Source organism: Xylanibacter rodentium (genome assembly GCF_013166575.1).
Classification (GTDB): domain Bacteria; phylum Bacteroidota; class Bacteroidia; order Bacteroidales; family Bacteroidaceae; genus Prevotella; species Prevotella rodentium.
Genome location: NZ_JABKKE010000001.1, coordinates 1 through 230,686 on the forward strand (window position 1 = coordinate 1; position 230,686 = coordinate 230,686).

Sequence of the window (230,686 nt, forward strand, 5' to 3'; positions counted from 1 at the left end):
GTACGCCTGCAGGGGCTCGAACCCTGGACACCCTGATTAAGAGTCAGGTGCTCTACCAACTGAGCTACAAGCGCATCGCGTTGTCTTTTCGTTTTTGCGGGTGCAAAGGTAGGAATTATTTTTTATTCGGCCAAATGTTTTGCAGACTTTTTTAGATACATCATAACATTTGAGTGTATTGTTTATTTTTGACAACTTTGCTTGGATGTGGATTCATTCTTGATGGTCTGTGTCGGCAGAGAGACGGATTTTCAGATAGAAGTCGCACAGCATGCTGTTGTATCCGTCACTTCCTATGACGAGTTCTGATGTCTCGGTTGTTCCATCCTGATGTCTTCCAAATGCCATCAGCACGCGCTTTGGTGGTTTGCAGGCCGTTGTTTTCACAGTACAGATACGTTTTGTGTGAAGTCCTGCTATTGCTGCGGCGGAGTTCATCTTGTACATATTGTCGAAAGGTACAATTACCGACAGCTCTCCGGCTGGGTCGAGCAGTCCGGACGAGTGGTGCATCAGTTCGTCATACGACAGCGACGAAGCATGCCTTGCCATGGACCGTTGTTTGTCGGGGCATTCCAGCGAATCCGTGAAATACGGGGGATTGCATACAATGGCACTGAACATTTTGCGAATGTGGGCACTTTCTTCCAATGTGCCGGCAGGGCATGCGTGGTCATACAAACACTGCAATGACCGATGCTCTATGTTTATGCGCGTGGCGAAAGGCGACGCCAAGACATTCTCCTCCGCCTGGGTTGCTGCATCATTGTCGATGTCGATGCCGGTTACTGTGGCATGGGGGAACCTTTGGGCCATCATCAGTGCTATCAGGCCGGTGCCGGTGCCTACATCAAGGATGTGCTGCCCGGTGCCGGCGTGTGGAGATGCCGGCACCGGCATGCGTGCCCACGCGCCGAGCAGGGTGCCGTCGGTGCCTACTTTCATGGCACAACGGTTTTGCCGCACGGTGAACTGCTTGAAGCGGAAATAGTCGTTCGACATATTAGAACTCTGCAAGAGACTTCTCTGCGCGTGCAAGATCCTCCGGTGTGTCTATACCTATGGTCTCCACATCTGTCAGTCCCACCTTTATGCGGTATCCGTTTTGCAGCCAGCGCAATTGCTCGAGACTTTCCGCTATTTCAAGCGTGCTTTGCGGGAGTCCGGTAATCTCGGCGAGTGTCTCCCGGCGGTAGGCATACATTCCGATATGTTTAAGAAAAGGGTAGGCCGCCGGCCATCTGCCTGGCTCGCAGCCCCGCACGAAAGGAACTATGCTGCGGCTGAAATACATGGCATAGCCGTGGTTGTCGACTATGATTTTCGGCGAGTTGGGATTCGCAATGGCATCATAGCTTGTGCTGTCGCAGCCAAATGGTTTTCCAAGTGTTGCAATCTGTGTGCGACTGTCGTCAAAACAGCGGCATATCGTTTCTATCTGCGAACGGTGGATGAACGGCTCGTCACCCTGTATGTTTATTATCACATCATGGTCTGTGCCGAGTTTTGCCACGGCCTCCTCTATGCGATCTGTGCCGCTTTTGTGGTGAGGCGAGGTCATAATGACATTGCCGCCAAACTCTTTGACAGCATTGGCTATACGCTCGTCGTCCGTGGCTACACATACGTCAGCCAGCACGCGGGCCACCTGTTCGTAAACTCTTCTTATTACATATTTTCCGCCGAGCATAGCCAGCGGTTTGCCGGGAAAGCGGGTGGAGGCATATCGGGCGGGAATTATTCCGATAAATTTCATGTGATGCTGATTTTTAGGACATGTTTCATCAAGTTTCCGAGTGTGTTCATGACAGAGCATGAAAAACTCTGCAAAGTTATAAATTATGCAGGTATATTCAGTTAAAAAATCTAATCTTTTTTGCCATATTGACTTTTTTTTGTAATTTTGGCATTGCAACGTATTAATTTTATGCATAAGAAGTTTAAATATCAATTCATATCCATACTGCTGGTCATGGCCTGTCCGACGGCAGCCGCCCAAAAGATAACGTTAGGGACATGTACGACAAAAGACGGAGCCGAATACAAGGGCGAGATGTCCGGAGGCAAACCTCAAGGCAAGGGGAAGGCTGTTTATAAAAGCGGAAACTGGTACGAGGGGAACTTTGTCAAGGGAAAGCGCCAGGGCTTCGGTGTATACACGTTTGCCGACGGCGAAAAATACGAAGGGCAATGGTTTCAGGATCAGCAACACGGTCAGGGGACTTATTACTTTGCCAACAACAACAAATATGTAGGCTTGTGGTTTCGTGATTATCAGCAAGGACACGGTGTGATGTACTATTACAACGGTGACCGCTATGACGGTGAATGGAAACAGGACCACCGCAACGGAAAGGGCACCTATACCTTTGCCGGAGGCGCATACTACAAAGGTGATTGGGTCAATGACAAGAAGAGCGGCCGGGGGGTGTTCGATTGGGGCGACGGCTCAAAATATGACGGCCAATGGCTGGATAACCGCCGTTCCGGACAGGGCACTTTCCATTATGCCGACGGAGATGTATATACCGGCCAATGGAAAGATGACATACAGAACGGCATGGGAATATACAAGTTTAAAAACGGTGACGTGTATGAAGGGGCCTATGTCCAGGGGGAACGCACCGGCACGGGGGTGTGCCGCTATGCCAACGGAGACAAATACACCGGACAGTTTTTTGAAGGCGACAAGCAAGGCGAGGGCACACTGGTATGGAAAAACGGCAATACGTATTCCGGCACATGGAAAGCCGACAAGCCTAACGGCAAGGGGAAACTCACGATGAAGAACGGGGACGTGTTTGAAGGACAGTTCAAGGCCGGCAAGATAGACGGTCCGGGAGTAGCCAGGTATGCGGACGGCTCAAAGTTTAAAGGCACATTCAAGAACGGCAAGCGCAACGGGGCGGCCATAGAGGAAGACAAGGACGGAAACCGTTTTGAAGGTACGTATGTGGACGATCTGAAGGACGGACGCTTTGTAGAGAAGGACCGCAACGGCAATATTACGGCCCGGGGTACATATTTTCGCGGGAAGAGGCAATTGGACAAATAGAGTAAAGAAATACAAATCATGTCTTATCGCATGTGTATGCGATATAGAAACGGATTTTCACATAAAAGAAATATAAAAACAAACATAAGTTAAAAATAAATCATTCATGCTATTATGGTAATCGACACACTTGACAATTTCAGCAAATACGAGTCCTTGAACCCGCTGTTCAAGGATGTGGCAGAGTTTCTCGCAGCGAACAGTCTCAATGAACTTGAGGAAGGCAAGCTTCAGATAAAGGGCGGTGACCTATTTGTAAACATAACCACGGCAAAAGGAAAGACACCGGAAGAGGCGGTGATGGAGACTCACAAGAAGATGATCGACATACAGATACCATTGTCGGTGCCCGAGACATACGGATATACTCCGCTGTGCGCACTGCCTGATGCGGAATATAACGAGGACAAGGATATCACCAAGATGCCCGGTGTGATTGCCGACAACTATGTGACATGCCGTCCGGGCATGTTCGCAATCTTCTTTCCACAGGACGGACACGCCCCGTGCATATCGCCGGAGCCGGAAATCAAAAAGGCTATATTCAAGGTTTTAGCATAGTACGACATCATGGCAGAAGTAAAAAAAGATACCACGAAGAAGACGGTGTCAAAAGTTGCGCGCAAGACAAAGACGGCGGATGCGACAAAGACACAACATATAGGCCTGGTGAAAAACGACTCATGGCTCGAACCGTTTGAGGACGCCATACGCGGACGTCATGAAAATGCGGTGAACAGGATAAGCCGGCTGACGGGAAAAGGCAGGAAGACACTGTCTGACTTTGCCGGCGGACATCTGTATTTCGGACTGCACAAGACAGCAAGAGGATGGGTGTTTCGCGAGTGGGCGCCTAATGCCACTGAGATATATCTGATAGGCGATTTCAACGGATGGCAGGAGAACCCGAAATACAAGATGAAACGTATTGAGGGTACTGGCAACTGGGAGCTGAAACTCGGCGCCAAGGCACTCAAGCATGGTGACTTGTACAAGATGAAGGTCAGATGGAATGGCGGTGAGGGCGAAAGGATTCCTGCATGGTGCCGCCGCGTGGTGCAGGACGAGAGTACCAAAATATTCTCGGCACAGGTATGGAACCCGGAGAAGCCGTATGTGTTCAAGAAGAAAAACTTCAGGCCCAGCAAGTCGCCACTGCTCATATACGAATGTCATGTGGGAATGTCACAGGACGCAGAGAAGGTGGGCACATATAAGGAGTTTACCGAGAATGTGCTGCCACGGGTGATAAAGGACGGATACAATTGCATACAGGTAATGGCCATACAGGAGCATCCGTATTATGGTTCGTTCGGATATCATGTAAGTTCGTTTTTCGCTCCGTCGAGCCGTTTCGGCACACCCGAGGATCTGAAAGAGATGATTGATACGGCCCACCGGAACGGTATAGCTGTGATAATGGATATCGTGCACTCGCATGCCGTGAAGAACGAGGTGGAGGGGCTTGGCAATCTGGCAGGCGACCCGTGCCAGTTCTTCTATCCCGGAGAGCGGCGTGAACATCCGGCATGGGACAGCCTGTGCTTCGATTACGGCAAGGATGAAGTGCTGCATTTCCTGTTGTCCAACTGCAAGTATTGGCTTGAGGAGTATCATTTTGACGGTTTCCGTTTTGACGGTGTGACATCGATGCTATACTACAGTCACGGACTGGGTGAAGCCTTTGGCGGATATGCCGACTATTTCAACGGACATGAGGACGACAATGCCATCTGCTATCTCACACTTGCCAACAAGCTGATACATGACGTGAATCCCTATGCCATCACGATAGCCGAGGAAGTAAGCGGTATGCCGGGACTGGCGGCAAAGTTTGAAGACGGCGGATACGGTTTTGACTACCGTATGGCAATGAACATTCCGGATTACTGGATAAAGACAATAAAGGAACTCAGGGATGAGGACTGGAAGCCGAGTTCCATATTCTGGGAGGTGAAGAACCGGCGTCCGGACGAAAAGACTATAAGCTATTGCGAGAGCCATGACCAAGCTCTTGTAGGCGACAAAACGATAATATTCCGGCTGATAGATGCCGATATGTATTGGCATTTCAAGAAAGGCGACGAAAACGATGTGGCCCACCGCGGCATCGCCTTGCACAAGATGATACGACTTGTGACCGCGGCATCCATCAACGGCGGGTATCTCAACTTCATGGGCAACGAGTTCGGCCATCCGGAGTGGATTGATTTCCCGCGCGAAGGCAACGGATGGAGCTACAAATATGCACGGCGTCAGTGGAATCTTGTCGACAACATGGAACTTGACTATCACTATCTTGGCGATTTTGACCGTGAGATGTTGAAAGTAATCACGAGTATAAGGAACTTCCAGAACAAACCGGTGCAGGAGATATGGCATAATGACGGAGACCAGATATTGGCTTTCAGCAGGGGTGAACTGATATTTGTATTCAATTTCAATCCCACAAGGTCATTTACCGACTACGGTTTTCTTGTGCCTACAGGTTCGTATGAGGTGGTGCTGAATACGGATGCCAAAGAGTTTGGCGGGAATGGTCTTGCCGACGATACGGTGATGCACATGACAGTGTTCGATCCGATGTATGTAAGCGACCGTAAGGAGTGGCTTAAACTTTATGTCCCGGCCCGTTCGGCAGTAGTACTGAGACGTAACTGATATATAATTATGTTGATTCTGGATGTATTGCAAAGGCATTCTTTATTATGAACTATAACACCCCGAATACCAAGAATAGCACGGTCGTCGTGAAGGCGGCATGTGCTATTGTTTTTTGTTTGTTTTCATTTGTCTACCTGTATTTCTATCAGGTTGACATGCTTTCCGTCGCCCAGCATATCCTTAGTGGCGGAGTCACACGCTATGACAGGTTGATAGGGGCTTTGGTGATAACGCTGTCATTGTTTCTGTTGCAGCTCGGCATTTCTGTTTTCTGCAGATTCAATGGCAAATACCATGCGTTGACATATTTTCCGTCTCTCCTTATCTTGGCGATAATAACGGATATCGGGCCGGAGATAGTATGCGGTTTGGGTAGTAACCATTGGTTGTGGTTCGGACCGTTGGCCTTGTTGTTGTGGTTTGGCGTGGCCGGGATATTGAAGAAGTATCGGTTTTATGAGGCACCTGCTTCGGCTGTAGGTATTTTTTCACGTACGATGTGGATCAATATAATGATTATGACGGTGATGCTTCTTTTTGTCGGAATAGCGAGCGACAGCTATTCGGTATTTCATTATCGCATGCATGTGGAGAGGTGCCTGATGGAACGCGATATAGACAAAGCACTCGAAACGGGCAAAAAATCGCTCGAGACAGATTCCGATCTGACCATGTTGCGTATTTATGCATTGGCACGGTCAGGAAGGCTTGGGGACGAACTGTTCACATATCCTGTGGCAGGGACCAGCGATGATATCATACCGTCTGAAGATGGTGCACATTGTATAATATATCCCAATGACAGTATCTATAAGTTTCTTGGGGCCAAACCGTCCCGTCCCGTTAAGGCATTGACGTTTCTGAAAGGACTGATAAAGCATAATCTGGCTACGGATGCCGTTCGTGACTATATACTGTGCGGATACCTGATAGACCGCAATCTTGATTCTTTCATATATCATCTGCCGAAGTTTTATGAAATAGATGACAGTCTGCCAAGACATTACCGTGAGGCACTGATATTGTATACTCACCAGCGTTCCAATCCGGCTTTGGTATATCATAATGTAGTAATGGACACTGACTTTAATGATATGCAGGCTTTGGAGCGCCAATATAAAACGGAGGCAGCCCGCAAGAGAAAGGTTTTCGGGCAGTATGCAGGTACCTATTGGTGGTATTACAAATACATGAAATGATAATCGCACAGTATGGGAATGTCAATATCCGTGCTGACGACCTGGAGGATTTGCGGATTACAAATCCTCTTTATTCATCATCATGGCCACGGCTGCTGACGCGCGTCGCCAGTCGGTGTCAAGAGAAAAGCGTGTGATACAGTCTCCACTGGCATAGTAGCAAAGTGTTATTTCGGTATCGGTATCGTTGAATAGAGGGTTGGAGAACGAAGCATCCATGAACAGTTGCATAATCTTCTCCTGTACATTCTGTGGCTTGTCTCTGTATTCCAATATCTTCTGTATATAGACATTTACAAAATTGTTCATGGCAAAGGCCTGTTTGTCGAGAAACAAGGCTGTTGAGTCGGGCATCTGCTCACGCATTTTTATCAGCATATAGTCGAGAGCATCTACCTTAAATTGATTTATATGTTTTATCATCCCGTCTGTGAGCGGATTCTCTATGGCTGCATTGGATTTGTTTCTTATCTCGTTGTAAATGTCCTGAGCCACAGTCTTTGCAGTTGCAAGAAAGCAGAGGATGGCTGCAAAAAAAATCTTTTTCATATATTCCGTGTTTTATATGTTTTTTATGTTAATGTCTCATAGAAGTAACTGCCGGAGAGTAAGGTATTGCCATATATTCATATATGCCGTGTGAGGGACAGTCTGTGACTGATGCATTCGGGCAGCTCTTCGTCATAATGTGTCACCATAATCATGGTTTTGTTCCTGCGCTGACAAAACAAATTGATGATGTCCTTCACCATACAGCGGTTCGTGTCGTCAAGTCCATGGAGCGGTTCGTCGAGTATAAGGAGCTCGGGGTCTTTTACAAAAGCACGTGCAAGCAGTACGAGGCGTTGCTCGCCACTCGACATTTTAAGAAATGAGGTGCTCTCCATGCCTTCAAGCCCGAAGATGTTCATCCACAATCGGCATATTGAATATTCCGATTGGGCGGGCTTGACATACAGACCGACAGAGTCTTTCAGGCCACTTGCAACAATGTGTATGGCGGGAAGGTCGCGCAAGTATGCACGGTGCATTTCCGGGGACACGTAGCCTATGTGTTTCTTTATATCCCAAATGCTCTCTCCTGAGCCTCTTGGATGGCCGAACAATTCGATATCACAGGCGTAGCTCTGCGGATTGTCTGCGCAGATCAGTGAAAGCAGTGTACTCTTTCCTGAGCCGTTTTTGCCATTCAAAGCCCATCGCTCTCCGTTTTTCACCGTCCAGTTGAGTTTGTTCAATATGATGCGGTTGCCATAACTGATGGTTACGTCATTCATTTGTACCACACGGTCTGTACGGTATTTGCAGTCTTTGTATGGCAGTTCGGCAATGGCAGCTGCTTTAATGCTGTCCAAGACATGTTTTGCGTGTGGATTGCTGTGAATAGAGAGATATTCATCTTTGGGCACTTTCGGATGGACATGCATTTTGCTGACCTCTATGACATGCGTTATGAAAGTCGGGATGTCATCTGTTTTAGATAATACCAAAACGATTTGCAAAGCATGTTCTTTTGAAAGTGAATCAAGCAAATCTTTCAATTGGTCACGCGTTTCCGAATCCAGTCCGATAAAAGGATTGTCCATTATCATCACTCTCGGATTTGAAAGTAGTGCCTTGGTTATCTGGAATTTGCGCATTTCTCCGCTCGAAAGCATCACCACATTCTTGTCCGAAAGATGGCTTATGGAGAAAAGGTCGTAGAGATGCTTTTGAAGTTGCCGCCGTTCGGTACTATCCGTATCTGCCAGCATGTAGGCTTCTTCAAGCAATTTGCTGACGGGGGGCATGCTTTCGTCTATCTCTTGCTGATTCCATCGTTTCTGCATAAAATACGTGCTGTTGCCATCACCGTACGTATCTCTGAAAGTGATATACTTTATATTGTCTGAAACAAGACTTTTCTTGCTTGGGCGGAAGTCGTATATAGGTCCGTTACCGATAAGCGGATGTTTTCCGGTGAGGATATCCACCAACATGGATTTCCCTCCTCCATTCGGCCCGACTATCGCGATATGTTCACCGTCAGACAATGCAAAATCTACCGGCTCGTTCATCCGCCATTCCGGCATACGGGGTATCCCTTGTCTTATATCTATTATTGTCTGTTGCATACCCTGTTACGGTTTTTGTTTACGAAGTCTTTCCATCCATTGTAATTGGCTTGTGACTCGGGACGGCCCATTTGCAAATAGTGGCAGTAGGCAGCGGCAAGTGCATCCGTTGCATCCATAAAATCGCACATCTCATTGTCGGGTATATGCAACATCCGCTGCAACATTCCCGCGACCTGTTCTTTTGATGCCAAGCCCTGCCCGGTGATGGCCACTTTGATTTTCATAGGAGCATACTCGTGTATAGGCACACTGTGGCATATGGCAGCGGCAATGGCCGTGCCCTGTGCTCTGCCGAGTTTCAGCATCGACTGTATGTTTTTGCCGAAAAATGGCGCTTCGATGGCCATTTCATCGGGGAGATATGCTTCTATTATGCCCGTTACGCGAGAATATATGTGACCGAGTTTCATGTACTGGTCGCTGAACTTGCGCAAGTCTATGACTCCCATAGTTATCAGTCGGGCCTTGTTGTCCACAACTTTCAACAGTCCATAGCCCATTATGTTTGTTCCGGGGTCTATACCGAGTATTATTTTTTCCATAATCATCGCAAAAGTACAATAAAATAAGCATTTAATCGCAGATATTTATCTTTATTTATATAAAAACTTTTCGGCTCATGTGCCTGGCTTGAATAATTGGATATTTATGTCGAAATTGTTTCTCTTTTATTTTGAATTTAGTCTATTTTTTGTTAACTTTGCGTCTTCAAAGCAATAGCACGTAGATGAAACATATAAGAAATTTCTGTATAATAGCCCATATTGATCATGGCAAGTCTACACTTGCCGACCGTATGCTTGAATTTACAAAGACCATACAGGTTACCGGAGGTCAGATGCTTGATGATATGGATCTTGAGCGTGAGCGTGGAATAACAATAAAGAGCCATGCTATTCAGATGGAATATGTATTCAAGGGGGAGAAATATATACTCAATCTCATTGATACTCCGGGGCATGTCGATTTTTCATATGAAGTGTCACGCAGTATTGCTGCCTGCGAAGGGGCGCTATTGGTTGTGGATGCCACTCAGGGGGTACAGGCGCAAACAATATCCAACCTGTATATGGCGATAGACAACAATCTGGAGATAATTCCCGTAATCAATAAGATTGATATGCCGAGCGCAATGCCGGATGAAGTGGAAGACGAGATTGTTGACTTGATAGGATGTGAACGTTCGGATATCATAAGAGCCAGCGGCAAGACCGGTGAAGGTATAGAGCAGGTGCTCAATTCGGTAGTCGAACGTATTCCCCATCCGGAAGGCAATGTCGACGCTCCTCTTCAAGCGCTTATATTTGACTCTGTGTTCAACTCGTTCCGTGGAATCATTGCCTATTTCAAGATTGAGAATGGTGTGATAAGGCAGGGGGACAAAGTGAAATTCTTTAATACGGGAATGGAATATACCGCAGATGAAGTGGGAGTTCTGAAGATGGAGATGATACCTCGCAAGGAACTGTCAACCGGAGATGTGGGATATATAATAAGTGGAATAAAGGACAGCAAGGAAGTGAAAGTCGGTGATACAATAACGCATATTGTCCGACCTTGCGACAAGGGTATAGAGGGTTTTCAGGAAGTAAAGCCTATGGTATTTGCAGGAGTATACCCGATTGATCCGTCTGATTATGAGAACTTGCGCGCATCTCTTGAAAAGTTGCGTCTTAATGACGCTTCACTGACTTTCATGCCTGAGTCTTCAATCGCATTGGGATTCGGATTCCGTTGTGGTTTTCTCGGATTGCTCCATATGGAGATTATCCAGGAACGTCTCGATCGTGAATTCAATATGGATGTCATCACTACAGTGCCCAATGTCTCATATATGTGTTATGACAAGCAGGGTGGTGTGAAAGAGGTGCACAATCCATCGGGATTGCCCGACCAAACGCTGATTGACCATATAGAAGAACCGTATATCAAGGCTTCAATAATTACTTCGGCCGACTATATCGGTCCTATTATGACCCTTTGTCTTGACAAGCGCGGAGAGCTAATGGACCAGCAGTATGTGAGTGGCAACAGAGTAGAACTGCATTTTATGCTACCTCTTGGTGAGATTGTAATAGACTTTTATGATAAGCTAAAGAGCATATCCAAGGGATATGCCTCGTTTGATTACCATATAGACTGTTTTCGGCCTTCCAAGCTGGCCAAGTTGGACATATTGCTCAACGGTGAGCCTGTTGACGCTTTGTCTACCCTTACACATCAGGATAATGCTGTAACATTCGGGCGCCGTATGTGCGAGAAATTGAAAGAACTCATACCAAGACAACAGTTTGATATAGCAATCCAAGCTGCCATAGGTGCAAAGATTGTTGCACGCGAAACGATAAAATGCGTGCGGAAGGATGTGACGGCAAAGTGTTATGGAGGTGATGTCAGTCGTAAACGAAAGTTGCTTGAGAAACAGAAGAAAGGAAAAAAGCGCATGAAACAGATAGGCAATGTAGAAGTTCCGCAGAAAGCATTCCTTGCTGTATTGAAATTAGAATAACAAACTGCAATAAACTAAAGGAGGAAATAAAATGCATAATATCGGATTGACAAAACGTGACGTAGCTCGCGAACTTGCCCGACGCTACAGTACGATGACACACGATGAACTTGATGTTCTCGAGAATATTCTTGTCCCTATGAAGTTTGCAAAGGGTGAGAAAGTACTCTGCGAGAAAGAAACATGTAGGCATATCTATTGGATAGTCAAAGGGCTGGTAAGGCAGTTCTATCATAAAAACGGTCAGGAACTTACAGAGTATATGGCTGTGGAAAACTATATAGTAATGTCTATTGAAAGTCTGTTCAAGGAAGAGCCGACACGAATGCAAATAGTAGCTCTTGAACCAACTGTTATATATGCCTTACCCAAACTTCAGCTTGAGCAGGTGGCCATGAGGAGTGTGAATATTCAGATATTGTATCGTAAAATACTGGAAGAATCGCTCATACAAAGCCAGTTGCATGCAGATATGTTGCGTTTTGAAACTGCCCGTGACAGATATATTAAATTTGCCAAGCATCATCCGCAACTTGTATTGAGAGCTCCTTTGGTTCATATAGCGAGCTATCTTCAGATGACTCCCGAAACACTTAGCCGTATAAGAAAAGCGCTTCTTATGGAAGAAAGGTAGATTCTTATCGGGAATAGTCAGATTTATGGTATGCAAGTATAAAATCAAGAATCAACGTGTATTATTGTTATTCTTGATTGTCTATTTCATATTTGCATATCATAAAATCAATGCCGGCACAATACAACTTTTCGGAAATGGAGAGCGAATGATTACAATCTGATTGCATGGATTTTATTTATAAAGAAATCTCTTTATACTCTTCTTCGGCGTTTTTTCAAACTCTTTGTCGCATAATTCAATTTCAGTCAGTTTTGAATATGACGGAAGAACATTGTTGATGTCTTTTCTATTCTGTTCCATGATGCTTTTCAGTTCAGGGATTCCCATACCCATATTGCCAGCCTCTTCAAAGTCAGGATATACTAGACCAACAAGTTTTTCACCACGTTGAACGACGATACTCTCTGTTACCATTGGCATGGAATTCAGCTTGTCTTCAATCTCTTCCGGATAAATATTCTGTCCGTTTGAACCGAGAAGCAGATTCTTTGAACGGCCTTTGATGAATACATTTCCGGCCGCATCCATTGTACCCAAATCTCCTGTATGGTACCATCCGTCCTTGTCAAGAACCTCAGCCGTAGCTTCGGGATTTTTGAAATAACCAAGCATAACATTCAACCCTCTTGTCAAAATTTCACCAGGTGTATTCTCAGGATCACAACTGTCTATCTTTACTTCCATGTGCACCACAGGACGTCCGCAACTGCCTTGCACAAAGGTATGATAGTCCGAATAACAGATGATTGGAGCGCATTCTGTCGTTCCATAGCCAACGGTATAAGGGAATCCTATCTGCTTGAGGAAAACTTCTATTTCCTGGCTGAATGCAGCTCCGCCTACGATTATTTCATAGAAATTTCCTCCAAATGCCGCTACGACTTGTTCGCATATTTTTTGTTCCACTTTCTTGCTGATAACAGGCATATTGAGCAGCAACTTCATGCGGTGGTTCTGTATTTTAGGGAAAACTTTCTTTCGTATAATTTTCTCTATTACAAGTGGTACTGCAATGATAACGGTTGGCTTTATTTCAGTAAAGGCCGCCGCAATGACAGCGGGGCTAGGTATGCGTGTAAGGTAATATACATGGCAACCATATAAAAACTCGAATATAAACTCAAAGGCCATTCCGTACATATGGGCCATAGGCAATATACTTATGACATTATCACCGCGTTTTATCTTTTTCCCTAATACGCCAACGGCAAAATCATAATTGCTCCACAATGCCCGGTAGGGTATCATCACACCCTTTGAAAATCCTGTTGTACCACTGGTATAGTTTATCATTGCCAGCTCTTCTCCGCTACACTCCTTGTAGTAATGCACATGTTCTTTTCTGAAATACTTCGGATACTTCTTTCCGAATATCTCATTTAGATGTTCACGTGCGTATGTCAGCTTTTCTGTTCTTGATACAGCCAGTGAGTAGTCGGGGATATTGATTATTCCTTCCAATGCCGGCATCTTCACAGGATCAATGACTGTTGCCACCACATCCCCTACAAACAGTAACTTTGCCTCGCTATGGTTTACTATATTGTGAATTTGGTCTGCCGTAAATTCATGCAGTATAGGAACAGCCACTGCACCGTATGTCAGTGTGGCTAAAAATGCTACAGCCCAATTGCTGCTATTGCGACCGCACAATGCAATCTTATCTCCGCGCTTTACCCCACTGTTCTCGAACATGATATGCAGCTTTTCTATCTTTCGTGCCACATCATGATATTGAAGGGTAGGACCCTTATAATCTGTCAGTGCATCGAACATCCAATTCTCAGTGATGCTCTTTTCTATTATAGCGTTGAAGCTAGATATTTGTTCCATAATAATAGACAATATTTACTGTTGTGCAATATTCAATAGACAGAAGACTTCTATGGAATGTCCTTGTATAAATATCTTTTTATACTTTTCTTGGGAGTTTTCTCAAATTCGCTTTCGTGTATGCGTATGGCGGACAGCTTGCTGTATGCAGGCAGTGTAGAGTTGATGTCCTGTCTGTTCTGTTCCATAATACTTTCCAAATCTTCATTGGTGAATCCCATATTATGTGCTTCGTCATAATCGGGATGTACCAAAGCTATGAACTTGTTTTCTTTTTGTACAATGATACTTTCATTGATCATTGGCATAGAGTTCAATTTATCTTCTATTTCCTCTGGATAGATATTTTGACCGTTAGCGCCAAGTAACATATTTTTTATACGTCCACGTATAAATACATGACCGTCACGGCTCATTGTACCCAAATCGCCAGTATGGAACCATCCGTCGCTGTCAAGAACTTCGGCAGTGGCTTCAGGATTTTTATAGTAACCTAACATGACATTCATGCCCCTTGTGACTATTTCGCCTGGTATGTTTTCCGAATCACTGCTGTCTATCCTGACTTCCATGTTTGATACGGGTGTACCACAACTACCTGATACAAAATCATTTTTATCACTGAATGTTATCAGGGGTGCGCATTCTGTCGAGCCATATCCTACAGTGATAGGGAAGTCTATGCTTTTCAGGAAAGATTCTATCTCTTGGTTGAGTGGAGCTCCTCCTACCACAACCTCATATGCATTACCTCCAAATGCGTTGTAGACATGTTCGCATATCTTCTGTTTCACCTTTTTATTAATGACCGGCATGTTCAATAGCAATTTCATGCGGTTGTTCTGTATCAGTGGAAAGACCTTTTTGCGTATAATTTTTTCAACTATAAGTGGCACTGATATGACAATTGCCGGATGTACATCAGAAAATGCCTGTGCTATTATTGCAGGTGAAGGCAAACGGGTGAGGAAATAAAGGTGGCATCCATGACAGAACGGGAAAAAGAATTCTATTGCCATTCCATACATGTGAGCCATAGGAAGTATGCTGAGTGTATTGCTGCCTTGGGCAACATGCGTGCCTATCGCACTCATGCAGAAATCCAAATTACTCCACAATGACCTGTAAGGCAACATTACACCCTTTGAAAATCCTGTAGTACCACTGGTGTAGTTTATCAAAGCCAGCTCTTCTGCGCTATCTTTGTGATAGTTCACATGCTCCTTTCGGAAAGCCTTGGGATATTTCTTTCCGAAAAGTTCGTTGAGATGTTCACGGGCAAAGCTGAGTCGTTCAGAACGGGATGTCATTAAGGAATAGTCAGGTATATAAACGATTCCTTCAAGTTCTGGCATCACATCCGACTCTATAATCTTGGCTACCACATCACCTACAAAAAGCATTTTGGCTTCACTATGGTTTACAATATTGTGAATCTGCTCTGCATTAAACTCATGTTGTATAGGTACCGATACCGCTCCATATGTCAGTGTGGCAAGGAAAGCTACAGCCCAATGTGCGCTGTTTCTTCCACAGATGGCAATTTTGTCACCTGCTACTACACCACTATTTTCAAACAGTATATGCAACTTCTCTATTTTTCTTGCTACATCATGATATTGTAGTGTTATACCCTGATAATCTGTCAGTGCGTCACGATGCCAATTGAGAACAATGCTTTTTTCTATATATGAATTAAAACTATCATTCAGTGTCATTGCACAATATTCGTTTTTGTGTGCAAAGATAAACTATTTCTTGCACAATTCCAAATAAAATGTGCAATATTTACTCATATCTCATAGATTTGGCAGGATGAATATGAGATATAAGATAACTGGGACCTATCAGTACGGTAATACTGATTAATAATGTTGCAGTATTAATTAATAGTATCAAAGGAATATTTATTTCCATTGGGGCCGTGTTTACATAATAAGTAGCAGGATCAAGGCTTATCAATCCTGTCTGTATTTGCAATACAACTAATCCAATACCAATGATGTTGCCCCATAGAAGCCCTTGTCCTATGATAAACACAGCAAACCACAAAAATGTGTGACGCACAGTGCTGTCAGCTGCTCCAAGGGCTTTCATGACACCTATCATCTGGGTGCGTTCGAGTATTATAATCAGGAGTCCGGATATCATGGTAAATCCGGCAACACATGTCATTAAAGCTAATATTATCCATACATTGATGTCAAGCAGTTCTAACCAAGAGAATATTTGCGGATATGCTTCGTAGACAGTTTGCGATGTGAGTGTTTCACCATATCTGTCAACAGTCCTGTTTACCACGTTTTCTACGCATTGAGCCGTCTTCTCCAACTGTTCAAAGTTCGTTACTTGCAACTCAGCTCCACTGCACATATCAGTCTGCCACTTGTTTAATCGTATAGTGGTGTAAATATCGGTAAGGCACAGTGAATTGTCAAACTGTGTCATTCCTGTGTCGTATATGCCTGTTATTGTAAATTTGCGGACTCTTATATCGTTATCCGATATGAAATAAGCAAAGACTTTGCTACCAACATTAAGCCTGAGTTTGTCAGCAGTGATGCGTGATATGAGCAGACTACCACTGTTCTTGTTATCACTGAAAGTTGGTATTTTGCCATCAACAAGACTATTGTGTAAAAATGTAGTGTCGTATTCTTGCCCTACACCCTTGAATGATATGCCAAGAAAGTCGTTTTCCGTTTTCAATATTCCTTGTGTAATGGCATAACGTTCCACTCTGGCTACACCGTCAATTTCTGTCAATACTTTCATCATGCTGTCATCAATACATACTGGGTGGCTGTCTGTATTCTGTATGTTGAGAAAGTTTTCGATTTTGATATGGCTGCCAAATCCCACAACCTTGTCACGGATGGTATGTTTGAATCCTATAACTACAGAAACGGTGATTATCATCACAGCAAGACCTATTGCCACCCCTGCCGTTGCTATGCGTATTGCCGGTCGGCTGACTTTGGTACCGGTGTCATTACTGCTATATATTTTTTTAGCTATGAATAAAGGAAGATTCACTTTTCTATCTATTCTCTTTTATACTTTATCTTCATCCTTACGTCGGCCTGGATAGGCTTCAAGAGCTTTTCGAAGTACTTTCAGTGCACGATTCAGGTCTTCCTTGTTGAGTACATATGCTATACGTACCTGATCTATGCCTGCACCAGGTGTCGTATAGAAGCCTGCTGCAGGAGCCATCATTATTGTCTCTCCTTCATAACTGAAATCTGAAAGACACCAGCGGCAAAATTCTTCAGCATCATCCACTGGAAGTTTGGCAACGGTATAAAATGCTCCCATTGGAATAGGTGAGTAAACTCCCGGTATCCTGTTTAGCCCGTCAATAAGACACTTGCGCCGTTCCACATACTCATCATAGACATCACGATAATAATTTTCAGGAGCATCGAGCGATGCTTCAGCTACAATTTGTCCTATAAGCGGTGGGGATAGGCGCGCCTGACAGAATTTCATAACGGCTCCCCGTACCTCTTCGTTTTTAGTTATGAGCGCGCCAATGCGTATTCCGCATTCTGAATATCGTTTGGAAACAGAGTCTATCAGTATGACGTTTTGTTCGATACCATCCAAATGGCAGGCACTGATATATGGTGATCCCGTATAGATATACTCACGGTATACTTCATCGGAGAACAAATAAAGGTCATATTTTTTCACCAAATCCCGTATTTGGTTCATTTCGCGCCGGGTGTACAAATATCCTGTGGGATTGTTAGGATTGCATATCATGATTGCGCGTGTGCGCTCATTGATGAGTTCTTCAAACTTTTCCACTTTCGGCAGTGAGAAACCTTCATCTATTGTTGTCGCTATGGTACGTATTCTTGCACCTGCAGATATAGCAAAAGCCATGTAATTGGCATAAGCCGGCTCCGGCACAATAATTTCGTCTCCAGGATTGAGACATGACATGAAAGCGAACAGCACGGCTTCGCTTCCGCCTGCTGTGATTATAATATCATCGGCAGTTACGTTGATATTAAACTTCTTGTAGTAATCGACTAATTTTTCACGATAACTCAAATACCCTTGTGAAGGTGAATACTCAAGTATGTCACGATCGATATGTTTCAATGCATCTAAACCTACCTGCGGTGTTGGCAGATCGGGCTGACCGATATTAAGATGGTAAACTTTTATTCCACATTGCTTTGCTGCAGCTGCCAATGGGGCTAGTTTCCTTATCGGTGACTCTGGCATTTCATGTCCGCGAATCGATATTTCCGGCATTGTTGTCTGAATTGTTGTTTTGAACTGCAAACTTACGCAAAAATATCCATATACGTATGTTTTTCTAAAGAAATTTTAGGTTGCTCCAAACCAAAATATAAAAAATAAAGTAAAACTAAGATATGTATGGAAGCAATATTATTTCCCGTAATATACTTTGGTTGATATCATAATCATATTGCAAAGGTACATAAAAAGCATGAGTTTTTACACCGGCATAATAAAGAAATTATTTTTTCTTTAGAGGAAATATAAAGAATCTGCTCTTAACAATTTTTTTAAATATAGATTCTCCTTTTACAATTAAATAAACTACTTTTGTGTCCCAAAACAAATCCATGTATTATGAATTACGGAGAACTTGTATACTCCGGCGACATGGCTGTCGCAAAGACAATAAAAACACCTATTGGTGTGCTTTATAGGAAGCATTCTGATGGGAGAGGTTCAAATTTGGTTGACTTGAATGAATGCATTACGGGTTGCACGACAATGCTTGATTGTTTGCGATACGAATGCAGGGTTAATAGAAATTTGACAGATAAGCATCAGATACATTTTATATTGGACGAAACAGGCGAGAATGCCATTCGGCTTTGTGTAGAACAAGGCAGTTTCATATCTGTTGCCAAGTTGCTTCGCGACACTCCTTCAATAGTTGCACATTCAGGATTTATAAAAACCTTAGTGGATGATTTGCTTGCCTTTACAGCCTATCTGCATTCACATCAGATTTATCATCTTTGCTTTTCTCCTGATAATGTGTTTGTGCGCAAAGGAGACAATAATGTGATGTTGCTATCACATGGTTCATTCTATATCAATGCAATATCTCCGAAAGTATTTTATGAAGGCTATGAAGAATATATTGCTCCTGAAGTTATGAATGGGGAAGCAGCGGATGCCAGAAGTGATGTATATTCGTTAGGCAAATTCTTCTCTTATTTATTTGCAGTGGCAGAAAATCCGTATACATATAATAAGGTAATTCGGAAAGCCATTCACAATATACCAGAAGACCGGTATAACAGTGTAGAAGATATGGTAGAAGATATTAAGAAAGCCGGCATGCGTAAAAGTATTTTTATAAATTCTGCCATTGCTGCGGGCATAGCGTTGTTTATTGTCGGACTTTATTTTCTACTAATGCCGTCATCGGATAGCACTGTCGGATTTGAGTCAATATCGCAAACAACCCCCGAAACCATATACAATCCGGTGTCTGATTCAATGGAAACAGATACGACCGAAGAACCGGATACGGGTTCTTTCATGTCGGTTGAAAGGCAACAGAAAATGAAAGAATATGAAGAGAAAAGCGAACAGATATTTCGCAAGAGATATTCCCGTGAGGCAGAACGTATCCTGTCGAAGATATACAACAAAGACTATATGGGCAGTAATGAAAAGAAATTCATGGCCGCAAGCCAGCCCACTATAGATGAATTGGTTGCCGCTCAGGAAGAGCTTGCGTCGCAATCGCATATAAGTAAGATTAGAAGTCAGCGTATCGCGACAGAGATAATTGAAGAAATAACCGAACGGAAGAAGAAAGAACTGCCCGTTTACGGTATTCAAAAATAGCAGACAACAATTAATTATTAATAGCAAATGAGAAGTAGAACAGCAGAATGGTTTGAATGCAAAATCCGTTATGAGAAAACAATGGAAGACGGAATGCAAAAGAAAGTGACAGAGGCATATACAGTAGATGCACTCAGCTTCACCGAGGCCGAGCAGCGTATAATGGAGGAAATGTCATCGTATATAAGTGGAGAGTTCGAAGTGGCAGACATTAAAAAAGCTGTTTATAAAGAAATTTTCTTCAGTGACGAGGATATGGCAGACCGTTGGTATAAGGCAAAGCTGCAGTTTATTACAATAGACGAGAAGTCCAGCAAAGAAAAACGTTCGACAGTAAACTATCTCGTCAATGCCGGGACACTTAATGGAGCGGTCAACAATATCGGATCGGTCATGAACGGTACCATGATAGATTATGTTATAGCATCGGTGGCTGAGACCCAGCTTATGGATGTGTTTGAGTATAAAAAGAAAGACGCGGAAGACAAACCTGAGTACGAACAATAACCCAATGAACTTTTCTATGGAATACGATATACGACGGAACATCCATGACGTGTCGGATTCTCTGCGTCCAGGTGTCGAGTTGGTTGCCGTAAGCAAATATCATCCCGATGAACATATCAAGGCTGCATATATGGAAGGACAACGAGTGTTCGGAGAAAGTCACGAACGCGAGTTGACAGAAAAGTACAGGACGTTGCCAAAAGATATACGATGGCACTTCATCGGACACTTGCAGACCAACAAGGTTAAATATATCGTTCCGTATATCTCAATGATAGACTCCGTAGATTCCTTTAAACTTCTTAAGGAAATCGACAGGCAGGCAGCGAAATATGAACGTATTATCGATGTGTTGCTTGAGATTCGCGTAGCTCAGGAAGAAACAAAATACGGCTTCCTTCCTGACGAATGCCGACGGATGCTGGATGCCGGACAGTGGCGTGAGCTTGACCATGTACGGATTTGCGGGCTGATGACGATGGCCTCCAATGTAGATGATGAGAATCAGATACGTTCAGAATTTGAACAGGCGGCAGCGTTGTTCGATGAAATCAAGCAGCAATACTTTGCAGACAATGAGGCTTTCCGTGAACGTTCATGGGGTATGAGCGACGACTATCATATAGCCATGGACTGCCGTAGCACCATGGTGCGTGTGGGTTCCAAAATATTTGGTCCGCGTATTTAGAGTTTTGATATTCGATGAGTGATATTCCATTGAAGTGTTTTATCATCTGTAAAAGCGGATATTCTAATTTTGAGGAAGCATAAGGTTTTCATGACATCCGATGCAGACATCGGCCGTTTCATCATAATAGAATATCCGTTTTTATATCCATACGTCACTACTTCACCGTCACCCAATCTCAGCAACAGCCCATTCCATTCAATCAGACCGGCAGATACAGAGTAATAGTAAAATTTATTAAAACAGATAGAATAAGGCAAAATAGTTGCACAAAAATTATATTTTGCGCAATATTTTATCTAATTTTGCAAAATATTTCCATAGGTACATTAATAATAAGTAATATATAGTATTTAGATTATGGATTGGTTTATTAATCTATTTACAGCGTCCGACTCTGTCGCACACATTGCATTGTTGTATGCGATGGTTATAGCTGTAGGCGTGCTTCTTGGAAAAGTGAAGTTTGGAGGCATAGCCCTTGGAGTTACGTTTGTTTTGTTTGCCGGCATTGTGGCCGGTCATTTGGGGCTGACAGCACCTGCCAACATTCTTACTTTCATTCAGGACTTCGGACTCATCCTCTTCGTTTTCATGATCGGACTACAAGTGGGACCAGGTTTCTTCGAAAGTTTCCGAAAGGGGGGAGTCACGCTTAATATGCTTTCATTGGCAATGGTGTTGCTCAATGTCTGCATTATGTTTGCATGTTACTATATATTCTTCGACACAGAGAATGTGAACAATCTGCCGATGATGGTCGGTACACTCTACGGAGCCGTGACAAATACACCGGGACTTGGAGCTGCCAACGAAGCTCTTGGCAGCGTGTTTACAAACGATGTGCCGCAGATTGCATCCGGATACGCTTGTGCTTATCCACTTGGTGTACTTGGAATAATCGGAGCTACCATAGCTATACGATATATATGCAAAGTGAAACTGGACAAGGAAGAGCACCGTTTGAAGAGTGAAGCTCAGGAGAATGCCAGTGTCAAGCCACATATGATGCACTTGAAAGTAACAAACACATATTTGGCAGGACGCACTCTGAAACAGATCCATGATTTTCTGAACCGTGATTTTGTGTGCTCGCGCATATTGCATGACGGTCATGTGAGCATACCCAATCGCGATACTGTGTTTGAACTCAACGACTTTGTGTTCATCGTATGCGCCGAGGCCGATGCCGAACCGATAAAGGCTTTTATCGGTCCGGAAACAGAAGTGGCATGGGAAAAGCAGGATCAGCCACTTGTTTCAAAGCGGATACTTGTCACACAGCCATCAATCAACGGCAAAACTCTCGGTCAGATGCACTTCTCCTCTATACACGGAGTCAACGTTACACGTGTCACCCGTCAGGGAATGGATCTTTTTGCAAGTCTCGATTTGTCACTGCAAGTAGGTGACCGTGTGATGGTTGTAGGTCCGGAAGACGCCGTAGACCATGTCTCGCATGTGTTGGGCAATTCCATCAAGCGCCTTGAAGCTCCCAACATTGCCACGATATTCCTTGGTATAATAATGGGAATCATCTTCGGGAGTCTGCCCATTGCCATCCCCGGCATGCCAGTCCCTCTGAAACTCGGTATTGCTGGAGGTCCGCTTATAATAGCTATTCTCATCGGCCGTTACGGATATAAAATACATTTGGTTACATATACAACCACAAGTGCAAATATGATGCTTCGTGAAATAGGCCTGGTGCTTTTCCTTGCGAGTGTGGGAATAAAGGCCGGTGCCGGCTTTTGGGACACTGTGGTGCAGGGAGACGGTTTGAAATATGTATATACAGGATTCCTGATAACTGTGATACCGATTCTTATCGTCGGCACGATAGCCAGACTGAAGTATCGGTTCAACTACTTCACTATTATGGGAATGATAGCCGGTACCTATACGGATCCGCCGGCATTGGCTTATGCCAATCAGCTATGTTCCAAGGAAGCTCCGGCAATAGGTTACTCTACGGTATATCCGCTGAGCATGTTTTTGAGGATTCTTACAGCGCAACTCATCATCCTATTCTTCTGTGGAGGATAATAGGATAGGGGTTGCGCCCTGTTTTTTACCATAAACAAATTATATATAACAATAATAGACTACACCAAATGAAGAAATTCGGATTACTGTTGGGCACATTGTTGTTGACAGGTTCGTCGGCGATGTTCGGTCAGATGGAGAAAAGCATCAGATTGAACGAAGTGATGACCGACAACACAGCCAACTTGCAGGACGAATACGGAAAGTGTGAGGCTTGGGTCGAGATAGCCAATGTATCGTATACTACGTACAATATCCGTGGCATGTATCTTACCACCGACCGTTCCGTACTCGACAAGAAGATTAGTGTTCCTGAGCGTGTGAAGCGTATGAGCATCATTCCTAACGGAGAACCACGTACAAATCTTGGCGCACGCCAGCATTTGCTACTGTTTTGCAACGGCACTCCTGCTCAGGGTGCCCTGCATCTTGATGTGAAAATAGACCCTGGGAAGCCTACATGGATAGGACTGTTCAGTGGCAATGCCACAGACCTTGTTGACTCAGTCACCGTGCCGCCACTTGGAGCAAACCAGTCATATGCCCGTGTTAAGGACGGAGCCCGACTGTGGCAGATAAAGCCCGTAGATGCAGTTACACCGGGCATATCAAACTTTATTCAGGCGAGCGAGACGAAAGTTGCAAAGTTGAAGCGTGACGATCCTTACGGATTCGGTATATCGGTGCTTGCAATGAGTATAGTATTTGCATGTCTGGCCATGCTGTTTTTGTTCTTTACATTTTTCGGATGGCTTATGCATCACCGTTCTACGGCAAAGAAAGTAGCGGGTGTACAGCCGCTTAAAGCCGGTGTGAAGACAGTTGAAAAGGCAATGGAAATCGGAAACAAGACCAGCATCATACTCCAGGACGGTTTGAAGTCAAAAGGTATTGACAAGGAAATCTATATTGCCGTCATCGCCATGGCCATCAAACAATATCAGAACAATGTGCACGATATGGAAAGCGGTGTGATAACAATAAAGCCGAAGCATACCGACTGGAACGTTGAGTATATCCAGATGACACAGTTTCATGAGTAGAAGACATTTCAGTGAATAGTATTTATTCCCAATAAAACAATAAAAAATAAAGAATATGAATCAGAATAAATTTCAGTATAAGGTACAAGGCATAGATTATGATGTCGAAATAGAAGAGATGGAAGGCAATCTTGCAAAGGTTAATGTAAATGGCATTTCATTTGAAGTGGAACTGAAGCAGCCCATCAATCCTTCGCATATCATTACACGCACCAAAGTTGAAGCCCCCAGACCATCGTCAAGCAACATGTCTAAAACCACTACGACACATTCTGTCACGGAACAGCCCAAGACTGCAACGCCGGAAGCCGGCGGCACCGCTGTCAAGGCTCCGTTGCCCGGAACAATCACATCAATAAACGTGAAGGTGGGCGACAAGGTGAACGTGGGCGACTGCGTAGTGGTGCTCGAAGCCATGAAGATGCAGAACAACATCGAGACCGATACGGCAGGTACAGTAACCTCAATATCTGTCAATCAGGGTGATTCGGTAATGGAAGGTGCAACATTGCTCACTATAGCTTGATATCATTATGGGATTTACAAATTTCTTGGTTGAGAACTTCAACGAGTTTCTTACCTATACTGGCTTTGCCAACGCCACTGCAGGCAATATAGCCATGATTGTTGTCGGAGCAGTCCTCATATATCTGGCGATAAAGAAAGATTTCGAACCATTGTTGCTTATCCCCATCGGACTCGGTATCATTCTCGGAAACATCCCGTTCCGCACGGATGCCGGTCTGGAAATAGGTCTTTATGAGGACAATTCCGTACTGAACATATTCTATCAGGGTGTGCGCATGGGATGGTATCCGCCGTTGGTATTCCTTGGAATCGGAGCCATGACCGACTTCTCCGCACTGATAGCCAACCCCAAACTCGTGCTAATCGGAGCCGCAGCCCAGTTTGGCATATTCGGAGCATACATGGTGGCTTTGGCCCTCGGATTCGAGCCGAATCAGGCTGCCGGTATCGCCATCATCGGCGGAGCCGACGGTCCCACCGCCATCTTCCTTTCGTCAAAACTTTGTCCCAATCTAATGGGAGCCATAGCCGTGTGTGCCTATTCGTACATGGCACTGGTTCCGCTGATACAGCCACCGTTGATGCGTCTGCTTACAACGAAGAAAGAGCGCGTAATCCGAATGAAACCTGCACGCCAGGTGAGCCAGACAGAGCGCATACTCTTTCCTATAATAGGATTGCTGCTTACGACATTCCTTGTGCCTTCCGGCCTTCCTCTTTTGGGTATGCTGTTTTTCGGTAATTTGCTGAAAGAGTCCGGCAAGACCACCCGTCTGGCCAAGACTGCCGGCTCTGCACTCAATGATGTCATTGTGATGTTGCTCGGACTGACCGTAGGTTGCTCTACACAGGCCAGCGAATTCCTGACCATCAACACTTTGTTCATCTTCGCCGTCGGTGCTTGTGCCTTTGCTGTTGCTACGGCAAGCGGTGTGCTGTTTGTGAAACTGATGAACTTGTTCCTGCCTGAAGGCAAGAAACTGAATCCTCTCATAGGAAATGCCGGCGTTTCGGCCGTTCCCATGAGTGCCCGTATCAGCAACAACCTCGGACTGGAGTACGACCGTCACAACTTCCTGTTGATGCATGCCATGGGTCCTAACGTTGCAGGAGTCATCGGTTCTGCCGTTGCAGCCGGAACACTCCTCGGATTCCTTTCATGAGTTTGTTATGAGGCAATATCAGCCTAAAATAGCTATAATCGACCCTAATACTCTCGCAGTATTAGGGTTGAAAGCTATTTTACAGGATATAATGCCGATAATGTCGGTTGACGGTTTCGGGTCGTTTGCCGAGCTTGAAGCAAACAGTCCCGATTCTTATTACCACTATTTTGTTTCGATGGACATTCTCTTGAAGTACCGTTCGTTTTTTGATGAGCGCCGCAACAAGACCATCGTTCTCAGTCCGTCGCTCGATTCTTCACGCCTTTTCCAGTTTCATTGTCTTTGCATCAATGTTCCCGAGCGCAATCTTGTCAAGTCATTGCTTGCCCTTGAACAGAGTGCCCACGCACACGGACGCAACCTGCCGCCGGCATCCGGACCGTCCGGGGCGGGCATATTGTCAGACCGCGAAGTGGAAGTGATGACATACATCGTACGTGGATATATCAACAAAGAGATAGCCGAGAAGCTCAACATCGGATTGGCCACAGTGGTCACACATCGCAAAAATATCATGGAAAAGCTGAATATAAAGAGTGTGTCCGCCCTTACCGTGTATGCTGTGATGCACGGATATGTAGACATAAACAATATTTAATGTTTATCTTCACGTACTTGGAACTTTCTTTACTTTAACGTATGTTAAGCGCTGTCGCGGACGCCATTTCCATACAAGGTTCTGAAAACGGCCCGTTTTGGTGAAAATAGAACGTATTGACTGTCAGTGCTTTATGATTTTAAGGCCTTTAAAGAAAGCAGAGAGGGCCGTTTCGTCGTGCAATATAGGCCATATTGCATTTCAATATGGCCTATATTGCACGACGAAACGGCCCGAATGGGAATGCCAAAAGGCTGGTTTTGTAGTGTTATGAGGTCAAAAACGTGCAGAAATAAGACAGGAATGTCCTTGTTTATTTTCTATTTTGATAAAAATGAAATCCGTTTTTTTCAGAATAATCCCTACATGACAACACTTTTTAAGATATAAGGTCGCATGGGCTTGCTTTTATGGCCATGTGTAATATGGATCGTAATCATATCAATATGCCGGCCCGAACAACATGCCGGCATATGTAGGGAGAAGTACGTCCGCATAGCTGCATAAACATCATTGAACGATTTTCAAACTTACGTTAAAACGCCTGTTTGTTGTCACAGATTGCCTGTCAGGCATATTTTTTGCTTGATACAAATAAATTTCAAATAACAACTGATATGGCATTTATAGACTATTATAAGATTCTTGGAGTGGATAAGGACATCCCTCAGAAAGATGTGAAGCGCGCTTATCTGAAACGTGCAAAACAGTTTCATCCCGATCTGCACCCTGACGACCCTAAGGCAAAAGCGAAGTTTCAAGCGCTTACCGAAGCATATGATGTTATAGGCGATCCAGACAAGCGAAGCAAGTACGACAGATATGGCGAGCAGTGGCGCAATGCAGATGCTTTCGGAGGTGCAGGCAACGGTGCTTACGGATATTCGGGAGGAGGTTCTCCGTTCGAGGGTTTCGATTTTTCCGGTTTCGGAAGTTCCGGTGGCGGGTTCAGTTCGTTTTTCGAACAACTCTTCGGCGGGTCAGGCCGCGGACGTACACGTGGCGGCGACAGGACAGGTTTCGGCGGTTCGCGTAGAGATACCGGCGACATGAATGCCACCGTAAGCATCGATATATATACGGCGTTGCTCGGAGGTGAAATAATGATTCAGCCCAGCAACGGGGCCAGAATAAGGCTTAAAGTGAAGCCGGAAACGCAAAACGGCACTAAAGTTCGTGTGAGAGGCAAGGGGTATGACAGAGGAGACGGCACCTATGGCGACCTTATCATAACCTATAATGTCAAGCTCCCGACGGGGCTGAGCGAGCGTCAGAAAGGACTGTTGAGAGAGATGCAGCAAGGATAAGCTATTAAAAATAGTCAATTTATTATGTTGGCTTAAAAAAAATAATTACCTTTGCGCACTATATAATAAGGAATAATAATCAAGAACAAATAATATGGCTGAGAAGTTTGCCGAGCATAATGGTTTGAATTTGACTCAAGTTAACAAGGAGATACTTGAGAAGTGGACCGAAAATGACGTGTTCCACAAGTCTGTTGATGATAGAGAGGGATGTCCCCAGTTCGTTTTCTTCGAGGGACCTCCTTCTGCCAATGGTCATCCGGGAATCCACCATGTGCTTGCACGCTCCATAAAAGACACTTTCAACCGTTACAAGACGATGAAAGGATATCAAGTACACCGAAAGGCAGGTTGGGACACTCACGGGCTTCCGGTGGAACTTGGCGTTGAGAAAGAACTTGGAATAACAAAGGCAGATATAGACAATCACGATTCCGATAAATATATATCGGTTGAAGACTACAACCGCAAGTGTCGCGAAAACGTGATGAAGTTTACGGCAGAGTGGCGCGCACTGACCGAGCAGATGGGCTATTTCGTAGATCTCGACCACCCCTATATCACTTACGACAACAAGTATATTGAGACACTGTGGTGGCTGTTGAAGCAGTTGTATGGCAAAGGCTTGCTTTACAAGGGATATACCATCCAGCCTTATTCGCCCGCAGCCGGAACCGGACTAAGCTCGCACGAGCTGAACCAACCGGGATGCTACCGCGACGTGAAAGATACCACGGTGACGGCATTGTTCAAGATTGCCGACCCAAAAGCTGAGTGGACGGAATGGGGCACACCGTATTTTGCGGCGTGGACAACGACACCATGGACGTTGCCATCGAATACAGCCCTGTGTGTTGGTCCTCGTTTCACGTATGTGGCTGTGCAGACGTACAATCCGTATACCGACGAACCGATAACCGTGATAATGGCCGAGGACTGTCTGGAAAGTTATCTTAAGCCCGAAGGAAAAGAACTTGCCATGAGTGCATACAAGCACGGCGAGAAGACTGTACCGTATCGCGTTGTTGGCAGATATACCGGTTCCGAACTCGTCGGGATGGCATATTCGCAACTGATGCCATGGGTGGCTCCATGCCAGAAGCTGGATGACAATGCGGCGCCATATGTCCGTGAATACGCAGAGACACATCCGGAGAAAGTCTTCTGTTGCGAGAATGGGAAGGACCGTTTCGTGGAACTCGGCGAACTTGCATTCCGTGTAATCCCCGGTGACTACGTCACTACCGAGGACGGAACAGGAATCGTCCATATAGCACCTACATTCGGAGCCGATGACGCCAAGGTTGCCAATGCCGCACATATCCCGCCATTGTACCTTGTCAACAAGAAGGGCGAAACACGCCCGATGGTCGATCTGGAGGGAAAATACTACGAGATGGATGAACTTGACGGTGAGTTCGTCAAGCGGTGTGTCGACAAATCATACGGTACTCATGCGGGAGATTTCGTGAAAAACGCATATAAACCGGAGTTTACCGTCAACGGAAAATATGACGAGAATGCTGCCAACAAGGCTGAAGACCTGAACATCATAATCTGCATGGAGATGAAACAGGCCGGCACGGCTCTGCGCATAGAGAAACACGTGCACAACTATCCGCACTGCTGGCGTACGGACAAGCCTGTGCTCTACTATCCGCTTGACAGCTGGTTCATACGTTCCACAGCTAAAAAGGAGCGCATGGTGGAACTTAACAAGACTATCAATTGGCAGCCGGAATCTACCGGCAGCGGACGTTTCGGCAACTGGCTGGAGAATCTGAACGACTGGAACCTGTCGCGTTCGCGCTTTTGGGGAACACCGCTGCCGATATGGCGTAATGAAGATGGTGACGAAATCTGCATTGGCAGCATGCAGGAACTTTATGACGAAATAGACAAATCGGTGGCAGCCGGAGTAATGGACAGCAATCCGCTCAAGGACAACGGATTCGTTCCCGGTGACTATTCGGAAGATAATTACAGCCGCATAGACCTGCACCGCCCGTATGTCGACAACATAATACTTGTCAGCGACAGTGGTAAACCAATGAAGCGTGAGAGCGATCTCATCGACGTATGGTTTGATTCCGGTTCGATGCCATATGCACAGATACATTATCCGTTTGAGAACAAAGAGATGATTGACGGGCGAAAGGCGTTCCCCGCCGACTTTATCAACGAAGGTGTTGACCAGACGAGGGGATGGTTCTTCACGCTCCATGCCATCGCAACTATGGTTTTCGACAGCGTGGCATTCAAGAATGTGATATCCACAGGACTTGTTCTCGACGCCAAAGGCAACAAGATGAGCAAGCATGTGGGCAACGTCACCGACCCGTTTGAAATGATGGACAAGTATGGTGCAGACCCCGTGCGCTTCTACATGATGACCAACTCAGAACCTTGGGACAATCTGAAGTTCGACCCGGAAGGTGTGGATGAAGTGCGCCGCAAGTTCTTCGGCACGCTGTATAATACATATTCGTTCTTCAGTCTGTATGCCAATGTTGACGGATTCAACTATACAGAGGCCGAAGTTCCGCTGGACGAACGTCCGGAAATAGACAGGTGGATTCTTTCGGTATTGCACTCGCTCGTCAAGGGTGTCGACAAGGAATTTCACGGTTATGATCCGACACGTGCCGGACGTCTCATCGAGACTTTCGTAAATGACGATTTGTCAAACTGGTATGTGCGTCTTAACCGTAAGCGCTTCTGGGGCAAGGAAATGAGTAAGGACAAGTTGTCGGCATATCAGACGCTCTACACCTGCCTTGAGACAGTGGCAAAACTGTTGGCTCCCATGGCTCCGTTCTATTCAGACCGTTTGTATATGGACCTTGTCGGTGCAACTGGACGCGACAACGTATGTTCGGTACATCTGGCCAGATTCCCTGAAGCAGACGAGAACTTTATAGACAAGGACCTTGAGGCACGCATGAATATGGCGCAGAAGATTACATCTATGGTCTTGGCCCTGCGCCGTAAGGTGAATATAAAAGTGCGCCAACCGCTTCAGAAAATAATGGTTCCTGCAACTGATGATGAGCAGAAACGACATATAGAGGCCGTCAAGGAACTTATTATAAACGAGGTCAATGTCAAGGAACTTGATTTCGTGGAAGGTTCGAATATACTTGTGAAAAAAGTAAAGTGCAATTTCAGAACCATGGGTAAGAAATTCGGAAAGATGATGAAAGGCGTAGCTTCCGTAATGGATGCTCTCAGCCAGGAAGAGATTGCCGGACTTGAGAATAATGGAAGCATTGCCATAAATGTGGACGGTGAAGAGGTTGTGGTCGACGCAACTGATGTGGACATTATCAGTGAGGATATTCCGGGATGGCTTGTCAGCAACGAAGGAAATCTTACAGTGGCTCTTGAGGTTGAACTCACTGATGAGTTGAAGAATGAAGGAATGGCCCGTGAACTGATAAACCGTATACAGAATCTGCGTAAGGATGCAGGATTGGAAATCACAGACCGTATCGATGTGTCTATATCGGTTGACGAGCGTATAAAGAGGGCTGTAGACTCTTTTGACGAATATATCAAGACACAGGTTTTGGCCGATTCTATCTCATTGACAGATAATGATGGAGCAGAGACCGAGTTTGACGGGCTGAAAGTCAATATAAAGGTTGAGAAGAAATAACTAATATTAATAATTTAATAATCAAGCTGTTATGATAGAAAAAGTGCGTTATAGTGATGATGAGCTGGAGGAATTCAGAGAGATCATCAATGGAAAGCTGGTTTTGGCACGACGTGACTACGATCAGATGATGAGAGTGCTGATGAATCAGGATGGCAATGATGTTGACGACACATCACCAACATATAAGATATTGGAGGAAGGCAGTGCAACTCAGAGCAAGGAAGAGCTGATACAGTTGGCAAGCAGGCAACAGAAATTCATCAAGGGTCTTGAAGCTGCTTTGATACGCATAGAGAACAAGACCTATGGTGTAGACCGTATCACAGGAAAGCTGATACCCAAAGAGCGTTTGCGTGCCGTACCTCATGCCACGCTCAGTGTCGAGTCGAAACAGAATAGAAAGAAATGACAGAGAGCAAGAATGTGTTTACTAAAGGAAGAATGGCTATATTCATAATTATAGCCATTCTTTTGATAGACCAAATAATAAAGATTTGGGTCAAGACCAACATGACTCTCCATGAAAGCATATATATAACGGATTGGTTTCGTATATGCTTTATCGAGAATAACGGCATGGCCTATGGAATGGAGATAGGCAGTAAGGCAGTCCTTTCCATATTCCGTATAATACTGATAGGTGCTATCGGTTATTATATGTATCTTCAGATAAAGAAGAAAGCCCGTTTCGGTTATATAGTCTGTTTGGCAATGGTGATAGCCGGAGCATTAGGCAACATATTTGACTGCATGTTCTATGGTCTTATATTCAATGCATCGTCTGATTTTTACACATCTTATTTTGTTCCTTTCGGTACCGGTTACGCTCCTTTCCTAATGGGAAAGGTGGTGGATATGTTTTATTTCCCGCTAATCGTGACCACATGGCCACAGTGGATACCCTTTGTCGGAGGGGAAGAATTTATATTTTTCAGCCCGATATTCAATTTTGCCGATGCAAGTATAAGTGTCGGATTTGTACTTCTCATGCTGTTTTATCGTACTGAGTTGAGTCACATCACATTCAAGAACCAACCGGCAGAAATTGTCGACAACAAAGATGACAAAGAAACAGAACATGAAGAATAGATTCCCTTTGGGGCGTCTCGTTTATGTCATCGGTTGGGTCTGCATGTTGTCTGTGATAATGTCATGCAAGCCGACAGTGCCGTCAGATTATATACAGCCGGATACAATGGAGGACATACTATATGATTATCATATATCCCAAGCCATGGGATTCAGAAATGTATCTGCTGAAAGGTCTAATATATACAACCGGAATTTGTATTATCACGCAGTGTTGAGAAAGTATGATGTCACAGAAGCCGAGTTTGACTCGTCACTGGTTTACTATTACAGCCATGCAGACAGGCTGCGTGACATATACAAAAGAGTGTCGGAACGGATGGAGAAAAGTGCCATAAATCTTGGAGCTTCAGAAGGGGATATAGCAAAATACTCTCAATTTAATGCCGATGGTGATACTGCCAATATATGGCGTGGGGCACAAGCAACGGTATTGAGGCCGACTCCTCCATACAACAGGATGGACTTTACGATAGAGGCCGATTCTACATTCAGACGAGGCGATTCGTTCATGTTCAATTTCATGACAGAGTTTGTCTATCAGGCAGGAGCAAAGGACGCTGTCATATGTATCAATATCCGATATGACAACGACAGTGTGTCAAGTCATTACAACCACGTATCTGTATCAGGTTTCTCGCAACTCATGGTGCCTGGATGTATGAAAAATGATATTAAGTCAATCAATGGGTTTGTCTATCTGAACAACGGTAATGAGCGTTCATACACACAGAAGCTAATGTTCATAGACAGAATACAGATGATACGTTTTCACAAGAAAGTGGTTGAAGAGCCTAAAGATACAGTGCATGCACGTGTAGATGCAATGTCGGAACAGCCGATACACAGTAGTGTCGACGCCCCTAAAACCGATAAAGTGGTGATGAAAAGAAAAGATTCACCGTTACCGATACATAATGACCCCAAAAAGGATAAGGCGAATAGCAGTAAATGAGATAATAGTCCGGGAAGATATAATGCCTCAAAGCATTATTGAGATTGCTGGTGGTATTGTCAAAAGTTATTATCCGTTTACAGATGAACAGCCGTGCACAGAGTGGATTGGCGGTACTGTAGAAATAAAAACAGATGAACATGGATATCTGAGAGTTTATAAGAATGAAAATTTAATAGAATAATTATGAATCTTAAAGTACGTTTGGCACTGATGAACTTCATGGAGTTCGCAGTATGGGGAGCATACCTTACATGCATCGGACTATATCTGAGTCGAATAGGAATGGCATCGGAGATTGGTTACTTCTTTGCTGTTCAGGGCATCGTTTCTATATTCATGCCTGCCGTAATGGGAATAATAGCGGACAAATGGATTCCTGCCCAGCGATTGTTGGGCATGTGCCATCTTGTGGCAGGTGCATTTATGATTGCTGCCGGATGGTATGGCTATACAGCCGGCAACAGTTCTGAATTTTCGGTGCTGTTCTCCTTATACACTATCAGTGTCGCATTCTATATGCCGACATTGGCCTTGTCCAATTCAGTTTCATATAATGCGCTGACCAAAGCCGGTTTGGACACAGTAAAGGCATTTCCTCCAATCCGTGTTTTTGGTACCGTAGGATTCATTTGCTCAATGTGGTTTGTCGATTTGACCGGTTTCAAATCCACTCAGAACATTCTTGTTACTTCCGGCGTATTAAGCCTGATTCTCTTTTGCTATACATTTACATTGCCATCATGTCCTGTAGAAAATAGTAGCGACAGAAATGACAATAAAGACCCGTTCGGCCTGAAGGCGTTTACTCTGTTTCGTCAAAAAGAGATGGCAATATTCTTTATTTTCTCCGCATTGCTTGGTGCTTGCCTACAGATAACAAACGGCTTTGCGACACCGTTTCTTGAAAGTTTCAGCAGTATAGCCGAATATGCAGATACATTCGGAGTTCAGCATTCCAACATTCTTTATTCAATATCCCAGATGAGCGAGGTGTTCTGCATCCTCCTTATAACTTTCTTCATGAAACATTTCGGAATAAAGAATGTTATGCTTATAGCAATGTTTGCATGGGTATTGAGGTTCGGATTGCTGGGAGCCGGCAATCCCGGTCCCGGAGTGTGGATGTTCATTCTGTCAATGATAATCTATGGAGTTGCTTTTGATTTCTTCAATATATCCGGTTCGTTATACGTCGATATGACAACAGATACCTCAATGCGTTCAAGTGCACAAGGACTGTTCATGGTTATGACAAACGGCATAGGAGCAACTGTCGGTTCACTTGCTGCACAATATTACGTTACGGCACATACAGATACAAACGGAATGGTTGAGTGGCCGACATGTTGGTATGCATTTGCGGCATATGCTCTCATAATTGGAGTTGTATTTGCGCTGATTTTCCATCCGAAGAAAAAAGCAGAAGCATAGATGAAGAGCATACAACTTATATTTGACGGTATATCAGAGGTTGCCGGATGCAACGGCCTGGTCGTTCTCAGACTCACAGATACGGAGAAAAAACGTTGTTTGGGCATCATTTGTGATGAAATGATGAAAACTCAGATTGGTATCAGAAATGTACCAATTGATGTAAGAAACAAGTTTCTTCCGGAAGTGATGATGCAAATGATGGCAGAAATGAATGATAAGATATCGTACAGAATAGACATTACCGGCATTGCAAACGGAGAGTACAAGACCATGATTACCAATATGCATACGTTCAGCCAGTATTGTATCAGGCTTAGCGACGCGATTCTTTTTTCCATTATAAGCGGCACTCTTATCTTCATAGACGAGCAACTGATGCTGAAACAAAGTTCTCCATATTCGGAAAATCAGATGCAAATGCCAATACCTATAAATTCTCTTGATACAAAAAAGTTGCAAGAAGAATTGGACAAGGCCATAAACTCTGAAAACTATAGACTGGCGTCACATCTGAAGGAAGAGTTGGACAAGAGAAAGAACAGCTGACAATAGCATGGCGCTTTTGTAAAAAACATTGTTATTTGATATGAAAGAGGTAAGATACTTTTATGTTCCAAATGCTGATTCAATAACGGAACTTCCGGACGACGAGGCCCTGCACGCACTTCGTGTGCTTAGGCTGAAAGAAGGTGACAAGATGATGTTGATGGATGGGGTAGGGAACTTCTATTGTGCTGAAGTGACGCTCGCAGCCCATCGCAAATGTATGTATAAGATAACCGACACGATTCCTCAGAAGCCGCAATGGGCAGGAAAACTTGGTATAGCCATAGCGCCGACTAAAATGATGGAGCGGATGGAATGGATGGTGGAGAAAGCTACGGAGATAGGAATAGATGAAATATCGTTTCTTGATTGTCAGTTTTCAGAGCGTAAGGTCATAAAGACAGACAGACTTGAGAAGATTGTCGTTTCGGCCGTAAAGCAAAGTAGGAAGGCATGGAAACCCCAACTGAATCACATTGAGGCATTCAAGGAATTTGTCAACTGTCCGCGTCAAGGCAAGAAGTTTATAGCCCACTGCTACAACGAGATTCCGCGGAAGTTTCTTTTTGACGAATTAAGCAATGTCGATCCTGCCGACGAAGTGACCGTGCTTATAGGTCCGGAAGGCGATTTCTCAATCGACGAGGTAAAGACGGCCATTGATTGCGGATATACTTCCATCCATTTAGGACAAAGCCGGTATCGAACTGAAACCGCAGCCTTATGCGCATTGATGATGATGCAATTATCAAAATAATAAAAATATGAAGAAAATCTTTTTGGCAATAATATTGTTTGTCACAAATGGCAATCTTTATGCTCAAGGTGTAAAGATGCGTGATGTGTTCAGTCAGATGCCGGATACACTGTTGCCATATCTTTCTCAAAACAACAAACTGGATATGATGGATTTTATGGAATCAGGGATGACAGCAGATATTGTTAACGGGTTTGATGAACATACATGTATGACAACTCTTACAGATGACTATATAAGAATATCGCTTAGCCCGGCTTCATCCATAGAGATGAAATTGTTGAGTACGGATAAAATGCTGCCGGATTCTGCGGATTGCATATTATGTATGGTCCGTACTGTGGGAACGGTCCAAAAATCAAGTACAGTCAGATTCTATACATCAAAATGGACTGAGATAAAAACAATACCAGATCCGATGGCAGGTCATGCAGAGAGCACCATTGTCCATCCTGATACGATGGACATTGATGAGTTTGAAAAGTTAAAGTTATCGTTATTGTCTCCGAGAGTCGTGTATGCCAGCCTGTCTGAAAGTGAAAATACTCTGACGATTGGAATATCTCCGTCGGTACTTTCCATAGAGGATAAAACACGAATAAAACCTCTTTTAAATCAAACAACACTTAAATGGAACGGCTCAATCTTTAAAGAAGGTTAATACGGAGTAAAATATTAGCAATAACTATTGCATATAACAAATAAAGTTGTAACTTTGCAACGTGTTTTTCATGGTATTAGATTATTAAGGTTAATAAAAAGGTTGGTTGTCGTGAGACAACCAATTTTTCTTTTTTATATACCCTAATGCCGGTTGAGATACGGATTCCATTGTTTTTCTTTTTCCATTGTTGTTTGGGCACCATGGCCAGGCAATATTGTTGTTTCGTCAGGAAGCTGTTCCTGTATACGCCTGAGACTATTCATGATATCGTTATAGCTGCCTGATTCCAAGTCCGTACGGCCTATACTCATATTGAAAAGCGTATCGCCGGAGAACGCAACATTTTCCTCTTCACAATAATAAAACACGGACCCCGGAGTATGTCCCGGGGTGGACAATACTCTAAAGAGATGTGTGCCGAACTTTATATCATTGTTTTCCATCAATAACTTTCCGACAGGCGGCATGTCGTAACCAATGCTTATGTTGGCAAAAGCAACGGCCTGTTGCTTCAGTGTCTCTTGCAAATACGCATCTTTCATATGCAGTTCAGGCTTCAATCCGAATTCATTGGATATCGTATCGTTGCCAAAGTTATGGTCAATATGGGCATGTGTTTCAAGCAGATGACAAGGCTTTAGCATGTTGTTGACGATATAATCGACAACAGCACATCGTTCTTCTTCATAAAAAGCGCCGCAGTCTATGATGACGGCTTCGCGCGTTTCATCACTCACTACATAGCAATTCTCTTGAAACGGATTGCATACAAAGCGTTTAATCTGTAACATTTTCTGTTTCGTTATGCAGGTAAATATATGATATGTTTTTCTTTAAACCATGGTTCTTTAAACCAGTTGGTTATTTCTGTCACTTCGACAATATGCCTGTATTGCCTGATTTCTTCCTGAACATCACCGCCTTTCAGACATATAATACCATTGGGCACTGAATTTTTATGCTGTCTGGATATATTCTTGCCTACAATTTTCATGAGATCGGGTAATTGCATCACGGCACGACTCACTACAAAGTCGAATTTCCCTTTTTCCTCTTCACCACGCAATTGGACAGGAGTGCAGTTCTTCAATCCTATCGCTGTGGCAATCTCTTCTGCCACACGTATCTTTTTGCCGGTGCCGTCGATAAGTTTGAAACTGCATTCCGGAAACATTATGGCCAGTGGTATACCGGGAAAACCTCCCCCTGTCCCGAAATCCAGAATGTTTGTTCCCTTGCGGAAATTTACCATCTTGGCTATTGCCAATGAATGCAAGACATGATGCTCGTATAAGTTGTCGATGTCTTTACGTGATATTACATTGATTTTTGAATTCCAATCACGATATAGACTGTCGAGATTTTCAAATTGCTTTTTTTGTTGTTCAGTAATGTTGGGGAAATACTTCAAAATTTGCTGCATATACATTAAATGGTTTATTTGTTATATCTTTAGAAAGAAACTATATTGTTTATATTATCTTTACACAAAATGCAAATATATGATAAATAGGTCTAAATACAAAATAAAACTTGATTATTCTGATTAATTTTATTAATTTTGCGCACTCAAATAAAAGTGAATACAGAATGAAAAAGTTTAAAGCAGCCTTATTTGATTTGGACGGTGTCGTATTTGATACCGAACCGCAATACACTGAGTTTTGGGGCAGTCAATGTCTTGAATTCCATCCTGACAAACCAAATCTGGCAAAAGATATTAAAGGACAGACACTGACACAAATTTACGACAAATATTTTAGTGGAGAATTGCAAGACAAGCAGGAACTTATAACGGAACGGCTGAACGATTTTGAGAGACAAATGCAATTCGAATACATCCGTGGATTTGAAAAATTCATTTCCGACTTACGCTATAATGGTGTGAAAACGGCTGTAGTGACCAGCTCTAATATTCCGAAAATGAATAGTGTCTACGCTATCCATCAAGAGTTTGAATCTTTGTTTGATACAATACTTACGGCAGAGGATTTTGCAGAAAGCAAGCCATCTCCCGATTGTTATCTGAAAGCAGCTGCGAGACTTGGCGTACGGACAGAAGAGTGCATTGTGTTTGAAGACAGTTTTAACGGTCTGAAATCAGGACAGGCTGCCGGCATGACGATTGTAGGGCTGTCCACAACAAATGCTGCCGCTGCTATCCGCCCGTATTCGGACATTGTAATAAGTGATTATACAGACATCTCTTTCAGCAAATGCAATGAAATGATAGAGTCAAAAGGATAATAAATAAAAGAATAATTATGAATGGTTATTTGATTAGTGACACACGCAAAGTCACGACACATCGTCTCATTGAGATGAAACGTAAAGGAGAGAAAATATCAATGCTCACTTCATACGATTTCACGACGGCAGGTATAGTTGACAAGGCAGGAATGGATGTCATTCTCGTTGGAGATTCTGCATCTAACGTAATGGCCGGCAATACAACTACGCTTCCCATGACTGTAGATCAGATGATTTACCATGCCCGTTCGGTCGTACGTGGTGTAAACCGTGCACTTGTCGTCTGTGATATGCCCTTTGGAAGCTACCAGACAGGCGATACCGATGGTGTAAAGAATGCAATACGCATAATGAAAGAGAGTGGATGCGATGCATTGAAATTAGAAGGCGGAGTAGAAATACTGGACACTGTGCGCCGTATCCTGGATGCAGGTATACCCGTTATGGCTCATTTGGGACTCACCCCGCAGAGTATCAATAAATTTGGCACTTATGCCGTACGGGCCAAGGACGAGGCAGAGGCTGAGAAACTGATAAGCGACGCCAAAGCTCTTGACGAGGCCGGATGTTTCGGACTTGTATTGGAGAAAGTGCCGGCAATATTGGCAACAAAGGTCACAAAGGAAATCTCCATACCGACTATAGGTATCGGTGCCGGTAACGGTACGGACGGACAGGTTCTTGTTGTAGCTGACATGTTAGGTATGACCCAGGGCTTCAGCCCGCGCTTTCTCCGTCGGTATGCAAACCTGAACTCGATAATGACAGAAGCCATTGGGCATTATATTGAAGATGTCAAGAACGGTGATTTCCCTAACGAAAAAGAATCGTACTGACTTTGACAGAAGCAATGAATATTTCATTTTTTTCTTGCGACATTCGCTTTTGATGACGTTTGTCGGCTTTGTAATAATGGCACTTTCGCATTCCCAAAGTGCCACTTTTGCATCCTCAAAGTGCCGCTTTCGCATTCCTTAAGTGGCACTTTGGGAATATGAAAGCGGCACTTTGACTTTAATTGATTTGAATTGTTGCAGAGCAATTAGATGTTTGTCACAGGACTCAATGTCACCATTTTCGGAACAGCTCAAAGGTAAACTTGCATCCGAACTCTTTGGGTTTACCTTCAAGAAAACTGCCAAAAGCTCCAATTGACAGATAGCGGGTGGTAAATCCGTATCCTATTTCAAAATAAGGTTTCGTGTATTCTATCTGCAATACGCTTACATATATACGTTCTGTTTCTATGTATCTGCCAACAACAGGCATCCATGTAAGTAATAGAAGAGGTGATTCATAGGAAAAATTGGTCCGGATATAATATTTTGATGCATTATACCATTGACTGTTCAGCAACTGGAAATTCCCACTCCAATCATCGTCCCATCCTCCCGGAATGTAGTTCTCACGAAAATTTGAGAAGTCTACAAAATAATCGGTAGACTTGTTTGTATAAAAACCACCGCCAACTCTAAAGCTATATTTACTCAATAGGTTCAACTTTTTCTTGAATGACAAATCGAACTCCCATTTTTCATATTTAGTATCTGAACCTAAAACATTTGGAATGCTGCGTTCATAGTTGGCTGTGAATATAGGTCCTGACTTGTATGGCACGAAGCCAAGCGTGACCTGAGGTGCAAAACTTTTGTATACGGATGGCTTACCTATCAGTTCAAGAATTTTTTTGTTCACGGCGTTGCGCTGGTGATATACACACCCCACTGATACATTAAAGTGCTTGAAAAGTGATATGTTACTTTTGAGTTGCAACATATGATCATCGAAATAGTCAAGATCAAGTGATGAAAAATCAATTGTGTCACGTGTTTCATTCTTCAGAATATCAAGAACACTGGAGTTTGTTATTCTATTGCCGGTCTTCCATGTAAGCTCTGTCCATGCATCATGTTTCTTATTGTAAGTATATCGCATTGGTATATTAAAATACCATTGTTTTATTTTAAAATTATAGCCCATATGTGGTGAAAGGGTAATGTTGCTGTTTGCAGAGAAATTGTAGCGTGCACCCATATTTATTTTATATGACAAACCGCGACTGCCACTGTAACTCATGTATAAAGGATTTACGAGTGGTGAAAATTTAATGTATACACGCTCGTTTTCTGCTTTTATACTGTTGAGCATATGGTCACCGATAATATCCCAGGCTATTTTCCTCAGTTTTGTTTTTCGCCTGAAAGATTTACTGTTCAATGTATCTCGGGGTGTTTTCTCTTCGATGTATATCCTATAGGCTTCTTTTTCGTTATCTGCCAACGGAATGGGTCTGATGCTGTCCATGAGTTTAATGTCAGACGTATTGGTGGAGTCGGGTAATGAGGTCTTATTGTCAAGTACAAGCAAAAAATGTGCATCGATATCATTTCCCAAAAACCTGAATCCAGCCTCAGTCTGGCACAGTGTGGGTAAAAGAGGATTACCGTATGAATCGTTTCCCATATCAGCGCTGACATTGAAATGTATCATGTCGTAATTACCTTTCAGTGTAACACGTAATATGCGTCCTGTAAGTCTGTCAACTTCCGCGCTTCCGTTCACAAGCTGGGTGTTTGTAATACGTGGCTTGAATGATACTATGGCATTATTGCCATCCGTGTCTGAGATATTATAGCGATAATATTTCGAGTTCTTGCTATAAAATGGCGATAATATATGGTCATTAAACAATGATATATTGTATAAATCGGGAATGATATAGTCAAGCATCACAGGCATTGTCTTGCGATAGCTTGATATGCTTCCTGTTGTCACTTGACGCTTTATATCATAATCATTTATGTTTTTGAATTTTATTTTACCGTATGTCTCACCGATATTGTGTCTGCTGCCTCTCGCTATGGTATACATGGATGGCACAAAAAATAGGGTAGGGTTACGCCTTTTTGTGTGAAAACTGTATTTAAGATATATGTTGTCAGTCGTGTCCGGTATGCTCTCTATAAAATTATTACGGTAGGAGAATATACGGTTCATGAGCAAAGTGTCACGCTTTATTTCTGACAAAACAAAACTGGGCATGAATAAAAACATGCCCAGCAGTATTCTAAATGTAATGAACCATCTGCATTTCATGGCTCAAAAATACTAATAATATTCTAAGTTTCAAAAAATATTATGATATTTTAGCCTAAATATTTCATAAGAATCTTTGCGTTGCCACTGTCACGCAATTTGGCAATACTCTTTTCGCGGATTTGACGTACACGTTCTCTTGTAAGCCCCAATTGGTCGCCTATCTCCTCGAGGCCTTTCTCATGACAGCCTATGCCAAAGCATTCACGTATAATGGTTATCTCACGTTCCTTGAGGACCTTGTTGAGCACAGTGTTTAGTTCCTGTGCCATAGACTCATGGTCTACATGACGGTCTGTACGACTGTCGTCGCCACTGGCCATAACATCAAGCATACAATTATCCTCACCGTCCTGAAATGGAGCATCTATTGAAACATGATGCCCGTCGGCCATAAGGCTCTGACCAATCTTGTCTTCGTCAAGATTGGTTGCGTCGCTAAGCTCTGACACGGAGGGATGGCGTTGGTTTTCCTGCTCAAATTTGTTTATTTCATGATTGATTTTATTGAGTGAACCAACCTGATTGAGAGGCAGTCGCACAATACGGCTCTGTTCGGCAATAGCCTGAAGAATACTTTGGCGAATCCACCATACTGCGTATGATATGAATTTGAATCCTCGTGTCTCGTCAAATTTCTGTGCAGCCTTTATCAATCCGATATTACCTTCGTCTATCAAATCAGTGAGCGTAAGACCCTGATGCTGATATTGTTTGGCCACAGAAACAACAAACCTCAAATTTGCCGTAACGAGTTTGTCCTTGGCGCGCTCGCCTTCCGGACCACCTTTACGTATTTTCTGTGCCAATTCAATTTCTTCATCAATTGAGATTAGTGGAGCACGTCCTATTTCTACAAGATACTTATCAAGTGCCTCGCTCGAACGGTTCGTAATACTCTTTTGGATCTTTAATTGTCTCATTCTCTTCTTTGCTTTTGTTTTAACTCCTTGATTATCAATCTTATATCGCTAATACAGCTGAAAAACGCTGCAAAATTACAAAAAAAAGCGATAAGTTGTATGTCAATACAAGTGTATTTTTGCTTAAAAAAACATAAAAAACAGGTTTTTCCAAACAAAACAAGTATTCATATTATGTATGTTTGTACCGAGTCGAGTTTCAAAAGAAGATTATACATACAAATCCCATAAAAGCGATATTCTGATTATGCAATACGTCATTGTTTCGGATATAAAATGCTTTAATAAAGTACTTATCTATAGAAAAAGAAAACGTAAATCGTTTTTTTTTTGTATATTTGCCGAGCCATTTGGATTTGCTTAGATGGCATTCTAAATTAAAACAAATTATGAAAAAACTAATATTATTAGTATTGGCAGGCATTTTGATTGTTACAGTCTCAGCACAGGAGAAAGCTGTAACAACCAAAATTACAACAGTTTATGATGAGTTTAAGCCCGCTGTAATTACTTTGAAGAACGGTAGCGTAATAAGACATAAGCAAGCTAATGTATTTATGAAAAATGGCTCCTTATTATACAAACACGGTAAAACAAACATGCAAGCCAACATGAATCAGATAAAAACAGTGGATTTTGGCGACCGTCATTATTGCTGTATAGATACTTTGTTGGCATATGTTGTAGATTCTGTGGCCGGAAACAAATTGCTTTGTGCAACACTGATAGATATGGAATCATATATGGCACAATTGTTGAACAACAGACAGATAACCAATCTTGAGATAAAGTCACAGATCAATGTCACTTCATTGGATATGTCGGACGATGAAGAACAGCAATATCCTCTTGTGAATTATTTTTTCTATGAGTTAGATGGAAAAATAATAAAGGTTCACGAACGAATTATAAACAATATAATATCAAAGGAAAAACGTCGCAAATTCAAGACTGTGATTATGATGCCGGAATTCAGTTGGAATGATAAAGAATGTCTTATTGAATTGCTGAAGGCCATATAATGACATAAAATACATAATGGGCATTATGATAAATAGAAATTATCAGGTAATTAAATATCTTTCTCTTTCCGCCCGATTCAATCAAATAAAATAAGGACTAATTTATAAAACGATGAAAAAAACTGTATTATCTATTTTGCTTGCAGCCGGTATGCCTGTAATTACCGGCGCACAATCATTTGATTTTGACATGACAAAGCCGCAGCCTGTGTATTCCGACTCTATCGGATACGGATATGACATACTGCCGGTGCCGACAGCCAAAGGAAAATCTCCATTCTATTTTTCAGTCAAGGTTCCAGATGGAAACTATAAGGTGAAAGTGATACTTGGCTCTCAAAAGAAAGCAGCCAATACTACGGTCAGAGCCGAAGGTAGGCGTCTGATGGCAGAAAATGTCAATACCACCAAAGGAAAGACTGCAACATTCGAATTTGTCGTGAATAAACGTTCACCACAGATTAATGGAAAAGAACGAGTCAGGATAAAAGAACGAGAGAAAGAATATTTAAGCTGGGACGACCGTTTGACACTTGAATTCAATGGCGATGCCCCTGCTGTGAAAAGTATTCGTATAGAGCGTGATGACGCTTGTCCCACCATATATTTGTGTGGAAATTCCACTGTTGTAGACCAAAACAACGAGCCTTGGGCCAGTTGGGGACAAATGATTACAAGATGGTTTGACAGTGGTGTGGCTGTATCAAACCATGCAGAGAGCGGTCTCACTGCAGGATCTTTCCTTGCACAGAACAGGCTTGCCAAAATTATGTCAACCTTGAAAAATGAGGATTATGTAATATGTGAGTTTGGACATAACGACGAGAAAGAGAAAGGCCCAGGTACGGGAGCATGGTATCATTATACACGCAATCTCAAGATATTTATCGACAATGTACGTTCTAAAGGTGCCACGATTATCTTTTGCACTCCCACACAGCGCCGTCAGTTTGCAGACGACAAGAAGACTATAAAGGAAACTCATGGAGATTTCCCCGCAGCCATGCTTGCTGTAGCAGAGCGAGAGAATGTGCCGGTAATAGACCTGCACGAAATGACGCGTGAGTTTTTCCAGACCCTGGGGTATGAAGACAGTAAACGTGCTTTGGTACATTATCCTGCCAATACATTTCCAGGTCAGAAAAAAGAACTTGCAGACAACACCCATTTTAATCCCTATGGAGCATACGAGGTTGCAAAAATGGTCATAATGGGTATGAAGAAACACAATCTTACCGTATTGAAGAATCTGAGAGCAGACTTCAAAGACTTTGCTCCAAATATGCCTGATGATTGGAATACATTCAAATGGGCACCGGCTAAAAATGCCGAGATGACAAAACCGGATGGGAATTAATCTATAAAAACAGTTGGAATAAAATCCATTACCTCCTATAGGAATTGAACTATTAAAATTATGATAAACAGACTATTTACAATTGCGGCAATGTCAATTATTGCCGGAGGGACGTTTGCTCAGTCGTGGCCGACAGCCTCTTTGGAAGCCAAACCTGGCACACGATGGTGGTGGTTGGGCTCGGCAGTCAACGAAAGCGATTTGCAATGGAATATGCAGGAATATTCCAAGGCCGGACTCGGTGCCTTGGAAATAACACCATTATATGGTGTGCAGGGAAACGAGAAAAATGAGCTCAGTTTCCTTTCCACACCATGGATGAACGCTCTGAAATTCGTTCAGACTGAGGGTGTAAAAGACAGTCTGCTGATAGACATGAACTGCGGCACAGGATGGCCGTTCGGCGGTCCAGAGGTACCTATAAGCGAAGCTGCTGCCAAACTAGCATATACGGACACCGTCATTACTGGTGCAGAACTGCGCAAAGGTATCGACATAAGCATAAAAGACAAGAAAGAGAAACCTTTCTGCACATTAAGCAAAGTCATGGCCTATAGCGATGACGGTGTTAAGGATCTTACATCTATGACCGACACTTCCGGCATGTTGGTTTGGAAAAAATCTGTCAAAAAACACAGTTATCGCATCATCGCCATATATTGTTCACGTACACGTCAAAAGGTAAAGCGAGCCGCTCCCGGAGGAGAAGGCTATGTGATGGACCACTTCGACAAGAGCGCTGTAGCACATTACCTTGAACGCTTTGAGAAAGCATTTGCCGAAAGCAACACCCCCTACCCTCATTCATTCTTTAATGATTCATATGAGGTATACAAGGCAAACTGGACCCCGAAAATGTTTGAAGAGTTTGAGAAACGTCGTGGATACAAATTGGAAGAACATTTGCCAGAACTGCTTGGTGATGTTGACGACAAAGATAATAAGGTATTGAGCGATTATCGTGAAACACTGAGCGACCTGTTGCTTGAGAACTTCACCGAACAGTGGACGGCATGGGCACATCAGCATGGAGTGAAGACGCGTAATCAGGCACATGGTTCACCAGCCAACCTTATTGATGTATATTCAGCTGTAGATATTCCGGAAATAGAAGGATTCGGACTGTCAGAATTCGGCATCAAAGGACTCCGCAAGGACACAGGATATACACGAAAGAATGACAGTGACGTATCGATGTTGAAGTATGCATCATCGGCAGCCCACATCAATGGCAAGACCCTTGTAAGCAGTGAGACATTGACGTGGCTCACAGAGCATTTCCGTACTTCGTTGTCACAATGCAAACCTGATATCGATCTGATGTTCACATGCGGGGTAAACAACATGTACTTCCACGGTACATGTTACTCTCCGAAAAACGATCCGTGGCCGGGATGGCGTTTCTATGCATCCATAGATATGAGTCCCAACAACAGCATATGGCGTGATGCACCATATCTGATGAAGTATATCGAAAGATGCCAGAGTTTCCTGCAAATGGGACGTCCGGACAACGATTTCCTTGTATATCTGCCGATACGTGACATGTGGGCGGAACGCAAGGGCAAAGGTGCCGGTTCATTACTGATGCAGTTTGATATACACTCCATGGCCAGAAAAGCTCCTGATTTCATAAAAAGTATTCTGGATATCGACAAGGCCGGATACGATTGTGACTATATCAGCGAGAAGTATCTGCTTACTACTTCATATAAGAACGGTATGCTCGAAACTGCAGCCGGTACACGCTACCATGCACTTATAATACCGGGTAGTGGTCGCATGCCTGAAAATGTAAAAGCCCACGTTGATGTCCTGAAATCACAGGGAGCCAATATTATATACGGAACAGCAAAGGCTGAAATGGAGAAGGCTGCAAAGGCAGAGCCGATGAGACACAAACATGGGCTACGCGCCATTCGCAGAAAGAACGATACCGGATATCATTATTTCATTGCCAATTTGTCTCCTGATGATATTGATGCACGCATACCGCTGTGCGTCAATGCACGTGATGCCAGATGGTTTAACCCACTCAACGGAGATATTTATAAGGCCGATATGACTTCTGATGGTGTTCGTATGAATCTGAGAAGTGGTGAGTCAATGATTTTGCAGACATACAACAGTCCACAGAACGACGGTAGGAAAGAAAGGAGTCTTGCGCAGACATACGCCACAAAGATTCTTGATGGCAAATGGTCACTCTCCTTCCTCAGCAGTGCACCGGAAGTGAAAAAGACCTTCGACATGGATACACTGCGTACATGGGAAGAGCTTGACGACGATTCCATTAAAGTTACTATGGGTACAGGTGTGTATACCACAACAGTAAAGATGACAAAGGACGAAGCGGCTTCAGACTGGACAATTGATCTTGGCGACGTAAGAGAGAGCGCACGCGTATATATCAATGATACGTTTGTCGGATGTGCATGGTCGGTGCCGTTCACCCTCGAATGCAGGAAAGCCTTCAAGGCCGGAGTGAACACCGTACGCATAGAGGTTACCAATCTGCCGGCTAACAGAATATCCCACCTTGATCGACAAGGCGTGAAGTGGCGTAAATTCAACGAAATCAACGTTGTATCCATTAATTACAAAAAGACCGGATATGAAAATTGGGAACCTATGAAGAGCGGTCTTAACTCGGTTATAAAGCTCTATAAAATAGAGCAATAAGCTGTAAACATCCCCATTTGCTTTAGCAACAATCAATGGGATATAAGAAATCGGGGCACTAGGAAGTGATATCCTATGCCCCGATTATTCTTTTTTAATGTACCATTTATATTGACACGGTTGTCATACTAATGAAGATTCCCACTATGGTACGTGGACGCGTGTGTCCAAGGCTCCTTTCCTGTTGGGAAGCCCGGGTGGACTCTATTTAGTAACGCGAATCCAATCTATATCCATAAACCCTGTAACACCTTTTCCTGCAGGTTCTTCAGCCACGAAACCGAACTTGGCACCAATCCATTTGCCCTCACGCATCTGAAACTCGTCGCCTACAGCTGTGAATTTCTTTCCATCTTTACTGTATGAAAATTTAAGTTTGGCACCTTCCTTCACCGCAAGACGCAGATAAATATCCTGATATATGGCAGGATCGTAATTTATTTTGTCCTTAGCCGTAGGGTTAAGTTCTGCCAATACCTTAACATTTTCAGCTTTGTTCCCGTCAGCCTTGTGGCATGTTATTTGTTGCAACTGAAATTTGTCCCCCACCCGCCTTACCACGAGTGCGCTGTAGTCACGTCCCATCATTATTATTCCACCATACTGGTTGTCTTTCTTTGCTGCAAACTTTATCTTTGCCGTAGCGGTGAAAGCATCGGCCGGAGTCTTTTGCAGAAGCAGGTTGGGCGCTTCCCATAGGTTTACGAATTTCTCACTCAACTTGTGAGTGTACATGCGGAAAAATCCGTAAGGAGTTGGCTGGCCATAAGACTGGTCATAATTGGAATGCCACTGCCATTGCTTACCAAGCTCAACAGTATTGAATTCATCACTTTCCACCGGATTCAGTATCGGATAAGTCGTGCCCACATTCGGTTTCTTATATCTCGTCACAGGGTCACCGCATAGGTCACCATCCTTGTCCACTCCCATTACAGGCCATCCGTTTACCCATTTTACAGGTTGCAGATGTACCACACGTCCGTAGGCACCTTTATCCTGAAAATGCATAAACCAATCCTCTCCTTGTGCCGTGCGTACCCATCCGCCCTGATGTGGGCCGTTGATGTCCGACTTGCCTTGAGCCATTACAGTCTTGTGCTCATACGGTCCGTAAGGGCTTTTCGAACGCATGGCCAATTGCCATCCGGTGGCTACGCCTCCTGCCGGGCACATTATCCAATACCACCCGTCATGTTTGTAGAACTTAGGACCTTCAGCTGTGTGGTGCTCGTTGTTTCCGTCAAACACTATCACCGGATCGCTAATGGCCCGTGTTCCGTCAGCCGAAAGCTCTCTTACAGACAGCACACTCTTGAATCCGGCACGACTGCCTGCCCATCCGTTCACGAGATAGCATCGGCCGTCGTCATCCCACAACGGTGTGGTGTCAATCATACCCTTACCTGGAATAACAAGCACCGGATCGTCCCATCGTCCGGCTGGATCCTTTGTCTTGACCATATACACGCCATAGTCCGGATCTCCCCAATATATATAATACTCGCCGTTGTGATATCTTATGCTTGGAGCCCATACACCCATACCGTGAGCCGTTTTGTCAAACACCTCCTTTGGAGTGAGTTCACGCAAAGCATGCCCAACAATCTCCCAGTTCACAAGGTCTTTGGAATGTAATATAGGCAGTCCCGGTATGCAGTTGAACGAGCTTGCCGTCATGTAAAAGTCTGTTCCTGATGCTCCCACGCACACATCGGGGTCACTATAGTCAGCATTGATGACAGGATTCTTGTAGGTTCCGTCACCATTGTCCGGACACCATACTTCCGAACGGTACTGTGCCTGCGATGGCAGAGCCATTGCCGCAAAGATTAGTAATAAAGGTAGTTTCTTCATAAAGATTTTATTTTTAATTGATAGTTGTTGTTGTTCACGATTTCCATCGACCTGACAATCTCGTCATCCTCAGGATCCACGGCCAATGCCACGTGTCCCATTGTCCGCCTTAGGTTTATTTCCACGCAAGGATGTAACAGATATCCCCTTCCGTCACTTTGGGGCACAATCATCATGTCAATACCCAGCGGCCCCGCATATTTGTTGTTGTACACGTCACCGAGATATGTGCATATACGTTCTTTTACATTCAATATATACTCGTCCGGAATATATTTTCCTATTATATCCAGCTTATATGTTTCCGTAGCTATTACGTTCCCTGTATATGCTCCGTTTTTCGTGTTGAACAGTGACATCCCGACATAGTCCACTTTCCCATGTCCGTCACTGTAAAACTCCATTCCGAAATCCATTATCTTTCTATAATACGGTTCTACCATTACGCCTCCCTGGATTTTTAACATGTTTTTTATCCAGCCTGCAAGATGGTTTCCTATACATTTTTCGGCAAATCTTATTCCCCTGCCGCTACAGCTCCAAGGGGCCTTGATTACTATCCGGCCATATCGGTAAAGCAGTTCGGCCACCATATCCACATTGCCACAAAAGAAAGATTCACCGACAAAAATGTCTCCAGCAAATTTTTTCAATAAGCCTGTGGCCGTTTGTCTGTGTGATAGTTTGCGTATCATCTCCAAATGTCCCATATCCGGCAGTGTATCACATATTATACCGTTTTGTAATATACTGTTGACTATGGCAGAGTCCCATCCCCACACATCAATCTTTTCCACTTTCATGCCGGCAATTTCCCCCGGCATTACAAATTCTACATTTCCTCCTGCTTTACATCCGGAAGCTGCAAGCCTAGCACGAATCTTCTTCAATGTGGCATATGCACGTTTGGCATCTTCCACCATTACCATGTCATCGTCACCGGCCCAGAGAGCCGGCAGAAATCCCATGTCTGTACGAAATGCCCTGACAGAATGTGAAGCTGTGAAGTTCTTCAAATTGGCGGCCATAGCCAAATCATGCTCAGGATTAAATATGTGTAATGTCATTTGTCATTGATACGTTTTATGTCTTTGGGCTACAAAATTAGCTTATTTTTTTCACATTTTGTAATATTGACTTTGCAAATTGCGAAGAAAGTATTATCTTTGCAAATAATTTAGAAGATTAAAAGAATGGAAGTTTTTTTCAGAACTCATACCAATCTTGTAGAGCATACAAATGCGCCGGTCCGTCGCACCCTTATGGATGAGATTGATTGGAACGACCGTATGATCGGAATTAAGGGTACAAGAGGCGTTGGAAAAACGACTTTCCTTCTTCAATATGCAAAAGAGAAATTCGATATACAGGACAAGCGCTGCCTCTATGTCAACATGAACAATTTCTATTTCCAAGGGCGTGGCATCGCAGACTTTGCGGGAGAATTCTATAAGCATGGCGGACAGGTGCTCCTTATAGACCAGGTGTTCAAACAGCCGGACTGGAGCAGTGAGCTGCGCAAATGCTATGACGAATACCTTGGACTGAAGATTGTCTTCACCGGTTCAAGCGTCATGCGACTGAAAGAAGAGAATCCCGAGCTCAACGGTATTGTCAAAAGTTACAATCTGCGTGGATTCTCGTTCCGTGAATTTCTCAATCTACAGACGGGAAACAACTTTGCGCCATACACGCTTGACGAAATATTGAACGACCACGAGCATATCATTAAACGCATACTTCCTAAAGTATCTCCCGGCAAGTATTTCCTTGACTACATCCATCACGGCTTCTATCCATTCTACCAGGAACACCGCAACTATTCGGAAAATCTTCAGAAGACCATGAATATGATGACCGAGGTAGATATTCTCATGATAAAACAGATTGAACTTAAATATCTTACGAAGATAAAAAAACTTTTCTACATGCTCGCTGTAGACGGTCCCAAGGCTCCGAATATCAGCCAGCTGGCCAACGACATAGAGACAAGCCGTGCCACGGTCATGAACTATATAAAATACTTGGCCGATGCCCGTCTGATAAACATAATCTATCCCGTGGGACAAGACTTTCCAAAGAAGCCTTCAAAAGTGATGATGCACAATTCGAACCTTATGTTTGCCATCTATCCCATTAAGATTGACAAGCAGGATGCCATGGAAACATTCTTCGTCAACTCACTGTGGAAAGACCACAAGGTCAATCAAGGCAATCACGACATGTATTACACGGTTGACGGTTCGATGAAGTTCAAGATATGCGATGCGACGACGCTAAGCAAGAACAAGATTTCCTCTGATACTATATATGCACGGTATAACACGGAAGTGGGCAAAGGCAATCAGATTCCGCTATGGCTTTTGGGCTTCCTTTATTGAGACATCAACAATATGAAGATAAAGCAAATTCATTGGGACATTAAAAACAACTATACAATAATTTATTCATTTAAATATTTTATCTATTAAAATGGCAAAAGAAAAGAAATTTATCACTTGTGATGGCAACCAAGCAGCAGCACATATCTCGTATATGTTCTCTGAGGTGGCAGCCATCTACCCCATCACTCCGTCATCGACGATGGCAGAGTATGTGGACGAATGGGCAGCTCAAGGCCGTAAGAATATCTTCGGCGAGACTGTTCTCGTACAGGAAATGCAGTCGGAAGGCGGTGCTGCCGGAGCCGTTCACGGTTCGTTGCAGGCCGGCGCCCTGACTTCAACCTATACAGCATCACAGGGTCTGCTGCTGATGATTCCCAACATGTACAAAATTGCCGGTGAGTTCCTACCCTGCGTGTTCCACGTATCGGCCCGTACATTGGCTTCACACTCTCTGTGCATCTTCGGTGACCATCAGGACGTTATGTCAACCCGCCAGACCGGCTTCGCCATGTTGGCCGAAGGTTCGGTACAGGAGGTTATGGACTTGGCCGGTGTAGCACATCTCGCTACCATCAAGAGTCGTGTTCCGTTTGTCAATTTCTTCGATGGTTTCCGCACATCCCATGAGATTCAGAAGATCGAGATGCTTGAGAACGACGATCTCGCTCCGCTGGTAGATCAGCAGGCACTGGCCGAATTCCGCAGTCGTGCCCTCACTCCCGAACATCCTGTTGCACGCGGTATGGCTGAGAACCCTGATACTTTCTTCACACACCGCGAATCATGCAACTCTTACTACGATGCCGTTCCCGCCATCGTAGAGGAATACATGGAGAAGATTTCGGAGATAACCGGTCGCAAGTACGGTCTGTTCAATTACTATGGAGCCGAGGATGCCGATCGCGTTATCATCTTGATGGGTTCTGCCAGCGAGGCAGCACGCGAGGCCATCGACTATCTGACGGTTCAGGGTGAGAAGGTTGGTCTGGTGTCTGTTCACCTCTACCGTCCGTTCTCAGTCAAGCACCTGCTCGCAGCAGTGCCTAAGACAACCAAGCGTATCGCTGTTCTCGACCGTACCAAGGAGCCGGGAGCCAACGGCGAGCCTCTGTATCTCGATGTCAAGGAAGCTTTCTATGGTGTGGAGAATGCTCCTGTCATTGTCGGCGGACGCTACGGTCTGGGGTCTAATGATACCACACCCGCACAGATTCTCTCCGTATACGAGAACCTTGCATTGGCCGAGCCGAAGAACCACTTCACACTCGGTATTGTCGATGACGTTACATTCACATCACTGCCACAGAAGGAAGAGATTGCTCTCGGAGGCGAGGGTATGTTCGAGGCCAAGTTCTACGGACTCGGTGCCGACGGTACTGTAGGAGCCAACAAGAACTCTGTAAAGATTATTGGTGACAATACCGACAAGCATTGTCAGGCATACTTCTCTTACGATTCCAAGAAATCGGGAGGTTTCACTTGCTCTCACCTACGTTTCGGTGATACACCAATCCGTTCCACATATCTTGTCAACACACCTAACTTCGTCGCTTGCCACGTTCAGGCTTATCTCAACATGTATGATGTGACACGCGGTCTGCGCAAGAACGGAACATTCCTTCTCAACACTATTTGGGAGGATGACACACTCGTTGCCAATCTGCCCAACAAGATCAAGAAGTACTTCGCCGACAACAACATCAAGGTATATTACATCAACGCTACCAAGATAGCACAGGAAATCGGTTTGGGCAACCGCACCAACACCATCTTGCAGAGCGCTTTCTTCCGCATCACTGGTGTTATCCCCGTAGACCTCGCCGTAGAGCAGATGAAGAAGTTCATCGTCAAGTCTTACGGAAAGAAGGGACAGGACGTTGTAGACAAGAACTACGCTGCTGTAGACCGTGGCGGTGAGTACAAGGAACTGGCCGTAGATCCCGCATGGAGCAATCTGCCCGCTGATGCAGCCAAGGAGAATAACGATCCTGCATTCATCAACGAAGTGGTTCGTCCTATAAACGCACAGAATGGTGACTTACTCCCCGTATCAGCCTTCAAGGGCATCGAAGACGGTACATGGCCTCAGGGCACAGCCGCATACGAGAAGCGTGGTGTGGCAGCTTTCGTCCCTACATGGATGTCCGAGAACTGTATCCAGTGCAACAAGTGTGCATACGTTTGTCCTCACGCCTGCATCCGTCCGTTCGTAATGGACGAAGCAGAGGCATCAGGTCTGAATGCCGTATCACTCGACATCAAGGCTCCCGCAGCGCTCAAGGGCATGAAGTTCCGTATGCAGGTAGGTGTTATGGACTGTTTGGGTTGCGGAAACTGTGTCGATGTATGTCCGGGCAATCCAAAGGCCGGCGGCAAGGCCCTCAAGATGGTTCCGCTGGAAGGTGAGCTCGACGAGGCTGCCAACTGGGAATACTGTGTCAATAACGTCAAGAGCAAACAGGATTTGGTTGACATCAAGCAGAGTCCGAAGAACTCGCAGTTTGCCACTCCGCTCTTCGAGTTCTCAGGTGCATGCTCCGGCTGCGGTGAGACTCCTTATGTGAAACTGATTTCACAGCTCTTCGGCGACCGCGAGATTGTAGCCAACGCTACAGGATGCTCTTCAATCTATTCAGGTTCTATCCCCTCTACCCCATATACAACCAACGAGAAGGGGCAGGGTCCGGCATGGGCCAACTCACTGTTCGAGGACTTCTGCGAGTTCGGCCTCGGTATGACATTGGCCAACAAGAAGATGCGTGCCCGCATTGCAGAGTTGCTTACAGCAGCAGTTTCCGACGAGCATGTACCTGCCGAATTCAAGGCTGCCGCTCAGGAGTGGCTTGACGGTAAGGACAATGCTGATGCTTCGAAAGCTGCCGCCGCCAAGCTCAACCCGATGATAGAGGATGGTGCCGCCAATGGTTGCGAGACATGCAAGAAGCTCAAGGAGCTGTCACACTATCTTGTTAAGCGCTCACAGTGGATTATCGGTGGAGACGGTGCCTCTTACGATATCGGTTACGGAGGTCTCGACCACGTCATCGCTTCTGGTGAAGATGTCAACATCCTCGTACTCGATACAGAGGTTTATTCCAATACCGGCGGTCAGTCATCAAAGGCCACACCGCTCGGTGCCATCGCCAAGTTTGCCGCTTCAGGCAAGCGCGTGCGCAAGAAAGACCTCGGTATGATTGCCACTACCTACGGCTACGTATACGTTGCCCAAATTGCTATGGGTGCCGATCAGGCCCAGTGCCTCAAAGCTATCCGCGAGGCCGAGGCTTATCCCGGACCGTCTATCATCATCGCCTACGCTCCGTGTATCAACCACGGCTTGAAGAAAGGCATGGGCAAGGCACAGGCCGAGGAAGCCGCTGCTGTGGCATGCGGTTACTGGCACTTATGGCGCTTCAATCCCGCACTCGAGGAAGAAGGCAAGAATCCGTTCACGCTCGACTCCAAGGAGCCGGCATGGGAGAACTTCCAGGATTATCTGAAAGGCGAGGTTCGTTTCCTCTCTGTTATGAAGCAGTTCCCCAACGAGGCTGCCGACCTGTTCAAGGCTTGTGAGGATATGGCAAAGAAGCGTTATCAGAGCTATGTCCGCATGACCAAGATGGACTGGAGCGAGTAAGTTTTTCTTTCCAAATGTCAGCCGGCCTCGATAACAAGGCTAAATTACAGGGCCGGCTGATTTTTAAACAAGTATGAAGGATGAGATGCATAAATGTTTCTCATCCTTCTTTTTATGTGTAGAGTCAAAGTCATTTAACGGGCCAAAGATAAAATGCATTTAACATTGCCATTACGGCTTTACTAGTTATAACGGAGCCACCACAGGAAAGTGATGTAAATGAATTCAAATTTTATATTATTAACTTTACTGCCTAATGTTAATAATATTACTCATTAAAATTAATGACTTTACTTAGTAATATTATTAACATTAGTGCAACCGTATGCACGGACTATGTGCTGAAGACACTGAGTGAACCTCTGCATTTCCGATTTAACACACCCATCAAACCATAAACGCAGGAACAAACCATAAACGCAGGAATATACCTTTTAGCACGTAACAGATATAAATGATTAATTATTAATCAAAAAATACAATACATACAAAAGGAATGTCCCTGCATTTATGTGGTGATTATAAACATATAATTGTGAGTTTTGCAACACCTTATGGTATAGCGTACCGTAAGCATGTCGACCATATTATTCCTTCAGCGGGCAGGCGAACTTGTCGCCCGTCTGTCGTATCAGTTCGCGGGCATAGTTCTCTGGATATCCGGGACGCTTCACTCTTTCGCCGAGTCCCTCCTTGTTGCGTAACAGATTGCCTTTGGAGTCCTCCGGCTTGATAATCATGTCGTTGTACTTCACAATCAGATGGAAAGCCAACTGCTTCCAGCGTGTAAGCATCTGCATGGCTTTTTCACCGGTGTAGGCAGTAAGATAGGCACGGGCCTCGATCGGATTCTGCTTGTACAGTTCGGCTGCGCGAGCCTCTACCTTAGGCTGGGCTGCAAAGTAAGAAGCATCAAGCGAGTCTCGCACTTCACGGAGCGACGGAAACATGAGGCTGTAACGCGGATAGACCATATTGCTCACCCAGTTACACACCCAATAGGCATTGTCCATACTGAATGTCAACGCATCGGCTCCAGGTGTAGCGTAACATTCAGGAACCTTGTCCGTTGCACAATAGACTGGTGTGAAAGCAACCATATTGCCATCGTCATTTCCCCACCATAGCACACCACCTATCTCACGAGGCAACCACGAGCGCATTTGGCTGACATAAACAAAGCCTGGCTGTTGCGTGCTTACAGGACGCTCATTGAAGTATTCACGGCCGTCTACGGTAAACGTGAGTGGCGTGGGACGGTAAGGCATCTGCCATATACCACCGCCAATGTCGCTGTCAAGCGCAAAGGGCGTACCCTCGTAATGGTCGCGCATAGCCTCTTCCACATCGTGTACGCTGAGTTTGCGTGACGGAACTATCCACAGCGGCATAGGCTCGGTATCCTTCACTTTGCCCTCGGCATAAGGAACATAACGTGCCATGCCGCTGCTGAAACGGTTAAAGAATGTCCACACCCGAGCCTCGCAAAATCGTCGGCCGCCAAAATCAGGTGCGGCATACGTTTCACAAAAGCTAAAATCAGCATCCTTGCCATTGAACCATCCCATCTTGCGGGCATACTTGATTACATTCTTCGAACAAATCACATTCTCCTTGTCCTTAGGATTGAACGTGCGTATACGGCTTTGATTGGCATGAGCACAGATTGCATTATCAGGCACACGCAATGCGACCCACACCACACTCTTACTACCCGGGCCACAGCCCATCATCTCCATAATCCAAGCCTCATTGGGATCACATATTGTAAAAGTTTCCCCCTCGCTGTTATAACCATATGTCTCTGTCAATGTTGTCATAACAGAGATAGCTTCACGTGCCGTTCGCGAGCGCTGAAGTGCAATATATATGAGCGAACCATAATCAAGAATACCAGTAGAGTCGACCATCTCCTCACGGCCTCCGAATGTGGTCTCGCCTATAGTCACCTGATATTCGTTGATGTTTCCTATCACGTTGTACGTCTCTTCAGCTTCTGGAATCTCGCCATGATACACGTTGGTATCCCAATCGTAAATCTTTCGCATCTCGCCCTTGGCATGACGGCCGGCCGGATAGTGGCACAGACTTTGGAACATACCGTAGTCGTCGGCACTGTACGAGCATATCACCGACCCGTCGATGCTGGCTTTCTTGCCCACAATGAAATTGGTACATGCAGCAGCATAGCCCGAAGTTACGAGCAATGCCGCAATCAATGCTTGTTTTCTCATCTTATTGTATTTAATGCTCAGCAAGCCTTGAAACTCATATCGAGACCTTTGACTGAATGTGTAAGCGCACCCACAGAGATAAAATCGACACCACACTCGGCATAGTCGCGTATGGTATCGAATGTGATACCGCCACTTGACTCTGTCTCATAGCGTCCGGCAATCATCTCTACGGCCTTACGTGTATCAGCCACCGAGAAGTTGTCGAGCATGATACGGTCGATGCCGCCGCAATCCATGGCTTGCTGAAGCTCGTCGAAGTTTCGCACCTCAATCTCGATTTTCAGGTCGAGACCTTTCTCTTTAAGATACTCGTGACAGCGGTTGATGGCATTGGCTATGCCTCCGGAGAAGTCAACATGGTTGTCCTTGAGCAGAATCATGTCGAACAGTCCTATCCGGTGATTGCATCCTCCGCCTATTTTCACAGCCTGCTTCTCAAGCATACGCATGCCGGGAGTGGTCTTGCGAGTATCGAGTACACGTGTTTTAGTGCCAGCCAGCCGCTCCACATAGCGTCCTGTCATGGTGGCTATGCCGCTCATGCGCTGCATGATATTCAACATGAGGCGCTCCGTCTGGAGCAACGAGCGCACACGTCCGGTGACAATCATTGCTATATCGCCATTCTTCACCTTAGAACCATCGCCCATAATTACTTCAACCTGCATTTCTGGGTCGAAGCGGCGGAACACCTCGCGGGCCACTTCCACTCCGGCCAATATACCTTCTTCCTTGATAAGAAGGTGCGACTTGCCCATTGCATCCTCGGGGATGCAACACAACGTGGTATGGTCACCATCACCAATATCCTCTGCAAACGAGAGATCGATAAGTCTGTCATTCAATTCGTCTACGCTTAACATTATATCTTGATATTTTAAACTTGATTTTTGTTTTTATATTTATGTCTCGTCAGTATGTTTTCCTATCTTGTCAAACAAATATTCCTACCTTTACAATAATCAATTAAAGGTATACCCCAAAACCTAAACGGAAGCCCACAGAACTGTAATCGCTGTGACTCTTAAACGAGTGGTTGTAGTAAATCTCAGGTTCTATTGTCACCGTATGGCTGATAAAGAAAGCATATCCAATCTGAACGCTCGGCATGAAATCGTCATAGTCACTTCCACGATGAACATAATCGGCCGATGCTCCAAGGAACAAACCGTTCTGCACAATATAATAACGGGCACCGACACCCAAAGAGAGTTCTGCCGATACATCTTTCTTTTTGTCATATGCCATCTGAGCTGTCACCATCCAATCATCCATAAAAAGATATCCGCCCTTTGCCTGTAATCCAAAATGACTCTTTTCCGAACCGTTATAACTCATATTCAAACCCGATATGGACGAGCCGATATACTTCTTTCCATTTTCAAACTGAGCGTTAGCCGAAACGGTCATTACAAGACCGAGAAGCATCAATGTTAGTTTTCTCTTCATAATTTCTATGATTTTAAAGTTGATTCTTTATAATAACGTCTTCGCCATATCATAAACCAGAAAATTGCGGCAAGCAATGTCATACCGCCAAATGTATAGGCTAACGGCTCAGGCAAATTAAAAGCCTGACGTGATACGAACAAATACGTACTGCATATTGTTGTCATGAATAAAGCCGGAACGAGTGTTACAATATATGGCTTACCTTCTTGCACGAGATAAACAGTCAATGTCCAGAAAGTGAAAACGGACAGTGTCTGATTGGCCCATCCGAAATACTGCCATATAATATTGAAACCATCAGGATTCTCTATCTGCCAGAAAAGCATGGCAATCGACAATACAAAAAGCGGTATACAGATATAAAGACGCTTGCGTACAGGGCGCTGGTTCATGCCGATGGCTTCGGCTATTATCAGACGGGCTGAACGAAAAGCCGTGTCACCACTGGTAATCGGAGCCGCCACCACTCCGAACAAGGCCAGGATTCCTCCTACGACCCCAAGCCAGTCGTTACATATTATATTGACCACAGCTGGTGCCGATGTGTGAAAACCGGACTCACGTGCCGCTTCTATAATCTGATATCCCGGAGAAGGCGAGCCATAAAAGAAATACGACGATACCGTTGCCCATATCAGTGCCACAATACCCTCGGTAATCATGGCACCATAAAAAATCGGACGCCCCATCTTCTCGCTCTTCACACAACGTGCCATCAGCGGACTCTGTGTTGCATGGAAACCACTTACAGCCCCGCAGGCAATTGTGATAAACAAGCATGGGAATATCCGGTCCGTCCACGAAGAATCGGCATTCATCCCCATATTGCCAAGTCCATCCCATAATTCCGGAACATCCGGCATCTTTACAAAAAGAACAATCATAAGGGCAAAAGCCATGAAGAGCAAAGACAATGCAAACAGCGGGTAAATCTTTCCGATAATCTTATCTATAGGAAGCATCGTCGCTACAATATAATATACAAAGATAATGATAATCCACATGGCCGAAGTACCGCCTATGGAATGTAGTATTTCTGCAGGACTATAAACAAAAACGGTACCTACCATTATAAGAAGCAAGACTGTAAAAACAAGCATTACCCTCTTTGTTGTCATTCCGAGATACTTGCCGATGAGTTGGGGAAGGCTTGCACCGCCATTACGCATGGAAAGCATTCCACTGAGATAGTCGTGAGTCGCTCCCGCAAATATACATCCCAACACTATCCACAAGTAAGCCGAAGGACCGAATTTGGCTCCCATAATAGCACCGAATATAGGTCCCGTACCGGCTATGTTCAGAAACTGTATCATGAATACTTTCCAATTCGGAAGCGCAATATAATCCACTCCGTCGGATTTGGATATGGCAGGAGTAACACGATTGTCAGGCGAGAAAACTCGTTCTATAAACCGTCCGTACAGAAAATAACCTGCAATCAAAGCCAAAAGGCTAAGAACAAAAGATACCATCGTTCTATTCTTTTATTTTAAAAATCCTTAGTGCAAAAGTAACTATTTAATTTGAGATATGAAAAAATAATCATAACTTTGCGCCCAAATATTTAAAATATGAAATCCTTTTATACAATCAAACGATATATAACAGTTTTTATAATCATTCTTTTCGGAATAAATCCGGACATATATGCACAGTTCCACATAAGAAAGCATGAAGTGAGAGCCGTATGGCTCACAACCATCGGCGGACTTGACTGGCCTCATTCATATGCCCGTTCCGAACGCTCCATAGCAAGTCAGAAGCAAGAGTTATGCAACATACTTGACAGACTGAAAGCAGCAAACATAAATACAGTGCTCCTTCAAACCCGCATACGCGGTACAGTGATATACCCTTCGTCGTATGAACCTTGGGACGGATGTTTGTCAGGCATACCCGGTATATCTCCCGGATACGACGCATTGGAGTTCGCTACGGAAGAATGTCACAAACGTGGCATGGAGTTGCATGCGTGGGTTGTCACTATACCTGTAGGAAAATGGAATAAGGAAGGATGCAAAAAGTTGCGTGCTAAGTATCCATCAATGATAAAAAGGATTGGAGACGAGGGATATATGAATCCTGAACGTAAGGAAACTGGTGAATATCTTGCAAAGATATGCCGTGAAATCACGGAAAACTATGATATTGACGGAATACATCTCGACTACATACGCTATCCGGAGACGTGGCAAGGTCCTATAGATAGAGTTCATGGACGTGACAATATCACACGGATTGTAAGACAAATCAGCAATACGGTCAAGACTGTCAAACCATGGGTGAAGATGAGTTGTTCGCCGATAGGCAAATATGACGACCTCACGAGATACCGCAGTTATGGATGGAATGCCCGGACAAAAGTCTGTCAGGATGCACAAGCATGGTTGCGCGACGGGCTGATGGACGAGCTATTCCCTATGATGTATTTTAGAGGAGATCAGTTCTATCCTTTTGCACTCGATTGGAAAGAAAATGACTACGGACGCATAATATCCATCGGATTAGGCATTTACTTCATGTCTCCTAAAGAGAAAGACTGGGATTTGGATGTAATAACCAGACAGATGAACGTGCTGAGAAGCCAAGGCATGGGGCACGCCTATTTCCGTTCCAAGTTCTTCACGGACAATCTGAAAGGTATATATGACATTGCCAAAACCGACATAGACAACTATCCGGCACTCATTCCTGCAATGACATGGCAGTCATCCGTAAAACCAATGCCACCGATGCAATTGACTGTCACCGTAACCGACGAAGGTGATCTGTTGGCATGGAGCGGAGCACAAGACATGTCCGACGGTCCATATCTGATGTACAACATATATTCTTCTACCGAATATCCGGTCAATACAGAAGATGCACGCAACATCATTGCAGCACGATACAGGAACGAGTCCGCCATTATCCCACGAAAGAAACATTCCGCCCCACTCTACTATGCCGTGACTGCCACAGACAGATACGGCAATGAGAGCAATCCGGCAACAATTCCCTCAAACGAAGAAACTGACTTAAAATCATGCCTGCCACTGCTTGAAAACAACGGCATTACATTGCAGGCTCCCGACAAAGGCAAAGTACTCGATGCCGACTATCTTATGATAGAGACCCTGCAGGGCAACATCATAGCCACACGTCCATATTGCGAAACCGGTATAGACATATCGGAAATACCTGAAGGCATGTATGTTCTGAAATCACTCGGACGCAAAGGCATCGGCCACCGCATGGGACATTTCACAATTAAACGGCCGCATAATAGACAATACTGAACAAAGACTTCTTTTCTCTTTGGAAGCATTTCCATCGGAAATACAAGACATCAGACTGCCATATAATACATTTGAAATACATCCAAAACAAACAATAACAAACAAAACCATAAATGAAATGAAAAGAATAGCATACGCCATCATCACCGCTCTGGCATTGACAGCATGTCAGGAGTCACTCGAAGAAAGATGTGCCAGAGAGGCAGAAGAGTATACAAAAAAGAAATGTCCGGCAAGGATAGACCAAAACACCGTCATCGACAGTCTGGTATTCGAGCGTGCCACCCACACGATGCACTATTACTACACACTGACCGGAACAGCCGACGACCCGAAGACATTCACGATGTTCAATGCCGAAAACGTGCTGCTTACACAGCTTAAGAACTCAACGATGATAAAAACATATAAAGACGCCGGCTACAGTTTCGCATATACCTATCATTCTAAAAAGGAAAAGGGCCGCATATTGTTTGAAAAGACATTTACCAAGGAAGACTACAAATAAGCATAAAATTATCAGGAACAGCCAATACTCCAATTGGAGTATGAAAGGCTTACAAATCAAATACGGTGTGTCGGATATGTCCGGCACACCGTATTTGATTTGTAAGCCACAAAACGCAACAGACAATTATTCGTCAGCAGGTTTCATATTTGTATATACCGTCTGTACATCGTCAAAGTCCTCGAGCTTCTCTACCATCTTCTCTATCGTCTCACGTTCCTCTGCCGTAACTTCCTTCTGGTCGTTGGGAATACGTGTAAACTCGGCTCCGGTCACCTCAAATCCCTCGCCCTCCAAGTGCTTCTGAATCTCGCCGAAGCTTTTAGGGTCGCCATAGATTGTGATTTCACCGGTCTCCTCATCCTCGTCAAACTCGTCTTCCACACCATAGTCGATAAGGTCGAGAATCATTTCGTCCATATCCAGACCGTCCTTCTTCTTGAAAGTGAACACGCTCTTGTGGTCAAAAAGGAATGAAAGACTGCCCTGAGTGCCAAGGTTGCCGTTGAACTTGTTGAACACCGAGCGCACATCACCAACCGTACGTGTGGTGTTGTCGGTCAGAGTCTCCACAAACACAGCCACACCGTGAGGTCCGTATCCCTCATAAGTCACTTCCTTGTAGTCACTCTGATCCTTGCCCATAGCGTTCTTTATGGCACGCTCGACATTATCTTTCGGCATGTTCTCACGCTTGGCATTGGCTATTATGGCACGCAACGTAGGATTGTTCTCCGGTTCCGGTCCTCCGGCTTTCACCGCGATGGCTATCTGCTTACCAATCTTTGTGAATGTACGGGCCATGTGTCCCCATCTCTTCAGCTTTGCAGCTTTACGATATTCAAATGCTCTTCCCATTGGAATAAATGTTTTTTTAGCGGAGCTCCGCTCCAAGTTTATTCTTTAAATTTGTTATCAGCTTGTTCATTATGGCATCTATCTGCTTGTCGTTAAGCGTTTTTGTCTCATCCTGCAGAATGAAATTGACAGCATAGCTCTTCTTTCCTTCCGGCAGATTCTTGCCTTCATATACATCAAACAGTTCTACTTTCTTCAGCAGCTTCTTCTCCGTCTGGCGTGCAATATCCTCTATCGCGGCAAACTCGACACTATTGTCAAGCAGCAATGCCAAATCGCGGCTCACGGCCGGATACTTGCTTATCTCGTTATAAAGCACCTTGTTCTTGCGTATCACTTTCATAAGTGCCGTCCAGCTCAGTTCGGCATAATAAACGGGAGCATCTATATCTGCTGTTTTCAGAATCTTCTTGCCAAGCACACCCATTTCCACGAGTTTCTTTCCCCCGCGGTTTTCAATCACAATGCCGGACGAGAATATATCGTTGTCGCTCTTCTTGCGCACTGTCATTCCCGGCTGCACGCCTATACGACGCATGATGTTCTCCACATACGCCTCCAGTTCGTAGAATGTGCTGTCCTCGTCGGGATGGGCCCAGCTGCCTTCCACACGCTTGCCGGTGATCCAGAGCGCCAGATGATTGTCTTCACTGTATGCGGCCATGGGGTTGTCATCGTTCTTTCGTTCGGGGCTGAAATGATAAACATTGCCGAATTCAAAGAAACGAAGATTTCCGTTCTTCCGCTTGGCGTTGTGCTCGATGCTCTCCAGTCCGCCGAACAGCAAGGTCTGACGCATCACGTTAAGGTCGGTGCTGAGCGGATTCATAATCCTAACACAATTCTCCGTCTTGAATATATTGCGCTCATCATAGTATGCCCCTTTCGTCAGCGAGTTGTTCAATATCTCATTGAATCCGCAACCTACAAGCTGCTCACTCACTGTATCGGCCAGACGATGCTTCATATCCTCATCACCCTTGACCACAAGACAGCTCTTCAACTGGGTGGGAATCTCGACATTATTATATCCGTAGATACGCAGGATGTCCTCGACCACGTCACACGGACGTTGCACGTCAACCCTGTAGGCGGGTATTTCTATCTCCAGTCCGTATGCATCTTCGCCGAGTATTTTCATTTCGAGGCTCTCACAGATATCCTTAATGGTCGTTTCCGGTATCTCCTTGCCTATCAGACTGTTTACATAATCATATTTAAGTGACACTTTGGCGGGGGATATCGGCATGGGATACTCATCGCGTATCTCCATCGACACCTTGCCGCCAGCCAGTTCCTTACACATTATAGCAGCCTGCTTGAGTGCGTAAATCACACCGTCGGGATCTATGCCACGCTCGAAACGGAACGAAGCGTCAGTGCTAAGTCCGTGACGGCGTGCACTCTTACGTATCCACGTCGGATGGAAATAGGCACTCTCCAGCACAACATTGGTAGTGGTGTCATATGTGCCGCTACCTTTTCCACCGAAGATTCCGGCTATGCACATCGGTTCCTCGGCATTGCTTATGCTGAGGTCGTGTGCGCCCAAAGAATGCTCCACACCATCGAGTGTGACAAACTTTGTCCCCTCGGGCTGTGTGCGTACCACAATCTTATGGCCGGCAACCATGTCGGCATCGAAACAATGAAGAGGCTGACCGTATGCCATCATTATATAATTGGTGATGTCCACGATGTTGTTGATAGGGCGCAGACCAATCACTTTCAGCTTGTTCTGCAACCACTCCGGGCTTTCTTTCACCTCACATCCGGTGATGCTGAGGCAGGCGTAGCGACGACATGCCTCGGTGTTCTCTATCTCTACATCTATCGGAAGGTCTGTATTGTCCACGACAAAACTGCTGCAATCGGGGCGATGCAGGCTAGTCTTATATCCGTTCTGCCTCAGCCAGGCATAAAGATCGCGGGCCACTCCCCAATGCGACAAGGCGTCGGCGCGGTTGGCCGTTATGTCCACTTCTATCAGCCAGTCACTTTCCAGATTGTAATATTCGGCCGCAGGCTGTCCCACCGGAGCGTCTTCCGGCAAAACGATGATGCCGTCGTGGCTTGTCCCCACTCCGATTTCGTCCTCGGCACAGATCATTCCGCAACTTTCCACACCGCGAAGTTTTGACTTCTTTATCACAAACTCCTTGTCACCGTCGTAGAGTACACACCCCAAATCCGCCACAATGACCTTCTGTCCGGCTGCAACATTGGGCGCACCGCAGACAATCTGCGACGGAGTTTCGCGTCCCAGGTCCACTGTCGTTACGTGAAGATGGTCTGAATTAGGGTGTATGTCACATGTCAACACCTTACCGACATACAGACCTTTCAGTCCTCCCCTTATACTCTGCACCTCCTCGAGAGCATCCACTTCAAGTCCTGTCGACGTAAGCGCATCGCACACTTCCTGAGGCGTAAGCTCGAAGTCGACATATTCCTTTAACCACTTATAGGAAATATTCATTATAATGATTCTTTAGTATATACATGAAAAATATCGCGCAAAATTACAAAATTTCCCTCATCCGTGCAAACTTTCTTTAAGCGGATTAAAATATATCGCAAAAAATTATCCTGCGCTGCTTAGCCGCATTTCATCCCAACCGTAGTTTTTCTACAGCTCCGGCATGAACGTAATATACATTTTCGTAACGTGACAGCAAATCTGAAGAGAACAGGAAGTATACGCCTGCCGTTACGCTCATTATGACAGGACGATGCCGTACCGTCTGTCCGAACTTTCTTTACTTTAACGTATGTTAAACAACATCCATAATACAAATTTCAGCCTACGGTCCGAAAACGGCTCTTTTTTCATCAAAAGAAAAGCTCTGACTGTCAGCATATTGTGAAAATATGACTTTGTAATGATTGCAGAGAGGCCGTTATTGCATTGCAATATGGCCTATATTGGAACGCAATAATGGCCATATTGCAGCGCGAAACGGCACAAACAGGAATGAAAAAAGGCACATTTTGCACTCCAAACCATGCAAAAACGTGCCCTAAGAGTATTGTTCCGACCTTTCTTTCGTTCTATTTCGAGAAAAAAGGAATTCGTTTTTTTTCAGAAAAAGGAAGACAATGTCAGCACATGCCATCCATATATCCGGCACACATCTCGGCACACCGCTCACCGTCGACACCGGCCGACACGATACCACCGGCATACCCCGCACCCTCACCGCAGGGGAACAATCCGCTCAGACGTATGTGCATCAGAGTTTCGGGAGAGCGCAACAGGCGCACAGGAGCCGATGTACGGGTTTCCAATGCTATCATGACAGCCTCGTTTGTAAGAAAGCCATGGCTCATCTTTCCGAACTGCCTGAAACCTTGCTGCAAACGTGACGAGACCTCACGCGGCATCCAGAAATGCAACGGAGAGGAAATAAGCCCCGGCGCGTATGAGCTTTTCGGCAAGTCGTAGCTGAGGCGGCTGTTGACGAAATCGGCCATGCGCTGTGCCGGCGCCGTCTGCTTCATGTTGCCTTGCTGCCAGCAGTCGCGTTCCATACGCTCCTGCCACTCCATCATGCGCAACGGACTTTCGCCTTCAATGTCTTCGGGCCGCGTCTCTACTACCATGCCGCTGTTAGACCAACGCCCCCCACGCGAGCTCGGACTCATGCCGTTGACCACAATCTGCTGCCTGCCGGTTGCAGCCGGGATGACAAAACCACCGGGACACATGCAGAACGAATAAACCCCGCGACCGTCGACCTGAGTCACAAACGAATATTCGGCGGCAGGAAGATATTGCCCGCGTCCCTGCCTGTTATGATACTGTATGCGGTCTATCATCTCCGACGGATGCTCAAGCCTTACGCCCACGGCAATGCCCTTGGCCTCCATTTCTACTTTCGCTTCATCCAGATATCTGTAGACATCACGTGCCGAATGACCTGTGGCCAGTATCACCGGACCGCGGAAAGTGAGCTCCATGCCCGTCCTGAGGTCTACAGCCTCGATGCCTTTGACCTCGTCGCCTGCTACTACAAGCCTTGTCATCTTGGTCTCGTGATGCACTTCGCCGCCCGATTTCAATATCGTGTTCCTCATGTTTTCTATCACCCTCGGCAGTCTGTCGGTACCGATGTGAGGATGGGCATCGGCCAATATGGCCGTCGAAGCACCGTGCTGGCAGAACACATTGAGAATCTTCTCCGTATTTCCGCGTTTCTTGCTGCGGGTATACAGCTTGCCGTCGGAATAGGCTCCCGCCCCGCCCTCGCCGAAACAGTAGTTGCTCTCGGTGTCAACCTGCTGCGTCTTGGTGATTCGCGACAGGTCTTTTTTCCGCTCATGTACATCTTTGCCCCGCTCGACAACCACCGGACACAAGCCCAGTTCTATCAGCCGAAGGGCTGCGAAAAGTCCGCCCGGCCCCTCGCCCACAACGACTACACGCCTTGCACCCGACACATCACCGTATTCTGTACGGACGAACATATCGTCGTGAGGCTGCTCGTTGATGTATACTCTCACTTTCAGATTGACATATACCGTGCGTTGCCTGGCATCGATGCTTCTCTTCAGCACCCGTATGCCGGTCACCGTACGTGCATCGAAACCGTACTCCCGGGCCACATACTGTCTTATGCTCTCTTCGCCGGCAGCCACCTGCGGCACCACTCTTATCTGATATTCGTTGACCATAGCTTTATTTTAACGTGCGCAAAGGTACATCAAATATACGGAATAAAAGAATATTATTTACCGTTCATCGCTCATTCTTCATTTTTTCCTTTCCTTTTTCCGCTGATTTTTAGTAATTTTGCAACGTTTTTATGCAGGATTCAAACAAATAAAACAAAACAATATGGAATTAGCAAGCAAGTACGACCCACAAGCCGTGGAGTCGAAATGGTATCAGTATTGGCTTGACAACAAGCTGTTCAGCAGCAAGCCCGACAGCCGTGAGCCCTACACTATCGTCATTCCGCCGCCAAATGTGACAGGTGTGCTACACATGGGACACATGCTGAACAACACCATTCAGGATATCCTTGTGCGCCGTGCACGAATGGAAGGCAAGAACGCATGTTGGGTTCCGGGCACCGACCACGCTTCGATAGCCACAGAGGCAAAGGTGGTAAACAAGCTGGCGCAGCAAGGAATAAAGAAAACCGACCTTACACGCGACGAATTTCTCAGACACGCATGGGACTGGACCAACGAGCACGGTGGCATAATCCTGAAACAGCTGCGCCGTCTGGGGGCCAGCTGCGACTGGGACCGTACGGCATTCACCATGGACGACAAGCGCTCGGAAGGTGTCATCAAAGTGTTCTGTGACCTTTATGACAAGGGACTCATCTATCGCGGAGCACGCATGGTCAACTGGGATCCGCAGGCACAGACGGCTCTTTCGGACGAAGAGGTGATATACAAGGAGGAGCACTCCAAACTTTACTATCTGCGCTATATGGTGGCCGGAGAGCCCGGCAAGTATGCCATCGTGGCAACAACCCGACCGGAGACCATCATGGGCGATACGGCCATGTGCATCAATCCGGCCGACCCCAAGAACCAGTGGCTGCGCGGCAAGCGTGTCATAGTGCCGCTGGTGGGCCGCGAGATTCCGGTTATCGAAGACGACTACGTTGACATCGAATTCGGTACGGGCTGTCTTAAGGTAACTCCCGCACACGACATCAACGACCATGCTCTCGGTCTGAAACACAATCTCGAGACAATAGACATATTCAACGACAACGGAACCATCAGCGAGGCTGCCGGAATGTATGTCGGAATGGACCGCATGGACGTGCGCCGACAGATAGAACAGGATCTCAATGATGCCGGACTGATGGAGAAAGTGGAGGACTACAACAACAAGGTGGGATATTCGGAACGTACCAACGTGCCAATCGAGCCAAAACTCTCCACGCAATGGTTCCTCTCGATGAAGCACTTTGCCGACATTTCGCTCGACCCGGTGATGACGGACGAAGTACAATTCTATCCTGCAAAGTACAAAAACACATACCGCCACTGGCTGGAGAACATCAAGGACTGGTGCATCAGCCGCCAGCTATGGTGGGGACACCGTATTCCGGCATACTACTTCACGACGGCTGAAGGCAAGCGCGATTTTGTCGTAGCCCGATCGGCAGAAGAGGCTTTGGCCGAGGCACAAAAGAAAAACGCCGCACTGACGGCCGCCGGGCTTGAACAGGACGAGGACTGTCTGGACACATGGTTCTCATCGTGGCTGTGGCCTATATCCGTATTCGATGGTGTGAACAACCCTGACAACGAGGAAGTGAAGTACTACTACCCCACGAGCGACCTCGTGACCGGACCGGACATAATATTCTTCTGGGTGGCCAGAATGATTATGGCAGGCTACGAATACCGCGGAACTTTCCCCTTCAAACATGTTTATTTCACAGGTATAGTTCGGGACAAACTGGGACGCAAGATGTCGAAAAGTCTCGGAAACTCGCCCGACCCGCTGATGCTTATCGACAAATATGGCGCTGATGGCGTGAGAATGGGTATGATGCTATCTGCACCGGCCGGCAACGACATACTGTTTGATGAGGGCCTTTGCGAACAGGGACGCAACTTCAACAACAAGATATGGAATGCTTTCCGACTGGTAAAAGGATGGCAGGTGGCCGAGTGCGGGCAGCCCGCAGCCAACGCTACAGCCACACAGTGGTTTGAGGCGAAGCTGAAACAGACCAACGCCGAAGTGGACGATCTGTTCAGAAAATACCGCATTTCGGAGGCACTGATGGCAGTATACCGTCTGTTCTGGGATGAGTTCTCGAGCTGGTATCTTGAGATGATAAAGCCTGCATACGGCCAGCCTATCGACAAGAAGACATACGATGCGACCATACAGTTCTTCGAAACTCTTCTCAAGATGTTGCATCCGTTCATGCCTTTCATCACCGAAGAGTTGTGGCAACACATCTGCGACCGCAAGGATGGAGAGTCTATCATGCGCGACAAACTGGAAATGGCGGCCATGACTGCCGACGAGGAAAGACTGGCAGCAGACATAGAATGTGTGAAACAGATTGTAAGCGGTGTGCGTACGGTGCGCAACCAGAAAAACATTGCACCAAAAGAGGCACTCACCCTACAGGCTGTAGGGACAAACAAGTATGAGGCTTACGGCTGTGTGATACGCAAAATGGCAAATCTCGCAACCATCGATACTGTCACGGACAAAGACGCCGCAGCCGCAGCCTTTATGGTAGGCACTGATGAATTTGCTGTTCCGCTGGGCGATATGATAGATATTGAGGCGGAAACAGCCAAGCTCGAAGCACAGCTGAAGCATCTCGAAGGTTTTCTTGCCGGCATACGCAAGAAGCTGTCCAACGAGAAGTTCGTGGCCAATGCCCCCGAAGCCGTAGTGGCAATGGAGCGCAAGAAGCAGAGTGACAGCGAGGAAAAGATAGCTGCTATCAAGGAATCTCTTGCGGCTCTGAAAAAGAACTGATACATGGCTTGAAGTAAATGGGTGTATCAGGATGCAAATATTGCATCCTGATACACCTGTTTGTTTATTTCACTTGTACCTCAGACCGACAAACAAAGACTATCTGTTTTTCCCGATAAGTCCGCGAACTGTGAAATATATCCATTCCTGGGCACGGAACAGTAGCCACGACGGCATAGGACGATAACCGAACTTGGAGGCTGTACGGCTGTCAAGCATGCTGCGGTTTATGGACTTCCATGCTCTCTTTATCTCTTCAAGCCCATACTTTCGGTCTGCTGCCGGCAGCTCTCTGCCATGGCAATGATAGAACATATATACATCTACAAGATTGAGCCAACGATGATTCTCATATCGGGATATCTGTTGCGGGGTGGCTCCGGCCTCTTTCATCTGGCCAAGCATACTTTCATTGGCCCGAAGATAATCGAAACGACGCACTGTCACGACATGGGTGGCAGAAGTCGGATGCTGACGGTAAAAGTATAATCCGGTGCAACGGCGTACTGTCCTTGACCGCAAATAATGTATTCGCGTGGTGTTGTCGTCGCTGTAAAGACGACAGGTTGTATCATAGGGATAGCATTTGTGCAAGGAGGTACGTATCATATACAATCCGTGTATGCGCCATGTCAGGCTCGCCTCGAACGCCTCGTTGCCGCCAAGACACTCAAAAGGCGGCATTTCATAGCCATACGGAGCCTTGCCGGATTCCACCATCTGAACCTCAAAAAGCACGCTGTCTGTCTCCGGATGACACTCAAACACCGCTACAGCCTTTTCCAATGCATCATCGGAAAACCAGTCGTCGGCATCAAGCATGCAAGTATACAACCCTCTGGCTATCTTTAATCCTTCATTGCGGGCAAATGCCTGGCCACGGTTATCGGGCAATGTAATAACATCAATCCTGGAATCCAAAGCGGCATAATGTCTCAACAGAGACGGTGAACGGTCATCGGAGCAGTCGTCTATACATATTACCTGTATGTCACGCAGTGTCTGACTCAACAGCGAATCAAGACACTGACACAGATACTTCTCTGCATTGTATACAGCGACAAGTACGGAAACTTTAGTCATGACGGTGCAATATTTTTCGCATCAAGGCATCCCACAAGGAAGTCTTCTTGCGCAGAATATGAACAGAAACCGCCATACTGGCTGTACAAACGCACATACCTGCAAGCCAATAGACGGCAGAAGAACCTGCAAATGTCACCCAATAAGCCACTCCTCCAAGGAACAACTGGATTCCGGCATACAGCAACACCGATGACGAAACAATGTAACGGTAACGTATACGGGCGTACACATATACGAGAATCAAATCAACCAGATAGGATAATGACAAGGCAAGACCAGTGCCGAAAAGGCCCCAACAATCGTAAAAGAGAATTATAAGAGCTACAAGAAGCATATCATAAATAATCTCAAGTATAAGATATGACAACGAATCGCCCTTGGCCAATGTCACATAAGATATAGGAAGCGACATGGCTTTGAGATACATTGAGAACACGGCCACCTGGGCCATAGGCACTATCGGCGCAAAGTCGCTGCGGAAAAGCAACGGCATCAGTAACGGTAATGCCAACATCAGTATGGAAAGCATTGGCGAAAGCAGCAATACCGATATCTCTATCTGACGGTTTATGGTTATGTTGACAGCGGCCGTATCATGATTCACGGCAGACAAACGCGGGAAATAGTCTGTCTCCATAGACGAAAATACCATGCCGGCGTATGTCACGGTGAGCATGAAACCGGCATTGTACAATCCGACAACTTCAAGTCCTCCGGAAACATTCAGATAAGAACGTATCACCATCTCGGCACCACTGCCGAGTATTCCGGCAAAAACAAATGCAACACCAAGCCGAACCATCTCCATTCCCTCTCCAAGTACACCACCCAAACCACCAAGTCGAAACGGGTAAATACGCCAAGAATACGATATCGTGATTATCATACTGGAAAGAGCTACAAGCACTATTACCGGCACTATACCTGATTCTCCGAAAAAATAATATATAGGAATGGATATCAGCAATGCCACAAACACCATATATATCTGTATAGACGCAAGGACACGCAATCTGCGCAGTGCCTTCAATATGGCCGTCTCGCCACCTGTAACCGCAAGCATGGCAACAGCCGGAGCCAGCAAGACAAAATGAAGAGTATGGTCGCCCCAGGAAAAAGTATAGTCGCTGAGCAACGGACCTACGGCCATACACACAAGCATACCAAATAAAGCTGTAATGGCGCTCCAGGCACGTATTACCTTAACAAAATGTCTGATGCGCACCTCATCTCCACTGTCTACAATCTCAGACAAATGCTTTACAGCACTGAAAGAAATTCCGAAATTAGTAGCTTGGGATATAAAATTGATTGCTGTATTGAACAATGAAGCCAGTCCCATTCCGGCAGGACCGAGAAGCAGAGCTATCAGCTTGTTGCGAACAAGCCCTATGATGATATTCAGTCCCTGGACACCACCAAATATACCTGCATACTTCAATACGTGAGTATAACTGTCTTTCTTTTCCGTTTCGTTCATTAAAATAATAAACGAATGTTTGATGCTTTTATTACATCAGCCAGCTAATAAAATCAGTTTAATCCAAAAGATTATAAAAATTAGCGTCAAGTGTCCACTTAATTCAAAATTAAGTTTGTACCTTTGCATATAAGCAGATATATGCCGTATGGCAATATGTGCAACATATCAGCAAAACATTCCCAATGAACAGCCTACTGACTATAATCATACCCGTATACCGCGTCAGCAATACGATGGACAGATGTATAGAAAGTATTGTCAGCCAAAAGTATGACAATATGAGAATCATACTTGTAGACGACGGTTCACCCGATGACTGTCCGGAGAAATGCGATAGATGGGCCGCAAAAGACAACAAGATAACTGTCATACACAAACTAAACGGCGGCCTTAGTGATGCACGCAATGCGGGACTCGATATTGCAGGAGGAGACTATATCACATTTGTCGACTCCGACGACTATATACATCCGGACACCTATTATGATGTAATGCACTTAATATCACAACATCCGGAATATGACATATTGGAGTTTCCGGTATACAAATTCTTCGGAACGTCCGGACAACAATTACTCACATTCTCCAACAAGGAATATCATGATATTGCCGACTATTGGATGACAGGACAAGCCTACGACCATGCTTATGCGTGGAACAAGATATACCGCCGCCGGTTGTTCGACAAGGTTCGATTTCCTGTAGGCCGCGTTTTCGAGGATGTATACACGTTGCCACAGCTGTTGGAACATTCCAAGATTGTAGCAACAACTGACAAGGGTTTGTATTACTATTGCCAAAACGACAATGGTATCACCGCATGCGCACAGGGAAACGAATTGCGTATGTTACTCGAATCACATATCAAAGTGATAAACAAATATAGGAAACATCCCTTGTTTCACCATTATTATATGCATGTTGTCAATATACAGATATGCGAATATGAAAAAAACGGTGACAAACCACTGCTCAGACAAGAAAGAATCAAGAGGCTTGACGGTCTCAACATGAAATCTAAATTGAAAGCCATAACAATCAACTCATTAGGAATAAAAAGATTATGTATACTGATAAGATTTATAAACAATATAATAAAACTCCATTAGTGACTTTCATTGTCACTTGCTATAATCTACCGATATGGATGATTAAAGAATGTCTGGAAAGCATTCTCGCACTTTCCCTGCGCCCTTTTGAAAGAGAGATAATCTTAGTGGATGACGGTTCGGAAACAAGTCCTGTCAATGAACTTAGCGGCCATCTGGACGACATAATCTATGTAAGACAGAAAAACGGTGGCTTGAGCGAGGCACGCAATGCAGGTATAAGAATGGCAACCGGACTGTATCTGCAGTTTGTCGACGGGGATGACAAACTGATTCAAGCAGGTTACGAACACTGTCTTGACATAGTCAGATACCACGACATGCCTGATATGGTGCTTTTTGACTTATCAAGTAAAATGACAAACCAAATGACATTCACCGAGGTTAAACCTGTCTGCGGAACTGAATATATGCAACACAACAATATTCATCCGTCATCATGCGGATATATCGTGAAACGTACAACGTTGGGAGAACTGCGATTCACACCGGGTATATACCACGAGGATGAAGAGTTTACACCACAACTGTTGTTAAGAGCAGAAATCATATATCCCACCCTCGCTACAGCATATTTTTACAGAAGACGTACGGGCTCTATCATTTCTGACCAAAACAAACGAAGCATACTGAAACGGCTTAACGACAAAAAACAGGTGATAATACGACTTAACGATATGTCTGACCGTTTGCCTCATAACGATCGTACCGCAATCAACAGACGCGTGGCACAACTTACTATGGACTATATCTATAACATTATTATACAGATACACAGCCGTAAATATCTTGACAAGCAACTTGCCGAACTACACTCCAAAGGTCTGTTTCCACTGCCGGACAAGGAATATACCACAAAATACAAATGGTTTCGACGTATGACAAACAGCAATATGGGACTCACGGTCTTAATGCGCACTCTGCCATTTCTAAAGAAAGAAAGATGAAAATACTGCTTTTAGGAGAATATAGTAACGTACATGCGACACTGGCCGAAGGTCTCAGAATGTTGGGACACGATGTCACCGTAGCGTCCAATGGAGATTTCTGGAAAAACTATCCACGCGACATTTCACTTGTACGCCGTCCCGGACGACTCGGAGGAATAATGTTAATGGCCAAACTGTATGCCATACTGCCACGTCTTAAAGGTTACGATGTTGTACAGTTGATCAACCCGATGTTTATAGAACTGAAAGCTGGTAGACTTTTCCGTATATACAAATATCTGCGCAGACACAATAAAAAAGTCTTTTTAGGCGGATTCGGCATGGATTGGTACTGGGTTAATACATGTGTCAACAATATGCCTTTGAGATATAGTGACTTCAATATCGGCAAAACACTACGCACAAACAAAGACGCCATCAAGGAGCGCCACGACTGGATCGGGACAGACAAGGAACGACTGAACAAGTATATAGCTGACAATTGTAACGGCATAATAACAGGGTTATACGAATATTGGATATGCTATCATCCGGCATTTCCCGAAAAAACCACCTATATACCATTTCCTATACATATTCCGAAAACGGTACCTGAACCTGTATTCAACGGTCCTTTAAAAATCTTTATCGGAATAAACAAAACAAGAAACGAATACAAAGGGACCGACATAATGTTGCATGCAGCAACCGACATAGCACATAAATATCCACAAAAAGTGGAACTGAGAATTGCCGAATCCGTACCTTTTGACGAGTATGAAAAGATGATGAACGGCAGTGATATCATTCTTGATCAGCTATACAGTTATACTCCGTCGATGAACCCGTTGCTCGCTATGTCAAAGGGAATAATATGCGTGGGCGGTGGAGAGGAAGAGAACTATGATTTAATAAACGAACACGAACTTCGTCCAATAATCAATGTCCAACCATGCTATGATAGTGTATACCGGGAGCTGGAACAATTGATAGCCCATCCTGAACGTATCATCACACTAAAAAAGCAAAGCATTCAATATGTGAGAAAGCACCACGAATATATAAAAATAGCTCGCAAATACGAAAGTTTTTATAAAGGGGAACAAGATATCTTATAAATAAAGTGGCCGAAATCAACATTCCGGCCACTTTATTTTGCAGTAAATCATGAGATTATGCCTCTGCAGAAGCCTCCTCCTCTGCAGCGGGGGCTTCTGCCTGAGCTGCAGCCTCAGCCTGTGCGGCTTTCTTCTCAGCTACCTTCTTTGCTATAGCTTCGTTGATTTTCTTCTCAGCCTCCAACTCCTTGGCGTAAGCGGCTTTCTTTGCTTGTTCGTCTTTCTCACGAACAGCGTCAGCACCCTTAACCTTGGCTGATTTCCAAGCGTCGAACTTCTGCTGTGCAGCAGCCTCATCAAAAGCACCTTTCTTAACGCCACCACGGAGATGCTTCATAAGATAAACGCCCTCACGGCTCAGGATGTTACGTACAGTGTCTGTTGGCTGTGCACCAACCTCTACCCAATAAAGGGCGCGGTCAAAATTCAAATCTACTGTGGCTGGATTGGTATTGGGGTTATAAGTTCCAATCTTCTCAGTAAATTTACCATCACGTGGTGCTCTTGAGTCAGCGATTACGATGCTGTAAAAGGCGTAGCTTTTACGACCGCCACGCTGCAATCTGATTTTTGTTGCCATTGTTTTATTTGTTAATTAGGTTTGAATTTATGCTGCCAACTCGTGACAGCGGATGCAAAATTAGTGCTTTTTTACAAAAAAGCATTTACACCAACTTTATTATTATTATTTTTTAACAAGAGTAAGCCCGGCTTTCATTCCTTTCACACTTCCCATAAGAGAAGTGACCGTCTTTATACTTGAATTTGTTGACCTGCTTCCCAAAGTCTTGAACATGTTGAGCAACTGGCTGGTATCAGTCACAATCATTAGTGTCTTTCCTTCAACTTGAGTCGTTATTGAAACAGGCTTTATCGTTCCATAGGTGAGAATCAGCTTTGAATCCTCTAATTCCCATTTGCCTTTAACATTTTTGTTCTTCAATACCTCTGTGAATGTGCCGTCTTCGTTGAATGTTATACTGACAGCTCCTGGCACCATGCCAAACCTTGTCAAGTGCTCTTGTATCTTGTTCTCAATCTTCTTTGCAGCCAGGCTCGCCCCCGCCTTGGCTAAAAAATTATCCGATTCAAAAACAATGGCCGGCTCCGTATACTCCCATGTACCAACAATTTGATTTTTTGTAGCCTGCTTATTGCTTGAGAAGATAGATGTAAGATTGGAAATCAAGTCATTTCCTGACGAGCCTGAAGATTTATTTCCTGTTACAGCGCCCAATATATCTCCCAAGTTAACCTGAGCCATTACACCAACATTCCCCTCCATGGACAAAAAGCCCAACAATGCAAATTTCAAAATAGACTTCTTCATAATAATTATATTCCTAAAATTCATTGGCAAAAGTAATATTTTAATTGAATATGTCCAAATAAAATTAACAAAACTTCTTTATATGAGTTTTTTTGTTTATTTTTGTACTGATTTCATCTATTTCTGACAAACTGAAACGTGAGCAACAAAGAAAAATACCAACTATCAATACTGATACCTGTATACAACCATGTATGCAAAGGTCTGGTGGAGAATCTCCATCTACAGGCTGAAACAGAAGGATTGTTATACGAGATTATTGTAGCAGATGACGGCTCTACAGACATTGCTGTAAAAGAGAAAAACAGCCGCATCAGTACTATCAAGAATTGCAGATATATATCAAGAGACGTGAATGTCGGCCGGGCTGCCATCAGAAATTTTCTTGCAGAACAAAGCCGGTTCAAGAATCTGCTGTTTTTGGACTGTGACATTGAGTTGCCGGACAGCCATTTTCTGAAACGATATATAGATGCTGACATTAAAGCAGTTCTTTATGGAGGAGTATGTACAGAAGGAACCCATTCACTGGGCAAGCACAATATAAGATATATATATGAGCACTCCTCCGAACCTCATCACACTGCGCTGGAAAGAAGTAAACAACCATACAAAAGTTTTCGGACTACTAATTTTATTATATCCCGAAATATAATGCTTGCCCACCCTTTTGACGAGCGATTCAAACATTATGGCTACGAAGATGTATTTTTCGGCAAAGAACTCAAGCACAACAACATCACAATAATGCATATCGATAATCCTGTGTCTATAAGGGATTTCGAGCCCAATGATGTTTTCATATCAAAAACCGAAGAAGCATTGCGCACGTTGTATTGTTTCCGCAATGAACTTGCAGACTATTCCAAAATGTTGGAAAGTATCAGACGTATGGAAAAGTTCATACCAATGGAATTTTTCAGAATGTGGCACAGAGTATTCGGAAAGTTGGAATTGAAAAACCTGAAAGGAAACAGCCCAAGACTTACTATATTCAATATGTACAGACTTGGTTACTACCTGTCGCTGAAAGACGTCAAATGAATCAACTGAATTTCTTTCCAAAATCATTATCAAGGTCACATCGGTTCAAACAGCAGTAAATACAGTAAAAGGATTTTAATAAAGAAATATATAAACAATAACTTCAAAAAACTAAAACAATGAGAAGATTTGCATTTAAAATGATTCTGAAAAAAGGATGTGAGGCTGAATATGCCAAGCGTCATGCAGCAATCTGGCCCGAACTGAAACAGATGATAAAGGACCAGGGGGTAAGTGATTACAGCATATTCTGGGACAAGGAGACAAACCTACTCTTCGCCGTACAGAAATGTGACAAAGAGACCAATAGTCAAGACACGACAAATGTGGATCCAATTACACAAAAATGGTGGAACATGATGGCTGACATCATGGAAGTAAACCCGGACAATTCTCCTATTTCAATACCATTGGAAGAACTTTTCCATATGGACTAATGCTTAAAATATCTGTCCGCCAACCGTACATATTCAAGCCATACTACAATAGCCATCAACCTCGTGTGTAGAAAGGTTGCCCGGAACATTCTTTATTTGGCATATATTAAAGCGAAATCAAAAGCACCGTTTTGGGGCTGCAGCCCCAAAACGGTGCTTTTGATATTTCAGATAGTAGCATTTGATATAAAATCAGACTTATCAAGTCTATGAGTTGGTACTATCTTATTTTCAATCTGTCACCAACTTTTATCTGATAATAAGGCGACAGACGATTCATCTTATACAAACTTCTCAAGCGTATACCATAAAGTTGTGATATAGTGTACATGGACTCCCCGGCACGTACATAGTGCATACGCCCTTTGTAAGCTTTTGGTGCCTTAGTCTTCTTTTTCTTCAAATATACGATATCGCCCTCGTCAAGCACATCCCTGCGGTCACGCTCGTTGTATCGAGCCAATGCACGGTACGAAATACCGACTTCTTTGGATATAGATTTGAATGTGTCACCAGCACGGGCTTTAAGATAATAATTCTTGTTGAATTCGTATATGGGATGGAGATCCTGTCTGCCCACAGAGATATCCCTACTATGCCTGACCATAAACCTATTGTATCCCTTTGACCTATCATATTCATACAATCTGTAAAGCTGTATTATCTCAATCAAGCGGTCTGCATATTTTGGATTAGTGGCATATCCGGCTGCTTTCAGACCACGTGCCCATCCCTTATAATCCGTGATACCAAGACGAAACAGATTTCTATAACGGTTGCCATTCACAAGAAATCGTGAATGATCCTCATAGCTGTCACGTACATTCCGGTAAGCTCTGAAACACTCGTCGGGCGCATCATCAGTATGATAAGTCTTTGCTCCGGTCCAGCCATGACACTTTATTCCGAAATGATTGTTTCCGCGCTTTGCAAGTGCACTAAGCCCTGCCCCCGACTCGAAAAGTCCCTGAGCAAGTGTTATACTGGCCGGTATGCTATACTTGTGCATCTGTTCTATGGCCAAATCCTTATATTGGTTTATGTATTGCTGATATGCCTGATTCCATCTCATTTGGGCATTGATTCCCAACGAAAAGGGAATAATAAGCAATGTCAGTAACAATCGTATCATAAAGAACAAATTACATTTTTATATTGCAAAAATAGCGAAAACAATCCATTTATCACAGATTAATTACTAAATTTGCAATAAAATTGGATTTATTTATGAAAAAAAGAGTGATTGAATCTGTTATTGGCATCTGCCATATGGAAGAACTTGACAACACGGAAATCCGTTTGGTAAAAAAAGCCATTGAGGCTACAGAACGCTCCTATGCGCGCTACTCCAACTTTAAAGTAGGTGCGGCATTGCTTTTGGAAGACGGAACTGAAGTTATCGGATGTAATCAGGAGAACGCAGCCTATCCTGTTACAATATGTGCCGAGCGCTCAGCACTCTTTTCCGCTGGTGCACAATATCCCGAACTTGCCGTGACAACAATAGCCATAGCGGCACGAAACGAAAATGGCGAATTGCTTGCCGAACCAATCACACCATGTGGAAGTTGCCGGCAAGCGCTGATTGAAACAGAAACAAGATACGGACGCCCCATAAAGATTCTTTTATACGGAACATGCCATATATACGTTATCGAAGGAATCAGAAATCTCATGCCACTTTCATTCTCGGACAAGCAGATGTAGATTCAAGCCCGAACAGATGTTGGCATATCTGATATGCACTATCTGTACTGGTAACAGCCAAGATCCGGTCTTTCGCCACGTTCCACACCGTCACGGTCGGTGGGATATGCCGTTATGACTTTTCCTTTCCCGATAGCAGTAGACAGAGAATCGAGATGAAAATCGTAATAAAGATTCTCCTCATCGACAATCACGAAATGCGATTTCCCCTGTATTTCGTCATCCGGAGTTTCAAATACAACATTCACATATTGCTCCGATTCCTTTATTTCTTCAGTCTCGGGGGTACGCATAATCATATTTTCAAAATAATAGACAAATGGCACATCCGAGTCCTTGTCCCTTGTCTCACCCTTTATTTCATCTTCGGAATACCCCGTGATTATTGAATTATAACATTCCAGCATATATAACGGATAGTCCTTATCATCAACAAAATTTGTAAAACGAAGAGCAAAGCCACGGTCACCGCTGAACGGATAGAACTGGGCAAGAGTGCAATATATAAGTTGTGCACTGCCTCCATAAACGGCCAGGCAGTCGCCGAGGGTATTGCTGATACGACAATTTGCCAAAGAAATGTTAGAGTTGTAGCTTATCACCCCCGGCCCCTTACAATTATGTATGGTGACATTTTCAAGTGCAAGACGCTGATTCTGTCCATCGTATTCGGCCGAATCGCAAATGATTCCGTACTCAGAACTATGAATATCAGCATTACACAGGCGATTGGATATAGAAGACGAATGGATGTTTATACCCCTCCACTGTCCGCTCACACGGTCATAGGGAAGATATTCGAACATGCGGTCCAACCGATCACCACGAAATATAACATCACCTTTATGAGAATCTGATTCCGGATTGACAAGTATGCGCCCATACACGTCTATTCCTGCTCCACTGTGAAAATACATCACAGTAGGAGAATTGATAGTGAGTGTAGCCCCCTCTTCCACCTTTATTCCTTTTCTTATCAATATCGGCTTGGATTCGGATATTACTGTATCACGGTCAACAATAATACTATCGTGCATTATAGCATCCCATGAGTAAGCACGCAGATTGACACACTGCTCCACCCCACTCTCCAAAACAAATGCAAGTTCATCGGTCACAAGTTCCGGTTTGTCAGAACCGGTGGCAGACGACGTCAATTCAACAAATACCCGTATGCTGTCACCCTTACGTATTTCAAGATCACGAACTACACTTCCTAACGTATTGTCAAGATATGTCCCATCTACATTAATACGAAAACCGCTCTGATTTCCATGCCTCAGACGTACATGCCGCAACCTCAGTCCATCCTCATTTTTATTGTATACCCAAAAAGTCTGCGTAGAAGTAGGTACGGTGCTGAACACTGTATCAAGACTGACTGTGTCACGTGAAAAAGAAAGAACGGCAGAACGACTCGTCGTGAAAGAGTCATCGTCACTACATGACATCAATGCAGTGGCTATTGCCATGATATAAAAGAATAGTCGTTTCATCTTAATGATAAAACGACTATTCACTTGTTTTATTGTATAATTTACTTGTTATCGCCAAAATAACGTTTGTAGAGACCCATGAATCCTGCACAGTGGCGTGCTTCGTCCTTAGCCATCTCATGCACAGTGTCGTGTGTAGCATCCATTCCTGCAGCCTTGGCGTTCTTTGCTATACGGAACTTATCTTCGCAAGCGCCCTTTTCTGCTGCTATACGCGCCTCAAGATTAGCCTTTGTGCTGCCCAACACATCACCGAGGAGCTCGGCAAACTTTGAAGCGTGTTCTGCCTCCTCAAAAGCATAACGCTTGTATGCCTCCGCTATTTCCGGGTATCCTTCACGATCAGCCTGACGACTCATTGCAAGATACATACCCACCTCACAGCACTCACCGTTGAAATGTGCATTGAGATCCTTTATCATCTCCTCGTTTGCCCCCTCGTTCTTTGCTGCGCCAAGAACATGTACTGTGGCAAAATCAGCCTCGCCGTCCACTGTCATTTCCGAGAATTTTGAAGCCGGAGCCTTACAAAGCGGACATTTCTCAGGTGCTGTCTCACCCTCATATATATATCCGCATACCGAGCAAATAAACTTTTTCTTCATATCCGTATTCGTTTAATTTGATTAATACTAAATCAAGGTGCAAAGATAAATATTCTCTTTCAGATAAACAAACATTTCGTCGGAAATATTATATTTCTTACTTCTTCCATTTAGCTCCTTCGCGCAAAACAAATTTTATCTTCTTTCCCTTTGAAACCGTCGGTCTGTCCCACTCGCCGGCAAACAGCTGAATTGTTGTTTTCTTGCCGTCGACCGCATTGTCCACAGCTTCCTGCACGGTGAAGAAATCACCGATACCATTTGAAGCGACGGACATATCCCGATGCACCAAATGCTTCTTAAGCGCAGGTATCTCTTCCGATACGGCATCGGCAAGCAACCCCGCCACCACGTGGGCACCGTATATGTTATAATGTGTGTTGTCCTGACGGCCTTTAGGTATCGAAGGCTCCTCGCCTGGCATAAACCACATATGCAGTTTTCTCGAAGCCTCACGTCCCATTCCCTGCTCGAGTTCGTGAGTTATCTTATTGGCATCCACAAACACCACCCCAAGTTCTTTTGCCACATTGCGCGGAGCTACAATATAGTCGCCATGCGTATCAACCAGGCTGTCACCCTCTTCATTGCTCTTAACCGTCGTCGGACCGGTGGTTTTTCTTAAGGCCTCGTCATCATCGTTTTTCGGAGCCACCTTCATGAAATTGCGACGTACCACGCTGTTGAACAATACCGGTATACCGCCCTTATCACGTGTCTCACGAACAAACTTACTCAAGTTGGCATCGAATGTCGTTCCTGGGTCTGTATGCCTGTCAGCTTTGGGCTTCTCGTCATTATGCCCGAACTGTATGAACACATAGTCACCGGGACGTATCTTGTCCACCACTACCTGCCAACGCCCTTCGTCTATGAAACTTTTAGAAGATCGCCCGTTGACGGCATGATTGTCTATTCGTATGCCGTCGTCAAAATAACACTGCAAGGCCATACCCCAGCCACGCTCCTTGTTACCATTCTTTATGCTCTTGTTGGCCATTGTAGAGTCACCAATCATAAATATAGTGACCACCTTGTCCTGCTTGAATGCAGACAATACCATCAATACCACGGCCATGTAGCCTAATACTTTAATTCGTTTCATTTGTTTTAGTCGTTTCAGTTTTTACATATTATTTCTTGTTCTCCTGTCTTTCCAATTTCTTGCAGAGTCCGTTGTCCCCTCCGTTTCCTTTATCAAAAGGATATCATTCTCAAGTGCCGGCAACGTCTTTCATACAGTCATCCCGTCTGTATCAGTCTGTCTGCAATCACATTGCCGGCACCGGAATCAGCTATCCAACAATGTCGATAAGTTCGTCAGACGTAACCATAGTCTGTTCCCCTGTCGTCATGTTCTTCAGCATCACCTTGCCTTCCTTTATCTCATTCTCTCCTGCTATAGCCACAAAAGGTATTGCCTTGATATTGGCATACGCCATCTGCTTTTTCATTTTGGCTGCATCAGGATATATTTCTGTCTTTATGCCGGCATTACGGGCATTACGGGCCATCGACATGCAATATGCGGCTTCTTTCTCTCCGAAATTTATGAAAAGCAACCGTGTTCCAGTAACAGCTTCCTTTGGGAAAAGCTCAAGCGTATTCAATACATCGTATATACGGTCTGCACCAAACGATATACCCACTCCACTTAATCCCGGCATACCGAATATACCCGTAAGATTGTCATATCGTCCGCCACCGGTGATGCTTCCCATTGGCGTATCAAGTGCCTTGACCTCAAAGATGGCACCGGTATAATAGTTCAGTCCGCGTGCGAGTGTCAGGTCAAGCTGTATCTCGTTGTTCAGTCCTGCCGTTTTCAGTGTATCGAGGATAAAACGAGTCTCTTCCACTCCCTTCAGTCCCACTTCACTGTCTTTCAACACATCACTGATTGTCTGCAACTTCTCATCGTTCGTGCCGCTGAGAGAGATGATCGGCTGCAACTTCCCAATGGCATCGTCACTGAGGCCTTTATCCCTCAATTCAGCGTTTACGCCATCCGGCCCTATCTTGTCGAGCTTGTCTATTGCTACGGTTATCACAGTTATCTTGTCAGCCTCGCCTATCACCTCGGCAATACCGGTTAGAATCTTCCTGTTGTTTATCTTTATCTGTACCCGGATGCCCAAACGGCTGAAAACCGTGTCGACAATCTGCATCAGCTCTACCTCGTTAAGCAACGAGTCGCTGCCCACAACGTCGGCATCACACTGATAGAACTCGCGGTAGCGTCCTTTCTGCGGACGGTCGGCACGCCATACCGGCTGAATCTGGTAACGCTTGAAAGGCAACTGCAACTCTTCACGGTGCATCACTACATAGCGCGCAAACGGCACTGTCAGATCATAACGTAGCCCCTTCTCGCTGATACGAGATGCCAAATGCAAGGAATCGCGCCTGGCAAGTTCTTCATCAGTCACTTTATTAAGATAATCGCCACTGTTAAGCACCTTAAAGAGCAATTTGTCTCCCTCTTCGCCATATTTCCCCAACAGTGTCTGCAATGTCTCTATCGCAGGCGTCTCTATCTGTTGATAACCGTAGAGTGCATATACCGAACGTATCGTGTCAAAAAGGTAATTGCGCTTTGCCATTTCTACGGTAGAAAAGTCGCGGGTACCTTTTGGTATACTTGGCTTGTTCATTGTTTTCTATATTATTTATATTTAAACATTAAACCTTATGATTATGCGGTATAAGGCATATCATAAAGTTTAATGTATGAAGTTCAAATATCAAATGTCCAATTATTTCAGTCTCTCACTATGGTCTGCTCTCTGTCCGGTCCGATGGAAATAATCTTGATGGGTGTCTCCAGTTCTGCCTCAAGGAACTTGACATAGGCATTGAATTCCTCGGGAAATTCGGCCTCGCTTACCATTTGGGTCATATCCGTCTTCCATCCGGGCAGTTCCTTGTATACAGGCTCTATGCCGTCCTCTATATTATACGGGAAATAGTCAATCTCCGCACCATTCTGCTTATATGCCACACAAGCCTTGATTGTGTCGAAACCGTCAAGGACATCGCTCTTCATCATGATCAGCTTGGTTACACCGTTGATCATTATAGCATACTTCAATGCCACAAGGTCTATCCATCCGCAGCGGCGTTCGCGGCCCGTTACGGCTCCGTACTCGTGACCGAGGTCGCGAATTCTGACTCCTGTCTCGTCAAACAATTCCGTAGGGAACGGTCCCGCACCGACACGCGTGCAATATGCTTTCATGATGCCATACACATCACCAATCTTGTTAGGTCCGATGCCAAGTCCGGTACATGCTCCGGCACAGATGGTGTTTGAAGACGTAACAAATGGATAAGAGCCGAAGTCTACATCGAGCATGGTGCCTTGGGCTCCCTCACAAAGTATGCTCTTACCCTGCCGGAGCAGTCCGTTTATTTCGTGCTCGGAATCAACGATGTGGAAACCGCGCAGATACTCCACACCCTCCAGCCATTTCTTCTCAACATCTGCAATGTCGTATTCCGTATATCCCATCGACTTCAGAATGCTCTCGTGCCGTGCCTTGTGCTCCTTGTATTTCTGCTCGAAGTTATCGAATATATCTCCCACACGCAATCCGTTGCGCGATATCTTGTCGGTATATGTCGGACCGATACCCTTTCCTGTCGTACCTACCTTGCTTTTGCCTTTGGCTGCCTCATAGGCTGCATCGAGCACACGATGGGTCGGCATAATAAGATGAGCCTTCTTCGATATGTGCAGACGGCTCTTCAGTTCATGCCCGCTTGCTTCCAGCGCCTTGGCCTCGTCCATGAACAAATCGGGTGCGAGTACCACTCCATTGCCGATGATATTCACTTTGCCTCCCTGAAAAATTCCGGACGGTATGCTGCGCAGCACGTACTTCTGTCCTTCGAATTCCAATGTATGGCCGGCATTTGGTCCGCCCTGGAAACGGGCCACTACATCGTATTCAGGAGTAAGCACGTCTACCACCTTGCCTTTTCCTTCGTCACCCCACTGGAGTCCCAGCAGAACGTCAATCTTACCTTCATTCATTGCATTTATCTTTTTGTGATTTCTGTTTCGCCCTATTGGTTTTCTGTTTGGTTATCTGGGCCTGACAGGTACTGCATATACCATATACATAAAGCGAAAAGCCATCCTTGCGGAATCTCTTCAAATGCATTGCAGATATGGCAGCATCTATTTCAGAAGACTTAAACTCCGTCACCTTGCCACAAACCGTACATATCTGGTGGCAGTGACTGTTATCGTCGTAACAGGCCTCATATTTTGTGCTGCCCTGAAAACGGTGGCGTATTACGAGCCTGAGCTCCATAAACAACTTTAATGTATTGTACAGTGTGGCACGACTTACGGGAAAGTGGAAACCCTCACTGAGTCTGTCCCCGAGTTGCTCAAGAGTGAAATGCCCGTCCATACTATATACGGCATCAAGTATGGCATAACGCTCCGGAGTTTTACGATGATTGTTCAGTTCCAGATAACCGGTCAGTATCTGCCTCACAGAAGCCTTTACATTATCTTTCATTTGCGACAACACTTCATCAACCGTACAAAATTAATATAAATTCCTCAAATAACGGCCGCATAGTCAAAAAAGTTCAATACCAATGCTCTTCAGAGCATTTTCGGCCATACGCCTGTACACCAATCCGAGTTCTGAAAAACGTATTGCACTGGCCATCGCCGCCTTTCTTACCCGCAGCGTTCCTCCCTGCATGGCTGCCGTCATTTGGTCGATATATTCGTTGATACCCCGGGTATTGGGTTCCTGTCCGTTCATGAACAGACGTGAAAGGACACTGAATCCACACATCTGATACATCTCGTTGTCAGACGCTATCCATTGATAAGCTTTCTCCGCCGCAAACGGTAGACGCCAGTACAGACATGACGATGCGATCTCGGCTATCTCCCATTCGCGTGTCTGTTCCATCCATATGTCCGTCACCTCGGGCAACATCCGGTCTGCCGGCATCACGAACACGGCCAATATCTTGCACTCACGCACATCGTCCTTCCACAAGGCTATGGCCAATTCATAGTCCTCACCGATTTCCCGGGCCTTTTCCTTGAGCATGGGCAGCGGCGCGCCCCAGTTTATCCTGTAGGCGACGCCTTTGTCACGCATAGACTGCGCTGTCTGGCCATCCATCATCAGGCGGAAAGAGCGTTTTATCTCTTTTACTCTGTCTGCTGTCATCCGATTTCCAACTTAAACCTTAGGATTAAATCATTCATATTCTCGCTATGGCAAAATCCGGACAAAAACGTATATCTCAGGTATATCACGATTAAACCATAGAATACTCTCTGCCGTAACGCAACATCTGTTCGTCATAGCTTTCGGTATAGTCGACCTTTATATCGACTACATTGCCTTCCTGGTCACTTACCGGCACAAGCACCGGATTGATGAAGCCTTTGTATGGCGCAATGTCCAGACGGCGATAACGCTCCAGCACTTCGGCATGCAGGTGTGCATCTATTTTCACGCCATATGCCTCTACCAGATTCCGGGCCGCGCCATAGTCTCCTTCACTTTTTATTCTCTGCACTTCTGCCAGCAGAACGGCAAAAAGCGAACGCAGACGGGCGTAGTCCTCTATGTGAACAAACGTCCGTCCGTCGTCTCCCTTGACCATTTTTACGGCAGTTCCCTCTGCCAGACACCATCGTGCCACGAGAGCACGGTTGCGCATGTGGGCCTCCTCGATGTTGCGGCCGGGCTCTATACGTACAAGCTGCGTCATAAGTCCGTTCATCATATACGTATAATAATGAGCCTTGTATGCCTCCCCATCAGGCAACAGACCGAGTTCTGTCATTTTCTCGTCCGCCATATAATAAAGTCCGAACAAATCCGCCCGAGCCTCCTCTATCGTGTTGCCATACTCTTTCAGGGCATCACTGTTTACGCCGGGCAACAGCCGTCCGGAGCCATGACCCAGACACTCGTGCAAATCGGTGTGCAACTCATCGCACACTTCACCGTAACGCTCGACCAACAGCTTAGTCTCCTCGTCCGCGATGAACTCTTCACTCATGCCGCTCTCACGCGATGCGACACTGTAGGCGCTTATCAGGTTACCGATAGTGACGCTCTTGCTGCCGTGCTCGGCACGTATCCAGTCAGCGTTGGGCAGATTTATACCGATGGCTGTCGACGGATACTCGTCACCGCCGAGCATGGCTGCCTTCACCACATTGGCCGTGACACCCTTGACCACCGGTTTGCGGAAACGGACATCAACAGGCGAATGATCTTCAAACCACTGTGCATTGTCGCTCACCGTGCGCGTACGACGTGTAGCTTCAATGTCCTTATACTCCACAATGCCTTCCCACGAACCTTTCAGACCGAGCGGATCGCTGTATACCTCTATAAATCCATTTATGAAGTCGACCATTCCGTCTGTCGACTTCACCCACTTCACTGAATATTCGTCAAAAACATCCAGACTCCCCGTCCGGTAAAATTCTATCAATGTGGATATAACATCACGCTGCGCATCGTTCTCCGCATGTTCCATGGCTTTTTCCAGCCAATATACGATACGGCTGATTACAGGACCGTATAGGCCTTCCGTGCACCATGTTTTCTCAGAAAACTCACCGGTGGAATCTTTCACAAGTGTCGTATTAAGACCATAGGATACCGGTCTTTCGCCATCGCCTGTCTTTTTCTGCACATCGTAAAAAGCCTCCGCCTCTGCCTGCGTCACGTTGACATAATATGTATTGGCCGACGTTGCAACCAAATCATCACCCGCTATCTTGTTCAGACGGGTGGGCAACACGTCGGAATCAAATATCACAGGCACAAGTTCATCGCACAATTCCCCTACAGTCATTCCATCAAGTGGCAACAGCGCGACATCGGCCATTGCTACGGCATTACGGAAATAGGCCTCACTGAATCCGGGTTTGAACTTCTCGCACCCATAATGATGGTATATGCCGCTCGAAAACCACACCCGTCTCAGATAATCCTTCAGGGCAATATAATCAAGAGTGGTGCGAGCTATATCCCGGCTCAACACCACTGCTTCAAGAGTCTTTCTTATTTTAAGATTGTACCCGCCAAACTGTCCGAACGTGATGTCACGTCCCCACAACGTAGCCTCGGCAAGGCAATATATCAATTTCTTCTGATTCAGAGACAATCCGTCAAAACCATCCAGGCGGTAACGGAGCATCTGTATATCAGCAAACCGGATGTCAAGATAATTAAAGTCGGAAGAACTCATCACACAATTTCAGACTCTCCCTTTACACTTTTCTTAAACCTTTGTGCCATGACAGCCGGATGATGCGCCTGGTGCAACAGGCGATATTCGCGTGGTGTCATGTTCATTATCTTATAGAACGATGCGTAGAACGACTGACGGTTGGAGAATCCTACCATATCGCTCACCTCCTCCATCTTCAGATCCTTGTAGCGTTTGTCCACAAGAATGGTCATCGCTTCTTCTATACGGAACTTGTTTACAAAAGAGGTATAATTCATATGAAAACGAACGTTCACAACCGCTGATATATAGCGCGTGTTGGTTCCAAGATCCTCGGCAAGTTTTTTCGCCGAATAATCCTTATCCTTATACTTTTTCTGCATGACGATGATATTGAGAATCTTCTCTTTCATCTCATCCATCAACTTCGGGCTGACCAGACTTCTGTAGGCTGCTTCCTTTTCCTTTCTCTCTGTAATATTATACTTTGCCATAACCTATTGAAACTTTTTTATTATTTTGATGCTGCAAATTTAGCAAAAAAAATTGATAGTACAACTATTCCTTTATGATATATTTTCTAAAATAATCCTAAATATGGTCATAATAAATTATAATAAAGCGCCAATACCTTTTATTCTGACAATAAGACAAAGACAAATGGCTCTTGAAAGGCTATATTTTTTTTGGACATAAGGACAAGAAGACACGGAAAATGTTTTCCAACTCAAATATTTGAAAGATGCAAATGATTTTATTATTAGAATGCAATGAAGCATATACGATAAGTTTTTAGCAAAAAGAATAAAAAGCACACGAAGCATACAAAAAAAGAAACGGATTACTTTCAATTTGAAACCACCGGCCGGGAAATGTGCATTTACCTCTTTCGGACGAATTCTCCAAAAAGCTGAGAATGTTCTCCAAAACGGAGATTTCGGTATGAAAATAGCGAAATGAATTCTCCGTTTTGCCATTTCATGTGTTAAAAACGCTATTTTGGTAATGACTTTTTTCGATATTCCTTACAACATGTGTCGCGTTTTATTAACGGTATTGCCGTGGAATAAGCGTTATTATACAGACCATTGGATACAATTAAGGACCGTTTATGTAAGATTGGTTGGTGCGTTTTAAAAACGGAGAATTCGGAGAATCTCCGAAAAAGGAGTATGCACTACATATGATTTCACAGGGTATATAATAATCTATTATTTAAATACATATTATGTATTTAAATAATAGATTATTATATAAAATATTTACTTACAGATTATAACATAATACACACATCCTGTTTTCGGAGATTCTCCGAATTCTCCGTAATAAATCACAACATCAATTGTAAATAAAAATAGCCTCCACACATCATATATGAGTCTCTGTTACACAGCACATCACGACTTTCCTTTATCTTTAAATGTAAATATTCAGCAAAATTCCGTCCATAGAAAACTCGGAGAAATGACTTTGAAAAATGCTATTTCAGCATACGAAAAACACGTTTTTAACACATGAAATGGCAAAACGGAGAATTCATTTCGCTGTTTTCATACCGAAATCTCCGTTTTGGAGAATCAATCCGGCCCGTTTTTACGCGGGTTTTCTCTCATTCCTACAGAAAGGCATGTGGGGCAGAAATGCAAAAACATGCCTTAGGGTTCTGAAAATCGTATTTCCAGGCAAAGAATCGTGGATTGAGGCCCCAAAAATGTGTCATTATGCCTCTGAAAACAATACCCTTTATGCAGAAATAGCAAAATTCCCGCATCCCCAAAGTTCCGTTTTCGCATTCCTAAAGTGCCACTTTCACATCCCCAAAGTGGCACTTTTACATACTCAAAGTGCCACTTTCGCAATGCAATACTGGCCGTTCTGATGCAACAATATCATAACAGTCAGACACTTTCGATACACTACTTTCATTTTTATTATATGCAAGTAGTTTGGTTTTATGGTCTTTTTGTCATAACTTTGTAGTCGTATTTTCCAAGTGGGTGTATCAAGAACTCGATTCTTATGAAGTTTACAGAAGCATATTCTTGCATTTGTCCACTGATTTGTCCACTGTGATAGGTATTGAATATGATAACAAGATAGAAAACATTTCGCATGAACGAGAAAGACAGAATATTACAGCTACGCAACGAGCTGCATGAGCACAATCGCAGATACTATGTACTGAACATGCCGACTGTAAGCGACATGGAGTTTGACATGATGATGCGCGAACTGCAGGAACTTGAGGCACGACATCCGGAGATGGCCGACGACAACTCTCCGACACAGAGAGTGGGAAGCGACATAAACCGTGAGTTCACTCAGGTAGAACATCGCTATCCTATGCTCTCACTGTCAAATACTTACAACGAGGCAGAGGTGGCGGACTTCTACAATTCGGTAAAGAAAGGATTGGGTGGCGAAGACTTCGAGATTTGCTGCGAGATGAAGTACGACGGACTGTCCATCAGTCTGACATACGAGAACGGACGTCTGGTGCGTGCCGTTACACGAGGTGACGGGGTGCGCGGTGACGACGTCACGGCCAATGTGAAGACAATAAAATCAATTCCATTGGTAGTAAATGCGGAAGTTCCGGAGAAATTTGAAATACGCGGTGAGATACTTATGCCGTGGCGGGTGTTCGAACGCCTGAATATGGAACGTGAGGCAGCCGAAGAGCCGCTCTTTGCCAATCCGCGCAATGCGGCAAGCGGAACGCTGAAAAGCCAGAACTCCGCACTTGTAGCCAGCCGCCAATTGGATGCCTATCTGTATTATATGTTAGGCGACGAGCTGCCTTTTGACGGACATTGGGAGAATCTTGAAACCGCCCATGGGTGGGGATTCAAGACAAGCGATGGCATGCGCAAGGTCAAGACCCTTGAAGAAATATACGAATTTATAAGGTTTTGGGACAAAGAGCGCAGCAATCTGCCGGTAGCCACTGACGGCATAGTGCTGAAGGTCAATTCTTTGCGACAGCAGCGTGCTCTCGGTTACACAGCCAAGAGCCCAAGATGGGCCATAGCATACAAATTCAAGGCCGAACGTGAGCGTACACGTCTGAACGAGGTGACATTCCAAGTGGGACGTACAGGCCATATAACCCCCGTAGCCAATATGGAACCCGTGCAACTTGCCGGAACAACAGTACGCAGGGCCACGCTCAACAATGAAGACTTTATCCGTTCATTCAATCTTCATATCGGCGACTATGTGTATGTGGAGAAAGGCGGCGAGATAATACCGAAGATTGTAGGTGTGGACGAGAAAAGCCGAGAAAGCGATGCCGAACCTGTAAAGTTTGCCGTGTACTGCCCTGAATGTGGTGCCACGCTGATACGTCCAGAAGGCGAAGCCGCACACTATTGTCCGAATGATTCGGGATGTCCGCCGCAGATAAAAGGACGCATAGAACATTACATATCGCGCAAAGCGATGAATATAGACAGCCTGGGACCGGAAACTGTAGACGAGTACTATCGCCGCGGACTGATACATAATGTGGCCGACCTCTACGATATCCAAGTACAGCAGATTAACGGTGATGGCAGCCGTGAGAAGTCAGCCCGCAAAGTGGTACAGGGCATAGCCGACTCGCTACAGGTGCCCTTCGAACGGGTGGTGTTTGCTCTCGGCATACGGTTTGTGGGCGAGACGTCAGCCAAACTCCTTGCCCGCCATTTCAAGACGATGGATGCGTTGGCCTCTGCCGGCATCGACGAACTGATGCAGGTGGAAGGTATTGGCGAAGTGATAGCGCGCAGCGTGATAACCTATTTCCACGATCCTGTAAACATGAAAATAGTGGAGCGACTGCGCGACTATGGCGTACAGATGCAATTGAGCGAAGACCAAATGGCTGGCACAGACGACCGACTGGCCGGCCGGACGATAGTGATAAGCGGTGTTTTCAGCCGCCACAGCCGCGATGAGTACAAGGCCATGATAGAGAAATACGGCGGTAAAAATTCCGGTTCGATAAGTTCAAAGACGTCATTCGTCCTTGCAGGTGAGAACATGGGACCTTCAAAACTCCAAAAAGCCGAGAAACTTGGAGTTCGGATAATCAGCGAAGATGAATTCTTAAAAGAAGTGCTTGGTGCGGATTGAGTCTGTAAAGACAAATTCACCATCAGGCACAACGAATATTGTGCGCCCACACAACAAATATTTCAAAAATATATCAATAAAAGTTTGGGAAATATAAAAAAAAGCCATATCTTTGCATCGTTATCCTGAAAACAATCTTTTTACCTTAAAAGGTACTAATACCTATTGAAGTATATGGAGCGACTGCCTGTGAAGGTCATCGCTTTATTTTTTTATACGGGACACTTTCATCGAATACACTTAACCATGTTTCAATTACCGGTAGGACACGCTTTCGGTGCGTTTGCTCATATTTATTCAAGTGAGTATAAATGTGCTGTTTCGATTTGTAAAAGAGGCATTTGAAAATCAAACCAGTTATAAATCCAACGTCAGACAATGGTTGTTGTATAATGCAAATGTTTAATTATTGTTAAATCAGTGGTTTTTGTTTCATTATCTCTCCACCAAATCCATTTAAATATAGTAACTTTGCGCCCGATTTAGTCCGTGGAGGCTCAAACAAGTGATAGCACGAAGCATGTCCGCCTGCCGGAAAAAACCGTTTAATATAATATTAATGTACGCAATTGTAGAAATTAACGGTCAGCAGTTTAAGGCCGAACAAGGCAAAAAGCTCTTTGTTCACCACATCCGTGACGCAAAGGAAGGTCAGGCTGTTGAATTCGAAAAGGTGCTGCTCGTAGACAAGGACGGCACTGTCGAGGTCGGTGCACCTACCGTAAACGGTGCAAAGATTGTATGTGAGGTGTTGAATCCCCTGGTAAAGGGCGATAAAGTCATCGTATTCAAGATGAAGCGTAGAAAGGACTATCGCAAGAAGAATGGTCACCGCGCACAATTCACAGAGGTAGAAATCAAACAAGTAATCGCTTAAAAATCAGGAGGAAGTAGAAAATGGCACATAAAAAAGGTGTTGGTAGTTCGAAGAACGGCCGTGAATCAGCTTCACAAAGATTAGGCGTTAAGATTTGGGGTGGCCAAAAGGTAATTGCAGGCAACATCATTGTTCGTCAGCGTGGTACAAAACACAATCCCGGCAACGGTGTGGGCATCGGCAAAGATGACACCCTTTACGCATTAGTGGATGGAGTTGTAAACTTCAAGCGTGGTCGTCGTGACAAGAGTATAGTTTCGGTTATACCTGACGCAGAAGCATAAACCGAAGAAATAAACAATACATAATTTATTCCAAACAAACAACAGGAGTCCCATATCTCTGCATTCAGAGAAATGGGACTTCTGCCGTTATTATCAATTATATTCCACGTCACCCTACACTGCCCTCCAGCCCACGCATTGCCAATGCAGATATGGAAGAGACCGCAATGTTGTTTTTAACATTTAAGACAACGATTTTAAGCGACAAAAAACCATCGTCTTTAATCTTTTTTCCGTATCTTTGCATGATATTTAAGAATAGTTTATAAAAAAATAATATAATAATATTATGCTTACACTCAAATTAATCAGTGAAGAAACTGAACGTGTGATAAAGGGCTTGGGAAAAAAGCACTTCAAAGGTGCAAAAGAAGCCATTGAAAATGTGCTCGAAGCAGACAGACGCCGTCGTGAAGCACAAGCAAAATCAGACAAGAACAAGCAAGAAGCCAAACTTATGGCTGCCCAAGTGGGAACACTGATGAAGCAAGGCAAGAAAGAAGAGGCTGAAGAAATAAAGTCAAAAGTAGCCGCACTGAAACAATCCGACAAGATTCTGGAAGATGAGATGACCAAAGCGGAAAAGGAACTGACGACACTCTTGTGCTCGATTCCAAATATCCCCAACGACGATGTACCGGAAGGTGCCGGTGCCGAGGACAATGTGGTGGTGAAAGAAGGCGGTCAGATGCCCGATTTGGGCGAGGAAGCCATGTGTCATTGGGATCTATGCAAGAAATATAATCTGATAGACTTTGACCTCGGTGTTAAAATCACAGGAGCGGGATTTCCTGTATACATCGGTAAAATGGCCCGTTTGCAACGCGCATTGGAAGCTTTCTTCCTTGAGGAAGCACGCAAGAGCGGCTATCTGGAAGTACAGCCGCCATATGTTGTCAACGAGGCATCCGGATATGGTACGGGGCAGTTGCCCGACAAAGAAGGACAGATGTACCACTGCAACGAGGACAACCTATACCTGATTCCTACGGCCGAAGTTCCGGTGACAAACATATTCCGTGACGTGATTCTCGACGAGAAAGACTTGCCCATCAAGCGTTGTGCCTACTCCGGATGCTTCCGCCGTGAAGCCGGCAGTTATGGCAAGGATGTGCGCGGCCTGAACCGTCTGCATCAGTTTGACAAGGTTGAGATTGTACGTATCGACACTCCGGACCACTCGTACGAAAGTCTCAACGAAATGCTTGAACACGTGGAAGGTCTGGTAAAAAAACTCGAACTGCCCTACCGCATACTACGTCTCTGTGGCGGTGACATGAGTTTCACTTCTGCCATATGCTACGACTTCGAAGTGTATAGTGCCGCACAGAAACGCTGGCTGGAAGTTTCATCAGTATCGAATTTCGAAAGCTATCAGGCCAACCGACTGAAATGCCGCTACCGCAACTACGAAACCAAGAAGACGGAATTGTGCCATACACTGAACGGTTCGGCTTTGGCCCTACCTAGAATAGTGGCCACTATCATAGAAAACAATCAGACACCGGAAGGCATACGGGTACCGAAGTGTCTCGTACCCTACTGCGGTTTTGAGATATTGGACGACAAAAACTTTTAAAAGTCGTATGCTTCCAACCTCCAAATCTTCAACAACATGTTCAGAATAGTAAAGAAAAAGCGTTTCTCAGAGAAAGTTTTTCTCTTTGAGATAGAGGCTCCGATGATAGCAAAGAGCCGTAAGGCAGGCAATTTCGTGATTGTGCGCATCGACAGTAAAGGAGAACGCATGCCACTGACCATAGCAGACTCTGATATAAAACGCGGCACAATAACACTTGTAGTGCAGGAGGTTGGTCTGTCGTCAATCAAGCTGTGCCGGTTGAACGAAGGTGACAATGTAGCCGATGTGGTGGGACCCCTCGGCACACCGACACACATTGAAAAGTTCGGCACAGTGATTTGTGCCGGGGGTGGTGTCGGCGTGGCTCCGATGCTTCCCATCATCCGGGCGCTGAAAGCTGCAGGCAACAGAGTATTGTCAGTCATTGCCGGACGTAACAAAGACCTGATTATATTGGAAAACGAGGTGCGCGCAAGTAGCGACCGGCTTATCATAATGACAGATGACGGCTCTTACGGTGAAAAAGGCATGGTGACGGCCGGCATGGAAAAACTGATACAGCAAGAAGGTCATGTGGACAAGGCTTTTGCAATAGGACCTCCGATAATGATGAAGTTCTGCTGCATGCTCACACAGAAATATGGTATACCGACCGACGTGTCGCTCAACACCATCATGGTAGACGGCACCGGCATGTGCGGAGCCTGCCGACTGACTATAGGCGGCAAGACCAAGTTTGTGTGTATAGATGGTCCGGAATTCGACGGTTCGCTGGTCGACTGGGACGAGATGTTCAAACGCATGGGAACATTCAAACGCGCCGAACAAGAGGAACTGGAACATTTTAAAACCGCAGCAAACGCATCGCCGGATGCTGAGCTCAAGGCTCCGGACAGCAGTGTGCCGGCTGAAAACGGGACTGCCAACAACTGTAAAGGCGGTATGAAAACCGATACGACCGCAGAAAACGTACAGGAAATGACATCACGCGAGGCACAATGGCGCAAGGTATTGCGCGCATCGCTGAAACCGAAAGATCGCACAACGATACAAAGAGTGACAATGCCGGAACTGGACGCCGACTACCGAGCTACAACACGCACAGAAGAAGTCAACATAGGACTGACACCGGAAATGGCAATGCAGGAAGCCAAACGATGCCTTGATTGTGTCAACCCAAGTTGTGTGGAAGGATGTCCGGTGAACATAAACATTCCGACGTTCATAAAAAACATAGAAAGAGGCGATTTCCTATCGGCAGCCAAAGTCCTGAAACAGACTTCCGCTCTGCCTGCTGTGTGTGGCAGGGTATGCCCTCAGGAAAAGCAATGCGAGAGCCGGTGTACATATCTGAAAATGAACAAGCCGGCCGTTGCCATCGGTTATCTTGAAAGATTTGCGGCAGATTATGAACGCCAAAGCGGGCTGATATCCGTGCCGGAAATGGCTCCGGCAAACAATATAAAAATTGCCGTGGTTGGTTCCGGACCATCGGGACTGAGTTTTGCAGGAGATATGGCAAAACGCGGTTACGACGTGCACGTTTTCGAGGCTCTTCATGAAATTGGCGGAGTGCTGAAATACGGCATACCGGAATTCCGTCTGCCCAACAGTATTGTGGACGTAGAAATAGACAACCTGCGAAAGATGGGAGTGCACTTCACTACAGATTGTATTGTAGGAAAGACCATTTCAATCGAACAATTGGAAAACGACGGATTCAAAGGCATATTTGTCGGCTCCGGTGCGGGGCTCCCCAACTTCATGGGTATACCCGGTGAAAACCTTATCAACGTCATGTCGTCAAACGAGTACCTGACACGAGTGAATCTGATGGATGCTGCCAATCCCGATACCGACACTCCAATGAACTTTGGAAAACATGTGATGGTGGTAGGTGGAGGCAACACCGCCATGGACTCATGCCGCACGGCAAAACGCTTGGGAGCTGAGGTGACCATAGTATACCGCCGTTCGGAAACAGAAATGCCGGCACGGATTGAAGAAGTGAAACATGCTCGTGAAGAGGGAATAAACTTTCTCACATTGCACAACCCAATAGAGTATATCGGTGACGCAAACGGAACCGTCAAGCAGGCTGTACTCGAGGTAATGCGACTCGGAGAGCCGGACGAAGGAGGACGCCGGCGTCCGGAACCGACAGGAGAGACAAAGGTAATAGATGTAGACCAAGTGATAGTGGCGATAGGCGTATCCCCCAACCCACTCGTCCCGAAATCTGTAGCGGGTCTTGAACTTGGGAAAAAGAATACTATAACAGTAAACGACATGATGCGTTCGTCGCGCCACGACCTGTTTGCCGGAGGTGATATAGTACGGGGCGGAGCCACCGTGATACTCGCAATGGGAGACGGACGGCGTGCAGCAGAAAACATGGACAAACAGCTAATGGAAGAACAAAACAAATGAACGGGCTGTATACAGTATTACTGCTCATACTAAGCAATGTGTTCATGACACTTGCCTGGTATGGGCATCTTAAATTGCAACAGAATGGCACATCAAGCAACTGGCCATTGGTGGGAGTAATTGTATTTTCATGGGCTATCGCCTTTTTTGAATATTGTTGTCAGGTGCCGGCCAATCGCATAGGCTTTCAAGACAACGGAGGCCCATTTAGTCTTGTACAGTTGAAAGTTATACAAGAATGTATCAGCTTGGTTGTATTTGTTATAATGGCAAATATCATGTTTCACGGACAGAACCTGCAATGGAACCATGCACTTGCTTTCCTTTTGATAGTGTTTGCAGTATATCTTGTATTCATGAAGTGATGCCATGCCAGCGAGCAACAATAAAGACAAACTTGAAAGAAAAATTGTAAAACGCTTTAGAAAAGCGCTTTCCGACTATCGACTTATAGAAGATGGAGACAAAATTCTTGTAGGTCTGTCAGGTGGAAAGGATTCATTGTGTCTGTTGGAGATGCTTGGTAGAAGAGCTATGATAAACAAGCCGGAATTCAGTGTCGAAGCCATACACATAAAAATAGAAAACATAAATTACGAATCGGATACGGCATACCTGAAAAACTTCGCAGAACGGTTTGGCGTACCATTGCATATCGTCACTACACGATTCGACAAGAAAGACGATTGCCGCAAACCGACATGTTTTCTCTGTTCGTGGTACAGACGCAAAACAATACTCAGATTTGCCCAAGAATCAGGATGCAACAAGATTGCTCTCGGCCATCATATGGACGACATCATACACACTGCGTTGATGAACACATTTTACCAAGGACGCTTCTCCACAATGCCGGCAAGTCTGAAATTAAACAAGATGCCCCTTACCATCATCAGACCACTATGTCTGGTGGCTGAGGCCGACATAAGAATGTATGCAGAAATACAAGGCTACGAAAAACAGCTCAAGCGATGTCCACACGAGCGGGAAACAAACCGAACTGCAATCGGAAAGATGTTTGAAGAACTGGAAAAAACAAATCCGGAAATAAGGTATTCCGTATGGAACGCACTTGAAGCAGAGAATAAGTTGATTGAGTAGTCTTTAATTTTTGTTAATACATTATGAGGTAATGAATCTTTTCATTACCTTTGTTAATCCTAAAACAACAGAGACATAATGAAGAGAACGTTTTTATTCGTAATAATGGCAATACTGGCTTTCACATACTCGCCGGCGCAAAGAAAGATTGCACGGAAGGCAAAGCCCGCAAAAGAAACAAAAGAGAATGTTGATCCACGGATTGAGAGCATGACAATCTCAACACAGAAAGTAATGTTCATTGACAGTATCGTAGCAGACAAAAATACTTTTCTGAAAGAATACAGACTCAATGACGAAGCCGGCTCACTGCATAGATACAACGATTTCTTTGCAACCGACAAGTTGCCCGAATCATATATACATATCAACGAAATGGGCAATAAATGTTACTATTCGCTTGGAGACACATGCGACATGAAATTGTACACAAGTGACATGTTGGACAAGACTTGGACCGAACCGGTAGAACTTAAAGGCATATACGACAAAGAAAAATACAACTCCTTGTCATTCCCGTTCATGATGGCCGACGGCACCACATTATATTTTGCAGCCAAAGGCACGGAAAGTATCGGTGGATATGATATTTTTGTCACACGGTTCGACTCCGAAACGGGTCAGTATCTCAAGCCCGAGAATATTGGAATGCCTTTCAACTCTGAGGCAAACGACTATATGTATGCAGTGGACGAGCTTGACAGCATAGGATGGTTTGTCACAGACCGCAACCAACTGGAAGGCAAAGTATGTATATACATATTCATTCCGTCGGACACACGGCAGACATATCAGACTGAGGCATACTCGACGGAACAGATTGAACGGTTTGCACGCATAGCTAAAATATCCGATACTTGGGAGAACAAGAGCATCAGGTCAAAGGCCATGGCCAGATTAAAAAGCATTACAGAAGGGAAAAGAGAAAATAACAACGGCAGCCGAATGCGCTTCGTCATCAATAATAACACGATATACCGAACGTCAGCCGATTTCCGTTCGAAGGAAAATATACAAAGGTTTGAAACACTGAAAACGATGACATCAAATCTGAATACTCTTGCCACAGCATTAGACAAGGCACGCAAGTATTACTCCAAAGCCAATGCTCAAGAACGAAACGAACTAAAAGAGGAGATACTAAAAAGCGAAAAACAATATGAGCGTCTGGAAATGGATATAAAACAATTGGAAAAGGACATAAGAAACTCTGAAAACCAATATTATGTCAAAAAAGAATAGACTACACTTTTGTCTGACTGCTGAAATAGACAAAGAACAGTTCTAAGTAAAAAATCAACTTAAAAATAACGATATTATGAAGAAATATTTTGCAGAATCGGAACTGATAATCAATCAAGACGGAAGCATATTCCATCTTCACTTGAAACCGGAGCAGATGGCCGACAAGATAATCCTCGTTGGAGATCCCGGACGAGTGGAACTCGTGGCATCACATTTCGACAGACGTGAATGCGAAACGGAAAATCGAGAATTCCGAACTGTCACAGGAACTTTCCGCGGCAAACGCATCACTGTACAGAGCACAGGCATAGGCTGCGATAATATAGACATTGTTCTGAACGAAATGGACGCTCTTGCAAATATAGACTTCAAGACACGTACAGAAAACGAAGCACACCGACAACTGACCTTTGTACGCATCGGTACATGCGGAGGACTGCAGCCATACACTCCGACTGGAACATTTATAATAAGTGAGAAAAGTATCGGGTTCGACGGGCTGCTGAATTTCTATGCTGGACGCAACGAGGTGTGCGACTTGGATTTTGAACAGGCATTCACCAAACACATGAATTGGAACAGACAGCTCGGCTCACCATATGTGATAGACGCAGACAAGGAACTGACCGAGCGTATCGCGGCAAACGACATGGTACGCGGAGTGACTATAGCCTGTGGAGGATTCTTCGGCCCGCAAGGACGTGAGTTGCGCATTCCCCTATCCGACCCTGACCAAAATAAGAAAATAGAACGATTTGTACATAACGGTCACCGCATCACAAACTTTGAGATGGAAAGTTCGGCCATTGCAGGACTGGCCCGACTGATGGGACACAAAGCTACAACATGCTGTATGGTAATAGCCAACAGACTGGAGAAACAGGCAAATACAGGATACAAAAATACTATCGACAATCTGATAGAAAAAGTATTGGAACGAATCTGACATATATATAAATGGCAAATGATACAATATGCGCCCTCGCCACACCGGCCGGGGGCGCCATTGGAATAATACGTATATCAGGAAGTCTGGCTATAAACATAACCGATAGCATTTTCCGTCCTGCCAATGTATGCAGAAAGAAGGACGGAAATGAAAGTACCACAGCCGGACATCTCAAGAAAGCGCGCACACAAACAATACATTATGGAACAATAACAGATTCCGAAGGGAATATCATAGATGATGTTCTCGTGGCATTATTCCGTGCCCCTCATTCGTATACCGGCGAGGACAGCACTGAAATATCATGTCACGGTTCACGTTATATCCTCAATAAAGTTCTACAACTGCTCATTGATGCCGGATGCCGACAGGCACAACCGGGCGAATACACACAACGTGCGTTTCTCAACGGCAAAATGGATTTAAGCCAGGCTGAAGCCGTGGCCGATCTGATCGCAGCCACCAACAGCGCAACCCACCGTATTGCAATCGGACAATTACGTGGTAATATCAGCACCGAACTGTCACAACTGCGAGACCGTCTGCTGAAAATGACATCTCTCATCGAACTGGAACTCGACTTCAGTGACCATGAAGAGCTGGAATTTGCAGACCGCACTGAGTTATTGTCATTAGCAAACACGATATCCCAACACATCAACAACCTGACATCAACATTCGCTTCTGGCCACGCCATCAAGCAAGGCATACCGGTAGCCATAGTCGGGAAGACAAACGTCGGTAAAAGCACACTGCTCAACTTACTGGTAGGAGAAGATAAAGCCATTGTAAGCAACATACACGGTACAACACGTGATGTAATAGAAGATACGACCGACATTAACGGAGTTACTTTCCGGTTCGTAGATACGGCCGGATTGCGTACCACTGACGACGAGATAGAACGCATCGGAATAGAGCGCACTTACCGGAAACTGAATGACGCAACCATTGTTTTATGGATTGTAGATTCCATTCCGTCTCACGAAGAATGCAGGGATATAATAAGCCGCTGCCATAACAAAAAGTTGATAGTGGTCAATAACAAGACCGATATAACCGATATTACCACACAACTCTCCAAGCTATTCTATTGCATAACCCAATCTTATATTACAGATAGCAACGAAGAAAACCGCACTTACTTATCTTCAAATTACAATACTGAAATTACAGATACAAAGACAAAAACGACAATACCATCATCTGATATAGAAATTATAGGCATCAGCGCTGCAACAGGCAACAACACCGAAACTCTGCGTAACACGATATATCGTTTGGCCGACATTCCTGCCATACACGAAAATGATGTAATACTCACATCTGCCAGGCATTATAACTCTCTTATCCTCGCACATAAGAGTATAATTCGAGTAATTGATGGATTAAATCTCGGGCTTAGCGGTGATTTGCTCAGCGAAGATCTACGCATATGCATAGAACATCTGGCCGAAATAACTGGCAACCAAATTAACACAAACGAAGTTTTAGCAAATATCTTCAAGCATTTCTGCGTCGGAAAGTAAGGGGTGATTACCAACGATTAGCACATATCATCAATGATTATTAAGGCGTTCATTTTGAGCGCCTTTCTTTTTAGCCTTATAAGCGATGATTATCGTTTATAGGGCTTTTTTAGCTCATTTTTGTACCGCATTTGTTGCTCGCTTGTTACTCTCCGATTTTAGTGGATACACTGGTACGTCATGGTACGTGGTGGTACGCGATGAAACATATTTGGCGAAATAAACGGATAAATAAAATGAGTAGTAGAATAGACATTCAGAAAAGATTTAAGTGGTGCAATGCTGTTTTCATAGCCCATAAGACCACCACAGAGTATTGTTCACACCGATGCGCAAACCTTGCCTATAAAGACAGGGTTAGGAAACAGCGCATTGAAAGTCTGCAACACAAACTTGGGAAAAGCATCAAGACACCTCCAAACTTAAACAAAGAGTATCTTACCCCATCAGAAGTAGCCGAACTATTAAATATCGGGCGCACTTCCATATATCGCTATATCCGCAATGGAGTAATCAAGGTAATCCGAATTGAAAGAAAAACACTTATTCGCAAAGCTGACATAGAAGATATGACAGACTTTTTTGTTCAAGAAGCAGAAAACAAACAATCCAAAGAAAAAGCCCCTATCACTGACTTCTACACCACCGCCGAAGTCAAAGAGAAATATCATGTAAACGAATCATGGATATTCTTGGTGGCTAAGAAGAACAACATACCTCGGACTTTCAATCGTGGCAAGACCTACTGGAGTAAGAAACACATGGATGCTTACTTTGCCAAGAAAGCTCCGAACCCCGACATTACCGAATGGTACAACACACAACAAATGCAGGAAAAATTCGGCATGACCTTATCCGCTATCTACACTTTCGTTTCCAAGAACGACATCCCGAAGAAGAAAGAGGGTATCATGGTTTATTATTCCAAGAAGCACGTGGATATAGCCAAAGGTGTGGCACCACCCAAAGAGCCACAGTATTATACGGTAGCCGAAGCAATGGAGAAATTCAATCTTACCCGTGACCAACTCTATCATTATGCGAAGTATCATAATATCCCAAAGGTCAAAAAAGGCAAATACACGCTTATCTCCAAACCTGAATTGGAGAAATTGCTTGAAGCTCCAAAGATTGGATAAGTTATTTTTCGGTGAATGTACCCACCATTGAATCACCTTATTCCTTTGCATCAAACAAATGTAAAACTCTAAATATTAAAAAGTATGACACACACGTGTACAAAAGTAACAGTTTGTCAGAGAGCGATTCGGAATAATCGCATCTCCTTGTATCTGGACTATTATCCGGCAATTCGTAACCCCGAAACCATGCAGATGAGCCGTCGGGAATACCTCGGCATTTACATCTATGCCCACCCGAAAAACGAAATGAAACGGGAGTTTAACAACGATATGTTGAACAAGGCAGAGGCTATCCGTTGCATCAGGGTACAGTCGCTCATCAATGAAGAGTTCGGCTTCTTGGATAAGACCAAACAAAAAGACGACTTCCTCGCCTACTTCAAGAAGATGTGCCGAAGTAAGGATCAGAAATGGATGTTTGTCTATCAGCATTTCTATAACTTCGTCAAAGGGCAATGTACCTTTGGTGAGGTAAATGTGGACTTGTGCAAGAAGTTCAGAGAGTATCTGTTGAACGCCAAACAACTCAAACATAGCAATCGCCCCATATCCCTCAATTCGGCATCCGGTTATTACTCCACTTTTAGAGGATTATTAAAGATTGCCTATCGAGATAAATGGTTTCGAGAAAACATCAATGACTACCTTGATAAGATTGAGCCACAAGATGTGAAGAAAGAGTATCTGACACTGGACGAAGTGAAACAACTTGCCGCCACCCCTTGCGACATCCCCGTTCTGAAAGTCGCTTCTCTGTTTGCTTGTCTGACAGGCTTACGTATCAGCGATATTCTCAATCTTCAATGGGAAGACTTTGCCATCGCTCCCGACCAAGGCTATTGTTTGCGTATCAGAACACAGAAAACCCAAACAGAAGCAACGCTCCCCATCAGTTACGAAGCCTACGAACTATTCGGTACGCCCGACACAAGTAAGGTATTCAAAGGATTACAGCGAAGCATGATTAACTATCCGCTGAAGAACCGGCTCAAAAAGGCAGGAATAACGAAGCCGATAACCTTCCACGGATTTCGTCACTCCTACGCAGTTATCCAAATCTCTTTAGGTACAGATATTTATACGGTTTCAAAGATGCTAACCCACAAAAACGTTTCCACCACTCAAATCTATGCAGATTTGGTTAATGTGAAAAAACGGGAGACAGCCAATAAGATTTCACTGAAATAAATACACCTATGAAACGAGGAATCATAACAAACAACGGGCAAGGCATCCATATTTCTGATAGCGAAGTATGGATGACCTCTTGGGAGATTGCCGACTTGTTTTATACAACGGTTGGAGCTATCAATCTTCGCATAAAAACGATATTGAAAGCCAATATCTTAAAGGAGTATGAAGTCTGCCAATGTATAAGATTAAAGAATGGGAATTATGCCGACGTGTATAATCTCAACATGATTATAGCCCTATCCTACCAAATAAATACTGGACATTCAGCTGAATTCAGGAAATGGGTTATCAATAAAGTTGCCTCCAAGCAGAAGAACATATCACTATTTATTCCAATAAGGTCAGCTAACACTTACAATTGCTAATACCCACAACTTAAAAGTCCGATGTAGGCTAGTCCCATGTCGGACTTTCCTTTGCTATTGTGGCACAGGTGGCATAGAAAAATGCTACCTATCGGTGCCAAAAGCTACCACTTCTCGGGAAATGTATCTACACATCTTGCAAATGATATATATTTGCACATAAACGATTAACATATATCATTATGGAGCAGAAAAAGACAGAACATATTACTTTGAATCTGATTGTTTTCGGAACAATCGTCATCATTGGTATTTTAGCCCGTCAGACCGCATTGCACTATGGTTGGGATGAGTTCAGCGGCTACCTTATTTTGGTGGTATGCTCCATTGTCATAGGAGCTATCTATCTCAATCTACAAATGGTATTCAGCCAACTTCTTTCACCGACAATAGAGAAGTGCTTTATGAGATTTGAGTGTTACCGCAATAAGGCTATAGCGGTAGAATCTCCAGTGGCACACACGGGACTTGCCGAAAATACTATAAATTCAGAACCTATCATTTCTGAACCAGAACCAGAACCCGAAGTCGAAACTACATCTGACACAACAGAAGAAGTTTCTACTCCTTCGTGTCTTGAACTTAATGAAGACGTGGCAGAACTTCCAAAGGAAGAAGCCACACCTTCTACTATCAATAATATATCTATCGAAGAATCCAAGCAACCGACAGAATACGAGATATTCCGTGCCAATGCTATGGCCGAAAAGGAACGGGCATCGCAAGAAAAGTTAGATAAGGTTCTCTCATATACGAAACAACACTTAGTTCTCTATCTTAGCGAAACTGACCTTAATCGTCTATGTGGATATATCACAGAATACTACTTCTCAGATTCCCTGCCTAAAGTTGAGCAGATAAAGGTAGATGCTCAATTAAAAACCATTGACATCATGCACTTTGGTTGGAATATCGGCAAGGTATTCGGCAAACCACGCCTACAGACTGCCACATTCATAAAAAGAGTATTTGCTCATACTCTCCGTGATTCGGAAATATCCACCATTGAGCGCAAAATGTCGCACACGGAATCTGAGTGCAAGATTAAGCTGGATAGAAAGATTGCATAACCAAGAAGCTACCTTCTATTTTGACTAGAATAATGAGCCTCTAAGCTATGTAGCTGTTGAACAAACAAGTTTGTTTGTTTCGTATTTTCAACCTTATGGTATAAACATATCATTATATATTCTGCCAATAAATTTTCATTGTGAATATAATGATGAGCACAATCAAACACAGGTATATTAGGGTCTAACTTTACATTTTCCACAACATCTATACGGATAGGAAAATATCCATAAACATTGAATTTATCCGATGTCCTAGCCCAACACCACTTATATAGACAAGACCCACCAAATGAATCAGATGTATAGTTCCTTATATAGTATAAGATTTTTAAACGCTTCCATAGGTATGGCAATAGTATAACGAGACCTATTGCCAGAACAATTATCCACAATGGTATAGGGTATGTAATATATGATGATGGAATACTAAATAGAATTTCCAATAATCCTATCAATGATAAAACACCACCAACTATTGGCTTTGAAAAGAATAACAACATTTTTTTCATTGTGTAGAACTTATCTTTAAAACTGTACCTATTTTACAAGTACAAAGGTAGCTAAATTCCTTGTAATCACGGCCAACCACCTTCAAAAAGTTATTCATCAGTTATATTTTGGTGAATAATTCCACCATTGAAACACCTGTTTCCTTTGCCGTCGAACAATTAAAAACGAGCGACGTATGCAAAAAGAAACAGTAACATTTGATAAGCTGCCCGAAGCGGTAGATTATCTGACCGAACAGGTCATCGAGTTGAAAAGAATGGTGTCGGAACTTCAACCTCCTACATCAGACAAACACGTGTTGGTTGAAATTGAGGATGCTTGCCGTATCATCAGAAAAGCCAAACCAACCATTTATACCTTGGTACGCAAGGGACTGCTTCCTGCCTATAAGAAAGGTAAGAAGCTCTATTTCTACGAGGACGAACTTCTTTCTTGGATTGAGAACGGACGGAAAAAGACTTCCGAACAAACATATGAGGAGATGCTGGCAAATATGCAAGGCAGTGTCCGTCATAAGCCCAAATCATCCGTGAAACTTAAATGAGTGTAGCTATGGATACATATTCTATTAATCCGGCATCCATCATTGACAAAGCGGTTGATTTAAGTATGCGACTGGCGGGTACTGATTTTCCAGTCAGCATATTTCCGACAAAAATCCAACGCATCATCAGCGAGGTACACGAATGCCATAATTACCCTACTGACTACATCGCCGCAGCCATCCTTACGGCAATAGCGGTCGGCATAGGTAACATGCATCTTGCCCAAATCAAACAAGGCTGGCTGGAAAGCCCCATCCTGTATATGGCATTGATTGGAAGACCGGGAGCTAACAAAAGCCATCCGCTCAGCTTTGCGATGAAACCGTTTCTTGATTATGACTACCGACAGAATCAGGAATTTGAAAAGGCTCTTGCCAAGTACGATGAGCTGATGAGCATGAGCCGCAAGGAACGTGCGGAAAGCGGTGGAGAGCAATTTCCGCAAGAGCCTATCCGCAAACGCTTCTTGGTTTCGGATGTAACGCCCGAAGGATTGAGCCTCATTCATGCGCAAAATAAACGCGGGCTATGCTTGTGGGCCGATGAATTATCCGCTTGGTTCAAGAACTTCAATCGATACAACAACGGTTCGGAAGAACAGTTCTGGCTTTCGGTATTCAGTGCCAAGACCACCATATCCGACCGCAAGAATGCCAAGAGTTTCATCTTCATCAAGCGTCCGTATATATCGGTCATTGGTACTATCCAAAAGAAAATCCTGAACGAGTTGGCTAAAGGTGAACGCTCCAGCAACGGGTTTATCGACCGCATCCTGTTTGTGATGCCCAATCTGCAACAGAAGGCACGATGGAATGACAAAGAATTGCCGGAAGATATAGAACAAGAATGGAATGCCATTATTGACCAACTTATACAATCAGAGTGTAACCTCAATGAACAAGGAGAGATTGACCCGCAAATTCTCTGCTTCTCAGAGGATGCCAAGAAACGGCTTTACGAGTGGCAGCACCATTTCTCAGAGCTGTGCGACCGGGAAACAAATGATACCATCGTAAGTATCTATTGCAAGCAGGAGATATACATCATCCGCTTCTGCCTGATTATCCAACTGGCACGATGGACTTGCGGAGAGTGTGACAAGACGTGTATCGACCTGCTGGCCGTGGAGAGAGCCATTAAACTGACGGAGTATTTCAAAGAGTCCGCATTGAGCGTACAGAATATTCTGAATGAAAATGCCCTCAACAGCCAGCAACAAGCGATAGTCAATCTGTTGCCTCCTTCCTTTACTACTGCCCAAGCTATACAGGTAGCCGAGCAAAACGGAATGAAGGAGCGGACATTTCAACGCTTCCTCAATGACAATATCGGGAAGTTGTTCCGCAAAGAGAAGCATGGAGAATATTCAAAGATTAACCTGTGACATTTTTGTCGGTTTTGACACTTTCCAAGCGAAAACGACAATAACGACAAAAATGACACATATAAAAAGAAACATACAATGAGTACACATAGATTCATATTAGAACCCTACAAAGGTGTCAGCACCCGGCATACTTGCCCGAACTGCCACCGCAAAAGATGTTTTTCAAAGTATATCGATACAGAGAAACAAATCCGGTTCCCTGATTACGTAGGTCGTTGTGACCATGAGCAGAAATGCGGTTATCACTTCACGCCTCGTGATTACTTTGAGCAGAATCCATCTGAAAAAGAAAAGTTTGCTGAGAATAGCTTCGGAAGTTATACACCTATTAAAGATGTAAAACCGATAGCCATCTCCTACATGGATTTGGATATAGTCAACCAATCATTGCGTGGCTATCCTGCGAACAAGTTGTTTCAGTTTCTATCGGCTCAGTTCGGAGAGGCAGAAACATTAAAGCTAATGAAGAGATACAAGGTTGGCACATCCAAGTATTGGGACGGTGCAACCGTATTCTGGCAGACGGACAATCAGAATAAAGTTCGCACGGGTAAGATAATGCTTTACAATTCCGAAACAGGTAAGCGGATAAAAGAACCGTACAATCATGTCACGTGGGTACACTCCGTACTGCACAAGGGCGATTACAATTTGAAGCAATGCTTCTTTGGTGAACATCTGCTTCCTGAAGACAAAAGCCGTCCTGTTGCACTGGTCGAAAGCGAGAAAACAGCACTCATCGCTTCCTACTATCTGCCGCAATTCTTATGGATAGCATCAGGTGGAAAGAACGGCTGTTTCAATGCCAACAACCTATCTGTTCTAGCAGGAAGAAACGTTGTGTTATTCCCTGACTTGGGAGCGACCGACTATTGGCAGAGCAAAATCGGGCTGATGAAAAGCTACGGAATTGAGGTGCGAATGTTCGATTATCTGGAAGCCAACGCCACCGAAAACGAGCGAAAAGAGGGGTACGACATAGCCGATTATCTACTCAAAGTGAAGCCTGATGAAGCCATCCTTCAACAAATGATAAGGAAGAATCCGGTCTTGAAAGCACTAATAGAAACATTCGATTTAAAGCTCGTCAGCGTACAACAAGGCATTCCACAACCGAAGGTTTCACCACCCAAGAAACGAGGATTCAGACTTTGAACTTAGGGAGAGGAATCGAGACTTTTTTTACTGTAGCAAGTTAATGTCGGTGTATTACATTTCCCGACCACTTGCTCCTCAAAAAGTCTGAGGAGGCGGTTCCCAATGGTCACACATTATTCACTAAAAACAGATTCAAATGGAAAAGAAATATACAGTAACACTCCGTCTGTCATATCAGCAATACGCATGGCTTGGTGCGCTTTGCAGACGGAGCAAGCAGACTCAAAGCGAAGTGATCCGTTCGCTCATCGAAAACGGTTCGGTACGTGAACGAATCACGCAAGAGCATATCCACATCATCCGTCAACTGATTGGCGAAAGTATCAATCTTAACCAGTTGGCAAGACAGGCAAACACCTACGGTTTCTTCGCTGTAGCGGACAGATGCAAGGAAATGGCTCAGCACATTAACCTACTTATAAAACGTTTGAAAGATGATCGGTAAACAGACTAAAGGGACATCGTTCGGTGGCTGTGTTAGCTATGTTCTCAAAGAGGAGAAATCCAAATTGCTGGAAGCAGTTGGAGTAGAAGGTACACCCGAACAGATGGCGGAGCAATTTGAGTTACAATCGCTACTCAATGATAAGGTAAAGAATATTGTCGGACATACTTCGCTCAACTTCTCACCAGAAGATAGCGAACGCTTGAAACATGATGATGAACTGATGTTGCAAATTACCCACGACTACATGAAACTGATGGGCATCGAAAACACGCAGTATATCATTGCCCGGCATATCGACCGTGAACATCCGCATTGCCACATCGTCTTTAATCGAGTGGACAATGACGGCAAAACGATTAGCGACAAGAATGACTTTCGCAGGAATGAGAAAGTTTGCAAAATGTTGACCGCCAAATATCGCTTGCATTTTGCCAATGGTAAAGACCATATCAAGGAAGAACGATTGCGCCCTTATGACCGAGCAAAGCATGAGATATACAAAGCGTTGAAAGAGGAACTGTCCCAAGTACAAAATTGGGCTGACTTAAAGGATGCACTTGCCGACCGAGACATTGATATGAAATTCAAGGTCAGCCGAACTACACGGGAAATACAGGGTGTAAAATTTGAGTACAACGGTTTTTCTTTCTCCGGCTCTAAGATTAGCCGAGAGTTCAGCTACTTGAATATCGACAACCGACTAGAAGAGAATGCTTGTGCATCCTTGTTTGAATCACCCAAACAGGAATCCAGACATAAGGAAGAAAATGTACAACAAAGCGTTTCCCATTCCGATGATGGCTCAAGCATCAGTCTCGGCTTGCTAAACGGCAACTCATCCTACGATGCCACTGCCGCAGAAGAAGCCGAGTTCAATCGCCTGATGAAAAAGAAAAAGGCTAAGCGCAAGCGAGGCTTTCGTTTATAATTCACTATTCATTAATTTTTTAAACTCAATCAATTATGGTACAAAACGATTTGATTCTTGATTTCAATCTCTACTTGTGTGAGAAATTCGGCTACAGAAACAGTTGTAGCGTGATGCAAAATGCCAATGGCTTTTGCGTGGACATCCGTGAACGTGATTTAAACTGCTACATTCGCTTCTGGGAGTACAGCGACGGAAGAGGCAACTTCCCCGACTGGTCTATCATCATTGTGCGCAGCAACTTCAAAAAGAACCAAGAAGAAAGCCTAAAAGATTTGGCTCGCTTCTTCAAGGAGTACATGCCACGCTACGGTTACAAATACCTCTGCACCGAAGGCGACGACTACAAGTATTATCAGACACTCGGTTTGAAACTTATCCATAAAGACTTGTTCGGGCAAGATAACTATGGATTGGCGTTGAAAGATTTGAATGTCTGATACTTGGTTTAGGGTTAAGGAGAGGACTTTTTCCTCTCCTTTTCTCTTTATATAGCAGATAATTTTATATCTTTGCAAGCGGAAATAATGAGTATTCTTCGAAACATATAAAAATAGATAAACTCAAAGAGATGTCTCAATATAGTTTCTCATATAACTACGATTCGCTATATGATGCGTTCAATGCGGTGAATAGGAAGGGAAAGATGCAGAAAAGGTATCTTTCTCCTGAATATTTGGCTAAAGCTCAGGAGTATCGTGAAATGAGAAAGAACCTAAATAAAATATTGAGAAAGAAAAAAGCTGAGCGCACAGAGGAAGAAACGAGTGAGGTTGACAAGTTGAAGCAATTGATGAAAAATAATGCTCAGCAACAGAAAATCTTGTTGCAAGAGCATCTTAGCAAAGTGTCTTCAAGGATTTTATCAAGCAGCTTTCGTTTCAACCTTACTCCAGATGCGTCAGAAGATCCGCAGAAGCCGCTTTATACTATTGGAGCTACAGCTGAAGAGTTTTTCGCGATGCAAGTCCTTTGCAGAAATATGAAGAAACTGTTTAAAATATCTATGTCAAGTCGTCACGAGATACTTTTTCAGTTAAAGACGTTATTAATGGAAGATAAAAGCAGGTACTATATCATCCGAACGGATGTTTGTCACTGCTTTGAATCGATACCGCATGATAAATTATTTAAGTATTTGGAGGGCAACAATCTGCTTGATGTAAAGAGTAAATCCCTCTTGCACGGACTTATTAGAAAGGAGTTTGAAGTCAAGAATCTTCGTCCACGTGTACCGACTCCACGAACTGGTATTCCAAGAGGTTGTGCTATCAGTTCACTACTATCTGAATTCTATTTGTCCAAGATAGATGAGATGATTAAGTATACATTGCCCGGTATATTATTTCTTGGTAGGTATATGGACGATATGGTGCTTGTTATTCATCCTGATATCAGAGATGAATACCATAAACCAATAGATTGGTACATTGATAAACTTGAAAATATTTATTCCCAAATGGGATTAGATATACATACGCCATCAGATGGTTCAGGGAAATGCTACACTTATGATTCGGCTAATACCGTAGATTTAGATTTTAATCTATTAGGATATAATATTCATATTGATAAAGAAGATAATCTACTATTTTCGCTCTCTCAAGACAAATTGGATCGTATTACAAGCAGAATAGATAAGTCGTTTACAACTTTTTATAAGATGATTGATATCGCAGGTTTTGATGTTGCAGCACACTATCTGTTTGATGCGCTTCATGTGTTAACCTGCAACATAAATCTGTACAACGCAAAGAAAGGGGTTAAAGTTGGTATTTTTTACTCCAATCAGCTATTGGATAATAAAAAAAATCTATCATATTTAGATGGACAACTGAAGCGCAATATAGGTAGGCTAAATCTTTCTTCAAAGAAATCTATTGCAATTGCACATAGAACTGCAATAGAGGAAAGTCTAAAAAGGAAGCTTGCATTACTATCTTTTACAAAGGGTTTTGATTATCCTCACAAGCGTTACAAAGTAAAGAAGCAGAGACTTCGAACAATTAAATCATCGTGGGTATGAAGCGTAGAAAAAAGGTAAAACTAAATTATAGTAAAGAGCGAGTACTCTTTTCAGACGTTCTGCCATACGAGTGTCCGATTATTTTCTCAAACAAGTATCTATACAGATTTCTTGCAAAATACCTATGGGTAGGTAAAGTTGGAAAGAAAGAGACACAATTGAAACAAACAAAACGAACTGATGAAGAAGATTCATCTGCTTTTGCTGCATTACTTTTTGGCTGTTATGAGCATGGTAAGCCAATAAGTGATTTGAAACACAAGAATAGTGCCCTATTCTACCCATATCAATTTAATATCGCCCACAAGACGAATAAGACCCGAACGCTGTCAATTATACATCCGTATAACCAGTGGCAGGTTGTGGAGTTTTATGATCAGTATAAGTATTCTATACTCTATCTTTGCAATCAGAGTAAATACTCTATTCGCAAACCGCACAAGATAGCACAATACTTTTACTATAGAGATCGACTTCACCGAAGGTTGTCCGGGCATGAAAGTGATAAAGTTGAATTGTTCTTCAATGAATATGAAAATTTGAAAACTTATTTCAGCTACGAGAAGTATTCAAATATATACAAGTTCTATGAGGATTACAGATACCAGCGTGCAGAAAAGAAATTCAAACTTCTTGTGAAGTTCGACCTACAGAGTTGTTTCGACAGTATTTATACCCATACCATAAGTTGGGCAACAGCAGGTGGTGCGGACAAGGTAAAGGTCTTACCTGGATATCATGGTTCATGGGTTGGCGATGCATTTGATAATCTAATGCAATCGGTCAATGCTCGCGAGACGAATGGTATCGTAATAGGTCCGGAGTTTTCTCGAATCTTTGCAGAGATTATACTTCAGTATATAGATCAAAAGGTTGAACAGGAACTATTGGGAAAAGACCTCCGTCAGAAATCCTCCTATGAGTGTTATCGGTATGTTGACGACTATTTCCTCTTCTATAATGACGAAAATGACAGGAATCTCTTCATGGAAAGTCTAACAAAATGGCTGAAGGAATTCAAATTGCAGATTAGTCCATCCAAAACAGAAGAGTTTGAAAGGCCCTTTATAACAAAGGTGACTATTGCCAAACAGCAAATTGAAAATTTGCTGAGCACTATATTCTCGACTCCACTTTGGGAAGAAGTAGAATCAAAATTAAACGCAGAAGAAGAGGAGGAAACGGAAGACGAAGAATTAGATAAAGACAGAGAAATATTAGATAAGAAATTCAATATATACCTGTCTGCAAATAGCGTAAATGCTCAAATAAAAGCAATAGTAAGGGAATGCGGAATTGAATATCGCGATATAGCAAATTATCTGCTTGAGAAGATAAGTCAACGCCTTGACGCTTTTCTTAATCGATATGAAATAGGTTTCAAGAAGTATGAGCGCCTGATGTCAAAAGAAGAGGCGAATAAGGATGAGGTTGAAATTCATGCACAACGAGTACAAAGGAAGCTCACAAGTTATCTTGTATCTCTAATTGATGTGGTATTCTTCGTGTTCAATAGCAACAGGCAGATAAATACAACATTGAAATTGCTGAAGATAATGAATTCCATCATTATCTATGGAAAACGACATGGTGATTTCAAAGTTAATCCGGAGGTTAGATTCCAAACGATAAGCAAGGATATTATCTTTAAAAAGATTCAAGATGAAATAGCCTTGGTGCTGGCTACAACAGATACACATCGAAACACCTTGCATGAAAGCCTCTATCTATTAATATTGGCTAAAGAGTTAGGCTATGCATATCTACTCGCACCGGAAGTTATTAAATCATTCATTGGTAAAAGTGAACTACAGTATAACCTTTTCGCATGTATTATATTATTGTATTACTATGCGAATCACAAGTGCTATTATGAACAAAAGGCTTTATTGAAAAAAGAGATTTTAAAGAAGTATCGGCTTGTTGCGGAATCTGAGCGCAAACGCAATTCAGAACTCACGATTCTCACGGCTGATATGATGACTTGTCCCTTTGTGGATGATGCATACAAGCAAAGCCTTCTTGCATTGATAGGCATTACAGAGATAAAAGATCAGCAGATGATAATGCGCTTTGCCAAGAAGCAAAAGTACATTTTCACCCGCTGGACAATGTTTAATTTAAATAAAGAATTACAGGCAAAGATTTCACAGGAGGTATATTCGTAGCTTCTGTAACAGCTGTTGGTCCAACTACACTTTCACACACATAACCTTCAAGCTAGCCGAAACGACGCAGGAAGTTACGTTTTCCAAAATGGTTGGTTAGGATTGTACCAAATGTGAAATCTTGCTTTTTTAAACACTTACATCCGATTGAGCGGCATTTGAATGTAATCGAGTGAGGAGGAAAAGTTTTCTTCCTCTTTTCTCTTTTTATAGCATAATATTTTATATCTTTGCAAATATATATGATATAAAGACAAAGCAATGGATAAACCCATGAATCGGATAAAAGAAGTGCTTGAAGAAAGAGGCATAAAACAAACTTGGCTGGCTGAGAAACTTGGCAAGAGTTTCTGTATAGTTAATGCGTATGTATGTAACAGACGGCAACCCAGTTTAGAAGTGTTGTTTGAGATAGCCAAAATCCTAAATGTAGATGTTAAGGAACTTATTCATTCATCCGAGAAATAACGAATATCCTTGTTTTACCCATTCAATAAATTTAAAACAGAAATAATATGATTACAGGTGATATAAAACAAAAGGTAGATGATGTATGGCAGACCTTTTGGAACAATGGCTTTACCCAACCATCAGCAATCTTTGAACAGATTACCTATCTGCTCTTTATGAAGATGCTTGACGACAAGCAACGTGAAAAAGAAGCGATAGCCAACTTTACGGGCGATGTTTTGCTTAATCCTACATTCCCCAGCGGTGTGTGGCACAATCCTTCCACCAATCAAGATGTGCCATATAACGAAATGCGTTGGCACGTGTTCAAGGAAATGGAGCCGACAAAAATGCTGGATCGGGTGCGCAACGATGTGTTTATCTTTTTGCGTTATGTGGGAAAAGAGGGTTCGGCTTATAGAAAGGCTATGGAAGACACGGTTTTTCAGATTACCAATGCTCGACTGTTATCTCGTGTTATTGAAGGTATTGAAAAAATTACTTCCGATGGTGCAGACATGATGGGCGATGTATATGAGTACATGCTTGGCATCATGGCGGCATCGGGTACTAACGGACAATTCCGTACCCCCCGCCATATCATCCGCATGATGGTGGAACTGATGCGTCCTACTCTTGACGATACCATCTGCGACCCGGCAATGGGTTCTGCCGGTTTTATTATGGAAGCGGCCAAATACATTGCAGAGCATCAAAGCGATGAATTGCTCAATATCGAAGAAGGAGACCGTTTCCGCAAAGAGATATTTCACGGTTCCGATTCGGACGCTTCTATGCTCCGAATCGGCTGCATGAACATGATGCTTCACGATGTGGATGAACCCAATTTGTACTACCGTAACTCACTGTCGGACGAGAACAACGATACAAACCGCTATACCCTTTGTCTCGCTAACCCTCCGTTTGCAGGTAGTCTCGACACTGATGACATAGCGCACACGTTGAAAGCGGCTGTCAAGACCAAGAAAACAGAACTGCTGTTTCTTGCCTTAATGATGCGGATGCTTCAAGCGGGCGGACGGTGTGCATCCATCGTACCGGATACGGTTCTCACAGGCGATGCACAAGCCTACAAGACCATACGATCGGCATTGGTGGATAAGCACTGCATGCAAGCCGTCATCACGATGCCTTCCGGTGTGTTCCAACCTTATAGCGGAGTCTCTACCGCCATCATTATTTTTACCAAGACAGGCACAGGCGGCACTGACAAGGTTTGGTTTTACGATATGCATGCCGATGGGTTCTCGCTCACCACGCAGCGCATTCCACAGCCTGAGCAAAACGATATTCCCGATATCATCTCCCGTTTCCACAACCTCGAAGCGGAAGCCGACCGCAGTCGCAAAGAGCAATCGTTCTTTGTCACTGCCAATGAAATACGTGCCAACGGCTACGACCTCAGCTATAAGCGTTATCACGAAGTAGAGTATGAGGCTGTTGAATACGAAGTTCCTAAGGCTATCATTGCCCGTATGAAAGAAAGGCAGAAAGCTATTGATGCTGCCTTTGCCGAGTTCAAAAAACAGCTAAATTCGTAAGGGTATGAAAGTGGATAAATCAAAGTGGGAGAATACTTTAATAAAAGATTCCATCAAGACTCTAAAAGTCAAAGATGCAGTTCAAAAGAAAGATTACCTTTTAACTGGGAAATATCCCATTATTTCTCAGGAAAAAGACTTTATATCCGGATATTGTAACACAGAAGACAATCTCAATAAAGATTTAGGAAGTATCGTCATCTTCGGAGACCATACCCGTACTGTCAAATATGTAGATTTTGATTTCTGTGTAGGTGCAGATGGTGTTAAAGTATTACAACCTAACAACAGCTTATCTGCTAAATACCTATATTATTTCATTAAGTGGTCAAACATACCGAGTAACGGTTATGCAAGACATTTCAAGTTCTTGAAAGAGGTAAAAATTAAATACCCAACAGACATATCTATTCAACAAGCAATAGCGACTGAATTGGATGCACTGCAAGAAATGATTGACGGTTACAAGGCACAGATTGCCGACCTTGATGTCCTCGCTCAATCTATCTTCCTTGATATGTTTGGTGATCCTGTGACTAACCCTAAAGGATGGAATTTGCAAACACTCAAAGAGGTTTGTTCTCATATTGTTGATTGCCCTCATTCAACACCTCAAAAATCGGCTATTCCAACAGAATATCCTTGCATCAGAACCTCCGAATTGACAGATTCAGGAATTGAATGGAACACAATGCAATACTTAAACGAAGAAGAGTATTTAAAACGAACGCATCGGTTAAAGCCTCAATTTGGAGATTTAATTTATGGTCGTGAAGGAACTGTAGGAGGTTGCATTATGGTACCTAAAGAAAAACATTTTAGCTTAGGACAGAGAACAATGTTGTTTAGACCCTCTAAAATAAATTCCTATCTCCTTTTGGCGATTATTCGCTCCCCTTGGATTAGGAATCAAGCCGAACTAAAAACAGTTGGACAAACTGTTAAACATATCAACATAAAAGATATTATCGAATTTACTATTCCTGTGCCTCCACGAACATTGCAGCAACACTTCGCCACCCAAGTTGAAGCCATCGAACTGCAAAAAGAGCTACTCCGTCAGCAATTAGCCGATGCCGAGACCTTAATGGCAGAACGGATGCAATATTATTTCTCTTAAAACAAGACAACGGCATGAAAGAGATTGATAAGAAACTGATAGAAACCATCAGCCGATATGTGGCTTCGGGAATAGACCAACAGGTGGATTATGAAAAATTCTACCTCTATTCACTGATTACCCATTCTACGGCCATTGAGGGTTCGACTGTTACCGAAGTAGAAAACCAGTTGTTGTTTGACGAGGGAATTGCAGCCAAAGGTAGAAGCCTGAACGAACAGATGATGAATGTGGACTTGAAAAACGCATACCTCTATGGCTTTGAATGGGCGAAAACCGGACAGCCATACACTGTTGAGTTTTTATGCGAATTGTCAGCCAAAGTCATGCGCCGTACAGGTTCGGAATACTCCACTATGGGCGGCAGTTTCGATTCCTCAAAAGGAGAATTGCGACGGTGCAATGTAAGTGCCGGAATAGGAGGCAGAAGTTATCTGGCATTTCAAAAAGTACCTAAAGCAACAGCAGACTTTTGCGATTGGTTAAACGGAGAACTGGCATCTGTGGACAGAAACGATATGGCAGCATGTTATAGGTTGAGTTTTGAAGCGCACTTCCGTCTTGTCACCATTCATCCGTGGGTGGACGGCAACGGGCGTACTACCCGATTGCTGATGAACATCGTACAACGGCAGTTAGGTCTTATCCCGTCTATTGTTACCAAAGATGCTAAAGGCGAATACATTCAGGCTTTGATTGACAGTCGTGAGCAGGAGGATAGTACCATTGTTCAAGATATAATGCTTACGCAACATACTATCAATCTTGAAAATCGGATTTTACAGTATCAGCAAAGCATGAATGATACTGTAAAAACAAAAAGTGATACTGTAAATGATACTGCAACGCCTAAAGACACCACAGCCCGGCTTATTACAGCCATTAAAGAACACCCTGAATATACATACGATGAGTATGCCAAACTCCTGAATATCGGTCGTGCCACTGTTGCTCGACATATCAAGAAGTTAAATGGAACGGTCATTCAGCGTATCGGTTCAGATAAAGATGGCTATTGGGAATTTATAAAAGACTAAAAGTTATGAGGAACTTCGACATCATAAAAGACATTGACGGATTAAAAACGATTTATCGTTATTGTGCCACGGCTGAGGATTTTCAAATGGCTAACCCAATGGTTTCTGCCATGCAAGCCCGACTTGCACTGGAAATGATGGTAAAAACCGTTTATCGCTTGAAAGGATGGCAGATAGGGGAACGTGCCTCGTTGCTTTCACTCACGACCGACGAACGCTTTACGGCATTCATAAACAGCGAAGACCTGATGAAGCGCATCCACTATGTGCGTAAGATTGGGAACAATGCCGCACACGCCAATGATGGATTCGTAGGGCGCAAAGAGTCTTTCTTTGCCGTACTGAATCTATATTACATCATTGGTTCCATCCTATTGGCTTGGCAGGTGATTGACACATTGCCGGACTTTGACAAAGAGCTGATTCCCCAATCACCTCAACCAAGTAACATTGCCGTTGTTCCTCAAACAGAGCAAGCCTCTTCAGCGACCACGCAGACTGCCGATACTGCCGCAAAAGCGGTGAAAGAAAGTTCAGATGCACAACCTACAACGGTGGATGCCCAGCCTGTTGTAAACGACCTCTCGGAAGCAGAAACCCGAAAATTGTATATCGACCTGTTGCTTCACGAGGCAGGTTGGAATGTATCTGGACATAAGGGTGAAATCATCCCCCGCCATGCCGGAATAGAGATAGAGGTACAGGGTATGCCCAATGAGAGCGGTGTGGGATATGCGGACTATGTACTGTTTGATGCAGACGGAACGCCACTGGCTGTAGTGGAAGCCAAGCGCACCAGTGTAGATGCGACAGCTGGTCGCCATCAAGCGGAATTGTATGCCGATCGTCTGGCTAAACACTACGCCTGTCCTCATCCTGTTATCTACTACACCAATGGTTTTGAAACCCATATAATAGATGGTATCGGTTATCCGTCACGCAAAGTGATGGGATTCCATACCATTGACGAATTGCGCAGAATGATAGCACAACGGAGTCGCAACGACATTACCGACTTGCAGATTTCGGACAAGATAACCAATCGCAACTACCAAAAGCGAGTGATTGAATCAGTGTGCAAACATTATAACGACAAGCATCGTCGTGCCCTGCTTGTGATGGCTACTGGTACGGGAAAGACGCGTATCAGTATCTCACTCGTCGATGTGTTGGTGCGAAACAATTGGGTAAAGAATGTGTTGTTCCTTGCCGACCGTATCGAACTGGTCAATCAGGCAAAAAAGAATTATACAAAGTTATTGCCCAACATGACAGTCAGTTCCTTACGTGACAGCGATGTGGATATATCGGCACGTATCCTTTTCTCCACTTATCAGACCATGATAGGACATTTGGACAGGGATACCAAGACATTCTCATTAGGCAGATTTGACCTTATCATCATTGACGAAGCACACCGCAGTGTGTTTGGCAAATATGGAGCAATCTTTGAGTATTTCGATGGACTGCTCTTAGGACTGACGGCAACCCCTCGTGATGAAGTTGACCGCTCTACATACGACCTCTTCGGTATGGAGCAAGGCGAGCCGACCGACAGTTACGAATATGACGAAGCGGTAGCTGATGGCTATCTGAACCCATTCAAGGCAATAAAAGACAACTCAAAAATTCTGACTACAGGAATTGACCCCGAACAACTTACTCCGGAAGAACGGGAGCAATTGGAAGAGATTTTCGAGTATGAGAAGATGAAAGCAGGATTGGAGCCAGATGAACCGTACAGCCGCACCATTAACGCAACGGAGATATTCAAATACATCTTCAACCAAGACACCGTAGATCATGTGCTGAACCGCCTGATGAACGATGGAATCCGAGTGAAAGACGATACCATGATAGGCAAAACCATCATATTCGCCTATAACCACAAACATGCCGTGTTCATAGCCGAACGGTTTACCGCACTTTACCCCGACTTGGGAGCGGACTTCTGCCGAGTAATTGATAATTACGAGAAATATTCATCCGACCTAATTGATAAGTTTGCCGATGCAGAAAAGCAACCACAAATTGCCGTATCTGTAGATATGCTCGACACGGGCATTGATGTGCCTGAAATCGTAAACTTGGTTTTCTTCAAACCTATCCACTCCAAGATAAAGTTCTGGCAAATGATAGGCAGAGGCACACGTCTGTGTGAAAATTTGTTTGGCGAAGGTAGGAATAAAGAAGAGTTTCTGATATTCGATTTCTACCGAAATTTTGAGTATTTTGAGATGAATCCCGAAGGAGCCAAACCCACAAAATCGCAGTCCATTGTAAGTATGCTTTTTAATCTTCGCACTGATATTAAATTCGCCTTGCAGGATGGAGCATATCAAAGCAAAGAAGAATCAAAGGCTTTTCACGACAACCTTGCCGGCATCTTGCACAAGCAAATAGCCGACTTGAACAGGAATCGGATAGATGTGCGCCTTCAACTGAAAGCCGTAGAGACATACGCCACACCAGAAGCCATGGTCTGTTTGACTCTTGGCGATGTGATGGCAATGAAAGGTAATATCTCACCTTTATTCAAAAATGCAACGACAGACACTTCTGCTCTAAAATTTGATGCCCTTGTGCTAAAATCTCAACTTGCGTTAATAGATGAAACGGTCAATTCCACATCGTCAGAGCGGAAAATAATGGACATAGCCAGTTATCTCAAAGAGAAAAAAGCCTCTATTCCGCAAGTAATGGCTAAGATGAATGTACTTAACGAGGTACTGTCCACTCATTTCTGGGAATCGAAAAGTCTTGGCTCTCTCGAACGCATCAGGCTGGAGCTTCGTGAGCTTATACAATACTTGGATGGTGGCACGGCAGGGCAAACATTTACAATCAATATAACCGACACATTTGAAGAAGATAGTTCAGGTGTCAATATAACCCCAATCCGTACCTATCGCCGTAGAGTGGAAGACTATCTCAAAGAACATCTATCAGATGATGATACTTTGCAAAAGATATACCACCTTGAACCGCTGTCCGAACAGGACATTGCCCGATTGGAACAGATTTTCTGGGAAGAATTAGGCTCAAAAGAAGAATTTGATGCACAAACGAGAACAAAGCCCTATCAACATAATGTAGCCGCCTTCATTCGTTCCATCATTGGAGTGGAACAAGATGTGGCTCTGGAAAAATATCGTGCATTGATACATGGTGCGGAACTAACCCGTATGCAAGAGGAGTATCTGCGTACACTCATTCGCTATGTATGCGAAAATGGCGACATTGCCACTGTTGTATTGCAGCAACCACCTTTCAATAAGTTCACAGCTATCTTCCGTGATAGCCCTAAAGCACTTATTGATTATGTAAAACTAATCAGTAGGGTGATTGCGGCGTAAATAAAAGAACAATAGAAAACAGAAGATAATTATGGGGAAGACAGTAACAACATATCTCATAGACGGAGACCCGAAAGGAACTCAATATGCATTCATCAGCAATAAGATTTGCCAGATGTTTGTCGTGCCACGTTCTAACCTCTCTTATCTGAATACTCAAGAGAAGTTGCAGAAACCTGCATTTTATATATTACTGGGCGAAGATGAATCAACTAAGCCGCAGGCATACATTGGTGAAACGGAAAATTTTAAAGAGCGTGTGAAAGACCACGACAGCAAGAAGGTGTTTTGGCAAAAAGCACTTATATTCGTATCGAAAGATGCCGATATGACTAAAGTTGATGTGCAATACCTAGAACATAAAGCGATAGCTGAAGCCAAGAAAGCAAACGCTTTTGTTTTAAGCGATAATAAACAAATCCCTAAAGCACCGAATCTACCAGAGCATCAACAAGATTCAATGGATGAATTTTTTGAAGATGTGAAATTTCTGGCATCATTTATCGGTTGCAATATCTTTGAAGTATCACAACCCAAAGAGGAACATCTATTCTACACCAAAGGTAGAGGGTGCAATGCAAAGGGCTTCTACAGTTCCGATGGCTTTACAGTCCTAAAAGGGAGTATTGTTGCCAAAACAATGGTTCCGTCTTTCAACTGGAAAGAAAAACGAGAAAAGATGCTTCAAGATTACACTTCCAACGAGAACGGAATATTGGTATTAACATCGGATAAAACTTTTTCAAGCCCCAGTACTGCCGCAGATTTCTGTATTGGTAGCAGCAATAACGGCTGGTTAGTATGGAAAGATAAAGAAGGAAACACATTGGATTCTGTTTATAGAAAACAGTTGGATTAATAACATATCAATTGGAGGCAAATATGGAAATTATCAATCTACTAGACTTCACAGACCGCATTGAACTGAGAGAATGGCTAGAGGTCAATCATAACCAGGCGAAATCGTGTTGGGTTGTAACTTCACGCTCTAAACAGCCCACATACGAATGTATTCCATACATTGAGGTTGTTGAAGAAGCATTGTGCTTCGGGTGGATTGATTCGACTCTAAAGAAACTACCAGACGGACGCCTTGCACAGCGGCTTTCACCTCGTCGCAAAGGAAGTCATTGGACTGAGTTAAACAAAGAACGTTGTATCAATCTTGAAGATCGAGGACTTATGACAGATGCCGGACGCCAAGCATTTGAGAAAGCCTATCCCTACGAAATAGTTCCCAAAGGTTCTCTTATGGAAGAAAGAATCATGATGCATAATAAGGAATTAAGACCGGGATTATACAAGTAATTCTTATCATTATAAGATATATCAAGACGATGAACGAGAACAACATATTCCCTATTCAATCAGACTTTGAACGAATTAAAAAGCAAAACGAAAACGGTTCGGAGTACTGGACTTCTCGTGAGTTGTGCACCGCATTAGGCTATAGCACATACCAAAAATTTAATCGTACTCTAAACAAAGCTATCGCTATAGCCAATAAGAAAGGTTGTAATACTACCGAGCATTTTAATGCTACGTTTGAGATGGTCAAACTAAATTCCGGTTCCTTTCGTAAGGTAAAGAATATACATCTATCACGAATTGCCTGTTTGATGATTGTTGAAAATGCCGATAGCAAGAAACCACAAGTGCAGATGGCAAGAGAATATTTCAAACAAGAAATATCAACTCCTGAATTAATCGACAATAACTTGTCATCCAATATATTGCTATATAAGACAAAACAAGGAGAAAGTCGTATAGAGGTCATCTTCAATAATGAAACATTTTGGATGTCGCAAAAGCGAATGGCCGATTTGTTTGGTGTTGAAACGAATACGATCAACAACCATCTGAAAGAGATTTTCAAAAGCGGAGAATTGGAGGAGAGTTCAGTTATTCGAAAAATTCGAACAACTAAACTTGATGGCAAGAACGATGATACATTGTTCTACAATTTGGATGCGGTTATTGCCGTTGGCTTTCGTGTGGGCAGTTATCAAGCGAGCCAATTTCGGATGTGGACAACATCGGTTCTAAAAGAAATGATCATAAAAGGATTTGTATTGGATGATGAACGCTTGAAACAGGGCAAACATTTTGGCAAAGATTATTTTGACGACCTCTTAGAACGTATCCGAGAGATACGAGCTTCAGAACGTCGGTATTATCAGAAAATCACTGATGTTTATGCCGAATGTAGTGCCGATTATGACCCTAAGGCTGAGACCACTCTACAATTCTTCAAAATGGTGCAAGATATGATGCATTGGGCTACTTCCCATCAAACGGCAACCGAAATCATCTATTCAAGAGCAGATTCACAAAAGCCCCACATGGGACTTACCACGTGGAAAAACGCTCCTGACGGCAGAGTTCAAAAGTCGGATACAATTATCGCTCAGAATTACCTATCAGACAAAGAAATCTCAGCTTTCAATCGTCTATCAACCGCATTCCTTGATTTGGCCGAACTTCGTGCCGAACGGCAAATAATTTCCACAATGGCAGATTGGAAAAAGCAATTAGATGATTTCTTGACTCTGTATGAGTATGATAAATATAATAAGGTTGACACCATTTCCTTCGAACAAGCGAAAGAAAAGGCATACACTGAATATGATAAATTCCGTTTGATTCAAGACAAAGAGTTTCTTTCAGATTTTGATAAAGAAATCAAGGCATGGAAAAAGAAAGGATTGTTTGGTAAGGATTAATTCTATCTATAAACACTATTAACAGGAACATAAGATGAATCATAGTAACACATTCTCACTATCTTTTCCCGAAGCCAAGACAATTATTGTCTCCGGTGACATTCATGGAGACTTTAATCAGTTGGTGTTCAAACTCTGCATCCAATATCAGCTTACAGATACTTTGATAATTGTAGCCGGGGATTGTGGCTTTGGCTTCGAAAAGAAAGAGTACTATGAGCAGATGGTTAGACGAAATGTCAAGCGAATGAACCAAGCCAACAATTGGATTGTGTTTGTGCGTGGTAATCATGATAATCCGGCTTATTTTAATGGTTCAACGTTCAACTTCAAACGCTTCATTGCTGTTCCCGATTATACTATTCTACAAGCCTGTAATCATACCATCCTTTGTGTTGGCGGAGCTATCTCTATTGACCGTATCTGTCGCATAAATGAATGGAATAAACGCAAATACCGTGTTCATTCAAATGAGTCACAAGAAAATGATATTTCTCGCAATTTGTATTGGCAGAACGAAGCTCCTATTTACGATTCTGATAAGCTGAATACCATCCGTGCAAACTTCTTGATTGATACAGTTGTCACACATACCGCACCTTCATATTGCGAACTATTCTCAAAAAGCAATCTTAACCAATGGACTGAGAACGATCCTTCATTGATCGAGGATATACAATTTGAACGGAGAACGATGGATATGCTTCTGCACCATCTTAAAACCGACAACCATCCGATAAACCATTGGTACTATGGTCATTTTCATCAAAGTTGGCATTCTGCCATTAATGGAATACTATATCAGATGCTCGATATTATGGAATTCTGTCAAATATTTTGATTTATACCATTTCGGGTATAATATTGATGTAATAAATAGAATTATACCCGATAGGATATAATAGTTATTGCATAAATACAAGTGTTTCTGTTAGGGCATACAAACATTTTCCATAGTGGGCAAACGGAGCAATTACATTTTTTCAAGCGAATAAATCTGATTCGTTACACTTTTTCAAATGAATATCACCCATTATCATACACTTTTTCAAGCGAATCAAATGTAAATCCTACAAAACATGAACATTTTTCTACCATCCAACACCATTCAAAGAATAAAAATCAACCGCAACCCACAGAAATTCCAAGAAAACCACTACCTTTGCATTCAACAAGCGTTCTGTAACATACCCGTGGAAATACCCTATCATTCAATACCTTGTATCTGATAGCGGACATTCCACAAAAGGGCTGAAAAGAGGCGGTACAACACGTATATGCAAAACCATGAAATACAACGATTTGCATTTGTCCCTACATTCTGTGTATTTGTCAAAACAGAGGTTGTACCGATTAAAATGAATGGTCACTGATAATCAGTGATGTAAAGATGCTGCGTTGGCAAGTAAGTGGTGATTACCAACGATTAGCATATATCATCAATGATTATCAAGGCGTTCATTTTGAGCGCCTTCTTTTTATAGTCATCGTTTAAATGTTATTCAGTTGATTTGTTTGTATATGATGTAAACTGCCTTGCTGCTATTCTCCTTTGAGATGGCTACCACTTCATAATTGAAAAAATCCAAAAGTTGATTAATTTTTATCAAGTCGTAACGTTTCCTTTCCTTGTTTAAAATCATGAATGGACACAAGCAATTGCATGAGCTTGTCAGACGATTCATTCGCTGTTCTTCATGGTTCACACTTGCGCAAAACCACGGAAAAATCGCACTTCCAACTTGAACTTACTGATATCATCACCTATTGTCTATTCAGAGACCAGTCCTAACGACTTCCACCCTTTTAACAACGAATGAACGTCATTTGCTGCAGTATCCGTGTCAATATCATATTCTTCACAAAGAAGATTTACCAAAGTCTCTTCTGTAAACGATTCCTTTGCAGAAGAAGCCTCCCATAAAAATGCCGCACTTTCGTTAAGATTGATTAGTTTATTGAAATCCAAATTATCCAAACCGTACGCTATAATTACTTTCTCACCACAGATATTACGTATTTCAAATCCGTCTTTTATTCTCATATGTCCTTATTCTTTGCATGCTACAGGAAAATATACAAACACTATTAAATCAATAAGAAGCCACTTGACCGAAAGTTACTGAACCGAAATCCATTAAGTTATAATTCTTCTATCAGAACTCCAGCAATACGCGTCCGTTGATTTGGCGTCCCGTCAGGTAATTAGGTACAGCATACTGCTGATTTGTCACATCTGTCACCCAATAATAAGAGTTGACATTGCTTATGCCGAACAGGTTGAGACAGTCAATGCCCACCCATAAATTCTTCAACAAAGGACGCTTCTTTCCGTCCTCGTTGTCGTACGCCCGGTAGCTCATGCCTATATCCGCACGCTTGTATGCCGGAGCACGGAAGTTCTGATATTCCAGCCCACGATGCGGAGGACCGAAAGGCAAACCGTCGGCAAAGGCCAGCTTCAGCGTCATCTTCCAGCGTTCCGTACCGGGGAAATAGTCTGTGAAATGCAGGTTGACAGCATAGCGTTGGTCAGTAGGCATAGGTATCCATTGCCCATTCATCTTCTGTCTTGTACTCATCAGAGAGAATGTCACCCACGAGTCCGTTCCAGGTACGAACTCTCCATACAACTTCAAGTCGAGACCTGCTGCATATCCGTTGCACATATTCTGTCCGTAATATGTTATCTTCACATTGTTCACGTTGTATGGTACAAGATTGTTCAGTATCTTATAGTAAGCCTCGGCCGTGAACTTATACGGCCTCTCCTTCATCTTGAAACGGTAGTCAAAGGCAGCCACAAAGTGTATGGAGCGCTGACTCTTTATCTTATTGTTTAGCGTAGCAACGGTTACTCCCCCCACGGTGGTTGTGTCGCGCAGTTCTTTGAAAAACGGAGTCTGATAATAAAGTCCCGTTGCCAGACGGAATGTCATGTTCTGGTCGAATGCCGGTATTATGGCCAACGATGCGCGCGGAGACACCACCGTCTCCTTGTTGAACGACCAATTGCTGAACCGGACACCATAGTTCAATGTATACAACGTCTGGTTTTCTTCGCCGGAGGCAAAACGGTAAGTATCCTGTACATATCCCTCAATACGGTTGGCATCGAGCCGGTTTCTCGAATTGAGCGAATAAATCAAATCAAGTCTGTCGGCAGAGTGAGGCATCGAATATCCGGCCGAATCCCGCATCTCATACTCACGCGAGTTTTCCTTTATCTTTTCCCGCTTGTATGTCATACCGGCTTCAATGTCGTGATGTTTGGTCTTGTGCTTTACCATCAGTTTCAGACTTTTCACATCGGCAGTCAGATAGTTGCGTGCATGCTCCATGTATGTTCCTACACCGAGGTTTACATTTGTCTGTGTATCGTCAAGCCAATATTGCCCTTGTGTATCGTATGTCTCCTGTTCCTTGGTATAAAATGCCGATGCCAGCAGCGACACTGTAGTACGGTCGCCAAAATGGCGCGAGATGCCCAATGTACCGAAATATGTGCGGAAGATGTCCTTCTCCTGACCGTCAAAGTATACTCGGAACGACTTCACGTTCTCCATCGTTCCGAAAGACGTCTCGCGATCGGTCGGCTTGAAGTTGTAGTGATTTTCCGATATGTTACCGATAAAATCCATCGTCCACCGACTGTTCGGTTTATAACTGAGATACGTCTGGTAATCAAGGAAGTTGGGCTTATACTCGCCTTTTGTCTCCAACGAACCGAGCAGGTAGCGATTGGTCTTGTACCTTATACCATGACTCATGGCCAGCTTCTTCGATGCAACGCCAGCATATGCACTTGCCCCTAACAGCGACGCCGACACTGTAGCCTCGGTACGCTTCGGACGCTTGTAGGTTATGTCAAGGGCTGACGACATCTTGTCGCCGTATTTGGCTTCAAATCCTCCCGACGAAAACGCCACGGCCTCCACCATGTCGGGATTGATGATGCTGAGTCCCTCTTGCTGACCGCTGCGTATGAGCAACGGACGGTATACCTCCACATTGTTGATATACACGGAGTTCTCGTCAAAACTGCCGCCACGGACATTATACTGCGACGACAGCTCGCTGTGCGTAGACACTCCTGCCTGTTGCTGTATCAGTTCCTCGACAGCATTGCCCGATGCCGTGGGCACGCTCTTCATGTCTTTTATGTCAAGACGCTCTGTACCGGTGGTCTGCCGGCGTTTCTCCGTCACCACCACCTCACCCAATGCCTGCATGGACGGCAGCTGCACCTCTACGTGCATCTTTCCCTTTGGCCGGCGGAACACACGCTTTCGGGCGTTGTATCCCACCATCGAGAACTTCACGACAACGCTGTCCCCTGAATCCAGAGATATGCTGAACTCCCCTTTCAGGTCAGTCATCACCATCTTCCCCTGTTCCAGGCATGACACCGTAGCCAATTCTATCGGATTGTTCTCCTCGTCCACCACACGCCCTGTCAGCGTGAATCCGTCGGCAAAAACGCCCGTATATGCCGTTGTCAGCATTATGAGCAGTGCTATATATCGTATATTGAAATAAGTCTTCATTGTATTAGATAACGATAAAATATATGTATTATTGCCACATACATGAATATAATAACGCGGATTATGACAGGCATACGTAAAATATATCACAACAATACCAACCATCCATTCACCACTTATACCTCCACGACATGACAGTGTTGAGCCATCGTGCCGAAAAACGGAACCAGCGATAGGTGCTGACGGGTTTCCCACCGAAACGCAGGATAAATTCGCGAAACGGATTCTTGCTGAACGGAAGTCCTACATCCATGAAGTGTATGTGCGAATATCCACGCGAATAGGCATTGTCTATGGCATGCCAGATGGTCATGACATCCGGACGGACCATAACGAAACTCTTGCGCAGAAATGCGAAATACCACAGATAGGCATCACCTTCCGAATATGCACACGCACAGCACCCCACCACACGGCCTTTGTACCGTGTGACAAAAAGCCGGGCATGCTCCGTCTGCATCAGTCCGCGGAAGAAGTTGCAGTCAGGAATATACCGCTTCAACTTGAACCGGTTGTGACTTCTGAGCAGCGCACAGAAAGCTCCGAGTTCCTCCTCTCCCTCCACTTCTGCCGTCACCACCCCCTTTTCATAGGCCCGTTCTATGCGCTTCCTCATCTTCCGGCCCAAACGTTCTGCGGGCGGCATACTGTGCAGCGAATTGTGTATTCCCATCCAGTGAACAGGAAAAAAGCCGGCCTCACGCAACAGTTTATATCCGAACATCTTTCCCGAAAGATTGCTTATCTCGACATACATCACACGCACTTGCAGCCGTGACATCAGCGACACAAGCATTTCTCTGAAAAGTTCCGTAACGGTATATTCCCCATCACCTGTCTCCGACAAGTCCGCCACATACTCCCCCTCACCCCATATCCGGCAATGGGCACACAGGCAAGGCGACAACAGAGGCCTGCGGTGTCTAACGACAGCGAGCAGATGGCCCAGCACGCGACCGCCTCCATCTGTCACAACAGCCATATAAGGCTGCTGACGCGGTGTCTGCTCCAGCAGTGCAAACAGAGACCTGCTGTGAAAGAAGTTGCGGTACTCCATCTCCGGAAGGTCGTCGGCACGGGTATATATCGTTGTCACTGTATTTTTCATTTCGCAAAAATACAAAATCTTTTCATAAAAGCGACAGTCAGACACGTTTTTATGGCCACAACCATCCGTAACCGGGAAAATTTATATATATTTGCATCACGTTTACATTATTACATGTCAAATAACATATAAAAACCATGACAGACTTCAAACAACTCGTACAGCAGCGACGCAGCTGCCGAAAATACACAGACAGCGAGATTGATGCCGAAGACATCAGGCTTATAATGCGTGCGGCACTGATGTCACCGACGTCCAAGGGACAACGCAACTGGCACTTCATCCTTACCGACGACAAGACAACAATAGAGAAACTGGCCGACGCCAAAGACATGGGCTCACAATTCATGAAAGGCGCCGCTGTGGCCATAGTCGTGACCGGCGACCCGCTGCAGAACGACTGTTGGGTGGAAGACGGAGCCATAGCAGCCATTTCAATGCAGTATCAGGCTGAGGAACTCGGCCTGGGCACATGCTGGATACAAATGCGCGGACGCGGTCTGAGCGACGGCACCGCCGCCGACGATGTAATACGCGGTGTGCTCGGCCTGCCCGACAACTACAACGTACTCTGCATTATTGCTGTCGGGCAAAAAGCCGACGAGCGCAAACCGCAGAACGAGGACAAACTGAAATGGGAAAACGTACACATAGATAAATTCTGATGAAAATAGTATTAGCAGGTGCAGGCAAACTCGCCACCAATCTCGGACAGGCCCTGCACGCAGCCGGACACGACATCGTACAGGTGTACAGCCGCACAATGGAGTCGGCAGCGGCACTGTCCGCCATCGTGGGCGGCTCTCCCGTCACCGATACCGGAGCCATTACCGACGATGCCGACGTATATATCATGTCGGTCACCGATGCGGCCATGCCCGTCCTTGTCCCCGTGATATGTAAGGGACGCGAACAAAAGGTATTCGTACACACGGCCGGCAGTATGCCGATGGACGTGTTTCAGGGCATGGCACTGCACTACGGAGTGCTCTACCCTATGCAGTCGTTCTCAAAAGAGCGCAAGGTCAACTTCCGTGAGGTGGCATGCTTCACCGAGGCCAACGACGAGTATGCCGCCGGAATAATCGGACGTCTGGCCTGCGACGTCAGCGACAATGTGAAACCGCTTTCGTCAGAAGCCAGGAGGCATCTGCATCTGGCAGCCGTCTTTGCCTGCAACTTCGTAAACCACTGCTACGCCATCTCGGCCGACATCCTCGCCCGCCACGACATTCCCTTCGACGTGATGCTGCCCCTCATCGACGAGACTGCACGCAAAGTGCACAGCATCACTCCGGCATCGGCACAGACAGGCCCTGCCGTGCGATACGACGAGAACGTGATACGCAACCAGAGCATGCTCCTGCGCAACAATCCTCTGATAAAGGAAATATACGAGAGAATGAGCATGAGCATACACCGCAAATACACAAAGGAATGATCAACTACGACCTTACGAAAATACGGATGATAGCATTCGACGTGGACGGTGTGCTCAGTTCCGGGACAATCATGCTGCACCCCGAAGGCGAACCCATGCGCACCGTCAACATAAAAGACGGCTACGCCATACAGCTCGCCGTCAGACTCGGGCTGCGTATAGCCATCATTACCGGTGGCAAAACCAACAGCGTATACAAAAGATACACCGGCCTGGGTGTTGAAGACGTATATATGGGATGCAGTGTCAAGATCAATACATACGACGGACTGCTGAAGAAGTACAATATCAAAGACGACGAGGTGATGTACATGGGCGACGACATTCCCGACTACGAAATCATGCGCCGTTGCGGATGTCCCGTATGTCCTGCCGATGCCTGTCCCGACATCAAGGACATATCCATATATATAAGCGACAGAAACGGAGGACACGGATGCGGACGCGACGTGATAGAACAAGTGTTGCGCGCACAAGGCAAATGGCTCAACGGCCGGGAGGCATTCGGGTGGTGACCGGAAAGCCAAAGGCCTGCAAAAACAAACTCCAAAACAACAATAACAATGCTCGACAATCTTAATAAATACAATATCGTTCTGGCAAGCAATTCCCCCAGACGCAGGGAACTGCTTGCCGGACTCGGCATACCGTTTGAAGTGCGTGTGCCTGACGATATAGACGAGAGCTATCCCGCAGGAGAACTCAAGGCTCACGACGTACCCTTATACATAGCCGCCAAAAAAGCCGACGGCAACCGCATATACATGAATCCCCGCGACCTGCTCATCACTGCCGATACGGTGGTGATAGCCGAAGGCGAGATTTTAGGCAAGCCCTCCGACAAGTCCGAAGCCTGCCGCATGTTGCACAAGCTGAGCGGCAAGACCCACTGCGTGGTCACAGGTGTCTGCCTTACCACATCCGACAGGCAGAGCCGCTTTTCCGTGTCGACCGATGTAACGTTCAAGACACTTGCCGACGAGGAGATAGACTACTATGTATCCACCTGCCGTCCGTTCGACAAGGCCGGAGCCTATGGCATACAGGAGTGGATTGGCTACATCGGCGTGACCGGTCTCAGCGGAAGCTATTTCAATGTGGTGGGCCTGCCGGTGCAGCGCATATACAGCGAACTGCTGAAGTTCTGACCTTCCAAGCACTGCAATATACAGAATATGCACACAATAATGACGAACAATCCATGTATTTAACAAAAGAGAACAAAAAACACGTTCAATACTAAACAAAAGTTAATACATGGAAAATAATTGTCCAAAGTGTTTGTCCATTCAACAAGAATGTGTACCTTTGCATCGTACAACTAGTAATTTTAATCTATATTTATCATTTTCCTAATTGGAATCTGTCTGTGAAGATAGATTCCTTTTCTTTTTATCCCCCTTTAGGACTCACATCACCTCTATCACTATCTTCTCGCCCCTTGCCAACGCCTCGACCATACGGTTCATCAGAAGTGTAAGTGCAGAGCGCGAGTTGACCAGCCGCCCGCGAAGCCTGTTCCACCCCACGAGGATGCATCCCTCGGTGTCATCGGCAGTGTTGCCTGCGTGTATCCTTATGCCGCTGAACCGTGGCACCCCCAGCAGCAGCGGCAGCCACCGTCTGAACCGTGGCGACTTGGTTATCACTACCGGATATGCCCCCTCTCCGATGGCAGTGCGGCCCGGCACCTTGGCTACGCCTCCCGCCAGATTGCGCCATTGCGGCTCCAGCGTGTCACAGAAGTACTGTCCGCCTATGGCAAGACGCCCGATGGTGTAACCATCCTTCTTCGCAATTCGTGTCAATGTAATCTCCATAACTCTCTTATTTTAAACATTAAAAAAAAACACCAAACATCATACAGCCTCTCACATCATCTTGACATACACCCCCTTCTTCCTCCCCTTCTTCACGTATCCCCGCTCCATCCAGTAGGCCACGAGCTTGCGGTTGGCATCGACGGTCTTGTCGGGTCGCAGCCTTTGCACGTCGTCGCGCGTGAAACTCTCCGGCAGCTTGTCGTAGACATCTGCTGTATATACCTTGCGCTCAGCCGTGCGCCATTTCTCGCCCACAGCCTCCTTGCGTTCGCGCATCATCACCGAAAACTTCATGTACTGCATATCCAGACAGAAGTCGGCCACCACGCGCGCAAACTTTATTGCCGACGACGACACTGTGAGCACACCCGTGCGCTCGAAGTCGTCCAGATGCTCCATTATCGCGTATGCCACGCCCGCCCGCGTACCTATCAGAGCCGTACGCTTGCGCAGATCGTCCAACTCGTAGTCGAGTTCGTTCTTTGCCCTGTCGGCCTGAGCCTCGCACCACTTGTACATAGACTTTGTCAACGTAGTGGCATCCACGTGTCCGCCCAACCGGTCCAACCGCCATGCCACAGAGCGCACCAACCCGCGTTTTTCCTCATTCATCTCTTTGCGGCATTCCATCATCCTGAACGGCTCTGCGACCATCGGAAAATACATCAGTCGCGTGGGCAGTCCCGAGAGCACCGTACCCTGCGGCACAAACGTGTTGAAAGCATCTTCCGTACCCGAGATTACGAGATTGTAGTTCACCTCCACCTCACCGTTTATCACCTGGTCACTGGCATAGTCCACACCCCAAGGCTCGTTGTGAAACGCCTTGCAGTATATGTCGTTCTTCTCTATCCACGTGCCGCCGCGCTGCGATCTGATCGCCGTGGCCAGCTCCGTCTCGCATGAGTACAGGTGCAGACCCGTCCGCGACATCCCGTCGGCGTTCTCCTCCACGGCGTCCATAAGCCGGGTGATGAGCATGGCGTTGGATATCTGTATCGGCACCACCCTTATCACAGGGTGCGGGCGTTCCATCTGCTTGCGTTCGTTCTTCCGCAACTCTTTCTCACGACGGTATTCGGCCTCCATATGCCGGCCTTTGGCGTCGGCCGCACGCACCGGCTCCATCCACATGGCATCGAGCTCACGGATAAAGGCCTTGCCGCTTGCCGCCGGACCGATGATGAATACGAGGCCCGAGAGCCGCGTCTCGCTGCCGTCGAAGTGGTCGAAGCGTATCCTCGTGAGCAGTGTGTATATCATCACCAGCTGAGCCAGCACAGCACCCATCCGCAGCCGCGGCTCCACCGTCTCCGTCGCCTCTTTCAGTCCCGGAGGCAACGTGGGCAGGCGCCGCCACCACCGTGCCCACGACCTGCGGCTGCAGGCCGCAGGTGCCCTTTGGTCGTCTGCGGCGGCACATGTGGTGGCGGCATATTCTCTCTTTGCCTCGGCCACCACTCTTTTCAGCCTGCGCGGCATGCTGCACGGGGGAGCCGAGCAGGCCGAGCGCACCACAGCTTTCAGCTCGGATTCCGACAGTCCCAGCCTCGGCAACACGCTGAGAAGCAGCTGCTCCCTGTTGTCGCAGATATGCCGCAGATGCATCGCCAGCTGATACAGCTTGGTGTTGCGCTCGCCCTCTATAGGCACACCGCCGTTGTACTTCCACCAGACGTCGATTATCTGCGAGTAAGGAATGCCCGAGAATGACAGGGCGGCCGCCTCTGCCGCCCATTCCGCCCCTGCCGCCGGTAGAGGCGGAGGCTCTACCGGCGGCAGGGGCTCATTCACCTTGAGCGCATCCTCCGCACCGGCATCATGACCTGCCGCATCCGGCCCCCAGACCGTCTCTTCTCCGGGGAAAAAGAAAAAATATCCCCGTGGCACGACAAACGAGCAGCGGGCATAGTCCTTCACCGACGCATCGTAAGTATCATCGCCCAGCCGCGTAGCCATCCATTGCTGCGCGGCAGCAGGCGTCATGCCGTGCGGGATGCGGAATATGAGCCGCAATCCCTCATACGACGGAGTAATGTGCGCCAGCACAATGCCCAGACGTGCGGGCTGCCCGTCACAAGCGGCGAGCACCTTGTGCTGCCAGTAATCGTGTGGCGACCCGATATGGTCGGCATCATACATGGCCAGTCCCGACGGCACAGCCTCCGAGTTCTTGCGATGGCCCGAGGGAAAAGCGGCATGAGGCATTATTACAGGCAACTGCTTTTTCAGCCGGCTCTTGCGTACCTCATAGTCGGCATGTGTCATCCCGCCGCTGTCGCGCGTCGCTTTCAGCTGTCGCAAGTCGGCACACACGGCAGCGACACGCGGCGAGTCGACAGCGGAGTTGAGTCTGTCCCACGTACACATCTCCACCCTGCCACTCACACTGTCAGCATAGCCGAATCCCAGTGGCCTGGCTCCCTGCGGTGTATTCAAATTTTCATTCGATGTGTTCATATCCATTGCTTTTTTACGTTGTCATATCCGTACACACTCCCGTTTCAGAAGCGATACGGCACAAAGGTAGCACTAAAGGCGCACATACAAAAAGTCTCCGCAAAGCCCGTGCAGCTTGCGGAGACAAAATGAAGAAAATCGTGAAACGGACGGTGAATATCCGTACTTATACCCCTTTCCGGAACAGACTCAGAAAACGTCTGCCGACGTTGACGCGGCGCATCACCTCGCGTCTGTCAGACTTGTCTTCAAATGTCCATTCCGGAAACGTGCCGTACACCACCGACAACTTGCGGGTGAGCGACGACGAACACGGGCCGCCGGCTATACCCAAATCATCGGTGATATACTTCACGAACGAGGCGGCACTGTAGAAACGGTGCGGCAGACGGTGCTCGTCGGCCTTTCTGAACAGCTCCATCACCCACGCATAATCGTAAGAATAGAGCAGAACCCTTTCGCGCTTCATCTGTTCCAGAACAGCCTTCACCCGCTCATCGTCGGGCGTGAGCGCCGGCTCCTCCACAATTTCCAACGGCGGTTCCGGTGCCACATCGGCCCCGGAAGGCGGCACATCGGCGGAAACTGTCTTGACCGTTACGGCCGTAACAGGGTGATTGCTTGCCGGAGCACTGTAATTGTTCACCGGAGCATTGAAATTGTTCACTGTCTGATTGTCGATACGGTCCACATACATAGCACCGGCATTGATGTTGATAATCTTGTCCATAAGCTGTAAAACGTTTTTAAAAGAAAAAAATAAAAAAAGATAAAATAAAACAGATAAAAGTCAGAAAGAAAAAGAAAAAAACATGCCTCCCGTGACCGTCGTGTACGGCCTCAATCCTGCTGCCCGGCAGGGCTGTCAGGCCGTCTGCCCGTCGGTTCGTCGGGCTTGACCGGTGTATTCCGCCCGTCCTTGCAGCCATTATTTACAGTTTGCTTGCCGACATTCTCGGCATACACACTGCCATGATCAAAATTGTTGTTGTAGACGATGGTTTTCGCACATTGTCTCTCCGCCTCGCGCCGGGACTGAAGTGCAGCGATTTCGGCCACAGTGCTTTTCAAGAACAGCAACACCGCTTCTTTATCGCTGTCCGGCAGAAAGTCGGAACAAAAAATGTGTGCTATGGATTCGGTGCAGAATCTACGTGTCGATTCGGCAAAGTCGCCCGTGCACGGGCCGGGATTACTTACCACCAGCACCAACAGCTCTCCGAAACGCCTCAAGGACATGTCCCCAGGAGCGGTTTGGTTTTGTTGCGATATGTCGGTATTGGTGTGTGTCATGACTGTGTGCTGTGGTAAACGTTATGTAACTTGACATATTGGTTGTGAGAAACGGTGACGGCTTGACGCCCTTGACGATGGATGAGCCTGGATTTATTCCACCCGTAATACGGACATTGCCGCCCGCGACAACTATAATCCCCACGCACTTGCGGTGACGAGATGTCTCCGGCACATGGCACAACGTCTCCGCCACACCTCGTGGAGAGAATGCGTTTGGGATGTTGACGTTGTCGGTATGTGCATACTTCATGATTGTAACAATAAAAGGATTATTTTTGCAAAGGTTATGATAATTTGTTAAATATACAAATTTTTTTGCAACTTTTTTGCATATTCACCTCATTTTTTTCACCCAACCGCTTTTCATATCCACTACTGACCTCATTTCCATTTATGCTTGCAAATCGAAAGTATTCCGCGAAAAACGCTCTTCATTCCGCTACAGCCAATTCTCCGAAATGACGAAACAAATTCTCCGGAGAGCTGCTTTGGGAACGAAAAAGACTGTTTGAATTCTCCGTTTTGTCGGTTTAACATATGTTAATGGGTGCATCGGGACAGCCAATTCTCCGTTTTTTCACGAATAATGTTGCTTTTTATGACGGCAGCACCACACTCGTTGTTTCCCGCAACCAGGTACAGATGCACCGTGGAACACACTGCCGGGCTACGACTTTCACGGATAATTCAATGTGTGCCCGTCATGCGTCTGTCGCAACATAAAGTATATGTTTATGTCAAGATAATTGGTACAATCTCAAAGGCGGAGAATTCGGAGAATTGAAAAACAAGGTATTCGCCATATACGATTCCCGTATGGTATATTCCAATCTGTTATATATAATATTATATATAACAGATTGGAATATAAAATAAGTAGCTAACAAAATCAAACTACATTATCGTCCGGACATAGGATGGATGCGCCCCGGTCGTACTTTTCCACACGGTAGAGTATGATAGATGCACCTTGAAAGGCAAAAAGCACACAGCCACCACATTGATCCACATTACGATTCGTAGGATGTGGGCGCCTTGAAAAGGCAGCAAGCGCAGAGCCCGGGGAAGAGCGAAGCGGCACCCCGGGAACAACATGATGTCCCATTCGCCCTGCAAGGGCAAAAGCGTTAGTTATCAGATATTTATAATTTTCCATCCCATATATTTTTATGCTTTTGCCCTTGCAGGGCGCGGGGATTCTAACACATGGATTCCCGGGGTGCCGCTTCGCTCTGCTCCGGGCTATGCGCTTGCTGCCTTTTCAAGGCGCCCACATCCTACGAATCGTAATGTACATCAACGTGGTGGCTGTGTGCTTTTTGCCTTTTCAAGGCGCATCCATCCTATGTCCTGAGGATAATGCAGTTTAATTCTGTTGATTAACTTATAAGAATCAGTTATGAACATTGTTTTCGGAGATTCTCCGTTTTCATTTCTCCGAAAGCGAGTATTTTTGTAATAAAAAAGTATCTGCCATACATCCGTGTCCGCTGTCTTAAGAAAGGCTTGACGTGGTAAACTCAGCTTCATTCTGTAAAAACATTACGCAGTGTGTCCGACGGAGAAAACGGAGAATTGGCTGTCCCGATGTACCCATTAACATATGTTAAACCGGCAAAACGGAGAATTCAAACAGCCTCTTTCGTCTCCAAAACACCCTTCATAGAATCCGTTTCTCCGACTTTTTTGCCCGTTTTTCTCTCCGATGACGGCCGGACACGTTGAGAAGAAGTGCAAAAAAACGTCATCCACTAATACTACATTTCACATCCTCAAAGTGCCACTTCACATCCTCAAAGTGCCGTTTTCGCAATGCAAAAGTGGCACTTTCACACCCCAAAAGTGCCACTTTCACTATGCGATATGGGCCATATGAGAATTTAACAAACAATGCGTCACAACAAATGCTTTTCACACTCATAAAGTTCCGGTTATTATTTGTATATTAAATCTTTTTTTATTACCTTTGCACATCGGACATTTATATGTCCGCACTTGATTCCGGACGCCTTGCCGACTGCCTTACTCAGGCACATGTCGGATAAAAGGAACCGACCGGCGGCCGGGATATTGCGACATAGGCAAAAAAGGAAACAACTCATATTATAATAACATAACTACAGAATATGTCAAACAACAAAGAAAGACTCTTTACCGAGTTCGCTGCGCCCACCACGCAAGAGTGGCTGGACAAGATTCAGGCAGACCTGAAGGGCGCCGACTTCAACAAGAAGCTGGTATGGAGAACCAATGAAGGATTTAACGTACAGCCTTTCTATCGCAGGGAAGATGTACTGAAACTGAAGACCCCGGACGCTCTGCCCGGCGAATTCCCGTTTGTACGCGGCAACAAGAAAGACAACAACGAATGGTATGTGCGCCAGAACATCGTTGCCGAAGACGCCGCAGAGGCTAACGCCAAGGCCCTCGACATTCTCGGCAAGGGTGTCGACTCGCTCGGTTTCCGCATCCCCGGCGACAAGGTGAGCGCCGGTTTCATAGAGACTCTGCTCAAGGATATCCGCTGCGACATCGTGGAAGTGAGCTTCCGCACATGCCCGTGCCACGTGCTCGAGCTGACCGACATCCTGACAGCCTATTTCGAAAAGCAGGGCTACGACAAGGAGAAGATTGTGGGCGGCATAGGCTTCGACCCTATCGAGAAGATGCTGATGAAAGGCAAGGACACATCGAAGATGCTCGCCAACGCTCCCGTACTGGTGGAGAAGCTGAAGGACTATCCCAACCTGCGCTGCATCATGGTCCATTCGGAGGCTCTCAACAACTCCGGCGCATACATCGTCCAGGAGTTGGGCTATGCCCTGGCATGGGGCAACGAATATCTGCACCAGCTCGTAGAGGCCGGTGTGGATGCGGACCTGGCCGCACGCAGCATCAAGTTCTATATGGGCGTAAGCGAGAACTATTTCATGGAGATAGCCAAGTTCCGCGCCGCACGTTTGCTTTGGGCAGAGATTGTGAAGCAATATGAGCCCAAGTGCGAATGCTCGTGCAAGATGATCGTCAACGCCCAGACCACGACTTACAACCAGACCATGTTCGACAGCTATGTCAATCTGCTGCGCACACAGACCGAGACAATGAGTGCCGCCCTGGCCGGTGTGCACTCCATAGTGGTTACCCCGTTCGATGCTGTATACGAGCAGCCCACGGATTTCTCGGAGCGCATAGCCCGTAACCAGCAGCTGCTGCTTAAGGAAGAGAGCCATTTTGACAAGGTGGTCGACCCGTCCGCCGGTTCTTACTATATCGAAGAGCTCACACACTCGCTGGCCGATGTGGCATGGAAACTGTTCCTCAAGATTGAGGAGGAAGGCGGATTCCTCGCCGCCGTAAAGGCCGGAACCGTCCAGGACGACATCAACGCCACCAACGACAAGCGTCACGCAGACGCCGCCAAGCGCAAGGAATTCATCCTCGGCACCAACCAGTTCCCCAACTTCACGGAGACATCGGACGGCAAAGCGCCGAAGGCATGCGCCTGCTCGTGCGGACACAATCACGAGGCCACCATCAAGGCCATCAGCACGACACGCCTGGCAGCCGACTTCGAGCAGCTGCGTATCAGTACGGAAAACAGCGGCAAGACTCCCGTCGCCTTCATGCTGACAATAGGCAACCTGGCATGGCGTCAGGCCCGTGCACAGTTCTCGTCGAACTTCCTCGCCTGCGCAGGATACAAAATCATCGACAACCTCGGTTTCGAGACCGTCGAGGAGGGTGTCGACGCAGCTTTGGCAGCCGGAGCCGACATCGTAGTGCTCTGCTCGAGCGACGACGAGTATGCCACATATGCCGTTCCGGCTTTCCGGTATCTCGACGGACGCGCAATGTTCATCGTTGCAGGTGCGCCCGCATGTATGGAAGAGCTCAAGGCCGCCGGCATAGAGAACTTCGTGCACGTAAAATGCAATGTGCTTGAAACACTTAAGGAGTATAATGCAAAGTTGGGAATATAATTTCAATTAAACGCAAAAATACGGAGTATACAGAGTCACGAACCAAGACCTTGCATCCTTGCGCCCTTTGCGTTTAAAAAACAAAAAGATATGAGAAAGAATTTTAAAGACATAGACATATATGCCGGTATAAAGGCCGCCGACGGCGCCGACTGGCAGAAGACTAACGGCATCGCTCCCAACTGGAAGACACCGGAGCACATTGAGGTCAAGCCCGTTTACACAAAAGAGGATCTCGAGGGCATGGAGCACCTCGACTATACGGCCGGTATACCGCCGTTCCTGCGTGGTCCGTATTCAATGATGTATCCGTTCCGCCCGTGGACCATCCGCCAGTATGCCGGATTCTCCACAGCCGAGGAGTCGAACGCGTTCTACCGCCGCAACCTCGCTTCGGGACAGAAGGGACTTTCCGTCGCTTTCGACCTCCCCACACACCGCGGCTACGACCCTGACAACGAGCGCGTGGTGGGCGACGTCGGCAAGGCCGGAGTGTCCATATGCAACGAGGAGAACATGAAGGTGCTCTTCGACGGCATCCCGCTGAACAAGATGTCGGTGTCGATGACGATGAACGGAGCCGTGCTGCCCATCCTGGCTTTCTATATTGTGGCAGGTCTGGAACAGGGTGCCAAGCTCGAAGAGATGGCCGGAACGATTCAGAACGACATCCTGAAAGAGTTCATGGTGCGCAACACATATATCTACCCGCCTGCATTCTCGATGAAAATCATCGCCGACATATTCGAGTATACATCGCAGAACATGCCGAAGTTCAACTCCATCTCAATCTCGGGATACCACATGCAGGAAGCGGGAGCCACTGCCGACATCGAGTTGGCATACACGCTGGCCGACGGTATGGACTATATCCGTGCCGGAGTGAACGCCGGCATCGACATCGATGCCTTTGCCCCGCGCCTGTCGTTCTTCTGGGCCATCGGCGTGAACCACTTCATGGAGATAGCCAAGATGCGCGCCGGACGTCTGTTGTGGGCCAAGATCGTGAAGAGCTTCGGTGCCAAGAACCCGAAGTCGCTCGCTCTGCGCACCCACTCGCAGACATCGGGATGGTCGCTGACGGAACAGGATCCGTTCAACAACGTGGGCCGTACATGTATCGAGGCTATGGCCGCCGTACTCGGCCACACACAGTCGCTGCACACCAACGCTCTCGACGAGGCTATCGCACTGCCTACAGACTTCTCGGCACGTATAGCCCGCAACACTCAGATATACATACAGAACGAGACAAAGGTGTGCAAGCAGATAGACCCTTGGGCCGGTTCCTACTACGTCGAGACACTGACCAACGAGCTGGTGCACAAGGCATGGGAGCACATCCAGGAGATAGAGAAACTCGGAGGTATGGCCAAAGCCATCGAGACCGGTGTGCCCAAGATGCGCATCGAGGAGGCGGCTGCCCGCACTCAGGCCCGCATCGACTCGGGCGTGCAGACCATCGTCGGCACGAACAAGTACCGTCTTGAGCATGAGGACCCCATCGATATCCTTGAGGTGGACAACACCGCCGTGCGCAAGCAGCAGGAGGAGAACCTGGCTGCCGTACGTGCATCACGCGACGAAGAGGCTTGCCGCAAGGCGCTGGCCGAACTCACCGAGTGCGTACGCACAGGCGAGGGCAACCTGCTGGCTCACGCCATCGAATGTGCGAAACTGCGTTGCACGCTGGGAGAGATCAGTGATGCCTGCGAGGAAATCGTAGGCCGTTATAAAGCTGTAATAAGAACAATATCAGGAGTGTATTCATCAGAAAGCAAGAACGACAATGACTTCGAGCTGGCATGCCGGCTGACGGAGGAATTTGCCAGGAAGGAGGGCCGCCGCCCGCGTATCTTCGTGGCAAAGATGGGACAGGACGGCCACGACCGTGGCGCCAAGGTAGTGGCAACGGGTTATGCCGACTGCGGTTTTGACGTGGACATGGGGCCGCTCTTCCAGACGCCGGCCGAAGCAGCCCGCGAGGCTGTGGAGAACGACGTGCATGTAGTCGGCGTATCGTCATTGGCAGCCGGACACAAGACGCTCGTTCCGCAGCTCATCGAGGAACTGAAGAAGGCGGGCCGCGAAGACATCATGGTGATTGCCGGCGGTGTAATCCCCGCCCAGGACTACGACTTCCTCTATCAGGCAGGAGTAGCCGCCATATTCGGCCCCGGTACTTCAGTAGCCAAAGCTGCTGTGGAGATGATGAAGATATTGCTCGACAAAGAGTAAACAAGAATCATAAGGTAATATAAAAAGACGTATTCTATATGCCGGAGTGTATTCATCTACATTCCGACATATAGAATATGTCTTTTTTGTAGTTACTTAATTCATCACCACAGTAGAGACTCGGCACAGCATCATTGTTTTTCATGTAATGCGATTGGGGCTGTGTCAAAATATAGATATCGAAAAATATGTCCCTACAAGCAAAATGGACCGGATTTTGACACAGCCCCATAAGTTATAACTAAACCGGACTTTATCCGAGAATTATCTGCACTATACGCTCGGCTGTGCGTCCGTCCCATCTGTCTGGCAACGAGCTTTTCTTCCAGTTGCCGTCGATCATGTCGGCAAGAGCCGAACGCAGCTTGTCCGCATCCTCTCCTACCAGCACGTTTGTGCCCTGCTTCACGGTTTCTATATGCTCCGTGTAACTGTTGAGCGTGATGCACGGCACACTGTTGAACGTGGCTTCCTCGGCCACATTGCCCGAATCGGTAATGATTCCCTTGGCGTTGGCCGACAGGTAACCGAACTCCAGATAGGGCAACGGCTCCACGATGTGTATATTGGGAAAGGCGGCAGCCAGCGGCTCCACCACGCTGCGGGCCAGTCCGCGCAACGGAGCCACAACGGGGATACCAGCCGGAACTGATGTGCCGATGACCTCGATAAGAGCAGCTATCCGCCCGCTGCCGGCCAGCAGGGCCTTGCGGTTGACGGTGAGCACGATGTATCCGCTATCGGAAAGGCACAGCGACTCGAAGACTGCCGGACGGCGCAGACGCTCACGGTTGAAACGAAGCGTGTCCATGAGGATATTGCCGACCATATATATCTGTGACATCTCGGCTCCTTCGCGTGTAACGATGCTGCTGGCACCAGTACCGGCCGTAAAGAGCAAATCGCTCAGGCCGTCTATCACCAGGCGGTTTATCTCTTTGGGCATGCTTATGTCGAAAGACCGGGTGCCTGCTACAAGATGCGCCAGCTTTATGCCACGCTTTTTGGTCACTATGGCCGCTGCCATCGTAGACGCAAGGTCGTCGACAACAATCACCACATCGGCCGGATAAGAATCAAGATAGCGGTCGAACTCGGACATCACACGTCCTGTAAGTTCATTCAGACTAGCACAGTCTACACCAAGGAAAACATCCGGAGGGGCTATATTCAAATCGTCGAACAGCGACTGTTCAATCGTCGCATCCGTATCCGCGCCGGTATATACCAACCGGTAACCGACGTCGCGTCTCTCCCCGATCACCCGTTCAATAGCTCTTATTATTGGTGCCACCTTTATGAAATTGGGACGGGCACCGGCCACTATACAAATATTACGCATGGGCTCATTACATTTGTTCAGTATATTGTCAATCACGTGCAAATGTACAATAAAATAGTGATATTATACACCGGCAGGATAAAGAAAATTATTTTTCTTTAGAGGAAAGATAATAATATATTCGGAATAAAGCATCCATATCGCCATCTATATTTACATGAGTCGGACAACAGAATTAAGTCGGACAACAGAATTAAACTACATTATCGTCCGAACATAGAATGAACACGCCCCAACGGGGCAACGAGCACATAGCCCGGGGCAGAGCGTAGCGGCACCCCGGGTATCAAACATCGACACTCCGCGCCCTGCAAGGGCAAAAGCATAAAAAACATACAATACATAAACTGTAAACACTTGATAATTAATGCTTTTGCCCTTTCAGGGCGAGTGTGTACAATCGTGTTGTTCCCGGGGTGCCGCTTCGCTCTGCCCCGGGCTATGTGCTCATTGCCCCGTTGGGGCGTGTTCATTCTATGTTCGGACGATAATGTAGTTTGATTCTGTTGACTGACTTGGATTTACATATGCCGCTATCCGAAAACGAATACCACGGAATGATACAGTTGGGCCAGCAATATATAGAACAGAAAGAACGGAGCAAACATCCCTATACCCTTGAACAACGACTTGTATACATCTTCCATACCACAAAAACGGGCGGAGACAATGCCGTAAACGACCGAAAGGGAAGTGACCCCGAACGCAACGACAGGAACAATGGACGAACTGAAAGGCGACGGAAAAATATGGCCGGAGGCACTGAGCAGAACGGCATGGGGAATAAAAGCAAGAAGTCCGAAAGCACCGGCATATACCAGCAACAGTATCCCCACAAGTGTCAAGGCGATGCGCTCACGGTAACGCAAGCTATAACCGGAACGGAAGACACATGCAAGGCCACTGCCATAAAAACATCCTACAGCTATGGACAAAAGAAGAATCCATACAAGCACAGGACCGGCAAGCATATCGACAAAGCCACCGAAGAACCATCTTATACCCTCCCCGTCAAGCATACTCCGTATACCGCTGTCGGGCAGAAGAACACTGAGCATCCATGAGGCAAGAACAAGCACTATCTCAAGAACGCCAAGCACAATGGCTATATATGCCAAAATCTTATTCATGACACGATGAAATCATTCGTCGTCCGGCTCAAGACTGTCCACATCGAGTATGCGCAGTTCGAAAGCACGCACGACAAGTCTGGTGGCATTGACACTGCTTCTCCCGTTGCCATCAGGAAAAAGTTTCTGTATAAGCTCGTTCTGACGCTTCTCAAGACTCTTCACACCAAACGGCATTCCTCTCAAACCGGCTATCTGCTCCTTGGTATATCCCAAGGCAAGATGCCGGAGCAGGCGCTCGTCATATTCGTCTATCTCGTAATGCACGAACGCTTCCTGACGTGCGAGCTGGCGGCCTACGGAACTTTTGAAACGCTCCACTATCTTTTGCAGAATCGGCTGGTTGAAGACAAGACGCTTGCCTTCCATTACGCTGCGTACATCACCACGCGTGAGCAGTTCGCCACTCTTCAGAATTATACCATCGGCACCGGCATCGAGCACATCCACCCATAGCTTCTCATTGAGAATCTCACCGGTAAAAATAAGAATCTTCATATTGGGCCAGGCATCTCTGGTATGGCGGCAAATCTCCACTCCGACCGTTGTCGAACCGCCAAGTCCAAGGTCGAGCAGCACCAGATCGGGAACATCCTCCTTCATCAGCTGCCAATAAGCCGCTTCGCTGTCTGCCGTACCTATAATGTCTGCCTCGGGAATATCATTGCGTATGATACCTTCCGTGCCTTTCAGTTCCAACGGCACGTCTTCCACTATTATAATCTTGAACTTCTCCATAATCGTATTGCTATTTTATTCATGAATACCTTGGTAACGTAATCTTCACTATCGTCTCTTGCCTGCATACCGTTGCCAATATGCCGCAACCACGCCGGTTGGCGCTCTCCGAATGGTCACGGACAATCTGACGGCAAAGCAGGTACGGAATATTGTCCACTGAAGGGACAAACAAATCCGAGGCCTTACGTTCGTCGATATGCAGGCCGGTCATTTTCACTGAGAACTGCACATATCTGTCATCCTTTGCCTCTGCCGTGACATCAAGCGGCAGACGTCCGTTCTGTTTCCTGAGTATCTCGAAAAGATATTCCAACAGATTGCGATTTCCCAGGACACAAAGTTTCTCTCCACGGACATCCTTCACTATATCATGTATAGGAACAGCAGAAAGCGCCAGTTGGAGACTCTCCGTCTGCCGGACAGCCTGACGGCTCAATATGGAATATATGTCACGATAATATACAACAATCTCTTTCATTGCCTCCATATCATTCTCTCCACCATCTACAAGCTGGCGTATACGGCTGGGATAATACATAGTTTCATGTTTCAATGCCGAAAGGCAATTGTCCGATATAGAATTGGCTATATGCAGATTGTTGTCCTCATATTCCGTGCGACGACACTCATCTTCTGCCAATTCGATATTGTAAAACTGCTCTTTACGCGATAATATTGCGTCACGCAATACATTGTCTATCCGGTCTACAACTTCCTGCAGCTCCTCCGGATACTGCTCATTGGCGAGCGGGCTTATCCTCTGTAGTTTTTCTGTTGGCTCTGCATCGCTAAGAAGTATCTCGTTTACAGACTTCACACGCTCCACACAAAACCGATAATAGAGCCTATGGCGATAATACAACATATAGTACGCCGGCAGAATCATTATCAGAACAAGTATCAGGACGATGATGGCAACGGTCTTGTTGGTCTGTGACTGCTGCATGGTGCGGCAATAGTCGGCAAGTGTGTTGTCGGCCGACATCTCTTTGAAAAGGAGGGTGTATATCTTGTTGTTATAAGCGTATATGCGCCATTGATGCAGGGCAAGTGCGGCCACGGCACTCTCGTTGCGTATGTCAAGTATTATGTTGTAGTTGGTATTTACACTGTCCTGAAACCATCTTATCTCAGGAAAAACAAGCGAAATATCACCTTCACGCTGCATGAAATACTGTCCGTCGGGATAAAGCTCACGATAATGAAGGTTGAGATACTTGCGACAAGAATCGGCAAAACGCATCGTATTCTCATAGGTTCCGTCTATATTGGAAAAATATGCACTGTCGGCAAACGATTTTGCCCGTGACAGATTACTCTCCGCCGTCACTCCATTGGCAGGAATGACGGCAACTGACATCAACAGAACAAACAATACGGTACGCGCAATGCCCTTAGGCAGACGGAAGAAGAATCTGCTTCCGTGCCCTTCTTCGCTGACAGCCGAAAGTTTGCAGACACTGAATATACGGCTTATCTTACGGTATTTTTCCATTATTCCGCGACAGTTCATAAGCCCGAACCCGTGTCCGTTGTAAACCTTATGGTCAAAAATTCCGTCAAGTTGTTCTGCGGACATTCCGCGTCCGGTATCCTCAACTGATATTTCCACATAGTCATTCTCTTCATAAGCGCTTACTTTGACACTGCCACCGGATGGCGTGAACTTGCGCGCATTGTCGGCAAGAGTGTTTATCATGAACAATGTGAGCACTCTGTCCGCCTTGACCCAAGCATCGGTACGGCCGACGGTAAACTGCAACCCGGACATGACGAATCCCGTCTTGCTCCGCGCCACAATATCAAACAACGGCTGCAATGGGAAACTCTCTATATGAAGGTCGATATGGCCACGACGAAGCTGAATCCAGTGTGTAAGCACATCATTGTATTCTTCTATCTTTCCTGCAAGCTCTGCCACATAGGCATAACGTTCCGAACGACGTTTTGAATCTTCATTACGTGAAGAAAGCTGGTTGACTTCGTTTATTATGCGGTCGATAAACGGGATTATACTGCAAACCAACGAAACCTTGGCACGATTTTCAAGACTGCGCCGTTCTCCATTGCGTACACGTATCTGTCCCAATGTATACTCTTCATGTATTTTCTCTATCCTGTCTTCAAGGTCTGCTGTCTGCTTGACGTTTGCAGCCTGCCATTCACGCAAGGGCATAAGAAGACTGTCCATGGACAGTTTTCTGCTACGTTTCCGATTGAGGTAATAAAACAGACAAAGCATGAAGACGAGCAACAGAATTGCCGTCGCAACGGCTATAATCATGATATTAAGTTGCAACGCGGATTTATTAAGTTTGCCGGCCCGGGATTCCAGATAACGGTCCTGGCGTGTCTTCTCCTGAAGTTCTATATATATATTGCGGTTATAGTCACTGGCGGGCTTGTCGTTGATGGCCGAATAGACCACACTGAGTTGCTCACGGATACTGGCAACAAGATCAGGAGCCTGTTCTATCTTCGTGTTTTCCAAAGCCTTTTCCAGATGGTACAGAGCCAGATTGTAGTCGCCACGCTCCATGAAACACGAGGCAAGTGTGCGGTGGGCACCGGCTATCTGATAGACATCGCCATATTCACTGAACAGCTGCAGGGCCCGAACGGCCATCCATTCCGGAACAGTATTGTCGTCAATACTGTCCGGAACAACGAAATTGACAGCAATGGAATTGTCCTGTAGCAGTTGCGTACGCGACTCATCGGATACCAGGTGTTCTGCCATTGCCTCAAGCGTATTTGCCTCAAAGAATGTATACCCGTGTTGTGCAGCTATAAGATAGCATTTCAGCAAACTCTCAAACTCTTTCTGAATTATATCTTTTTGCTGTCCGTCAGATATAATTCCTCCTGCACCGACATTATATAAATAGCTCAGATATTGAACAGTGTCCTTCTGTATCTCACCGTCGATATCTATATTCAAAAGGGATTCGGCCGAACGACGTTCCAGTCCGACATAATAATAATATATGGAATTGACGATATGAAATTCTGTCTCTGCATATATCATCCTTTTGTGCATCCGGCCGGACAGTCCGGCACGTTCTTCATTGATTCGTGCCATACGCATACGGGCACGCTCACAATAGTCATAGAACTCACGGTTGCGTGACATCCGTTGACAAAGACGCATCTGCTGGACATCGCATACAAGCAGTTCCACCTGATTGTCTGTGCATGATGCGACCTCGTCAAGCAACCTTTTGGCCACATCATAATCCATACCGGCCATGTGGACAAAAGCCATGTTATTGAGCGCCTCCGCCCTACCGTCTCCATAATGCTCAGACATATCATAAGCACGGACGGCATACATGGCGGCAGAATCAAGATTACGATAATGACAGGCGTATGACAAACCATTCAGCTCGTCCACCTGCGGCCTATCATGATGTGAACAGGCTGAAAAAGACAAAAGGTTCCAAAGGAAAAACAAGAGACCTTTGAAACCTTTTGATATAATGTGACTATGCGCGTGCCTTAGCAATGTAACCAAGAGCCTCAACACACTTATCGGTAATTGCCTGCCAGTTTTCGGCTGCAATGACGTCTTTGGGGAACAACTTGGATCCCATGCCGACACAATAAACACCGGCTTTAATCCATGATGTAAGATTGGCCTCATCGGGCGAGACGCCACCTGTCACCATCAACTTGGACCAAGGCATCGGAGCCATAAGACCTTTCACGAGATTGGGACCAAGCACATCACCGGGGAATATCTTGCACAGATCGCATCCTGTCTCCTGAGCTGCTCCAACCTCAGACACGCTACCGCATCCGGGAGTATAAGCCACCAGACGACGATTGCATATCTTGGAAATCTCAGGATTGAACAACGGACCGACAATGAAGCAGGCACCAAGCTGGAGATAGAGGGCTGCGGTAGCAGGATCGACAACAGAACCTACTCCCAGTGCAAGCTCGGGACATTCCTTCGCAGCGAACTTTACAACCTCTTCAAACACCTCGTGAGCAAAGTCGCCACGGTTGGTGAACTCAAAAGCACGCACACCGCCATCATAACAAGCCTTTACGACTTTCTTTGCCACCTCGGCATCCTTGTGATAGAACACCGGCACCATACCTGTCTGGCCTATCTTTGCCAGAACTGCTATTTTATCAAACTTAGCCATTTATATTATAAATAAAATGTGTACAAACAAATATCAACGCTGTACGCGACCGTTTGCATTGCCTCCGGCCAATGCCTCAACCTCGGCAACACTTACAAGATTGTAATCGCCATTGATTGTGTGCTTAAGTGCAGATGCCGCTACAGCAAATTCAAGTGCCTCACCCTGCGTAGGTTTGGTAAGCAATCCGTGAATCAAACCACCGGAGAAAGAATCGCCTCCACCTACACGATCTATAATAGGATTGATTTCATATCGCTTGCTCTGATAGAACTCTTTGCCATCATAAATAAGAGCTTTCCATCCATTGAATGTTGCCGAATAACTCTCACGCAGCGTTGAAACCACATACTTGAAACCGAATTCTTCTTTCATCTGCTTAAAGATGCCCTCATATCCGGCTGCATCAGTCTGACCGCCTTCCACGTCTGCATCAGGTTTGAAGCCAAGGCAGAGTTCAGCGTCTTCCTCGTTGCCGATACATACATCGACATACTTCATCAACGGACGCATTATTGAAATAGCTTTCTCCGATGTCCACAGTTTCTTACGGAAGTTCAAGTCTACAGAAACAGTCACACCATGGCGCTTTGCAGCTTCGCAAGCCAAACGTGTAAGCTCGGCAGCTTTGTCCGAAACAGCCGGTGTGATGCCGGACCAATGGAACCAGTCAGCACCTTCCATAATTGCATCAAAGTCAAAATCAGACGGTTCAGCCTCTGCAATAGCACTATGAGCACGGTCATAAATGACTTTTGAAGGACGCATGGAAGCACCTGTCTCGGCATAATACAGACCGACACGCTCACCGCCACGGGCAATAAACTGAGTGTTCACACCATAACGACGCAGGGAATTAACTGCAATCTGTCCTATTTCATGAGCAGGCAATTTGCTTACAAAATAAGCGTCATGTCCATAATTGGCACAACTGATGGCCACATTAGCCTCACCGCCACCGGGAATGATGCGGAAAGAATCTGTCTGGATAAAACGGTCATTACCGTCAGGTGAAAGGCGGAGCATAATCTCGCCTAATGTTACAACTTTAGCCATTTTGATTTTAATATTTTATTAATGTTGTTTATAATAGACAGTTTGTTTTTGAGTACAAAAATAGTATTAAATTCTTAAACAGCGAAAGAAATCCGGCAAAATCTTTAATATTTCGCAAAATATACGAATGCCTGTTATCGCAATTCATTTTTTATTGGTATTTTTGCAAAGACAATAGCAAAACGATAAGCATGGTTCCTGACAAAATCAGAATAAAAGACATAGCAGAACATTCAGGGGTATCTGTCGGTACTGTTGACAGAGTACTCCACAACAGACCTAACGTATCAAAGGCTGCACGCGAGAAAGTAGAGAAAACACTCAAAGAGCTGGACTACCATCCAAACATGTATGCAAGCGCACTGGCATACAACAAAAGCTACACTTTCCACTGCATTATCCCCAAACACGAATCAGAAGCATACTGGGAAGAAATAGAGGAAGGGGCTATGAGTGCAGCCGAACATCGCCGCGACTTCCACATCAACATAAAAATCAAATACTATAAACGCTTCAGTTCAAACACATTTGTCAAAGTTACTGAAGAAAGTCTGAAAGAAAATCCCGACGGAGTCATAATCGTTCCGTCAAAGCTTGACCTCACACGCAAGTTCACGGACGAGCTTCACGAAAGGAACATACCTTTCGTATTCCTCGACTCCTATATGCCAGATCTTAAACCATTGGCTTTCTATGGCCAGGACTCTTTCTGTAGCGGATATTTTGCCGGAAAGATGCTTATGCTCATTGCATCCAATGAGAAAGAAATCATGCTGATGAAACAGATGAAGGACGGGAACGTTGCCAGCAAACAGCAAGAAAACCGCGAGACGGGATTCAGGCACTACATGCGCGACCACTTTCCGAATGTAACCATAACGGAAGTCAACCTGCCATTGGATGAAGAAAGGGAAAAATATGATGACATACTTGAAGAGTTCTTCTCGACCCATCACAATGTCCACCATTGTATCACATTCAATTCCAAAGCTCATCTCGTCGGAGAATTCCTGCTTCGCAGCAACAGGCGCAACGTGCAGATAATGGGCTACGACATGGTCAGTAAAAACGCCGATTGCCTTCGGCAAGGCTCCATATCGTTCCTCATAGCCCAACACGCATATATGCAAGGTTTTTCATGTATAGAATCGCTTTTCGAAGCGATTGTGCTTAAAAAGGAAGTAACCCCTGTAAACTATATGCCAATCGAAATACTTACACGGGAAAACATTGACTTCTACAGGCGCACCCAATTATAATCAATATTGAAGAGACAAAAAGTATTAACTAAATAACTACTTAAATGGAACAGACTATTATCAAAATCAATCCGGCCGATACGGTCATCGTATGCCTGCAACCTAAAAGCAAAGGCGACGTGGTGGAAGTTGACGGCAAGAGCATCACCGTCAATCAGGACACACCGGCAGGTCATAAGATTCTGATTACAAACACCTGCAAAGGCAAGGATATCATAAAATACGGATATCCGATAGGCCATGCATTGCAAGACCTCAAAGCCGGCGACTGGGTTAATGAGAACAACCTGAAAACCAATCTGGCCGGAACGTTGGAATATACATACTGCCCTGTCAGTGAAACACTTGACATCAAAGATGAAAAGCGGACATTCAAAGGATATGTACGCAAGAATGGTGAGGTTGGCACACGCAACGAAATATGGATAGTACCCACGGTGGGATGCGTGAACGGCATCGCCGAGAAACTCGCCGAGAGGCTTCGCTGCGAGACGGGCACTGAAGGGGTCGATTCAATATACGCCTGGCATCACAACTATGGATGCTCGCAGTTGAGTGGCGACCATGAGAATACACGCAAAATACTGCGTGACATAACCCTGCATCCCAATGCCGGAGGTGTGCTTGTTCTCGGTCTCGGATGCGAGAACAACCAGCCCGAACTTTTCGAACAGCTGCTCGGCGACTATGACCGCGAGCGAATCAAGTTCCTCGTAACACAGAAAGTAGACGGTGACGAAGTCGAAGCCGGCATGGAGATACTGCGCGGCCTATATGCCAAAGCATGTGAAGACAAACGCGAGGATGTATCCGTAAGCAAGCTACGTGTAGGCTTGAAATGCGGAGGCAGCGACGGGTTCAGCGGCATCACGGCCAATCCGCTTGTCGGAGAGTTCTCAGACTGGCTTGTCGCTCAAGGCGGAACGTCCATCCTGACTGAAGTTCCCGAGATGTTCGGTGCCGAGACCATACTGATGAACCGCTGTAAATCCACCGAGCTGTTTGACAAGACAGTGAGCATGGTCAACAACTTCAAGGAATATTTCCTCAGTCATGGAGAGCCTGTCGGCGAGAATCCGTCGCCCGGCAACAAAGCCGGAGGCATATCGACACTGGAAGACAAAGCCCTGGGATGCACCCAAAAATGCGGCCGTGCCCCGGTGAGCGGTGTGCTTGAATATGGCGACAGGCTGGAAGCCACCGGCCTGAACCTGCTCTCAGCTCCGGGAAACGACCTCGTAGCATCTACGGCATTGGCATCCGCCGGATGTCAGATAGTGCTTTTCACCACGGGGCGGGGCACTCCTTTCGGCACTTTTGTCCCCACTATGAAGATAGCCACCAATCCTACACTCGCATCACGCAAACCCAATTGGATAGACTTCAGCGCCGGTCAACTGGTGGAAAACAAGACCATGGGCGAGCTTGTTCCGGAGTTCATAGACAAGATTCTCGCCGTGGCAAGTGGTGAAAAAGCCCGTAACGAAGAGAATGACTATCGCGAAATAGCTATCTTCAAAAACGGAGTGACTCTCTAATTACGACGTTCACATCGATCTTTGAATCTTGAACTTTATTCTGTTTGATATGAAACGTTTATGGAAAATCATATCACAACATCATAAAGTTCGGGATTTAAAGTTCGATATCCAATGCTCAAACACTGAATTTTGATATTTGAAGTCTTATCTCCGTACACTATCAGTTTAGTGTCTGGAGTTTAATGTTTAAAGGAAGCCATGTCCAAAGGTCTCATCGCACTAAGCCCATTGCCGGTATTCATAGCCGTTTATCTCATCACATCCGTTTCGGCCGGCGACTTCTATGCCATGCCCATTACCGTGGCTTTCATGCTTTCTTCAATTTATGCCGTCATCGTCAGTGGCGGCATACCCTTGCGCCGGCGCATCGACATATTCAGCCGTGGCGCCGGACGGGACAACATGATGCTCATGCTATGGATATTCGTACTTGCCGGAGCATTCGCAAACAGCGCCAAGACAATAGGCAGCATCGATGCTACTGTCAACCTCACACTGACCTTGCTGCCTGGCAACATGCTTTTGGCCGGACTATTCCTCGCTGCATGCTTCATTTCACTGTCGATAGGCACGAGCGTAGGGACCATTGTCGCACTCACGCCTATAGCAGCAGGCATCGCCCACACCACCGATGCAGCTCTGCCGCTGCTGACTGCCGTTGTCGTCGGCGGCTCCTTTTTCGGAGATAACCTTTCTTTCATCTCCGACACTACCATTGTATCCACATCGACACAAGGCTGCAAACTGAGTGACAAGTTCCGTGTAAACGCCTATCTGGCATTTCCGGCCGCGGCCGCCATACTAATTCTATATCTTATTATCGGTCACGATATCAGTTCGCCACGCGACATTCCCGATGTAGATTATATCAAAGTCGTGCCATACATCGTTGTTCTCGCCATTGCCATACTCGGCATGAACGTCATGGCCGTGCTCACCATAGGCATCATTCTCTGCGGAATGATAGGCATGATATGCGGTTCTTTCAACATTTACGGATGGTTCAATGCCATGGGAGAAGGCATTGCCGGCATGGGGGAGCTGATAATAATTACGATGATGGCCGGCGGAATGCTCGAACTTATTAAGGCGAACGGCGGCATAGACTACATCATCGACAAACTTACAAGCCACATAAACAGCAAGCGCGGAGCCGAACTGAGCATAGCCGCACTCGTCTCTATAACGGACATATGCACCGCCAACAACACCATAGCCATCATCACCGTGGGTGGCATCGCCAAGCAAATCAGCGACCGTTTTGGCCTTGACAGCCGCAAATGTGCAAGCATACTCGACACAATGTCGTGTTGCATGCAGGGCATAATCCCCTATGGAGCCCAGTTGCTTATGGCTGCCGGTCTGGCTTCCATAAGCCCTGTCAGCATCATACCATACTTATACTATCCAATGGTGATAGGCATCATAACCTTAGCTGCCATCCTGTTACGCTATCCACACAGGTATTCATGACAGTCAGATGATGCTACACAACGAAAAAAACATTACTCATACGCAACAAACCAACCTATATGAACATCATACAGCGTAATTTCTTCACCCTCCTGCGCAGCGGAGCATTCGGCAGTAAAGGCCATATCGAACCCATGTCGGCATGGAAATGGAACAGACTGTACCAGCTTTCACTCATGCACGGTGTGACGGCCATCGTATACGACGGCATAAGCAACCATGACGACGACTTCTTCATGCAGATGCCAAACTGGCAATTAGCCAACTGGCAAAGAGCTACGGAGGAAACCGAACTCAACAACCGCCGCATCGACGATGTCACTGTCAGGCTCATTGAAGAACTTGACCGCGGGCAGATGCGTCCGATATTGTTAAAAGGACAATCCGCGGCCACACTGTATGACAATCCGCTTCACCGCACTCCCGGCAACATAGACATCTTCTTTCCCTACACAACCCAAGCCCGCAAAGCCGACGAGTGGGCCGAAAAGAACGGCTCTGCCCCTACCAATCCTTCACGCCACATCATGCAATATACGTGGAACGGCATCGAGATAGAACATCACCACTGCATGCAGCAGCTCACCAACAAGGCGCTCAACGCCAGACTGCAAGCCATAACCGAGAAGGAGATAAGAGAGAGCAAACCGGCATACATCACAATATACGATACCCGGGTGGAAGTGTTGCCTCCTACCCTGAGCCTTCTCCATGCCCTTATACGCATCACACGCTACATCCTCAACGAAGGCATCTGCATGAAACAACTAATCGACCTTGGCATATATCTGAGAAAGGCAGGCGACAAGGTTGACTTCGTAAAACTGCAGACATGGATAAAGAAACTCGGCATGCAGAACATTGCACGCCTCATCAGCGGCATCATGGTGACACTGTTCGGATTTGAAGAAGACGAACTTCAGTTTGCAAGCGGCAAACCCGATGCAGACATAAACAGCATAATCAACGAAATGTTTCACATTACCGACAATCATGCCGACAGCTGGTACTTCACACAAGGCAAGAACATCTTCGTACGCACAAGCGACTCGAACGCGATGATATGGCAGATCAAGCACAGTGCAAAATACTTCCGGTATTATCCGAGCGAGACCGTTACCAACTTCTTCACCACTTTCGCCCACTCCATCTCGCATATAGAGGAGTGAGCCTGTCATTCCTGCATCAGGCTAAAATCTCAGTTTCACTCCTCCCATAGCCGTGAATCCCGGCATTTCATATCCCTCGTTGATGGTGTATTCCGCATTTGTCATGTTGTCAAACGCGGCAAACACATCGAGCGAGCGCATGGCCTTGTACGTCAGTTTCATGTTTACCAGCACATAGTCCTGGCGGTCCACACCGTCTGCCACATACAAACCGCCGACGCCACGCAGCCCGGCATCGACCGACAGACGGCCCGCAGGCTGCCATGCTACGCCCAGACTGTACTGATTCTTTGGCGCTGCCGTCAGACCGGCGAGCGATGTATACATATGACTATACGTCGCATTCAGCACAAGTTTGTCCGTCGGACGACTGTCGACCGACAGTTCCAAACCCTTGTTTCTGAAACTCCCCGTGTTTACATTCTTCATCGATACGGTCTGAATCATATTGCTTCCCTCGCTGAAATAAGCCGTAACGTCAAAACCGAAATAACGTGAGAACGTCTTGCCCACCGTCACTTCATAGTTCATCATGCTCTCCGGTTCAAGCTCGGGATTTGCCATGCGATAAAGATACATCTCGCGAAACGACGGATTGCGATACCCTTTTGCCAACGAGGCCTTAACCATCCAGTCTCCTCCGGGACGTACAACCACTCCGCCCTGCGGGACCCAATATGTGCCGAAACGGTCGCTGTTGGCCATCCGCAAACCGCCGTTCAAAGTCAGCACACCGTCAAAAAGCCCCTGCGAAAACGCCACATAAGGCGAATACTCCGTTATACTCTTGCGGCCGATTGTCTGCATCTGTGCCTGCAGGCTGCCGTCACCGAAGGCATGTCCGCCCGATACGGGAATCTCACCCGTGTACGTGTCAAAGTCGAAACCCAACGTGATGTCCGTACCGGCCCACGGACTGAAATTCTGATAGGCCAACACGCCGAAGCGGTCGTCAAGGCTGTGAAAATGGCGCGGGTCGTCTACGAAATGGTTGCCGTAGCTGTAGTACATACGCACACAGCCGCTCATATCGTCATAACTGTTGCTCAACGACAATGAAGCCTCGCCGCGTGTAATGTTCTGGTGATAGATGTCGGTAGACTCCGCGTCGGACAGTCTGGGATAAACGGGGTCGTTGCCGGTGAAGTTCATCAGCGAATAGTCGGCCCGTACCTGCCATCGTCTGCTTATGTCATAGCCAATCTTGGCATAAACGCTCTTCTGCTCGAAATCGAAATTGTCACGGATGCCATCCGTCCGGTCATATCCCACGGAGACGAGCGACGAGAAACGACCGAAGCGTACGGTGTTGGTCAGTGCTGTCTGCCAAGTGTTGTACGAGCCGTACTGCGATGTCAGCGTCGTGTGCACACCCTCATGCCTTGCATTCCTGGTAATAACGTTCACCACACCGCCCATGGCGTTGGAACCATATAGAACTGAAGCAGGGCCGCGCAACACCTCAACACGCTCGACATATTCCGTCTCATAGAAGTCGGCCACACTGTGGGAGTAAAGTCCGGCAAACTGCGGTTGCCCGTCGACCATCATCAGCACGGCATTGGTAGGGTCGCCGCCGACGCCCCTGATCTTGATGCCGCCCGAACCGCCATTGCTTATCCCGAATCCGAAAATGTTGCGCTCCGAGACAAACAGGCTCGGGACATGCCCCGACAAGGCCGAGAGCAGTTGCGTACGGCCGGTGGCTTCCAGCTGCCGGCCGTCCATCACGCTCACAGTATAAGGCAGCAAGTCGCGCCCCGTGACGTTGTTGCTGCCGGTCACCACCACCTCTCCGATATTATATACCCGCGCCGTATCAGACAATGCCTGAGCCGACATACCGCCCGTACAAGCCATTGCAACGCACAAGACAATCCCCTGTGCCCAGCCGTTTGCCCCTGTTGTTTTTCCCGTCATAATCTTTCGAATTTGTCTGTTTCATCCATTCCTTGATGCAAATGCCATGGCGTCACGTACTGATTCTCACGTTAAAGTCCGGTACGTATCAAGCCACTCTCATCATGAATGTTTCTTACTGCAAAGGTACGGATAAATTGTCTTATCCGCAATAGACGGATTACAGATTGCCTTACCATTATTACGGTTTGTCGTCATAAACATGTCCTTAAGCCAATACATGTCTTTTGACACGTCATGTTCTGTCCTTCTTTTTCTTAAAAAAACACATTTCTTTTTTCCTGAAATAGAAAAATTTCGCCCCATATCCGGACCAATTTAAGCTCATTTCGGGGCTGTCACATCACTGTTTTTGACATTTTATACTGCAATCCGGCATATTTTACAGTCCCAAACGGCCCATATTGCAACCTCAAACCGCCTATTTCGCAACCTCAAACGGCCTATTTCGCAACCCAATATGGCCCAAACGGGAAACCGGACCACCCGGCATTTTGACGCAACTCCATAACTGTCTGACTGTCAATGCTTCCTGTTTTAAACATAAAACCGCTATTTTCAGGCCATAATCCGCAAAAGACTGTCTTGTAACGTACGACGAAGTGTTTTGTCATTATTATTCCGAATTATTGCATCAAACCGCCAATCCCACCTGTATGACGGTTGCCCATGCCATGGGAAAATGCGGTAAGACCGAATGAAACGCAGACGGAAATACAACAGAAACGAGGTGTGAAAACTCCAATGTCTCCACAATCATAACTGAAAAAACGGGCCGGTCCGGACCCAATGCTATTTTCAAAGACATAAAAAATAATCTTCTGGAAAATACTAAACCGTAAAAAAACGTTGGTCGTTCAAACTAAAATCAGTATTTTTGCAACATATTTCATGCCATTACGGTCATGCCCCGACAAGCTATGTCCGCCGCATGGAAAACAAGGCAACAGCATCTGTAAGGCAACAGAGAATGGCATCAACCGCAAGGAAGACAAACAACAAACAACAACAATCAAATGAAAGCAAGGATACAGACCACACTTGGCGACATCGTCGTACGGCTGTACGACGACACCCCACTCCACCGCGACAACTTCATACGGCTGGCAAGCGATGGATTCTATGACGGAACACTGTTTCACCGCGTCATCAAAGACTTCATGATACAGGGCGGAGACCCTGACTCTAAAGGGGCACCGGCAGGCAAAATGCTTGGAACGGGCGGACTGGGATATACCATCGAAAGCGAAATAAAGCCGGGGATATTCCATAAGCGCGGAGCGCTGGCTGCGGCACGTCAGGGAGACGAGGTCAATCCGGAACGCAGAAGCAGCGGCTCACAGTTCTACATCGTATGGGGACAGACGTACAACGACGGCCAGCTTAGCCAGTTATCACGCCAAATGAAGATGCAACGGATGCAGCAGGTCTTCGACTCACTGGTGGCGCAACACCGTGACGAGATAATGAATCTGCGTCGCGAGCGCAACCGTGCCGCACTGCAAGAGTTGCAGGAAAAGCTGGCCGCAGAGGCCGAGGCACAATTGAAAGCCGACGGCAGCACGGGAATGAGCGACGAGCAGAAAACCGTATACTCCACCATCGGCGGCACACCGCATCTCGACGGGCAGTATACCGTGTTCGGTGAAGTGGAAGAAGGCCTCGACATCGTAGAGCAGATTCAGCAGGCAGCAACCGGGCGTGGCGACCGTCCGGCAGAAGACATTGTCATAACAGCCGTCACACCGCTATAATTCATGGACGATTTTGCGGCCATAGACTTTGAAACGGCCAACCAATACCGCTCCAGCGTGTGCAGTGTCGGTGTGGTGACAGTGCGCAACGGGCAGCTCAAGGACAAATTCTACAGTCTTGTCTATCCACGTCCCGACTTCTTCATCCCATGGACCACCCGCATCCACGGACTTACGATGCTCGATGTGGAAGACGCGCCGCCGTTTCCCGACGTATGGGCAAGCATAGCCCCACTCATCGAAGGCCTGCCCCTTGTGGCCCACAACAGCTCTTTCGACGAAGGATGCCTGCGTGCCGTATTCAGCGAATACCATATGGAATATCCCGGATATACGTTCCACTGCACCTGCCGTTCCGCACGCCGGTGTCTGGGACATATCCTGCCCGATCATCAGTTGCATACGGTGGCCGCATACTGCGGCTACAACCTCGCCAACCATCATCATGCCCTGGCCGACGCCGAAGCATGTGCCGCCATCGCAATGAGGCTGTTGTGAGGCCTGCCGCACAGACCGTTTTCAATCATTCAAGACAACATCAATTTAAATAAAGCAATGATAAAGATATTCGTAATGAAGACATGCCCCGACTGCACGCATGTAAAAAAACTGGCAGAAAACGACCCGCGTTTTGAGATAACAGACATTGGCGAGCATGTACGCAACCTGAAGCAATTCATCACCCTGCGCGACTCTTCACCGGCTTTCGACGACATACGCGGCCGCGGAACTGTGGGCATACCGTGTTTCGTGCTTGAAGACGGGCGCATCACATTCTCGCCTGAGGAAGCCGGCATAGAGGAAAAGGCCGGGCATACGGACAACACGGAGCCCATGCCAGAAGGGACATCATGTAGCATTGACGGCACGGGATGCTGACAACACCGTCAGCCATTACATAAATCCGGACTTACACCAAACAATCAACCAATGACATTCAAACCACTGATAATGAGCTTAATGACAATGCTGTGCAGCCTGTTTGGCTGTACGGCACAGACAATAGGATTCCGAAGCGTGGAGGCGGAGGAATTCGGACGGATAATAGCCGATACGACCCAAGCCGTGACAAGGCTCGACGTGCGCACAGCGGCCGAATACGCAGAGGGGCACATAGCCAACGCTGTGAACATAGACGTGCTCGACGGCAATTTCGAAAGCCGCGCCACCGGAAAACTCCCCAAAGACAAGACCGTCGCGGTATATTGCCGCAGCGGAAAGCGCAGCAAGAAAGCCGCCGCCATTCTCGTCAGAAACGGATACAGTGTCGTCGAACTGAACAGCGGCTACATGGGATGGACCAAGGCCGGCATGCCAACAGACAGGTAAAGCACCGACGGCACATAGGGACAAACAGACAAGAACAACAAATAAGATTCATATCATGCAAAAAAGGTTTTTATCATTATTAGCGGTCATAATGATTTCCATTATGACCATGGCCCAAAGCCAGGTGAAGTATGTGTTCTACTTCATAGGAGACGGTATGGGCGTGAATCAGGTCAACGTAACCGAAACCTACCTTGCCGCCCTGAAGGGACGCATAGGATTCGAGCCTATTCTCATGTCGAGCCTGCCAGTAGTGGGACTTGTCAACACCTATTCCGGAACAAACGGTGTGACCGACTCGGCCGCCGGAGGAACCGCACTGGCCACCGGCAGCAAGACAAAAAACGGTGCATTGGGACTGACTGTCGACCTGCAGAACGACGTGCAGAGCGTGGCGTCATGGGCCAAGGATACCGGTGCGGCCGTAGGAGTGGCAACGAGTGTGGCTGTAGACCATGCCACCCCGGCTGCTTTCTATGCCCACGTGCCCAAACGACAGATGTATTATGAGATAGGCAAGCAACTCATAGCCTCGGGATACGACTATTTCGGAGGGTCCGACTTTCACAAGGCCAATGAAAAGCCTGAGGAGGGAAGTCTGTACGAACAAGCAGCGAAAGCCGGCTACACCATTGCCAAGGGTTACAACGACTATATGAAGAAAGCCCGCACGGCCGGGAAAATGATTCTGTTGCAGAGCGACGAGGCAAACAGCAAGCTGGACCACGACCGGATTCCTTATGCCATAGACCGCAAGAAAGGCGACCTGACACTCGAAGAGATTACTCGCGCCGGCATCAACTTCCTGAGCAGGCAGCAGAAAAACGGATTTTTCCTGATGGTGGAAGGCGGAATGATCGACTATGCATGCCACCGCAACGACATCGGTACGGTAATCAACGAGGTTCTCGATATGGACAAGGCCATCAAGGTGGCATACGAATTCTACTCACAACATCCCGACGAGACAATCATCATCATATCCGCAGACCACGAAACGGGCGGACTCGTCATGGGCAAAGGGCCGTATGAGCTGCACACAGACCTGCTCCGTTTTCAGAAAATGTCCAAACCCGAATTTCAGCGGCATCTCAACGACCTGTACAAGAAACATCCAAAACGCTTCAACTGGACGCTTGTCGAGAAAGAGCTCAAGGCGCAATTCGGTTTCGGCGACGGCATCACACTGACCGACGAGCAGACTGCCAGACTGAAAAAACGCTGGACAGCCATCGAAGATGCCGTCAAAGACAACGGCAAGGTCAATGAGCGAATCAACGACTTGGGCGAAACGGCATGCCGGATTATATCGGAAGCCGCTATGATAAGCTGGGCAAGCGGCGGTCACAGCAACGGCTATGTGCCGATATATGCCATAGGTCCGGGCACAGAAGTGTTCCAAGGACGGATTGACAATATCGAGATAGCTCCCGCCATCGGCAAAATCACAGGATGGAAAAAGCAGTGACCTGTGGCCGGACAGCAGTCTGAACAGAGAGTATGGCACATTTATGTCACGCCTGACAAGTGACACGAATGTGCCATACGTAATATATAATGTATCAAGACATAACAAAACAATATTGCATGAATACAAAAAGACTACTGACTTCGCTGCTGCTTGTTGCAGCGGCAGGCGCCGGGGCACAGACCTTCACGGCATACACGAGCACCGACAGCCTGTTCTGGAAAAAATCGAAAGTGTCACTGCAGGGCAAGACCGCACGCACACCTGACATGACCGTCACGGCAAACACTGCCGGAAAAGACACCGGACACGTATTTCGCGCCTGGGGTACATGCTTCAACGAACTCGACTGGGACGCTCTCAACCTGCTCACACGCAAGGAGCAGGAGGAAGTGATGAGCCGTATTTTCGCTCCCGACGGAGACTTGAAGTTCACTCGCGGACGCATCTCGATGAATGCCAACGACTACAGTCGCTCATGGTACAGTTGTGACGACGTGGCCGGAGATTTCCAATTGCGCCATTTCAACATCGAACGGGACAAGCAAGGCATCATCCCGCTCATAAGGGCCGCACAGCGATACAACCCGAACATGACTTTCTGGGTTTCGCCGTGGAGTCCTCCGGCATGGATGAAAATAAATCAGGATTACTGTGTGGTGAGCAGCAAGTTCAACACTCAGGATGCAAGAAAGGATTATCTGCTCTTCGGAACCGTGGGAAAGATAGACGAGGACGAGGTGAAGATGGCCGGACAACAGCAGGGAAAGTTCCCGCGACAACTGGCCGCACAAAACTATTTCATACAAGACGAGCGCTATCTGAAGAGCTATGCCGACATGTTCTGCCGGTTCATCGACCTGTATGCCGAACAGAATGTGCCGATTGATATGGTGATGTATCAGAACGAGGCATACAGCTATACCCCCTATCCCGGATGTCCGTGGACTGCCGACGGCACCATACGCTTCAACCGCGACTACCTCGCACCGGCACTCCGCACCGCCCATCCCGACGTGAAACTGTATATAGGTACATTCAACACCAACCGTCTCGACTATGTTGAGAAGATTGTCGACGGTGTGAAAGGCCATGTGGACGGAGCCGGATTCCAATGGGAAGGCCGCGAAAATCTGGAAGCCATACGCCGGAAATATCCCGACATGCACCTCATATCGTCTGAAAGCGAATGCGGCAACGGAAGCATGAACTGGGCTGCGGGCGAACATACGTTCTTCCTGCTTGCCGACTACATCGGAAAAGGCTGCGACGAATACTTCATCTGGAACTTTATACTGACAGACAACGGCGAAAGTCCGTGGGGATGGCGGCAAAATGCTCTGATACAGGTGGACAGCAAGTCGCGCCGGCTGCGCTATACCCCCGAATACTATGCTGTGAAACACTTCTCGAACATGGTGGAACCGGGCAGCCGCATGGTAGCCTATGCCAAAGAGGACATGCGTAGGCCGGCCATCGTTTTCCGCACACCCGGCGGCAAACATATCGTCATTGCCGGAAATTTCACCGACGACACGCAACCGCTTACCGTCAGACTGCGCGGCAAATACCTCAACGTAACGCTGCAACCGCATTCGTTCAACACCTTTGCCGAACAGTAAATGCAAGACAGCTGCTTAAAAAAGGGGAATTGCCGATAGGATAATATAGATTGGCCTATTGAAAATGGAGAGTTGAAAATCATGATTACTCTTGTCAGTAAGATATGTAATGCGGTCACATCCGCACCGACAGACAAAGCCAATCATAATCCTCAACCCTCCATTTTCTATTGTCTTAAATCCAAACCGGTCGGCTACCGGTGATTCATTTTCTCTTTTTTATTTCAAAAACATATTTCCCCGAACCCAATTCGTATTCCATAATATCACCGTTCCGATGCCCGGACAAAGCCCGTGCGTCCGGCTTTATCCTGTCATCGGCAGAAATCGGTAGCATCAGCGTGGCCTTGGTATTGGCTGGAACGGTAAACTTATATACCGTTGTCCCATCGGGTTCTATCCGCCATCCGCTCTCTATGCGGCCGTACATCGAATCGTAATGGGCCGCGGCCGATGTGAGCCTGCCCGTAGAATCGGTAACGGGACGGAGGAAGAAATGATGGAAAGCGGGACTGGCTTCATCGGGAGATATGCCGGCAGAACGCTGCATCAGCCAGTCGAAGACACAACCGAAAGCGTAATGGTTGAACGAGTTCATACTGTTGTTGCGTCCGAAACCGTCTTCATGTGTGAAAGAGTTGAGCCTCTCCCATATCGTCGTGGCACCCTGCGTGACGGGATAGAGCCATGACGGGTAACCCGTATGCATCAGCAGACGGTATGCCTCGGCAGCATGCCCGTTGTCTGAAAGGGAATAGCATATCCACGGTGTGCCGACAAAACCCGTCATGAGCGAGTACGGCGGATACTTCTTGCCGGCATCGTCATATGACGGAGAGACAACAAGCCGTGCGAGATTGTCGGCAAAAGTCTGCCGGCAGACAGTGTCGATAACACCCAGGGCCAGCGGAACGGCATAGGAAGTATGGGTATCTATCGGCCGTCCGCGCTCAACGGAACCGATATATCCCGTCCAGGTAGAGACCCGCTTACCGGCATGTCCAGTACCGACGGTTCGCGATGTCAGGCTGTCGAGATAGTTGTTGTTGATGAACTCACGGCGCATTTTTCTCCATTTCGCATAGCGGCGTGCATCGTCGTCGAGACCAAGCAGGGCGGCCATCTTCTCCATAAGTCCGAGTTCGTAGACAAGATAACTGTCAAAGAGCAAAGTGTTGTCGTTCTGCCTGTTCTGCGGTCCGAGCCAGTCGCCGAGATCCTTCCATGTCGAGCTGCCTCGGAAATGGCCGTCGCCCTTGTCTATGTAACGCTCCATCACCATATCGATATAGCGCTTCATGGCTGGATAGTGCTCACGCACGGTCACCGTGTCGCCATAACGCAGATAGTTGTTCCATGGCAGAACGATGCCCGCACTCTGCCATAACGGACCGCCAAAACCGCCTCCGCCGGGGGCGATTGGAGGGAAAGCGCCATCTGGTTCTTGTGTGTCGCGCAGGGCACGGACATGGCGTTCGACGAATCTGTCGGCATCCCAAAGGAATGACATGGCCGGAACAAATACTGAAACGTCACCGCTCCATCCCATACGCTCGTTGCGCTGAGGGCAGTCGGTAGGCACGGAAAACACATTGCTCAATGTGGAATAACGGACATTGGTGACCAAGCGGTTGAGCAAAGTGTCGGAAGAATGATAACCGGCAGTAAAACCGTCTACCGAACTCAGCACCATACCGTGCACATCGTCTACAGGCAACGGACTGCCGATGCCCGTAAGTTCTACATAGCGATAGCCGTGATATGTGGAACGCGGAATGTATTCCTCCACACTGTCGCCACGGGATATATATATGTCTTGAGCCATGGCTGCACGTATGTTCTCAAGCATTGGCATACCGGCATTGCGGGCATAGGCGGGCAAGTCGGGATAAAGCACTTCGGCAAAGCGCATGACGACTTTCTGTCCACGGCGCAATCCGCGGAATACGATACGTGGCACACCGGCAAAATTCTGCCCCATGTCATAGACAAATACACCGGGACGCGGCTCTGTTACAGCCTGTGCGGTGAGTTCTTCGAAACATTTCACTTGACCGCCCAACTGCGGCACAAGTTCAAACCGGGAATAATCATCGGCTAATGGCCAATCACCGACAGGCTTATCGCTGACCGTTCCTTCGAGACAGACCTCCTTTGCCGGTGCCCAACTTGCAGCGTCATATCCTTCAAGCCCGAATCCGTCATACCCGACACGTGCGTCATAGACTTCGCCTTGGAACAGACTGCCACAACGTATCGGGCCGCTGTTGCTGCTCTGCCACTCTCCGGGTGACGTAACTACAGTCCGACAACTGCCGTCATCATACCATATGCGCAGACAGGCCAACAGTGACTGACGGTCGCCAAACCAGTTCCAACACGCCGGGTCAAAAGAAAATCCGCCACTCCACCATCCTTCGTTGAGCACCGCTCCTGCAACATTATTGCCTTCACGGAGCAGAGAGGTGACATCATATGTCTGATAGAAATGTGTCTTGTTGTACTGTGTAAGTCCGGGAGCGAAGAAACCGTCCCCAACGCGCTTACCGTTCAGACTGAAATCATAAATGCCGCGTGCCGTGACATAAAGTCTGGCTTTGCGCACTCCCTTTTCCACCGTAAAATCGCGGCGCAACATGAGTGCTCCCGTCTCGTGAGGACTGACAAGGCGCATGCCACTCACCGTACCGAAATCCATTGTGCAGAGTATGTTGTTCGGACTGCGATAATTCTCTATCCGGACATTGCGGAAAGTAGCTTCACAACCCTGCGGCAGACGATATCCGACGTCACCAACTACAGGAAAAGCGATGTAGTCGCCACCGTTGCCCATAGGGTTTATACCGACATGGCCTATCTCATGCCCGTCAATATCTATACGGGTATGTCCGGCAGCAGAGTGTATCAGCACATCATGAAAACGATTGATGTCAAAACCGGATGGCATGGCAAAAGATTTCAGCGGGAGTCCGGCTTTGTCTGACGGTTTGTAGCCCACACGATACAGACGCAGGCTGTCGGAAGCGAGCTGCACTTCAATATAGGAAGTTCCTCGCTCAGCAGCCATACCGAGAATATTGCGGTTGTTACTCATCAACCGGGTATCATTGGCACCGTAAAGAAACCCCACCCTGCCATCCTTTCCTCCTGACAAGGAGACAGAGAAACCAATGCGGAATACAGGCAGATATTGACAGTAGAAAGGAATATCACCACCGCCTATCCACCGGGCACCTCCCCAATCTGCCACCGCCGTCTCAAAAAATGACGAGGAAGAGGAACGGTTGCCACGCGAATCCCATACGGAAACGGTCCAGGTATAACGCGTCTCTGGCTGCAATGGTCTGCCGCCATAGACTATGTCTACGGAACGGTCTGAGGCAATACGGCCTGAATCCCAAACTACCATGCCACTTTCGTTGCAAACCACAATGCTATAGGCCTTCTGAATGATGTTATATCCGTCGGACGACATCTGCCATGAAAAACGCGGATGCATGGAACATACGGCCATAGGTTCACACTCATGTTCCACCACAAGACGCTCCACGCTCATCTTGGCATTACAAATCGCGGAAACATTAAGAGTCATGAAAAGAAGAATTAATATATGTTTCATTCGAATGTAAGTTTTATTGTCTTCCTGAGTTGTTTTCCATCTTTAACATCTGCCGTCACAATGACGGCAGACTTGCCACGCCGTCCGTTACTGCGCACAACAGCAAGAGCACGGCCCTTCCACGCACGATGGATATTGTCAAAGTACGGATCTTCGTCCTTTATGTCGGCATTGCCAAGAGCTTGAAGCATAGCCGCACCGGTAACATCTACCGTCAGCATATTATCGGCCACGGGCACAGTACGACCTTCGGCATCCAATATCTCGATGACAACAAATGAAAGGTCTTGACCGTCTGCCTTTATATGGCTGCGGTCGGGTGTCAACCGAACGGCGGCCGGCTCTCCGGCTGTTGCCAATGTCACCGTTTCACACACACTTCCGCCAGATATCCCCTCAGCTCTAAGAACGCCCGGACGGTACGGAACAGCGAACACTGCCTTCGTTTCCTTCACTTCTTTCTCACCCACGAGACGATTGTCCTGATACAGTTTTACCTTAGGATAGTGTGAATATACCTCGACATCGATATTGCGCCCTTCATGTCCCGGCCAATTCCAACTTTCAAACGTGGGCCATGTGCCCCACAGTGTTGTCTTTATCTGTCCGTGATAACCGTCAGGTTCTTTCACTGCAATGAACAGATGTTCGTCATTTTCGTTCCAAAGCATTGAACGGTAATGGCTTATAGGTTTGCGAAATCCGGTGAGATCAATATCTCCGCAATATGATGCGTGCCACGGATATAGCGGACGATGATAGTGCTCACCTTCCACATCACCTTCATAATACCAGCGTCCTATTCCCGACTCACCGATATAGTCCATGGCTGTCCAGACAAAATCACCTATTATATATGTATTGTCTTTTGCCTTACAGTAGTTCTTCCACGCATCGTTGGGATATGACTCGGTCTGCATCATCACCCGCGACGGAACTCGTTTGTGGTCGCTTTCCGACTTATGTATCATATAGTTATATCCGGTAATGTCATGTTCGGCAGCCAACGGGTCGTATATATCCCAGTCGTTGTCCCATGATGCCAATGCCGAAGTAACCGGGCGGGTCGGGTCAAGCCGGCGGCACAGACTGGCAAGTTTACGGGCTGTAGTCACCACTTCTATCTTTTTACGCTCTATCACCTCATTACCGATACTCCAGCAGAATACAGACGGATGGTTACGGTCGCGCAGTACCATGGCTTCCACGTCACTTTGCCACCAACGGTCGAAAAGAACATGATAGTCGTAATCATTCTTCTTGTCACGCCATCCGTCAAAAGCCTCGTCTATAACGAGCATACCCACCTCGTCGCAAGCATGCAGGAATGCTTCGGAAGGAACGTTGTGGGAAGTGCGCAGAGCATTGAATCCGGCTTTCTTGAGCTGTTCCACACGGTAACGCTCGGCACGGTCGAAAGCTGCCGCTCCCAATATGCCATTGTCATGATGGACGCAACCACCGTTGAGCAGTATGGACTCGCCGTTAAGCAGCAAACCGCTGTCAGCAGACCATGCAATGGTACGAAACCCGAACCTTTCCTCCACCTCGTCTATTATACGGCCGTTTTCCTTTACAACTATGCGGGCTGTATAGAGATTGGGGGACGATGGCGACCACGGTTTTGCATCGGGCAAACGGATAGTGTGTCTTACCGTAACAGGCTCACCACCGGTCTTCACGCTGCAATTCTCACTTACTGCAACTCCCTCTATATATGCTGTCACCTCAAGCATTCGTTCTTTCAAGTCTCCGCCATCCATGCCGTCATCGTCAGCCTTTGGTTTTTCCTTCGTCACAACAGCATCACTGACAATAGAGGTGGATATTACTGCCGTATTAAGGTCGGGAGTGACTATATGCACACCATGGTTTGCCACATGGGTTTGCCCTGTCTCTATCAACCAAACATTACGGTAAATACCCGAACCGCTATACCATCGGCAATTCTTCTGTTGGGAATTGTCCACTTTCACGGCTACAGTATTCCTGCCTTTATGCACATAAGGCGTTACATCGACAAAGAACGACGAATATCCGTAGGGGTATCCTCCCGCATGATGACCGTTGACATAGACTTCCGCATTCATATATACACCCTCGAAATACAGTTGCATCTTCCTGCCGGATGTTGATGTAGAAATGTCAAATGTCTTACGATACCACCCTATTCCCGTTGGCAGATATCCGCCATCATTACCGGCCGGTGCGTTTCTGTCAAACTTTTCACGTATGCTCCAATCGTGTGGAAGAGTGAGTCTGGACCAGTCTCGGCTGTCAAACCCAGGATTCTTTGCTTCCGATATATCGGCAAGCATAAAGCACCAGTTGTCGTTGAACAATCGTCTCCTTGTACCGGACAATATGGTGAGAGACACTATAAAAAACAAAGACAACAAAAACAATTTCCTCATAATCAGTTAGTTTGTAAGTTATTAGGTTTGTTCCACAAAATTAAATATAAATTATCAAAGACTATAAAATATCTGTCAATTTAGAGTTTTTTAATCATACCATCTTTGGTAAGCAACCATAAAGACACTGAATTCAATGACACACAAAACATACTGTTTTCTTTATAGATACGTATAAAGGAAGATTGATACTTGCCCAAGGCTTGGTTTTACATGCGACATAAGTCCGACACACGGTCTGGTATATTATTCTCTCCTTAACAACCCCTTACAACATTACTATTCAGACTTTTATTCGATTTTATGATAAAAAGCTCGTAGTTCTCAGCTTTTTGTCGTATATTTGCCAATGTTATGAATACATCAGAACATATCATCAGCGATTTGCGGGCTGTAGCCATTGAAGAAAAACGCCAAGGCATGGCCCGCTTTTTCAAGACAGGCAAAGGAGAATATGGCGAAGGAGACATATTTCTCGGTGTCACAGTTCCATGCGTCAGACGTGTTGCCAAGGCCCACATATCGACTCCACTCGAAGAGCTCCACCATCTGATGATTTCCGAATATCACGAAGCAAGACTGTGCGCCCTGCTGATAATGGTGATGAAATGCGAACATGCAAATGAATGTATCCACAAAGAAATACTTGATTTCTATCTTAAGTATACAAAGTATATAAACAATTGGGACCTTGTTGACCTATCAGCACCTGTCATCGTCGGCAATTATCTGGCCGACAAGCCCCGAGACCTGATTTACAAGTTGGCCGACAGTCATCTGCTATGGGAGAACCGCATAGCCATTGTTTCCACAATGGCACTGATACGACGCGGCGACACCGATGATATCTATGCGTTGGCCGTAAAGATGATGGGCCACCGGCATGACCTGATACGCAAAGCCATAGGATGGATGCTGCGAGAAGCCGGAAAACACGATCATAAACGTCTGTATGACTTTGTGGAAGCCAACCGTAACCGGATGCCTCGTACGATGTTGCGCTATGCCATAGAGAAATTTACGGATGAGGAACGGAAATATCTTATGAAGAAACAGGCCCGCATATAGGAAACTATAGCATAACGAAAAAGACAAAGATTTATTCAAAATACAATAATGGACAACAGTATTCTCACTCCGCTTATATCTGATGAGCTTTCACTTCCGGAATCCGGCATATCAAATACTTTACAGCTGTTGGCCGACGGATGCACAATACCATTCATCAGCCGCTACCGCAAAGAGCGCACTGGAGGGCTTGACGAGGTACAGATAGCTGCCATCAGCGAAATGAACGACAGACTGAATGAAACAGCCAGACGCAAAGATACTATCATAAAGACAATCACAGAACAAGGAAAAATGACCGGCGAACTGAAGTTGCGTATAGACCGATGCTGGAACGCTACAGAGTTGGAAGACATATATCTTCCATATAAGCCGAAACGGCGGACAAGGGCACAAGTGGCACGTGAGCAAGGATTGGAACCGTTGTCGGTTATAATCATCATGCAACGCGAGCAAAATCCGAAAGAAGCGGCACGACGTTTTGTCAATGGCGAAGTGAAAGACGTGGATACTGCAATAAAGGGAGCTCAGGATATCATTGCCGAAACGGTGAGCGAAGACGAACAGGCACGCCGCCGTATACGCGACATTTTCCATCGTGAAGCAGTGATAACATCTAAAGTGATTAAGACAAAAGCCGACACCGATGAGGCAGCAAAATATTCCGATTACTTTGACTTTTCAGAACCGTTGCGTCGCTGCTCGTCTCACAGATTGCTGGCCATGCGTCGTGGCGAAGCCGAAGGGATTTTACGCGTGAATATATCAGCCGATGACGACGAATGCACTGAGAAACTTAAAAGGATATTCGTAAAAGGAAGCGGATACTGCGGAAAGCTCATTGCCGAATCTGTGGAAGACGGCTATAAGCGACTGCTCAAACCGAGTATTGAAAACGAGTTTGCTTCACTAAGCAAAGAAAAAGCAGACAATGAAGCCATCAACGTATTTGCAGAGAATCTGCGCCAACTGCTTCTATCGGCTCCACTTGGACAAAAGCGAGTAATGGGCATTGACCCGGGATTTCGCACCGGATGCAAGATTGTATGCCTTGATGCACAAGGCAACCTCTTACATCACGAAGCGATATTCCCACACCCACCAGTGTCAAAACGTGAGCAAGCCATGGCACAGATAACAAGCATGCTCGAAAAATATGACATTGAGGCTATCGCTATTGGTAACGGAACGGCAAGCAGAGAGACAAAAGATTTTGTGGAAAAAACACTTGAAAAAGGCTCGTCGCCATCGCAAAGCACTCAACAACAGTATGCTCAAAAATCCGTTTCATCCACTTCTAATCATAAGTTTGCAAGCATAAAAATATTCGTAGTAAGCGAAGACGGTGCATCGGTATACTCTGCATCGAAGACTGCACGTGAAGAGTTCCCGGACAAAGACGTTACCGTACGCGGTGCCGTATCTATAGGACGCAGACTTATGGACCCTTTGGCAGAACTGGTAAAGATTGATCCGAAGAGCATCGGTGTAGGACAATACCAACACGATGTCGACCAAACAAAACTGAAAAAGAGCCTTGACCACACAGTGGAAAGTTGTGTAAACTCAGTGGGCGTGAATCTAAACACGGCAAGTAGCCATCTGCTGACATACGTGAGCGGTCTTGGCCCGACACTGGCCGGCAACATCGTTGAATACAGACGTGAAAAAGGTCCATTCACCAGCAGGGCACAATTGAAGAAAGTACCGAGACTCGGGCCGACTGCATACGAACAATGTGCCGGATTCCTGCGTATACCTGGAGCCTCGAATCCGCTTGACAACAGTGCCGTTCATCCGGAGAGTTATAAGATTGTGGAGCAAATGGCAGAGGACTGCGGATGTTCAGTCAAGGAACTTATTGCTTCTGCTGAAAAACGAAAGTCCATAAAAATAAAACATTATGTCACGGATAAAGTGGGATTGCCAACATTGAACGACATCATGCAGGAACTGGAAAAACCGGGACGAGACCCACGTGAACAGATCGAGGAATTTGAATTTGACCCGAACGTAACATCTGTAGACAATCTGACCGAAGGCATGGTACTGCCTGGCATTGTTACCAACATTACCAATTTTGGAGCTTTCATAGATATCGGTGTTCATCAAGACGGACTTGTTCACATATCTCAACTGACCAACCACTATGTTGCAGACCCGACACAAATAGTACATTTGCATCAGCATGTGAAAGTAAAGGTGATGGAGGTAGACAGGAAACGAAACAGAATATCACTGACAATGAAAGATGTATGAAAGTCCCAATATACGAATCTCTTGCATACTATGAATATTCATATTGATTATGATATACTATATTGAGTGATTGCCATGGAAAAAATAAGAGTCCGATAAATTGGAAATATATCTCATCTCCAATTTATCGGACTCTTATTTCAATATGGACCTTTCAAAGTTCCTCGCATTCCTTCATCCATATTGCACTTGACGCGTCGCTTGGCATGCGCCAGTCACCACGCGGACTTAGACTGACACTGCCCACCTTGGGGCCATCCGGCAAACAAGAACGCTTGAACTGCTGATTGAAAAAGCGGCGACAGAAAATCTTGAGCCAATATTTTATTGTTTCACCATCATACCGCCCTGCCTCTGCATGAGTACCATTAAAGGCATGTTCGGCAAGCATATATATCTTAGACGGCCGGAAACCGAACCTCAGGAAATAATAAAGGAAAAAGTCATGCAGTTCATAAGGTCCTACAAGGTCTTCTGTCTTCTGCTTTATATCCCCATGCTCATCCGCAGGAATCAGTTCCGGACTTATCGGAGTATCGATAATATCCAACAAAGTCGCTTTTGATAAAGAATCAACATCAGTGATGGCAATGTATTTTACAAGATAGCGTATGAGGGTTTTGGGCACTCCCCCGTTCACTCCATACATCGACATGTGATCACCGTTATATGTGGCCCAACCGAGAGCAAGCTCGCTAAGATCGCCTGTTCCGATGACAAGCGCATCCGTCTTGTTTGCCAAATCCATAAGTATCTGAGTGCGTTCACGGGCCTGGCTGTTCTCATATGTCACATCGTGAATGTTAACATCATGATCTATATCTTCAAAATGCTGCAACACACTCTTTGTTATGCTTATTTCCCGCGATGTCACTCCAAGCGATGCCATCAAGTTGGTGGCATTGTTGTGGGTGCGATTTGTTGTGCCAAAACCAGGCATAGTAACACCGATTATTCCGCGACGACAAAGTTTCAAACGGTCGAAAGCACGTACACAAACCAACAGTGCCAATGTAGAGTCAAGCCCTCCACTTATCCCCACAACCACTTTAGAACTATTTGTATGAGAAAGACGCTTCATCAATCCTGCCGTCTGTATATTGAGTATTTCCTCACATGTTTCCGTCATTTCGTCACTTGAGGGGATAAACGGCCAAGGATTTATATCACGCATCAGACGGAAATCCTTACTGTCGACCGGCTTTGTATCTACAATCTCGGCCGATGCTTTACGTTGGGAATTGATGAATGTGGTATTCATTCGACGCTCCGCACGAAGCAATTCTATATCAATCTGAGAGATCTGCAACTGCGGAGTTATCGAGAAACGTTTTCCTTCACACAGCATCTTGCCATTCTCGAATATCATAGCATTGCCGCCGTATACCACATCCTGAGTGCTCTCACCATATCCGCATCCGGAATATACATAACCGCTCATAGTGCGCGCACTCTGCTGTGCAAGCAGAGATTTCAAATAATAATGCTTACCTGCTATCTCATTGCTTGCCGAAAGATTGAATATTATATCAGCACCGGCAAGAGCAAGATTGTTACTCGGTGGAATTGGGGACCACACATCCTCACATATCTCAACACCAAAGCACACCCCACTCATTGTTCTGAATATTTTAGGATTTGAGGATAATGTGACTGGACTGCCGGCTAGATATACTACAGTGTCACGCAAATCTTGTGCCGATGCAAACCAACGTTTCTCATAAAATTCGTTGTAATTAGGAAGATATGTTTTCGGAACAATACCAATTATACCTCCATGTTGTATCACCACTGCACAATTGAGCAGTATGTCACCGGCTACAACCGGAATGCCCGCTATTACGATTATATCAAGCATGCGTGTAAAATCGATAAGTTGCACAAGTGCATCTTCCATCTTATCAAGCAAAAGTTGCTCGCGGAAAAGGTCTTGACAAGAATATCCTGTCAAGCCAAGTTCAGGAAAACAGATTATCTCAACTCCCTTGCCTTCTGCTTGCGCAATAAGACTTTCCATTTCGCGAACGTTATAGTCCGTATCAGCAACTTTTACAGCCGGAACAGCAGCTGCCACCGTTATGAATCCGTATTTCATCGTATGCTTATTTTATTGTTACCTGAGTGGCACCATATCCATACTCACGGAAAGAAGCATCTTGATAAGTATAATTCTTAAAACGATAACGCAACTCATTGACTATGGCATGTCGTAACACTCCTTCTCCTTTGCCGTGAATGAAAACTATCTTCTTGCCTTTCTTCTTCTCATAATCTTTAAGAGTCTTACGGAATATATCCAACTGATAATTCAGTATATCGGCTGGAGACATTCCTGAAACGGTATCAAGCAACTCATCGGCATGCAGGTCCACTACAACAGGTGCATTCTTGTCTTCCGTCTTAGGATGCCTATTAGCCGAAGACACCAACATATCATCAGCTTTTGCCTTGTTCATAATCTCTTTTTTCAATTTATCCGGGTCTACGACAAGCGGTCTTACTTCTTTATCGTTCTCGACAAGTGTATATATCAAAGCCGGTTGTTCAAAGAAAGCACTCTCACGGAATGTATGCAATTTATAGAACTTAACAATATCCAAACGCAACTGTACGTCGACCGCCGGCTTCAGTATAAAACTTTTATCACGTTTGTAAGACATAATCTGTACACAGATACGCTCCATATTGTTAAGGTCGTCACGTCCAAACTCTTCGACAAATAGTTTGGTGTTAGGTTCTACCTCATATGTAGCACGAAAATGCCAGTTGGCACCTTCGGCTGTCATATATGCAAACCGCATATAATAATTGCTGTCATTCACGAAATAAGTCTCAAAGCGTGTTGACGTAATCTCCTTTACATCAACCGGCACAAATGCCAGATATGCGCCCAATTTATCTCCCCCTTTGCGTTCTTCTGCCATAGGCTTGAACGTAACAGGACGTTCCGCCGGATCATAATCTTCGTCATCATCAGGTATGGATTTTACTTTCGGCTGTGTCTTATTCTCTATAATACGTGATGTGCTGTAATCGTCATTGTCTACTATTACAACATCAGTTATGGATGTCGGAATTTGGAAACCGTCGGCATCTTCTACCAAAACAATATCCTTACCTTGGAAGCCGGCTACAACACCACCCCCAACATCACTGAGAAAACGTACTTTATCCCCTATCTTCATAATTCTTTTTTAAGGTATTAACAATGAACTGTCGCCATAACTCAGGAATCTGAAGTCATGAGCAAGAGCGTAATCATATATGCGTCGCCAATCACCTTTTACAAAAGCGCTCACAAGCAGCAGTAAAGTACTTTGAGGCTGATGGAAATTGGTGACAAGCATCTTTACTATTTTATATTCATATCCTGGAACAATGATTATCTGTGTACTTGAATGAAGAGATTTATTTCCGTTACGATCAAGATAATCCAGTAATATTTTAAGAGACTCAAGCGGAGTTATATCAGCCTTAGTCTCATAAGGTTCCCACTGCCCTACATGAAGTTGTTCCTCTGTAAGATTAGGATTTCCATATAGGCGCAATCCCATATAATAAAGACTCTCTAGAGTACGCACGCTGGTAGTACCCACAGCTATGGCCGAAGCATCATGACTTATAAGTTTCTCAAGTGTTTTTCGGCATACACAGATATATTCTGTATGCATCTCATGTCCTTTTATTTCCTCACTCTTCACCGGCTTGAATGTTCCTGCACCAACATGCAGTGTCAACTCCTCGCGGTCAATACCAACCGCATCAAGTTCCATAAGCACATTGTTGGTAAAGTGAAGTCCGGCTGTCGGAGCGGCTACACTACCCTTTATCTTTGAATATACCGTCTGATACGTACTCTTGTCACTTTCCTGTGTTTCCCTATTGAGATATGGAGGAATTGGCAACTCTCCCATGGCATCTAGTATATCCGCAAATGTAACATCGTTATCGTCCCAACTGAAAACTACACGATGGCTTGTCTTCTCCTCACCAACATGAACTGCTGTCAATGTAACGTGTCTGCCACATACATCAAATTCGCGCTGCAACGCTCCCTCTTTCCATTTCTTAAGATTACCGATTAGACAAAGCCATGTACATTCTTTTCTGCACTGAAACATCTGTTCATAATCTGCAGGAACAGCCGGCTCTAAAATAAATATCTCTATGAGAGCACCTGTTGTTTTGCGAAAGTGCATGCGTGCCTGTATGACTTTCGTGTTATTGAATACCATCAGTGCACCAGAAGGGAGATAATTCTTGATATTATAGAATATGTCTTCTGTCACATTGCCATGGTTGTAAACGAGAAGTTTGGACTGGTCACGATTGGTTTTAGGAAACTTTGCAATCTGGCTATCCGCCAAATTATAGTTATAATCACTGATATGTATATGTTTGGGATCCATTTTTTCTTTATTTGTTATAACAATACCAGACAAGCTCGTATAAGTGTATAGACAAATGTCAAGAATAAAACATTTATCACTACATCTATATCTATAAGCTGATAACCTGTTGAGGTATATTGAGATGATATGAATTTCATTCCTGCAGATATTCGGACATTGATTTTGTAATATACATAGTATACAGATAAACCTACCAATCCACCCCAAATAAGCCCACAGAGAATATCACCCGGAAAATGTACTCCAAGATACATGCGTGTCCAACAATTAATCAAAGACCATAGAACAAGCAAAAAAGACAGAATGCCATTGCGCACAAGAAGACTGAAAAAGACGGCAATACTGAATGTGTTTGCGGCATGTGCCGAGAAAAAGCCGTATCTGCCACCACGATATCCGTCGACAACATCCACTGACATTCCTATCTGCAAATCATGTGTAGGGCGTAGACGGGCAACTGCAGGTTTAACGATAGAATCATCTACAGTTCCGGCCAACACGACGCATAATGCCGCACAACCCACAATCAGCAATATTTGCTTCATACTTTCATTGTTTCGCAACACAAGAAAAAATAACGCCAAATAAAGCGGTATCCATGTTGCAGCTGTAGTCAGCGCGACAGCAAGCCCATCAATAAACAACGACTCACTGCCATTAACAGCTAAAAGCAACTGTTTGTCAATCTGTATCAATGATGACCAATCCATTATTATATTATTTCTATCTGTGATGATTCTATCCAGCCTTCCTTACCGTCGGCTATCCTTATCTCTTTCCAGTCATGCATTGAACCGTCTGTTATCTCAACCTTGGTACCTTCATGGAGTATAAACAGATCTGTACCGCTCTTTGCCGGAGTGCTCTTTATCGATGCTGAAGATGATATGATGATGGCACCGGTGCGATTATTAAAAACTTTCTTCTGTTGGTATGCAAATATGTTCGATACAATGAAGACAACTATAAATGCCAATCCGCAGAAAAAGCCGAGTTTACGCAACAACAATATATTAGCAAAGAGATACATAAGAGACAGGACTATTGCCAATCCAAGAGATATCAATGCCGTGCGTGCCCATCCGTCAACACTCATCATATTGACAACAGAACGATACCATATAATGAAAAACATCTCCGTCTCAGGTGTTATCTTGTCTATTGTCTTTCCACGTGCCATCTGCAAATTGAAACGTATGTCCTTGTCACCAGGAGACAATAGCAAAGCACGTTCGTAATTAAGGACAGCACGTGTAATGTTATCCGTGCGGTAATAGGCATTTCCGAGATTATAGTACAGGTCGGCACTAACACCTTTTCCCAGCAACTCCTCATAATCCTTTATGGCCTGCACATAGTTCTGCTTTGCATATGCACTGTCCGCATTCTCCTTTGTAACAGCAAATGACGATAGCGGAACTGATACTGTCATTGCAAACAATATGACTGCCATCAAAGGCAACAGTCGTTTCTTCTTTTTCATCACATCTTCGATATCCATTATAGCAGTCATTGCAGCCTCAAAAGTCTTGCTCATATTTCCTTTTATATCTCCGGGAGCATAACGTTCAAATTCGCATTCATCTATGGCCTGCATAAATTGATTTATTATTTCTTCGCTCACACTATATTCTGCAAGACATTGACTGATGTTCTCACGAGATATCTGCGTCACCGGCATGTTAAGTTTGTCACCGACATATCCCCAAAGTGTACGAAGCACTTCATCGTAAAAGTCTGTTTGATTGCCGTTGTCCATCATTTTCTTAGCTCTCTTCAAACGCTTTGTTGCCACTTTATTGGCTTTCTTACCTCGTTGTTTAACAATATTGGCATTGTCGATAGCGCGATGACGGAATATGACAAACATGGATATGAATATCAACATCAGCACAACAAGCGAAATCCAATATGACAGCGACCCAAAAAAGAATTCACCTACGGTTTTGACTTTTGTTTCACCGGTTTTGATATATCTGATGTCTGTATTAAGCTGCTTCAATTCCTCCTGACTTACATAGCTGCCACTGCCTGTACCGTTACCTGTCCCCTTTGCAACATTGACAATAAACGGCTGTGTCTTCAATGTCTTGTAACTGTTGGTCTTTGTATCGTAATAGACAAACTCTACAGCCGGTATTTCATATTTACCCGCATGACGTGGAATTGCAAGACAGTCGTAAACCATACTACCCTCAACTCCTGCGGCTGTAAGTCTTGTCTTATCGGTTATCTTGGCATCATACTTGTCAAAGTCTTTAGGAAATTCTACAACTGGAGCCTTTATGAGTTTCAAGTTACCGGTTCCACTCACTATCACACGCAACGTTATAGGTTCGTTAGCCCTTACTTCCTGTTTGTCAAGTTGTGACGTAATATTGAACTGCCCCACTCCACCAGAAAAATCAGCAGGACGTGTTGGCAATGGATCTACTTGAATAGTAAGTGCTGGCGCCTTTATGCTATGTTTGACCTCTACATATCCGGAACCTCCATTAAAGAAAGCTTCAAAAGGATCTACATTGCGGTTCTGCTGCACGACCATGCCATTGAATGTAAGAGCGGGTATCTCTATCTTGCCTGTCTTCTGCGGAAACATCACATATTGCCTTATTGTTACAGTCTTGTAAGGACGCCCGTTTATGGTTTCCACCTTAAAACTTTTTTGCTGCGGCAAGTCTATTTCCTGAGTATACACTCCATTCAAATCAGGCATCTTACCGTCTATTTGGGTAAGATTAACCAATGTACAAACCTTATATGTAAGCAATATCGGCTCCTGTTCGTGAACGCGCTGTTTGCTGGCAGTGACTTTTATAAACAAGTCTGATCCGGATATACGCGAACCAGCCTCACGCATTTGTCCATGTCCGGCACCGTATTGTGACTGCCTGTTGCTACTTTGCGAAGCGGCATATACACGAATGCGCAGCGAATTGGATGTCATGTTCTTACCACCCACTGATATGTTCGCAGCAGGAATATTATATTGCCCTTCCTTGTTGGCACATAATATGTACGTATAAGTTATGGATGATGAAGAACTGGTGTGTCCGTTTATCATCTGAAAACTTTGCTGCTGCGACGTGCTTGGTCCCATAAGAACCTCCAAAGCCGCCGGAATACTACCTATGCGGAAATTGCTTACGTTCTGAGAATTTATAGTGTATGTCAACCTAAACTGTTCTCCGACAGTCACTTCCGTCGGAGCTTCGGCTACAAATTTCTGCGCTTTCACTGCTATAGTGACAACGCACAACATCAATACTATATACAACCTCTTCATATCACCAGTTTTTCTGTAACTTACGAGAACCAGGCTGTTGCATGGCTTTATTCATGCGCTGCTGAGTGTTCTTCTCCTGCTGCATGGCTGCATTAAGCAACTGCTCAGCATTGTCCTTGCTCATTTTGTCGTTCTTGTTTTCCTTTTTCTCTGGTTTGTCGTTCTTCTGCTTGTCGTCTTTCTTTTCTTCTTTATCTTTCTGCTTATCTTTGTCGTTGTTCTTTTTGTCGTTATTATCGTTGTCTTTCTTATTATTCTCATTCATCTTCTGCAGATGCTTGCAGAGAGCAAGATTGTAACGCGTCTCATCGTCATTTGGATTCATACGCAGTGCCTCTTTATACTGTTCGATTGCATCATCATACATTTTCAAATTCTGACAAATCCAGCCCATATTATGATAAACTTTTGCCTTACGCAAGGGATTTGTCTCCAGTCGTGCCGCAGCCTGAAACTGACTGACAGCCGCCGAATCTTTTTTCTGTGCCAAAAGCACCCTGCCAAGATTATACACTGCCTGCGGATTGCGCGGATTGCGTTCCACAGCCTTGCGATACGACACTTCCGCCCTCTCATAATCACCGGCATGAAACTGTTTGTTGCCGTCGCGCACATACTGACGGTCAGTCTGAGCCATTACCGACAACGACATTACCGTCAGGACAGCCAAAACTGTCACTTTCCTGGAACCGAAAAGCTTGACATCTCTCAGTAAGGGATTCTTACTTTCAAGCAGACACACCTCAATAATCAACAAAAGCAAAATGATAATGGTCAATGCAGGAAACTGTTCATCGTAGTCACTGTAAATATTGGATGAAATCTCTTTTTTCGCCAATTTGTCCAACTCTTTATCAAGCAGTTCCTGAGCGTTAACATTGTTGTCCACATGAATATATGCCCCGCCACCGGCAGAAGCCAATTGTCTGCACATGTCTTCATTGAGCACAGAGACCACCGTATTTCCCGTATTGTCCTTCATATAGTCGTGTGAACCTGACACTGGAACGGGTGCACCACCAGACGAACCTACGCCAAGCACATATACTCTCATGCCTTTCCTCTTCGCAGCTTCTGCCGCCTCCACAGCCCTGCCCTCGTGATCTTCACCGTCAGTTATCAGTATTATGGCCTTTCCAACTCCTTCTTGTTGAGTAAAACTATGGGATGCAAGGTCTATCGCGGCAGCAATATCCGTACCCTGACTTGCCATCATTGACGGATCTATACTGCTGAGAAACATCTTGGCCGACACATAATCGCTCGTTATCGGCAACTGAACAAAGGCATCACCGGCAAAGACGATGAGTCCAATCTTGTCATCGACAAACTTGTCAACAAGATTCTCAACCATCATCTTACTCCTGTCAAGACGACTCGGAGTGATATCCTCGGCACGCATTGAGTTGCTTATGTCCATAGCAATGACAGTCTCTATGCCAACACGTTTCTCCGTGCTTATCTTTGTGCCCATCTGAGGACGTGCGATCATAACAATAATAAATGCCAGTGCTGTCAACAATATGCAGAACTTGCATATAGGTCTCAATTTGGAAACATCGGGCATAAGCTGTCTCAGAAGAGCAATGTCTCCTAATTTTTTCAATTTCTGCTTACGGACACGCAACATGGCAAAATAAATCAGTGCCAATACGGGTATCAGCACCAACGAATATAACCATTCAGGATCTTCAAATCTAAACATATAATCTCTCTATGGTATTCTTCTAAATACTACTACTCTCAACAGTATCTCCAACAGCAGCGCCACTGCAGCAGCAATAGCAAACGGTTGGTATACATCATACTTCTTACTGTATTTCTTGACATTGAGTTTCGACTTCTCCAGCTTGTCTATCTCCTTGTATATCCGTTTCAGCTCTGCTGTGTTTGTGGCACGGTAGAAGTCACCATTGGTAGCCGACGCAATCTCACCAAGTGTCTTGGTGTCTACCTCGACAGGCATGTTGACATATTGAATACTACCTCCAACTTGCATGGGATATGGAGCTGACTTGTCCGTACCAACAGCCACAGTATACACACGTATGCCCATGCTATTTGCAATGTCAGCGGCTGTCAGTGGAGAAATGTCCCCCATATTGTTGCTTCCATCGGTAAGAAGTATCACTACCTTGCTCTTTGACTTTGAATCTTTCAGTCGACTCACGGCATTGGCCAGTCCCATGCCAATGGCCGTTCCATCCTGTATGAGTCCTCGCGCAGCGATATCCGTCCGCACATTCTGCAACAAATTGAGCAACGAAGCGTGGTCGACAGTCATAGGACACTGTGTGAACGCCTCTCCGGCAAATATCGTAAGACCGATATTGTCATTGGGGCGTCCAGCTATAAACTCTGCTGCCACCTGTTTGGCAGCCTCAATCCTATTTGGTTTCAAGTCTTCGGCAAGCATACTTGTCGACACGTCCATTGCCAGCATTATATCAATACCATCTATCCACTTGTCTTTCCACGAATTGCTTGTCTGCGGTCTTGCCAAAACAATTACCAAAAGCACGAAAGCCACAATCCTGAGCAACGGTACCACCGGCATAAGCCTCACTTTCCAACTGACGGAAACATAGCGGAACGCAAACGTATCGCTCATCCGCATAGTAGGTTCGCTTTTCTTTCTGTACATCAGATACCATACAATGTACGGTACTATCAGCAACAACAGAAACAGACATTCTTTATTGGCAAATTCCATTTTCTTTCGTTTTGTTCAGTATCTTACACTTCCAGAACTATCCGGAATGAAAAAATATAAGCAACTTTTATTATCATCCCACCAATTGCCAAATGCAGTAGAGTATCCAAACAAACAGGGCTATACACACGGCTGCAACAATACCGATGGCTATCTTCAGTACCCTGCGCATCTTCACCGACAGCTTTTCATCTTCAGTAAGATATGGCTTAACTATCTCTTCCGAAGGCTGATTTTCAACCTTTGTAGAGTTGATGAATTCTATTGCACTGACAAGATTTTTATCGTTTTCGTTTATCAGTGTCGAATACTTGGCAAACTTTACTAAATCGGCAGTATTGAAGAGTTCTTTAAGTTCTTCGATGGCAGCCCTGTCATGAGATGCCATAAGCCGCTCTATTATCTCTCCGCTCGTCATCTCCATGGCATTAAAACCATATCGCTCACGGATATATTTGCGCAGCGTATCTGTAAGTTTGGTGTAGTATTCTTTCTGATTTTCCGATTGTACCATCCTATCTGCCTTTATCAACTCTATCTCTTTCATGGCTTTCTGATGGGGCAACAGACGCTTCACAACCTTAATACTGATGTTGATAGGCTTGTTGGCCCTGAACTGCAAATACAGGAGAAAAAACATTACAATGAATAAAAGCATCAATAGGCTCATCCAAAAAATCATACTCCAGTCACTCCAAAGGAAAGGATTGTCCTGCACATCTTTAGGGTCGAAAAACTGGTCGACATTGGTAGTATCTACCTCTACGCCTAGCACCTTCATCGCCAAGCTCTTGCTCTTATATACCTTTCCGTCTACTTTCACCTTGAATGGAGGCAGATAGTAAAGCTGCTCGTCAAACGATGTAAGCGTATAGACCCTGTTGCGTGCCGACAAACCGTTATCCAAAATCTTTGTCTCCGCCTCAACACAACCAAGCACCTCCACTCCCGGAATTATTATTTCCTTCGGTTTGAACGCTGGCATATCCACCTTTGACGACTCTTTTGCCGTCACTGTCAGTGTCACGTGCACCTGCTCACCAATAAACATCTCTATTGAGTCAATACGCGCTTCTACCGAAACTTGAGCTATAGCAGGAATTACACTAACAGTCAATATTATAGCCAATAATATCTTTCTCATTCTAACTTCTCTGTTTGAATAATATCAGCAGTGACTTCACATAGTCTTCGTCAGTAGCAATGGATATACTGTCTACATTGTTCTTATTGAATACGTCCTGCAACGCAGTCTGACGCTTTATCCAATAATCTCTATGAGCCTGACGTATCTTTCGACTGCTTGTGTCTATATACTGCTCATGTCCTGTCTCTGCGTCAACCACCTTCATCAGTCCCACATCGGGCAATTCAGCAGCACACTTGTCATATACCTGAACGGCCACCACATCATGTTTTCTACTACAGATGGTGAGAGGGGATAAAAAGTCGGTACGAGTATAGAAATCACTGAGCATAAAAACTGTACATCGCCGTTTCATGACGTTGGAAAGAAACTCCAACGGCTCGTTAAGGTCTGTGCGCCTACTCTCGGCATGGAAATCCAAAAGTTCACGTATTATATAAAGTATATGTTTTCGACCCTTCTTTGGCGGGATATACTTCTCAATCTTATCAGAAAAGAATACCACACCGATTTTGTCATTGTTCTGTATTGCACTGAAAGCAAGGGTAGCAGCTATTTCGGCTACCATCTCAGATTTCATCTGTCGATGTGTACCGAAATCAAGCGAGCCGCTGACGTCAATAAGCAGCATCACCGTCAGTTCACGTTCCTCCTCAAACACCTTGATATACGGACGGTGAAATCGTGCCGTGACATTCCAATCAATGTCACGGACATCGTCACCGAACTGATATTCACGAACTTCGCTGAACGCCATACCCCTACCTTTGAAAGCAGAATGATACTGCCCGGCAAAGATATTAGCACTCAGTTTGCGTGTCTTTATCTCGATGGTTCTTACTTTCTTTATGATATCCTGAGTATCCATCAAGGAACTTCAACCTTATTTATTATCTTACTTACAATTTCCTCGCTTGTGACGCTGCTTGCCTCTGCCTCGTAAGTGATGCCTATGCGATGACGCAGTACGTCGTGAGCCACGGCACGCACATCTTCCGGGACCACATATCCACGACGCTTCACAAAAGCGTATGCACGTGAGGCCTTGGCCAGATTTATGCTGGCACGCGGGCTACCGCCAAACGAAATCATCGCTTTAAGTTCTTTCAGACCATAGCGGTCGGGATAGCGTGTTGCGAAAACAATGTCGGCTATATATTGCTCTATCTTCTCATCGATATAAACTTCACGAACCACCGAACGGGCTTTCTGTATATCCTCGGCCGTTGTCACAGGCCTGACTTCAGGCAGACTGCCAGCAAGATTTTCGCGTATGATACGCTTTTCTTCGTCCAAGGTTGGATAATCAATTACCACTTTCAGCATAAAACGGTCCATCTGTGCCTCTGGCAGCGGATATGTTCCTTCCTGCTCTACCGGATTCTGGGTTGCCATAACAAGGAAAGGATTGGGTAGACTAAATGTCTCGGTACCTATCGTCACTTGTTTTTCTTGCATAGCCTCAAGCAATGCACTCTGTACTTTTGCCGGAGCACGGTTGATTTCATCTGCCAATACGAAATTGGCAAATACCGGTCCTTTCTTTACCAGAAACTTCTCATCTTTCTGCGAATATATCATCGTTCCGATGACATCGGCAGGAAGAAGATCGGGAGTGAACTGTATACGACTGTAATCCGAATCTATCAGCTGTGACAATGTCTTGATAGCCAAGGTTTTGGCCAGTCCAGGAACACCCTCTAACAGAATGTGTCCGTCACTGAGCATGCCTATTAGCAAAGATTCCACCAAATGTTTTTGTCCGACGATGACCCGATCCATGCCGGTAATAAGATTTGTTACAAAAGAGCTCTGTTGTTCTATCCGCATATTTAGTTCGCGGATATCAATAGCTTCTGCCATAAGAATATTATTTTATTTTAACGTTAATCACAATTATGAAATTAGGTGCAAAAATACGGAATAAATAACTGAAATGTGAATATCAGAACCTAAATAATACTAAAAAACGCGTCAAATACATATATTTTAAGAAACTTTTTGATTGAATAAAAATGTATGCCCACAGTAAAGCCCATACGGATACAAAGTCGGAAGTCCGAGGCATATCGCAATATGAAATGCATAAAAAATGATTAAGCCCTCCTGAACTCAGAACATACTATAGCAGTAGCTATAGCCACATTCAGACTTTCGGCCGTATCACCAGAAGCAAAATTCGGTATAAACAGGCGGTCGGTAATGCGTTCACGTACAGCCGGTGAAATTCCGTTGCCCTCATTGCCCATAACGATAATACCTGATGCGGAAAGCCGTCTGCCGTAAATGTTTTCGCCATCGAGCAGCGTACCGTAGACAGGAACGTGGCTAGATATACTGTCAAGCCAGGACGGCAAATCAGTATATACCACATTGACACGGGCAATACTTCCCATTGTAGCCTGAACCACCTTTGGATTGTAGATATCGGCAGTATCGTGACTGCACACTATTGTCTTGATTCCAAACCAGTCGGCTACTCGTATTATAGTACCGAGATTTCCCGGGTCCTGCACACCGTCAAGGACAATACACAATTGGTCACCGATAGTGTCGGCACCGATGTCACCGGCATCCGATGTCGGGAAAAGAGCCACTACCTGCTGCGGTGTCTTCATAAAACTCACCTTGTGCAACTCTTCGTCAGTAACACGTATCATTCTGCCGTCATATTTCGTCTGCGGCGCCCAGTCGTCCGTGGCTATTATCAGTTGTGGCTTCACCCTCCGCATTAGGTCGCCTACCACCTTATAGCCTTCGGCCACGAAGAGTTTCTCTTTGAGTCTATTCTTTTTTGTTTCAAGAGAATGTACCAGTTTTATCACATTCTTACTCAACATAATATCACGCTATTTGTAAAAAAGTCGTTCATATATACGGCAAATTTACATATAAATCGTGAGATATCTACACCGACAGTATATAAAAAGTCTTTTTATAGAGGAAAGTTACGAAAAAAGTCTTAATTTTGCAAATAGAATATACAAACATCCATCTAGAAATGACATTCAGCAAATATTGTCAATGCGAATCTCCATATATATATATGTAATATCAAGTGCCGCACTGCTGACATCGTGCTCGAGCACCAAATATGTACCTGAAGGCAAATACCTGATTGACAAAGTGAATGTCAGGACTGACGCAAGATACAATGATATAAATCGTAGCAGGATGAAGTCGTATGTGCGCCAACAGGGCAATTCACGTTGGTTTTCGACGTTAAAGATACCATTGGCAACATATTCGCTATCGGGACGAGACTCTACAAAATGGCTCAATAGAATTCTGAAGGATATGGGCGAGTCTCCTGTGCTGTACGATTCCCTACACACAGTCCAGTCAGCCCGTGATCTGGTTGCCGAACTGCGCAACGAGGGATATCTCGGAGCGTATGTAGACATATCAACAAGAATAAAGAAGAAGAAAATAGACGTGACATACACACTGCACCCTGGAGAGGCATATAGCATTGGCAACATCAGATACGACATTCAGGACTCAGCCATAGCCAGTCTGCTACGCATGGACGATGTACGCAACCAAAAACTGAAGACGGGACAAAAATTCAACGTGGAAAGCCTTGATAGAGAACGAAAAAGAATAACAGACCTGATAGTAAACAATGGGTACTACAAGTTCAACAAAGATTTCATCACATACAATGCCGATACCGTGGCAGGCAACAAAGGTATCGACCTGACTCTCACATTACACCGCTACCGCACAAATCAGATTGCCGATACGTCGCACGTCAGGTATACGATAAGAAATGTCGACTTCGTCAGCGGCAGCCAGGACGACCCGACGATACATCTACGACGCGGGGTGCTGAAAAGCAATACTTTCATAACGCCCCAAAGCACATATTCCAGCCACAACTTGCAGAAAACATACACCCACTTCGGACGCCTGCAAGCCATAAAATATACCAATATAGGATTTCGCGAAGTACCGGACAGCACTGTGTTGGACTGCAACATACAGATAAGCACAAACAAACCGAGCACTGTCAGCTTTCAACCCGAAGGCACCAACACCGCTGGTGACTTCGGTGCGGCTGTGGCTCTGACATATCAAAACAGGAACCTGTTCCGCGGTTCGGAATTGCTGAGCGTCGAGTTACGTGGCGCATACGAGGCCATCAGGGGATTGGAGGGATACAGCAATGAAAATTTTGAAGAATACAGCGCTGAGGCTCGTCTGATGTTTCCACGCTTTATAGCTCCTTTACTACCATATGGATTCAAACGCCGCGTCACTGCCACATCCGAAGTTTCGCTGCTATACGATTTGCAGAATCGTCCGGAATATCATCGCCGGGTGCTGTCGCTGGCATGGAGATACCGATGGAACGATGCCAACCACCACGACAAATACCAAATAGACCTAATAGATCTGAACTATGTTTTCATGCCATGGATATCAGACAAATTCCGTAAGGACTATTTGGATAATGCCGACAATAGGAATGCAATATTGAGATACAACTATGAGGACTTGCTGATAATGAAATTCGGTGTAGGATTTTCATACAACAACGGCACTGATGCGATAAAGGTAAACATGGAAACCGCCGGCAATCTTCTCAATCTGCTGTCGCGCCCGATGCATCTTCAGAAAAACGAAATGGGCCTTTACAAATTGTTCAACATAGCGTATGCACAGTATGTCAAAGGCGACTTCGAGTATACAAAGAATATCAGACTTGACTACAATAACTCCCTCGTGGCACACGTCGGTCTTGGCATTGCCTACCCTTACGGCAACAGCACGATACTGCCTTTCGAAAAAAGATATTTTTCCGGAGGAGCCAACAGCGTGAGAGGATGGAGTGTAAGGGAACTCGGACCGGGAAAATTCATCGGACGCGACGGAAAGATAGACTTCATAAACCAGACCGGTGACATGAAACTCGACCTGAACCTGGAATACAGGGCCCACTTGTTCTGGAAACTCAACGGTGCTCTCTTTGTAGATGCCGGTAATATATGGACACTACGCAACTACGAAGACCAGCAGGGCGGACAATTCAACATAAACGACTTTTGGAAACAAATAGCCCTGAGCTACGGTTGGGGAGTGCGCTTGAACTTCGACTATTTCATCCTTAGGTTTGACTTCGGCATGAAAGCCATCAACCCTGCTTATGACAACAACAGGCAACACTATCCGATAACAAACCCCAGATTAAGCCGTGACCTCACTTTCCACTTCGCAGTGGGCATGCCATTTTGACCAGCCAACGGTCGCTGCGGAATACCGCAGGGATGCTATATTCAGCCTCCTCGACCATATGCCCCGGACGCCCTATCGTATCGGTCAGCATAATATTGGCTACATGCACTGTGGCCACGGCTGTCGTATCATCTTGTCCAAAAAATATTGCTATCACCTCTGCCTCGGCTCCATCAGTCTGAGCCCGCAGTATGTCCAAATCAGCTTCCGTCACATTGGATGCGATCATACTTATCCATTTCCTGCTTTCGTATGTGCAATAATCCATTGCTCCGGAAAAATCATAATTGAAATATAGAGTGGCAAAATGGCCAATGTTTTCCTTTGCCTGTTTACGCTTGTCTGATGTATTGCCACAGGAAGCAAACAGAAACAAAACAACAATACAGAGAAGTCGACGTATCATATTTTTGCTGAAAATTAATTATTGCATCGATAAAACTACGCAAAGATACCACTTTTCATTTGGTTATCACACGGTTTTTTCTTACTTTTGCACAAAATAATAATAAAAATGCTGAACTTTATATCCTTTGGAAGCGGTAGCAGTGGTAATTGTTACTATTTGTTTACCCCCACAGATGGATTGCTCATAGATACAGGAGTCGGACTTAGGACTCTAAAAAAGAATTTCAAGGACTACGGACTAAGTTTATCGTTTGTCAAAAATATCCTTATTACCCACGACCACGCCGACCATGTGAAGTCCGTGGGATGTATCAGTAATGAATACAAATTACCGGTATATACAACACGGGAAGTGCACTCTGGCATAGTCCGCAACTACTGCGTACAGCGCAAAATAGCCACGGAATACGTGAGATACATCGAAAAAGACATGCCAATAATAATTGGTGACTTTAGTGTAACACCGTTTTCGGTGCCTCACGACAGTACTGACAATGTCGGATATTTTATTGAGAATAAAGGAGTTACTTTCTGCATAATCACAGACGCAGGATGTGTGACGGAAGAAATGGCAAGCTATATCAGCAGGACCAACTATTTGGTGATAGAAGCCAACCACGATGAAGTGATGCTAAAAAACGGTCCCTATCCGCAATACCTTAAGAACCGCATATTGAGCAACAATGGACATCTGAGCAACGCCGCATGTGCCCTGGCTGTTGCAGAGAATATGACAGAGAAATTGCGTGCCATATGGCTGTGTCATCTTAGTGAGGACAACAATCATCCTGAACTTGCACGAAAGACGGTGGAGGAAATACTCGACAACTATGGCATCACCGTGGGGATCGACCTCGAACTTGAAGTGCTGAAACGAAAGACTCCAAGCGGAGTGTTCGAACTCACCCCATACTCGGACATTACACAATAAATCAAGAATATGAATCGAGATAGAATATTGGAAAAACTGCATATCACAGAACTAACCCTCATGCAGCAAAATGCGTATGACAGCATCTTGCATGGAAAAGATGATGTAATCGTATTGTCCCCGACTGGCAGCGGCAAGACTTTGGCATACATGCTGCCACTGGCAGAAATGACAGACGCTGACAGCGACATGATTCAGACGGTGGTAATAGTCCCAAGCCGAGAGTTGGCACAACAGTCAGACAATGTGCTCCGTAGCATGGGCACAGGCATACGTTCCATGTGTTGCTATGGCGGACGCACCGCAATGGACGAACACCGGATGATAAGGCAAATTGCCCCCAATATCATTTTCGGAACACCAGGGCGACTTAACGATCATATAGACAAAGGCAACATTTCACCATACGGAATAAAGTATCTCGTTATAGATGAATTTGACAAATGTCTGCAAATGGGATTCACGGACGAGATGTCCAAATTGCTCGGAAAGTTACGAGAGGTGAAACGGAGGATATTGCTGTCAGCTACCAACACAGAACTTATACCTGATTTTGTACATATGTCGGGAGCTATAAGTCTTGATTATCTCGACAACGGAGAACAAGTTCCACAACGCGTAACACAACATGAGGTTAGGAGCGAAACAAAGGACAAGCTCGACACACTCACTCATCTGCTCTGTTCTTTCGGAACACAGAGCAGCATTGTATTTCTAAACTATCGTGAAAGTGTGGAACGCACATCCGAACATCTCATACGCAAGGGATTTTCAGTAAGTTACTATCACGGAGGAATGGAACAAAAACAGAGAGAAGACGCACTTTACAAATTCAGCAACGGCTCAGCCAACATCCTTGTATCGACAGATTTGGCATCACGCGGACTTGACATACCTGATGTTGACAATATCATACACTATCATTTGCCTCAAACAGCCGATGACTACATACACCGTGTGGGCCGAACTGCCAGATGGGAAGCCTCAGGACATACGTTCTTCCTGCTGGGACCGGAAGAACATACTCCCGAATTCATAGAAGGAGAAGTTGAAGAATATGCTGTCACGAAGGAATTTAAAATTCCAGCGCCGTCAAAAATGTCAACTATATATATAGGTAAAGGCAAGAAAGACAAATTGAGCAAAGGAGATATTGTCGGGTTCCTATGTAAAAAAGGTGGTTTGAAATCGGACGAAATAGGACGAATCGATGTGAAAGACCGATATACCTATGCTGCAATATCGCGTTCCCGCCTCGACAACGTGCTGCGACATACAGCCGGAGAAAAGATTAAGGGAATAAAGACAGTGGTGGAACCTGTCAGATAACAATAATGATAAAGAATCCATATAGCAATCTCTTGAAAGGTATATATCTAAAGGTACATTCGCCTAAATATATTTTTCAAGAGATTGCCATATAAATAATATATTGCACAATACCGTTATGGATAATAATGGAAATTACTCCAAAAAGGTAAAAACAAAATACGTATAGAGGTCCATAACCCATTGGCTAACCGCCTTGTCGGTGATAACTTACAGCCAGAATCAAAACGACACATTTGGATGTATACGCAATTGTATAATAAGAATTGCAGAATTATATCTTCCGGCATTATCGGAAATGCAGAATTAGTAGAAAGATAAAAAAGAATATTTTTCATATCATCAATATTTAGCATTAACGCTTGCAAATAGACAAAAATATATTCGTTTTACTATATTTCTGCTAAAATATTTTGCCAAATGGAATAAAAAATGTAATTTCGCAATCTGTTATTAATAAACATTTTTTAATTAACAATCAAATGAAGAAGTACAACTTTAATGCAGGTCCGTCAATGCTTCCGCGGGAAGTAATTGAAAATACAGCTAAGCAGTGTTTAGACTTCAATGGGTCAGGCCTGTCTCTTATGGAGATAAGCCACCGTGCCAAAGACTTTCAACCGGTACTTGATGAGGCTGAGTCACTCATCAAAGAATTACTACAGATTCCAGATGGTTATTCTGTGATTTTCCTCGGAGGTGGCGCTTCACTTGAATTCTGTATGGTACCTTACAACTTCCTTATAAATAAAGCCGCTTACCTCAATACAGGTACATGGGCAAAAAAAGCCATGAAGGAAGCAAAACTATTCGGAGAAGTAGTAGAAGTGGCTTCTTCGGCCGACGCTAATTATACATTTATACCAAAAGGTTGGACTTGTCCTGCTGATGCAGACTATCTGCATATTACGACAAACAATACCATCTATGGAACAGAAATACGCAAGGAACTTGACGTCAATATACCGATGATTGGAGATATGAGTTCAGATATCTTCAGTCGACCGATAGATGTCAGCAAATATGACTGTATCTATGCCGGTGCGCAAAAGAATCTGGCAATGGCTGGAGTGACACTGATTATCTTAAAAAACGACAAGTTGGGCAAGGCTCCACGCCCAATACCTACAATGCTTGACTATCGTACACATGTAGAAAAGGGTTCTATGTTCAATACTCCTCCTGTCGTACCTATCTATTCCGCATTGGAGACACTGCGTTGGATAAAGGCAAACGGAGGTGTAGAGGCTATGGACAAGTTGGCCAAACAGCGCGCAGAAATACTCTATGGGGAAATTGACCGTAACAAACTGTTCCGGGGCACTGTCAAGGAAGAGGACCGTTCTGTCATGAATATCTGCTTTGTTATGAATGACGAATATGCAGAATTGGAGAAACCTTTCTTTGAATATGCCACTGCAAAGGGTATGGTAGGTATAAAGGGACACAGAAGTGTCGGAGGATTCCGCGCAAGTTGCTATAATGCTCAGACCATAGAGGGCGTTGAAGCTCTTGTACAGTGCATGAAGGAATTTGAAACTCAGAATTAATACAAAAAGTTATATAACTAATGAGGGTGTGTCAGAAAGCCAAATTGTTCCCCCTGTCAATGGGATTGTGCTTTTCTGACACATCTTTTATTTTAAAACATATAAAAAAATATTATGAAAGTATTGATAGCAACAGAAAAACCTTTTGCCGCTACAGCAGTAGAAGGAATTAAGGCTGAGATTGAAGCGGCCGGACATGAGATAGTACTCCTTGAGAAATATACAGATAAGATACAGTTGCTCGATGCAGTAAAAAATGCCGATGCAATGATTGTACGGTCAGATAAAATAGATTCGGATGTTCTTGATGCATCTGATAAACTGAAAATTGTGGTGCGTGCAGGCGCCGGATATGACTCCATAGATACAGAATATGCCAAAAAGAAAGGCATTGTGATTGAAAATACACCTGGACAAAATGCCAATGCCGTAGCAGAATTGGTGTTCGGATTGCTCGTTTTCGCAGTACGCGGATTTTACAACGGTAAATCAGGAACAGAACTGAAAGGCAAGAAGTTGGGGATTCTTGCTTTCGGCAATGTTGGACGTAACGTGGCCCGTATAGCAGCCGGTTTCGGTATGGAGGTATATGCATACGATGCCTACTGTCCAAAGGAAGTTATAGAAAGCGCAGGAGTAAAGCCTATGGAAAATCAAGAAGAACTGTTCTGTACATGCGATATCGTATCGCTACATATACCGGCCACCCATGAAACAAAAGAAAGCATTAACTATGCAATGGTAGGCAAAATGAAGAAGGGTGGCATTCTCGTAAATACAGCACGTAAAGAGGTTATCAACGAACCAGAGCTAATTAAATTACTTGCAGAACGTACAGACCTTAAGTTTGTTACGGATATCAAACCGGATGCAGACTCCGAATTTGCAAAATTTGAAGGCCGATACTTCAGCACTCCAAAGAAGATGGGGGCACAGACATCCGAAGCAAACACCAATGCAGGTATTGCCGCAGCAAAACAGATAAATTCATTCTTCGCAACAGGCGATACAAGATTTCAGGTAAACAAGTAACAAAAGGTTACGTATACTTTAATAAAAAGAATTTTTATGGCAGTAGTAAAACCATTCAAAGGAATACGTCCACCCAAAGAACTTGTAGAAAAGGTAGAGTCACGACCATACGATGTTCTCAATTCTGACGAAGCACGTGAAGAAGCCGGAAACAATGAAATGAGTCTTTACCATATAATAAAACCAGAGATTGATTTTTCACCGGAAACGAGTGAATATGATCCCCGGGTATATGAGAAAGCAGCCGAGAACTTTCAAAAATTCCAAGATAACGGATGGTTGGTGCAAGACGACAAAGAGCAATATTATATATATGCCCAAACTATGAACGGCAAGACTCAGTACGGTCTCGTAGTAGGGGCATATGTTGAAGACTATCTTAGTGGTGTAATAAAAAAACACGAGTTGACACGACGTGACAAAGAAGAAGACCGCATGAAACATGTCCGTGTAAACAATGCCAATATCGAACCGGTGTTCTTTGCATATCCGGATAATGAAATTCTTAACAATCTCATTATAAGATATACCGCCACCACTCCTGAATATGATTTCATTGCTCCTATTGACGGTTTTCGCCATCAGCTGTGGATTATCAGCAACGATGATGACATACAGACCGTTACAGAAGAGTTTTCCAAAATACCTTATCTCTATATTGCAGACGGCCACCACCGTTCGGCCGCAGCCGCACTCGTTGGTGCCGAAAAGGCAAAACAGAATCCCAACCATACAGGTACGGAAGAGTACAACTACTTTATGGCCGTATGTTTTCAGGCATCTCAACTCACCATTCTTGACTATAACCGGGTGGTAAAAGATCTCAATGGCATGTCGTCAGAGCAGTTCATCGAAGCTATTGAAAAGAATTTCATTGTAGAAGATAGAGGTACGGATATATATAAACCAGAACGTTTGCATGAGTTCTCGTTATATCTTGACAGCCATTGGTATAGTCTTACAGCCAAAGAAGGGACATTCGATGACGCAGATCCTATCGGTCGACTGGATGTCGATATATCAAGTCGTCTGATACTTGATGACATTCTTGGCATAAAAGACCTCCGCAGCGACAAGCGTATTGATTTCGTGGGTGGCTTGCGAGGACTGAACGAATTGAAACGTCGGGTTGATAACGGAGAGATGCGTATGGCGCTGGCATTATATCCTGTTTCAATGCAGCAGATAATGGATATTGCCGACAGCGGGAAGATAATGCCACCAAAGGCGACATGGTTTGAACCAAAGTTGCGTTCAGGTCTTATCATACACAAATTGGTATAAGGCATCCCATGCAAACCAAGTCAATAATACAATTATTTTGAACGTGACAGACGAGTTTAAGACAATAACAAATAAAATAGGCGAGGGATATTACTCCGAGAAAAGGAGTAAGTTTCTCGCCTTTTCTCATCATGTAACTTCAATTGAAGAGATTACCGAACTTTTAGCCCACTACCGAAAGAAATATTATGATGCACGGCATGTATGCTATGCATATATGCTCGGTTATGAAAGAACAAACTTCAGAGCCAACGACGATGGTGAACCAAGTAGTACAGCAGGAAAACCAATATTAGGACAAATAAACAGCAATGAGCTGACCGATATTCTGATTGTTGTAGTCAGATACTATGGAGGAGTTAATCTTGGTACCGGCGGGTTAATCGTTGCTTATAAGTCTGCTGCAGCCGACGCTATAAACAATTCAGAAGTAGTGATTGAGCAAGTTGAAGAGGAAGTGATATACAACTTTAATTATATAATGATGAATGATGTTATGAAAATAATAAAAGAAATGTCTCCACGGATAATCTCACAAACCTATGACAATACTTGTGAGATAAAACTAAGCATACGCAAATCAGAAGCTGATATGCTACGAAGCAAACTCAAAAAGCTATCCTTCGGAATCTAAATGACAACACATTATACAATCAATTTAAGGTACATATAATAATTCAACAACTAAAAAAGAATACATAGAATTTTAATGTAATAATTTTGTAGTTTGGAAAAGATTGATTACCTTTGCACTGCAAATGAGGAAAGTTGGCAGAGTGACCGAATGCGCTGGACTCGAAATCCGGTATACCCTTTTTGGGTATCGGGGGTTTGAATCCCTCACTTTCCGCTTAATTGAATAGAATTCTAATTTACGAATTAGAATTCTATTTTTTATTATATACATATTCAATATATTTGTTTAGTGAGTCATTTTCGGGGTCAGTCCTAAAAACCTGTGGATATTTTTGGTCAGTCATAAACCGAGCTTTTGTTAACCGACTTGCTGTGAACAAACAAAAAAGGATGCCTAAGCATCCTTTTATCTTGCGGTGCGTACGGGACTCGAACCCGTGACCCCATGCGTGACAGGCATGTATTCTAACCAACTGAACTAACGCACCCTTTATTTCCTAATTGCGGATGCAAAGGTAAGCATAATTTTATATTTCACAAAATATTCAGCAAGAAAATTTAAATATTTAACTATAAAATCATAAAAATAGCTGCATCAACAAAGAATTGTAATACTTTTGTCCATCAAAAAGCCAGTCTTTAAACTCTGCCGTCGTCTCATACCCCATCTTACGAAACAACCCGACCGAAGCTTTATTGTCGGTATCAACCACTGCATAAAGTTGATGCAAATGCAATACAGAACAAGAATATTCAGCAATTCTCTTCAATGCCGCAGCGGCATATCCCATACGTCTATGAGTAGTGTCAATCACGATACCAACTTCCGCCCTTTGATGTCGAGGGTCGAAATTCACAATATCGACAACTCCCACCACGGCTCCATCTGAATTTTCTATGATAAGCCGCAGCTGGCGGTCTGCATAAATGTCACATGAAGAGTTTGCAATATAATCATGCAGCACATATCGTGAATATGGAACATTGGTGGTTCCTACATTCCACAATACCATATCATTCTCTATACTGTAGAGCAAATCCAAATCCTCCGGTTCCATTGCCCTCAGTTTCACTTCAGGGAATACATCATTGTATATACTCATTGTATTATTTCACTTGGTGTGATTATTATCTTAGTCTTTTCACTATATGTGCCTAATTTTATTTTATCATTTGTATTCGCAGACATGATTTCAAGCATGGTGGCATATCCGAAAATTTCTGTGTCATATACCACACAGACTGGCATATCAGTCCTTATTTTACCAAACATGTTTTGTTCCATTGCCACATCCGGCGTGTCCACAGTCCTAAATTCAGAAGTCAAGCCATACCGACGCGCCACACTTGTACATCGCTCAACCATCTTACTTCTTCCGATAAAGATATAACGCGTATCCATAGCACGCCTGTCCATCAATCCAATTGCCTTGCGAATATTTGGCAAAGTCATCTGTATCAATGCCATAAATGCCTTGGCATATATGGCTGTCTTTATCGGCAACGTTATCCAAAAGCCAAGATGGCTATAGTGTTTGCGAAAGAATATGAGCATAGCCTGATAGAATACGTGGACATAGCGAAATGAAGTCTTGTGAGTACTCTCACCCTTATAATGCATTATAGGCTGTGGCAAATACCAATTTTCAAATCCTCCCTTCAGTAGTCTGTACGACAAGTCGATATCCTCTCCATACATGAAGAAATCTTCGTCAAGACATCCTACCGCGTCTGTAGCAGAACGCCTTAAAAGAAAGAACGCCCCGCTTATCACCTCAATACGCGCTGCTTCATCCCGATCAAGATAGCTCATATAGTAACGTCCGAATATTCTGCTGGCCGGAAATCTTTCACACAACCCGCACATTTTATAAAATGATGTCATTGGTGTAGGCAGTCCGCGACGAGATTCTTTTGCAAAAGTGCCGTCAGGATTAAGCATCTTAACCCCTACTCCTCCTGCACGAGGATGCTCGTCCATAAAGTCGACAGCCTTACGGATGGTATCTTCGCCAACAAATGTATCAGGATTTAGCAAAAGTACATACTCTCCTGAAGACTGACGATAGGCAATGTTGTTTGCACGTGCGAATCCCAGATTGTGGCTGCTGTCAATAATATTGATATCATGATAGCGTTTGCTGAGATAACTTACGGAACCGTCACGCGAATGATTATCTACAATAAATATCTCACTATCTATCCCCTCAAGTGCCTTTTCAAGACTGTTGAGACATTGCTCAACATAAAACTTCACATTATAGCTGACTATGATTACAGTGAGTTTCATTCCGTATCATGCCTTTTGGTTTCATACAAGCATCGGATCCGGCTCGGATATATGAACAGCATGCTTATCAGAAAGATTATTGCAATATATCCGAATGTTGCTTTCATGAACAGATAATACAACAATGTATTGACAAACATAGGTCCGCCGAGCAGCAATATACGCAGCAATCCCCACTCGGACAATGACCGCGCTCCACCATCGGCAGACAACTTTGCCGCCACGCGCCCTATTCTGAACAGCTTCAGTGCCAACGGTATGCAAACTACCGCAAGCAGTTCCATCAACGACGTAGACAGAAATTCCAAACTATTGTCACCTGACAGTATACCCGTAGAAAGTACATTGAACTCGAACACCGCTACGACAACCAATGCCGCACCTATCAGCCCCCAAAAGGCTATCATCAATTTTCTTACAGTTCTTTCCATCATCTCGTTCCTTCAAATGGCATACGGTTCAGTATGGATCTGCCCAATGTGACTTCATCAGTATATTCCAATTCATCTCCGACGGATATTCCCCGGGCTATTACGCTCAGCTTCACATCATACGGAGCTAGTTTGCGTGAGATATAGAAGTTAGTTGCATCTCCTTCCATTGTGGAACTTAGTGCCAGAATGACCTCCCTGACTGTCCCCCCGCCTACTCTCTTTACCAGTGAATCGATCTCGATGTCGCCCGGTCCGACACCATCCATCGGTGATATAATCCCTCCCAAGACATGATACAGTCCGAAAAACTGCTGTGTGTTTTCCACTGCCATTACGTCACGTATGTTCTCAACAACACAGATTGTATCGGCATCACGTTTCGCATCCGCACATATAGGGCATATATCCGAATCACTTATGTTGTGGCACACACGACAATATTTGACTTCCTTTTTCATTCTATCCACTGCTTCAACAAACATGCTGACGTCATTCTCTGTCTGACGCAACAGATGCAGCACAAGTCTGAGTGCTGTCTTTCGCCCTATTCCTGGCAGTTTGGCAAATTCTCCTACGGCTTTTTCCAAAAGTCTTGACGGATATTGCTGTTCCATAATTACCTGTTAATGATATATATATGTTCCTTTACCACAAGTAGTTTGCAGCTCTCAATCCTCGATTTCGCTCAGTTCAAGCCACCGCATGCTCTTCTCGTCTATCTCGTCATTCAGCATAGGCAGGCGTTTGCTCTTCTCCGTCAGTTCATCCACTGTCAGTTCACCGCTGCACAGTTCTGCTTCAATGAGCTTCTTTTCTTCTTCAAGAGCGGCTATTTCGCGCTCCAACAGAGCATATTCCGTCTTCTCCTTGTAGGTCATCTTGCGGCGTGTGTCATGACGAGAGTCGCGCTTTTCGGCCGGTTTTTCTGTCTTGACAGACTTCTTTTCCATCTGTCCCGAAGCAAGCGAGTTCCATTCACGATATTGCGTATAATTGCCGGGAAAGTCTTTTATCTCGCCCTGACCTCTGAAAACGAGCAAATGGTCCACGACCTTGTCCATAAAATACCGGTCATGACTTACCACTATGACACATCCGGGGAAATCGGCCAGATACTCCTCAAGAATCTGCAATGTAACAATGTCAAGATCATTGGTCGGCTCGTCGAGAACCAGGAAATTGGGGTTCCTCATCAACACCGTGCACAGATACAGTTTGCGACGCTCGCCACCGCTCAGCTTGTATACATAATTGTGTTGCTGTTCCGGTGTGAACAGAAAATGTTGCAGAAACTGTGATGCCGTAAGATGACGGCCACCGCCAAGATCTATGTAATCGGCTATATCGGTGACTACGTCTATCACCTTCTGCTTGTCGTCAAACTTAAGTCCTTCTTGCGAAAAATATCCGAAACGCACCGTATCACCGATGACTATGCGGCCACTGTCCGGCTTCTCTTCTCCGAGTAACATCTTGATGAATGTCGACTTTCCGGTTCCGTTGTTTCCGACGATACCCATCTTTTCAAAACGCGAGAAATTATAGTAGAAGTCTTTCATTATCACACAATCCGACGACCATGCCTTGGATATGTACTGACACTCGAAAATCTTGCTTCCTATATATACGTTTCTTGACTTCAACCTCATCAGCCTCTCCTCCATGCGCTGGCGGGCCACCTTTTCCAGTTCGTAGAACGCTTCTTCACGATAACGGGCCTTATGCCCACGTGCCTGAGGCATACGGCGCATCCATTCGAGCTCTGTACGATAGAGATTGTTGGCACGGGCTATCTCTGCACGCCGCGCGTCGATACGCTCCTGGCGTTTTTCCAGATAGTAGCTGTAGTTGCCGCGATATGTGTAGAGCGTATTGTCGTCAAGTTCGATGATAACACTGCACACACGATCAAGAAAAAAACGGTCGTGAGTGACCATGAGAAGCGTCTTGTTGCCACGGTTGAGATATCCCTCGAGCCACTCTATCATGTCAAGATCCAGATGATTGGTAGGTTCGTCGAGTATCAGCAAGTCCGGTTCGGTAAGCAGTACATTGGCCAGTGCCACACGCTTCTGCTGTCCTCCGCTCAGTTGTCCCATCGGCTGATGCAAATCGCGTATCTTCAATTGCGTAAGCACTTGCTTTGCCTTGAGCACTTTCTCGTCTTCTCCACGATGATTGAAACATGCGTCCAGCACAGATTCATCCGGATCAAAGGCCGGAGACTGCTCCAGATATCCAACCTTGAGATCGCGACGGAATATGATGTCTCCCGAATCGTGCCCTTCCTTACCCGATATTACGGACAGGAGAGTGGATTTGCCCGTGCCGTTTTTTGCTATCAGTCCTACCTTTTGTCCCTCGGCAATGCTGAAACTGATATCGCGGAACAATGTCAGCGCACCAAACGATTTTGACAGATTCTGAACATCCAAATATGGTATTTCCTTTGCCACGTGTATATCTTCTTGTTAAATCAGGCTTCCAATTCCTTGTTTATACTGTCTATATAGCTCAACAATTCGTCACGCCCCTGCCTCTTTTCCGACGACGTGACAAATATCGGAGGCAGTTCCTCCCATGTCTCAGACAGTTTTTTCTTGTACATTTCCACATTGGCCTGTGTCTTCACCGGACCAAGTTTGTCGGCCTTGGTGAATACAATGGCAAACGGTATGCTGCTGTTGCCAAGCCAATTGATGAAATCCAGGTCTATTTTCTGCGCTTCCAGACGAACGTCAACCAGCACGAACACATTGACCAACTGCTCGCGTTGCAGTATATATCCGTTTATCATTTGTTCCAAACGGGCTATTTCCTTTTTTGAACGCTTGGCAAAACCATATCCCGGCAAGTCGACAAGATACCAGTTTTTGTTGATTATAAAATGATTTATCAGAAGTGTCTTACCCGGAGTAGCAGACGTCTTGGCCAGTTTCTTGTTGCAGCACAGCATATTTATAAGGCTCGACTTGCCCACGTTGGAGCGTCCGATAAAGGCATATTCGGGTTTACTGTCCTTGGGGCACATCGATACCATTGGAGAACTTATAACAAATTCTGCACTCTTTATTTCCATAATCGAAGTATTATTTAGTTCTGCAAAGTTACAATAAAAATATGAGAAACCGGACAATATCGTAACAGATTTGATTTACAGCCGTTTGAGACAACCGCTTCACATCAGGCGGAAATACTGACGATTCTGTCGTTTCGGACTAACCGGCTGTCCGTTTTCCGCTTTCATATCATTATATCAGGCTCAGAATGCATTCCTTGCATCAAAAGGCGGAATACTGATGAGTGAAACGACAATATATCGGGAACAACGGTTCTGAATAATTAAGACAAAACGCTTCGTCATCCGTCACAAAACAATCTTTTGCGCATTACAGGCCGAAAACAGCCCATTTTCCACTCGAACAGGAAGCACTGATAATCAGACAGTTACAATATCATGGCAAAACATCCCCTTTGTCATCTTCCCGTTTGGGCCATATTGCATTGCAATATGGCCCATATCGGAAGGCAATACAGGCTGTTTCACAGTGCAATATAGGCCATTTCGTTAGTGATTTGTGTCCGTTTTCATGTTCCGATCAGGCAAAATGGTACTATAATATACTTGAAACTACACTCAACACATGCAAAAATGCGTATCGGAAAGACTTGAAAGCCTTTCCCGATTTTCTATTTCGCGAAAAATAAAATGTGTTTTTTTAAGAAAAAGAAAGACATTTCCTCTGTCGTCCAAGGCATCTGAATATTTTCTGTCCTCAGCATGCACTGCCATTACGGCCGGCGATCAGCTTGTCTGAAAAGCCATAAGGACATAATCTTGCCGTGTATGCAATGTTGTCGCTACCTGCCATACCCCATTGACACGCACTGCTACAAGATTATGCCCCTATAGTCTGATGAAACCGTAAGCCTGCGGCCCACCACCGTCGAGACTTTGACACGGCCTTGGAACCTATCCTCCGAAATTGTCGTACATGATGGCTTCCGGCTCTACTCCCAGACCGTCGAGCATGTTGACAACAGCGTTGGACATCGGGCCCGGGCCACACATGTAGTACTCGATATCCTCGGGAGCCTCATGCTCTTTGAGGTAAGTGTCGTACATCACCTGATGTACAAATCCGGCCGTATACTTCACTCCTGCCGCATCGGCAGCCGGATCTGGACGGTCAAGAGCCAGATGAAAATGGAAGTTGGGAAAATCTTTTTCCAAACCGAGGAAGTCGTCAAGATAGAACACCTCGTTGAGGGCACGCGCCCCATAGAAATAGTGCATCTCACGGTCTGTGGTATTCAGCGTTTTGGTCATGTGCATAATCTGAGCACGCAAGGGAGCCATGCCGGCACCGCCACCAACCCATATCATTTCGCGCTTTGAATCGAAATGCGGATGGAAGTCTCCATAAGGTCCACTCATGATAACCTTGTCGCCAGGCTTGAGAGTGAAGATGTAACTCGAAGCTATACCCGGGTTGACATCCATGAATCCGGAGCGGTCGGCCTTGAACGGAGGAGTGGCAATACGCACCGTGAGCATAAACACATCACCTTCAGCCGGATAATTGGCCATTGAATAGGCACGGATTGTGGGGGTTGGATTGACACATTTCAAGGGGAACAGACCGAACTTCTCCCACGCCGGCAGATACTCATCACCGATGAGACTCTTGTCAATGTCCTTGTCATAGTCCATAGAGAATGCAGGAATCTTGATTTGGGCGTAAGAACCGGGCAGAAAATCCATGTGGGCTCCCTTGGGCAGCTGCACCTTGAACTCCTTGATAAACGTTGCCACGTTCTTGTTGGAAATGACAGTACACTCGTATTCCTTGACTCCCATCACGCTCTCCGGCACGGCAATCTTAAGGTCGCCCTTCACCTTGCACTGGCATCCGAGGCGCCAATGTTCCTTTATTTGCTTGCGGGTAAAGTGTGGTTTCTCCGAGTCGAGAATCTCACCGCCTCCTTCAAGCACCTGCACCTTGCACTGGCCGCACGACGACTTGCCGCCGCATGCCGAAGGCAGATATATGCCGTTTTCGTTAAGGGTGGCCATCAGACTGCTGCCCTGCCCCACCGATATTGTCTTGTCTCCGTTTATGGTTATCGTCACATTACCGCTTGGCGACAGATATTTCTTTGCCATGAGCAGTATGATGACCAGCAGCAGAATCGTCACAAGAAAAGCGCCTATGCTCGCTAATATAAATTCTATCATAATACTTTACTGTTTCTGTTCTAAATGTTCAGTCCTGAAAAACACATCATTGCCATGGCCATCAGTCCAACGGTGATGAAGGTGATGCCCAATCCCTGCAAAGGCTTCGGCACGTCGCTATACTGCATCTTCTCGCGTATGGCACCCATAGCGACAATGGCCAGGGTCCAGCCGATACCGCTTCCTATGGCATATACCACCGAGTCGACCACATTGCCTATATACTGTGAGTTGGCGGGATCGAGATTAATGCGCTGCTGCATAAACAACGAGGCACCCATGATGGCGCAGTTGACAGCTATCAGAGGCAGGAATATGCCGAGCGACGCATAAAGTGACGGAGAATACTTTTCCACTATCATTTCAACAAGCTGGACGATACCGGCAATGACAGCAATGAAAAGTATGAAACTCAGATAGGAAAGGTCCACGCCCTCCACGAGACAATCGGGGCCAAGCACCTTGGTAAGAAGCAGATAGTCGACCGGCACCGTGACAAGCAGCACAAACGTAACGGCACATCCAAGACCGAACGAAGTCTTTACATTCTTTGAAACAGCAAGGAAAGAGCACATTCCAAGGAAGAATGCAAATATCATATTGTCCACGAAAACGGACCTGAAAAACAAACTTACTATATGTTCCATAATTATTTCTCCTTATAAAAATAAGCCCTGTGAATCCAAATAACACATCCCACAAGAATCAGTGCCATTGCCGGCATTGTCATCATTCCGTTGTTCAGGTATCCTGCATCATATATTTGCTGCGGGATTAACTGGAAACCAAGAAGACTGCCACGGCCAAACAATTCGCGCACGCCACCGACAACAACCAGAATCAGGGCATAACCAAGACCGTTGCCAAGACCGTCGAGGAAACTCGGCCACGGTCTGTTCATCATGGCAAAGGCCTCAAGGCGTCCCATGAGGATACAGTTGGTGATGATAAGTCCTACGTATACCGACAGCTGTACACTGACATCGTATGCGAAAGCCTTAAGAATCTGACTCACAATAGTCACAAGGGCTGCCACTACAACAAGCTGTACTACAATACGGATGCGCGTAGGGATAGTGTTGCGGATAAGTGATATGATCACATTGGCAAAGGCCGTGATTACTGTAACGGCCAGTCCCATGACTATAGCCGGCTTGAGCTGTGCCGTTACGGCCAGTGCCGAACATATGCCAAGCACCTGTATAAGAACAGGATTGTCGAGATTCAGCGGATTTTCCAACACCTCTCGGTTCTCTTTTGAAAACAACTTACTCATTTTTTCAATCCTCCTTTACTTTTCGTAAAAAAACACTTTATACTTACTCATGCACTCCTGAAGCATCATACTCACACCGTCGGAAGTAAGTGTGGCACCGGTAACACCGTCCACTTCTGAAGCCGGATTCTTTATGTCAGAAGGTTTCTTCACTGCTATGGCTATGTAATCGGAGTTATCCTTATCGCCGAAAATCGTCTTGCCCTTGAACTTGTCCTGCCACGACTTGTTGTCCTTAATCTCAGCACCGAGGCCGGCCGTCTCACTGTCATGATTGAAGTAGGCGCCATAAATGGTATTCTTGTCGTCATTGACGGCTATATATCCCCATATCGGACCCCACAGGCCCATTCCGTATACAGGTATTACGTATTTTGTCTGACCGTCTACCTTACATATATATAATGCCAGTTTACCCGCCTTATAGTCTGCACTGTTAAGCCGGAATCCGGCATTTTCACCTCCGTTGCTTCCCTCACTTATTATACTGCCGTCAGCAGCTATAATACGGTCGGCTACCACCACTTCCGAATAGCGGGCTGCGGCTGCCACATTATCAAGATCGCGAATGTTGAGAGCGGCAAGAATCTGTTTCTTCTTGTCAAGCGCCACATTGGCATCTTGCATGGGCTTCAATGCCTGAAAGATGAAGGCAAGCAAAAATGCCACTATAACCACCATCACGGCACTGTATATAATGATGTATGAATTGGAATTGGTGTCCAAACTCTTTTTCCTTGTTTCTGTCATAGTCTCTCTTTATTTATGAGTTAAACGCTTTGCTCTTCTCGATATATTGGCCTGTACGACACAATAGTCGATTAGCGGGGCAAACATGTTGGCAAACAAAATGGCAAGCATCATTCCTTCCGGATATCCGGGATTCATGACACGGATAATCACGGCCAAAGCTCCGATAATGAAACCGAATATCCACTTTCCTTTTTCCGTACGCGCGCTTGTGACAGGGTCGGTAGCCATAAAGACAGCTCCAAAGGCGAAACCTCCGAGTATCAGATGCTCATACCATGGGATGGACGACATGCCGGAAACAGCAAACAAGGCAGCTGCCAAACCACCGCCCACAAACACACTGAGCATGGTCTTGTAGCTGGCAATGCCTGTCCAAAGCAATATCAATGCCCCTATGGCAATGGCAATAATGCTCGTCTCGCCTATACTCCCGGGAATAAATCCGAGCACCATGTCACAGATGGAATAAGAGACCTCCGCATTCTGCGCTATTCCGGCAAGCGGGGTAGCACATGTAAACGTATCGGGAAGAGTATTTCCAAATCCCAGAATACTGTCTTTGGCCACCCATACCGAATCACCGCTCATTCGGGTAGGATAAGAGAAAAAAAGAAAAGCACGGGCTACAAGCGCCACATTGAAGATATTCATCCCCGTACCACCGAATATTTCCTTGGCGAAGATAACGGCAAAAGCCACAGCCAAAGCAAGTATCCACAGAGGACAACTTACCGGAACTATCAAAGGGATGAGTATTCCGGAAACAAGATAACCTTCCTGTATCTCTTCGTTTTTCCATTGGGCCCAGGCAAACTCTATTCCAAGGCCTACAACATAGCTTACGACTATCTTCGGCAATACGGCAAGAAAGCCGAAAAAGAATATTTCAAAAAAACTTGCAGTAGCGATTGTACCGGCCGCGCTATAGTTCTGGTATCCAACATTGTACATACCGAAGAGCAATGCCGGAACAAGTGCTATCACAACCATGCTCATGATGCGTTTCGAATCTATTGCATCATGAATGTTCACACCACACTTCGACGTGGTATTTGGAACATACAGGAATGTGTCCATCCCGTCATATATGCTGCGGAACGCGCTCAGTTTGCCCCCCTCTTCAAAGTTTGGCCTTATCTTATTCAAATAGTTTCTCAATAAACTCATAATCTCTGTGTTTTAAGCATTTTCTTTACGTAATAAGTCAAGTCCGCTGCGAACAATACGCTGCAGCTCCAGCTTGGAGCTGTCCACAAACTCTGCAAGAGCAAAATCTTCCGGTGAAACCTCATAGATGCCAAGTTGCTCCATCTTGTCGATATCTCCGGATATGATTGCCTTTATGAGATATTCCGGATATATGTCCATCGGAAATACACGGTCGTATTCACCACTCATAATCATATGGCGCTCACCTCCCTTAACACGTGCGTCAAGAGCGTACTTACGTTTTCCGAACAACCATGAGAAATAACTTCTATTGACAGAGAACTGCCCGAAACGCGGCATTATCCATCCTGCAAATTCATCAGCATTGTCTCCCTCTGGAATTACGGTTATTTCAGACGTATGTGCTCCGAGATAGCCGTTCTTTGTTGTCGGACGGCCGGTAAGTACATTGCCGTTTATTATCCTTACCTTATGATCGTTCTTTATACTGTTGCTCAACAATGTTGCAAGTTCCTGCCCTACAAGCATATCGACATATGCAGGCTTCGCAACCTCGCTTCCAGCAAAGGCTACCGTACGACGCAAGTCTACACAACCGGTGTTGAACAAACGGCCGAAAAAAATCACTGCCGTCGGCTCCACGGTCCATACAGTCTCCCCCTTGTTGACAGGACAAAGATGATTGACATGGACTCCGACATTACCGGCAGGACATGGACCGTCAAACACTGTCACTTCTACATCAGTAGCCCCGATCAAGGCACCGGAAGACTGACGGCGCCCGATACCGAGATAAGTTTTCGCAATCTTGGACAATGCAGTGAGACCGGCTTGAAAATCGTTTTCCTGTCCTTCAAGCTCAAACTCAAAATCACAGGCCAAAGGCATATCCCTCAATGCCGATACAAAAATTGCCTTAGGCCGTGTGCGTGGATTGGCAGACACTGCATAAGGCAACTGGTTGATATAACCGAACAGACCGGCTTCAAGCAGAGCTGCGATTACGGCTTCGGCATCAAGACTCCTTACGTCTTTTCTTTCGAAATCCACATAATTCTGTACTGCATCAGCATTAATACCGATACCAATCACTTTTCTTCTCTCACCACGCAACACCTCCGTCACAATTCCGCTTACAGGGGAGGAAAATTTAACTTCAGGATACTCCTTGTTGATAAATAACACATCGCCGGCCTTTACCTTCTCACCCGGTTTTACAACGACCTTGGGAGTAACTCCAACAAAATCGTCAAGCTGCAACATGTACTTACCATTGGGCTTCAAACAGATTCTTTTCTTCTCTGCCTCGCCTGCAAGATTAATATCCAAACCTTTTTTCAGTTTAACTACATTTGCCATATATAATCTTAAAATAGATGGTTCTGCATGCAAAATTAACTAAAAATGAATACTTAAAGTAAATAAATAAGCATTAAAATAAGACTATGCCAAGTTTTTAATGTAATTTTGTACCTGTTTATTTTCTAAAGTAACAAATTGTAATCTCAATCTAACAGAATTGAAAATATTAAAACATATAATCAGGGGGACTATATGGACCATTCTCGGGCTATATATTCTGACTGTTTCACTAATCCAAATACCCTCAGTAAAGGACTGCCTGGGAAGACAAACGTCCTCTATTCTATCTGAAAAATTAGGAACAAAAGTACATGTAGGCCGCGTTGATTTAGGCTTTTTCAACCGTCTGATAATCGATGACGTAGTGATATACGACCGGCAGCATAAAGAAATGATAAAATCCGCAAGGCTTTCGGCAAAGATCGAACTAATACCATTGCTAGAAAACAGGATTTCAATATCCTCCGCACAGATGTTCGGAACAGACTTCATATTATATCAGACAACTGAAAACGAGGCTCCCAATTTCCAGTTTATTATAGATGCTCTGTCATCCAAGGATAATAACAATAACGAATCTTCGTTTGACTTACGTATCAATACATTTATAATGCAACATAGCAGTTTGAAATTCGACCGCTATGATATGGCTCCGACAAACTCAAAACTGAACATAAATCACATTGACCTTAATAACATAAGTGCACACATATCCATAAAGGCATTGAACGAAGACTCATTGAATTTCATCATCAAAAAACTTTCTTTTAAAGAAAACAAATCAAATCTGCAAATAAACAGACTGTCACTTAAAATGGAAGGGAACAGAAGAAAATGTAATTTACATGACTTCACACTGAAAATGCCTGAAACAGACATCCGCATTGACAATATCAACGCAACATACAGATTCAAAGAAAATACATTGGTAAAGTCATCGCTGAAATATCATGGTAATATCGAATCCGGAAAAATCAATCCGTCAGACTTCGCTTTCATCCTTCCACCACTAAAAAGACTTACCATCCCTCTGAACTTGTCATCAAACTTTCATGGCACTTATTCAAAATTTCAAATGGACAAGTTTATTGTAAGTTCACCGTCTGACGATATAGACATAAATATAAAAGGATGGATAAGCGGCTGGAACAGAATCATCCCAAACAGTAATGTAACAATAAAGAATATAAGTGTTTCGTCAGAATTGATAAATACTATCAATCACATTATGAAGAACACAGGCAATAACTTTCCGGATATACTCACACGGTTAGGAAACATCAATATACACGGAACCTTAAGTTCCAACGATGGCGTATTGAAAGCAAAAAGCAAACTTGAAACCGAGGCAGGATCCGTTGATGTGGACATGTCTTTGTCTGAAGACAAATCTATCTCCGGCAGTATTGTCACCCAATCCGTCAATCTTGGACAAATACTAAATAACGAAAGATTCGGATCTTTCACAGCATCCGCATCCATACAAGGATCGTTACAAAACAACGGGCATCGCAAACTGGACATAAACGGCAATATTCCAAAATTTGAATTCAATGGATACCAATACAGCGACATAACAATCAGAAGTCTGCTGAAAGACAACAGTATATCCGGAAGGCTCGACATCAACGACTCGCAAATAAAGATGCATGTCGATGGAACGGCAGAAAAAACTAAAGAATTGTCAGACATAAGATTTACAGCCTCAGTAAGAAACTTCTCTCCATCAGCCACAAGACTCACCGACAAATGGGGAGACGCAGTGTTCAATACCGATATAAGTACAACCCTCAAGGGCCGTGACATCGAGCATGCCATTGGAGAGGTGTCACTCTGCAATTTCTCTTTACTGTCATCAGAAGCAAAATACATATTAGACAAAATGGAAATCAGTTCAACCATTGATGCAGACAGAGAACGACATCTGATGATGAACAGTGACTTTGGTACCGCAAGACTCTCTGGTAGATTTGATTACAATACTATATATCAAAGTATTATAAACATAATAAGAAAAAGACTGCCAACCATTCCCGGACTACCCGCTATAAGCAATAACACTCATAACAGGTTTGACATAGAGGCAAATATCTCAAACACCGAATGGATCGAGAAAGTATTCAACATTCCGCTACACATAAACAATGCCATAGACCTGACATGCAGTGTCAATGAAACGGAAAAGGACATATTCATAGATTGCAGCCTACCCTCTTTCAGATATGACGGCAAAGAATACCGCAACGGAAAAATCTCCGTGACATCCAACAATGATTCCCTGCATAGTAAAGTTGGAGTAATAAAGATAATGGACAACGGTCAGAATATGAAACTGAATCTGACCGGCAATGCAGCCGACAACTCTCTGCACACATCTTTCTCATGGGACAATTGCAATACAGGGAACAGAATCAGCGGATGTTTCAATGCCGAAACCAGATTCAGTGGTGACAGCAAAGAAACAGCCAATGCTTCCATAACGATACAACCGTCACATATAAACCTGAACAACTCAACATGGAACATCGAGCCGTCTACCATCACATATACAAAAGACAATGTGGACATTGACAGATTCGCCGTAACTAACGACAAACAACATATCATTATCAACGGTAAAGCATCAAAGACTTCCGAAGATTCCATTACAATAGACTTGCACGACATAGATGTAGAATATATCCTTGATCTTGTAAACTTCCATTCGGTCGACTTCAGCGGCCGTGCCACAGGTACCGCCTGTATATCAGCTCCATTCGGCAATATGAAAGCACACGGCAATATCATTGTCAATGACTTCAGATTTGAAAACGGACGTATGGGCGTTCTTAATGCAAATGTGAAATGGGACAATGAAGAGAAACAGATAAATATAAACGCCATTTCTACCGACGGCCCGGAAGTAATGACATGTATCGACGGTTATATATCACCCAAACGTAGCTATATAGATCTGGGAATAAAGGCCATAGGTACATCCATAGAATTCATGAAATCATTCACGAGCAGTTTCATAAGCGACATCAACGGACAGGCCAATGGCGAAGTAAGACTGACAGGACCGCTGAAAGCCATCAACCTTGTCGGAGAACTTGTAATAAACGGTGACGCCCATATCAAATCCACCAACTGCAAATATTATCTCCGCAACGATACAGTGACTTTCATTCCTGACGAGATTGAACTGCACGACATTCCGATATTTGATATACACGACAACATGGGTATAATGTCCGGAGGCATACACCACAAACATCTCACCAGATTGTCATACGACCTTTTTGTAAAAGCTGACAATCTGTTGGCCTACGATTTCCACAGCTTCGGTGACGAAACCTTCTATGGCACCGTATATGGTACCGGTAATGTCGGTATACACGGACGCAGCGGTGAGTTGGACATCAATGTAAACATCACACCAAACAGCAAATCAACATTCGTATACAACGTGTCAAACCCCGATGCCATATCAAAACAAGAGTTTATCAACTGGAACGATGTGACATCCGCTACATCCGGATATCCAAATGAAAAGCAGCGGGAGAAGAAAACGGCGGCACAGCCAAACATTCTTACAGACACACACATCAACTTCTTGATAAACTGCACTCCCGACGTCACCGTAAAACTACTCATGGACAACAAGACCAATGACTATATCACCCTCAACGGAAACGGTGTACTGAGAGCATCATACTACAACAAAGGAACATTCAATATGTTCGGAACATATGTGGTAGAGCGGGGCACTTACGACATCACCATACAGGATATCATCAAAAAGAACTTCATCTTCAACAAAGGCGGAACCATTGTCTTTGGAGGAGATCCATACAATGCAAACCTCAACTTACAGGCTATATATACTGTCAATGGCGTATCCCTGTCCGACCTGAATATCGGCAACAGTTTCAAAAGCAATACAATACGTGTAAACTGCCTTATGAACATTGGCGGACAACCTATGGCACCCGTTGTTGACTTCGACATCGACATGCCGACCTTGGGTAGCGACGAGAAACAGATGATCAGAAGTATCATCAACAGCGAAGACGAAATGAACCAGCAGGTTCTGTATCTGCTGGGAATAGGCCGCTTCTACCCGCAGGAAGCCAACAACTCGTCGGCCATGGACAATCAGCCCAGCCAGACATCACTTGCCATGCAGGGACTACTCTCCGGTACCATATCAAGCCAGCTCAACACCATGCTCAACACCGTGATAAACAATAACAACTGGAACTTCGGGGCCAATATATCTCCCGGTGACGAAGGATGGAACAATGCCGAATACGAAGGACAGCTAAGCGGCCGTCTGCTCAACAACCGACTTCTCATCAACGGCCAATTCGGATACAGAGACAATCAGAAGAATGCCAGTACAAGCTTTATAGGCGACTTTGACGTACGCTATCTGCTCTTTCCGAACGGAAATCTGTCTATAAACATATACAACAAGACCAATGACCGTTATTTCACAAAGTCAAGCCTGAACACTCAGGGCATAGGCCTTACAATGAAGAAAGACTTTGTTAATCTTAAAGACCTGTTCGGAATTAAGAAAAAGAACCGTAAACCAAATTCCAACAAAGGCAGAAAAAAGAATCAATCATATAAATAGGTCATAGCAATCGGTTTATATACCTGATACAAAAACACGGATACACAGAGTTGCTTGTTTTTCTCTGTGTATCCGTGCTTCTGTATTCGGTATTCTCTGCATAACCGGATTTAAAAGACCTGTTCGTTATACATCCCAAAACCGCGATGTGATATCAATAAAGCCTCCCCCGTCACAATTCTTATATAACCTCTGATTGGTTGTACGCTTTTTCAGACTACCCAAATGCCTGATATATGGTCCAAGCTTTATATAATCAAAATTGTCTCTACATACACCACGCGGTACCTTTGCCCTGCCACTATACCATGCTACCTTCAAATCCGAATATGCACTGTGCATATAGCACGCCAATTCGTTTAGATACAACGGATCGGCATCACCTCCCATAAAGCAGACACAGGTTATGTCTGATTCATAGTCGCTTATCAGCCTGTCAAGTGCCGACGGAGTCAACGGTTGGCCGATATCCTCCCATAGATAACTGCTATGGCATCCCGGACAGTGACATGGACATCCCGACAGATTTATAGAAAGAGTGACCTCATCGGGGATTTCCTGAAAAACGACACCGGTATTTACATATTTAAGCATATATACTTTGAAAAAAGCACAGACCTGAAAATTACTCCGCCGTAGCGTAATATCTTTTTGCCGCCTCTTTCTGACGAGCTTCAGAGAAATTGCTCACACGCTTGAGATATCCTATTATACGTGTCATGTAATCCACATTTCTTGAATGACAATGCGGACACTCGTGCAAGTAGCGCTTGTCTATTGCACCACAGTCATTGCATACCGTGTTGGGGATATTGAACGTGAAATAGTTACATCCTTCCTTTGCCGCCACATTCAGCAACCGGCGATACTGTGCCTGTGACAGATGCTCTTCAAGATTCATATGCAGTGCCGAACCTCCTGTAAGATGCTGGATATAAGGTGCTCCATGCAGTTTGAACTTATCAATGATATTCAACGAATCGTCTTCAACTATGTAGAAATAACTGTTATAACAGTCACGCGGCACGAAATACCCGTCTTCCCTATCCCATTTTGCATGCTTCACACCCACATTCTCTGCAGGAATCATTTCACAATTGAACATCACCTCCTTCGTTCTGTACTCCTTGTTTTTCTTCTCCACAAGTCCGAGTACTGTCTGAACGAATTTAAGGTAATCAGGATTGTCATTGATTTGGATTCCCATGTACTCGGCAGCCTCCACCAATCCGTTGACACCTATAGTGAGATATTGGCGCGAAATATTGATATATCCGGCATCGAAAAGCGGAAGCATTCCGTTTTTCCATAGAGCTTTCAAATTCTCGTTGTAAGCCAGCTGAACCTTGTGACACAAGTCGATGATATCCGTAAGAAAATCCGTATAGCTGAGATTGTTGTTCACGGCATACTGTATACAGCGGTTAAGATTGATGGTGAGCACACTCTTTGATCCCGTGGACACCCCTCCTGCACCCAAGGTATAACTGAAACCGTTGTCCTGTATTTCATTGCGCAACCGGCAACAGCTTGACAGCGAGTCCGCATTGTCACTCATATATGTAAAGAATGAATGTCCTTCCGAATACATCTCGGCTGTAAAATCACCCCATTCCTTGTCTACCAAATCTCCGTTTTCACTCAACAGGGCCATCGTCTCAACAGGAAATGTAAGCACGGTCTTCGTACGCTCCTTGTTGAACCATTTCATAAAGCGCTTCTGCAACCAGCTCAGTCCCTCCCAATCCGGCTTGCTCCCATCGGGAAAATAGAAATCGCCGAACAGGCTCTCGAAGTACGGTTTGTCATAATATGCAATATTCCAGAACACAGCCTGATAGTTGCGCGCTCCCGTAGGCTGGTTGATGGAATACACAATCTGCTCAAAACAGTCGGTAATCATCTTGTCTACAGTGCGCTGCTTGTTTGACAGGTCTACAACCTTGTCTGCAATCTTATAGTATTCTTTGCCATATTCCAGACCGATGAAGTAATTCAGATACATCAGAAACTCAGGCGTTGCACATGCCCCGCTAAGCATGCTCGACACCATGAACACCATGTTTACAAATCCTCCGCAGAAAGATTTCAGATTTGTCGGTGCTGTCGAGTTGCCGCCTATCGACATTGTTCCGCCGATAAGCCATGGATACATCGTTATCGATGCACAATAGTTTGCCAGACTCGTCTCGTCGTTCTTATATATGAAATGGTGGTTGAGCAGGTCCATATACCGGTCTGCCAGTTCCTTGCCGTACATCTTTTTGATACGGTCGGTCAGCAACCGCCGGTTCAGACGGATGAAGTTTGATTTGGGCAATTCTCCGATAAGCGTGGCGATATTCTTATGCTCAACATTGGCATTGGCGTCATACTTTGAGCCTGTCGCCGCATTGGCAGCCTCACAATAATCAGCAAGAAACTTCAGCTTCTCCATCGTCTCACGGTCTTCCGTATGTCGCTGCCTGTATAGCATGAACGATTTCGCAACCCTGTAATAGCCCTCTTTCATCAGTGACTCCTCTACCTGGTTCTGTATCTCCTCCACAGTGATGCCTTCGTGAATATCAAGATGGCTCAGTATCTTGGAAATACACCCTAAATCAGCAGGTTCATCCACAGACTCGAATGCCTTTATGATGGCATTCATTATTTTGTCAAGCGAAAAACGGTCGGCCGAACCGTCTCTTTTGGTAATTGTGAAACTGTTTATTTCCATTATTGTTTTCTTTTTTGGAAAACTTTTCTTTCTATATCAAGACAAAAGTTTCCCGTTTTTGATAATTCCAGATTTATGATTTGGTTTTAAAATATCCGTTTACGGCTATGCGAAAGCGAACGCAAAGATACAATAAAATCCGGTATTCCCTACCGGATTCAATATAAAAATATCAGTTGGTCCGTAAAGTTTTCCTAAAGCTTTACAGTCGAAATATCCACCAGTCCATTAACTATTGCATAAATGGTAAGCCCTGCCGGACTGTGTATCTGCAACTTACGGGCAATGTTGCGGCGATGCGTAATGACTGTATTTACGGATATGCAAAGATGGTCTGCTATTTCTTTGTTTGCCATTCCCTGCACCAGTGCCACTATCACGTCGCGCTCGCGTTCGGAAAGCATGTCCGAACAGTCGGTTCCGCTTTTGAAAACCATCGTCGAAATGTTCTTGGTCACATCATTTTGTTTGTGCAACTGCTCCAGACGACGTATTGCCGGAACAAATATCTTGTCTTCAACCTGAGCATGCAGACTTAACCATTCCTCATTATTATATATATCGTGCAGTGTTGCCATCAGCATATTGTTACGGCGCGAATCGCCTGGCATATACTTGATGATTAGCATCTTCAGTTCTTTCAGCTTGGCAGCAGGCTCCTCATGGTTCTTGGAGAATGTCTCTATGCTGTACTCTCCGACGGATTCTCCCCCAATCAGAGAATTGACGTATGGGAACAGCGTTTTCTTCTCGAACAGCATGTGCTTTCTTATCTCGCAGGCATACTCGTCAAACAGTTTCATCATCAACATCCCCAACCTGTCCCTCTCGTCTATCGACTCTGCAAGTTCACGGCGTATGAACGGCAACTGAAAATCAAGGTAATACACATGGCTGGCTTCCAGATAATGCAGCAACGTTGGAACGGACAGCTGCTCGTCATTGTCAAAATCGGAATATCCGTTGATGGTCAGATTTACCACTGCAAGAAATGTATAAGTATCTACTCCGTTGTCCTCGCATATCTCCTGCACGGTCTTGTCGCCGAATCCAAGATTTATCCCGAAACTTCCCAACGACTGCAACAGATCGTAATTGTCCTTTATGAGCGATATCATCTTGTCGCTTGCCTCATATATCTTTTGCTTCTTCATATCTTAAGTATGCCTGCTTATACCTTAACATAACAATCATCAACACCGACACCAACGGAAAAGCACGGTTTACAGTATGTGCCTCTGTAATGTATGACAAATATTGTTTACGGGTGCAAAATTACAAAATAAATCATTATGCGACAATAGTCATTAATGGGTATTCGATTCATGGAGGCCAATACGTATATAATCAATATTGGGTACTACAGCATGACAGCATATGCTATACATTTGTCACGCACCCATATTTACACATGCCATATTTTTTCACGAAACTCTATATTTGTAGCAAAATGATATTATATTTGCATTTTCTTTGATAAAATGTTTGATATTTAAAGAAAATACTATAACTTTGCATCCGATTAACAAGAACAGACATCAAATACCTAAAAAGGAAAAAGATTATGAACGCAACACAAGTTGTAGAGGAACTTAAAAGAAGATTCCCCAATGAGCCTGAATATATACAGGCAGTAAGTCAGGTACTTCCGACAATAGAGGAAGAGTATAACAAACATCCGGAATTTGAGAAATCAAACCTTATCGAACGCTTGTGCATCCCGGATCGCGTGATTCAATTCCGTGTGACATGGGTTGACGATAGCGGCAAGGTAAACACCAATATGGGATACCGCATCCAGCACAACAACGTGATCGGTCCTTACAAGGGAGGCATACGTTTTCATAAGTCAGTAAACCTGGGAATATTGAAATTCCTCGCTTTTGAACAGACATTCAAAAATTCCCTCACCACCTTGCCGATGGGAGGTGCCAAGGGAGGCTCCGATTTCTCGCCACGCGGCAAGAGCGATGCCGAGGTCATGCGCTTCTGCCAGGCGTTCATGAACGAACTCTACCGCCATATAGGCCCAGACGTAGACGTGCCCGCAGGCGACATAGGAGTAGGAGGCCGCGAGGTTGGCTACCTGTTCGGACAATACAAGAAGCTGACACACGAATGGAGCGGAGTGCTTACCGGCAAGGGACGCGAATTCGGCGGTTCTCTCATCCGTCCGGAGGCCACAGGATACGGAACCGTATACTTCCTTCTGTCAATGCTTGACACACGCTCCATCGAACTGCAAGGCAAGAGCGTCCTGATCTCCGGTTCGGGAAATGTTGCGCAGTATGCAGCAGAGAAGTGCATACAGCTCGGGGCCAAGGTCCTCACACTGTCAGACTCCGACGGCTATATCTACGATCCCGACGGAATAGACCGCGAGAAGCTCGACTATGTAATGGAACTGAAGAATATAGAGCGCGGACGTATCAAAGAATACGCCGACGAATATCCCAATGCTGTTTATCACGCCGGAGAAAGGCCATGGAACGAAAAAGCTGATATAGCCCTGCCGTGCGCAACCCAAAACGAAATCAACGGTGACGAGGCTAAGGCGCTCGTGGCAAATGGAATCATAGCCGTAGCAGAAGGCGCAAACATGCCTTCAACACCCGAGGCCATCGAAATATTCCAGAATGCCAAGATATTGTATGCTCCCGGAAAGGCATCCAACGCCGGCGGTGTGTCGGTTTCGGGCCTCGAAATGAGCCAGAACTCGGAACGTCTCAGCTGGACTTCGGAAGATGTGGACAACCGTCTGAAACTGATTATGAAAGACATTCACGACAATTGCGTGAAGTACGGAACAGAAGCCGACGGATACATCAACTACGAGAAAGGTGCCAATGTTGCCGGATTCATGAAAGTGGCAAAGGCCATGATGGCACAGGGCATCGTGTAATTTTACAGAAAGAAGCAAACCAACAAAAGAACAACAGCACAGAGACACTGAGATACAGAGAACAATACGAAACTCTGTATCTCAGTGTCTCTGTTTCGTAAAAGAGTGCGAAAGTGCCGCTTTGAGAGTGCGAAAGTGGCACTTTCGCGTCCTCAAAGTGCCACTTTCGCACTCTCAAAGCGGCACTTTCAGTATATGATATGGCAGGTTTTGTCATTCATCTTGTTATCCGACTGACTCATTTAACACGTTTCTTTGCTTCAAAAACACGAATTCCACACCAAAAAGCCGTTTTTTGGCACTTCCGAACGACATTCCCTACCGGCATCCGTACAGAAAACTCGCGCGAAACGGGCAAAAATAATTCTCCAATCTCCCCGCCAAATAGAAACACGACAAAAAAAACACCATACTTTCAATCTGTAAGTTCATATAAAAGCTGTTTTTGCAAACGTTTACATCAATAAAACCCTGTCATCATCACAACATAACACATTTTTTAGTATCTTTGCAGTGACGAAAGCCATAATAAAGAAAAACAATCAAAGAAGACAATATAGCAACAACTTAATCATATTTTTTATCTAATAATGGAAAGAACTTGGAGATGGTTCGGCAAGAACGACAAAATCACACTTGCCATGCTAAAAGAGATAGGCGTGGAGGGCATCGTGACCGCACTTCACGACGTGCCGCTGGGCGAAGTATGGAGCCGCGAAAAGATACGCGACTTGCGTGAATATATCGAAAGCTACGGCATGCGCTGGAGCGTGGTGGAGAGCCTGCCTGTGGTGGAGAGCATTAAATACGGAGGCCCAGACCGCGACGAGCAGATAGAGCGCTACAAGGAGAGCCTGCGCAATCTTGCCGCCGAAGGCATACATACCATTTGCTACAACTTCATGCCTGTGCTGGACTGGGCACGCACCGACCTGTCCCACCCCAACCCCAACGGCACTACCAACCTGTACTTTTCATTTGCCGAATTCGCTTATTTCGACATACACATCCTGAAGCGCAAGGGAGCCGAGAAAGACTGGGCCGACTTCCGCATAGAAGGTGTGGAACGCGACATACTGGCTGAGGTAAACGAAATCAGACTCCGTATGACTGCCGAGGACGACCGGAAACTGGTGGAAAACATCGTAATCAAGACCCAAGGATTCGTTTCGGGCAATTTCAAGGAAGACGACGACCACCCCGTGGAACTGTTCCGCCGGCTGCTTGCGCTGTATGACGGCATAGACAAGGAACAGCTGCGCGAGAACATGCGCTACTTCCTCACTGCGATAATGCCCGTATGCGAGGAATGTGACATGTACATGTGCGTACATCCCGACGACCCTCCATTCCCCATTCTCGGACTGCCACGCATTGTAAACTGCGACGAAGACATCGAATGGTTCCTGAACGCCGTTGACAACCCGCACAACGGACTCACATTCTGCGCGGGAAGCCTGTCGGCCGGAGCGCACAACGATGTTGTCAAACTGGCACGCAAGTATGCACGCCGCACATGGTTCGTACACCTGCGCTCATGCCACATCTTCCCCAACGGCGACTTCACTGAGGCAAGCCACCTTGGCGGACGTGCCGACGTGATAGAGCTGGCACGCATATTCGAGCAGACCAACCCCAAGCTGCCCATGCGCGTTGACCATGGCATGACGATGCTCGGCGACGAAGAGCGCGGCTACAATGCAGGCTACTCGTTCCTGGGACGCATGTTCGCCATGGGACAGGTGCAAGGCATACTGGCCACCGTCGACCGCGAGCTCGGCATAGAATACAATCAACCGGGATTCCATTCCTGATTTTCAATTTTCAGATTCCAACTTTTTTAATTCAAGAATACAGATGAACGAACTTTTCAACATCAAAGACTATGTGGTAGTAATTACCGGCGGTACGGGAGTGCTCGGACGGTCGATAGCAAAATATCTGGCACAGAACGGTTCCAAAGTCATAATCCTCGGACGCAAGGAAGACGTCGGCAATGCCATTGCCGATGAGATTGTCAAGGCCGGCGGAATATGCGAGTTTATGAAGACAGACGTGATGTGCCGCGAGACGGTGCAAAAGAACTGTGATGAAATAATGGCCAAGTACGGCCGCATAGACACACTGCTCAACGCTGCGGGCGGCAACATGGCCGGAGCGACCATCGGACCGGACCAGAACTTCTTCGACCTCGACGCAGAGCAGTTCCAGCGTGTACTCTCGCTCAACCTCACAGGCACGGTGATACCGACACAGATATTCCTCAAGCCTATGACAAAACAAGGACGCGGCAGCATAATCAACTTCTCGTCAATGGCTGCATTCCGTCCGATGACCCGAGTATGCGGATATGCCGCGGCAAAAGCCGGCATAAGCAACTTCACGGCATTCATGGCTACGGAGTGTGCCAAGAAATTCGGCGAGGGCATACGCGTGAATGCCATCGCTCCCGGTTTTTTCATTACCGAGCAGAACCGTGCATTGCTGACCAATCCCGACGGCACATACACACAACGCGGACAGGACGTGATACGCCAGACTCCGTTCGGACGAATGGGCGACCCTGACGAACTGTGCGGCACAATACATTATCTGATGAGCGACGCCGCAAAATTCGTTACCGGCACCGTGGCCGTGGTAGACGGCGGATTCAACGCCTTTGCAATGTAACACTATTCCGAGAACATCTTTCGTGCTTTGGCTGTATCAAAATATGGACATCGCACAAAGCAATGATATGTTTTTCACCGCGCCCGTCACACATCTCGTATTTGTACGCAAAACAAACATTGAATAACCGACATGCTACAAGCGAACATATACAAGACATGTGCCGGGCGCAGCGGAAAAACATATCCGCATAAGCCTGATGACCCTAATTCTGACGCGACACAATCTTTTCATATATCGGGAATTCACCAATGCCACATTCCGTCATTGCAACTTTGCATGACAGCATGAACAGACAGCGTAAACCTTTTCGTAAATTATTGTCCTTTTATTTGCTTCTTTATTTGTTGCTTCTGAAAAAAAACATTATCTTTGCGCTATAATTATAACGGACAACAAATCAGAATAATTCTACAAAGCAAAGAAATTATAATTTACCATTATGAAACCATTAAACAAAAATTTTGCGCCTAAAAGCGTAATGCCCGAAAAGGTCATTCAGTTTGGAGAAGGCAACTTCCTCCGTGCATTCGTAGATTGGATTATCTGGAACATGGACCAGAAGACGGATTTCAACGGCTCTGTGGTAGTGGTACAGCCCATCGACCGCGGTATGGCAGAATGGCTCAACGGACAGGACTGCCTATATCACGTAAACCTGCAGGGACGAGAAAACGGGCAGCCCGTAAACACACTCCAACGCATCGACGTAATCAGCCGTGCGCTGAACCCCTATACACAAAACCAGGCATTCATGGCACTGGCCGACCAGCCGGAGATACGCTTCGTGATTTCAAACACCACTGAAGCCGGTATTGCCTTTGACCCGAATTGCAAACTGGAAGACGCTCCCGCTTCGTCATATCCCGGCAAGCTCGTACAGCTGCTCTACCGTCGTTGGCAGACTTTCAACGGTGATCCCTCGAAAGGCCTCATCATCTTCCCATGCGAGCTCATCTTCCTCAACGGTCATGTACTGAAAGACTGCATCAACAAGTATATCGAACTATGGAAACTGCCGAAGGAGTTCAAGGAGTGGTTTGACAACAGTTGCGGCGTATATGCCACGCTCGTCGACCGAATCGTACCTGGATTCCCTCGCAAGGAAATAGCCGAGATACAGGAGAAGATAAGCTACCGCGACAATCTCGTAGTACAGGCTGAGACATTCCACCTTTGGGTAATAGAAGCTCCGAAAGAAGTTGCCAAGGAGTTCCCCGCAGACAAGGCCGGCCTGAACGTACTGTTCGTTCCATCGGAAGAACCGTACCACAAGCGCAAGGTGACGCTGCTCAACGGCCCGCACACAGTACTCTCGCCGGTGGCATTCCTAAGCGGAGTGAACATCGTACGAGACGCGTGCAACCACGAAGTCATCGGCAAATATATCCACAAGGTACAGTTTGAAGAGCTAATGCAGACTCTCGACCTACCGATGGAAGAACTGGAGAAGTTTGCCGCCGACGTGCTGGAACGCTTCGACAACCCGTTCGTGGACCATCAGGTTACAAGCATCATGCTCAACTCGTTCCCCAAGTTCTGCGCACGTGACCTGCCAGGCGTGAAGACTTATTTGGAGCGCAAGGGTGAACTGCCCAAAGGACTGGTATTCGGCCTGGCCGCAATCATCACATACTACAAAGGAGGCAAGCGCGAGGACGGTACGGAGATTGTCCCCAACGACGCACAAGACATCATGGACCTGCTAAAGGAGCTTTGGGCTACAGGAAGCACACAGAAAGTGGCCGACGGAGTTCTCGGTGCAACATCCATATGGAACGAAGACCTCAATGCTGTTGACGGTCTGAATGCACTTGTAAAGCAGTATCTTGACCTGATTCAAGAAAAGGGTATGCTTGAAGCGGTGAAGACAATACTCTAAACAACCGGTTCCTGGAGAAACAGGAAAAATATATACTTCAATAAAAGATGACAAGTTCCCGTATCCATCCGATATCAGGTCATAATAAAGTATCGGAAGAGACGGGGACTTGTTTTAATTGTCCAGACCTACACAAATTCACGCATGACCCAGACGACTGAAGTCATGCCATTATATTGCAACATATTTCATGAACGACATCAACTCGTTACTTATAGAATACGCGGGGCGATACGAAACACCCGATTTTCTTCCGGCCGATCCAAGCTGGTTCATGCACAAGGTAAACGGCCGACAAAACCAAGAGACCATGGCTTTCATCGCCTCATGTCTGAGCTATGGCAGCCGCCGGCAGTTCTTCCCCAAAATACAGTATATACTCGACTGCTCGAAAGGAGAAGTATACGAATGGGTGCGCAGCGG

At 45.4% G+C, this 230,686-nt stretch carries 182 protein-coding genes and 3 tRNA genes (1 of these 185 cut by a window edge); 103 read left to right on the plus strand and 82 right to left on the minus strand.

From position 1 onward, the window contains the following. Nucleotide 1: 1 nt before the first annotated feature. The 3 genes from HPS55_RS00005 to kdsB all read right to left on the minus strand — a co-directional run bounded on the left by HPS55_RS00005 (nucleotide 2) and on the right by kdsB (nucleotide 1,756). Nucleotides 2-74: transfer RNA gene (locus tag HPS55_RS00005), tRNA-Lys, on the minus strand. A gap of 139 nt (nucleotides 75-213) precedes the next feature. Then, nucleotides 214-1,002, minus strand: coding sequence for a tRNA1(Val) (adenine(37)-N6)-methyltransferase (locus HPS55_RS00010; protein WP_172173159.1), 789 nt, complete (start codon nucleotides 1,000-1,002; stop codon nucleotides 214-216). 1 nt (nucleotide 1,003) lies between these two features. Beyond that, nucleotides 1,004-1,756, minus strand: coding sequence for a 3-deoxy-manno-octulosonate cytidylyltransferase (gene kdsB / locus HPS55_RS00015; RefSeq protein WP_172173162.1), 753 nt, complete (start codon nucleotides 1,754-1,756; stop codon nucleotides 1,004-1,006). A 171-nt stretch (nucleotides 1,757-1,927) separates the two neighbouring features. On the opposite strand from kdsB, the gene HPS55_RS00020 reads away from it, so the two are divergent. From HPS55_RS00020 to HPS55_RS00035, 4 genes are all read left to right on the plus strand, one after another. Further along, on the plus strand, nucleotides 1,928-3,055 hold the full coding sequence (locus HPS55_RS00020; protein ID WP_172173165.1) for a phosphatidylinositol-4-phosphate 5-kinase: 1,128 nt from the start codon (nucleotides 1,928-1,930) through the stop codon (nucleotides 3,053-3,055). Nucleotides 3,056-3,169: 114 nt separating this feature from the next. Then, the gene (locus HPS55_RS00025) at nucleotides 3,170-3,616 is read left to right on the plus strand and encodes a YhcH/YjgK/YiaL family protein (protein ID WP_172173168.1); all 447 of its coding nucleotides are present in this window, start codon (nucleotides 3,170-3,172) and stop codon (nucleotides 3,614-3,616) included. A 9-nt stretch (nucleotides 3,617-3,625) separates the two neighbouring features. Next, the gene (locus tag HPS55_RS00030) at nucleotides 3,626-5,716 is read left to right on the plus strand and encodes an alpha amylase C-terminal domain-containing protein (protein ID WP_172173171.1); all 2,091 of its coding nucleotides are present in this window, start codon (nucleotides 3,626-3,628) and stop codon (nucleotides 5,714-5,716) included. A gap of 47 nt (nucleotides 5,717-5,763) precedes the next feature. After that, a complete protein-coding gene (locus HPS55_RS00035; RefSeq protein WP_172173174.1) occupies nucleotides 5,764-6,918 on the plus strand; it encodes a DUF6057 family protein in 1,155 nt (384 codons plus the stop codon). Nucleotides 6,919-6,975: 57 nt separating this feature from the next. Here the strand turns inward: HPS55_RS00035 and HPS55_RS00040 are convergent, their stop codons facing one another. The 3 genes from HPS55_RS00040 to ruvC form a co-directional block, all read right to left on the minus strand. After that, the gene (locus tag HPS55_RS00040; RefSeq protein ID WP_172173177.1) at nucleotides 6,976-7,467 is read right to left on the minus strand and encodes a hypothetical protein; all 492 of its coding nucleotides are present in this window, start codon (nucleotides 7,465-7,467) and stop codon (nucleotides 6,976-6,978) included. A 77-nt stretch (nucleotides 7,468-7,544) separates the two neighbouring features. After that, complete coding sequence (locus HPS55_RS00045) at nucleotides 7,545-9,032, minus strand: ATP-binding cassette domain-containing protein (RefSeq protein WP_172324638.1); 1,488 nt, start codon at nucleotides 9,030-9,032, stop codon at nucleotides 7,545-7,547. Further along, complete coding sequence (gene ruvC / locus HPS55_RS00050; protein WP_172173183.1) at nucleotides 9,017-9,583, minus strand: crossover junction endodeoxyribonuclease RuvC; 567 nt, start codon at nucleotides 9,581-9,583, stop codon at nucleotides 9,017-9,019. Before ruvC ends, HPS55_RS00045 begins: the two co-directional genes overlap by 16 nt. 179 nt (nucleotides 9,584-9,762) lie before the next feature. Here ruvC and lepA point away from each other — a divergent pair, with 179 nt between their 5' ends. Together lepA and HPS55_RS00060 are read left to right on the plus strand one after the other, a co-directional pair. Continuing rightward, a complete protein-coding gene (gene lepA, locus HPS55_RS00055; RefSeq protein WP_172173186.1) occupies nucleotides 9,763-11,544 on the plus strand; it encodes a translation elongation factor 4 in 1,782 nt (593 codons plus the stop codon). Nucleotides 11,545-11,575: 31 nt separating this feature from the next. Beyond that, nucleotides 11,576-12,178, plus strand: a complete 603-nt coding sequence (locus HPS55_RS00060) for a Crp/Fnr family transcriptional regulator (RefSeq protein ID WP_172173189.1) — start codon at nucleotides 11,576-11,578, stop codon at nucleotides 12,176-12,178. A 174-nt stretch (nucleotides 12,179-12,352) separates the two neighbouring features. Here the strand turns inward: HPS55_RS00060 and HPS55_RS00065 are convergent, their stop codons facing one another. The 4 genes from HPS55_RS00065 to HPS55_RS00080 form a co-directional block, all read right to left on the minus strand. Continuing rightward, nucleotides 12,353-14,014, minus strand: coding sequence for an AMP-binding protein (locus HPS55_RS00065; RefSeq protein ID WP_172173192.1), 1,662 nt, complete (start codon nucleotides 14,012-14,014; stop codon nucleotides 12,353-12,355). A gap of 50 nt (nucleotides 14,015-14,064) precedes the next feature. Beyond that, nucleotides 14,065-15,732: an AMP-binding protein gene (locus HPS55_RS00070; RefSeq protein WP_172173195.1), complete on the minus strand. Its 1,668-nt coding sequence runs from the start codon at nucleotides 15,730-15,732 to the stop codon at nucleotides 14,065-14,067. Nucleotides 15,733-15,802: 70 nt separating this feature from the next. Beyond that, nucleotides 15,803-17,050, minus strand: coding sequence for an ABC transporter permease (locus tag HPS55_RS00075; RefSeq protein WP_172173198.1), 1,248 nt, complete (start codon nucleotides 17,048-17,050; stop codon nucleotides 15,803-15,805). Between the two features lie 18 nt (nucleotides 17,051-17,068). Beyond that, a complete protein-coding gene (locus HPS55_RS00080; RefSeq protein ID WP_172173201.1) occupies nucleotides 17,069-18,283 on the minus strand; it encodes a pyridoxal phosphate-dependent aminotransferase in 1,215 nt (404 codons plus the stop codon). Between the two features lie 345 nt (nucleotides 18,284-18,628). Here HPS55_RS00080 and HPS55_RS00085 point away from each other — a divergent pair, with 345 nt between their 5' ends. The 18 genes from HPS55_RS00085 to HPS55_RS00170 all read left to right on the plus strand — a co-directional run bounded on the left by HPS55_RS00085 (nucleotide 18,629) and on the right by HPS55_RS00170 (nucleotide 36,856). Next, the gene (locus HPS55_RS00085) at nucleotides 18,629-19,867 is read left to right on the plus strand and encodes a protein kinase domain-containing protein (protein WP_172173204.1); all 1,239 of its coding nucleotides are present in this window, start codon (nucleotides 18,629-18,631) and stop codon (nucleotides 19,865-19,867) included. A 27-nt stretch (nucleotides 19,868-19,894) separates the two neighbouring features. Beyond that, the gene (locus HPS55_RS00090; RefSeq protein ID WP_172173207.1) at nucleotides 19,895-20,374 is read left to right on the plus strand and encodes a DUF4494 domain-containing protein; all 480 of its coding nucleotides are present in this window, start codon (nucleotides 19,895-19,897) and stop codon (nucleotides 20,372-20,374) included. 16 nt (nucleotides 20,375-20,390) lie between these two features. Then, nucleotides 20,391-21,062, plus strand: coding sequence for a YggS family pyridoxal phosphate-dependent enzyme (locus HPS55_RS00095; RefSeq protein ID WP_172173210.1), 672 nt, complete (start codon nucleotides 20,391-20,393; stop codon nucleotides 21,060-21,062). Nucleotides 21,063-21,422: 360 nt separating this feature from the next. After that, entirely contained in the window at nucleotides 21,423-23,108 is a 1,686-nt protein-coding gene (locus tag HPS55_RS00100) for a putative transporter (protein ID WP_172173213.1), read from the plus strand. A 68-nt stretch (nucleotides 23,109-23,176) separates the two neighbouring features. Next, on the plus strand, nucleotides 23,177-24,151 hold the full coding sequence (locus HPS55_RS00105) for an OadG family protein (RefSeq protein ID WP_172173216.1): 975 nt from the start codon (nucleotides 23,177-23,179) through the stop codon (nucleotides 24,149-24,151). Nucleotides 24,152-24,206: 55 nt separating this feature from the next. Continuing rightward, the gene (locus HPS55_RS00110; protein WP_172173219.1) at nucleotides 24,207-24,677 is read left to right on the plus strand and encodes a biotin/lipoyl-containing protein; all 471 of its coding nucleotides are present in this window, start codon (nucleotides 24,207-24,209) and stop codon (nucleotides 24,675-24,677) included. Nucleotides 24,678-24,684: 7 nt separating this feature from the next. Then, nucleotides 24,685-25,842 carry a sodium ion-translocating decarboxylase subunit beta gene (locus HPS55_RS00115; RefSeq protein WP_172173222.1) on the plus strand — a complete coding sequence of 386 codons (1,158 nt, stop codon included), beginning with the start codon at nucleotides 24,685-24,687 and terminating at the stop codon, nucleotides 25,840-25,842. Between the two features lie 7 nt (nucleotides 25,843-25,849). Continuing rightward, nucleotides 25,850-26,443: a response regulator transcription factor gene (locus HPS55_RS00120; protein ID WP_172173225.1), complete on the plus strand. Its 594-nt coding sequence runs from the start codon at nucleotides 25,850-25,852 to the stop codon at nucleotides 26,441-26,443. 617 nt (nucleotides 26,444-27,060) lie between these two features. After that, nucleotides 27,061-27,750, plus strand: a complete 690-nt coding sequence (locus HPS55_RS00125; protein ID WP_172173228.1) for a DnaJ domain-containing protein — start codon at nucleotides 27,061-27,063, stop codon at nucleotides 27,748-27,750. A gap of 94 nt (nucleotides 27,751-27,844) precedes the next feature. Then, nucleotides 27,845-31,408: an isoleucine--tRNA ligase gene (gene ileS / locus HPS55_RS00130; RefSeq protein ID WP_172173231.1), complete on the plus strand. Its 3,564-nt coding sequence runs from the start codon at nucleotides 27,845-27,847 to the stop codon at nucleotides 31,406-31,408. A 31-nt stretch (nucleotides 31,409-31,439) separates the two neighbouring features. Beyond that, nucleotides 31,440-31,820 carry a TraR/DksA family transcriptional regulator gene (locus tag HPS55_RS00135; protein WP_172173234.1) on the plus strand — a complete coding sequence of 127 codons (381 nt, stop codon included), beginning with the start codon at nucleotides 31,440-31,442 and terminating at the stop codon, nucleotides 31,818-31,820. Between the two features lie 32 nt (nucleotides 31,821-31,852). After that, nucleotides 31,853-32,500, plus strand: a complete 648-nt coding sequence (locus HPS55_RS00140; RefSeq protein WP_172173237.1) for a lipoprotein signal peptidase — start codon at nucleotides 31,853-31,855, stop codon at nucleotides 32,498-32,500. After that, on the plus strand, nucleotides 32,490-33,455 hold the full coding sequence (locus HPS55_RS00145; RefSeq protein WP_172173240.1) for a DUF4296 domain-containing protein: 966 nt from the start codon (nucleotides 32,490-32,492) through the stop codon (nucleotides 33,453-33,455). Before HPS55_RS00140 ends, HPS55_RS00145 begins: the two co-directional genes overlap by 11 nt. Next, complete coding sequence (locus tag HPS55_RS00150) at nucleotides 33,418-33,639, plus strand: hypothetical protein (RefSeq protein ID WP_172173143.1); 222 nt, start codon at nucleotides 33,418-33,420, stop codon at nucleotides 33,637-33,639. The genes HPS55_RS00145 and HPS55_RS00150 overlap by 38 nt, the downstream gene beginning before the upstream one ends. Nucleotides 33,640-33,641: 2 nt before the next feature. Beyond that, a complete protein-coding gene (locus HPS55_RS00155) occupies nucleotides 33,642-34,889 on the plus strand; it encodes an MFS transporter (RefSeq protein WP_172173243.1) in 1,248 nt (415 codons plus the stop codon). After that, nucleotides 34,890-35,438, plus strand: coding sequence for a bifunctional nuclease domain-containing protein (locus tag HPS55_RS00160; protein ID WP_172173246.1), 549 nt, complete (start codon nucleotides 34,890-34,892; stop codon nucleotides 35,436-35,438). A gap of 40 nt (nucleotides 35,439-35,478) precedes the next feature. After that, nucleotides 35,479-36,195, plus strand: coding sequence for a 16S rRNA (uracil(1498)-N(3))-methyltransferase (locus HPS55_RS00165; RefSeq protein ID WP_172173249.1), 717 nt, complete (start codon nucleotides 35,479-35,481; stop codon nucleotides 36,193-36,195). Nucleotides 36,196-36,202: 7 nt separating this feature from the next. Continuing rightward, nucleotides 36,203-36,856 (plus strand): DUF3256 family protein, encoded by a 654-nt coding sequence (locus HPS55_RS00170; protein WP_172173252.1) that lies wholly within the window; start codon nucleotides 36,203-36,205, stop codon nucleotides 36,854-36,856. A gap of 143 nt (nucleotides 36,857-36,999) precedes the next feature. On the opposite strand, the gene HPS55_RS00175 is transcribed toward HPS55_RS00170, so the two are convergent. Beyond that, complete coding sequence (locus HPS55_RS00175) at nucleotides 37,000-37,650, minus strand: MBL fold metallo-hydrolase (RefSeq protein ID WP_172173255.1); 651 nt, start codon at nucleotides 37,648-37,650, stop codon at nucleotides 37,000-37,002. An 11-nt stretch (nucleotides 37,651-37,661) separates the two neighbouring features. Next, nucleotides 37,662-38,282 (minus strand): 16S rRNA (guanine(527)-N(7))-methyltransferase RsmG, encoded by a 621-nt coding sequence (gene rsmG, locus HPS55_RS00180; protein ID WP_172173258.1) that lies wholly within the window; start codon nucleotides 38,280-38,282, stop codon nucleotides 37,662-37,664. Nucleotides 38,283-38,449: 167 nt separating this feature from the next. Between rsmG and HPS55_RS00185 the strand changes: the two genes are divergently transcribed. Both HPS55_RS00185 and panB read left to right on the plus strand, forming a co-directional pair. Next, a complete protein-coding gene (locus tag HPS55_RS00185; protein WP_172173261.1) occupies nucleotides 38,450-39,106 on the plus strand; it encodes an HAD family hydrolase in 657 nt (218 codons plus the stop codon). Between the two features lie 17 nt (nucleotides 39,107-39,123). Then, entirely contained in the window at nucleotides 39,124-39,945 is an 822-nt protein-coding gene (panB, locus tag HPS55_RS00190; protein ID WP_172173264.1) for a 3-methyl-2-oxobutanoate hydroxymethyltransferase, read from the plus strand. A gap of 232 nt (nucleotides 39,946-40,177) precedes the next feature. Here the strand turns inward: panB and HPS55_RS00195 are convergent, their stop codons facing one another. Further along, on the minus strand, nucleotides 40,178-42,106 hold the full coding sequence (locus HPS55_RS00195) for a DUF5686 family protein (protein WP_172173267.1): 1,929 nt from the start codon (nucleotides 42,104-42,106) through the stop codon (nucleotides 40,178-40,180). 149 nt (nucleotides 42,107-42,255) lie between these two features. Further along, entirely contained in the window at nucleotides 42,256-43,128 is an 873-nt protein-coding gene (locus HPS55_RS00200) for a sigma-70 family RNA polymerase sigma factor (RefSeq protein WP_172173270.1), read from the minus strand. 389 nt (nucleotides 43,129-43,517) lie between these two features. On the opposite strand from HPS55_RS00200, the gene HPS55_RS00205 reads away from it, so the two are divergent. The 3 genes from HPS55_RS00205 (at nucleotide 43,518) to HPS55_RS00215 (ending at nucleotide 48,189) form a co-directional block, all read left to right on the plus strand. Continuing rightward, a complete protein-coding gene (locus HPS55_RS00205; RefSeq protein ID WP_172173273.1) occupies nucleotides 43,518-44,150 on the plus strand; it encodes a hypothetical protein in 633 nt (210 codons plus the stop codon). 112 nt (nucleotides 44,151-44,262) lie between these two features. Further along, a complete protein-coding gene (locus HPS55_RS00210) occupies nucleotides 44,263-45,507 on the plus strand; it encodes a rhamnogalacturonan acetylesterase (RefSeq protein ID WP_172173276.1) in 1,245 nt (414 codons plus the stop codon). Nucleotides 45,508-45,567: 60 nt separating this feature from the next. Further along, on the plus strand, nucleotides 45,568-48,189 hold the full coding sequence (locus tag HPS55_RS00215; RefSeq protein ID WP_172173279.1) for a glycosyl hydrolase: 2,622 nt from the start codon (nucleotides 45,568-45,570) through the stop codon (nucleotides 48,187-48,189). Nucleotides 48,190-48,393: 204 nt separating this feature from the next. On the opposite strand, the gene HPS55_RS00220 is transcribed toward HPS55_RS00215, so the two are convergent. Together HPS55_RS00220 and HPS55_RS00225 are read right to left on the minus strand one after the other, a co-directional pair. Beyond that, a complete protein-coding gene (locus HPS55_RS00220; protein WP_172173282.1) occupies nucleotides 48,394-50,046 on the minus strand; it encodes a glycoside hydrolase family 43 protein in 1,653 nt (550 codons plus the stop codon). Next, nucleotides 50,043-51,113: a hypothetical protein gene (locus tag HPS55_RS00225; protein ID WP_172173285.1), complete on the minus strand. Its 1,071-nt coding sequence runs from the start codon at nucleotides 51,111-51,113 to the stop codon at nucleotides 50,043-50,045. Before HPS55_RS00225 ends, HPS55_RS00220 begins: the two co-directional genes overlap by 4 nt. A 126-nt stretch (nucleotides 51,114-51,239) precedes the next feature. On the opposite strand from HPS55_RS00225, the gene HPS55_RS00230 reads away from it, so the two are divergent. Then, on the plus strand, nucleotides 51,240-52,427 hold the full coding sequence (locus HPS55_RS00230; RefSeq protein WP_172173288.1) for an ATP-binding protein: 1,188 nt from the start codon (nucleotides 51,240-51,242) through the stop codon (nucleotides 52,425-52,427). A 91-nt stretch (nucleotides 52,428-52,518) separates the two neighbouring features. Further along, nucleotides 52,519-56,070, plus strand: coding sequence for a pyruvate:ferredoxin (flavodoxin) oxidoreductase (gene nifJ / locus HPS55_RS00235; RefSeq protein ID WP_172173291.1), 3,552 nt, complete (start codon nucleotides 52,519-52,521; stop codon nucleotides 56,068-56,070). Between the two features lie 587 nt (nucleotides 56,071-56,657). Here the strand turns inward: nifJ and HPS55_RS00240 are convergent. The 4 genes from HPS55_RS00240 to HPS55_RS00255 form a co-directional block, all read right to left on the minus strand. Continuing rightward, complete coding sequence (locus tag HPS55_RS00240; RefSeq protein ID WP_172173294.1) at nucleotides 56,658-58,304, minus strand: dipeptidase; 1,647 nt, start codon at nucleotides 58,302-58,304, stop codon at nucleotides 56,658-56,660. A 17-nt stretch (nucleotides 58,305-58,321) separates the two neighbouring features. Continuing rightward, nucleotides 58,322-59,170 carry a carboxylating nicotinate-nucleotide diphosphorylase gene (nadC, locus tag HPS55_RS00245; protein ID WP_172173297.1) on the minus strand — a complete coding sequence of 283 codons (849 nt, stop codon included), beginning with the start codon at nucleotides 59,168-59,170 and terminating at the stop codon, nucleotides 58,322-58,324. Between the two features lie 103 nt (nucleotides 59,171-59,273). Next, nucleotides 59,274-59,756, minus strand: a complete 483-nt coding sequence (locus HPS55_RS00250) for an outer membrane beta-barrel protein (RefSeq protein ID WP_172173304.1) — start codon at nucleotides 59,754-59,756, stop codon at nucleotides 59,274-59,276. A 5-nt stretch (nucleotides 59,757-59,761) separates the two neighbouring features. After that, nucleotides 59,762-61,234: a carbon starvation CstA family protein gene (locus tag HPS55_RS00255; protein WP_172173307.1), complete on the minus strand. Its 1,473-nt coding sequence runs from the start codon at nucleotides 61,232-61,234 to the stop codon at nucleotides 59,762-59,764. A 99-nt stretch (nucleotides 61,235-61,333) separates the two neighbouring features. Between HPS55_RS00255 and HPS55_RS00260 the strand changes: the two genes are divergently transcribed. Both HPS55_RS00260 and HPS55_RS00265 read left to right on the plus strand, forming a co-directional pair. Then, entirely contained in the window at nucleotides 61,334-63,040 is a 1,707-nt protein-coding gene (locus tag HPS55_RS00260; RefSeq protein WP_172173310.1) for a glycoside hydrolase family 10 protein, read from the plus strand. A 118-nt stretch (nucleotides 63,041-63,158) separates the two neighbouring features. Then, nucleotides 63,159-63,548: a hypothetical protein gene (locus HPS55_RS00265; protein ID WP_172173313.1), complete on the plus strand. Its 390-nt coding sequence runs from the start codon at nucleotides 63,159-63,161 to the stop codon at nucleotides 63,546-63,548. 126 nt (nucleotides 63,549-63,674) lie between these two features. Here the strand turns inward: HPS55_RS00265 and HPS55_RS00270 are convergent, their stop codons facing one another. The 3 genes from HPS55_RS00270 to HPS55_RS00280 all read right to left on the minus strand — a co-directional run bounded on the left by HPS55_RS00270 (nucleotide 63,675) and on the right by HPS55_RS00280 (nucleotide 69,080). Next, a complete protein-coding gene (locus HPS55_RS00270) occupies nucleotides 63,675-64,406 on the minus strand; it encodes a YebC/PmpR family DNA-binding transcriptional regulator (RefSeq protein ID WP_172173316.1) in 732 nt (243 codons plus the stop codon). Nucleotides 64,407-64,422: 16 nt separating this feature from the next. Further along, a complete protein-coding gene (gene pheT / locus HPS55_RS00275) occupies nucleotides 64,423-66,885 on the minus strand; it encodes a phenylalanine--tRNA ligase subunit beta (RefSeq protein WP_172173319.1) in 2,463 nt (820 codons plus the stop codon). 623 nt (nucleotides 66,886-67,508) lie between these two features. Then, nucleotides 67,509-69,080, minus strand: coding sequence for an NAD(P)/FAD-dependent oxidoreductase (locus HPS55_RS00280; protein WP_172173322.1), 1,572 nt, complete (start codon nucleotides 69,078-69,080; stop codon nucleotides 67,509-67,511). A gap of 163 nt (nucleotides 69,081-69,243) precedes the next feature. Here HPS55_RS00280 and HPS55_RS00285 point away from each other — a divergent pair, with 163 nt between their 5' ends. After that, a complete protein-coding gene (locus HPS55_RS00285) occupies nucleotides 69,244-71,883 on the plus strand; it encodes a valine--tRNA ligase (protein ID WP_172173325.1) in 2,640 nt (879 codons plus the stop codon). Nucleotides 71,884-71,982: 99 nt separating this feature from the next. Here HPS55_RS00285 and HPS55_RS00290 read toward each other — a convergent pair whose 3' ends face one another. Further along, complete coding sequence (locus HPS55_RS00290; RefSeq protein ID WP_172173328.1) at nucleotides 71,983-72,966, minus strand: glycosyltransferase family 2 protein; 984 nt, start codon at nucleotides 72,964-72,966, stop codon at nucleotides 71,983-71,985. After that, nucleotides 72,959-74,449, minus strand: a complete 1,491-nt coding sequence (locus HPS55_RS00295) for an oligosaccharide flippase family protein (RefSeq protein ID WP_172173331.1) — start codon at nucleotides 74,447-74,449, stop codon at nucleotides 72,959-72,961. Before HPS55_RS00295 ends, HPS55_RS00290 begins: the two co-directional genes overlap by 8 nt. Nucleotides 74,450-74,634: 185 nt before the next feature. Here HPS55_RS00295 and HPS55_RS00300 point away from each other — a divergent pair, with 185 nt between their 5' ends. The 3 genes from HPS55_RS00300 to HPS55_RS00310 are packed head-to-tail and all read left to right on the plus strand — an operon-like array spanning nucleotide 74,635 to nucleotide 77,608. Then, nucleotides 74,635-75,561, plus strand: a complete 927-nt coding sequence (locus HPS55_RS00300; RefSeq protein ID WP_172173334.1) for a glycosyltransferase family 2 protein — start codon at nucleotides 74,635-74,637, stop codon at nucleotides 75,559-75,561. Then, nucleotides 75,516-76,508 carry a glycosyltransferase family 2 protein gene (locus tag HPS55_RS00305; RefSeq protein ID WP_172173337.1) on the plus strand — a complete coding sequence of 331 codons (993 nt, stop codon included), beginning with the start codon at nucleotides 75,516-75,518 and terminating at the stop codon, nucleotides 76,506-76,508. The genes HPS55_RS00300 and HPS55_RS00305 overlap by 46 nt, the downstream gene beginning before the upstream one ends. Further along, the gene (locus HPS55_RS00310; protein ID WP_172173340.1) at nucleotides 76,505-77,608 is read left to right on the plus strand and encodes a glycosyltransferase family protein; all 1,104 of its coding nucleotides are present in this window, start codon (nucleotides 76,505-76,507) and stop codon (nucleotides 77,606-77,608) included. Before HPS55_RS00305 ends, HPS55_RS00310 begins: the two co-directional genes overlap by 4 nt. 55 nt (nucleotides 77,609-77,663) lie before the next feature. On the opposite strand, the gene HPS55_RS00315 is transcribed toward HPS55_RS00310, so the two are convergent. Both HPS55_RS00315 and HPS55_RS00320 read right to left on the minus strand, forming a co-directional pair. Beyond that, on the minus strand, nucleotides 77,664-78,188 hold the full coding sequence (locus HPS55_RS00315) for a 30S ribosomal protein S16 (protein WP_172173343.1): 525 nt from the start codon (nucleotides 78,186-78,188) through the stop codon (nucleotides 77,664-77,666). Nucleotides 78,189-78,293: 105 nt separating this feature from the next. Further along, nucleotides 78,294-78,938 carry a lipocalin-like domain-containing protein gene (locus tag HPS55_RS00320; protein ID WP_172173346.1) on the minus strand — a complete coding sequence of 215 codons (645 nt, stop codon included), beginning with the start codon at nucleotides 78,936-78,938 and terminating at the stop codon, nucleotides 78,294-78,296. A 138-nt stretch (nucleotides 78,939-79,076) separates the two neighbouring features. Here HPS55_RS00320 and HPS55_RS00325 point away from each other — a divergent pair, with 138 nt between their 5' ends. Continuing rightward, nucleotides 79,077-79,982: a glycosyltransferase family 2 protein gene (locus tag HPS55_RS00325; RefSeq protein WP_172173349.1), complete on the plus strand. Its 906-nt coding sequence runs from the start codon at nucleotides 79,077-79,079 to the stop codon at nucleotides 79,980-79,982. Between the two features lie 119 nt (nucleotides 79,983-80,101). Next, nucleotides 80,102-80,419, plus strand: coding sequence for an L-rhamnose mutarotase (gene rhaM, locus HPS55_RS00330; protein ID WP_172173352.1), 318 nt, complete (start codon nucleotides 80,102-80,104; stop codon nucleotides 80,417-80,419). Nucleotides 80,420-80,639: 220 nt separating this feature from the next. Here rhaM and HPS55_RS00335 read toward each other — a convergent pair whose 3' ends face one another. After that, a complete protein-coding gene (locus tag HPS55_RS00335) occupies nucleotides 80,640-81,551 on the minus strand; it encodes a glucosaminidase domain-containing protein (RefSeq protein ID WP_172173354.1) in 912 nt (303 codons plus the stop codon). 95 nt (nucleotides 81,552-81,646) lie between these two features. Here HPS55_RS00335 and HPS55_RS00340 point away from each other — a divergent pair, with 95 nt between their 5' ends. Beyond that, complete coding sequence (locus tag HPS55_RS00340) at nucleotides 81,647-82,126, plus strand: cytidine deaminase (protein WP_172173357.1); 480 nt, start codon at nucleotides 81,647-81,649, stop codon at nucleotides 82,124-82,126. Nucleotides 82,127-82,164: 38 nt separating this feature from the next. On the opposite strand, the gene HPS55_RS00345 is transcribed toward HPS55_RS00340, so the two are convergent. The 9 genes from HPS55_RS00345 to HPS55_RS00385 all read right to left on the minus strand — a co-directional run bounded on the left by HPS55_RS00345 (nucleotide 82,165) and on the right by HPS55_RS00385 (nucleotide 91,957). Then, nucleotides 82,165-83,622, minus strand: a complete 1,458-nt coding sequence (locus tag HPS55_RS00345; RefSeq protein WP_172173360.1) for a right-handed parallel beta-helix repeat-containing protein — start codon at nucleotides 83,620-83,622, stop codon at nucleotides 82,165-82,167. A 41-nt stretch (nucleotides 83,623-83,663) separates the two neighbouring features. Continuing rightward, nucleotides 83,664-84,227 (minus strand): NADH peroxidase, encoded by a 564-nt coding sequence (locus HPS55_RS00350; RefSeq protein ID WP_172173363.1) that lies wholly within the window; start codon nucleotides 84,225-84,227, stop codon nucleotides 83,664-83,666. Nucleotides 84,228-84,324: 97 nt separating this feature from the next. After that, entirely contained in the window at nucleotides 84,325-85,332 is a 1,008-nt protein-coding gene (locus HPS55_RS00355; RefSeq protein ID WP_172173366.1) for a rhamnogalacturonan acetylesterase, read from the minus strand. Between the two features lie 190 nt (nucleotides 85,333-85,522). Continuing rightward, the gene (gene hisS / locus HPS55_RS00360) at nucleotides 85,523-86,881 is read right to left on the minus strand and encodes a histidine--tRNA ligase (RefSeq protein WP_172173369.1); all 1,359 of its coding nucleotides are present in this window, start codon (nucleotides 86,879-86,881) and stop codon (nucleotides 85,523-85,525) included. A 107-nt stretch (nucleotides 86,882-86,988) separates the two neighbouring features. Further along, nucleotides 86,989-88,263 carry an adenylosuccinate synthase gene (locus HPS55_RS00365; RefSeq protein ID WP_172173372.1) on the minus strand — a complete coding sequence of 425 codons (1,275 nt, stop codon included), beginning with the start codon at nucleotides 88,261-88,263 and terminating at the stop codon, nucleotides 86,989-86,991. Then, nucleotides 88,256-88,759 (minus strand): Fur family transcriptional regulator, encoded by a 504-nt coding sequence (locus HPS55_RS00370; protein ID WP_172173376.1) that lies wholly within the window; start codon nucleotides 88,757-88,759, stop codon nucleotides 88,256-88,258. The genes HPS55_RS00365 and HPS55_RS00370 overlap by 8 nt, the downstream gene beginning before the upstream one ends. Nucleotides 88,760-88,822: 63 nt before the next feature. After that, on the minus strand, nucleotides 88,823-89,434 hold the full coding sequence (locus HPS55_RS00375; RefSeq protein ID WP_253945751.1) for a DNA alkylation repair protein: 612 nt from the start codon (nucleotides 89,432-89,434) through the stop codon (nucleotides 88,823-88,825). Between the two features lie 91 nt (nucleotides 89,435-89,525). Continuing rightward, nucleotides 89,526-91,481, minus strand: a complete 1,956-nt coding sequence (locus HPS55_RS00380; RefSeq protein WP_172173379.1) for a dipeptidyl-peptidase 3 family protein — start codon at nucleotides 91,479-91,481, stop codon at nucleotides 89,526-89,528. Next, a complete protein-coding gene (locus tag HPS55_RS00385; protein WP_172173382.1) occupies nucleotides 91,481-91,957 on the minus strand; it encodes a helix-turn-helix domain-containing protein in 477 nt (158 codons plus the stop codon). Before HPS55_RS00385 ends, HPS55_RS00380 begins: the two co-directional genes overlap by 1 nt. A gap of 1,618 nt (nucleotides 91,958-93,575) precedes the next feature. On the opposite strand from HPS55_RS00385, the gene ligA reads away from it, so the two are divergent. The 31 genes from ligA (at nucleotide 93,576) to HPS55_RS00535 (ending at nucleotide 129,609) form a co-directional block, all read left to right on the plus strand. Beyond that, nucleotides 93,576-95,579, plus strand: a complete 2,004-nt coding sequence (gene ligA, locus HPS55_RS00390; RefSeq protein WP_172173385.1) for an NAD-dependent DNA ligase LigA — start codon at nucleotides 93,576-93,578, stop codon at nucleotides 95,577-95,579. 559 nt (nucleotides 95,580-96,138) lie between these two features. Next, entirely contained in the window at nucleotides 96,139-96,456 is a 318-nt protein-coding gene (gene rplU, locus HPS55_RS00395) for a 50S ribosomal protein L21 (RefSeq protein WP_172173388.1), read from the plus strand. A 20-nt stretch (nucleotides 96,457-96,476) separates the two neighbouring features. Further along, the gene (gene rpmA / locus HPS55_RS00400) at nucleotides 96,477-96,740 is read left to right on the plus strand and encodes a 50S ribosomal protein L27 (RefSeq protein ID WP_172173391.1); all 264 of its coding nucleotides are present in this window, start codon (nucleotides 96,477-96,479) and stop codon (nucleotides 96,738-96,740) included. A gap of 289 nt (nucleotides 96,741-97,029) precedes the next feature. Continuing rightward, a complete protein-coding gene (gene serS, locus HPS55_RS00405) occupies nucleotides 97,030-98,319 on the plus strand; it encodes a serine--tRNA ligase (RefSeq protein ID WP_172173394.1) in 1,290 nt (429 codons plus the stop codon). A 36-nt stretch (nucleotides 98,320-98,355) separates the two neighbouring features. Continuing rightward, nucleotides 98,356-100,752: a bifunctional dihydroorotate dehydrogenase B NAD binding subunit/NADPH-dependent glutamate synthase gene (locus tag HPS55_RS00410; RefSeq protein ID WP_172173397.1), complete on the plus strand. Its 2,397-nt coding sequence runs from the start codon at nucleotides 98,356-98,358 to the stop codon at nucleotides 100,750-100,752. Then, nucleotides 100,749-101,117 carry a DMT family protein gene (locus HPS55_RS00415; protein WP_172173400.1) on the plus strand — a complete coding sequence of 123 codons (369 nt, stop codon included), beginning with the start codon at nucleotides 100,749-100,751 and terminating at the stop codon, nucleotides 101,115-101,117. The genes HPS55_RS00410 and HPS55_RS00415 overlap by 4 nt, the downstream gene beginning before the upstream one ends. 4 nt (nucleotides 101,118-101,121) lie before the next feature. Then, nucleotides 101,122-101,853: a tRNA 2-thiocytidine biosynthesis TtcA family protein gene (locus tag HPS55_RS00420; protein WP_172173403.1), complete on the plus strand. Its 732-nt coding sequence runs from the start codon at nucleotides 101,122-101,124 to the stop codon at nucleotides 101,851-101,853. A gap of 78 nt (nucleotides 101,854-101,931) precedes the next feature. Continuing rightward, nucleotides 101,932-103,095: a hypothetical protein gene (locus tag HPS55_RS00425; RefSeq protein WP_172173406.1), complete on the plus strand. Its 1,164-nt coding sequence runs from the start codon at nucleotides 101,932-101,934 to the stop codon at nucleotides 103,093-103,095. A gap of 76 nt (nucleotides 103,096-103,171) precedes the next feature. Then, entirely contained in the window at nucleotides 103,172-104,044 is an 873-nt protein-coding gene (locus HPS55_RS00430) for a nucleoside phosphorylase (protein WP_172324640.1), read from the plus strand. 11 nt (nucleotides 104,045-104,055) lie between these two features. Next, complete coding sequence (gene mnmE, locus HPS55_RS00435) at nucleotides 104,056-105,576, plus strand: tRNA uridine-5-carboxymethylaminomethyl(34) synthesis GTPase MnmE (protein ID WP_172173412.1); 1,521 nt, start codon at nucleotides 104,056-104,058, stop codon at nucleotides 105,574-105,576. Nucleotides 105,577-105,812: 236 nt separating this feature from the next. Then, nucleotides 105,813-106,715: a helix-turn-helix domain-containing protein gene (locus HPS55_RS00440; protein WP_172173430.1), complete on the plus strand. Its 903-nt coding sequence runs from the start codon at nucleotides 105,813-105,815 to the stop codon at nucleotides 106,713-106,715. A gap of 84 nt (nucleotides 106,716-106,799) precedes the next feature. Continuing rightward, a complete protein-coding gene (locus tag HPS55_RS00445) occupies nucleotides 106,800-107,906 on the plus strand; it encodes a tyrosine-type recombinase/integrase (RefSeq protein WP_172173433.1) in 1,107 nt (368 codons plus the stop codon). Nucleotides 107,907-107,914: 8 nt separating this feature from the next. Then, nucleotides 107,915-108,277, plus strand: coding sequence for a lipofamily protein (locus tag HPS55_RS14140; RefSeq protein WP_121772253.1), 363 nt, complete (start codon nucleotides 107,915-107,917; stop codon nucleotides 108,275-108,277). A gap of 182 nt (nucleotides 108,278-108,459) precedes the next feature. Further along, on the plus strand, nucleotides 108,460-109,347 hold the full coding sequence (locus tag HPS55_RS00450; RefSeq protein WP_172173436.1) for a mobilization protein: 888 nt from the start codon (nucleotides 108,460-108,462) through the stop codon (nucleotides 109,345-109,347). 688 nt (nucleotides 109,348-110,035) lie between these two features. Further along, on the plus strand, nucleotides 110,036-110,404 hold the full coding sequence (locus tag HPS55_RS00455) for a helix-turn-helix domain-containing protein (RefSeq protein ID WP_172173439.1): 369 nt from the start codon (nucleotides 110,036-110,038) through the stop codon (nucleotides 110,402-110,404). A gap of 8 nt (nucleotides 110,405-110,412) precedes the next feature. Beyond that, complete coding sequence (locus HPS55_RS00460) at nucleotides 110,413-111,789, plus strand: DUF3987 domain-containing protein (RefSeq protein WP_172173442.1); 1,377 nt, start codon at nucleotides 110,413-110,415, stop codon at nucleotides 111,787-111,789. A 78-nt stretch (nucleotides 111,790-111,867) separates the two neighbouring features. After that, nucleotides 111,868-112,947 (plus strand): DUF6371 domain-containing protein, encoded by a 1,080-nt coding sequence (locus HPS55_RS00465; RefSeq protein ID WP_172173445.1) that lies wholly within the window; start codon nucleotides 111,868-111,870, stop codon nucleotides 112,945-112,947. Between the two features lie 139 nt (nucleotides 112,948-113,086). Then, on the plus strand, nucleotides 113,087-113,395 hold the full coding sequence (locus HPS55_RS00470; protein WP_172173448.1) for a MobC family plasmid mobilization relaxosome protein: 309 nt from the start codon (nucleotides 113,087-113,089) through the stop codon (nucleotides 113,393-113,395). Next, nucleotides 113,385-114,326 carry a relaxase/mobilization nuclease domain-containing protein gene (locus tag HPS55_RS00475; RefSeq protein WP_151872349.1) on the plus strand — a complete coding sequence of 314 codons (942 nt, stop codon included), beginning with the start codon at nucleotides 113,385-113,387 and terminating at the stop codon, nucleotides 114,324-114,326. The genes HPS55_RS00470 and HPS55_RS00475 overlap by 11 nt, the downstream gene beginning before the upstream one ends. Nucleotides 114,327-114,361: 35 nt before the next feature. Then, nucleotides 114,362-114,766: a hypothetical protein gene (locus HPS55_RS00480; RefSeq protein WP_172173450.1), complete on the plus strand. Its 405-nt coding sequence runs from the start codon at nucleotides 114,362-114,364 to the stop codon at nucleotides 114,764-114,766. Nucleotides 114,767-114,972: 206 nt separating this feature from the next. Beyond that, on the plus strand, nucleotides 114,973-116,352 hold the full coding sequence (gene drt3a / locus HPS55_RS00485; protein WP_253945754.1) for an antiviral reverse transcriptase Drt3a: 1,380 nt from the start codon (nucleotides 114,973-114,975) through the stop codon (nucleotides 116,350-116,352). Further along, complete coding sequence (drt3b, locus tag HPS55_RS00490; protein ID WP_216653090.1) at nucleotides 116,349-118,520, plus strand: antiviral reverse transcriptase Drt3b; 2,172 nt, start codon at nucleotides 116,349-116,351, stop codon at nucleotides 118,518-118,520. The genes drt3a and drt3b overlap by 4 nt, the downstream gene beginning before the upstream one ends. Before the next feature lie 261 nt (nucleotides 118,521-118,781). Continuing rightward, a complete protein-coding gene (locus HPS55_RS00495) occupies nucleotides 118,782-118,988 on the plus strand; it encodes a helix-turn-helix domain-containing protein (protein WP_135185654.1) in 207 nt (68 codons plus the stop codon). A 47-nt stretch (nucleotides 118,989-119,035) separates the two neighbouring features. Then, entirely contained in the window at nucleotides 119,036-120,532 is a 1,497-nt protein-coding gene (locus HPS55_RS00500; protein WP_172173459.1) for a class I SAM-dependent DNA methyltransferase, read from the plus strand. 4 nt (nucleotides 120,533-120,536) lie between these two features. Then, nucleotides 120,537-121,652 (plus strand): restriction endonuclease subunit S, encoded by a 1,116-nt coding sequence (locus HPS55_RS00505; protein ID WP_172173461.1) that lies wholly within the window; start codon nucleotides 120,537-120,539, stop codon nucleotides 121,650-121,652. Nucleotides 121,653-121,666: 14 nt separating this feature from the next. After that, entirely contained in the window at nucleotides 121,667-122,689 is a 1,023-nt protein-coding gene (locus HPS55_RS00510) for a Fic family protein (protein WP_172173464.1), read from the plus strand. A 5-nt stretch (nucleotides 122,690-122,694) separates the two neighbouring features. Then, on the plus strand, nucleotides 122,695-126,045 hold the full coding sequence (locus HPS55_RS00515; protein WP_172173467.1) for a DEAD/DEAH box helicase family protein: 3,351 nt from the start codon (nucleotides 122,695-122,697) through the stop codon (nucleotides 126,043-126,045). 31 nt (nucleotides 126,046-126,076) lie between these two features. After that, nucleotides 126,077-126,904 (plus strand): GIY-YIG nuclease family protein, encoded by an 828-nt coding sequence (locus HPS55_RS00520; RefSeq protein WP_172173470.1) that lies wholly within the window; start codon nucleotides 126,077-126,079, stop codon nucleotides 126,902-126,904. 23 nt (nucleotides 126,905-126,927) lie between these two features. Next, nucleotides 126,928-127,353 (plus strand): YdeI/OmpD-associated family protein, encoded by a 426-nt coding sequence (locus HPS55_RS00525; protein ID WP_172173473.1) that lies wholly within the window; start codon nucleotides 126,928-126,930, stop codon nucleotides 127,351-127,353. A 29-nt stretch (nucleotides 127,354-127,382) separates the two neighbouring features. Next, nucleotides 127,383-128,768, plus strand: a complete 1,386-nt coding sequence (gene rhuM / locus HPS55_RS00530; RefSeq protein ID WP_172173476.1) for a RhuM family protein — start codon at nucleotides 127,383-127,385, stop codon at nucleotides 128,766-128,768. Nucleotides 128,769-128,802: 34 nt separating this feature from the next. Continuing rightward, nucleotides 128,803-129,609: a metallophosphoesterase gene (locus tag HPS55_RS00535; RefSeq protein WP_172173479.1), complete on the plus strand. Its 807-nt coding sequence runs from the start codon at nucleotides 128,803-128,805 to the stop codon at nucleotides 129,607-129,609. 930 nt (nucleotides 129,610-130,539) lie between these two features. Here the strand turns inward: HPS55_RS00535 and HPS55_RS00540 are convergent. The 3 genes from HPS55_RS00540 to HPS55_RS00550 form a co-directional block, all read right to left on the minus strand. After that, entirely contained in the window at nucleotides 130,540-130,812 is a 273-nt protein-coding gene (locus HPS55_RS00540) for a PqqD family protein (protein WP_172173482.1), read from the minus strand. A gap of 112 nt (nucleotides 130,813-130,924) precedes the next feature. Then, entirely contained in the window at nucleotides 130,925-133,315 is a 2,391-nt protein-coding gene (locus HPS55_RS00545; protein ID WP_172173485.1) for a TonB-dependent receptor, read from the minus strand. A 109-nt stretch (nucleotides 133,316-133,424) separates the two neighbouring features. After that, nucleotides 133,425-134,411, minus strand: a complete 987-nt coding sequence (locus HPS55_RS00550; RefSeq protein ID WP_256408161.1) for a GNAT family N-acetyltransferase — start codon at nucleotides 134,409-134,411, stop codon at nucleotides 133,425-133,427. A 149-nt stretch (nucleotides 134,412-134,560) separates the two neighbouring features. Here HPS55_RS00550 and HPS55_RS00555 point away from each other — a divergent pair, with 149 nt between their 5' ends. Genes HPS55_RS00555 through HPS55_RS00570 form a run of 4 tightly spaced genes read left to right on the plus strand, consistent with a single transcriptional unit; the run spans nucleotide 134,561 to nucleotide 137,012 of the window. Next, nucleotides 134,561-135,088 (plus strand): nitroreductase family protein, encoded by a 528-nt coding sequence (locus HPS55_RS00555; protein ID WP_172173492.1) that lies wholly within the window; start codon nucleotides 134,561-134,563, stop codon nucleotides 135,086-135,088. Further along, the gene (locus HPS55_RS00560; RefSeq protein WP_172173495.1) at nucleotides 135,088-135,864 is read left to right on the plus strand and encodes a Rossmann-like and DUF2520 domain-containing protein; all 777 of its coding nucleotides are present in this window, start codon (nucleotides 135,088-135,090) and stop codon (nucleotides 135,862-135,864) included. Before HPS55_RS00555 ends, HPS55_RS00560 begins: the two co-directional genes overlap by 1 nt. Beyond that, nucleotides 135,861-136,379: a KdsC family phosphatase gene (locus HPS55_RS00565; RefSeq protein ID WP_172173498.1), complete on the plus strand. Its 519-nt coding sequence runs from the start codon at nucleotides 135,861-135,863 to the stop codon at nucleotides 136,377-136,379. The genes HPS55_RS00560 and HPS55_RS00565 overlap by 4 nt, the downstream gene beginning before the upstream one ends. A gap of 48 nt (nucleotides 136,380-136,427) precedes the next feature. Beyond that, the gene (locus HPS55_RS00570) at nucleotides 136,428-137,012 is read left to right on the plus strand and encodes a Maf-like protein (protein WP_172173501.1); all 585 of its coding nucleotides are present in this window, start codon (nucleotides 136,428-136,430) and stop codon (nucleotides 137,010-137,012) included. Nucleotides 137,013-137,273: 261 nt separating this feature from the next. Here the strand turns inward: HPS55_RS00570 and HPS55_RS00575 are convergent, their stop codons facing one another. The 5 genes from HPS55_RS00575 to HPS55_RS00595 form a co-directional block, all read right to left on the minus strand. Then, nucleotides 137,274-137,684 carry a DUF5675 family protein gene (locus tag HPS55_RS00575; RefSeq protein ID WP_172173504.1) on the minus strand — a complete coding sequence of 137 codons (411 nt, stop codon included), beginning with the start codon at nucleotides 137,682-137,684 and terminating at the stop codon, nucleotides 137,274-137,276. Between the two features lie 51 nt (nucleotides 137,685-137,735). Then, complete coding sequence (locus HPS55_RS00580; RefSeq protein ID WP_172173507.1) at nucleotides 137,736-140,147, minus strand: BT4734/BF3469 family protein; 2,412 nt, start codon at nucleotides 140,145-140,147, stop codon at nucleotides 137,736-137,738. A 166-nt stretch (nucleotides 140,148-140,313) separates the two neighbouring features. Beyond that, a complete protein-coding gene (locus HPS55_RS00585) occupies nucleotides 140,314-140,877 on the minus strand; it encodes a hypothetical protein (RefSeq protein WP_172173510.1) in 564 nt (187 codons plus the stop codon). 110 nt (nucleotides 140,878-140,987) lie between these two features. After that, nucleotides 140,988-141,386, minus strand: a complete 399-nt coding sequence (locus HPS55_RS00590) for a hypothetical protein (RefSeq protein ID WP_172173513.1) — start codon at nucleotides 141,384-141,386, stop codon at nucleotides 140,988-140,990. Continuing rightward, complete coding sequence (locus HPS55_RS00595; RefSeq protein ID WP_172173516.1) at nucleotides 141,340-141,693, minus strand: hypothetical protein; 354 nt, start codon at nucleotides 141,691-141,693, stop codon at nucleotides 141,340-141,342. Before HPS55_RS00595 ends, HPS55_RS00590 begins: the two co-directional genes overlap by 47 nt. Nucleotides 141,694-143,569: 1,876 nt before the next feature. Here HPS55_RS00595 and mutA point away from each other — a divergent pair. Both mutA and scpA read left to right on the plus strand, forming a co-directional pair. Next, a complete protein-coding gene (gene mutA / locus HPS55_RS00600) occupies nucleotides 143,570-145,423 on the plus strand; it encodes a methylmalonyl-CoA mutase small subunit (protein WP_172173519.1) in 1,854 nt (617 codons plus the stop codon). A gap of 90 nt (nucleotides 145,424-145,513) precedes the next feature. Next, nucleotides 145,514-147,661 carry a methylmalonyl-CoA mutase gene (gene scpA / locus HPS55_RS00605; protein ID WP_172173522.1) on the plus strand — a complete coding sequence of 716 codons (2,148 nt, stop codon included), beginning with the start codon at nucleotides 145,514-145,516 and terminating at the stop codon, nucleotides 147,659-147,661. A gap of 253 nt (nucleotides 147,662-147,914) precedes the next feature. On the opposite strand, the gene HPS55_RS00610 is transcribed toward scpA, so the two are convergent. The 6 genes from HPS55_RS00610 to HPS55_RS00635 form a co-directional block, all read right to left on the minus strand. Then, nucleotides 147,915-149,003 (minus strand): UDP-N-acetyl glucosamine 2-epimerase, encoded by a 1,089-nt coding sequence (locus HPS55_RS00610; RefSeq protein WP_172173525.1) that lies wholly within the window; start codon nucleotides 149,001-149,003, stop codon nucleotides 147,915-147,917. A 533-nt stretch (nucleotides 149,004-149,536) separates the two neighbouring features. Further along, nucleotides 149,537-150,133 (minus strand): AbgT family transporter, encoded by a 597-nt coding sequence (locus tag HPS55_RS00615; protein WP_172173528.1) that lies wholly within the window; start codon nucleotides 150,131-150,133, stop codon nucleotides 149,537-149,539. A gap of 12 nt (nucleotides 150,134-150,145) precedes the next feature. Continuing rightward, nucleotides 150,146-150,871, minus strand: coding sequence for a DUF5932 domain-containing protein (locus tag HPS55_RS00620; RefSeq protein WP_172173531.1), 726 nt, complete (start codon nucleotides 150,869-150,871; stop codon nucleotides 150,146-150,148). A 19-nt stretch (nucleotides 150,872-150,890) separates the two neighbouring features. Next, on the minus strand, nucleotides 150,891-154,268 hold the full coding sequence (locus HPS55_RS00625; protein ID WP_256408165.1) for a sensor histidine kinase: 3,378 nt from the start codon (nucleotides 154,266-154,268) through the stop codon (nucleotides 150,891-150,893). A 91-nt stretch (nucleotides 154,269-154,359) separates the two neighbouring features. Continuing rightward, nucleotides 154,360-155,028 carry a bifunctional 4-hydroxy-2-oxoglutarate aldolase/2-dehydro-3-deoxy-phosphogluconate aldolase gene (locus HPS55_RS00630; protein ID WP_172173534.1) on the minus strand — a complete coding sequence of 223 codons (669 nt, stop codon included), beginning with the start codon at nucleotides 155,026-155,028 and terminating at the stop codon, nucleotides 154,360-154,362. 33 nt (nucleotides 155,029-155,061) lie between these two features. Then, nucleotides 155,062-156,084 carry a sugar kinase gene (locus tag HPS55_RS00635; RefSeq protein WP_172173537.1) on the minus strand — a complete coding sequence of 341 codons (1,023 nt, stop codon included), beginning with the start codon at nucleotides 156,082-156,084 and terminating at the stop codon, nucleotides 155,062-155,064. Nucleotides 156,085-156,275: 191 nt separating this feature from the next. On the opposite strand from HPS55_RS00635, the gene HPS55_RS00640 reads away from it, so the two are divergent. The 4 genes from HPS55_RS00640 to HPS55_RS00655 all read left to right on the plus strand — a co-directional run bounded on the left by HPS55_RS00640 (nucleotide 156,276) and on the right by HPS55_RS00655 (nucleotide 161,526). After that, nucleotides 156,276-157,343: a LacI family DNA-binding transcriptional regulator gene (locus HPS55_RS00640; protein ID WP_172173540.1), complete on the plus strand. Its 1,068-nt coding sequence runs from the start codon at nucleotides 156,276-156,278 to the stop codon at nucleotides 157,341-157,343. A 44-nt stretch (nucleotides 157,344-157,387) separates the two neighbouring features. After that, nucleotides 157,388-158,881 carry a UxaA family hydrolase gene (locus tag HPS55_RS00645; protein ID WP_172173543.1) on the plus strand — a complete coding sequence of 498 codons (1,494 nt, stop codon included), beginning with the start codon at nucleotides 157,388-157,390 and terminating at the stop codon, nucleotides 158,879-158,881. 201 nt (nucleotides 158,882-159,082) lie between these two features. Then, nucleotides 159,083-160,357 (plus strand): Na+/H+ antiporter NhaC family protein, encoded by a 1,275-nt coding sequence (locus HPS55_RS00650; protein WP_172173546.1) that lies wholly within the window; start codon nucleotides 159,083-159,085, stop codon nucleotides 160,355-160,357. Between the two features lie 59 nt (nucleotides 160,358-160,416). After that, nucleotides 160,417-161,526, plus strand: a complete 1,110-nt coding sequence (locus HPS55_RS00655) for a nucleotidyltransferase domain-containing protein (protein WP_172173549.1) — start codon at nucleotides 160,417-160,419, stop codon at nucleotides 161,524-161,526. A gap of 21 nt (nucleotides 161,527-161,547) precedes the next feature. Here the strand turns inward: HPS55_RS00655 and HPS55_RS00660 are convergent, their stop codons facing one another. Continuing rightward, nucleotides 161,548-163,446 (minus strand): TonB-dependent receptor, encoded by a 1,899-nt coding sequence (locus HPS55_RS00660; protein ID WP_172173551.1) that lies wholly within the window; start codon nucleotides 163,444-163,446, stop codon nucleotides 161,548-161,550. A gap of 1,016 nt (nucleotides 163,447-164,462) precedes the next feature. Here HPS55_RS00660 and HPS55_RS00665 point away from each other — a divergent pair. The 6 genes from HPS55_RS00665 (at nucleotide 164,463) to HPS55_RS00690 (ending at nucleotide 169,619) form a co-directional block, all read left to right on the plus strand. Next, nucleotides 164,463-165,200, plus strand: a complete 738-nt coding sequence (locus HPS55_RS00665; RefSeq protein ID WP_172173554.1) for a peptidylprolyl isomerase — start codon at nucleotides 164,463-164,465, stop codon at nucleotides 165,198-165,200. A 3-nt stretch (nucleotides 165,201-165,203) separates the two neighbouring features. Next, nucleotides 165,204-165,698, plus strand: coding sequence for a 3'-5' exonuclease (locus HPS55_RS00670; protein WP_172173557.1), 495 nt, complete (start codon nucleotides 165,204-165,206; stop codon nucleotides 165,696-165,698). A gap of 57 nt (nucleotides 165,699-165,755) precedes the next feature. Beyond that, entirely contained in the window at nucleotides 165,756-166,079 is a 324-nt protein-coding gene (locus HPS55_RS00675) for a hypothetical protein (RefSeq protein WP_172173559.1), read from the plus strand. A gap of 51 nt (nucleotides 166,080-166,130) precedes the next feature. Further along, nucleotides 166,131-166,529: a rhodanese-like domain-containing protein gene (locus HPS55_RS00680; protein WP_172173562.1), complete on the plus strand. Its 399-nt coding sequence runs from the start codon at nucleotides 166,131-166,133 to the stop codon at nucleotides 166,527-166,529. Nucleotides 166,530-166,620: 91 nt separating this feature from the next. Beyond that, a complete protein-coding gene (locus HPS55_RS00685) occupies nucleotides 166,621-167,997 on the plus strand; it encodes an alkaline phosphatase (protein WP_253945755.1) in 1,377 nt (458 codons plus the stop codon). 119 nt (nucleotides 167,998-168,116) lie between these two features. Beyond that, a complete protein-coding gene (locus tag HPS55_RS00690; protein WP_172173568.1) occupies nucleotides 168,117-169,619 on the plus strand; it encodes a glycoside hydrolase family 30 protein in 1,503 nt (500 codons plus the stop codon). A gap of 205 nt (nucleotides 169,620-169,824) precedes the next feature. Here the strand turns inward: HPS55_RS00690 and HPS55_RS00695 are convergent, their stop codons facing one another. Together HPS55_RS00695 and HPS55_RS00700 are read right to left on the minus strand one after the other, a co-directional pair. After that, entirely contained in the window at nucleotides 169,825-173,238 is a 3,414-nt protein-coding gene (locus tag HPS55_RS00695) for a family 78 glycoside hydrolase catalytic domain (protein ID WP_253945756.1), read from the minus strand. Beyond that, a complete protein-coding gene (locus HPS55_RS00700) occupies nucleotides 173,235-175,652 on the minus strand; it encodes a sugar-binding domain-containing protein (protein WP_172173571.1) in 2,418 nt (805 codons plus the stop codon). The genes HPS55_RS00695 and HPS55_RS00700 overlap by 4 nt, the downstream gene beginning before the upstream one ends. Before the next feature lie 354 nt (nucleotides 175,653-176,006). On the opposite strand from HPS55_RS00700, the gene HPS55_RS00705 reads away from it, so the two are divergent. Next, nucleotides 176,007-176,720 carry a DNA alkylation repair protein gene (locus HPS55_RS00705; RefSeq protein WP_172324642.1) on the plus strand — a complete coding sequence of 238 codons (714 nt, stop codon included), beginning with the start codon at nucleotides 176,007-176,009 and terminating at the stop codon, nucleotides 176,718-176,720. A 48-nt stretch (nucleotides 176,721-176,768) separates the two neighbouring features. Next, nucleotides 176,769-178,979, plus strand: a complete 2,211-nt coding sequence (locus HPS55_RS00710) for a Tex family protein (protein WP_172173574.1) — start codon at nucleotides 176,769-176,771, stop codon at nucleotides 178,977-178,979. Between the two features lie 154 nt (nucleotides 178,980-179,133). Here HPS55_RS00710 and HPS55_RS00715 read toward each other — a convergent pair whose 3' ends face one another. The 11 genes from HPS55_RS00715 to HPS55_RS00765 all read right to left on the minus strand — a co-directional run bounded on the left by HPS55_RS00715 (nucleotide 179,134) and on the right by HPS55_RS00765 (nucleotide 193,377). Further along, nucleotides 179,134-181,074, minus strand: a complete 1,941-nt coding sequence (locus HPS55_RS00715) for an NAD(+) synthase (protein ID WP_172173577.1) — start codon at nucleotides 181,072-181,074, stop codon at nucleotides 179,134-179,136. 7 nt (nucleotides 181,075-181,081) lie between these two features. Then, the gene (locus HPS55_RS00720; protein WP_172173580.1) at nucleotides 181,082-182,164 is read right to left on the minus strand and encodes a DUF2027 domain-containing protein; all 1,083 of its coding nucleotides are present in this window, start codon (nucleotides 182,162-182,164) and stop codon (nucleotides 181,082-181,084) included. A 9-nt stretch (nucleotides 182,165-182,173) separates the two neighbouring features. Next, nucleotides 182,174-183,388: an S-adenosylmethionine:tRNA ribosyltransferase-isomerase gene (locus HPS55_RS00725; RefSeq protein WP_172173583.1), complete on the minus strand. Its 1,215-nt coding sequence runs from the start codon at nucleotides 183,386-183,388 to the stop codon at nucleotides 182,174-182,176. Nucleotides 183,389-183,402: 14 nt separating this feature from the next. Next, entirely contained in the window at nucleotides 183,403-184,101 is a 699-nt protein-coding gene (locus HPS55_RS00730) for a phosphatase PAP2 family protein (protein WP_172173586.1), read from the minus strand. Between the two features lie 2 nt (nucleotides 184,102-184,103). Next, nucleotides 184,104-186,677, minus strand: coding sequence for a BatD family protein (locus HPS55_RS00735; RefSeq protein WP_172173589.1), 2,574 nt, complete (start codon nucleotides 186,675-186,677; stop codon nucleotides 184,104-184,106). A gap of 1 nt (nucleotide 186,678) precedes the next feature. Continuing rightward, nucleotides 186,679-188,382: a VWA domain-containing protein gene (locus tag HPS55_RS00740; RefSeq protein WP_172173592.1), complete on the minus strand. Its 1,704-nt coding sequence runs from the start codon at nucleotides 188,380-188,382 to the stop codon at nucleotides 186,679-186,681. A 9-nt stretch (nucleotides 188,383-188,391) separates the two neighbouring features. Further along, nucleotides 188,392-189,390: a vWA domain-containing protein gene (locus HPS55_RS00745; protein WP_172173595.1), complete on the minus strand. Its 999-nt coding sequence runs from the start codon at nucleotides 189,388-189,390 to the stop codon at nucleotides 188,392-188,394. 73 nt (nucleotides 189,391-189,463) lie between these two features. Then, nucleotides 189,464-190,534 (minus strand): BatD family protein, encoded by a 1,071-nt coding sequence (locus HPS55_RS00750; protein ID WP_172173597.1) that lies wholly within the window; start codon nucleotides 190,532-190,534, stop codon nucleotides 189,464-189,466. A 1-nt stretch (nucleotide 190,535) separates the two neighbouring features. Beyond that, complete coding sequence (locus HPS55_RS00755) at nucleotides 190,536-191,405, minus strand: DUF58 domain-containing protein (RefSeq protein WP_172173600.1); 870 nt, start codon at nucleotides 191,403-191,405, stop codon at nucleotides 190,536-190,538. Continuing rightward, nucleotides 191,405-192,400: an AAA family ATPase gene (locus HPS55_RS00760; RefSeq protein ID WP_172173603.1), complete on the minus strand. Its 996-nt coding sequence runs from the start codon at nucleotides 192,398-192,400 to the stop codon at nucleotides 191,405-191,407. The genes HPS55_RS00755 and HPS55_RS00760 overlap by 1 nt, the downstream gene beginning before the upstream one ends. A gap of 233 nt (nucleotides 192,401-192,633) precedes the next feature. Further along, on the minus strand, nucleotides 192,634-193,377 hold the full coding sequence (locus HPS55_RS00765; protein ID WP_172173606.1) for an RNA methyltransferase: 744 nt from the start codon (nucleotides 193,375-193,377) through the stop codon (nucleotides 192,634-192,636). A gap of 184 nt (nucleotides 193,378-193,561) precedes the next feature. Here HPS55_RS00765 and tamL point away from each other — a divergent pair, with 184 nt between their 5' ends. Further along, nucleotides 193,562-195,775 carry a translocation and assembly module lipoprotein TamL gene (gene tamL / locus HPS55_RS00770; RefSeq protein ID WP_172173608.1) on the plus strand — a complete coding sequence of 738 codons (2,214 nt, stop codon included), beginning with the start codon at nucleotides 193,562-193,564 and terminating at the stop codon, nucleotides 195,773-195,775. Here tamL and HPS55_RS00775 read toward each other — a convergent pair. Further along, entirely contained in the window at nucleotides 195,741-196,181 is a 441-nt protein-coding gene (locus HPS55_RS00775; protein ID WP_172173611.1) for a hypothetical protein, read from the minus strand. The two genes, tamL and HPS55_RS00775, sit on opposite strands and share 35 nt — an antisense overlap. Before the next feature lie 108 nt (nucleotides 196,182-196,289). On the opposite strand from HPS55_RS00775, the gene HPS55_RS00780 reads away from it, so the two are divergent. From HPS55_RS00780 to HPS55_RS00810, 7 genes are all read left to right on the plus strand, one after another. Then, nucleotides 196,290-197,114 (plus strand): MBL fold metallo-hydrolase, encoded by an 825-nt coding sequence (locus HPS55_RS00780; protein WP_172173614.1) that lies wholly within the window; start codon nucleotides 196,290-196,292, stop codon nucleotides 197,112-197,114. A gap of 9 nt (nucleotides 197,115-197,123) precedes the next feature. Continuing rightward, a complete protein-coding gene (locus HPS55_RS00785; RefSeq protein WP_172173617.1) occupies nucleotides 197,124-198,443 on the plus strand; it encodes a DEAD/DEAH box helicase in 1,320 nt (439 codons plus the stop codon). Between the two features lie 482 nt (nucleotides 198,444-198,925). Beyond that, complete coding sequence (gene serC, locus HPS55_RS00790; RefSeq protein WP_172173620.1) at nucleotides 198,926-199,993, plus strand: 3-phosphoserine/phosphohydroxythreonine transaminase; 1,068 nt, start codon at nucleotides 198,926-198,928, stop codon at nucleotides 199,991-199,993. A 114-nt stretch (nucleotides 199,994-200,107) separates the two neighbouring features. Next, nucleotides 200,108-201,025, plus strand: a complete 918-nt coding sequence (locus HPS55_RS00795; protein ID WP_172173623.1) for an NAD(P)-dependent oxidoreductase — start codon at nucleotides 200,108-200,110, stop codon at nucleotides 201,023-201,025. A gap of 36 nt (nucleotides 201,026-201,061) precedes the next feature. Further along, nucleotides 201,062-202,309: a DUF1015 domain-containing protein gene (locus tag HPS55_RS00800; RefSeq protein WP_172173626.1), complete on the plus strand. Its 1,248-nt coding sequence runs from the start codon at nucleotides 201,062-201,064 to the stop codon at nucleotides 202,307-202,309. 37 nt (nucleotides 202,310-202,346) lie between these two features. Next, on the plus strand, nucleotides 202,347-202,943 hold the full coding sequence (locus tag HPS55_RS00805; RefSeq protein WP_172173629.1) for an IMPACT family protein: 597 nt from the start codon (nucleotides 202,347-202,349) through the stop codon (nucleotides 202,941-202,943). A 128-nt stretch (nucleotides 202,944-203,071) separates the two neighbouring features. Continuing rightward, a tRNA-Ser gene (locus HPS55_RS00810) sits at nucleotides 203,072-203,159 on the plus strand. Nucleotides 203,160-203,359: 200 nt separating this feature from the next. Here HPS55_RS00810 and HPS55_RS00815 read toward each other — a convergent pair. The 13 genes from HPS55_RS00815 to HPS55_RS00875 all read right to left on the minus strand — a co-directional run bounded on the left by HPS55_RS00815 (nucleotide 203,360) and on the right by HPS55_RS00875 (nucleotide 215,466). Then, a tRNA-Asp gene (locus HPS55_RS00815) sits at nucleotides 203,360-203,433 on the minus strand. Between the two features lie 90 nt (nucleotides 203,434-203,523). Further along, nucleotides 203,524-204,048, minus strand: a complete 525-nt coding sequence (locus tag HPS55_RS00820; protein WP_172173632.1) for a GNAT family N-acetyltransferase — start codon at nucleotides 204,046-204,048, stop codon at nucleotides 203,524-203,526. Then, a complete protein-coding gene (locus tag HPS55_RS00825) occupies nucleotides 204,045-205,235 on the minus strand; it encodes a glycosyltransferase family 2 protein (RefSeq protein ID WP_172173635.1) in 1,191 nt (396 codons plus the stop codon). The genes HPS55_RS00820 and HPS55_RS00825 overlap by 4 nt, the downstream gene beginning before the upstream one ends. After that, nucleotides 205,232-205,669, minus strand: coding sequence for a hypothetical protein (locus HPS55_RS00830; RefSeq protein WP_253945757.1), 438 nt, complete (start codon nucleotides 205,667-205,669; stop codon nucleotides 205,232-205,234). Before HPS55_RS00830 ends, HPS55_RS00825 begins: the two co-directional genes overlap by 4 nt. Then, nucleotides 205,666-206,283, minus strand: coding sequence for a recombination mediator RecR (gene recR, locus HPS55_RS00835; protein WP_172173638.1), 618 nt, complete (start codon nucleotides 206,281-206,283; stop codon nucleotides 205,666-205,668). Before recR ends, HPS55_RS00830 begins: the two co-directional genes overlap by 4 nt. Nucleotides 206,284-206,337: 54 nt before the next feature. Next, a complete protein-coding gene (locus HPS55_RS00840) occupies nucleotides 206,338-208,125 on the minus strand; it encodes an ABC-F family ATP-binding cassette domain-containing protein (RefSeq protein ID WP_172173641.1) in 1,788 nt (595 codons plus the stop codon). A 20-nt stretch (nucleotides 208,126-208,145) separates the two neighbouring features. Then, nucleotides 208,146-208,748, minus strand: a complete 603-nt coding sequence (gene yihA / locus HPS55_RS00845) for a ribosome biogenesis GTP-binding protein YihA/YsxC (RefSeq protein WP_172173644.1) — start codon at nucleotides 208,746-208,748, stop codon at nucleotides 208,146-208,148. A gap of 894 nt (nucleotides 208,749-209,642) precedes the next feature. Further along, complete coding sequence (gene nqrF, locus HPS55_RS00850) at nucleotides 209,643-210,908, minus strand: NADH:ubiquinone reductase (Na(+)-transporting) subunit F (RefSeq protein ID WP_216653092.1); 1,266 nt, start codon at nucleotides 210,906-210,908, stop codon at nucleotides 209,643-209,645. 20 nt (nucleotides 210,909-210,928) lie between these two features. Next, complete coding sequence (nqrE, locus tag HPS55_RS00855; protein WP_172173647.1) at nucleotides 210,929-211,555, minus strand: NADH:ubiquinone reductase (Na(+)-transporting) subunit E; 627 nt, start codon at nucleotides 211,553-211,555, stop codon at nucleotides 210,929-210,931. Nucleotides 211,556-211,557: 2 nt separating this feature from the next. Further along, the gene (locus tag HPS55_RS00860) at nucleotides 211,558-212,184 is read right to left on the minus strand and encodes an NADH:ubiquinone reductase (Na(+)-transporting) subunit D (protein WP_172173650.1); all 627 of its coding nucleotides are present in this window, start codon (nucleotides 212,182-212,184) and stop codon (nucleotides 211,558-211,560) included. A gap of 15 nt (nucleotides 212,185-212,199) precedes the next feature. Next, on the minus strand, nucleotides 212,200-212,934 hold the full coding sequence (gene nqrC, locus HPS55_RS00865) for an NADH:ubiquinone reductase (Na(+)-transporting) subunit C (RefSeq protein WP_172173653.1): 735 nt from the start codon (nucleotides 212,932-212,934) through the stop codon (nucleotides 212,200-212,202). 9 nt (nucleotides 212,935-212,943) lie between these two features. Next, the gene (locus HPS55_RS00870; RefSeq protein WP_172173656.1) at nucleotides 212,944-214,104 is read right to left on the minus strand and encodes an NADH:ubiquinone reductase (Na(+)-transporting) subunit B; all 1,161 of its coding nucleotides are present in this window, start codon (nucleotides 214,102-214,104) and stop codon (nucleotides 212,944-212,946) included. Nucleotides 214,105-214,116: 12 nt separating this feature from the next. After that, nucleotides 214,117-215,466: a Na(+)-translocating NADH-quinone reductase subunit A gene (locus HPS55_RS00875; RefSeq protein WP_172173659.1), complete on the minus strand. Its 1,350-nt coding sequence runs from the start codon at nucleotides 215,464-215,466 to the stop codon at nucleotides 214,117-214,119. Between the two features lie 394 nt (nucleotides 215,467-215,860). On the opposite strand from HPS55_RS00875, the gene HPS55_RS00880 reads away from it, so the two are divergent. Then, entirely contained in the window at nucleotides 215,861-220,090 is a 4,230-nt protein-coding gene (locus tag HPS55_RS00880) for a translocation/assembly module TamB domain-containing protein (protein ID WP_172173662.1), read from the plus strand. A gap of 126 nt (nucleotides 220,091-220,216) precedes the next feature. Here the strand turns inward: HPS55_RS00880 and nrdG are convergent, their stop codons facing one another. From nrdG to HPS55_RS00895, 3 genes are all read right to left on the minus strand, one after another. Next, entirely contained in the window at nucleotides 220,217-220,684 is a 468-nt protein-coding gene (nrdG, locus tag HPS55_RS00885) for an anaerobic ribonucleoside-triphosphate reductase activating protein (protein ID WP_172173665.1), read from the minus strand. A gap of 31 nt (nucleotides 220,685-220,715) precedes the next feature. Continuing rightward, complete coding sequence (gene nrdD / locus HPS55_RS00890; protein WP_172173668.1) at nucleotides 220,716-222,809, minus strand: anaerobic ribonucleoside-triphosphate reductase; 2,094 nt, start codon at nucleotides 222,807-222,809, stop codon at nucleotides 220,716-220,718. Between the two features lie 194 nt (nucleotides 222,810-223,003). Continuing rightward, entirely contained in the window at nucleotides 223,004-223,963 is a 960-nt protein-coding gene (locus tag HPS55_RS00895) for a LuxR C-terminal-related transcriptional regulator (RefSeq protein WP_172173671.1), read from the minus strand. A 410-nt stretch (nucleotides 223,964-224,373) separates the two neighbouring features. Between HPS55_RS00895 and HPS55_RS00900 the strand changes: the two genes are divergently transcribed. The 5 genes from HPS55_RS00900 to HPS55_RS00920 form a co-directional block, all read left to right on the plus strand. Continuing rightward, nucleotides 224,374-225,711, plus strand: a complete 1,338-nt coding sequence (locus HPS55_RS00900; protein WP_172173674.1) for an NADP-specific glutamate dehydrogenase — start codon at nucleotides 224,374-224,376, stop codon at nucleotides 225,709-225,711. Nucleotides 225,712-226,301: 590 nt separating this feature from the next. Then, nucleotides 226,302-227,525 carry a mannonate dehydratase gene (uxuA, locus tag HPS55_RS00905; protein WP_172173677.1) on the plus strand — a complete coding sequence of 408 codons (1,224 nt, stop codon included), beginning with the start codon at nucleotides 226,302-226,304 and terminating at the stop codon, nucleotides 227,523-227,525. A 43-nt stretch (nucleotides 227,526-227,568) separates the two neighbouring features. After that, nucleotides 227,569-228,381 (plus strand): SDR family oxidoreductase, encoded by an 813-nt coding sequence (locus HPS55_RS00910; protein WP_172173680.1) that lies wholly within the window; start codon nucleotides 227,569-227,571, stop codon nucleotides 228,379-228,381. A 442-nt stretch (nucleotides 228,382-228,823) separates the two neighbouring features. Further along, a complete protein-coding gene (locus tag HPS55_RS00915) occupies nucleotides 228,824-230,263 on the plus strand; it encodes a tagaturonate reductase (protein WP_172173683.1) in 1,440 nt (479 codons plus the stop codon). 190 nt (nucleotides 230,264-230,453) lie between these two features. Beyond that, nucleotides 230,454-230,686: the beginning of a TIGR02757 family protein gene (locus HPS55_RS00920; RefSeq protein ID WP_172173686.1), read on the plus strand. Its footprint extends 505 nt past the window's final position; the window shows 233 of its 738 coding nt (coding positions 1-233); its start codon is at nucleotides 230,454-230,456; the stop codon falls past the right edge of the window.

Bases quoted from the DNA above. Each gene is read 5' to 3' on its own strand.
- HPS55_RS00380 (WP_172173379.1), bottom strand. From the start codon at position 91,481: ATGAGTTCTTCCGACTTTAATTATCTTGACATCCGGTTTGCTGATATA.
- HPS55_RS00785 (WP_172173617.1), top strand. From the start codon at position 197,124: ATGAATCGAGATAGAATATTGGAAAAACTGCATATCACAGAACTAACC.
- ruvC (WP_172173183.1), bottom strand. From the start codon at position 9,583: ATGATTATGGAAAAAATAATACTCGGTATAGACCCCGGAACAAACATA.
- HPS55_RS00870 (WP_172173656.1), bottom strand. From the start codon at position 214,104: ATGAGTTTATTGAGAAACTATTTGAATAAGATAAGGCCAAACTTTGAA.
- HPS55_RS00775 (WP_172173611.1), bottom strand. From the start codon at position 196,181: ATGATACGTCGACTTCTCTGTATTGTTGTTTTGTTTCTGTTTGCTTCC.
- HPS55_RS00510 (WP_172173464.1), top strand. From the start codon at position 121,667: ATGAAAGAGATTGATAAGAAACTGATAGAAACCATCAGCCGATATGTG.
- HPS55_RS00745 (WP_172173595.1), bottom strand. From the start codon at position 189,390: ATGGAATTTGCCAATAAAGAATGTCTGTTTCTGTTGTTGCTGATAGTA.
- HPS55_RS00520 (WP_172173470.1), top strand. From the start codon at position 126,077: ATGGGGAAGACAGTAACAACATATCTCATAGACGGAGACCCGAAAGGA.
- HPS55_RS00030 (WP_172173171.1), top strand. From the start codon at position 3,626: ATGGCAGAAGTAAAAAAAGATACCACGAAGAAGACGGTGTCAAAAGTT.
- HPS55_RS00515 (WP_172173467.1), top strand. From the start codon at position 122,695: ATGAGGAACTTCGACATCATAAAAGACATTGACGGATTAAAAACGATT.
- HPS55_RS00910 (WP_172173680.1), top strand. From the start codon at position 227,569: ATGAACGAACTTTTCAACATCAAAGACTATGTGGTAGTAATTACCGGC.
- HPS55_RS00160 (WP_172173246.1), top strand. From the start codon at position 34,890: ATGAAGAGCATACAACTTATATTTGACGGTATATCAGAGGTTGCCGGA.
- HPS55_RS00640 (WP_172173540.1), top strand. From the start codon at position 156,276: ATGGTTCCTGACAAAATCAGAATAAAAGACATAGCAGAACATTCAGGG.
- drt3b (WP_216653090.1), top strand. From the start codon at position 116,349: ATGAAGCGTAGAAAAAAGGTAAAACTAAATTATAGTAAAGAGCGAGTA.
- HPS55_RS00350 (WP_172173363.1), bottom strand. From the start codon at position 84,227: ATGAAGAAAAAGTTTATTTGCTCGGTATGCGGATATATATATGAGGGT.
- nifJ (WP_172173291.1), top strand. From the start codon at position 52,519: ATGGCAAAAGAAAAGAAATTTATCACTTGTGATGGCAACCAAGCAGCA.
- HPS55_RS00155 (WP_172173243.1), top strand. From the start codon at position 33,642: ATGAATCTTAAAGTACGTTTGGCACTGATGAACTTCATGGAGTTCGCA.
- HPS55_RS00620 (WP_172173531.1), bottom strand. From the start codon at position 150,871: ATGGAGAAGTTCAAGATTATAATAGTGGAAGACGTGCCGTTGGAACTG.
- HPS55_RS00060 (WP_172173189.1), top strand. From the start codon at position 11,576: ATGCATAATATCGGATTGACAAAACGTGACGTAGCTCGCGAACTTGCC.
- HPS55_RS00415 (WP_172173400.1), top strand. From the start codon at position 100,749: ATGAACGGGCTGTATACAGTATTACTGCTCATACTAAGCAATGTGTTC.
- yihA (WP_172173644.1), bottom strand. From the start codon at position 208,748: ATGGAAATAAAGAGTGCAGAATTTGTTATAAGTTCTCCAATGGTATCG.
- HPS55_RS00425 (WP_172173406.1), top strand. From the start codon at position 101,932: ATGAAGAGAACGTTTTTATTCGTAATAATGGCAATACTGGCTTTCACA.
- HPS55_RS00630 (WP_172173534.1), bottom strand. From the start codon at position 155,028: ATGGCTAAGTTTGATAAAATAGCAGTTCTGGCAAAGATAGGCCAGACA.
- HPS55_RS00370 (WP_172173376.1), bottom strand. From the start codon at position 88,759: ATGAAAGATAATGTAAAGGCTTCTGTGAGGCAGATACTGACCGGTTAT.
- panB (WP_172173264.1), top strand. From the start codon at position 39,124: ATGAATGGTTATTTGATTAGTGACACACGCAAAGTCACGACACATCGT.
- HPS55_RS00200 (WP_172173270.1), bottom strand. From the start codon at position 43,128: ATGAGACAATTAAAGATCCAAAAGAGTATTACGAACCGTTCGAGCGAG.
- serS (WP_172173394.1), top strand. From the start codon at position 97,030: ATGCTTACACTCAAATTAATCAGTGAAGAAACTGAACGTGTGATAAAG.
- HPS55_RS00560 (WP_172173495.1), top strand. From the start codon at position 135,088: ATGAAAATAGTATTAGCAGGTGCAGGCAAACTCGCCACCAATCTCGGA.
- HPS55_RS00300 (WP_172173334.1), top strand. From the start codon at position 74,635: ATGAACAGCCTACTGACTATAATCATACCCGTATACCGCGTCAGCAAT.
- HPS55_RS00375 (WP_253945751.1), bottom strand. From the start codon at position 89,434: ATGACAGCAGACAGAGTAAAAGAGATAAAACGCTCTTTCCGCCTGATG.
- HPS55_RS00525 (WP_172173473.1), top strand. From the start codon at position 126,928: ATGGAAATTATCAATCTACTAGACTTCACAGACCGCATTGAACTGAGA.
- HPS55_RS00740 (WP_172173592.1), bottom strand. From the start codon at position 188,382: ATGTTTAGATTTGAAGATCCTGAATGGTTATATTCGTTGGTGCTGATA.
- HPS55_RS00225 (WP_172173285.1), bottom strand. From the start codon at position 51,113: ATGACATTACACATATTTAATCCTGAGCATGATTTGGCTATGGCCGCC.
- HPS55_RS00505 (WP_172173461.1), top strand. From the start codon at position 120,537: ATGAAAGTGGATAAATCAAAGTGGGAGAATACTTTAATAAAAGATTCC.
- HPS55_RS00205 (WP_172173273.1), top strand. From the start codon at position 43,518: ATGAAAAAACTAATATTATTAGTATTGGCAGGCATTTTGATTGTTACA.
- HPS55_RS00820 (WP_172173632.1), bottom strand. From the start codon at position 204,048: ATGAGTATATACAATGATGTATTCCCTGAAGTGAAACTGAGGGCAATG.
- HPS55_RS00470 (WP_172173448.1), top strand. From the start codon at position 113,087: ATGGAAAAGAAATATACAGTAACACTCCGTCTGTCATATCAGCAATAC.
- HPS55_RS00720 (WP_172173580.1), bottom strand. From the start codon at position 182,164: ATGAAGATAGGGGATAAAGTACGTTTTCTCAGTGATGTTGGGGGTGGT.
- HPS55_RS00860 (WP_172173650.1), bottom strand. From the start codon at position 212,184: ATGAGTAAGTTGTTTTCAAAAGAGAACCGAGAGGTGTTGGAAAATCCG.
- HPS55_RS00240 (WP_172173294.1), bottom strand. From the start codon at position 58,304: ATGAGAAAACAAGCATTGATTGCGGCATTGCTCGTAACTTCGGGCTAT.
- HPS55_RS00670 (WP_172173557.1), top strand. From the start codon at position 165,204: ATGGACGATTTTGCGGCCATAGACTTTGAAACGGCCAACCAATACCGC.
- HPS55_RS00305 (WP_172173337.1), top strand. From the start codon at position 75,516: ATGTATACTGATAAGATTTATAAACAATATAATAAAACTCCATTAGTG.
- HPS55_RS00265 (WP_172173313.1), top strand. From the start codon at position 63,159: ATGAAAAGAATAGCATACGCCATCATCACCGCTCTGGCATTGACAGCA.
- HPS55_RS00080 (WP_172173201.1), bottom strand. From the start codon at position 18,283: ATGCCGGAAATATCGATTCGCGGACATGAAATGCCAGAGTCACCGATA.
- HPS55_RS00320 (WP_172173346.1), bottom strand. From the start codon at position 78,938: ATGAAGAAGTCTATTTTGAAATTTGCATTGTTGGGCTTTTTGTCCATG.
- HPS55_RS00145 (WP_172173240.1), top strand. From the start codon at position 32,490: ATGAAGAATAGATTCCCTTTGGGGCGTCTCGTTTATGTCATCGGTTGG.
- ligA (WP_172173385.1), top strand. From the start codon at position 93,576: ATGAACGAGAAAGACAGAATATTACAGCTACGCAACGAGCTGCATGAG.
- HPS55_RS00460 (WP_172173442.1), top strand. From the start codon at position 110,413: ATGGATACATATTCTATTAATCCGGCATCCATCATTGACAAAGCGGTT.
- rplU (WP_172173388.1), top strand. From the start codon at position 96,139: ATGTACGCAATTGTAGAAATTAACGGTCAGCAGTTTAAGGCCGAACAA.
- HPS55_RS00295 (WP_172173331.1), bottom strand. From the start codon at position 74,449: ATGAACGAAACGGAAAAGAAAGACAGTTATACTCACGTATTGAAGTAT.
- HPS55_RS00310 (WP_172173340.1), top strand. From the start codon at position 76,505: ATGAAAATACTGCTTTTAGGAGAATATAGTAACGTACATGCGACACTG.
- HPS55_RS00175 (WP_172173255.1), bottom strand. From the start codon at position 37,650: ATGTTACAGATTAAACGCTTTGTATGCAATCCGTTTCAAGAGAATTGC.
- HPS55_RS00830 (WP_253945757.1), bottom strand. From the start codon at position 205,669: ATGATGGAAAGAACTGTAAGAAAATTGATGATAGCCTTTTGGGGGCTG.
- HPS55_RS00580 (WP_172173507.1), bottom strand. From the start codon at position 140,147: ATGAACACATCGAATGAAAATTTGAATACACCGCAGGGAGCCAGGCCA.
- HPS55_RS00115 (WP_172173222.1), top strand. From the start codon at position 24,685: ATGGGATTTACAAATTTCTTGGTTGAGAACTTCAACGAGTTTCTTACC.
- HPS55_RS00795 (WP_172173623.1), top strand. From the start codon at position 200,108: ATGAAAGTATTGATAGCAACAGAAAAACCTTTTGCCGCTACAGCAGTA.
- HPS55_RS00880 (WP_172173662.1), top strand. From the start codon at position 215,861: ATGATAAAATCCGCAAGGCTTTCGGCAAAGATCGAACTAATACCATTG.
- kdsB (WP_172173162.1), bottom strand. From the start codon at position 1,756: ATGAAATTTATCGGAATAATTCCCGCCCGATATGCCTCCACCCGCTTT.
- HPS55_RS00260 (WP_172173310.1), top strand. From the start codon at position 61,334: ATGAAATCCTTTTATACAATCAAACGATATATAACAGTTTTTATAATC.
- HPS55_RS00445 (WP_172173433.1), top strand. From the start codon at position 106,800: ATGACACACACGTGTACAAAAGTAACAGTTTGTCAGAGAGCGATTCGG.
- nadC (WP_172173297.1), bottom strand. From the start codon at position 59,170: ATGTTAAGCGTAGACGAATTGAATGACAGACTTATCGATCTCTCGTTT.
- HPS55_RS00270 (WP_172173316.1), bottom strand. From the start codon at position 64,406: ATGGGAAGAGCATTTGAATATCGTAAAGCTGCAAAGCTGAAGAGATGG.
- HPS55_RS00875 (WP_172173659.1), bottom strand. From the start codon at position 215,466: ATGGCAAATGTAGTTAAACTGAAAAAAGGTTTGGATATTAATCTTGCA.
- HPS55_RS00735 (WP_172173589.1), bottom strand. From the start codon at position 186,677: ATGAAGAGGTTGTATATAGTATTGATGTTGTGCGTTGTCACTATAGCA.
- HPS55_RS00540 (WP_172173482.1), bottom strand. From the start codon at position 130,812: ATGAGAATAAAAGACGGATTTGAAATACGTAATATCTGTGGTGAGAAA.
- HPS55_RS00020 (WP_172173165.1), top strand. From the start codon at position 1,928: ATGCATAAGAAGTTTAAATATCAATTCATATCCATACTGCTGGTCATG.
- nqrE (WP_172173647.1), bottom strand. From the start codon at position 211,555: ATGGAACATATAGTAAGTTTGTTTTTCAGGTCCGTTTTCGTGGACAAT.
- HPS55_RS00575 (WP_172173504.1), bottom strand. From the start codon at position 137,684: ATGGAGATTACATTGACACGAATTGCGAAGAAGGATGGTTACACCATC.
- HPS55_RS00690 (WP_172173568.1), top strand. From the start codon at position 168,117: ATGAATACAAAAAGACTACTGACTTCGCTGCTGCTTGTTGCAGCGGCA.
- HPS55_RS00545 (WP_172173485.1), bottom strand. From the start codon at position 133,315: ATGAAGACTTATTTCAATATACGATATATAGCACTGCTCATAATGCTG.
- rhaM (WP_172173352.1), top strand. From the start codon at position 80,102: ATGAGAAGATTTGCATTTAAAATGATTCTGAAAAAAGGATGTGAGGCT.
- HPS55_RS00825 (WP_172173635.1), bottom strand. From the start codon at position 205,235: ATGAAACTCACTGTAATCATAGTCAGCTATAATGTGAAGTTTTATGTT.
- HPS55_RS00290 (WP_172173328.1), bottom strand. From the start codon at position 72,966: ATGACTAAAGTTTCCGTACTTGTCGCTGTATACAATGCAGAGAAGTAT.
- HPS55_RS00345 (WP_172173360.1), bottom strand. From the start codon at position 83,622: ATGAAACGACTATTCTTTTATATCATGGCAATAGCCACTGCATTGATG.
- ileS (WP_172173231.1), top strand. From the start codon at position 27,845: ATGGCTGAGAAGTTTGCCGAGCATAATGGTTTGAATTTGACTCAAGTT.
- HPS55_RS00715 (WP_172173577.1), bottom strand. From the start codon at position 181,074: ATGAAATACGGATTCATAACGGTGGCAGCTGCTGTTCCGGCTGTAAAA.
- mnmE (WP_172173412.1), top strand. From the start codon at position 104,056: ATGGCAAATGATACAATATGCGCCCTCGCCACACCGGCCGGGGGCGCC.
- HPS55_RS00100 (WP_172173213.1), top strand. From the start codon at position 21,423: ATGGATTGGTTTATTAATCTATTTACAGCGTCCGACTCTGTCGCACAC.
- HPS55_RS00195 (WP_172173267.1), bottom strand. From the start codon at position 42,106: ATGAACCGTATATTCTCCTACCGTAATAATTTTATAGAGAGCATACCG.
- HPS55_RS00430 (WP_172324640.1), top strand. From the start codon at position 103,172: ATGAAGAAATATTTTGCAGAATCGGAACTGATAATCAATCAAGACGGA.
- HPS55_RS00635 (WP_172173537.1), bottom strand. From the start codon at position 156,084: ATGGCTAAAGTTGTAACATTAGGCGAGATTATGCTCCGCCTTTCACCT.
- nqrC (WP_172173653.1), bottom strand. From the start codon at position 212,934: ATGACAGAAACAAGGAAAAAGAGTTTGGACACCAATTCCAATTCATAC.
- HPS55_RS00655 (WP_172173549.1), top strand. From the start codon at position 160,417: ATGAACATCATACAGCGTAATTTCTTCACCCTCCTGCGCAGCGGAGCA.
- HPS55_RS00755 (WP_172173600.1), bottom strand. From the start codon at position 191,405: ATGGATACTCAGGATATCATAAAGAAAGTAAGAACCATCGAGATAAAG.
- HPS55_RS00700 (WP_172173571.1), bottom strand. From the start codon at position 175,652: ATGAGGAAATTGTTTTTGTTGTCTTTGTTTTTTATAGTGTCTCTCACC.
- nqrF (WP_216653092.1), bottom strand. From the start codon at position 210,908: ATGATAGAATTTATATTAGCGAGCATAGGCGCTTTTCTTGTGACGATT.
- HPS55_RS00070 (WP_172173195.1), bottom strand. From the start codon at position 15,732: ATGACACTGAATGATAGTTTTAATTCATATATAGAAAAAAGCATTGTT.
- pheT (WP_172173319.1), bottom strand. From the start codon at position 66,885: ATGAATATTTCCTATAAGTGGTTAAAGGAATATGTCGACTTCGAGCTT.
- HPS55_RS00040 (WP_172173177.1), bottom strand. From the start codon at position 7,467: ATGAAAAAGATTTTTTTTGCAGCCATCCTCTGCTTTCTTGCAACTGCA.
- HPS55_RS00085 (WP_172173204.1), top strand. From the start codon at position 18,629: ATGAATTACGGAGAACTTGTATACTCCGGCGACATGGCTGTCGCAAAG.
- HPS55_RS00340 (WP_172173357.1), top strand. From the start codon at position 81,647: ATGAAAAAAAGAGTGATTGAATCTGTTATTGGCATCTGCCATATGGAA.
- HPS55_RS00675 (WP_172173559.1), top strand. From the start codon at position 165,756: ATGATAAAGATATTCGTAATGAAGACATGCCCCGACTGCACGCATGTA.
- HPS55_RS00440 (WP_172173430.1), top strand. From the start codon at position 105,813: ATGAGTAGTAGAATAGACATTCAGAAAAGATTTAAGTGGTGCAATGCT.
- HPS55_RS00570 (WP_172173501.1), top strand. From the start codon at position 136,428: ATGCTCGACAATCTTAATAAATACAATATCGTTCTGGCAAGCAATTCC.
- HPS55_RS00165 (WP_172173249.1), top strand. From the start codon at position 35,479: ATGAAAGAGGTAAGATACTTTTATGTTCCAAATGCTGATTCAATAACG.
- HPS55_RS00135 (WP_172173234.1), top strand. From the start codon at position 31,440: ATGATAGAAAAAGTGCGTTATAGTGATGATGAGCTGGAGGAATTCAGA.
- HPS55_RS00595 (WP_172173516.1), bottom strand. From the start codon at position 141,693: ATGAAGTATGCACATACCGACAACGTCAACATCCCAAACGCATTCTCT.
- HPS55_RS00250 (WP_172173304.1), bottom strand. From the start codon at position 59,756: ATGAAGAGAAAACTAACATTGATGCTTCTCGGTCTTGTAATGACCGTT.
- lepA (WP_172173186.1), top strand. From the start codon at position 9,763: ATGAAACATATAAGAAATTTCTGTATAATAGCCCATATTGATCATGGC.
- HPS55_RS00010 (WP_172173159.1), bottom strand. From the start codon at position 1,002: ATGTCGAACGACTATTTCCGCTTCAAGCAGTTCACCGTGCGGCAAAAC.
- HPS55_RS00315 (WP_172173343.1), bottom strand. From the start codon at position 78,188: ATGGCAACAAAAATCAGATTGCAGCGTGGCGGTCGTAAAAGCTACGCC.
- HPS55_RS00660 (WP_172173551.1), bottom strand. From the start codon at position 163,446: ATGACGGGAAAAACAACAGGGGCAAACGGCTGGGCACAGGGGATTGTC.
- nrdD (WP_172173668.1), bottom strand. From the start codon at position 222,809: ATGGAAATAAACAGTTTCACAATTACCAAAAGAGACGGTTCGGCCGAC.
- HPS55_RS00090 (WP_172173207.1), top strand. From the start codon at position 19,895: ATGAGAAGTAGAACAGCAGAATGGTTTGAATGCAAAATCCGTTATGAG.
- tamL (WP_172173608.1), top strand. From the start codon at position 193,562: ATGCGAATCTCCATATATATATATGTAATATCAAGTGCCGCACTGCTG.
- HPS55_RS00685 (WP_253945755.1), top strand. From the start codon at position 166,621: ATGATTTCCATTATGACCATGGCCCAAAGCCAGGTGAAGTATGTGTTC.
- mutA (WP_172173519.1), top strand. From the start codon at position 143,570: ATGTCAAACAACAAAGAAAGACTCTTTACCGAGTTCGCTGCGCCCACC.
- HPS55_RS00025 (WP_172173168.1), top strand. From the start codon at position 3,170: ATGGTAATCGACACACTTGACAATTTCAGCAAATACGAGTCCTTGAAC.
- HPS55_RS00220 (WP_172173282.1), bottom strand. From the start codon at position 50,046: ATGAAGAAACTACCTTTATTACTAATCTTTGCGGCAATGGCTCTGCCA.
- HPS55_RS00695 (WP_253945756.1), bottom strand. From the start codon at position 173,238: ATGAAACATATATTAATTCTTCTTTTCATGACTCTTAATGTTTCCGCG.
- HPS55_RS00495 (WP_135185654.1), top strand. From the start codon at position 118,782: ATGGATAAACCCATGAATCGGATAAAAGAAGTGCTTGAAGAAAGAGGC.
- rhuM (WP_172173476.1), top strand. From the start codon at position 127,383: ATGAACGAGAACAACATATTCCCTATTCAATCAGACTTTGAACGAATT.
- HPS55_RS00555 (WP_172173492.1), top strand. From the start codon at position 134,561: ATGACAGACTTCAAACAACTCGTACAGCAGCGACGCAGCTGCCGAAAA.
- HPS55_RS00035 (WP_172173174.1), top strand. From the start codon at position 5,764: ATGAACTATAACACCCCGAATACCAAGAATAGCACGGTCGTCGTGAAG.
- HPS55_RS00230 (WP_172173288.1), top strand. From the start codon at position 51,240: ATGGAAGTTTTTTTCAGAACTCATACCAATCTTGTAGAGCATACAAAT.
- HPS55_RS00420 (WP_172173403.1), top strand. From the start codon at position 101,122: ATGCCAGCGAGCAACAATAAAGACAAACTTGAAAGAAAAATTGTAAAA.
- HPS55_RS00480 (WP_172173450.1), top strand. From the start codon at position 114,362: ATGGTACAAAACGATTTGATTCTTGATTTCAATCTCTACTTGTGTGAG.
- HPS55_RS00065 (WP_172173192.1), bottom strand. From the start codon at position 14,014: ATGGAACAAATATCTAGCTTCAACGCTATAATAGAAAAGAGCATCACT.
- scpA (WP_172173522.1), top strand. From the start codon at position 145,514: ATGAGAAAGAATTTTAAAGACATAGACATATATGCCGGTATAAAGGCC.
- HPS55_RS00210 (WP_172173276.1), top strand. From the start codon at position 44,263: ATGAAAAAAACTGTATTATCTATTTTGCTTGCAGCCGGTATGCCTGTA.
- HPS55_RS00140 (WP_172173237.1), top strand. From the start codon at position 31,853: ATGGCTATATTCATAATTATAGCCATTCTTTTGATAGACCAAATAATA.
- HPS55_RS00365 (WP_172173372.1), bottom strand. From the start codon at position 88,263: ATGAATGAAGGTAAGATTGACGTTCTGCTGGGACTCCAGTGGGGTGAC.
- recR (WP_172173638.1), bottom strand. From the start codon at position 206,283: ATGGAACAGCAATATCCGTCAAGACTTTTGGAAAAAGCCGTAGGAGAA.
- HPS55_RS00150 (WP_172173143.1), top strand. From the start codon at position 33,418: ATGACCCCAAAAAGGATAAGGCGAATAGCAGTAAATGAGATAATAGTC.
- HPS55_RS00355 (WP_172173366.1), bottom strand. From the start codon at position 85,332: ATGAAACGAATTAAAGTATTAGGCTACATGGCCGTGGTATTGATGGTA.
- HPS55_RS00255 (WP_172173307.1), bottom strand. From the start codon at position 61,234: ATGGTATCTTTTGTTCTTAGCCTTTTGGCTTTGATTGCAGGTTATTTT.
- HPS55_RS00710 (WP_172173574.1), top strand. From the start codon at position 176,769: ATGGACAACAGTATTCTCACTCCGCTTATATCTGATGAGCTTTCACTT.
- drt3a (WP_253945754.1), top strand. From the start codon at position 114,973: ATGCAGAAAAGGTATCTTTCTCCTGAATATTTGGCTAAAGCTCAGGAG.
- HPS55_RS00665 (WP_172173554.1), top strand. From the start codon at position 164,463: ATGAAAGCAAGGATACAGACCACACTTGGCGACATCGTCGTACGGCTG.
- HPS55_RS00095 (WP_172173210.1), top strand. From the start codon at position 20,391: ATGGAATACGATATACGACGGAACATCCATGACGTGTCGGATTCTCTG.
- HPS55_RS00475 (WP_151872349.1), top strand. From the start codon at position 113,385: ATGATCGGTAAACAGACTAAAGGGACATCGTTCGGTGGCTGTGTTAGC.
- HPS55_RS00780 (WP_172173614.1), top strand. From the start codon at position 196,290: ATGCTGAACTTTATATCCTTTGGAAGCGGTAGCAGTGGTAATTGTTAC.
- HPS55_RS00045 (WP_172324638.1), bottom strand. From the start codon at position 9,032: ATGCAACAGACAATAATAGATATAAGACAAGGGATACCCCGTATGCCG.
- HPS55_RS00610 (WP_172173525.1), bottom strand. From the start codon at position 149,003: ATGCGTAATATTTGTATAGTGGCCGGTGCCCGTCCCAATTTCATAAAG.
- HPS55_RS00170 (WP_172173252.1), top strand. From the start codon at position 36,203: ATGAAGAAAATCTTTTTGGCAATAATATTGTTTGTCACAAATGGCAAT.
- rpmA (WP_172173391.1), top strand. From the start codon at position 96,477: ATGGCACATAAAAAAGGTGTTGGTAGTTCGAAGAACGGCCGTGAATCA.
- hisS (WP_172173369.1), bottom strand. From the start codon at position 86,881: ATGAACAAGCCAAGTATACCAAAAGGTACCCGCGACTTTTCTACCGTA.
- HPS55_RS00215 (WP_172173279.1), top strand. From the start codon at position 45,568: ATGATAAACAGACTATTTACAATTGCGGCAATGTCAATTATTGCCGGA.
- serC (WP_172173620.1), top strand. From the start codon at position 198,926: ATGAAGAAGTACAACTTTAATGCAGGTCCGTCAATGCTTCCGCGGGAA.
- HPS55_RS00800 (WP_172173626.1), top strand. From the start codon at position 201,062: ATGGCAGTAGTAAAACCATTCAAAGGAATACGTCCACCCAAAGAACTT.
- HPS55_RS14140 (WP_121772253.1), top strand. From the start codon at position 107,915: ATGAAACGAGGAATCATAACAAACAACGGGCAAGGCATCCATATTTCT.
- HPS55_RS00565 (WP_172173498.1), top strand. From the start codon at position 135,861: ATGATCAACTACGACCTTACGAAAATACGGATGATAGCATTCGACGTG.
- HPS55_RS00650 (WP_172173546.1), top strand. From the start codon at position 159,083: ATGTCCAAAGGTCTCATCGCACTAAGCCCATTGCCGGTATTCATAGCC.
- HPS55_RS00680 (WP_172173562.1), top strand. From the start codon at position 166,131: ATGACATTCAAACCACTGATAATGAGCTTAATGACAATGCTGTGCAGC.
- HPS55_RS00465 (WP_172173445.1), top strand. From the start codon at position 111,868: ATGAGTACACATAGATTCATATTAGAACCCTACAAAGGTGTCAGCACC.
- HPS55_RS00455 (WP_172173439.1), top strand. From the start codon at position 110,036: ATGCAAAAAGAAACAGTAACATTTGATAAGCTGCCCGAAGCGGTAGAT.
- HPS55_RS00750 (WP_172173597.1), bottom strand. From the start codon at position 190,534: ATGAGAAAGATATTATTGGCTATAATATTGACTGTTAGTGTAATTCCT.
- HPS55_RS00125 (WP_172173228.1), top strand. From the start codon at position 27,061: ATGGCATTTATAGACTATTATAAGATTCTTGGAGTGGATAAGGACATC.
- HPS55_RS00760 (WP_172173603.1), bottom strand. From the start codon at position 192,400: ATGGCAGAAGCTATTGATATCCGCGAACTAAATATGCGGATAGAACAA.
- HPS55_RS00585 (WP_172173510.1), bottom strand. From the start codon at position 140,877: ATGGACAAGATTATCAACATCAATGCCGGTGCTATGTATGTGGACCGT.
- uxuA (WP_172173677.1), top strand. From the start codon at position 226,302: ATGGAAAGAACTTGGAGATGGTTCGGCAAGAACGACAAAATCACACTT.
- HPS55_RS00120 (WP_172173225.1), top strand. From the start codon at position 25,850: ATGAGGCAATATCAGCCTAAAATAGCTATAATCGACCCTAATACTCTC.
- HPS55_RS00705 (WP_172324642.1), top strand. From the start codon at position 176,007: ATGAATACATCAGAACATATCATCAGCGATTTGCGGGCTGTAGCCATT.
- HPS55_RS00285 (WP_172173325.1), top strand. From the start codon at position 69,244: ATGGAATTAGCAAGCAAGTACGACCCACAAGCCGTGGAGTCGAAATGG.
- HPS55_RS00535 (WP_172173479.1), top strand. From the start codon at position 128,803: ATGAATCATAGTAACACATTCTCACTATCTTTTCCCGAAGCCAAGACA.
- HPS55_RS00280 (WP_172173322.1), bottom strand. From the start codon at position 69,080: ATGGTCAACGAATATCAGATAAGAGTGGTGCCGCAGGTGGCTGCCGGC.
- HPS55_RS00615 (WP_172173528.1), bottom strand. From the start codon at position 150,133: ATGAATAAGATTTTGGCATATATAGCCATTGTGCTTGGCGTTCTTGAG.
- HPS55_RS00915 (WP_172173683.1), top strand. From the start codon at position 228,824: ATGAAACCATTAAACAAAAATTTTGCGCCTAAAAGCGTAATGCCCGAA.
- HPS55_RS00105 (WP_172173216.1), top strand. From the start codon at position 23,177: ATGAAGAAATTCGGATTACTGTTGGGCACATTGTTGTTGACAGGTTCG.
- HPS55_RS00900 (WP_172173674.1), top strand. From the start codon at position 224,374: ATGAACGCAACACAAGTTGTAGAGGAACTTAAAAGAAGATTCCCCAAT.
- HPS55_RS00765 (WP_172173606.1), bottom strand. From the start codon at position 193,377: ATGTTGAGTAAGAATGTGATAAAACTGGTACATTCTCTTGAAACAAAA.
- HPS55_RS00895 (WP_172173671.1), bottom strand. From the start codon at position 223,963: ATGAAGAAGCAAAAGATATATGAGGCAAGCGACAAGATGATATCGCTC.
- HPS55_RS00410 (WP_172173397.1), top strand. From the start codon at position 98,356: ATGTTCAGAATAGTAAAGAAAAAGCGTTTCTCAGAGAAAGTTTTTCTC.
- HPS55_RS00185 (WP_172173261.1), top strand. From the start codon at position 38,450: ATGAAAAAGTTTAAAGCAGCCTTATTTGATTTGGACGGTGTCGTATTT.
- HPS55_RS00590 (WP_172173513.1), bottom strand. From the start codon at position 141,386: ATGTCCTTGAGGCGTTTCGGAGAGCTGTTGGTGCTGGTGGTAAGTAAT.
- HPS55_RS00725 (WP_172173583.1), bottom strand. From the start codon at position 183,388: ATGGATCCCAAACATATACATATCAGTGATTATAACTATAATTTGGCG.
- rsmG (WP_172173258.1), bottom strand. From the start codon at position 38,282: ATGCAGCAAATTTTGAAGTATTTCCCCAACATTACTGAACAACAAAAA.
- HPS55_RS00730 (WP_172173586.1), bottom strand. From the start codon at position 184,101: ATGGATTGGTCATCATTGATACAGATTGACAAACAGTTGCTTTTAGCT.
- HPS55_RS00645 (WP_172173543.1), top strand. From the start codon at position 157,388: ATGGAACAGACTATTATCAAAATCAATCCGGCCGATACGGTCATCGTA.
- HPS55_RS00335 (WP_172173354.1), bottom strand. From the start codon at position 81,551: ATGATACGATTGTTACTGACATTGCTTATTATTCCCTTTTCGTTGGGA.
- HPS55_RS00110 (WP_172173219.1), top strand. From the start codon at position 24,207: ATGAATCAGAATAAATTTCAGTATAAGGTACAAGGCATAGATTATGAT.
- HPS55_RS00450 (WP_172173436.1), top strand. From the start codon at position 108,460: ATGGAGCAGAAAAAGACAGAACATATTACTTTGAATCTGATTGTTTTC.
- HPS55_RS00500 (WP_172173459.1), top strand. From the start codon at position 119,036: ATGATTACAGGTGATATAAAACAAAAGGTAGATGATGTATGGCAGACC.
- nrdG (WP_172173665.1), bottom strand. From the start codon at position 220,684: ATGCTTAAATATGTAAATACCGGTGTCGTTTTTCAGGAAATCCCCGAT.
- HPS55_RS00385 (WP_172173382.1), bottom strand. From the start codon at position 91,957: ATGGCAAAGTATAATATTACAGAGAGAAAGGAAAAGGAAGCAGCCTAC.